The 229,259-nt window shown below is 71.1% G+C and carries 196 protein-coding genes, 8 pseudogenes and 1 riboswitch (2 of these 205 cut by a window edge); of the genes and pseudogenes, 91 read left to right on the top strand and 113 right to left on the bottom strand.

The features are described from left to right. From A8W25_RS25865 to A8W25_RS25855, 3 genes are all read right to left on the bottom strand, one after another. Positions 1–60: the start of a hypothetical protein gene (locus A8W25_RS25865; RefSeq protein WP_067165575.1), read on the bottom strand. Its footprint begins 126 nt before the window's first position; the window shows 60 of its 186 coding nt (coding positions 1–60); it begins with the start codon at positions 58–60; its stop codon lies off the left edge, out of view. 132 nt (positions 61–192) lie between these two features. Continuing rightward, entirely contained in the window at positions 193–1,029 is an 837-nt protein-coding gene (locus A8W25_RS25860; protein ID WP_067165572.1) for a DUF4097 family beta strand repeat-containing protein, read from the bottom strand. A gap of 101 nt (positions 1,030–1,130) precedes the next feature. Beyond that, positions 1,131–1,670, bottom strand: a complete 540-nt coding sequence (locus A8W25_RS25855; protein WP_067165570.1) for a histidine kinase — start codon at positions 1,668–1,670, stop codon at positions 1,131–1,133. 451 nt (positions 1,671–2,121) lie between these two features. Here A8W25_RS25855 and A8W25_RS25850 point away from each other — a divergent pair, with 451 nt between their 5' ends. After that, positions 2,122–2,655 (top strand): hypothetical protein, encoded by a 534-nt coding sequence (locus A8W25_RS25850; protein WP_067165567.1) that lies wholly within the window; start codon positions 2,122–2,124, stop codon positions 2,653–2,655. Between the two features lie 101 nt (positions 2,656–2,756). Here A8W25_RS25850 and A8W25_RS25845 read toward each other — a convergent pair whose 3' ends face one another. Continuing rightward, entirely contained in the window at positions 2,757–3,857 is a 1,101-nt protein-coding gene (locus A8W25_RS25845) for a sugar ABC transporter substrate-binding protein (protein ID WP_234386579.1), read from the bottom strand. A 547-nt stretch (positions 3,858–4,404) separates the two neighbouring features. Between A8W25_RS25845 and A8W25_RS25840 the strand changes: the two genes are divergently transcribed. Continuing rightward, positions 4,405–6,630, top strand: a complete 2,226-nt coding sequence (locus tag A8W25_RS25840) for an RICIN domain-containing protein (RefSeq protein WP_079126388.1) — start codon at positions 4,405–4,407, stop codon at positions 6,628–6,630. 67 nt (positions 6,631–6,697) lie between these two features. Here the strand turns inward: A8W25_RS25840 and A8W25_RS25835 are convergent, their stop codons facing one another. Beyond that, positions 6,698–7,069 (bottom strand): hypothetical protein, encoded by a 372-nt coding sequence (locus A8W25_RS25835; protein ID WP_158942717.1) that lies wholly within the window; start codon positions 7,067–7,069, stop codon positions 6,698–6,700. A gap of 227 nt (positions 7,070–7,296) precedes the next feature. Between A8W25_RS25835 and A8W25_RS25830 the strand changes: the two genes are divergently transcribed. Next, positions 7,297–8,328, top strand: coding sequence for a helix-turn-helix transcriptional regulator (locus tag A8W25_RS25830; RefSeq protein ID WP_158942715.1), 1,032 nt, complete (start codon positions 7,297–7,299; stop codon positions 8,326–8,328). Positions 8,329–8,350: 22 nt separating this feature from the next. Here A8W25_RS25830 and A8W25_RS25825 read toward each other — a convergent pair whose 3' ends face one another. Continuing rightward, on the bottom strand, positions 8,351–9,163 hold the full coding sequence (locus A8W25_RS25825) for an SDR family NAD(P)-dependent oxidoreductase (protein WP_067165561.1): 813 nt from the start codon (positions 9,161–9,163) through the stop codon (positions 8,351–8,353). Positions 9,164–9,326: 163 nt separating this feature from the next. Then, on the bottom strand, positions 9,327–9,950 hold the full coding sequence (locus tag A8W25_RS25820; protein ID WP_067165558.1) for a histidine phosphatase family protein: 624 nt from the start codon (positions 9,948–9,950) through the stop codon (positions 9,327–9,329). Positions 9,951–10,433: 483 nt separating this feature from the next. Here A8W25_RS25820 and A8W25_RS25815 point away from each other — a divergent pair, with 483 nt between their 5' ends. Further along, positions 10,434–11,216, top strand: a complete 783-nt coding sequence (locus A8W25_RS25815) for a helix-turn-helix domain-containing protein (RefSeq protein ID WP_158942713.1) — start codon at positions 10,434–10,436, stop codon at positions 11,214–11,216. A 71-nt stretch (positions 11,217–11,287) separates the two neighbouring features. On the opposite strand, the gene A8W25_RS25810 is transcribed toward A8W25_RS25815, so the two are convergent. Further along, complete coding sequence (locus A8W25_RS25810; protein ID WP_067165554.1) at positions 11,288–12,142, bottom strand: hypothetical protein; 855 nt, start codon at positions 12,140–12,142, stop codon at positions 11,288–11,290. Between the two features lie 258 nt (positions 12,143–12,400). Between A8W25_RS25810 and A8W25_RS25805 the strand changes: the two genes are divergently transcribed. From A8W25_RS25805 to A8W25_RS25790, 4 genes are all read left to right on the top strand, one after another. Then, positions 12,401–13,561 (top strand): serine hydrolase domain-containing protein, encoded by a 1,161-nt coding sequence (locus A8W25_RS25805; protein ID WP_067165552.1) that lies wholly within the window; start codon positions 12,401–12,403, stop codon positions 13,559–13,561. A 90-nt stretch (positions 13,562–13,651) separates the two neighbouring features. Beyond that, on the top strand, positions 13,652–13,900 hold the full coding sequence (locus tag A8W25_RS25800) for a ribbon-helix-helix protein, CopG family (protein WP_067165550.1): 249 nt from the start codon (positions 13,652–13,654) through the stop codon (positions 13,898–13,900). 2 nt (positions 13,901–13,902) lie between these two features. Continuing rightward, positions 13,903–14,274 carry a toxin Doc gene (locus A8W25_RS25795; protein ID WP_079126386.1) on the top strand — a complete coding sequence of 124 codons (372 nt, stop codon included), beginning with the start codon at positions 13,903–13,905 and terminating at the stop codon, positions 14,272–14,274. Between the two features lie 67 nt (positions 14,275–14,341). After that, entirely contained in the window at positions 14,342–17,539 is a 3,198-nt protein-coding gene (locus A8W25_RS25790) for an amidohydrolase family protein (RefSeq protein WP_067165548.1), read from the top strand. Between the two features lie 15 nt (positions 17,540–17,554). On the opposite strand, the gene A8W25_RS25785 is transcribed toward A8W25_RS25790, so the two are convergent. Continuing rightward, complete coding sequence (locus A8W25_RS25785) at positions 17,555–18,172, bottom strand: TetR/AcrR family transcriptional regulator (protein ID WP_067165545.1); 618 nt, start codon at positions 18,170–18,172, stop codon at positions 17,555–17,557. 115 nt (positions 18,173–18,287) lie between these two features. Between A8W25_RS25785 and A8W25_RS25780 the strand changes: the two genes are divergently transcribed. Genes A8W25_RS25780 through A8W25_RS25770 form a run of 3 tightly spaced genes read left to right on the top strand, consistent with a single transcriptional unit; the run spans position 18,288 to position 21,108 of the window. Further along, the gene (locus A8W25_RS25780) at positions 18,288–19,484 is read left to right on the top strand and encodes an alpha/beta fold hydrolase (RefSeq protein ID WP_067165544.1); all 1,197 of its coding nucleotides are present in this window, start codon (positions 18,288–18,290) and stop codon (positions 19,482–19,484) included. Further along, positions 19,484–20,656 carry a thiolase family protein gene (locus A8W25_RS25775; protein ID WP_067165541.1) on the top strand — a complete coding sequence of 391 codons (1,173 nt, stop codon included), beginning with the start codon at positions 19,484–19,486 and terminating at the stop codon, positions 20,654–20,656. The genes A8W25_RS25780 and A8W25_RS25775 overlap by 1 nt, the downstream gene beginning before the upstream one ends. Beyond that, positions 20,656–21,108: an acetyl-coenzyme A synthetase N-terminal domain-containing protein gene (locus tag A8W25_RS25770; protein WP_067165538.1), complete on the top strand. Its 453-nt coding sequence runs from the start codon at positions 20,656–20,658 to the stop codon at positions 21,106–21,108. Before A8W25_RS25775 ends, A8W25_RS25770 begins: the two co-directional genes overlap by 1 nt. Here A8W25_RS25770 and A8W25_RS25765 read toward each other — a convergent pair. The 5 genes and pseudogenes from A8W25_RS25765 to ngcE form a co-directional block, all read right to left on the bottom strand. Further along, a pseudogene (locus A8W25_RS25765) lies at positions 21,075–21,356 on the bottom strand (ABC transporter substrate-binding protein); the annotation flags it as partial. The gene A8W25_RS25770 and the pseudogene A8W25_RS25765 overlap by 34 nt on opposite strands. A 120-nt stretch (positions 21,357–21,476) precedes the next feature. Continuing rightward, the gene (locus A8W25_RS25760; protein WP_067165533.1) at positions 21,477–22,676 is read right to left on the bottom strand and encodes an ROK family transcriptional regulator; all 1,200 of its coding nucleotides are present in this window, start codon (positions 22,674–22,676) and stop codon (positions 21,477–21,479) included. Between the two features lie 217 nt (positions 22,677–22,893). Next, on the bottom strand, positions 22,894–23,808 hold the full coding sequence (locus A8W25_RS25755; protein ID WP_067165530.1) for a carbohydrate ABC transporter permease: 915 nt from the start codon (positions 23,806–23,808) through the stop codon (positions 22,894–22,896). Next, positions 23,805–24,731: a carbohydrate ABC transporter permease gene (locus A8W25_RS25750; RefSeq protein ID WP_067165528.1), complete on the bottom strand. Its 927-nt coding sequence runs from the start codon at positions 24,729–24,731 to the stop codon at positions 23,805–23,807. Before A8W25_RS25750 ends, A8W25_RS25755 begins: the two co-directional genes overlap by 4 nt. 58 nt (positions 24,732–24,789) lie before the next feature. Continuing rightward, positions 24,790–26,241: an N-acetylglucosamine/diacetylchitobiose ABC transporter substrate-binding protein gene (gene ngcE, locus A8W25_RS25745; protein ID WP_067165526.1), complete on the bottom strand. Its 1,452-nt coding sequence runs from the start codon at positions 26,239–26,241 to the stop codon at positions 24,790–24,792. A gap of 530 nt (positions 26,242–26,771) precedes the next feature. Between ngcE and A8W25_RS25740 the strand changes: the two genes are divergently transcribed. The 5 genes from A8W25_RS25740 (at position 26,772) to A8W25_RS25720 (ending at position 35,274) form a co-directional block, all read left to right on the top strand. Further along, positions 26,772–30,623 carry a GH92 family glycosyl hydrolase gene (locus A8W25_RS25740; RefSeq protein WP_067165523.1) on the top strand — a complete coding sequence of 1,284 codons (3,852 nt, stop codon included), beginning with the start codon at positions 26,772–26,774 and terminating at the stop codon, positions 30,621–30,623. A gap of 149 nt (positions 30,624–30,772) precedes the next feature. After that, positions 30,773–31,759, top strand: a complete 987-nt coding sequence (locus A8W25_RS25735; RefSeq protein WP_079126385.1) for an FG-GAP repeat domain-containing protein — start codon at positions 30,773–30,775, stop codon at positions 31,757–31,759. A gap of 216 nt (positions 31,760–31,975) precedes the next feature. Beyond that, the gene (locus A8W25_RS25730; protein ID WP_234386578.1) at positions 31,976–32,941 is read left to right on the top strand and encodes an FG-GAP repeat domain-containing protein; all 966 of its coding nucleotides are present in this window, start codon (positions 31,976–31,978) and stop codon (positions 32,939–32,941) included. Positions 32,942–33,190: 249 nt separating this feature from the next. Further along, complete coding sequence (locus A8W25_RS25725; protein ID WP_067165519.1) at positions 33,191–34,120, top strand: FG-GAP repeat domain-containing protein; 930 nt, start codon at positions 33,191–33,193, stop codon at positions 34,118–34,120. Between the two features lie 230 nt (positions 34,121–34,350). Next, positions 34,351–35,274, top strand: a complete 924-nt coding sequence (locus A8W25_RS25720; RefSeq protein WP_067165516.1) for an FG-GAP-like repeat-containing protein — start codon at positions 34,351–34,353, stop codon at positions 35,272–35,274. Between the two features lie 101 nt (positions 35,275–35,375). On the opposite strand, the gene A8W25_RS25715 is transcribed toward A8W25_RS25720, so the two are convergent. Together A8W25_RS25715 and A8W25_RS25710 are read right to left on the bottom strand one after the other, a co-directional pair. Then, entirely contained in the window at positions 35,376–36,980 is a 1,605-nt protein-coding gene (locus A8W25_RS25715; protein WP_234386577.1) for an FG-GAP-like repeat-containing protein, read from the bottom strand. A gap of 107 nt (positions 36,981–37,087) precedes the next feature. Continuing rightward, complete coding sequence (locus A8W25_RS25710) at positions 37,088–37,603, bottom strand: hypothetical protein (protein ID WP_067165514.1); 516 nt, start codon at positions 37,601–37,603, stop codon at positions 37,088–37,090. A 352-nt stretch (positions 37,604–37,955) separates the two neighbouring features. Between A8W25_RS25710 and A8W25_RS35135 the strand changes: the two genes are divergently transcribed. After that, positions 37,956–41,948: a polymorphic toxin-type HINT domain-containing protein gene (locus tag A8W25_RS35135; protein WP_267890399.1), complete on the top strand. Its 3,993-nt coding sequence runs from the start codon at positions 37,956–37,958 to the stop codon at positions 41,946–41,948. A 92-nt stretch (positions 41,949–42,040) separates the two neighbouring features. Further along, on the top strand, positions 42,041–42,478 hold the full coding sequence (locus tag A8W25_RS25700; protein WP_158942711.1) for a hypothetical protein: 438 nt from the start codon (positions 42,041–42,043) through the stop codon (positions 42,476–42,478). 267 nt (positions 42,479–42,745) lie between these two features. Here the strand turns inward: A8W25_RS25700 and acnA are convergent, their stop codons facing one another. Together acnA and A8W25_RS25690 are read right to left on the bottom strand one after the other, a co-directional pair. Continuing rightward, positions 42,746–45,475, bottom strand: a complete 2,730-nt coding sequence (gene acnA, locus A8W25_RS25695; protein ID WP_199831830.1) for an aconitate hydratase AcnA — start codon at positions 45,473–45,475, stop codon at positions 42,746–42,748. Between the two features lie 279 nt (positions 45,476–45,754). Then, positions 45,755–46,150 (bottom strand): hypothetical protein, encoded by a 396-nt coding sequence (locus tag A8W25_RS25690; RefSeq protein ID WP_234386576.1) that lies wholly within the window; start codon positions 46,148–46,150, stop codon positions 45,755–45,757. 249 nt (positions 46,151–46,399) lie between these two features. Here A8W25_RS25690 and A8W25_RS25685 point away from each other — a divergent pair, with 249 nt between their 5' ends. After that, positions 46,400–47,926, top strand: a complete 1,527-nt coding sequence (locus tag A8W25_RS25685) for a helix-turn-helix domain-containing protein (protein ID WP_067165506.1) — start codon at positions 46,400–46,402, stop codon at positions 47,924–47,926. Between the two features lie 53 nt (positions 47,927–47,979). Here the strand turns inward: A8W25_RS25685 and A8W25_RS25680 are convergent, their stop codons facing one another. The 9 genes and pseudogenes from A8W25_RS25680 to A8W25_RS25640 form a co-directional block, all read right to left on the bottom strand. Continuing rightward, positions 47,980–49,527 (bottom strand): MFS transporter, encoded by a 1,548-nt coding sequence (locus A8W25_RS25680; protein ID WP_067165503.1) that lies wholly within the window; start codon positions 49,525–49,527, stop codon positions 47,980–47,982. A gap of 191 nt (positions 49,528–49,718) precedes the next feature. Next, positions 49,719–50,429, bottom strand: a complete 711-nt coding sequence (locus A8W25_RS25675; RefSeq protein ID WP_067165500.1) for a GntR family transcriptional regulator — start codon at positions 50,427–50,429, stop codon at positions 49,719–49,721. 28 nt (positions 50,430–50,457) lie between these two features. Then, positions 50,458–51,294 (bottom strand): annotated as a pseudogene (locus tag A8W25_RS35130) (ornithine cyclodeaminase family protein); the annotation flags it as partial. A gap of 133 nt (positions 51,295–51,427) precedes the next feature. Further along, positions 51,428–51,709: pseudogene (locus tag A8W25_RS35630) on the bottom strand (FAD-dependent oxidoreductase); the annotation flags it as partial. After that, a pseudogene (locus A8W25_RS25660) lies at positions 51,690–52,001 on the bottom strand ((2Fe-2S)-binding protein); the annotation flags it as partial. The pseudogenes A8W25_RS25660 and A8W25_RS35630, both read right to left, overlap by 20 nt. A 146-nt stretch (positions 52,002–52,147) precedes the next feature. After that, a complete protein-coding gene (locus tag A8W25_RS25655; protein ID WP_067167205.1) occupies positions 52,148–53,329 on the bottom strand; it encodes an NAD(P)/FAD-dependent oxidoreductase in 1,182 nt (393 codons plus the stop codon). 79 nt (positions 53,330–53,408) lie between these two features. Continuing rightward, on the bottom strand, positions 53,409–55,766 hold the full coding sequence (locus A8W25_RS25650) for a collagenase (RefSeq protein WP_067165494.1): 2,358 nt from the start codon (positions 55,764–55,766) through the stop codon (positions 53,409–53,411). A 357-nt stretch (positions 55,767–56,123) separates the two neighbouring features. Further along, on the bottom strand, positions 56,124–56,522 hold the full coding sequence (locus A8W25_RS25645) for a RidA family protein (protein WP_067165492.1): 399 nt from the start codon (positions 56,520–56,522) through the stop codon (positions 56,124–56,126). Beyond that, the gene (locus A8W25_RS25640) at positions 56,519–57,628 is read right to left on the bottom strand and encodes an acyl-CoA dehydrogenase family protein (protein ID WP_067165490.1); all 1,110 of its coding nucleotides are present in this window, start codon (positions 57,626–57,628) and stop codon (positions 56,519–56,521) included. The genes A8W25_RS25645 and A8W25_RS25640 overlap by 4 nt, the downstream gene beginning before the upstream one ends. 205 nt (positions 57,629–57,833) lie before the next feature. Here A8W25_RS25640 and A8W25_RS25635 point away from each other — a divergent pair, with 205 nt between their 5' ends. From A8W25_RS25635 to A8W25_RS25620, 4 genes are read left to right on the top strand one after another with little or no spacing between them, the layout of a single operon-like run. Continuing rightward, positions 57,834–59,585 (top strand): AMP-binding protein, encoded by a 1,752-nt coding sequence (locus tag A8W25_RS25635; protein ID WP_079126381.1) that lies wholly within the window; start codon positions 57,834–57,836, stop codon positions 59,583–59,585. Positions 59,586–59,589: 4 nt separating this feature from the next. Beyond that, positions 59,590–60,420 carry a PaaX family transcriptional regulator C-terminal domain-containing protein gene (locus A8W25_RS25630; protein WP_067165487.1) on the top strand — a complete coding sequence of 277 codons (831 nt, stop codon included), beginning with the start codon at positions 59,590–59,592 and terminating at the stop codon, positions 60,418–60,420. A 33-nt stretch (positions 60,421–60,453) separates the two neighbouring features. Continuing rightward, entirely contained in the window at positions 60,454–60,840 is a 387-nt protein-coding gene (locus A8W25_RS25625) for a BlaI/MecI/CopY family transcriptional regulator (RefSeq protein ID WP_067165484.1), read from the top strand. Between the two features lie 4 nt (positions 60,841–60,844). Next, the gene (locus A8W25_RS25620; protein ID WP_067165481.1) at positions 60,845–61,816 is read left to right on the top strand and encodes a M56 family metallopeptidase; all 972 of its coding nucleotides are present in this window, start codon (positions 60,845–60,847) and stop codon (positions 61,814–61,816) included. 88 nt (positions 61,817–61,904) lie between these two features. On the opposite strand, the gene A8W25_RS25615 is transcribed toward A8W25_RS25620, so the two are convergent. The 3 genes from A8W25_RS25615 to A8W25_RS25605 form a co-directional block, all read right to left on the bottom strand. Next, positions 61,905–62,360: a tellurite resistance TerB family protein gene (locus A8W25_RS25615; RefSeq protein ID WP_067165479.1), complete on the bottom strand. Its 456-nt coding sequence runs from the start codon at positions 62,358–62,360 to the stop codon at positions 61,905–61,907. 113 nt (positions 62,361–62,473) lie between these two features. Next, a complete protein-coding gene (locus A8W25_RS25610) occupies positions 62,474–64,786 on the bottom strand; it encodes a bifunctional salicylyl-CoA 5-hydroxylase/oxidoreductase (RefSeq protein ID WP_067165476.1) in 2,313 nt (770 codons plus the stop codon). Positions 64,787–64,789: 3 nt separating this feature from the next. Then, positions 64,790–65,617 carry an enoyl-CoA hydratase family protein gene (locus A8W25_RS25605; RefSeq protein WP_067165474.1) on the bottom strand — a complete coding sequence of 276 codons (828 nt, stop codon included), beginning with the start codon at positions 65,615–65,617 and terminating at the stop codon, positions 64,790–64,792. A gap of 333 nt (positions 65,618–65,950) precedes the next feature. Here A8W25_RS25605 and A8W25_RS25600 point away from each other — a divergent pair, with 333 nt between their 5' ends. Then, positions 65,951–66,412 (top strand): ATP-binding protein, encoded by a 462-nt coding sequence (locus A8W25_RS25600; RefSeq protein ID WP_067165472.1) that lies wholly within the window; start codon positions 65,951–65,953, stop codon positions 66,410–66,412. Here A8W25_RS25600 and argF read toward each other — a convergent pair. The 4 genes from argF to A8W25_RS25580 form a co-directional block, all read right to left on the bottom strand. Then, positions 66,372–67,403, bottom strand: coding sequence for an ornithine carbamoyltransferase (gene argF / locus A8W25_RS25595; RefSeq protein WP_067165469.1), 1,032 nt, complete (start codon positions 67,401–67,403; stop codon positions 66,372–66,374). The genes A8W25_RS25600 and argF overlap by 41 nt on opposite strands. Positions 67,404–67,465: 62 nt before the next feature. Next, the gene (locus A8W25_RS25590) at positions 67,466–68,698 is read right to left on the bottom strand and encodes an arginine deiminase (protein WP_067165467.1); all 1,233 of its coding nucleotides are present in this window, start codon (positions 68,696–68,698) and stop codon (positions 67,466–67,468) included. Positions 68,699–68,798: 100 nt separating this feature from the next. Further along, positions 68,799–71,519: a polynucleotide kinase-phosphatase gene (locus A8W25_RS25585; RefSeq protein ID WP_079126380.1), complete on the bottom strand. Its 2,721-nt coding sequence runs from the start codon at positions 71,517–71,519 to the stop codon at positions 68,799–68,801. Next, the gene (locus A8W25_RS25580; RefSeq protein ID WP_067165464.1) at positions 71,516–72,982 is read right to left on the bottom strand and encodes a 3' terminal RNA ribose 2'-O-methyltransferase Hen1; all 1,467 of its coding nucleotides are present in this window, start codon (positions 72,980–72,982) and stop codon (positions 71,516–71,518) included. Before A8W25_RS25580 ends, A8W25_RS25585 begins: the two co-directional genes overlap by 4 nt. A 204-nt stretch (positions 72,983–73,186) precedes the next feature. Between A8W25_RS25580 and A8W25_RS25575 the strand changes: the two genes are divergently transcribed. Next, on the top strand, positions 73,187–74,113 hold the full coding sequence (locus A8W25_RS25575) for a LysR family transcriptional regulator (RefSeq protein ID WP_067167201.1): 927 nt from the start codon (positions 73,187–73,189) through the stop codon (positions 74,111–74,113). 135 nt (positions 74,114–74,248) lie between these two features. On the opposite strand, the gene A8W25_RS25570 is transcribed toward A8W25_RS25575, so the two are convergent. The 4 genes from A8W25_RS25570 to A8W25_RS25555 all read right to left on the bottom strand — a co-directional run bounded on the left by A8W25_RS25570 (position 74,249) and on the right by A8W25_RS25555 (position 79,252). Further along, positions 74,249–74,569: a hypothetical protein gene (locus tag A8W25_RS25570; RefSeq protein WP_067165461.1), complete on the bottom strand. Its 321-nt coding sequence runs from the start codon at positions 74,567–74,569 to the stop codon at positions 74,249–74,251. A 344-nt stretch (positions 74,570–74,913) separates the two neighbouring features. Next, complete coding sequence (locus tag A8W25_RS25565; protein WP_067165458.1) at positions 74,914–77,088, bottom strand: TerD family protein; 2,175 nt, start codon at positions 77,086–77,088, stop codon at positions 74,914–74,916. A 116-nt stretch (positions 77,089–77,204) separates the two neighbouring features. Continuing rightward, positions 77,205–77,915, bottom strand: a complete 711-nt coding sequence (locus tag A8W25_RS25560; protein WP_067167198.1) for a response regulator transcription factor — start codon at positions 77,913–77,915, stop codon at positions 77,205–77,207. Between the two features lie 11 nt (positions 77,916–77,926). Further along, positions 77,927–79,252 carry a sensor histidine kinase gene (locus A8W25_RS25555; protein WP_067165456.1) on the bottom strand — a complete coding sequence of 442 codons (1,326 nt, stop codon included), beginning with the start codon at positions 79,250–79,252 and terminating at the stop codon, positions 77,927–77,929. 159 nt (positions 79,253–79,411) lie between these two features. On the opposite strand from A8W25_RS25555, the gene A8W25_RS25550 reads away from it, so the two are divergent. Both A8W25_RS25550 and proP read left to right on the top strand, forming a co-directional pair. Continuing rightward, positions 79,412–79,813 (top strand): DUF4190 domain-containing protein, encoded by a 402-nt coding sequence (locus A8W25_RS25550; protein ID WP_067165454.1) that lies wholly within the window; start codon positions 79,412–79,414, stop codon positions 79,811–79,813. A 192-nt stretch (positions 79,814–80,005) separates the two neighbouring features. After that, entirely contained in the window at positions 80,006–81,523 is a 1,518-nt protein-coding gene (gene proP / locus A8W25_RS25545; RefSeq protein ID WP_199831829.1) for a glycine betaine/L-proline transporter ProP, read from the top strand. Between the two features lie 28 nt (positions 81,524–81,551). On the opposite strand, the gene A8W25_RS25540 is transcribed toward proP, so the two are convergent. Further along, a complete protein-coding gene (locus A8W25_RS25540; RefSeq protein WP_067165448.1) occupies positions 81,552–83,069 on the bottom strand; it encodes a DUF2207 family protein in 1,518 nt (505 codons plus the stop codon). Then, positions 83,066–83,620: a LemA family protein gene (locus tag A8W25_RS25535; protein ID WP_199831828.1), complete on the bottom strand. Its 555-nt coding sequence runs from the start codon at positions 83,618–83,620 to the stop codon at positions 83,066–83,068. Before A8W25_RS25535 ends, A8W25_RS25540 begins: the two co-directional genes overlap by 4 nt. A gap of 177 nt (positions 83,621–83,797) precedes the next feature. On the opposite strand from A8W25_RS25535, the gene A8W25_RS25530 reads away from it, so the two are divergent. After that, entirely contained in the window at positions 83,798–84,163 is a 366-nt protein-coding gene (locus A8W25_RS25530) for a DUF4440 domain-containing protein (protein ID WP_067165445.1), read from the top strand. A 53-nt stretch (positions 84,164–84,216) separates the two neighbouring features. On the opposite strand, the gene A8W25_RS25525 is transcribed toward A8W25_RS25530, so the two are convergent. The 5 genes from A8W25_RS25525 to A8W25_RS25505 form a co-directional block, all read right to left on the bottom strand. Then, positions 84,217–84,732, bottom strand: a complete 516-nt coding sequence (locus A8W25_RS25525) for an RICIN domain-containing protein (RefSeq protein ID WP_067165443.1) — start codon at positions 84,730–84,732, stop codon at positions 84,217–84,219. Positions 84,733–84,874: 142 nt separating this feature from the next. Then, a complete protein-coding gene (locus tag A8W25_RS25520) occupies positions 84,875–85,516 on the bottom strand; it encodes an endonuclease (protein ID WP_067165441.1) in 642 nt (213 codons plus the stop codon). A gap of 41 nt (positions 85,517–85,557) precedes the next feature. Continuing rightward, a complete protein-coding gene (locus A8W25_RS25515) occupies positions 85,558–86,028 on the bottom strand; it encodes a universal stress protein (RefSeq protein ID WP_067165439.1) in 471 nt (156 codons plus the stop codon). Positions 86,029–86,261: 233 nt separating this feature from the next. Then, positions 86,262–89,039 carry a molybdopterin-dependent oxidoreductase gene (locus A8W25_RS25510; protein WP_067165437.1) on the bottom strand — a complete coding sequence of 926 codons (2,778 nt, stop codon included), beginning with the start codon at positions 89,037–89,039 and terminating at the stop codon, positions 86,262–86,264. After that, complete coding sequence (locus A8W25_RS25505) at positions 89,036–89,860, bottom strand: FAD binding domain-containing protein (RefSeq protein WP_067165434.1); 825 nt, start codon at positions 89,858–89,860, stop codon at positions 89,036–89,038. Before A8W25_RS25505 ends, A8W25_RS25510 begins: the two co-directional genes overlap by 4 nt. A 205-nt stretch (positions 89,861–90,065) precedes the next feature. Between A8W25_RS25505 and thpR the strand changes: the two genes are divergently transcribed. Next, entirely contained in the window at positions 90,066–90,653 is a 588-nt protein-coding gene (gene thpR / locus A8W25_RS25500; protein ID WP_067165432.1) for an RNA 2',3'-cyclic phosphodiesterase, read from the top strand. A 229-nt stretch (positions 90,654–90,882) separates the two neighbouring features. Further along, positions 90,883–91,335, top strand: a complete 453-nt coding sequence (locus A8W25_RS25495; protein ID WP_067165429.1) for a lamin tail domain-containing protein — start codon at positions 90,883–90,885, stop codon at positions 91,333–91,335. A gap of 87 nt (positions 91,336–91,422) precedes the next feature. Here the strand turns inward: A8W25_RS25495 and A8W25_RS25490 are convergent, their stop codons facing one another. After that, positions 91,423–92,835, bottom strand: a complete 1,413-nt coding sequence (locus tag A8W25_RS25490) for an aminopeptidase P family protein (RefSeq protein ID WP_067167194.1) — start codon at positions 92,833–92,835, stop codon at positions 91,423–91,425. A gap of 139 nt (positions 92,836–92,974) precedes the next feature. Between A8W25_RS25490 and A8W25_RS25485 the strand changes: the two genes are divergently transcribed. After that, positions 92,975–93,964, top strand: a complete 990-nt coding sequence (locus A8W25_RS25485) for a response regulator transcription factor (RefSeq protein WP_199831827.1) — start codon at positions 92,975–92,977, stop codon at positions 93,962–93,964. A 6-nt stretch (positions 93,965–93,970) separates the two neighbouring features. Here A8W25_RS25485 and A8W25_RS25480 read toward each other — a convergent pair whose 3' ends face one another. Beyond that, positions 93,971–94,930, bottom strand: a complete 960-nt coding sequence (locus tag A8W25_RS25480) for a helix-turn-helix domain-containing protein (RefSeq protein WP_067167191.1) — start codon at positions 94,928–94,930, stop codon at positions 93,971–93,973. Between the two features lie 121 nt (positions 94,931–95,051). Between A8W25_RS25480 and A8W25_RS25475 the strand changes: the two genes are divergently transcribed. After that, positions 95,052–96,083, top strand: coding sequence for a saccharopine dehydrogenase family protein (locus A8W25_RS25475; protein WP_067165423.1), 1,032 nt, complete (start codon positions 95,052–95,054; stop codon positions 96,081–96,083). A gap of 62 nt (positions 96,084–96,145) precedes the next feature. Here A8W25_RS25475 and A8W25_RS25470 read toward each other — a convergent pair whose 3' ends face one another. After that, complete coding sequence (locus A8W25_RS25470) at positions 96,146–96,808, bottom strand: TetR/AcrR family transcriptional regulator (RefSeq protein ID WP_067165420.1); 663 nt, start codon at positions 96,806–96,808, stop codon at positions 96,146–96,148. 145 nt (positions 96,809–96,953) lie between these two features. On the opposite strand from A8W25_RS25470, the gene A8W25_RS25465 reads away from it, so the two are divergent. Continuing rightward, the gene (locus A8W25_RS25465) at positions 96,954–97,985 is read left to right on the top strand and encodes a medium chain dehydrogenase/reductase family protein (protein WP_067165418.1); all 1,032 of its coding nucleotides are present in this window, start codon (positions 96,954–96,956) and stop codon (positions 97,983–97,985) included. Between the two features lie 136 nt (positions 97,986–98,121). Here A8W25_RS25465 and A8W25_RS25460 read toward each other — a convergent pair whose 3' ends face one another. After that, the gene (locus A8W25_RS25460) at positions 98,122–98,439 is read right to left on the bottom strand and encodes a hypothetical protein (protein ID WP_067165416.1); all 318 of its coding nucleotides are present in this window, start codon (positions 98,437–98,439) and stop codon (positions 98,122–98,124) included. A gap of 155 nt (positions 98,440–98,594) precedes the next feature. Beyond that, complete coding sequence (locus A8W25_RS25455) at positions 98,595–99,497, bottom strand: LysR family transcriptional regulator (RefSeq protein ID WP_067165414.1); 903 nt, start codon at positions 99,495–99,497, stop codon at positions 98,595–98,597. 146 nt (positions 99,498–99,643) lie between these two features. On the opposite strand from A8W25_RS25455, the gene A8W25_RS25450 reads away from it, so the two are divergent. Further along, entirely contained in the window at positions 99,644–100,450 is an 807-nt protein-coding gene (locus A8W25_RS25450) for an alpha/beta fold hydrolase (protein ID WP_067165412.1), read from the top strand. Between the two features lie 15 nt (positions 100,451–100,465). On the opposite strand, the gene A8W25_RS25445 is transcribed toward A8W25_RS25450, so the two are convergent. Then, positions 100,466–102,055, bottom strand: coding sequence for an alpha/beta hydrolase (locus tag A8W25_RS25445; RefSeq protein ID WP_067165410.1), 1,590 nt, complete (start codon positions 102,053–102,055; stop codon positions 100,466–100,468). A gap of 132 nt (positions 102,056–102,187) precedes the next feature. After that, positions 102,188–102,931 (bottom strand): SOS response-associated peptidase, encoded by a 744-nt coding sequence (locus A8W25_RS25440; protein WP_067165408.1) that lies wholly within the window; start codon positions 102,929–102,931, stop codon positions 102,188–102,190. A 223-nt stretch (positions 102,932–103,154) separates the two neighbouring features. On the opposite strand from A8W25_RS25440, the gene selD reads away from it, so the two are divergent. Together selD and A8W25_RS25430 are read left to right on the top strand one after the other, a co-directional pair. Further along, on the top strand, positions 103,155–104,219 hold the full coding sequence (selD, locus tag A8W25_RS25435; protein ID WP_158942709.1) for a selenide, water dikinase SelD: 1,065 nt from the start codon (positions 103,155–103,157) through the stop codon (positions 104,217–104,219). Then, positions 104,216–105,037 (top strand): hypothetical protein, encoded by an 822-nt coding sequence (locus A8W25_RS25430; protein WP_067165403.1) that lies wholly within the window; start codon positions 104,216–104,218, stop codon positions 105,035–105,037. The genes selD and A8W25_RS25430 overlap by 4 nt, the downstream gene beginning before the upstream one ends. 116 nt (positions 105,038–105,153) lie before the next feature. On the opposite strand, the gene A8W25_RS25425 is transcribed toward A8W25_RS25430, so the two are convergent. The 3 genes from A8W25_RS25425 to A8W25_RS25415 form a co-directional block, all read right to left on the bottom strand. Next, on the bottom strand, positions 105,154–107,205 hold the full coding sequence (locus A8W25_RS25425; protein ID WP_079126377.1) for a DUF11 domain-containing protein: 2,052 nt from the start codon (positions 107,203–107,205) through the stop codon (positions 105,154–105,156). A gap of 80 nt (positions 107,206–107,285) precedes the next feature. Continuing rightward, positions 107,286–109,397: a lectin-like domain-containing protein gene (locus A8W25_RS25420; RefSeq protein WP_067165402.1), complete on the bottom strand. Its 2,112-nt coding sequence runs from the start codon at positions 109,395–109,397 to the stop codon at positions 107,286–107,288. Then, positions 109,394–110,683: a DUF11 domain-containing protein gene (locus tag A8W25_RS25415; protein ID WP_079126376.1), complete on the bottom strand. Its 1,290-nt coding sequence runs from the start codon at positions 110,681–110,683 to the stop codon at positions 109,394–109,396. The genes A8W25_RS25420 and A8W25_RS25415 overlap by 4 nt, the downstream gene beginning before the upstream one ends. Positions 110,684–110,952: 269 nt before the next feature. On the opposite strand from A8W25_RS25415, the gene A8W25_RS25405 reads away from it, so the two are divergent. The 6 genes from A8W25_RS25405 to rfbC all read left to right on the top strand — a co-directional run bounded on the left by A8W25_RS25405 (position 110,953) and on the right by rfbC (position 115,871). Beyond that, positions 110,953–111,408: a hypothetical protein gene (locus A8W25_RS25405; RefSeq protein ID WP_067165394.1), complete on the top strand. Its 456-nt coding sequence runs from the start codon at positions 110,953–110,955 to the stop codon at positions 111,406–111,408. Positions 111,409–111,528: 120 nt separating this feature from the next. Then, on the top strand, positions 111,529–111,873 hold the full coding sequence (locus A8W25_RS25400) for a hypothetical protein (RefSeq protein WP_067165391.1): 345 nt from the start codon (positions 111,529–111,531) through the stop codon (positions 111,871–111,873). A 70-nt stretch (positions 111,874–111,943) separates the two neighbouring features. Then, a complete protein-coding gene (locus A8W25_RS25395; RefSeq protein ID WP_067165388.1) occupies positions 111,944–112,558 on the top strand; it encodes a sigma-70 family RNA polymerase sigma factor in 615 nt (204 codons plus the stop codon). Beyond that, entirely contained in the window at positions 112,555–112,884 is a 330-nt protein-coding gene (locus tag A8W25_RS35470; protein ID WP_067165387.1) for a hypothetical protein, read from the top strand. The genes A8W25_RS25395 and A8W25_RS35470 overlap by 4 nt, the downstream gene beginning before the upstream one ends. 81 nt (positions 112,885–112,965) lie before the next feature. Then, positions 112,966–115,272 (top strand): glycosyltransferase family 2 protein, encoded by a 2,307-nt coding sequence (locus A8W25_RS25385; RefSeq protein ID WP_067165384.1) that lies wholly within the window; start codon positions 112,966–112,968, stop codon positions 115,270–115,272. After that, on the top strand, positions 115,260–115,871 hold the full coding sequence (gene rfbC, locus A8W25_RS25380; RefSeq protein ID WP_067165381.1) for a dTDP-4-dehydrorhamnose 3,5-epimerase: 612 nt from the start codon (positions 115,260–115,262) through the stop codon (positions 115,869–115,871). Before A8W25_RS25385 ends, rfbC begins: the two co-directional genes overlap by 13 nt. Before the next feature lie 48 nt (positions 115,872–115,919). Here rfbC and rfbD read toward each other — a convergent pair whose 3' ends face one another. The 6 genes and pseudogenes from rfbD to A8W25_RS25355 all read right to left on the bottom strand — a co-directional run bounded on the left by rfbD (position 115,920) and on the right by A8W25_RS25355 (position 120,775). Next, positions 115,920–116,822 carry a dTDP-4-dehydrorhamnose reductase gene (gene rfbD, locus A8W25_RS25375; RefSeq protein WP_079126375.1) on the bottom strand — a complete coding sequence of 301 codons (903 nt, stop codon included), beginning with the start codon at positions 116,820–116,822 and terminating at the stop codon, positions 115,920–115,922. Between the two features lie 104 nt (positions 116,823–116,926). Then, the gene (locus A8W25_RS25370) at positions 116,927–117,928 is read right to left on the bottom strand and encodes a proline racemase family protein (RefSeq protein ID WP_067165375.1); all 1,002 of its coding nucleotides are present in this window, start codon (positions 117,926–117,928) and stop codon (positions 116,927–116,929) included. A 2-nt stretch (positions 117,929–117,930) separates the two neighbouring features. After that, on the bottom strand, positions 117,931–118,860 hold the full coding sequence (locus A8W25_RS25365; protein ID WP_067165373.1) for a dihydrodipicolinate synthase family protein: 930 nt from the start codon (positions 118,858–118,860) through the stop codon (positions 117,931–117,933). A 115-nt stretch (positions 118,861–118,975) separates the two neighbouring features. Beyond that, positions 118,976–120,190, bottom strand: a complete 1,215-nt coding sequence (locus A8W25_RS35115; protein ID WP_420708517.1) for an FAD-dependent oxidoreductase — start codon at positions 120,188–120,190, stop codon at positions 118,976–118,978. 152 nt (positions 120,191–120,342) lie between these two features. Further along, a pseudogene (locus A8W25_RS35810) lies at positions 120,343–120,480 on the bottom strand (FAD-binding protein); the annotation flags it as partial. Further along, complete coding sequence (locus A8W25_RS25355) at positions 120,464–120,775, bottom strand: (2Fe-2S)-binding protein (RefSeq protein WP_067167189.1); 312 nt, start codon at positions 120,773–120,775, stop codon at positions 120,464–120,466. The pseudogene A8W25_RS35810 and the gene A8W25_RS25355, both read right to left, overlap by 17 nt. 742 nt (positions 120,776–121,517) lie before the next feature. Between A8W25_RS25355 and A8W25_RS32940 the strand changes: the two genes are divergently transcribed. Further along, positions 121,518–121,739: a hypothetical protein gene (locus tag A8W25_RS32940; protein ID WP_079126374.1), complete on the top strand. Its 222-nt coding sequence runs from the start codon at positions 121,518–121,520 to the stop codon at positions 121,737–121,739. Between the two features lie 102 nt (positions 121,740–121,841). On the opposite strand, the gene A8W25_RS25350 is transcribed toward A8W25_RS32940, so the two are convergent. After that, positions 121,842–122,657 carry an alpha/beta fold hydrolase gene (locus tag A8W25_RS25350; RefSeq protein ID WP_067165371.1) on the bottom strand — a complete coding sequence of 272 codons (816 nt, stop codon included), beginning with the start codon at positions 122,655–122,657 and terminating at the stop codon, positions 121,842–121,844. Between the two features lie 603 nt (positions 122,658–123,260). Here A8W25_RS25350 and A8W25_RS25345 point away from each other — a divergent pair. Then, complete coding sequence (locus A8W25_RS25345; RefSeq protein ID WP_234386573.1) at positions 123,261–123,665, top strand: transglycosylase SLT domain-containing protein; 405 nt, start codon at positions 123,261–123,263, stop codon at positions 123,663–123,665. Positions 123,666–123,848: 183 nt separating this feature from the next. Beyond that, positions 123,849–124,328, top strand: a complete 480-nt coding sequence (locus A8W25_RS25340; protein WP_067165365.1) for a hemerythrin domain-containing protein — start codon at positions 123,849–123,851, stop codon at positions 124,326–124,328. A 44-nt stretch (positions 124,329–124,372) separates the two neighbouring features. Here A8W25_RS25340 and A8W25_RS25335 read toward each other — a convergent pair whose 3' ends face one another. After that, positions 124,373–124,828: an ASCH domain-containing protein gene (locus tag A8W25_RS25335; protein ID WP_067165363.1), complete on the bottom strand. Its 456-nt coding sequence runs from the start codon at positions 124,826–124,828 to the stop codon at positions 124,373–124,375. Positions 124,829–125,040: 212 nt separating this feature from the next. Here A8W25_RS25335 and A8W25_RS25330 point away from each other — a divergent pair, with 212 nt between their 5' ends. Further along, the gene (locus tag A8W25_RS25330; RefSeq protein ID WP_067165361.1) at positions 125,041–125,961 is read left to right on the top strand and encodes an NADP-dependent oxidoreductase; all 921 of its coding nucleotides are present in this window, start codon (positions 125,041–125,043) and stop codon (positions 125,959–125,961) included. Between the two features lie 6 nt (positions 125,962–125,967). Here the strand turns inward: A8W25_RS25330 and A8W25_RS25325 are convergent, their stop codons facing one another. Then, on the bottom strand, positions 125,968–126,390 hold the full coding sequence (locus tag A8W25_RS25325; protein WP_199831861.1) for an SgcJ/EcaC family oxidoreductase: 423 nt from the start codon (positions 126,388–126,390) through the stop codon (positions 125,968–125,970). 227 nt (positions 126,391–126,617) lie between these two features. Here A8W25_RS25325 and A8W25_RS25320 point away from each other — a divergent pair, with 227 nt between their 5' ends. After that, the gene (locus A8W25_RS25320; protein ID WP_067165358.1) at positions 126,618–128,618 is read left to right on the top strand and encodes an ATP-binding protein; all 2,001 of its coding nucleotides are present in this window, start codon (positions 126,618–126,620) and stop codon (positions 128,616–128,618) included. Next, positions 128,615–130,126: an ABC transporter substrate-binding protein gene (locus A8W25_RS25315; RefSeq protein WP_067165356.1), complete on the top strand. Its 1,512-nt coding sequence runs from the start codon at positions 128,615–128,617 to the stop codon at positions 130,124–130,126. Before A8W25_RS25320 ends, A8W25_RS25315 begins: the two co-directional genes overlap by 4 nt. 19 nt (positions 130,127–130,145) lie before the next feature. Here the strand turns inward: A8W25_RS25315 and A8W25_RS25310 are convergent, their stop codons facing one another. Next, on the bottom strand, positions 130,146–131,330 hold the full coding sequence (locus tag A8W25_RS25310; RefSeq protein WP_067165353.1) for an acyltransferase family protein: 1,185 nt from the start codon (positions 131,328–131,330) through the stop codon (positions 130,146–130,148). A gap of 354 nt (positions 131,331–131,684) precedes the next feature. Here A8W25_RS25310 and A8W25_RS25305 point away from each other — a divergent pair, with 354 nt between their 5' ends. The 3 genes from A8W25_RS25305 to A8W25_RS25295 all read left to right on the top strand — a co-directional run bounded on the left by A8W25_RS25305 (position 131,685) and on the right by A8W25_RS25295 (position 133,838). Continuing rightward, the gene (locus tag A8W25_RS25305) at positions 131,685–132,689 is read left to right on the top strand and encodes a helix-turn-helix domain-containing protein (RefSeq protein ID WP_067165351.1); all 1,005 of its coding nucleotides are present in this window, start codon (positions 131,685–131,687) and stop codon (positions 132,687–132,689) included. Between the two features lie 230 nt (positions 132,690–132,919). After that, positions 132,920–133,522 carry an RNA polymerase sigma factor gene (locus A8W25_RS25300; RefSeq protein WP_067165348.1) on the top strand — a complete coding sequence of 201 codons (603 nt, stop codon included), beginning with the start codon at positions 132,920–132,922 and terminating at the stop codon, positions 133,520–133,522. Next, complete coding sequence (locus A8W25_RS25295) at positions 133,512–133,838, top strand: hypothetical protein (RefSeq protein WP_234386572.1); 327 nt, start codon at positions 133,512–133,514, stop codon at positions 133,836–133,838. The genes A8W25_RS25300 and A8W25_RS25295 overlap by 11 nt, the downstream gene beginning before the upstream one ends. Before the next feature lie 35 nt (positions 133,839–133,873). Here the strand turns inward: A8W25_RS25295 and A8W25_RS25290 are convergent, their stop codons facing one another. Beyond that, positions 133,874–134,680: a SigB/SigF/SigG family RNA polymerase sigma factor gene (locus A8W25_RS25290; protein WP_067165346.1), complete on the bottom strand. Its 807-nt coding sequence runs from the start codon at positions 134,678–134,680 to the stop codon at positions 133,874–133,876. A 379-nt stretch (positions 134,681–135,059) separates the two neighbouring features. On the opposite strand from A8W25_RS25290, the gene A8W25_RS25285 reads away from it, so the two are divergent. The 6 genes from A8W25_RS25285 (at position 135,060) to A8W25_RS25260 (ending at position 143,506) form a co-directional block, all read left to right on the top strand. Continuing rightward, entirely contained in the window at positions 135,060–136,049 is a 990-nt protein-coding gene (locus A8W25_RS25285) for an alpha/beta hydrolase (protein WP_067165343.1), read from the top strand. Between the two features lie 14 nt (positions 136,050–136,063). Then, positions 136,064–137,608, top strand: a complete 1,545-nt coding sequence (locus A8W25_RS25280) for a peptidoglycan DD-metalloendopeptidase family protein (RefSeq protein WP_067165342.1) — start codon at positions 136,064–136,066, stop codon at positions 137,606–137,608. Between the two features lie 13 nt (positions 137,609–137,621). Then, positions 137,622–139,088, top strand: coding sequence for a transglycosylase SLT domain-containing protein (locus tag A8W25_RS25275; protein ID WP_234386571.1), 1,467 nt, complete (start codon positions 137,622–137,624; stop codon positions 139,086–139,088). 27 nt (positions 139,089–139,115) lie between these two features. Further along, positions 139,116–141,113 (top strand): family 43 glycosylhydrolase, encoded by a 1,998-nt coding sequence (locus tag A8W25_RS25270; protein WP_067165339.1) that lies wholly within the window; start codon positions 139,116–139,118, stop codon positions 141,111–141,113. Between the two features lie 151 nt (positions 141,114–141,264). Then, a complete protein-coding gene (locus tag A8W25_RS25265) occupies positions 141,265–142,035 on the top strand; it encodes a serine/threonine protein kinase (protein WP_199831826.1) in 771 nt (256 codons plus the stop codon). A 4-nt stretch (positions 142,036–142,039) separates the two neighbouring features. After that, on the top strand, positions 142,040–143,506 hold the full coding sequence (locus A8W25_RS25260) for a serine/threonine-protein kinase (RefSeq protein WP_234386570.1): 1,467 nt from the start codon (positions 142,040–142,042) through the stop codon (positions 143,504–143,506). A 37-nt stretch (positions 143,507–143,543) separates the two neighbouring features. Here the strand turns inward: A8W25_RS25260 and A8W25_RS25255 are convergent, their stop codons facing one another. From A8W25_RS25255 to A8W25_RS25240, 5 genes are all read right to left on the bottom strand, one after another. Then, positions 143,544–145,325, bottom strand: coding sequence for an ABC transporter ATP-binding protein (locus A8W25_RS25255; RefSeq protein WP_079126371.1), 1,782 nt, complete (start codon positions 145,323–145,325; stop codon positions 143,544–143,546). Continuing rightward, the gene (locus tag A8W25_RS25250; protein WP_067165334.1) at positions 145,322–147,010 is read right to left on the bottom strand and encodes an ABC transporter ATP-binding protein; all 1,689 of its coding nucleotides are present in this window, start codon (positions 147,008–147,010) and stop codon (positions 145,322–145,324) included. Before A8W25_RS25250 ends, A8W25_RS25255 begins: the two co-directional genes overlap by 4 nt. Before the next feature lie 59 nt (positions 147,011–147,069). Further along, a complete protein-coding gene (locus A8W25_RS35805; RefSeq protein ID WP_199831825.1) occupies positions 147,070–147,171 on the bottom strand; it encodes an ALQxL family class IV lanthipeptide in 102 nt (33 codons plus the stop codon). Between the two features lie 6 nt (positions 147,172–147,177). After that, positions 147,178–149,946, bottom strand: coding sequence for a class IV lanthionine synthetase LanL (gene lanL / locus A8W25_RS25245; RefSeq protein WP_079126369.1), 2,769 nt, complete (start codon positions 149,944–149,946; stop codon positions 147,178–147,180). 623 nt (positions 149,947–150,569) lie between these two features. Further along, entirely contained in the window at positions 150,570–151,334 is a 765-nt protein-coding gene (locus tag A8W25_RS25240; RefSeq protein WP_067165330.1) for a hypothetical protein, read from the bottom strand. 374 nt (positions 151,335–151,708) lie between these two features. Between A8W25_RS25240 and A8W25_RS25235 the strand changes: the two genes are divergently transcribed. Then, positions 151,709–152,707 (top strand): hypothetical protein, encoded by a 999-nt coding sequence (locus A8W25_RS25235; protein WP_079126368.1) that lies wholly within the window; start codon positions 151,709–151,711, stop codon positions 152,705–152,707. Positions 152,708–152,750: 43 nt separating this feature from the next. Here A8W25_RS25235 and A8W25_RS25230 read toward each other — a convergent pair whose 3' ends face one another. The 6 genes from A8W25_RS25230 to A8W25_RS25210 form a co-directional block, all read right to left on the bottom strand. Beyond that, positions 152,751–154,622, bottom strand: a complete 1,872-nt coding sequence (locus A8W25_RS25230) for an ABC transporter ATP-binding protein (RefSeq protein ID WP_067165326.1) — start codon at positions 154,620–154,622, stop codon at positions 152,751–152,753. Further along, a complete protein-coding gene (locus A8W25_RS25225; RefSeq protein WP_067165323.1) occupies positions 154,619–155,053 on the bottom strand; it encodes a lasso peptide biosynthesis B2 protein in 435 nt (144 codons plus the stop codon). The genes A8W25_RS25230 and A8W25_RS25225 overlap by 4 nt, the downstream gene beginning before the upstream one ends. Beyond that, positions 155,050–155,304, bottom strand: a complete 255-nt coding sequence (locus A8W25_RS25220) for a lasso peptide biosynthesis PqqD family chaperone (RefSeq protein ID WP_067165320.1) — start codon at positions 155,302–155,304, stop codon at positions 155,050–155,052. The genes A8W25_RS25225 and A8W25_RS25220 overlap by 4 nt, the downstream gene beginning before the upstream one ends. A 25-nt stretch (positions 155,305–155,329) precedes the next feature. Then, positions 155,330–157,186, bottom strand: coding sequence for a lasso peptide isopeptide bond-forming cyclase (locus A8W25_RS25215; protein ID WP_067165317.1), 1,857 nt, complete (start codon positions 157,184–157,186; stop codon positions 155,330–155,332). Positions 157,187–157,213: 27 nt separating this feature from the next. Further along, positions 157,214–157,324: a keywimysin-related RiPP gene (locus tag A8W25_RS33630; protein ID WP_107470783.1), complete on the bottom strand. Its 111-nt coding sequence runs from the start codon at positions 157,322–157,324 to the stop codon at positions 157,214–157,216. 367 nt (positions 157,325–157,691) lie between these two features. Then, positions 157,692–158,924, bottom strand: coding sequence for a phospholipase D-like domain-containing protein (locus tag A8W25_RS25210; RefSeq protein WP_067165315.1), 1,233 nt, complete (start codon positions 158,922–158,924; stop codon positions 157,692–157,694). Between the two features lie 176 nt (positions 158,925–159,100). On the opposite strand from A8W25_RS25210, the gene A8W25_RS34130 reads away from it, so the two are divergent. Next, the gene (locus A8W25_RS34130) at positions 159,101–159,241 is read left to right on the top strand and encodes a hypothetical protein (RefSeq protein WP_158942705.1); all 141 of its coding nucleotides are present in this window, start codon (positions 159,101–159,103) and stop codon (positions 159,239–159,241) included. Then, positions 159,238–159,558: a YkvA family protein gene (locus tag A8W25_RS25205; protein WP_067165312.1), complete on the top strand. Its 321-nt coding sequence runs from the start codon at positions 159,238–159,240 to the stop codon at positions 159,556–159,558. Before A8W25_RS34130 ends, A8W25_RS25205 begins: the two co-directional genes overlap by 4 nt. A 9-nt stretch (positions 159,559–159,567) precedes the next feature. Here the strand turns inward: A8W25_RS25205 and A8W25_RS25200 are convergent, their stop codons facing one another. Beyond that, entirely contained in the window at positions 159,568–160,308 is a 741-nt protein-coding gene (locus A8W25_RS25200) for a class I SAM-dependent DNA methyltransferase (RefSeq protein WP_067165310.1), read from the bottom strand. 252 nt (positions 160,309–160,560) lie between these two features. Here A8W25_RS25200 and A8W25_RS25195 point away from each other — a divergent pair, with 252 nt between their 5' ends. Further along, the gene (locus A8W25_RS25195; RefSeq protein WP_067165307.1) at positions 160,561–161,343 is read left to right on the top strand and encodes an SDR family NAD(P)-dependent oxidoreductase; all 783 of its coding nucleotides are present in this window, start codon (positions 160,561–160,563) and stop codon (positions 161,341–161,343) included. A gap of 87 nt (positions 161,344–161,430) precedes the next feature. Then, positions 161,431–161,630: riboswitch (cobalamin riboswitch) on the top strand. A 40-nt stretch (positions 161,631–161,670) separates the two neighbouring features. Next, positions 161,671–162,057 carry a hypothetical protein gene (locus A8W25_RS25190; RefSeq protein ID WP_079126483.1) on the top strand — a complete coding sequence of 129 codons (387 nt, stop codon included), beginning with the start codon at positions 161,671–161,673 and terminating at the stop codon, positions 162,055–162,057. A gap of 143 nt (positions 162,058–162,200) precedes the next feature. On the opposite strand, the gene gap is transcribed toward A8W25_RS25190, so the two are convergent. Next, positions 162,201–163,199, bottom strand: a complete 999-nt coding sequence (gap, locus tag A8W25_RS25185; protein WP_067165306.1) for a type I glyceraldehyde-3-phosphate dehydrogenase — start codon at positions 163,197–163,199, stop codon at positions 162,201–162,203. Between the two features lie 134 nt (positions 163,200–163,333). Then, entirely contained in the window at positions 163,334–164,293 is a 960-nt protein-coding gene (locus tag A8W25_RS25180; protein ID WP_067165303.1) for a GlxA family transcriptional regulator, read from the bottom strand. 450 nt (positions 164,294–164,743) lie between these two features. Between A8W25_RS25180 and A8W25_RS25175 the strand changes: the two genes are divergently transcribed. Together A8W25_RS25175 and A8W25_RS25170 are read left to right on the top strand one after the other, a co-directional pair. Next, positions 164,744–165,427 (top strand): transglycosylase SLT domain-containing protein, encoded by a 684-nt coding sequence (locus tag A8W25_RS25175; protein ID WP_067165301.1) that lies wholly within the window; start codon positions 164,744–164,746, stop codon positions 165,425–165,427. Between the two features lie 110 nt (positions 165,428–165,537). Then, complete coding sequence (locus A8W25_RS25170; protein ID WP_067165299.1) at positions 165,538–166,167, top strand: class I SAM-dependent methyltransferase; 630 nt, start codon at positions 165,538–165,540, stop codon at positions 166,165–166,167. A 46-nt stretch (positions 166,168–166,213) separates the two neighbouring features. On the opposite strand, the gene A8W25_RS25165 is transcribed toward A8W25_RS25170, so the two are convergent. From A8W25_RS25165 to A8W25_RS25155, 3 genes are all read right to left on the bottom strand, one after another. After that, complete coding sequence (locus A8W25_RS25165; protein ID WP_067165297.1) at positions 166,214–166,930, bottom strand: hypothetical protein; 717 nt, start codon at positions 166,928–166,930, stop codon at positions 166,214–166,216. Further along, positions 166,903–168,363 (bottom strand): NAD(P)/FAD-dependent oxidoreductase, encoded by a 1,461-nt coding sequence (locus A8W25_RS25160; protein ID WP_158942703.1) that lies wholly within the window; start codon positions 168,361–168,363, stop codon positions 166,903–166,905. The genes A8W25_RS25165 and A8W25_RS25160 overlap by 28 nt, the downstream gene beginning before the upstream one ends. 63 nt (positions 168,364–168,426) lie before the next feature. Then, positions 168,427–169,557 (bottom strand): terpene synthase family protein, encoded by a 1,131-nt coding sequence (locus tag A8W25_RS25155; RefSeq protein ID WP_067165291.1) that lies wholly within the window; start codon positions 169,555–169,557, stop codon positions 168,427–168,429. Between the two features lie 434 nt (positions 169,558–169,991). Between A8W25_RS25155 and A8W25_RS34125 the strand changes: the two genes are divergently transcribed. Together A8W25_RS34125 and A8W25_RS25145 are read left to right on the top strand one after the other, a co-directional pair. Next, the gene (locus tag A8W25_RS34125; RefSeq protein ID WP_158942701.1) at positions 169,992–170,396 is read left to right on the top strand and encodes an RICIN domain-containing protein; all 405 of its coding nucleotides are present in this window, start codon (positions 169,992–169,994) and stop codon (positions 170,394–170,396) included. A 192-nt stretch (positions 170,397–170,588) separates the two neighbouring features. Further along, positions 170,589–172,186 (top strand): annotated as a pseudogene (locus tag A8W25_RS25145) (MFS transporter). Positions 172,187–172,199: 13 nt separating this feature from the next. Here A8W25_RS25145 and A8W25_RS25140 read toward each other — a convergent pair. Next, complete coding sequence (locus tag A8W25_RS25140) at positions 172,200–175,607, bottom strand: AfsR/SARP family transcriptional regulator (RefSeq protein ID WP_067165285.1); 3,408 nt, start codon at positions 175,605–175,607, stop codon at positions 172,200–172,202. 198 nt (positions 175,608–175,805) lie between these two features. Here A8W25_RS25140 and A8W25_RS25130 point away from each other — a divergent pair, with 198 nt between their 5' ends. From A8W25_RS25130 to A8W25_RS25105, 6 genes are all read left to right on the top strand, one after another. Then, a complete protein-coding gene (locus tag A8W25_RS25130; protein WP_067165280.1) occupies positions 175,806–176,843 on the top strand; it encodes an NADP-dependent oxidoreductase in 1,038 nt (345 codons plus the stop codon). 5 nt (positions 176,844–176,848) lie between these two features. Next, entirely contained in the window at positions 176,849–177,442 is a 594-nt protein-coding gene (locus A8W25_RS25125) for an NAD(P)H oxidoreductase (protein ID WP_234386569.1), read from the top strand. A 156-nt stretch (positions 177,443–177,598) separates the two neighbouring features. Beyond that, positions 177,599–178,498, top strand: a complete 900-nt coding sequence (locus tag A8W25_RS25120) for a JmjC domain-containing protein (RefSeq protein ID WP_079126366.1) — start codon at positions 177,599–177,601, stop codon at positions 178,496–178,498. A gap of 402 nt (positions 178,499–178,900) precedes the next feature. After that, positions 178,901–179,974: a lantibiotic dehydratase gene (locus tag A8W25_RS25115; RefSeq protein WP_067165272.1), complete on the top strand. Its 1,074-nt coding sequence runs from the start codon at positions 178,901–178,903 to the stop codon at positions 179,972–179,974. 27 nt (positions 179,975–180,001) lie between these two features. Continuing rightward, a complete protein-coding gene (locus tag A8W25_RS25110; protein WP_067165269.1) occupies positions 180,002–180,748 on the top strand; it encodes a hypothetical protein in 747 nt (248 codons plus the stop codon). A gap of 126 nt (positions 180,749–180,874) precedes the next feature. Beyond that, on the top strand, positions 180,875–181,981 hold the full coding sequence (locus A8W25_RS25105; RefSeq protein WP_199831823.1) for a pentapeptide repeat-containing protein: 1,107 nt from the start codon (positions 180,875–180,877) through the stop codon (positions 181,979–181,981). A 211-nt stretch (positions 181,982–182,192) separates the two neighbouring features. Here the strand turns inward: A8W25_RS25105 and A8W25_RS25100 are convergent, their stop codons facing one another. Further along, entirely contained in the window at positions 182,193–182,822 is a 630-nt protein-coding gene (locus A8W25_RS25100; RefSeq protein WP_234386568.1) for a peptidylprolyl isomerase, read from the bottom strand. Positions 182,823–183,484: 662 nt separating this feature from the next. Here A8W25_RS25100 and A8W25_RS34120 point away from each other — a divergent pair. After that, positions 183,485–183,781: a hypothetical protein gene (locus A8W25_RS34120; protein WP_158942699.1), complete on the top strand. Its 297-nt coding sequence runs from the start codon at positions 183,485–183,487 to the stop codon at positions 183,779–183,781. A gap of 176 nt (positions 183,782–183,957) precedes the next feature. Here A8W25_RS34120 and A8W25_RS25095 read toward each other — a convergent pair whose 3' ends face one another. From A8W25_RS25095 to A8W25_RS25080, 4 genes are all read right to left on the bottom strand, one after another. Beyond that, positions 183,958–184,878, bottom strand: coding sequence for a DUF5655 domain-containing protein (locus A8W25_RS25095; RefSeq protein ID WP_067167175.1), 921 nt, complete (start codon positions 184,876–184,878; stop codon positions 183,958–183,960). A 294-nt stretch (positions 184,879–185,172) separates the two neighbouring features. Further along, positions 185,173–186,537, bottom strand: coding sequence for a class I SAM-dependent RNA methyltransferase (locus A8W25_RS25090; RefSeq protein ID WP_067165262.1), 1,365 nt, complete (start codon positions 186,535–186,537; stop codon positions 185,173–185,175). Positions 186,538–186,871: 334 nt separating this feature from the next. Continuing rightward, on the bottom strand, positions 186,872–188,923 hold the full coding sequence (locus A8W25_RS25085) for an APC family permease (protein ID WP_067165259.1): 2,052 nt from the start codon (positions 188,921–188,923) through the stop codon (positions 186,872–186,874). Positions 188,924–188,975: 52 nt separating this feature from the next. Then, entirely contained in the window at positions 188,976–189,776 is an 801-nt protein-coding gene (locus tag A8W25_RS25080; protein ID WP_067165256.1) for a hypothetical protein, read from the bottom strand. 157 nt (positions 189,777–189,933) lie between these two features. On the opposite strand from A8W25_RS25080, the gene A8W25_RS25075 reads away from it, so the two are divergent. Continuing rightward, the gene (locus tag A8W25_RS25075; RefSeq protein WP_067165254.1) at positions 189,934–190,602 is read left to right on the top strand and encodes a potassium channel family protein; all 669 of its coding nucleotides are present in this window, start codon (positions 189,934–189,936) and stop codon (positions 190,600–190,602) included. Then, on the top strand, positions 190,602–191,279 hold the full coding sequence (locus A8W25_RS25070) for a potassium channel family protein (protein WP_067165252.1): 678 nt from the start codon (positions 190,602–190,604) through the stop codon (positions 191,277–191,279). Before A8W25_RS25075 ends, A8W25_RS25070 begins: the two co-directional genes overlap by 1 nt. A 133-nt stretch (positions 191,280–191,412) precedes the next feature. Here the strand turns inward: A8W25_RS25070 and A8W25_RS25065 are convergent, their stop codons facing one another. The 7 genes from A8W25_RS25065 to A8W25_RS34115 form a co-directional block, all read right to left on the bottom strand. Next, the gene (locus tag A8W25_RS25065; protein ID WP_067165249.1) at positions 191,413–192,159 is read right to left on the bottom strand and encodes a DUF3159 domain-containing protein; all 747 of its coding nucleotides are present in this window, start codon (positions 192,157–192,159) and stop codon (positions 191,413–191,415) included. A 3-nt stretch (positions 192,160–192,162) separates the two neighbouring features. Then, entirely contained in the window at positions 192,163–192,561 is a 399-nt protein-coding gene (locus A8W25_RS25060; RefSeq protein ID WP_079126363.1) for an OB-fold nucleic acid binding domain-containing protein, read from the bottom strand. A gap of 96 nt (positions 192,562–192,657) precedes the next feature. Continuing rightward, the gene (locus A8W25_RS25055; protein WP_067165244.1) at positions 192,658–193,347 is read right to left on the bottom strand and encodes a response regulator; all 690 of its coding nucleotides are present in this window, start codon (positions 193,345–193,347) and stop codon (positions 192,658–192,660) included. A 31-nt stretch (positions 193,348–193,378) separates the two neighbouring features. Next, positions 193,379–195,922, bottom strand: coding sequence for a sensor histidine kinase (locus A8W25_RS25050; RefSeq protein ID WP_067165242.1), 2,544 nt, complete (start codon positions 195,920–195,922; stop codon positions 193,379–193,381). 137 nt (positions 195,923–196,059) lie between these two features. Further along, complete coding sequence (locus tag A8W25_RS25045; RefSeq protein WP_067167172.1) at positions 196,060–196,791, bottom strand: ABC transporter ATP-binding protein; 732 nt, start codon at positions 196,789–196,791, stop codon at positions 196,060–196,062. A gap of 796 nt (positions 196,792–197,587) precedes the next feature. After that, positions 197,588–198,178 carry a sigma-70 family RNA polymerase sigma factor gene (locus tag A8W25_RS25040; protein WP_324616308.1) on the bottom strand — a complete coding sequence of 197 codons (591 nt, stop codon included), beginning with the start codon at positions 198,176–198,178 and terminating at the stop codon, positions 197,588–197,590. Further along, a complete protein-coding gene (locus A8W25_RS34115) occupies positions 198,175–198,330 on the bottom strand; it encodes a hypothetical protein (RefSeq protein WP_158942697.1) in 156 nt (51 codons plus the stop codon). Before A8W25_RS34115 ends, A8W25_RS25040 begins: the two co-directional genes overlap by 4 nt. Positions 198,331–198,869: 539 nt before the next feature. On the opposite strand from A8W25_RS34115, the gene A8W25_RS25035 reads away from it, so the two are divergent. The 3 genes from A8W25_RS25035 (at position 198,870) to A8W25_RS25025 (ending at position 201,919) form a co-directional block, all read left to right on the top strand. Next, entirely contained in the window at positions 198,870–199,967 is a 1,098-nt protein-coding gene (locus A8W25_RS25035) for a phospholipase D-like domain-containing protein (RefSeq protein ID WP_234386567.1), read from the top strand. A 168-nt stretch (positions 199,968–200,135) separates the two neighbouring features. Beyond that, complete coding sequence (locus tag A8W25_RS25030) at positions 200,136–201,407, top strand: hypothetical protein (protein WP_158942695.1); 1,272 nt, start codon at positions 200,136–200,138, stop codon at positions 201,405–201,407. A gap of 59 nt (positions 201,408–201,466) precedes the next feature. Continuing rightward, on the top strand, positions 201,467–201,919 hold the full coding sequence (locus A8W25_RS25025; protein ID WP_067165235.1) for a hypothetical protein: 453 nt from the start codon (positions 201,467–201,469) through the stop codon (positions 201,917–201,919). A gap of 35 nt (positions 201,920–201,954) precedes the next feature. On the opposite strand, the gene A8W25_RS25020 is transcribed toward A8W25_RS25025, so the two are convergent. Then, on the bottom strand, positions 201,955–202,764 hold the full coding sequence (locus tag A8W25_RS25020) for a hypothetical protein (protein ID WP_067165230.1): 810 nt from the start codon (positions 202,762–202,764) through the stop codon (positions 201,955–201,957). 94 nt (positions 202,765–202,858) lie between these two features. Then, positions 202,859–204,007: a citrate synthase gene (locus tag A8W25_RS25015; RefSeq protein ID WP_067165227.1), complete on the bottom strand. Its 1,149-nt coding sequence runs from the start codon at positions 204,005–204,007 to the stop codon at positions 202,859–202,861. Positions 204,008–204,108: 101 nt separating this feature from the next. Here A8W25_RS25015 and A8W25_RS25010 point away from each other — a divergent pair, with 101 nt between their 5' ends. Continuing rightward, positions 204,109–205,332 (top strand): citrate synthase, encoded by a 1,224-nt coding sequence (locus tag A8W25_RS25010; RefSeq protein WP_067165225.1) that lies wholly within the window; start codon positions 204,109–204,111, stop codon positions 205,330–205,332. Between the two features lie 27 nt (positions 205,333–205,359). Here A8W25_RS25010 and A8W25_RS25005 read toward each other — a convergent pair whose 3' ends face one another. Then, positions 205,360–207,219 carry a M1 family aminopeptidase gene (locus tag A8W25_RS25005; RefSeq protein WP_067165222.1) on the bottom strand — a complete coding sequence of 620 codons (1,860 nt, stop codon included), beginning with the start codon at positions 207,217–207,219 and terminating at the stop codon, positions 205,360–205,362. A 376-nt stretch (positions 207,220–207,595) separates the two neighbouring features. Between A8W25_RS25005 and A8W25_RS25000 the strand changes: the two genes are divergently transcribed. Further along, positions 207,596–208,051: a hypothetical protein gene (locus A8W25_RS25000; RefSeq protein WP_067165219.1), complete on the top strand. Its 456-nt coding sequence runs from the start codon at positions 207,596–207,598 to the stop codon at positions 208,049–208,051. 33 nt (positions 208,052–208,084) lie between these two features. Here A8W25_RS25000 and A8W25_RS24995 read toward each other — a convergent pair whose 3' ends face one another. Next, positions 208,085–208,456, bottom strand: coding sequence for a MerR family transcriptional regulator (locus tag A8W25_RS24995; RefSeq protein WP_067167166.1), 372 nt, complete (start codon positions 208,454–208,456; stop codon positions 208,085–208,087). A gap of 26 nt (positions 208,457–208,482) precedes the next feature. Beyond that, positions 208,483–209,265: an SDR family NAD(P)-dependent oxidoreductase gene (locus A8W25_RS24990; protein WP_067165217.1), complete on the bottom strand. Its 783-nt coding sequence runs from the start codon at positions 209,263–209,265 to the stop codon at positions 208,483–208,485. Positions 209,266–209,543: 278 nt separating this feature from the next. On the opposite strand from A8W25_RS24990, the gene A8W25_RS34110 reads away from it, so the two are divergent. Both A8W25_RS34110 and A8W25_RS35800 read left to right on the top strand, forming a co-directional pair. Beyond that, positions 209,544–210,608, top strand: a complete 1,065-nt coding sequence (locus tag A8W25_RS34110; RefSeq protein WP_067165215.1) for a hypothetical protein — start codon at positions 209,544–209,546, stop codon at positions 210,606–210,608. After that, positions 210,518–210,799: pseudogene (locus A8W25_RS35800) on the top strand (WD40 repeat domain-containing protein); the annotation flags it as partial. The gene A8W25_RS34110 and the pseudogene A8W25_RS35800, both read left to right, overlap by 91 nt. A gap of 53 nt (positions 210,800–210,852) precedes the next feature. On the opposite strand, the gene A8W25_RS24980 reads toward A8W25_RS35800, so the two are convergent. Together A8W25_RS24980 and A8W25_RS24975 are read right to left on the bottom strand one after the other, a co-directional pair. Continuing rightward, on the bottom strand, positions 210,853–211,311 hold the full coding sequence (locus A8W25_RS24980) for a cytidine deaminase family protein (protein WP_067165212.1): 459 nt from the start codon (positions 211,309–211,311) through the stop codon (positions 210,853–210,855). 52 nt (positions 211,312–211,363) lie between these two features. Beyond that, positions 211,364–212,134 carry an ArsR/SmtB family transcription factor gene (locus A8W25_RS24975; RefSeq protein ID WP_067165210.1) on the bottom strand — a complete coding sequence of 257 codons (771 nt, stop codon included), beginning with the start codon at positions 212,132–212,134 and terminating at the stop codon, positions 211,364–211,366. 396 nt (positions 212,135–212,530) lie between these two features. Between A8W25_RS24975 and A8W25_RS24970 the strand changes: the two genes are divergently transcribed. After that, the gene (locus tag A8W25_RS24970) at positions 212,531–214,459 is read left to right on the top strand and encodes a helix-turn-helix domain-containing protein (protein WP_067165207.1); all 1,929 of its coding nucleotides are present in this window, start codon (positions 212,531–212,533) and stop codon (positions 214,457–214,459) included. A 60-nt stretch (positions 214,460–214,519) separates the two neighbouring features. On the opposite strand, the gene A8W25_RS24965 is transcribed toward A8W25_RS24970, so the two are convergent. Further along, the gene (locus tag A8W25_RS24965; RefSeq protein ID WP_067165206.1) at positions 214,520–215,131 is read right to left on the bottom strand and encodes a TetR/AcrR family transcriptional regulator; all 612 of its coding nucleotides are present in this window, start codon (positions 215,129–215,131) and stop codon (positions 214,520–214,522) included. A 304-nt stretch (positions 215,132–215,435) separates the two neighbouring features. Here A8W25_RS24965 and A8W25_RS24960 point away from each other — a divergent pair, with 304 nt between their 5' ends. Continuing rightward, entirely contained in the window at positions 215,436–216,083 is a 648-nt protein-coding gene (locus tag A8W25_RS24960; RefSeq protein WP_067165203.1) for a hemerythrin domain-containing protein, read from the top strand. Positions 216,084–216,196: 113 nt separating this feature from the next. Here the strand turns inward: A8W25_RS24960 and A8W25_RS24955 are convergent, their stop codons facing one another. Together A8W25_RS24955 and A8W25_RS24950 are read right to left on the bottom strand one after the other, a co-directional pair. Continuing rightward, complete coding sequence (locus A8W25_RS24955; RefSeq protein ID WP_067165201.1) at positions 216,197–217,060, bottom strand: SDR family oxidoreductase; 864 nt, start codon at positions 217,058–217,060, stop codon at positions 216,197–216,199. Between the two features lie 38 nt (positions 217,061–217,098). Next, entirely contained in the window at positions 217,099–218,679 is a 1,581-nt protein-coding gene (locus A8W25_RS24950; protein WP_234386566.1) for an FAD-dependent monooxygenase, read from the bottom strand. A 268-nt stretch (positions 218,680–218,947) separates the two neighbouring features. On the opposite strand from A8W25_RS24950, the gene A8W25_RS24945 reads away from it, so the two are divergent. The 6 genes from A8W25_RS24945 to A8W25_RS24920 all read left to right on the top strand — a co-directional run bounded on the left by A8W25_RS24945 (position 218,948) and on the right by A8W25_RS24920 (position 222,590). Next, complete coding sequence (locus A8W25_RS24945) at positions 218,948–219,259, top strand: antibiotic biosynthesis monooxygenase family protein (RefSeq protein WP_067165195.1); 312 nt, start codon at positions 218,948–218,950, stop codon at positions 219,257–219,259. Further along, positions 219,256–219,735 carry a nuclear transport factor 2 family protein gene (locus A8W25_RS24940; protein WP_234386565.1) on the top strand — a complete coding sequence of 160 codons (480 nt, stop codon included), beginning with the start codon at positions 219,256–219,258 and terminating at the stop codon, positions 219,733–219,735. Before A8W25_RS24945 ends, A8W25_RS24940 begins: the two co-directional genes overlap by 4 nt. A 4-nt stretch (positions 219,736–219,739) precedes the next feature. Continuing rightward, positions 219,740–220,255, top strand: coding sequence for a nuclear transport factor 2 family protein (locus A8W25_RS24935; protein ID WP_067165194.1), 516 nt, complete (start codon positions 219,740–219,742; stop codon positions 220,253–220,255). Then, positions 220,236–220,697 (top strand): nuclear transport factor 2 family protein, encoded by a 462-nt coding sequence (locus A8W25_RS24930; protein ID WP_067165192.1) that lies wholly within the window; start codon positions 220,236–220,238, stop codon positions 220,695–220,697. The genes A8W25_RS24935 and A8W25_RS24930 overlap by 20 nt, the downstream gene beginning before the upstream one ends. After that, positions 220,694–221,470 carry an SDR family NAD(P)-dependent oxidoreductase gene (locus A8W25_RS24925; RefSeq protein ID WP_234386564.1) on the top strand — a complete coding sequence of 259 codons (777 nt, stop codon included), beginning with the start codon at positions 220,694–220,696 and terminating at the stop codon, positions 221,468–221,470. Before A8W25_RS24930 ends, A8W25_RS24925 begins: the two co-directional genes overlap by 4 nt. Positions 221,471–221,534: 64 nt before the next feature. Then, complete coding sequence (locus A8W25_RS24920) at positions 221,535–222,590, top strand: LLM class flavin-dependent oxidoreductase (RefSeq protein ID WP_067165190.1); 1,056 nt, start codon at positions 221,535–221,537, stop codon at positions 222,588–222,590. A 96-nt stretch (positions 222,591–222,686) separates the two neighbouring features. Here A8W25_RS24920 and A8W25_RS24915 read toward each other — a convergent pair whose 3' ends face one another. From A8W25_RS24915 to A8W25_RS24900, 4 genes and pseudogenes are all read right to left on the bottom strand, one after another. Next, on the bottom strand, positions 222,687–224,156 hold the full coding sequence (locus tag A8W25_RS24915; RefSeq protein ID WP_067165188.1) for an FAD-binding protein: 1,470 nt from the start codon (positions 224,154–224,156) through the stop codon (positions 222,687–222,689). A gap of 94 nt (positions 224,157–224,250) precedes the next feature. After that, positions 224,251–225,049: pseudogene (locus A8W25_RS24910) on the bottom strand (DUF3710 domain-containing protein). 1 nt (position 225,050) lies between these two features. Next, positions 225,051–225,566, bottom strand: a complete 516-nt coding sequence (dut, locus tag A8W25_RS24905; RefSeq protein ID WP_067165186.1) for a dUTP diphosphatase — start codon at positions 225,564–225,566, stop codon at positions 225,051–225,053. After that, positions 225,563–226,147, bottom strand: a complete 585-nt coding sequence (locus tag A8W25_RS24900) for a PaaI family thioesterase (protein WP_067165184.1) — start codon at positions 226,145–226,147, stop codon at positions 225,563–225,565. Before A8W25_RS24900 ends, dut begins: the two co-directional genes overlap by 4 nt. A gap of 58 nt (positions 226,148–226,205) precedes the next feature. Between A8W25_RS24900 and A8W25_RS24895 the strand changes: the two genes are divergently transcribed. Further along, positions 226,206–226,667, top strand: coding sequence for a DUF3093 domain-containing protein (locus A8W25_RS24895; RefSeq protein WP_067165181.1), 462 nt, complete (start codon positions 226,206–226,208; stop codon positions 226,665–226,667). A gap of 100 nt (positions 226,668–226,767) precedes the next feature. Here A8W25_RS24895 and A8W25_RS24890 read toward each other — a convergent pair whose 3' ends face one another. The 3 genes from A8W25_RS24890 to A8W25_RS24880 all read right to left on the bottom strand — a co-directional run. Beyond that, on the bottom strand, positions 226,768–227,742 hold the full coding sequence (locus A8W25_RS24890; protein ID WP_079126357.1) for a hypothetical protein: 975 nt from the start codon (positions 227,740–227,742) through the stop codon (positions 226,768–226,770). A gap of 11 nt (positions 227,743–227,753) precedes the next feature. Next, the gene (locus A8W25_RS24885; protein WP_067165176.1) at positions 227,754–228,050 is read right to left on the bottom strand and encodes a DUF4193 domain-containing protein; all 297 of its coding nucleotides are present in this window, start codon (positions 228,048–228,050) and stop codon (positions 227,754–227,756) included. Positions 228,051–228,443: 393 nt separating this feature from the next. After that, positions 228,444–229,259 carry the 3' portion of a sensor histidine kinase gene (locus tag A8W25_RS24880; RefSeq protein ID WP_067165174.1) on the bottom strand. Its footprint extends 423 nt past the window's final position, so only the last 816 of its 1,239 coding nucleotides appear in the window; its start codon lies off the right edge, out of view — the gene reads right to left on this strand; the stop codon is at positions 228,444–228,446.

Raw genomic sequence — 229,259 nt, 5'->3', positions numbered from 1 at the left:
GCGGAGCTCGACGGCGCCGATCGCCGTCGAGGGTCGCGCCTGCGCGGTGGGTGTGGTCATGGCGTTCGTTCCCCCTCGGTAGGGCGGGCCGGGTGCGGCCCGGCGGACGGTCAGGGCCTGTCTTTGAACCAGCGCCTGTCTTTGAACCCGCCCGCGCCCCGGGCGGACGACGGGGGTCCATGGACTCGGCTCTCAGGCGCGGCGGATCACGATGTCGCCGAGACCGGTCCGCGCGCGCACCTCGACCGTGTGCTCCTCGGTGCCCGGGCCGTCCGCCGTGCCCAGGGAGTTGCGGACGATCCCCATCCGGGTGTTGACGTCGAGCCAGGCGGCGGTGGACTCGCGGATGCCGACCTCCAGGTCCCCCATGGCCGACATCAGCACGACCTGGCCGCGGCGCACGTCGGCGACCCGGATGCCGCCGTTGGCGGACTTGGCGTCGACTCCGGCGTGGGCGACACCGAGCGAGATCCGGCCGTTGGACGCGTTCGCCCGTACGTCGCCGGTGACTTCGCCGATGGCGGTCTCGCCGTTGACGTTCTTCACCGTGGCGCTGCCACCGACCTCGCCGATCTCCACCCGGCCCGACCCGGAGACGTCGACGTCCCCGCTCGCGCTGCCCAGCCGGATGTCGCCGTGGCCGGTCTTCAGCCGGGCGGCTGCCGCGTGCTCGACCTGGATGTCACCGGCCGAGGTCTTGAGGGCACAGTCCCCGAGCAGTCCCTCGGTGACGAAGTCCCCCAGGGGCGCGGTCCCTTGGAGCCGGGATCCAACGGGGAGCTCGATGCTGATGTCCAGCGACCCGCTGCGGCTGAACAGGGAGCGCTTCTTGGGCCCCTTGACCACCAGCTTGCCGCCCGAGTAGGTCACCTGCGTCTGCTGCGCGGTCCGCACGTCGGCCTCGGCGGCGCCGTCGCGGGGGAGCACCTCGACGACCGTGTCCGTGCGCTTGCCCGCGGTGACGCGGGCCGAGCCGATGTCGAATTCGAGGATGACGGAGATCGGTTGGGGTGTGTCGAAGTGCGGCATGGCTGTCCCGTCCTCTTGGCTCTGGTGGGTGCTCCCGCCGGTCGGGCGGGTGAGGGATGGCGTGGTTCCGGTCTGCTCGCCGGACAGGGCCCGGGCGCCGGCTAGCGCACCCAGCCGGTGAAGCCCTGGCCGCCCCGGTGGCGGCTGCGGGTGGGGCCGGGGCCGCCGCCGTCGCCGGGCTCCAGGGCGGTCGCCACGGCCCGGACCAGCCAGGCGTTGACCGACAGGCCCTCCTGGCCGGCGGCGTCCTCGACGCGCGTCTTGAGGTGGGCCGGCAGACGGAAGTTGATCCGTGCCGTCCCGCCCTCCTCCCCGTCCGCGGGGGCCGGCGCCACGGGCATCCGCGGCCCGCTCGGTGCGCTCTCCCGCGGCTCGCTCTGCTCGTACGCCTCCAGGCCCGGTGGCGTGGTGACCACGAACTCGGGGTCGAGGCCCCGCAGCCGCACATCGACCGAGCCGGGCGCCAGCTCCCGGGTGATCTCGTCCGTGGCCGCGGACAGCGCGTTGAGCAGGGTGAGCCGGACCGCCGACTCGAGCGGGGTGGTCAGCCGCTCCGCCAGCGCGCGGGCTTCGTCCCCGCCCGCGTCCGCGGCGACCGCGAGCTCATGGCGGAGGTTGTCGACGTAGGGCGTGAGGTCCATAACGCCAGAGTGGCACCACTGTGGCGCCAAGGCAACCCCTCGAATGGGTGAATGGCACCATCGGTGGCGCCAAGTGTGGTGCCGCATGTGGCGCGGGAGTGGCGTCAAGCTTCTTCGTGGACCCGTCCCCGCAGGTCAGAGAAGGGCCTGAGGGGAGCGCGGGCCGAGTGGCTCCGCGCGGCTCCATGGATCCGCGGCGAGCGGCGAGGGCGCCCCGGTGCCGACGCGCGCCCCGGGCGCCCCGGGCGCCTCCTCCGGCGTACAATTCCCGGTCGGCCGAGGGGTCCCCGATTCATACGATGCCCTTACCCTTGGGCGGGTAGCCTCGGTAAAGAGAAGCCAAAGAGGTGCGTGAGGCCACTGCCGTCCTCACGCACCACAGCGAAAGGCACGGCTTATGGCCCTCACCTTTGCGCACAGGGTCAGCGCTCGGCGTGCGTCCCTGCAGGATGTGAACGCGATAGTCCGCCTGCTCTCCGGCGATCACGGGCTCCCGCCCGAGACCGCCGCTCTCGTCTCGGCCTCACAGGCCCAACTCCGGCTCATCCTCGCGCATTTCGGTCTGGAGACCGGCAAGGTGTGGGTCGCCGAGTCGGGCTCCGGAGCGCCCGAGGCGGCGGCGGTGTGGATCCCGCCGGGCGTCTCCATCGACGAGGAGGAGCACAGAGCCCTGCTCCGGCTGCACGGGCTCCGGCCGACCCTGATGCCCGCGCGCGACCACGACGGGCGGATACCGGGCGAGGAGGACCACTGGCTGCTCGCGGCCGTGGGTATCGCCCCGAGCGCCCATCCGGCGGCCCTCGAAGCCGTCCTGGACCCGGTCCTGCGCATCGTGGACGAGGCGTCCCTGCCCGCGTACGCCACCGCCCCCGCGTCCTTCCAGGCCGAGCTGCTCGCGCCCTTCGGGTTCGAGCCGTGCGCCTCCGGCGCGGCGCGCCCCGAACCCCGGCTGCGCCGCCCGCCCAAGGGGGCCTACGGCGGCTGACCGCCCCGAAGCGCCGTACGACCCGAAGACCTCTGCCCGACCGCGTCACGCGGTCGGGCAGAGGTCTTCACGGTCGGTCGATACGTGTACGGCCGAGGGCGCTACTGCAGTCCGGCGGACTTGCAGGCGGCCTTGTACTTGGCCGTGCAGATCTCGTCGATGGTGTAGAGGCCGTCACCGACGACGGTGGAGCGGATGTTCTCCTTGATCACGGCGACGACCGGGACGAGCGCGGTGGGGATGTCGCTCTTGGTCGGGCTGTTGGTCTTGGAGTTGGCGATGGAGATCAGGCTCTGCTTCTTGGCCAGCGCGACCGCCATCTGCGCGGCGATCGGGCTCTCCTCCGCGTACGACTTGTAGACGCTCATGAACTGCTCGCCCGCCACGATGCGCTGCACACCGGCGAGTTCGGTGTCCTGCCCGGTGATCGGCGGCAGCTTGGAGACACCCGCGGCCTTGAGGGCGCTGATGATGCCGCCGGCCATGCCGTCGTTGGCGGAGTAGACACCGATGATCTTGTCCTTGCCCAGGGCCGAGATCGCGGTCCGCATGTTCGCGGCGGCGTTCTCCGGCTTCCACTCCTTGGTGTCGTACTCCTTCCCGATGCTCACCTTGCCGTCGAGCTCGCTGTGCGCGCCCTTCTTGAACTGGGCGGCGTTCGGGTCGGTGCGGGCACCGTTCATCATCACGATCTGGCCGTCCTTGGCCTTCGTGCCGAGGTTGTCCAGCAGGGCCCTGGCCTGCACATGGCCGACGTCCTCGTTGTCGAACGAGACATAGGCGTCGACGGGGCCCTCGGCGAGCCGGTCGAAGGCGACGATCGGGATACCCGCCTCGTGCGCCCGCTGCACCGCGCCGCCGATGGCCTTGGAGTCCACGGCGTCGATGATGAGCGCGTCGACCTTCTTGCCGATCATCTCGTCGACCTGCTGGTTCTGCCGGGCCGCGTCCTGCTCCGCGTTCGCGTAGACGACCTGGCCCTTGCCGCTGGTCAGCTCGCTGACCATCTTCTCGATCAGCGGCTTGTCCGACTTCTCGTAGCGAGCAGCCTGCTTCTCCGGCAGCAGCAGACCTATCTTGAGGTCCTTCTTCTTGGTCTCGGACCCGTCGCCGGACTTGCTCCCACCGCCGCATGCGGCGAGGGTGACGGCCATCGCGACGACACCCACGGTCATCGCTCCACGGCCGGTACGCGTGCTCACTTAAAAACAACCTCCCTGACATGGCCGCATAAATTTCGGCCGAGGTGGCTGGAAGCCAACCGTGCCCCTGCGGTGACGTCAAGAAGTTAGCCCTTAACGAGATGACAACGGAATTTTCGGATACGGGCCGGACAGCCTTAATCTGCCCCGCAATACGGGGTGAAACGGTCTTTCAGTGCTGTTTTGCTTCTTGGTGTAATTGCTGATGGTTCGTCAATTTGACGCGCGGTGGAATTACAGTCCCGCAGCTCAGGCGGGTAGTGATCATCTACAGGCCGCCATGTGGTCTGCTGCCTGGCTATTGCTTCAAGGAATGTGGCGCAGTAGCTGAATGGGCGAATTATTCGTTCAGCTATTGAACGCATGAGCCCCAAGCGTGGGCTAAATTGGTCTACACCTTAGCGGAACCCTCTTATTTCACCCCGTGACTTAAGTGGTGAGGCAACAGCTTGTCAAGCCTTTGGTGCAGACCAGGCGTTCGAGGTCTGAACCCTTGACGTGTCCATGAGGGAGCTCTAACTTCACGCCTTGAAGAAAGGGTGAGGCCATGACCATTCCCGCAACCCCCACTCCGCCCGACCGCCGGAGCGTGCGTGGCAGAGCCGCATCACTGGTGGCCGTCGGTGCGCTCGCCGCCTCCATGACCACCGGCGCCCTCGCCGCCCCCCGGGCCGAAGCCGCGCCCCTGCCGACGGGTTGGGTCACCGTGTCCGCCCAGCACAGCGGCAAGTGCGTGGACGCGGCGTCGGCCGGGACCGCCGACGGCACCGCCGTCCAGCAGTACGGCTGCAACGCCACCACCGCGCAGCAGTGGCGGTTCCAGACGACCGGTGACGGCTACGTCCGGGTCGACAACCGCAACGACGCCACCAAGTCCTGGGACGTCACCGACGTCTCCACCGCCGACGGCGCACCGATCCAGCTCTGGACCTACAGCGGCGGCGGCAACCAGCAGTGGAAGCCCGTCGAGGAGGCCGCCGGGAGGTACCACTTCGTCAACCGCAACAGCGGCAAGTGCCTCGACGTCCCCGGTGCCTCGACGGCCGACGGGGCGCGCGTGCAGCAGTACGCGTGCAACGGCAGTGCGGCCCAGTCGTTCCAGGTCAGCCCCGCCGACAGCCTGCCGCCGAGCGGAGGCGACCCCGATCTCGGCCCCAATGTGTCCGTCTTCGACCCGTCGATGTCCTCGGCCGCCGTCCAGAGCAGGCTCAACCAGGTCTTCGGACAGCAGGAGTCCAACCAGTTCGGCGCCCAGCGCCACGCCCTGCTCTTCAAGCCGGGCAGCTACGACGTGGACGCCAACGTCGGCTTCTACACCCAGGTGGCCGGGCTCGGCCTCACCCCGGACGCGGTGACCATCAACGGCGCCGTGCACGCCGAGGCCGACTGGTTCCAGGGCAACGCCACCCAGAACTTCTGGCGCTCCGCCGAGAACCTGTCGGTCACCCCCACCGGCGGCAGCGACCGGTGGGCCGTCTCGCAGGCCGCCCCGTACCGCCGGATGCACGTGCGCGGCAACCTCCAGCTGGACGACGACGGGTGGTCCAGCGGCGGGTTCATGGCCGACTCCAGGATCGACGGCCAGGTGCGGTCCGGTTCGCAGCAGCAGTGGCTCTCGCGCAACAGCCAGTGGGGCAGCTGGAACGGCTCCAACTGGAACATGGTCTTCGTCGGCGACACCAACGCGCCGGCCAACACCTTCCCCAGCCCGCCCTACACCACGGTGGCGCAGAGCCCCGTGACCCGTGAGAAGCCCTTCCTCTACGTGGACGCGGCGGGCGCGTACAAGGTGTTCGTCCCCGCCCTGCGCACCGCGACCCAGGGCACGACCTGGGCGAACGGCACTCCCGCGGGCACCTCGCTGCCGATCGACCAGTTCTACGTGGTCAAGCCCGGCGCCACCGCGGCGGACATCAACGGCGCGCTGGCCCAGGGCAAGAACCTCCTGTTCACACCCGGTGTCTACCACCTGAACCAGACCATCGAGGTGAACCGCCCGGACACCGTCGTCCTTGGCCTCGGCCTCGCCACCCTGGTACCGGACAACGGCATCACCGCGATGAACGTCGCGGACGTCGACGGAGTGAAGGTCGCGGGACTGCTCATCGACGCCGGTCCCGCCAACTCCGCGCTCCTGATGCGGGTCGGCACCCCGGGCGCGACCGCCCGGCACACCGCCGACCCGACCTCGCTGCACGACGTCTTCTTCCGCATCGGCGGCGCGGGCGTCGGCCGGGCCACCCAGAGCCTGGTCATCGACAGCTCGGACGTCATCGGCGACCACCTGTGGCTGTGGCGCGCCGACCACGGCAGCGGCGTCGGCTGGACCAGCAACACGGCCGCCAACGGGCTGGTCGTCAACGGCACCGGCGTGACGATGTACGGCCTGTTCGTCGAGCATTACCAGCAGCACCAGGTGATCTGGAACGGCAACGGCGGCCGTACGTACTTCTTCCAGAACGAGCTGCCCTACGACCCGCCGAACCAGTCGGCATGGATGAACGGCTCGACCCGGGGCTACGACGCGTACAAGGTCGCGGGCTCGGTGACCAGCCACGAGGCCTGGGGTCTTGGCAGCTACTGCTACTTCAACGCCAACCCGTCGGTGGTGGCCGAGCGCTCCTTCGAGGCGCCGAACACGGCGGGTGTCCGCTTCCACGACATGGTGACGGTCTCGCTGGGCGGCACGGGGACGATCAACCACGTCATCAACAACACCGGAGGGACCGCCAACTCCTCGAACAACGTGGTGAACCTGGTCTCGGGTCCCTGACCCGGAGCCGGCAACACGCAGGTGCGGGGCGCACGCGGATCGCGTGCGCCCCGCACCCTCGGAGGGGTCAGATGTGCTCGGCGGGGTTCGCCGGCAGGATGAAGTTCCAGCTGCCCGGGCCGTGGTGCTGGCCGTCGGGGGAGTTCCTGGAGGGGCAGGCGCCGTTGGTGGGGTTGCCGTTCCACCAGAGGCCGAAGCAGTAATTGCAGAATCTCCAGTTGTTCTGGTACGCCGTCACCTCGTCGGGTATCGGCAGTCCCATGAGTGCCCTCGCTTCGTTGTGGGCGGCGGCGCCGGGCGGCATCGCCGGGGCGGACTTGGTGCCGTGGTGCGGGGCGGCCTGCGCCGCGGGCGCGCCGAGCGCCATCGCCCCGGCGGCCAGGGCCGCACCACCGGCGGCCCTGATGACGCCGCGGCGCGTCTGAGACTGATCGGTCACGTGCTTCTCCTTCGTGTCCTGGAGCACTGGCGAACACAGGGACAGCGCGGTCCGTGGGGATGTGGTGCGGGGCCCGACACGGCAACGACTGTGCTCCGCCCATGGATTGTCCGAAATCCCCAGAACTGGGCATTGACGTGCGGCCCGACACGCGCCCCGGGCCCAGATGACCATGGAAGGGCTGAAATCGCCGTGATCGTGCGGCCGTCACGGGCTACGCTCGTGGGGTGACCGGGGGAGTTGAAGCGATTTCTCGTGCCCTGTCGGCCGAAGCGGCGGACGTGGTGACCGTGCCGGATCTCGGGCGGGCGCTCTCGGACGAGCTGAGACGGTTCGTGCCGCACGACGGCTACATGCTGGCCGGGCTCGACCCGCTGAACAGAGCCAGCTGCCTCTTCACCGAGGAGCACGACTACAGCGAGGCGGCCGCGCGCCGGATGGCGCTCGACGACGACGCCAGGGCCGAGCGGCACCCCTTCGAACGGCTCGTCCCGGGCCCCGCGAAGGTCGGCGTGGTCGGCCTCGGCGCGGCCCGGCACCGCCACCGCGTACGACTGCGCAACGTCAGCGTCCCCGAGGGGTTCGGCGGCGAGATGCGCATCGGCCTCACCCACGCGCGCGTCGCCTGGGGCGGCCTGATCCTGGTACGGGAGAGGGGCAGCAGGCCCTTCTCGACCGCCGAGGCGGCCCACGCGCAGCTGCTCGCCGAGCCGCTCGCCGCCGCGTTGAAGCGGTTCGTGGCCAGTGCCCCGCTGCGGCCGTCGCGCTACAGCCTCTCGCCCGGCGTCGCGGTCGTCGGCGCCGACGACAAGGTCACCTCGGCCACGCCCTCGGCGCACGAGTGGATGCGGCTGCTCGCCCCCGTCGCCGGCTCGGTGGACGAGCGGGACCTGACCGCCACCGTCTGGAACATCGCCCACCTCGCCCGCCGCGCGGGCGGGCAGGCGCTCAGCCGCGTCCCCACCCGCGACGGCTGGATCGCGCTCCACGGCCAGCTGCTCGAAGGCCCGGAGGCGGGCGCGGTGGCCGTCACGATCCAACCGGCCCCCGGCCGTCTGCTGCTGCCGGCCGTCTCCGTCTGGTACGGGATCACCACGAGGGAGCGGACCGTGATGCAGGAAGTGCTCCAGGGCCTGCCCACCAAGCACATCGCCCGCCGGCTCGACCTGTCGCCGCACACGGTCAACGACCATCTGAAGGCCATCTACCGCAAGACGGGCGTCAACAGCCGCGAGGAGCTCCTCACCGGCCTGGCCTAGCGGGGGCGCCGCGCCCCACGCCTCAGCTGGCGTCCCCGCGTCGCTCGACGCGGTACCCGAAGGGCACGGTCCCGAGGTCGAGCGCCGTCGCCCCGCCGTCGATGGTGAGCGTGGCGCCGTTCACGAACGACGCCGCCGGGGAGAGCAGCCACGCGATGGCCTCGGCGATCTCCCGCGGCTCGCCCGGGCGCTGGGCGGGCAGCAGCCGGGTGGCCGTCTCGTACGCCTCGTCGACGTCCGCGAGGCCCGCCTCCTCGGCGAACCGCGCCATGCGCCGGTCGGCCATCTCCGTACGCACCCAGCTGGGGCACACGGTGTTGGCGCGCAGCCCCTTCGCCCCGTAGTCCACCGCGAGGGAGCCGCACAGCTGGAGCAGCGCGGCCTTCGAGGTGGCGTACGCGGCGTTGCCCACGCCGTTGCGCAGCGCGGACACCGAGGCGACCGCGACGACGGACCCGCGGGCCTCGACCAGATGCGGCAGCGCGCTGCGCAGCAGCAGGAACGGTCCGGTGAGGTTGGTGCGCATCACCAGGTCCCAGTCCTCCACGGAGGTGTCACCGACGGCCCCGCTGCGCCCGGTCCCCGCGTTGAGCACCACGCCGTCCAGCCGGCCGTACGCCGCGACCGTCGCGTCCACCAGGCCCCGCACCGCGTCCGCGTCGCCGATGTCGCAGGGGTGGGCCAGCGCGCCGGTCTCCTCGGCGATCGCGTGCAGCGGCTCGGGGCGACGGCCGGACACGACCACCTGGTGTCCCGCTTCGCCCAGCAGCCGGGCGGTGGCGGCGCCGATGCCCGTGCCGCCTCCGGTGACGATGACAACCCGTCGCTCAGCCATGCCCGTTCAGCCTCCGTGGTCGTGTGCGGTTCCGCTCGACCGGCACCGCGATCGAACCCTCGAACGATCATAGGCAGAGACCACCGGCGCACCGCCGCCGGGAATCCGGACACATGTGTACGCCGTCGGCTGCGGGCAGCCGACGGCGACTCCCTCGTGCCGCTCAGACGCGGAACTCCGGCGGGAAGCCGGTCCAGCGGAGTTCCGCGGGCAGATGCCCCATGTCGTTGAAGAAGACGACGGAGGCCGGGCGGTCGGGCGCGTACCGGATCACGGTGAGCGCCGCGTTGGCGTGGTTGAGCCCCTGCCAGCGCCACTTCGGGCCGTCGAGGGCGGCCCGGACCAGCCAGCCGATCAGGAAGTTGTGGGTGACGACCAGCTCGTGGCGCGGCTCGTCGCCGTCCACGGGCCGGGCGAACCGCTCCAGCGCGGCGGGCGCCAGCTTGCGCCCCCGCTCGCTCATCTCCGCCGGGAACCGGGCCAGTCGGGCGAGCAGCCCGTCGGCCCACTCCGGCGGGAGCTCCTCCTTGCGGGGCACGTACGGGATGTAGTCCCCGGCGAGCTCCGACGCCTCCATGGGGACGCCGTCGAGTTCGCCGTGGATCAGGCGCGCCGTTTCGGCCGCGCGGGCGAGCGGGCTGTGCAGGACCAGGGAGAGCGGGGCGTCCTTGAGCCGCCGGCCGAGCAGGACGGCCTGGCGCCGCCCGTTCTCCGTAAGTCCGCTCTCGTCGGGCAGGGCCTCGCCGTGGCGCGCGAGGTAGAGGTAGCGGGCAGCCGTTGCGGACATGGGCTAGGTCCTCCCTGGGGCAGACAGTGATCGTCTGGCTGCCCGGAGGGACGCCGGGGCGCGCTGTGCGGTTCCCGCGCGGCGGTCCGCTTTCCTGTTGTCACCCGCCACCCCCGTGAGCGGGTGACAACAGGGAAACGGACCGGCCGCCGCCGGCCCCGCCGGGCCTGTCGTACCACCGCTCGACTGGCCGAAGACCAGGGGCATATGCGCCCGGCGCCCGGCGATGGCCGATATTCGGCCAGGCGTTCGCTCATTCCTGGCCTTCACCACCTCTGCCCACACAGACTGCTGCCGAGGCCGACCGCTGGTCTTGTAAGAAGGCGCACTGCCTTGCCGGATTCCGGTCGGCGGAACACGCGCATGGTGAGGAGAGGGTTGCAGGTGGAGGCCAAAGCATCCTTGATTACCGAAGACCGAGGGGAGAGTGTGGAACGAGCGGCACCTGACTGGCTGAGAGGCCGGGTGGTCAAGTACCGGGGCATGCGCATACCGGGAGGGATGCCCGCGAGGCTCACCCTCCCCGCCGCCACGGTGACACTGATCGTCGGCTGGGGCGACCCGTTGCACCTGTACGACCCCGCCGACAAAGAGGCGGCGGCCGGAACGTGGTACTCGCTGGTCGGAGGGCTTCGGACGTCACCCGTCCTCGGTGGCTACCGGGGTGCCGGACAGTCCGTGGAAGTGGATTTCACCCCGCTCGGCGCCTATATGTGCCTGGGCATATCCATGCACCATCTGGCGAACGAGACCGTGCACCCGGACGAGTTGCTGGGCAGGAGGTGGACGGAGCGGCTGGCCGGACGGCTCGCCGCGGCGCCCGACTGGGAGACGCGCTGGGAGCTGCTGGACGACGCGCTGGCGAGCCTGCTGGCCGACGGGCCGGTGCCGTCCCCCGTGGTCGCCGAGGCCTGGAGCAGGCTGAGCGCACGCCACGGCGGGATGACGCTGGGTGAGCTGGCCGGGGCCACCGGCCGCGGCGGCCGGCGGCTCCAGGTGCTCTTCCGGGAGCAGATCGGTCTGCCGCTGCAGTCGGTCGCGCGGATCCTGCGGTTCCAGCGCGCGCTGACGCTGCCGTACGGCTCGCACGGGTCGCTCGCCGAACTCGCGGCGGCGTGCGGCTACTACGACCAGGCGCATCTGAACCGCGACTTCAAGGCGCTGGCGGGTCTGACGCCCGCGCAGCTGTGCGGACTCGCCAACGCCACCCCGCTGGACGGCACGGCGGCCGTCGAAGGGAGCCGCACCAGCGTCTTCAACCGCTGACCCCGTTCCCGACGCGACGACAGAGGGGTGCCGCCGGACCCGGCGGCACCCCTCACGCACGTCCGTACCGCCTACGACCGCTCCGAGATGCCGTCGACGAACTCCTTCCAGGTGGCGACGGTGTTCGCCGCGGGCGCCATGATCGCCGGGACCGCGCCGAAGTCCGAGTACTCCTCGACGACGAGCCCGGGGCCCTTCGAACCCCGGCCCGCCTCCTGCGACTTGAGGACGAGGCCGTCCTTGCCGACCCACAGGTCGATGACGACCGAGCTCATGCCCTGCTGCCGGGTGCTCGCGACATAGCTGTCGCGGACGCCCTTGTCGATGGCGGGCCCGGTGTACGCGGCCAGCTCGTCCACGACGACCGTGCCCCGGTAGTGGTCGGCCGGGCGCCCGCCCACCCGCTCCTCGCCCACGCGCCGGGTGGACGGGGACGCGGCGAGCGCGCCCGTGAACTCCGGTACGTATCCCGCGGCCCGCGATTCGCCGGAGCCCTTGTCACGGCCGGCGTCCGCGCCGTCGTCCAGGGTGTACCAGCTCTTGCCGGGCACCTCGTCCGTGTGGACATAGGTCTTCCCGCCGAGCGAGATCACCTGGCTGAAGCCGCTCGGACTGGCCTTGGACGGCTTGTTCCACGACTTGATGACGCTCGCGGACGGCGACTTCTGGAACAGCATCTCGGAGCGGCCCGAGCCCGGCGTCCCCGTCTGGAGCGTCTTGTACGAGGCCTGCTCGCCGGTCTTCCTGGCCGCCGCCGTCAACGCGGAGCGGACGTCCGCTCCTTTGCCGGCCCCGGTGGCGGATCCTTTGTCCGACGCCCCTTCGCCCCGCTCCGGGTCCGCCGAGCCACCGCTCCCGCCGTCGTGCTCGGACTCGCCGCTTCCGCACCCTGCCAGCATCACCGCGAGCGCCGCTCCCGCGGTCACCAGCGCTATGCCCCTGCCCCAAACGCGCACAGGTCGCAATCCTTCCCCGTTGTGAAAAATCCCCGTGATCTTAGCCGTCTGCGCAGGTGGGAAGGGTCAGCGAGGGTTTCGGGGCAGCAGCGGGGACCCGTCGCCGAAGCGGCGGCAGGAGGCGCGACTCATCGGCATCTCTCGTATTCGTCGTCGGAACCGATGAGTTCGGGCGCCGCCGCCGGTCTTCCCTGTGACTGCCGAGCGACGACTCCCGAAGGTGGACCGATGAGCGAGCTGCACGACATCCTCAGCGAGCACGTGGGCGGTGACGGCTGTGCGCCCGGCGCCGTGGGCCTGGTGTCCCGGGGAGGCCGGGTGGAGGTGGCGGCCGTCGGGTCCGCCGACGTCGAGGGCAGCGCGCCCATGGCCCGGGACTCCCTCTTCCGTATCGCCTCGCTGACCAAGCCGATCGTGGCCGCGGCGGTGCTGGCACTCGTCGACGACGGGCGGATCGCGCTGGACGCGCCGGTGCGGGAGTGGCTTCCGGAGCTGGCGTCGCCCACGGTGGTGCGCACGCCCGCGAGCCCGGTCGACGACGTGGTCCCGGCCGCGCGCCCCATCACCGTGGAGGACCTGCTCACCTTCCGCGCCGGATACGGGTTTCCGGCCGACTTCTCGCTCCCGGCGGTGAAGCCGCTCTTCACCGAGCTGCTGCAGGGGCCGCCGCAGCCGCAGGCCGTCGCGGCGCCGGACGCGTGGGTGGCGGCGCTGGGCCGTATCCCCCTGCTGCACCAGCCCGGCGAGGCGTGGCTGTACAACGCGTGCTCGGACATCCAGGGCGTGCTGATCGCCCGGGTCAGCGGGCTCCCGCTGAGCGAGTTCCTGGCCGAGCGGCTCTTCGGGCCGCTGGGCATGACCGACACCGGGTTCGCGGTCCCGGCCGCCGACCTGGGCCGTTTCACCGGCTACTACCGGGCCGGGGCCGCGGGCTCCGGCGGCCTGGAGCTGGTCGACGCGCGGGATGGGCAGTGGAGCACGCCGCCCGCGTTCCCGTCCGGAGCGGGCGGGCTCGTCTCGACCGCCGACGATCTGCACGCCTTCGCCCGGATGCTGCTCGCCGGGGGCACGCTCGACGGCCGCTCCGTCCTGTCGCCCCACTCCGTACGGCAGATGACGACCGACCATCTCACCCGGGCCCAGCGCGAGGCGAGCACGCTGTTCCTGGAGGGGCAGGGCTGGGGCTTCGGCGGCGCGGTCGACGTGGCGGTGGTCGACCCGTGGAACGTGCCGGGCCGGTTCGGCTGGGTCGGCGGCACCGGAACGGCGGCGCACATCGTCCCGTCCACCGGCACGGCCACGATCCTGCTCACACAGCTGGAGCTGACCGGCCCCAGCCCGCTCCCCACCCGGATGCGGGACTTCTGGCGCTGGGCGGCGAACGTCTGACGTTCGTAAGGCAGTTGTCCGAGCGGCCGGCCGCAGGGCCGTTTCGGGGGAAGGGGTTCCGCGCTGTACGGGCTGCTGTACGGTCGAAGCATGTCCAAGTCAGTGACGATCCGGGTCGACGACCAACTGCACGCGTTGCTGAAGGAGCGCGCGGCGGCGGAGGGGTCGACGGTGACCGCGCTCATCACGCAGGCGGCGTACGAGGCGGTGCGCGATCCACGGCTGGAAGGTGCGGCGGAGGTCTTCCGCTCCTTCATCGCCGAGCAGGGCGACGCCTTCGACGAGGCCTTCCCCGACGACGCCCCCGACCAGCGGGACTCCTCGGGGCGGGCCGCCTGACGGTGGAGTTCCACATCGACATCCGCTGGCTGCTCGAACGCCAGACGGAAGTGCTGCCCAAGCAGCCCACGGTCCATGACTTCTCCAGCCTGGTGGCCGCCGTCGGCCGCCACCGCGTCAACACCCCCCGGGTGGAGGCGACCGTCGACAACTCCTGGCGGGCGGGCGCACTGATGCACGCGATCATCCGGCTGCGCCCCCTGCCCGCCCGTAACGCGCTCTTCGGCGCGGCGGTGGTGGTCGCGTACATGAACGCGGCGGGCGAGGGCCTGGACGCCCCGTACGGCGCCCTCATCGACCTCGCCCGGGACATAGACGCGGGCCACACCGATGCCTACGACGCGGCCGACCGGATACGGTCCTGGCGGATCTGACCTTCGCCCGTCTGGCCGGAATGGCAGGGTTGCTCACGTGCTCCGTGGTGCGCCAGCGTGTGGGGGCATGGACCGTGACAGCGGCAGCGTCGCCGCGAGCTCCCTCACCCGTCGTCAACTGCTCGCCGCCGCCGGTGCGGCCGGAGCCGTCACCGCCGTCGGAGCGGTCCCGGCGGCGGCCCGGCAGCGCAGTGGTCTCCCGCTGTCGTTCAGCGCCGCCACCAACGGCTCGGCGAGCCTCTCGCCCGCCGGGGACCAGGTGATCGCCGAGGTCCAGAGCGTGCTGTGGGCGCTGCCCCGGCACGGGGGCAGGGCGGTGCCGCTCACCCCGGCGGGACTCGAACCCGGCCGGCCGGTCCACTCGCCCGACGGGTCGCTCATCGCGTTCTGCGCCTACGAGGGCGGCGGCTACCACGTGTGGACGATGCGGCCGGACGGCTCGGACGTGCGGCGGCGCACCGACGGGCCCTGGGACGACCGGGGGCCGGCCTGGTCGCCGGACGGGTCGCGGATCGCGTTCGCGTCCGAGCGCGCGGGCGACCCGGTGGCGGGCAGCCCGTACCGCATCCATGTACTCGACCTGCGGACCGGGAAGCTCACCCGGGCCACCGGGCTCACCGGCCAGAACGGGCCGCTCCAGGACGGGCCCTGGGAGGACTTCGACCCCGCCTGGTCGCCCGACGGGACGCGGATCCTGTTCGTCCGCGCGAAGGTCGTCACCGCGGCGACGGGGCTCGCGGTGGAGGCGCGGACCGTCGCCGCCGTCGCGGCCGAGGGGGACGGGCCCGTCGGCGTCGTGCACATCGAGAGCGAAGCCGCGCAGGTCATGTGTCCCTCCCTCGCGCCCGACGGCCGTCGGCTCGCCCATCTGCGCACCACCCCCGCGCCCAACGGGTCCTGTGTGCTCGTCGTCGACGGCAAGCCGGTCGCCGTCGCCGGGGACATCGCGCCGGTGCCGCCGCGCTGGACGGCGGCCGGCGAGCTGCTGCTGACCGTCGACGGGCACTTCACGCTGGTACGGCCCGAGCGACCGGGCAAGACGGAGCCGATCCCGTTCGAGGGCGTGCTGCCGGTGGAGCGGCCGCGCTACCGGGTCAAGGAGTACGACCTGGGCGAAGGGCGGGTGCGGCCGGTGCGGGGGATCCATCTGCCCGCGCTCTCGCCCGACGGGCAGCGCGTCGCCTTCGCCGCCCTCAACACCCTCTGGCTGGCGGACACTTCGGGCGGGCGGCCGCCCCGCCGGCTGCGCGCGTCGGCGCCCACGCGCTATCTGCTCGGTCCCGTCTGGACGCGCGACGGGCGGGCGCTGCTGTACACCGACGACCGCGACGGTCTGCTCGGTGTGCACCGTCGCGATCTGGCCACCGGCGAGGAGACCACGCTCGCGACGGGCGGCCGGGTGCACCCGGCGCTCTCGCCCGACGGCGGGCGACTCGCCTGCCTCGACATGACCGGCCGCCTCCTCGTACGCGACCTGGCCTCCGGCGCCGAACGCGTCCTGGCGGCGCCGCTGGGCGGCGGCGGGCTGCCCGGCCGTCCCAGCTGGTCGCCCGACGGCCGCCACCTCGCGCTCTGCGACCGCAATCGCCTCAACGCCCGTTTCAGGGAGGGCTACAACCTCGTCCGGGTCGTCGACACCCAGACAGGCACCGCCCGGCTCCACGCGGTGGCGCCGCACGTCTCGGTCTCCGACCGGTACGACTCGGGACCCGTCTGGTCGCCCGACGGCCGCTGGATGGCGCTGATCGTCGAGTCCGCGCTCTGCCTGCTGCCGGTGGCCCCCGACGGCACCCCGCAGGGCCCGCCGCGCACGCTGACCGACGAGCCCGCCGACCACCCCTCGTGGTCGGGGGACGCGAAGACGCTGCTGTACCTGTCCGGTTCGCGACTGCGCCTCATCGGCGTCGACGGCGGCCCCGCGCGCACCGTCCGGCTGCCCCTGGAGGCACACAGGCCCACGCCCGCCGACACGGTGGTGCACGCCGGGCAACTGTGGGACGGCACCGGCGAGAAGGCCCGGGACGACGTCGACATCGTCGTACGGAACGGGCGCGTCGCGAGTGTCGAGCCGCACCGCGCCCGTGGGGCGCTGCGGCGGATCGACGCCTCGCGGCGCACGGTCGTGCCCGGTCTGTGGGACACGCACACCCACCCCTGGCAGAGCACCTACGGCGGCCGCCAGACCGTCGGCCAGCTCACCTACGGGATCACCACGGCGGTGTCGCTCGGCGGATTCGCCTACGAACAGGCGCGGATCCGTGAGGCGGTGGCCGCCGGGCAGCTCGCCGGGCCCCGGCTGCTGACCACGGGGGAACTGCTCGACGGCTCCCGGGTGGCGTACAGCATGGGGCGCGCCCATCGCACCAGAGAGGGGCTGCGGCGGTCGCTGGAGCGGGCGGCGGCGCTCGACTGGGACTTCGTCAAGACCTATGTACGGGCGCCGGGCTGGGTGATGGAGGAGGCGGCGCGGTTCGCGCACGAACGCCTCGGGGTGCGCACCGGAAGCCATCTGCTCTCGCCCGGCGTCCAGCTCGGCCAGGATCTCACGACCCATCTGCAAGCCACTCAGCGCGCCGAGTTCGGGCGCGCCACCTCCGCGTCGGGCCGCGCCTGCGAGGACGTGGTGGAGGTGTACTCGGCGCGCGGGGTGAACTTCGCGCTGATCGCCACGCCGTTCACCTCGGCGCCGCTGATCGGGGCCGACCCCGGGCTCGCCGCGGACCCCCGGGTCACCGTGGTGATGCCGCCGTGGGACTCCGCGCTGGTGCGCCAGTCGGCGGGGGTGCCACCGACCGAGGCCCAACTCGCCACCCTGCGCACGGAGACCGACGTCTACCGTCGGGTGCTCGCGGCGGGCGGCCTGGTCGCGCTCGGCACGGACGCGCCGATCGTGCCCGTGGGCCTCTCCCTGCACCTGGGCCTGCGCGCACTGCACCGGGGCGGTCTCTCCCCGGCGGCGGCCCTGCGGACCGTGACCGTGCTCCCGGCCCGCCTCTTCGGCGTCGAACAGCACCTCGGCACCGTGGCGGAGGGGAAGATCGCCGATCTGACCGTGGTGGACGGCGACCCGTTCGAGGACTTCGACGCGATGGTGCGGACGGTCTCCGTGCTGCGCGGCGGAGTGCCGTACGAGAGCGGGGAGTTGGTGGCCGCCTTCGAGCAGCCGGAGCGGCGGGCGGCCGACGACGAGGCGTGGCTTTCGGTGGGGCGGCTGATGCGGCGCGGCGGATGCTGCGACATGGAGGCCGAGCTGCTGCCCGGGTGAGTGCGGGTGGGGCCGTCAGCGGCTGGCGGTGACCGCCGCGACGATGGCGTGGGTCAGCCGGGTGACATAGGCGTCGTCGGTCGGGCCGCCCGCCGCGAGCATACGGAAGTACAGCGGCGCGCCGAACAGGTCGGTGGCCAGGGCCGTGTCGATGTCGGGCGGCAGTTCGCCCCGTAGCGTCGCGCGGTCCAGGAGGGTCGCGACCGCCGAGCGACGCGGGCCGAGGACGGCGTGGTGGAGCGCGTCGTGGAGCGAGGCGCTGCGGGCCGACTCGGCGAGCAGGTCGGGGATGATCCGGCCCACCAGGGGGTGCCGCAGCGCCCGCAGGGTCTCCCGGAGGAACCGCTCGACGTCGCCGTGCAGCGACCCGGAGTCCGTCGTCGTGGGGATGTGGGCCGCGGCCGCCTCGGAGACCAGCTCGACGACCATGGCCTCCTTGGACGGCCAGCGGCGGTACAGCGCGGCCTTCCCGACGCCCGCGCGGCGGGTGACGGCCTCCATGGACATCCGTGCGTACCCGGACTCCGCCAGCTCCTCGAACATCGCCCGGCGGATCGTCTCGGTCACGGACTGGCGCAGCACACCCGCGCCGGCGGGCGGACGCCGCAGTTCGTCGTCGCGGAGGCTCACCATGATCGGAGACTAACACGGAACGGAACGGTTGCGTTCCGTGAGTGGCGGGTGTACGTTCGCGCCCTACGAGCCGGAACGGTGCCGTTCCGTTCCGTGGTTCGGCGGGAGGCCCGCGGTGAAGTTCCTCTTCGACGACAAGGCGTTCTCCTTCCAGGCGCTGCGCACGGCGGGACACGCCGTCTGCGGGGGCGCGGATCTCGGCGAGGTGCTCGTCACCTGCGAGGGCATCCCCGACGGCAACGAGGCCGCCTGGTGCCGCGCCTGGTCGGCCACCGCCGCGCGACTGCACCGCACCGGCGACGACGCACTGGCCGCCGGACACCGGGTGAGCGCGCGCGAGGCGCTGCTGCGGGCGTCCAACTACTACCGCACGGCCGACTTCTTCCGCGTCGAGGACCGCGACCTCGACCGGGAGTCGGACCGCCTGGCCTGGCACTCGCGCGAGACCTTCGCCCGCGCCGCCGCGCTGTTCGACACCCCGGTCCTCCCGCTGCGCATCCCGTACGAGGGCACGACCCTGCCGGGCTACCTCTTCCTCGCCGGACCCGCGGACCGGCCCCGGCCCACCGTGATCCACCACGGAGGCTATGACTCCACCCTGGAGGAGCTGTACTTCATGGTCGGCGCGGGCGCCCTGCGCCGCGGCTACCACGTGCTCGCGTTCGAGGGGCCCGGCCAGCAGTCGGTGCGCCGCGAGCAGGGCCTCGCCTTCCGGCACGACTGGGAGGCGGTCGTCACCCCGGTGGTCGACCACGCGCTCACCCTGCCCGGCGTCGACCCCGGGCGCCTGGTCCTGTTCGGCACCAGCTTCGGCGGACTCCTCGGCGCCCGGGCCGCCGCCTTCGAACGCCGCTTCGCCGCCTGCGTCCTGCACAACGGCATCTACGACTTCTACCGGCTGCCCCTGACGGGCATTCCCTCGCACCTGGCCGAATGGGTCACCGAGAGCCGCGACGAGGTCGCCGGGCCCGCCCTGGCGGTGGCCATGTCCCACAGCACCCAGCTGCGCTGGTTCCTGCGGCACGGCATGTGGGCCTTCGGGTCCAAGACCCCGGCCGAGGCCCTGCGCGCCTGTATGCCGTACAACCTCGACGGCGTGGCGGAGCGCATCACCTGCCCGACGCTGGTCCTGGACGCCGAGAACGACGTGGTCGCGCGCGGCGAGGCGCAGCGGGTCCACGCGGCCCTGCGCGGCGAGAAGGACCTCATCCGGTTCGCCGCCGCCGACGGCTCCGGCGAGCACTGCCAGGAGGGCGCGGCCCTCCACTTCCACCAGCGGGTGTTCGACTGGCTCGAAGAGCGGGGGATCTGATGCTGACCGACATCGCCGTCGTCCACGGGGTGCGCACACCCGTCGGACGTTTCAAGGGAGCGCTGCGGTCGATGCCGGCGCACCGGCTCGGCGCCCTGGTGATCCAGGAGGCCCTGCTGCGCGCCGGGGTCGACCTGCACGCCGTCGACGAGGTCGTCCTCGGCTGCGTCGGCCAGGTGGGGCCGGACGCCTTCAACGCGCGGCGCGCGGCCCTGGCGGCCGGGCTGCCGGTCGACGTCCGCGCGTACAACGTCAACCGGCTGTGCGGCTCGGGCCTCCAGGCCGTCTGGTCCGCCGCGCAGACGCTCGCCCTGGGCGAGGCGCAGGTGATGGTGGCCGGCGGCAATGAGTCGATGACCCGTCAGCCGATGCTCGACTACGGCGAGCGCGCCGCCGGTGAACTTCCCGGCACCCCCCGGATCGACGGGACGTTCTCGCTGGTCACCGACCCCTTCGCGCACGGCCCGATGGGGCTGACGGGTGAGGCGGTGGCCGCCCGGTTCGCCATCTCCCGGGCGCGCCAGGACAGCTGGGCCGCCCGGAGCCAGCGGTGCGCCGCCGAGGCCCTGGAGCAGGGGCGGTTCGCGGGGCAGGTCGTTCCCGTACTCACCCCGGACGGCACCGTCGAGCAGGACGAGCACCCGCGCCCCGGCACCACCGAGGAACGGCTCGCCGGGCTCGACCCCGCGTTCGCACCGGACGGCACCGTCACCGCCGGGAACTCGGCCGGGATCAACGACGGGGCCGCCGCCGTGGTGATGACGCGCGGCACGGATCTACGGGCCGGGACCGCCCCCCTGTGCTGGCTGCGCGATGTGGTGGTCACCGCCCTGGAACCGGAGATCATGGGCTTCGCGCCCGCCGGAGCCATCAGGAAGCTGCTGCGGCGCGCGGGGCTCGACGTCGACGACATCGCGGTGGTCGAGCTCAACGAGGCGTTCGCCGCGCAGGTCCTGGCCGTACTCGACGACCTCAAGCTGGACCCCGACCGGGTCAACCCGAACGGCGGGGCGATCGCGCTCGGCCATCCGATCGGCGCGACGGGAACGATCCTGCTGCTCAAGGCCGCCCACGAACTGCGCCGCACCGGCGGGCGGTTCGCCGTCGTCGCGCTGTGCATCGGCGGCGGACAGGGCATCGCCGCGCTCATCGAGAACCCGGAGGCGCGCTGATGGGCGAGTACGTCTGGTACCCCGGCCGGGAGCTGGCCGAGCACAGCAACGTCGCCCGGTTCTGCCGGGCCCACGGCGTGGACGGCTACCGCGCGTTGCAGCGCCGCTCGGTCGCGGACCCGGAGTGGTACTGGTCCACCGCCGCCCGCGACATGGGCATCGTCTGGCACGAGCAGCCGCTGTGCGCCCGCGACGGGCGCGGCGGGATCGCCGCCACCCGCTGGTTCCCCGGCGGGCGGACCAACCTGGTCGACTCCTGTCTGGAGCGCCATGTGCGGCACGGTCAGCCGGACGCCACCGCGCTGCGCTGGGAGCGCGAGGACGGCACCCGGGGACGGCTCGGCTACCGCGAGACGGCGCGGCTCAGCGCCCGGGTCGCCACGGGACTCCGCGGCCTGGGAGTGGGGGAGGGGGGCGTCTGCGTCGTCGCGTCCTGCTTCGCGTTCGCGTAGACGACCTTGCCCTTGCCGTTGGTCAGCTCGCTGACCTTCTTCTCGATGAGCGGCTTGTCGAACTTCTCGTAGCGCGCGGTCTGGTTCTCCGGCAGGAGCAGACCGATCTTGAGGGCGTCGCCCTTCTTGGAGCCGGTCGACTCCTTCGTCTTGTCGCCCGACTCCTTGGCGCTTCCGCAGGCGGCGAGAGAGACGGCCATCGCGGTGGCGGCCACGGCCACGGCGGCACGACGCATACGCGTGTTCATTCTGAAACCTCCCTGACGAGGCCGCGACGTTGCGGCCGAGGTGGCTGGAAGTCAACTCGGCTGCGGGGCCACCGTCAAGGAGTAAATCCTTAACGAGATGACAACGGTGCCATCCGTTATCTAAGTGAACGCAGGAGTCCCGGCGGGGAGAGCACTCTCAAGCAGGGTCGAATCGCCCATTTCACTCAGTACCAGAGCCAGCGCGCCGAGCACCTCGGCGCGGCCGCCCAGGGCACCCGGAAGGACCGAAAGCTGCCTAGCCGCACTGGGGATGGCGTAACGCGACACGGAGTCCCTGATGGGCCCCAGGACCAGCTCCCCGGCCTCCGCCAGATCGCCGCCGAGCACCACCCGGCTGGGGTTGAGCAGATTGCAGAGGTTGGCGACACCGCTGCCGATGTGGCGGCCCACGTCCGCCACGACACGCCGGCAGCCGGGGTCGCCCTCGCGGGCCAGCTGGACCACGCGCTCCATGGTCAGATCGGCCCCGTGGCTGGACTGGAGCAGCGGCAGCACGTACCGCGCCGCCGTGAAGGTCTCCAGGCAGCCCCGGTTGCCGCAGCGGCACACCGGGCCCGACTCGTCCAGGGTGATGTGCCCGATCTCGCCGGCCGTGCCGCCCGGGCCCCGGTAGATCTGCCCGTCGATCACCAGACCGGCGCCGACACCGCTCGCCACCTTGATGTACGCGAGGTCCTTGACCCCGCGCCCGCTGCCCCATACCAGCTCACCCAGCGCGCCCAGGTTGGCGTCGTTGTCGACGTACACCGGCACGCCCAGACGGCCCGAGAGCTCCTCGCTGGGGTTGATGCCGGTCCAGCCCGGCAGGATGGACGTGGAGCCCAGCGTGCCGGACACGACGTCGATGGGGCCGGGCACGCCCAGGCCCACGCCGATGACCTTGTCGTGGCCGATGCCGGTGGCCGCGATCAGGCGGGTGACCAGCTCTTCCGCCCGGCCGAAGCCCTGCGCGGAGGAGGCGTCGACATCCAGCGGTTCGGACTCCTCGGCGAGCACCTGGTGGGCCAGGTTGCCGACCGCGACGCGCAGATGGGTGTGGCCGAAGTCGACGCCGATGACGATGCCGGCGGAGCCGCTGAGCGAGACGCTGCGGGCCCGGCGGCCGCCTGCCGAGGTGGGTGTGACCTCGACGGTTCCACTGTCCTTCAGTTCACGAACGATATTGGAGACCGTGGCCGCGGAGAGGCCCGTGGTCCTGGCGATCTCGGCCTGGGTGAGCGAGCCCGCCATGCGCACCGCGCGTACGACCCGCTCCAGATTGGCCCGGTGCAATGACGTCTGCGACCCCGGAGTCTCCATCGACTCATCCACTCCTGCCGTAGGCAGGCGGCACGACGGCCGCCCCCGCACGGGGCCGCAGCTTTGAGGCCCCGCCCTATCTCCAACATGTGAACTCTAAGCTGAGCCTTTCGGGTTGTCTCCCGTCAAGACCTGAGCAGTGGGACATAGCACGGGACCGCCCGTCGGCGTGTCGCCGACGGGCGGTCCCGTGGTGGATACGGAGCGTGATGTACCGCTATTTGAGCGCCCCCGCGGTGAGTCCCGCGACGACCTGGCGCTGGAAGACGATGTACGCGGCGAGCACCGGCAGCATCGCCATCACCAGGCCCGCCATCAGCCCGGACCAGTCGCCCTTGTACCCCTGGCTGGTCGCGAGCTCGACCAGGCCCTGGGAGAGCACCCGCTTGTCCGGGTCCGTGTTGAGGACCGTCGGCAGCATGTACTGGTTCCACTGCCCCAGGAAGTTGAAGATGCCCACGCTGATCAGACCCGGACGGGCCATCGGCAGCATCACCTGGAAGAAGGTACGGGTGTGCGAGGCGCCGTCGATCATCGCGGCCTCGGCGACCGAGGTGGGCAGCGTCCGGAAGAACGAGGTGAGGAAGAAGACCGTGAACGGCAGCGAGTACGCGATGTAGACCAGGATCAGGCCGTGCGTGGTGTTCAGCAGGCTCAGGTTGTTCATCACGTAGAACAGCGGCACCAGGGCCAGCATGATCGGGAAGCTCATCCCACCGATGAACAGGTAGTAGATGAACCGGTTCCCGGGGAAGTCGAAGCGCGCCAGTACGTACGCGGCCATCGAGCCGAGCAGCAGCGTGCCGATGAGCGAGCCGCCCACCACCAGGATGGTGTTGACGAAGTAGTCACTCATATGGGCCTGCGTCCAGGCCCGCGACCAGTTGTCGAAGTGCAGCTTGTCCGGGAGCGCCCAGGGGGTGGACAGGATCGAGTTGTCGTCCTTGAAGGACGCCATGACCGCCCAGAGCAGCGGGATGACGACCATGAACGCCCAGAGGATGAGCACGCCGTGCGAGAAGACGTTGAGGACGAGGCCCTCGCCCTTCTTCTCCTTCTTCGCGGGTGCCGCCTGCTTGGCCACGGGCGGACGCTCCTCGGCGAGGTCGGCAGTCGAGGTGTCAGTGGTCATGAGAACTCCAGCCGCTCGCGCCGGCCCAGTCGCATCACTACCGCCGCGAACAGCAGCGTGACGACGAGCAGCGCGACACCGATCGTGGTCGCGTATCCGGCCTGACCGTCGCGGAACGCCGACTGATAGACGTAGAGCGGCAGGACCGTGGTCGAGTAGTCGGGGCCGCCCGGGCCCACCGTCATGATCTGCACGGAGGCGAAGGCCTCGGCGCCGAGGGCGAGGATGCCCATGTAGACCCAGCCGGACTGCACGGTGTCCCAGAGCAGCGGCAGGGTGATCCGGAAGAACGTGGTGAAGCGGCTGGCCCCGTCGAGCAGCGCCGCCTCGTAGAAGTCCCTGGGGATCGACGCCATTCCGGCCGAGAACAGCACCACGAAGAATCCGACCGTGGACCAGACGAGCACGGCCATCACGCAGTACAGCGCCAGATCCGGGTCGCCCAGCCAGTTCGGCTGGACGCTGCCGAGACCGACCCCCTTGAGCGCGGAGTTGATCACGCCGTTGTTGGGGTTGTACGCGAACTGGAAGAGCAGGGCGACGATCGCGATCGAGAGCACCTGAGGAAAGAAGTAGGCGATTTTATAGAATCCGGAGCCGCGCACTCCGGTAATGGCGGCGCCCTTTCGGCGCCGCCCGCCGACATTGAGCATGAAGGCGAAGAAGAGCGCGAGACCCAGCGTCACCAGCGGCAGCAGCAGGACGAAGAGCAGACTGTGCTGCAACGACTTCCAGAAGATGTCGTCGTCGAACATCCGCGTGTAGTTGTCGAAGCCGACCATCTTGAAGTCCGGGCTCAGACCGGTCCAGTCCGTGAACGAGTAGTAGATGGACTGGATGAACGGCCAGATGACGAAGAGTGAGTACAACGCCAGTGGGAGTACCAGAAATCCCACGATGAACCGGTACTTGCCGTGTTGCATGGTTACCGACCCCGATCTTCTAGCGGGTGCCGCCGCTGGTGACGCCTGACCACTGCCGCTACTTCTTGTGCTTGTAGTGCTTGACGTGCTGATCCTGGGCGGCCTTGTCGGCGTACCCCTGGATCTTCTTGATGGTCTCGGCCGGGGTGGCGCGGCCCGCCATCATCTCACCGAGACCGGCGACGCCGATCTGCTCCTTCTGGAGCTTCACATACCAGTCCTGGAGCCGCGGGTTGACGACGTTCGTGCCGGCCTTCTTCAGCGCGTCGACACCGGACTGCATGGCCGTGGACAGAGCCAGGCCGTCGGTGCCGCCGTTGAAGGCGGAGAGCGACTTCACCTGGGTGGTGAAGTTCTTGGAGGAGGCCTCGCTGAGCATGATGCGCAGCTGCTCCATACCGCCGACCGGGTTCTTCGCCTTGGCCGGGACGATGAACGGCTCGCCGCCGGACGCCCAGATGGTGCCGTACGGCAGCTTGTCGCCGCCGTCCAGGCTGGAGGGCGCGCCCACCATCATCTTGAAGTCCTTGGGCGTGGTGGGAGCGGCCTCGTTCTCCACCCAGGAGCCGTTCGGGATGAACAGCGCCTGCCCCTTGGTCCAGGCGGTCTGCGACTGGATGTGGGTCATGCCCGGGGTGCCCTGGAGGATGTAGCCCTTCTTGTAGAGCTCGTAGTACGCCTCGAACGCGGCCTTGACGGCCGGGTGCTCCCAGGCCTTCGGCTCCAGGTTGTCGATGGCGTCCAGGACCTCGCGGCCGCCGATCTTGGCGATGAACGGGTAGAGCGAGAACGGCAGGTAGTACGGGTACTTGCCCGGGTAGGTCCAGCCCGCGATGCCCTGCTTCTTGGCCTTCGCGCACAGGGCGAGCATCTCGTCCCAGGTCTCGGGGTACTTCGCGTCGAGCTTGTCCAGCGCGGTCTGCGAGTACCAGACGCCGTACACGGTGTACGCGTAGTAGAAGATCCAGCACTGGTCGCCGTCGAACTGGCCCATCTCGACGATGCCGGGCCGCAGTGTGTCGCGGACCTTCTTGCTCGGGTCGTCGATGGAGGGTGCGTCCAGGAGCGGGGTCAGATCGGTGAGCTGGCTCTTTCCGACCAGTACGCCCATGTCCATCTGCTCGGCGCCCGAGTTGTCGATCAGGTCCGGCGGGGTGCCGCCGTTGAACTTGGGCTGGAGCTCCGACTGGATCTTCTGCGTCTTGTGGAAACTGATCTTCGCCTTCGGGAACGCCTTCTGGTAGACGGCGTTCGCGTCGGTGGCGTACTTGGTGCCGAAACCGCCGTCGAAGATGACGACGTCGAGAGGGGCCGACTCATTCACCGCGAGCGGGTTCTTGTCGGACTTGGTGCCCTTCTCTACCTTCTTGTCGTCGCCGCTGTCGCCGCTCGCACAGGCGGACAGGAAGCCCATCGCCGGAACGGTGATCAGACCGAGCGCCGCGGACCGCTTGATCAGATCGCGACGGCCCAGGCCCTCATTGCTGTCGTGGGCGGAGGTGGATCCCATGCTCAAGTCCTCGCCTTCTCCAGGACTCAGGCGGTGTACCGGTCGCCCGTACCAAATCGCCTGCAGGCGAAGGGCCCCGCCACCGCGGTCAGTTGTGCTGAAGCTTGGGTAGTGCAGGGTACGCAGCGGATACGTCGGACATTGCGGAGGATGACGTGCCGTTGCTTCCCCGACGTCCCCCGTCCCCCGAGCCCGCCGGTTTCCCGGCGGAGCGGACGCCGACAGGTATAGTCCACTTTCCGTCAACTGAGCAAGATCGAAAGCATGGTTGGACGGCATCCTTTCCCGAGTTGAGACCTCTTGGATATCTGATGGCGGAGCGCGGTGGGCCGGACCCCCGCGACACTCCCGGGGCGCCCCGAAACGCCCAGGCCATTCCCCCTCAACACCCTTGACACCACGTATGACTTGCCTTCCTACTGGATCCTGCATTTTCTCTCTGACAACGTTGTCCAGATCGTATGACCGTCGCACACCCGGCCCCCGCCGGGCTTCGCCGTGTCATGCGCCCGCCAATGGAAAGGCCCCGTATGCTGCCCAGATCCCGGCTCCGACAAGGGCCGACGGCCGCCCTCGCGGCGGCCTCCTTCCTGCTCGTGGTGACGGCCCAGTGGGCCGCGTCGGCCCAGCCGGCCTCGGCCCGGCCCGCCCTCGGCGGCCAGGAGTTCCGCACCTCGTTCGAAACCGGCCAGCCGCAGCCGGACTGGCGCGACACCGTGGACACCGGCCCGGACGGGAGGAAGCGCGCGTCGGGGGTCGACGGCGGCTTCACCAGCGGCATACCGGGCAATGTCACCGACAGGGTGACGGCCGTACGGGCGAGCGCCGAGAACGACGGCTCGGGCGAGATCAAGGAGAACCTCGTCGACGGCCAGCCGAGCACCAAATGGCTCGCCTTCCAGCCGACCGCCTGGCTCGAATTCGATCTCGACAGCCCGGTCAAGGTCGTCACCTACGCGCTGACCTCGGCCAATGACGCGGCCGCCCGCGACCCGAAGGACTGGACACTCAAGGGCTCGGCGGACGGCAGCACCTGGACGACGCTTGACACCCGCTCGGGTGAAACGTTCCCCTCGCGCTTCCAGACCAAGACGTACGACTTCACGGGCTCCACGGCGTACGCGCACTACCGACTGGAGATCACCCGCAACGGTGGCGCCGACATCACCCAGCTGGCCGATGTGCAGTTCTCGAACGGGGACACCAGCACCCCGGTGCCCGAGGACATGCGGACGCTGACGGACCGCGGGCCCGGCGGTTCACCCACCGCCAAGGCCAACGCGGGATTCACCGGAAAGAGGGCCCTGCGTTACGCCGGTACGCACAAGGCGGACGGCCGGGCCTACTCGTACAACAAGATCTTCGACGTGGACACCCGGATCGGCCGGGACACCGTGCTCGACTACAAGATCTTCCCGTCGATGCCGGAGACCGACCTCGGCTACCCCGCCACGAACGTGTCGGTGGACCTCGCCTTCACGGACGGCACCTATCTGAGCGATCTGAAGGCCCTCGACTCGCACGGCGGAGCGCTCACCCCGCAGGGCCAGGGCGCGGCGAAGACGCTCTACGTCAACCAGTGGAACCAGGTGTCCTCGCGCATCGGGGCGGTGGCCGCCGGCAAGACGGCCGACCGGATCCTGGTGGCGTACGACTCGCCCAAGGGCCCGGCGAAGTTCCAGGGCTGGATCGACGACCTCGCCCTCGCCACGAAGAAGCCGGAGAAGCGCCTGGCGCACCTCTCCGACTACGCGCTCACCACCCGGGGCACCAACTCCAGCGGCTCCTTCTCGCGCGGCAACACCTTCCCGGCGACCGCCGTCCCCAACGGGTTCAACTTCTGGACCCCGGTGACCAACGCGGGCTCGCAGGACTGGCTGTACGACTACGCGCGGCGCAACAACGCGGACAACCTGCCCACCCTCCAGGCGTTCTCGGCCAGCCACGAGCCGAGCCCGTGGATGGGCGACCGGCAGACGTTCCAGCTGATGCCGTCGGCGGCGGCCGGGACCCCGGACGCCTCGCGGGCCGCACGCGCGCTGCCGTTCCGGCACGAGAACGAGACGGCGAAGCCGTACTACTACGGCGTCACCTTCGAGAACGGCCTCAAGGCCGAGATGGCGCCCACCGACCACGCCGCGACCATGCGGTTCACCTATCCCGGTGACGACGCGAGCGTGGTCCTCGACAACGTCAACAACAACGGCGGCCTCACTCTGGATCCGTCGACCTCCTCCTTCACCGGCTACTCCGATGTGAAGAGCGGCCTCTCCCAGGGCGCCACCAGGCTCTTCGTGTACGGCGCCTTCGACGCCCCGGCCACCGCGGGCGGCAAGCTGCCCGGGGGCGGCGGCGCGGACGTCACCGGCTATCTGCGCCTGAAGCCCGGCAAGGACCGCACGGTCACCCTGCGGCTCGCGACCTCACTCATCAGTGTGGACCAGGCCAGGGCCAACCTGGCCGCGGAGATCCCCCGGGGCACGTCCTTCGAGCGGGTGAAGGAGCGGGCCCAGCGCGCCTGGGACAAGATCCTGGGCCGGGTCGAGGTCGAGGGCGCGAGCCACGACCAGCTGACCACCCTCTACTCCTCGCTCTACCGGCTCTACCTCTACCCCAACTCCGGCTTCGAGAAGGCCGGTTCGAAGGACGTCTACGCCAGCCCCTTCTCCCCGGGGACCGGCCAGGACACCCCCACCCACACCGGCGCGAAGGTCGTCGACGGCAAGGTGTACGTCAACAACGGGTTCTGGGACACCTACCGGACGACCTGGCCCGCGTACTCGCTGCTCACCCCGGGCCGGGCCGGCGAGATGGTCGACGGGTTCGTCCAGCAGTACAAGGACGGCGGCTGGATCTCCCGCTGGTCCTCGCCGGGCTACGCGGACCTGATGACCGGGACCAGCTCGGACGTGGCGTTCGCCGACGCGTATGTGAAGGGCGTGGAGTTCGACGGCGAGGCCGCCTACGAGGCAGCGCTCAAGAACGCGACCGTCGTCCCGCCGTCCGCGGGGGTCGGCCGCAAGGGCATGGACACCTCGCCCTTCCTCGGCTACACCCCGACGTCGACCCACGAGGGTCTGTCGTGGTCCCTGGAGGGCTATCTCAACGACTACGGCCTGGCGAAGATGGGCGAGGCGCTCTACGAGAAGACGCACAAGTCCCGCTACAAGGAGGAGTCGGCGTACTTCCTGGGCCGCGCCCGCAACTATGTGAAGCTCTTCGACCCGAAGGCGGCGAGCGCCGGCGCGGGCGCGCCCGGCTTCTTCCAGGGGCGCGACGCCAAGGGCGACCCGCGGGTGCCCAGCGGCAGCTACGACCCCCGGGTCTGGGGGTACGACTACACCGAGACCAACGGCTGGGGCTACGCCTTCACCGCTCCGCAGGACTCGCGGGGCCTCGCCAACCTCTACGGCGGGCGCGCCGGTCTGGCGAAGAAGCTCGACGCGTTCTTCGCGACCCCGGAGACGGCCTCCCCCGACTTCGCGGGTTCGTACGGCAGCGTCATCCACGAGATGACGGAGGCGCGTGACGTCCGGATGGGCATGTACGGCCACTCCAACCAGGTCGCCCACCATGTGACGTACATGTACGACGCGGCCGGGCAGCCCTGGAAGACGCAGGAGAAGGTCCGCGAGGTCATGAACCGCCTCTACACGGGCAGCGAGATCGGCCAGGGTTACCACGGCGACGAGGACAACGGCGAGCAGTCGGCCTGGTACCTGTTCTCCGCGCTCGGGTTCTATCCGCTGGTCATGGGCAGCGGCGAGTACGCCATCGGCTCGCCCCTGTTCACCAAGGCGACGGTGCACCTGGAGAACGGCCGCGACCTCGTGGTCAAGGCGCCGGGGAACAGCTCCCGCAACCTCTACGTCCAGTCGCTGAAGGTGAACGGCAAGGCCTGGAAGTCCACCGCGCTGCCGCACTCCCTGCTGGCGCGGGGCGGCACGCTGGACTTCTCGATGGGGCCGCGGCCGTCGGCCTGGGGCACCGGCGAGAAGGCGGCGCCGGTGTCGGTCACGCGCGACGACAAGGTGCCGACTCCGCCGTCCGACGCGATCGCGGGCAGCGGCCCGCTGTTCGACGACACCTCGGCGACGGCGGGCACCTTCGATTCCATCGAGCTGCCGGTGGCGACGGCCACGCGCGCGGCGCAGTACACCCTGACGTCCGCCGACCGGGCGAAGGCGCCCAAGGGGTGGGTCCTCCAGGGCTCTTCGGACGGAACGAAGTGGGTCGATCTGGACAGGCGTTCCGGTGAGTCGTTCGCCTGGGACAAGCAGACCCGGGTGTTCGGCGTGGCCCGGCCGGGCGCGTACGCGCACTACCGGCTGGCGCCGACGGGCGGACCGGCGACGCTGGCGGAGATCGAGCTGCTGCGCTGACGACCCCATCGGGCGGGCGACCATATCGAGTTGGTCGCTTCTACCTCAAGCCGATTGACATGTAAAGGAGTCATGGAAAGATTCCGGTGAAACCCGTGGCGCGTCTCGTCTACTGAGGCGCGCCACGTCGCATCTGAGCCTCATGGATCATGGAGAACTACGTGGCCAAGAATCTGGCCAAGGATTCCGGCGCTTCCGGGACTTCCGCCACCTCCGGCAGCAAGCGGAGCCGGATAGCCGCGCGGCTCGCTGCCGCCACGGCCGCCGCCGCGCTGCTGGCCACCGGTGCGACCGCGGTCGCCGCGGCCGAGCCGCCGAAGCCGTTCACCGCCGCCGCGCCGACGCCCTCCGCGCCGCTGCTCGCGCACTCCGGCGCGATGACCTCCGCGCCCAGCCCCGAGGCCCCCCAGTTCGACCTGTTCGCCGCGGACCGCGCCAACACGCTCTACGGCTACATCCGCGACGGCGGCGGCGCCCTCAGCCCGCGCGCCAAGATCGACACCGGCTGGGACGCCATCAAGTGGACGACCCAGGTCGACCACGACGCCGACGGGTACGCCGACGGCTGGTGGGAGTGGGACAAGAACGGCACGATGTACTACGCCGCGGACGACGCCACCGCCCCGTGGACCGTCGGCGGCGGCTGGAACACGTACAACCTCGTGGTCTCCCCCGGCAACCTGGGCGGCGCGGGGGCCGGTGACCTGCTCGCCCGCGACGGCAGCGGCAACCTGTACATCTACCTGGGCTACGGCACGGGCAAGGTGGCGGCCCGCTACAAGGTCGGCGGCGGCTGGAACGCGTACAACCAGATCGCGGGCAACGGCGACCTGACCGGCGACGGCAAGGCCGACGTCGTCGCCCGCGACGCCTCGGGCACGCTGTGGCTCTACAAGGGCACCGGCAACTACAAGGCCCCCTTCGAGGGCCGCACCAAGATCGGTGGCGGCTGGAACACGTACAACGCGCTGTTCTCGATGGGCGACCTGGACCTGGACGGCACGACCGACCTCGTCGCGCGCGGCAACGACGGCTCCCTGTGGCGCTACTCGGGCACGGGCAACGCGGCGGCGCCGTTCGCGGGCCGCAAGAACATCGGGACGAGCGGCTGGAACACCTACCGGCTCTTCTTCTGATCCCTCTGATCGCTCGCACGGGCCGCACTCCCGCAAGGGGTGCGGCCCTTCGCGTTGCCACGTGTTTCGGCCCTCTGTCGGCCTTCCGCACTCAAACAGGTTGACAGGTAAAGGAGTTGTGTAAGGATCTCGATGATCGCGTGACGCGTCCCGGCGCACGGTTCAACAGGCGTACCCGGTGCCGCGTCATGGCTCATCGACTCAATGGAGAGATACGTGGCCAAGACTTCCGGCCGTACGCGTGGGCGCAGAGCCGCCGCCCGTCTCGCTGCCGCGGCGGCTGCCGCCGCCCTCGTCGGCACCGGCGCCTCCGCCTTCGCCGCCGACAACCCGAACCCGTCCGCCAAGGCGTCGGTGAAGGCCGCCGCCGCGAAGGCCGCCGCGCACGCCGCGGCCAAGGGCGCCAAGCACGGCGTCACCAAGGCGGACGGCGACCCCAACGGCGCCTACCCGGTCTTCTCGCTGATCGGCGTGGACCGCTCCGGCAACAGCTACGCCTATCTGCCGGACTACGAGGGCGGCTTCTCGCCCAAGATGCAGATCGACGAGGGCCAGGGCGGCCTGAAGAACGGCGCCCAGGTCGACAACGACGCCGACGGCGTCGCGGACGGCATCTGGAAGTGGAACACCCAGGGCACGATGACGTACGAGCCGTACGTCGAGCTGGAGACCACCACGGTCGGCGGCGGCTGGAACATCTACAACACGCTGCTGTCCCCGGGCAACCTCGGCGGCGCGGGCGCCGGCGACCTCCTGGGCCGCGACTCCTCGGGCAACCTGTACCTCTACCTGGGCTACGGCAACGGCAAGCTGACCTCCCGCTACCTGGTGGGCGGCGGCTGGGGCCAGTACACGGCGCTGGCGGGCAACGGCGACCTGACCGGTGACGGCAAGGCCGACATCGTGGCCCGCGGCGGCGACGGCACCCTGTGGCTCTACAAGGGCACCGGCAACTACAAGGCGCCCTTCGAGGGCCGCACCAAGATAGGCGGCGGCTGGAACACCTACAACGCCCTCGTCTCCTCGGGCGACGTGGACCTCGACGGCACCACCGACCTGCTCGGGCGCGACGCCGCGGGCGCGCTGTACCTGTACAAGGGCACCGGCAGCGCCGCGGCCCCGTACAAGCCGAGGGTGAAGATCGGGAACGGCGGCTGGAACACGTACCGGCTGATGTTCTGACGTCTCCGCACCACGGATCTGCACCGCGAAGAACCGGAGGGCAGCATTCCCCCACGGGGGAATGCTGCCCTTTGAGCGTTTTTGGGATACGGCGGGTGAACACGTGACGAGAAAGAGATGTTGTCTTGATCCCCTTTGTCGCCAAGCGGGTTGACAGGTAAAGGAGTCGTGAAACGATTCCGCTGAACTCGTGACGCGACTCGACACCCGAGTCACATCACGTCTCAATCACGACCAATGGAGACATACGTGGCCAAGATCTCTGGCCCTAAGCGTGGGCGGATAGCTTCCCGTCTCGCTGCCGCGGCGGTCACCGCCGCCCTCGTCGGCACCGGCGCCTCCGCCTTCGCCGCCGACAACCCCTCGGCGAAGCCGTTCAAGGCTCCGGTCGCCAAGCCGGCCAAGGGCGCGCTGACCGGCGCCCAGGCGGCGAACCCGGGTGACGCGCCGCTGTACGGCCTGAACGCCATCGACAAGGCCGGCGACGTGTACTACTACGCGCCGGACGGCAACGGCGGCCTCGAGGGCCGGATCAAGTACGACTCGGGCTGGAACGGCCTCAAGTGGGTCGGCCTGGTCGACCACAACGCCGACAACCTCGAGGACGGTGTCTGGGAGGCCGACTACAACGGCAACCTCTCCTACGCCGCCAACGACGGCAGCGCCCCGTGGAAGGTGGGCGGCGGTTGGAACACCTACAACCTCCTCCTCTCCCCGGGCAACCTGGGCGGCGCCGGTGCCGGCGACCTCCTGGGCCGTGACTCCTCGGGCACGCTGTACCTGTACCTGGGTTACGGCGACGGCAAGATGACGTCCCGCTACACGGTCGGCGGCGGCTGGGGCCAGTACACCCAGATCGCCGGCAACGGCGACCTGACCGGTGACGGCAAGGCCGACATCGTGGCCCGCGGCGGCGACGGCACCCTGTGGCTCTACAAGGGCACCGGCAACTACAAGGCGCCCTTCGAGGGCCGCACGAAGATCGGTGGTGGGTGGAACACCTACAACACCATCTTCGCCGCGGGCGACATCGACCTGGACGGCAAGGCCGACCTCGTCGGCCGCGACGGCTCGGGCGCGCTGTACCTGTACAAGGGCACCGGCAACGCCGCTTCCCCGTTCCAGGGCCGTGTGAAGATCGGCACGAGCGGCTGGAACACGTACCGGCTGTTCTTCTGATCCGATCCGGGTTGATCCGGTCTGAACCGGTCTGATCCGATCTGACGGAGGGCCGTACCGCTTCGGCGGTGCGGCCCTTCGGCGTTGCCGGCCACGGCCTCAACCGGCCGTGACAGTTCCTGCACATATCTGTTTGGAAGATGTGAGAAACCCGTGAAACGATCTCGTTGATCCTATGGCGAACCCCCTGGTGGGGCGCGCCATGTCTCAACAACTCCATGGAGAAATACGTGGCCAAGACTTCTGGCCGTTCGCGTGGACGCATAGCCTCGCGTCTCGCCGCCGCGGCGATCACCGCCGCTCTTGTCGCTACGGGCGCGAGCGCCGTTGCGGCCGAGAACCCTGTCAAGTCCGACAAGTCGGCCAAGCCCGTCGCCACGAAGGCCTCCGCCTCGCTGCGTTCCGGCGCGGTCTCGGCGTCCTCGCAGTTCGGTCTTTACGGCATCGGGCGCGACGGCGTCCAGTACGGCTACGGCCTGGACGGCCGGGGCGGCCTCGGCGACCGTGCCACGCTCGGACACGGCTTCGCCACCGACCGGGACGTCGTCCAGGTCGACAACGACGGCAACGGCGGCGGCTCGACCGGCATCTGGTTCCGGGGCGCCGACGGCAACCTGGGCTACCTGAACTGGGGCCAGTCGCCCCAGCTCGTGGGTGGCGGCTGGAACACCTACAACCACATCTGGTCGGTGGGCAACCTCGGCGGCGCGGCTGCGGGCGACCTGCTCGCCCGTGACGGCAGCGGCAACCTGTACATCTACCTCAACTACGGCAACGGCGCGCTGACGTCCCGCTACCTGGTGGGCGGCGGCTGGGGCCAGTACACCCAGATCGCCGGCAACGGCGACCTGACCGGTGACGGCAAGGCCGACATCGTGGCGCGCGGCGGCGACGGCACCCTGTGGCTCTACAAGGGCACCGGCAACTACAAGGCGCCCTTCGAGGGCCGCACCAAGATCGGCGGTGGGTGGAACACCTACAACGCCATCGTGTCCACCGGTGACATGGACTACGACGGCAAGACCGACCTGGTCGCGCGCGGCAACGACGGCACCCTGTGGCGCTACTCGGGCACGGGCAACGCGGCGGCGCCGTACAAGTCCCGCGTGAACATCGGCAACGGCGGCTGGAACACGTACCGCCTGCTGTTCTGATCTACGAGGCTCCTGAAGTCCTAAGCAGGTGAATGGGCCGCACTCCTTTCGGGAGTGCGGCCCATTCGTAGTTGCCTCTACGAGGGTTCAGGCGTCATGAGTCACGATGGCTGAGACCACAAGGACACACCGTCCGCGAAGACCGACATGCCGTTGCCCTTGTAAAGCCTCAGTGCCTGCGAACCGGTCCAGAGCCCCACGAGGTCGGACTTGCCGTCGCCGTTCACATCGCCGCTCATGAGGACGTTCGCGTTGCTCCACGACTTGTCGCCCCAGATGGAGACGCCTTCGTTGAGCAGACCCTGGGCGTTGCCGTGGTAGCCCCGCAGTCCGCCGTCACTGGTGATGGCCGCGAGGTCGTCGCGCCCGTCGCCGTTGAAATCGCCACTGGCGATCTGCTTCACCGGCTTCCACGTACTGTCACGCCACATTTGACGCTTCTGGCCACTGAGAGTGCCGTCGGTGTTGGTGGCGTACGAGTACAGCGAGCCGTCGCCCCAGACAGCGATGAGTCCGTCACGACCGGAGGTGTCCGACTTGTATCGGGCGACCTGCAGCATCGTCGACCAGGAGTTGTCCGGCCACATCTGCCTGCCCTCGGCAAGACTGCCATTCGGACGTCCCTGATACAGACGCAGCTTGCCGTCTGCCGCGACGGCCGCGATGTCACTCAGACCATCGCCGTTGAAATCGCCGCCGATGATCCTCTTGGCCGAACTCCAGGAACCGTCGTATGCCCACAGCAGACGCCCGTACTCGAGCGCCCCGTCCGCGTTGCCGTAGTACACGTGCAGTGCTCCGTCATCCAGCACCGCGGCAACGTCAGTACGACCGTCGCGATTGAAATCGCCAGTCGTCGTCACCGCGCTCAGAGCCGGAGGCCTGGCAGGGAGGCGAGTCTTCTGGATCCACTTGCTGACGTCGTCGAGTCGGCTCTCTACAGCTCCAGTGCGGGTCTCACTCTCTCCGAAGCAGCCCCCCTGCCAGGACCGGCTGTTAATACCGACCAGCTCGACCTTGCCGTCCTTCTCCCGGAATACGGGAGCGCCGGCGTCGCCCTTGCAGAGGCCCGCCTCGGATCCCGCCTTCTTGTCGATGCCGAAGCTGTCACCTGCTACAGCGCCCACGACGAAGGAGCCTGTGTGCGCCCTGTCAGGCACCCATTCGTCCTTCGTGCGGCCGTATCCGGCCGCTCGCAGCGCCTCACCCTCGACGGGCGGTGCGGTGGCGACCTGAATCGGGGCGGCATCGCGGAACGCAGGCCGCACTCCGTTCGTGGTGCTGCCGGGGGCCGCCCAATTTATCGGCGAGAGCCTGGCCATGACGAGATCGCGCCCCTGGGCGGGAACCAGTTCGAGGACCCTGCTGCTGTGGAACTCCTCGGTGAGCTTGTCCAGGCTGCCGCCCGTCTGCGTGACCACAGCCTTCATCTTCGGGGCCCCAGCAGGGATGACAAACCCCTCTTGAGGGTTGTCGGCGAAGCAACTCGCCGCAGTCAGAATCCACTGGGGGTCTACCAGGGCACCGGAGCAGGTCCGCTGGCCTTCACCGATGTGAATCTTGACGGCGAAGGAGTATGCACCGTCATCGACGAAACTCCCCACCACCGCCGCAGCATGTGAACTCATGGCCGCCCCGGAAACAACAACGGCGGTGGACAGGCTGGCTACCCGAGCCCAGCGCGAACGTCTGTCAGTCATCTTCATCTTTCTCGTCGAACGCCCAACCCTGCGGCCCGCAACTAGCCGTTGAATACCGGACGACTTCAGCCTTCCTGCAGCTGCCCATCGACCAGGCTCAGAGGTTTGCCATTTCATCCGGTCGCCCTCAGCTCAAGGAGGGCCGTGGGCTGAGAACCTGTCGCCTCACCCACGGCCTTGAAATGACCGGGCTCTACATCGACGGTCTGATGCGTCTTGCCGCCATCGGCCGTCAGGTCTGCAGTGACAGGGTGATCCTTCGTCTCCACAGCCCATACATCGGTGATCTTCATGGCCAGGTATCCGCTTTTGCCGATGACACGGAAGCAGACATCTTTGCTGTCGTTGTTCCGCGTCCATACTTTGATTTGCTGCGGCGAGCCGTCACAGGAGTCGGCAAGCACAATGTGGCCGTCTCCCTTGATCAACGTAATCTTCCTGTCCGCCTCGACCCTTGCCGCACCGGGGTACGCAAAGTCCTCGACCCCCGTAGACGGGAGGTCGTTCGCGCCGACTGCCACCGAAGGCGTGGAGGAGGGGTCGGCTGAGGCAAAGGCAGGAACGCCGATAGCGGCCCCCAGCGCAATAGCACTTCCAGCCACGATCAGCTTACGGATGAGAGAAGTCACCGACGTCCTTCCGGGCGCGGGTGACCACAAGCCGCGTCCCCCACGCACAACTAATGAACTAAATCCCCAAGCCCAAAATACCCGGCGCCCGGCCAAGAATGTCAACGTGACCTGCTTCACAGGATCACGTTTTCGGCCGTTTCAAAAACCCCTACTCCATGCAGCCTCCGAGACATTTAAGCCAACTTTGCCTCCCGTTCTGCCAACGAGCAGGACTTGGCGAAGACGCCATAAAGCCAACAGCTATGCTCTCGACGCCGAAATACGGCAACTGGCCATGCCGGAAAACGAGATGAGTGTCGCTTTGAAACGAAGAGCGGGCTGGAAAGACGCAACGCGGGGGACATCAAGCGTGCTACGCACGCTAGGCCTCTGCCTGTTGTCCACCATCCTGACGACAGGGCTCCTGGGATCCGAACCAGCCACGGCTGCGGAGCCCGTTGCCTCCGCAACAGACGCTGGTTCCCCCACTCCCACGGCTCGAGGACAGGTTCTGGAGCTGTGGAAAGCCGGCGGAACCGCGATGAAGGCCGCAGCGGAAGCCGCGCTGCTCGGTAGCGACTCCGACGTGAAGTACTTCCTTGAACAGGTCAAGGACAAAACCGAGTTCGCCGATAATCGAGTCGCGGCCGGCCAGCTCATCAACGTAGGCGGGCGGGGGGTCCAGGAAGCAGCACTCAAAGCTCTCGGGGGCACCCCTGAGGAACTCAGGTCCTTTCTCAAAGATGGCTGGAAAGCCCCTCTAGAGCAGGACCAAAGGGTCCGGGTGGCTCAGGTCATCAACACGGGTGGCCGTGGAGTCCAAGAGGCTGGCCGCAAAGCCCTCAATGGCACGCCCGAGGACATCGACGCCTTCCTCGAACAGGGTCAGTACACCCAGCGTGATCAGGATGATCGCGTCGAGCTGGCGCAGATCCTCAGCACCGGCGGCGCCAATGTAGTAGCCGCCGGGCGAATCGCGCTGAACGGAACGCCGGACGACATCCGGGAGTTCCTCCAGGTCGGCCAGTATGTGGCACGGTCACGTGACCAGGAGTACGCCACCGTTGCCCAGCTCGCGGCCCAGGCGCGCGAGGCAGGCCGTCAGGCCGCAGCGGAGACCGAGGCCGCCAAGGACGCATCAGCACGTGCCGTCACCGCCTCGAAGCAGGCCAAGAAGGACGCCGAGAAGGCGGCGGCCGAGACCGCGCTCGCCAAGAACGACGCCGACACAGCTGCCGCGAAGGCCAAGGAGGCGGCCACAGCCGCCAATCAGGCTGCGGCTGCCGCGCAGCAGGCGATCGACGCGGCCCGTGCGGCCAACAACTCGGCACGAATCGCGGCCAACGCTGCTTCCCAGGCCGCGGCTGCAGCCGCGGGCGCAGCCCAGGCAGCGTCCCGCGCGCAGAGCGCGGCCGCCGCTGCCGCCCTGGACAAGAACAAGGCATCGGCGGCAAGGCAGGCAGCCGAAGGGGCGCGGACCGCTGCCAAGGGTGCTCATTTGGCCGCGGACGCCGCTGGCCAGGCCAGTGTCGCGGCATCCGCCGCAGGGGACGCCGCGCTCGCTGCATTGAGCGCCGGCGGCAATGCGAACGATGCCGCCACGGCAGCTGAAGAGGCCAGCACCTACGTCGACCAGGCAGACGGCCGGGCCGCCGAGGCTCGCGAGGCCGCAGCCGCTGCCCGCAGGCACGCAAGGGAAGCGAACCGCGCGGCCCTCGCAGCGGAAGCTCTCGCACGAAAGGCGGCAACCGCTGCGGGGCAGTCCCGGGATGCGGCCAATTCTGCCGCCGGACACGCGGAGAAAGCGGCCGAGGCCGCCGACAACGCAGCCGCCCATGCAGGTGAGGCCGATACTGCCGCTACCCAGTCCGAAGCCCGTGCCAAGGCCGCCACCGAAGCAGCAGACGCGGCCGGCAGCGCTGCGGCCAAGGCCCAGTCCACCCATGACCTGGCTCGACAGGTCGAAGCCGAAGCTCTCACCACTCGTACGAACGAGAGCATCGCACGCGCTCAGGACCTCAAAGCCAAGGACGAGCTCGACCAGAGGAACAAAGCCAAGGCAGCCCAGCAGGCCAAAGACCTCCGGGCCGAAGCCGAGCGCCTGGCCACCGAGGTGTCCCAGCCCGGCTCCGATCCCGCCTCTGTCGACGCCAAGGGCCGCAAGCTCGCCCTGCTGACCCTGAAGACAGGTCCGCCGTGGAGCCAAGCGGCCGCTGAGTCGGCGCTCTCCGGCACGAGCCAGGTAGTCGCCGACTACTTGCGCACCGGCCGATTGGAGGCCGCCCAGCAGGACGACCGCGACCGTGTCGAAGAACTGGCCGGGGAAAGCCCGATCAGCTCGGTACGTACCGCCGCGGAGGCAGCCCTCAAGGGGGATGCCGCACAGATCACCGCGTTCCTGGCCAACGGCCAGTACGAGGTCGCGGCTCCGGACTTGCGTGTCCACATCGCCCAGATCATCGACAAGGGCGGCCGCGGCGTGGCGGAAGCAGGGCGCGCGGCACTCGATTCGGCGACTATCGACAAGTACCGGGAATTCATCGGCGTCACGCAGTACACGGCCCGGACCGAGGACGAACGTGTCCGCGCCGCCCAGTTGTTCGACAGCGGAGGCCCCCAGGTCAAAGCGGAGGCCCGGATCGCCCTGGAAGGTCCGGCTCGCCAACTGCACGCTTTCACCGAGGTGGGTCAGTACAAGGCCCAGCAGCAGGACCTCCTCGCCGCGACGCATGTCTCGCAGGTCCAGCAGCTGATCGCCGAGGCGTCCAAGGTGGCCGCCACAGCTCAGCAGAACGCCGCAGAAGCACGCTATGCCGCGTTCTTCGCCCGCAAGGCATCCGACGAGGCCGACGCTGCAGCCAAGGAGGCCGAAGAAAGGAAGCGCGAGGCCAAGACCTACGCTGACCGCGCGGCCCGGTCCGCCCGGGAGGCCGAGGCCTCGGCGGCCCAGGCGGCGGCCTCGGCGAAGACCGCCCGCGATGCCGCCAACAATGCCCAGGAAGCAGCCAACAAGGCGTCCACTTCGGCCGACCAGGCACAGCTGTCGGCGGCATCGGCGCACTTCTCCGCTTCAGCGGCATGGGCCGCTGCCGATGACGCCCGGGCCTCTGCGACCGCCGCGGGTAAGGACGCGGACACCGCGGCCAAGGCAGCCAAGGAAGCCTTCAACGCGGCCGTTACCAAAATGCGGGCTGAAGAGGAAGCACGGAGGAAGGCCGCACAGGACCCTGGAGCTCAAGCCCGAGAGCGGTACCGGTGCGGATTCGTCACCTGCCAGGAAGCACGCGACACCCCCGGCCGCTGGTGCCAGCACAACGAGACAGCCTGCGACATCCTTTCCATGGCACCTGCCTTCGAAGCTGCCATGAACAAGCTGTACGGGTACGCGAACTACGCCCTTCACATGAGCTCGCTGGTGAGCTGCGCGGACTACGACCTCTGGGCCTGCGGGGACTTGTCCCAACAGCTGGCCTACAAGTGGCAGATGCGGCTCATCGCGAAAACGCTGGATGCGATCAGCGACGGTGAGCGCCAACCGACTTTCTGCACCAAGTGCTTCTTGCCCGGCACCAAGGTGCTGATGGCCGACCGGTCCTCGAAGAACATCGAGGACGTCCACGCCGGTGATGAGGTCCTGGCAACCGACCCCGTCGCTGGCAAGACCGGACCGCGCCGGGTCACCGACTTGATCATCACCGAGGACGACAAGCGGTTCAACGAACTGACCATCGCAACAGCGAACGGGCCACAGAAGCTCACCACCACCTACGAGCACCCGTTCTGGAGCCCATCCGCGCACCGCTGGCTGGATGCGAACGCACTGACTCCCGGCACAGAGCTCCTCAGCACCGACCGGGGCACTGTCCGTGTCCAGGCCAATCGCGCCTACAGCAAGCACGCACGCACCTACAACCTGACCGTTGACGACCTCCACACCTACTATGTCTTCGCAGGAAAAACACCGGTTCTCGTTCACAACTCTGACTGCGGACCTGAATTCAACTCCGCCCGGTCCGCACTGACCCACTGGCTCAAGCATGCCTTTGGTGTCGACCTCAACCAGAGGGGTAATTTCAAGTTCCCCAAGAGCGGTGAGCCGACCCCCAGCCCGGACATGGCGGAGTTCAACGGCCGCAACGGGTTCAACAACTACAAGAAGGCGGCGAGTAAATTCCTCTCCGGAGAACCCAGGTCTGGTGATTACGTCACAGACTCCGGCACCCTCTTCCGATTCGACCCGAAAAGCGGATACTTCGGCGTCAGAAATAGCAGTGGAACGATTTCCACATTCTTTCGGCCGGATCATGGTGCAGAATACTGGCAGGAGCAGATGAAGATTTTCTCAGGAAGACTTATTCCTTAGTCGACGCGAATCGCCGCGCAGTCGACTGGCGCCTGATCTCCCGGAGGGGCGTCGCATCTCTCACTGCGGCGCCCCTCCGGCAACCTTAAGAAGTGGATACGAAATTGAGTCTCAGCCGAGAATTCCTGGACCGGTATGTGGAAGTTCAGCTCGAATGCGGGAGGAACAGAGTCCATCAAGCTGCGGTCGATCTCGGCTTGTGGAGGGGGTTCGTCACGACGTGCGAGAGCGGTTACGACGACTCTCTCTACGAGTACCACTTCGACTTGCAAGTCCGGGATGCCATTGAAGCCGCTCTGAACGACCGTGAACTCTCTCGTCTCGACGGGTACGACCTATTCCACGCGAAAGTTTCCGTCATTGATGAGAAGTTCCGCCAGATCGCCACCGTGCCCCTACCGGTAAAAGACCGTACCAACCGTGCCTGGTGGAACTTGGCCGTGCCCCACCAAGGCTGTAAGGAATTCGCGGAAAACCTGCGGGAGGAATTTGGCGTGACCATCACGGTGGCGCCTGAGAGCGATGACTGAGGACGTGCGCCGCAGGGTCGGCTTGAGACAGAAGAGAGGTGTGGCAAGGCCGAGAAACCGGCTCGGCTTCGATAACCCAAGGGACGGGCGCAGAGTCCGCAGGCGCAGCCGCTGCCCGCGCGTGGACCGCGGTGGCGAGCACCTCACCGTCGATGCTCGCTGTTTCGCCGCCCTGCGGACGTACCCACGCAGCTGGGAGAAGCGGCCGCGCACCCTCTCGCGAACATCCGGCCCGGCCCTTCCCTGATGCAAGGCAGCGGTGATCCGCTAGCCGCGGATCAGGTTCCGCAGCACGTACTGCATGATGCCGCCGTTGCGGTAGTAGTCCGCCTCACCGGGGGTGTCGATGCGGACCACCGCGTCGAACTCCACGCCCGTGTCCGTGGTGACCTTCACCGTGCGCGGGGTCGTGCCGTCGTTCAGCTCGGTGACGCCCGTGATGGCGAAGGTCTCCTCGCCCGTCAGGCCCAGGGAGGCGGCCGTGGCGCCCTCCGGGAACTGGAGCGGGAGGACGCCCATGCCGATGAGGTTCGAGCGGTGGATGCGCTCGTACGACTCGGCGACGACGGCCTTGACGCCGAGCAGCGCCGTGCCCTTGGCGGCCCAGTCGCGGGACGAGCCCGAGCCGTACTCCTTGCCCGCCAGGATGACCAGCGGGGTGCCGGCGGCCTGGTAGTTCTGCGAGGCGTCGTAGATGAAGGAGACCGGGGCGCCCTCGACGGTGAAGTCGCGGGTGAAGCCGCCCTCGGTGCCCGGCGCGATCTGGTTGCGCAGACGGATGTTCGCGAACGTGCCGCGGATCATGACCTCGTGGTTGCCACGGCGCGAGCCGTAGGAGTTGAAGTCGCGGCGGCCCACGCCGTGCTCCGTGAGGTACTTGCCGGCCGGGGTGTCGGCCTTGATCGCACCGGCCGGGGAGATGTGGTCGGTGGTGACCGAGTCGCCCAGCTTGGCCAGGACGCGCGCGCCCGCGATGTCGGTGACCGGGGTCGTCTCCATCTGCATGCCCTCGAAGTAAGGGGGCTTGCGGACGTAGGTGGACTGCGGGTCCCACTCGAAGGTGTTGCCGGTCGGGATCGGCAGCGCCTGCCACTGCGCGTCACCCGCGAAGACGTCCTGGTAGGACTTGTTGAACATGTCCTCGCCGATGGCGTTGGCCACGACGTCGTTGACCTCGGCCTCGGTGGGCCAGATGTCCTTGAGGAAGACCGGGTTGCCCTCGGTGTCGGTGCCGATCGCCTCGGTGGTGATGTCGACCTTCATCGAACCGGCGATGGCGTACGCGACGACCAGCGGCGGGGACGCCAGGTAGTTCATCTTGACGTCGGGGTTGATCCGGCCCTCGAAGTTGCGGTTGCCGGAGAGTACCGAGGTGACCGCGAGGTCGTGCTCGTTGATCGCCTTCGAGATCTCCTCGTCCAGCGGACCGGAGTTGCCGATGCAGGTGGTGCAGCCGTACCCGACGAGGTTGAAGCCCATCTTGTCGAGGTACGGCGTGAGGCCGGCCTTGTCGAAGTAGTCGGTGACGACCTTCGAGCCCGGGGCCAGCGTGGTCTTGACCCACGGCTTGCGGGTCAGGCCCTTGTCCACGGCCTTCTTCGCGACGAGGGCCGCGGCGACCATGACGTACGGGTTCGAGGTGTTGGTGCACGAGGTGATCGCGGCGACGGTGACGGCGCCGTGGTCGATCTCGAACGAGGAGCCGTCGGCCAGGGTGACCAGCGTCGGGCGGCTCGGCACGCCGTTGGCGGAGGCCGGGGCGTCGGAGGCCGGGAAGGACTCCTTGCCCGCCTCGTCGTCGTCCTCGACGTAGTTGCGGACGTCGAGCGCGAACTGCTGGGCGGCGTTCGCGAGCACGATGCGGTCCTGCGGGCGCTTCGGGCCGGCGATGGAGGGGACGACCGTGGAGAGGTCGAGCTCCAGCTTCTCGGAGAAGTCCGGCTCGGCGGCCGGGTCCAGCCAGAGGCCCTGCTCCTTGGCGTACGCCTCGACGAGGGCGACCTGCTGGGCGTCGCGGCCCGTCAGGCGCAGGTACTTCAGCGTCTCGTCGTCGATCGGGAAGATCGCGGCGGTGGAGCCGAACTCCGGCGACATGTTGCCGATGGTGGCACGGTTGGCCAGCGAGGTGGCGGCGACGCCCTCACCGTAGAACTCGACGAACTTGCCGACGACGCCGTGCTTGCGCAGCATCTCGGTGATCGTGAGGACCAGGTCGGTGGCGGTGGTGCCCGGGTTCAGCTCACCGGTCAGCTTGAAGCCGACGACGCGCGGGATGAGCATCGAGACCGGCTGGCCGAGCATCGCGGCCTCGGCCTCGATGCCGCCGACGCCCCAGCCCAGCACACCGAGGCCGTTGACCATGGTGGTGTGCGAGTCGGTGCCGACGAGGGTGTCGGGGTAGGCCTGGCCGTTACGGATCATGACCGTACGAGCGAGGTGCTCGATGTTGACCTGGTGGACGATGCCGGTGCCCGGCGGGACGACCTTGAAGTCGTCGAAGGCGGTCTGGCCCCAGCGCAGGAACTGGTAGCGCTCCTTGTTGCGGCCGTACTCCAGCTCCACGTTCTGCGCGAACGCGTCCTTGGTGCCGAACTTGTCGGCGATGACGGAGTGGTCGATGACCAGCTCGGCCGGGGAGAGCGGGTTGACCTTCGCCGGGTCGCCGCCGAGCTCCTTGACGGCCTCACGCATGGTGGCGAGGTCGACGACACAGGGCACGCCGGTGAAGTCCTGCATGATCACGCGGGCCGGCGTGAACTGGATCTCCTGGCTGGGCTGCGCCTGGGAGTCCCAGCCGCCGAGCGCCCGGATGTGGTCGGCGGTGATGTTCGCGCCGTCCTCGGTACGGAGCAGGTTCTCCAGCAGCACCTTCAGGCTGTAAGGGAGGCGCGCGGAGCCCTCGACCTTGTCCAGCCGGAAGATCTCGTACGACTCGTCGCCCACCTGCAGCGTGCTGCGGGCGTCGAAGCTGTTCGCCGACACGACAGTCTCCTTCATATATGTGCGCGTTCCACCGCATCCTGCCGTCACGCGGGATAGCCAATCCGCTAAGGTAAGGCTAAGTTAGGTCACCCTTACCGCCACTGTGACGATGCGTGCGGCCGCGGTGCGCCTCGGCAGATATCTCGATGTCGAGATAACTCTAGTACATGGGCGGCCGCTGGTCATGCGCGGGCACGCGCCCTGATACACCCGGGGTAGTCGAGGCATGCCCTCACGAAGGGGCGAAAACGGTCGAAGGCGGCCGGTCGTCGCGACCGCCGGCCGACGTGGTCGTCACGGCCAGTCGACCATCGCGACGAACGTCACGTAGGAACAGATGACGCAGAGCGGGGCGAGCACGGCGAACAGGACGCGGCGGGGCGCGAGGCGCCGCCGCCACGGCAGCACCCAGCTCACCAGCAGCAACGTCAGGGCGAGCAGCAGACCGGCCTGGAAGACGGCGAAGGCGGTGTCGAAACTCGGTGTGAAGCGCGCGTTCTGCGCCTGGTCGCAGCTGTCGCAGGCCATCGGCGAGAGCCCGGCGAAGACCAGGGCCAGGAAGGCGGCGGGGAGCGTCAGGACCGTGGAGATCACCGGCGCGGTCCAGCGGCTGGGCATCCGGTCGTCGAACCGGGCGACGGCGGCGCGGAGGTTGTCGTCCTCGACACTGGCGGAGAGCTGCTTCGGCATGGGAACAGCCAAGCCGCGCCACGCGCGCGTGGCATGAGTACGCGTACTCGGAGTGGACCGGCCGAACGTGGGTAGCCGCACCCGAGTGGAGTCGGACGCGAGCCCTCCGGTTGCTGGGCGGCGGCCGTCCCCGCAGCATCAGAACTGACGGTGTTTCACCTGGGTTCCGCACACGATCCCCACGCGAACCCCACCCGGACGGCGCACCCCAACAGGAATCTCATCTCATATGTGAGATAACCTGCCGCCATGTCAGACGACTACCTCGTACGCATCGGCAAGCTCATCCGTGACGCCCGTCAGCACCGGGGCTGGACACAGACGCAGTTGGCCGAGGCTCTGGGCACGAGCCAGAGCGCCGTGAACCGCATCGAGCGCGGGAACCAGAACATCAGCCTTGAGATGATCGCCCGCATCGGCGAAGCACTCGACAGCGAGATCGTCTCGCTCGGCTACGCCGGGCCCATGCATCTGCGGGTGGTCGGCCGGCGCCGTCTCTCCGGCTCCATCGACGTCAAGACGAGCAAGAACGCCTGTGTGGCGCTCCTCTGCGGCTCCCTCCTCAACAAGGGCCGCACGGTGCTGCGCCGGGTGGCCCGTATCGAGGAGGTCTTCCGGCTCCTGGAGGTCCTCAACTCCATCGGGGTGCGCACCCGCTGGATCAACGACGGCGTCGACCTGGAGATCGTGCCCCCGGCCGACCTCGACATGGACGGCATGGACGCGGACGCCGCCCGCCGGACCCGCTCCATCATCATGTTCCTCGGCCCGCTGCTGCACCGTATGGACCGTTTCCGGCTGCCGTACGCGGGCGGCTGCGACCTCGGTACGCGCACCATCGAGCCGCACATGATCGCCCTGCGCCGCTTCGGCCTGGACATCACGGCCACCGAGGGCATCTACCACGCCGAGGTGACGCGGACCGCGCCGGACCGCCCGATCGTGCTGACCGAGCGCGGCGACACGGTGACCGAGAACGCGCTGCTGGCCGCCGCCCGCCACGACGGCGTCACCGTCATCCGCAACGCCTCCTCCAACTACATGGTCCAGGACCTCTGCTTCTTCCTGGAGGCGCTGGGCGTACGGGTCGACGGCGTCGGCACCACCACGCTGACCGTGCACGGCGTGCCGAACATCGACGTGGACGTCGACTACTCGCCCTCCGAGGACCCGGTCGAGGCGATGAGCCTGCTGGCCGCCGCCGTGGTCACCGAGTCGGAGCTGACGATCCGCCGGGTGCCGATCGAGTTCCTGGAGATCGAGCTCGCGGTCCTGGAGGAGATGGGCCTGGACCACGACCGCTCCGCGGAGTACGCCGCCGACAACGGCCGCACCCGGCTGATCGACCTCACGGTCCGCCCCTCCAAGCTGGAGGCGCCGATCGACAAGATCCACCCGATGCCGTTCCCCGGGCTCAACATCGACAACGTGCCGTTCTTCGCGGCGATCGCGGCCGTGGCGCAGGGCAAGACCCTCATCCACGACTGGGTCTACGACAACCGTGCGATCTACCTCACGGACCTCAACCGCCTCGGCGGTCGCCTCCAGCTGCTCGACCCGCACCGGGTGCTCGTCGAGGGCCCGACCCGCTGGCGCGCCGCGGAGATGATGTGCCCGCCCGCCCTGCGCCCGGCGGTGGTGGTCCTGCTCGCGATGATGGCGGCGGAGGGCACGTCGGTCCTGCGCAATGTGTACGTGATCAACCGCGGCTACGAGGAGCTGGCGGAGCGCCTCAACTCGGTGGGCGCGCAGATCGAGATCTTCCGGGACATCTAGCAACCACGCACGCGTGGGTCCCCGGTCCCTGAGATCGTCCCCGCCGGGCGGCCTCAGGGACCGGGGGTCACTCCGCCCTGGAGGCGTTCCAGGTCCGCGGGACGGACCTGGATGGCCAGCAGGGCTATCACCGCCGCCACGATCGCGAAGATCGCGGCCACGATGAAGGCGGTGGCGACCCCGGAGGCGAGCACCTGGTCGCTCCAGGGTCGCGGGAGCTGACCGGTGCGCTGGAACGCCAGGCGCTCGGCGGGGTTCGCCTGGCGCAGGAACTTCGGCACCTGGTCGCTCGCCTCGTTGCGGCTGGCCGTGCCGAAGACGGTGACCAGGATGGACAGCCCGAGCGAGCCGCCCACCTGCTGGGTGGCGTTGAGCATGCCCGAGGCGGCGCCGGTCTCGTGCACCGGTACGCCCGAGACGGCCATCAGGGTCAGCGAGACGAAGTTCAGGCCCATGCCGAGGCTGAAGACGAGCATCGGGCCCAGGATGCTGCCCGCGTACGTGGAGTGGATGTCGGTGAGCGTCAGCCACGACAGTCCCGCGGCGGCCAGCACCGAGCCCGTCACCATGAACGGCTTGGGCCCGTACTTCGGCAGCAGTTGCGAGGCGATGCCCGCGCCCACCGCGATGACGGCGCTGACCGGCAGGAAGGCGAGCCCGGCCTTCAGCGGGCTGAAGTCCAGCACGTTCTGCACGAACAGGGTCAGGAAGAAGAACATGCCGAAGATCGCGGCGGCGAGGCTCAGCATGATGCCGTAGGTGCCCGCCCGGTTGCGGTCGGCGAACATGTGCAGCGGGGTGATGGGACGCTCCGAACGCCGCTCCACCAGGACGAACACGATGAGCAGCAGCACGGCGGCGCCGAACGACCCCAGGGTGTACGGGTCGCGCCAGCCCTCCTGGGCGGCCCGGATGAAGCCGTAGACCAGCGCGGTCATACCGAGTGTCGAGGTGAGCGCGCCGAGGAGGTCGAAGTGCCCGGGATGGCGCTCGGACTCCTTGATGTGCCGGGGCGTGGCGAGCACGATCAGCGCCGCGATCGGCACATTGACGAAGAACACCCAGCGCCAGTCGAGCCATTCGACGAGGATGCCGCCCGCGAGCAGGCCGATCGCGCCGCCGCCCGCGGAGACCGCCGCGAAGACGCCGAACGCCCGGTTGCGCTCGGGGCCTTCGGTGAACGTGGTGGTGATCAGGGCCAGCGCGGTCGGCGAGGCGATGGCGCCGCCGACGCCCTGGAAGGCGCGCGCGGCCAGCAACTGGCCGGAGTCCTGGGCCAGTCCGCCCAGCAGGGAGGCGATCGCGAAGAGTATGACGCCGAAGACGAAGACGCGGCGCCGGCCGAGGATGTCGCCGGTCCGGCCGCCGAGCAGCAGCAGACCGCCGAAGGTGAGCGTGTAGGCGCTGACCACCCAGGCCAGGCTGGTCGTGGAGAAGTCCAGGGCGCTCTGGATGTGCGGAAGGGCGATGTTCACGATGGTGATGTCGAGCACCACCATCAACTGGCACGAGGCGATGACCAGGAGCGCGATCCCCTTGCCGCCGCCTCTGCTGTCGGGGGCGGCGGTGTCGGTCGTGGGTGTCGGCTGCGAACTCGTCATGGCGGACCTGCCCTCGTACGAGGGACAGTGGACGGATCCCGTCCACTTGTCGACCGTAAACCCGGGCCGGGGCCGTCACCAGTCGATCAAGGCCCGCGCCCGGCCCGGTCAAGAACCGGTGCGGGCGCGGGCCTTCACCGCCGCGAAGCCCTCACCGTACGGGAGTCACCGCGGCCGTCACCCTGCGGTGGTCACCGCTTGCCCAGCGTGCGCTTGGGGCGCGGCTCCACCGGTTCGTCGCGGGCCTGCGCCCACAGCGAGCGGACATGGCTCAGGTGGCGGGCCATGCACTCCTCGGCGGCGCGTTCGTCGCCCGCCACCATCAGGTCGAGGAGCTCGATGTGCTCCTCGGCGGAGGAGATGAGCTGGCCGCGCTCGTCGAGCCTGGTCAGTCCGTAGAGGCGGGAGCGCTTGCGCAGATCGCCGACGGTCTCGACGAGCCGCTCGTTGCCCGCGAGGCCGAGGAGCTGGAGGTGGAAGCGGCGGTCGGCGTCGAGATAGCCGATGAGGTTGTGCTCGCGGGCGTGGGCGACGATCTCCTCGGCGATGGGCCGGAGTTCCTCCAGCTGCTCCACGCTCGCCAGCTGGGTGACCCTGCCGACGGTGGGCACCTCGATCATCGCGCGGAGCTCGGTGTACTGGTCGAGGTCGCGCTCGCTCACCTCGGTGATGCGGAAACCCTTGTTCCGTACGGGTTCGACGAGCCCCTCGCGGGCCAGGTCCAGCATCGCCTCGCGGACCGGGGTGGCCGAGATGCCGAAGTCCGCGGCCAGCCCCGGGGCGGAGTAGATGTTGCCCGGGCGGAGTTCACCGGCGACCAGGGCGGCGCGCAGGGCGTGGGCGACCTGGTCGCGCAGGCGTTCCTGGGCCGTGATGAGATTGCGCTGTTTCAGGTCGCCCATGGCACTTCCTCCGTGAATCCGCGGAGGCTCAGCGTACAATGTCACGTTGCTCTGCCGGGTCGCACCGTGCACGGTGCAGTGCCGCCGCCACTGCCAGATCCTCCCAGGACATACCCACGCTTTTGAAGAGGCGGGGGCGGTCGGGTGGAGCGGTGGCCCGCCCGTTGACGAGCTCGGCGAGGGTGCCCGCGATCCGGCCGGGCCCGATCGCCCCCTCGTTCAGCGGGATCAGCAGGTCCCCCGCCTCGCGCAGAGCCACCGCCCGTGACTCCACGTACACCGCCGAGCGCCGCACCAGCTCCGAGTCGGTCTCGCGGGCGCCCGGCTCGTGCGAGCCGACCGCGATCACGGTCGCCGTGTCCGGGACGAGACGGCCGTCGAACAGCGGCTCGCGGGCGGTGGTGCAGCAGATGACGAGGTCGGCGTCGCGGACGTCGTCCGGGGTTCCCCCGCACGCCTCCACACCCAGCGTCCGGGCGTACGCCACCAGCGCCTCACCGGCCTCGGGGCTGCGGGCGACCACGGTGACGGCCTTCAACTCCCGTACGGCCAGAGCCGCTCGAAGGTGCCCGTACGCCTGCGGGCCCGCGCCGAACAGGACGAGGCGGGCCGCGTCCGGCTCCGCCAGGTGCGCGAGCGCGACGGCGGAGACGGCCGGGGTACGCAGGGTCGTCAGGGCCGCGCCGTCCAGGAGCGCGAGCGGCAGCAGGCTCGCACCGTCCAGGAGCAGATAGCTGCCGGTGATCCGGGGCAGGCCGCGCGCGGGGTTGGCCGGGGCGACGCCCGCGATCTTCACCCCCGCGTACGCCCCGGAGGCGGCGGGCATCAGCAGCAGTTCGCCCGCCGCGACCGGCAGGTTGACGCGCGGCGGGTGCGGCTCGGGGGCGCAACCGCCCCGCGGGGCCGCTCGCCACGGCGTGCGGCAGCCACTCCCCCGTGGCCGCGTCCCGTACGACCGTCCAGACGTGGTGGGAGGCCAGGTGGGTGACGCGGCCGGCGGCGCGGTGGGCTTCGAGCCGGGACGCGCGCGTGGCGAACGCCTCCCAGTCGTGGTGCAGCGCCTCGGGCCGGGCGGCCCCCAGGCCGGGCGCGGGGTGCCGGTAGAACTGCCCGCCGGGCCGCTCCCCCGCGTCCAGGACCGTGACGCTCAGGCCGAGGTCGGCGGCGGCCACGGCGGCGGCGAGCCCGGCGGGCCCGGCACCGACGACGGCGAGGTCGGACAGTTCAGCGGGCTCAGTGGGTTCAGCACGTTCAGCGCGTTCAGAGGGTGAGGTCGGCATGGCCCGTGCCCTCCTGGGTGGTGATGACGTCGCCGGGGCGGGCCGCGACGAGGCAGGCGCGCTGGTTGGGGCGGCCGTTGACGGTGGCGAGGCAGTCGTAGCAGGCGCCGATCCCGCAGAACGCCCCCCGTGGCTCGCCCCCCGCGCGCGTGGTGCGCCAGGAGAGGATCCCGGCGGCCCAGAGGGCTGCGGCGATGCTCTGTCCGGGTAGGGCGGTGAGCGTGCGGCCGTCGAAGGTGAGGGCGAAGGCGGGCCCGGGCGTCGCCCGGACGAGGGCGGCGGGCGAGGGCGCGGCGGGCGAGGACCCGGTCGCGGTGCCGTTCGGGACGGTGGGCCTCGCCGCGTCCTTCTGTGCCAGGTCACCGGTGAACCTGTTCCACCACCGGGCACGCGGCGCGCCGGAACGCCCGCCGTCCTCCGTCTCGTACACCTTCCTCATCAGCCGACCCCCCGCTCGTGCTCGTGCTCGTCCCCCGCGAACCGGTCCGGCCTGAAAGGACGCAGGTCCAGGGCGGTTCGCTCGCCCCGCAGCGCGGAGGCGATCAGCAGACCGGTGGCCGGGGCGAGCCCGATGCCCGCGCCCTCGTGGCCGCACGCGTGCAGCAGGCCCGGCACCCGGGGGTCGGGGCCGATCGCGGGCAGATGGTCGGGGAGATAGGGGCGGAAGCCGTGGTACGTACGGATCGCGCGGACGCCCGCGAGGACCGGGAAGAGCGCGGCGGCCTGGGCGGCGAGGCGGCGCAACGCCTCGGTCGACAGGGTGCGGTCGAAGCCCACCCGCTCGCGTGTCGCGCCGATCAGGACCGGCCCCGAGGGCGTCCCCTCGACCACCGCGGAGGACTGCAGCGCGGCCGAGCCGCTGGCGACGTCCGCGATGTAGTCGGCGGCGTACACCTTGTGCCGCACCAGACGCGGCAGTGGTTCGGTGACCAGGACGAAGCCGCGGCGCGGCAGTACCGGCAGCGAGGTGCCCGCGAGGGCCGCGATCTCGCCGCCCCAGGTGCCCGCCGCGTTGACGACGGCCGGGGCGAGCAGGTCGCCCTCCGGGGTACGGACGCCTCTGATCCGGCCGTCCGGCCCGGTGAGGACCTCCTTGACCGCCCGCTCCAGATGGACCTCGGCGCCGAACTGGCGTGCCGCCCGCAGCAGTTGGGCCGCCGCCTGGGCGGGGTGCACCTGGGCGTCCTGCGCGTAGCGGAAGCCGCCCGCGAGGCCGGGGGCGAGATGGGGCTCCAGGTCGTACAGCCGCTCGGGGGTGATCTCCCGCGCCTGCACGCCGGCCTTGCCCTGCTCCTCGGCGAACGCGCGCAGCGCCGTGAGGGCGGTCTCGTCACGCGCCACGACGAGACCGCCCTTGGGCTCGTACTCGATCTCCGGTGGGAGGACGTGAGCGAGGTCGCGCCAGAGTCGGGTGGACAGCAGCGCGAGGTCGAGCTCGGGGCCCGCCTCCTTGTCGGAGACGAGCAGATTGCCTTCCCCCGCACCCGTGGTGCCGCCCGCGACGGGACCGCGGTCGACCACCGCGACGCGGAGTCCGGAGCGCCCCGCGTAGTACGCGCAGGCCGCACCGACGACTCCGGCGCCGACGATCACGGCGTCCAGGGGGTGTCTCTTGGGCACCACAGTAATATGTCACATTCTTCTAGCACGGCCAAGGGCCGGAGCGGTCGGAGTCGCCCCGGCCCTTGGAGAGCGGACGTCAGCTGCGCAGCGGGCCCTCACAGGTGTAACTGGAGGTTCCGCCGGTCTTGTCGGCCCAGATGTCGACCGCCCCGAAGGAGCAGTTCATGTCGGCCAGGTTGTTGCCGCCCCTCTCGGCCCGGCCCAGGAGGAAGTAGTCGACGGTCTCGGACATGTCCTGGAAGACCTGGTCGGCGTCGTTGGCGTCCCCGAGGCGCGCGGTGATCTTGCCGGTGCAGATGAAGCGGTGGTAGCCGGGGGCGCCGTTGTCGACGCAGTCCGGGTTGCTGGAGGTGGCCTTGGCGAAGGCCGCGCGGACGTCCGAGGCGCGGGAGTAGCGCAGCTTGGCGTTGGGCGTGTACGTGGTGTTGGGGACGAAGAGCGTGTCGACCTTGGCGATCTGCTCGTCCAGGAACGTGTCGTACGCCTTCTGCAGACCCGCGTCCCGGCCCATCCGGTCGCGCCAGGCGTCGAAGCCGGCCGGGTCGTTCGCCCGCAGGTTCGCGTACATCTCCCGCAGCAGCGAGGGGCGCTCGTTCCACAGGAACTCGAAGAAGGTTCCCGCGTAGTTGTAGAAGCGGAATCCGTCGCCGTCGTACGTGGCGTGCAGCAACTGGTTGACCGACATACGGGGGCCGCCGCCCGCCGTGTCGTTGATGATGCCCTTGACGAGCGACTTGCGTACGGCGATGCCGTCGTCCCGGGTCCCGCCGTCGAAGAACTCGGCCGTCCCCTCGTCCATCGCGGTGGTGCGGTCGCCGGTGTACCAGGGGCCCTGGCCGAACGTCCCGGGCACCGCCCAGCGGCCGTTGAGGTAGTGCGTGTACTCGTGCCGGAAGAGCTCTTCGAGGGTGAGCGAGGAGTCCTGCGGCACCCGGCGCTGGTAGGTGTAGAAGGTCGCGCCCTCCTCGATGTACATCCCGCCGTTGTTGGTGGAGTACCCCGTGAGGAACGGCTGGTAGACTTCGTAGTCGGCGCGCGAGGCGTACAGGTGGATGTGCAGGGTGGTGTTGGGGTCTCCGGCGAGCGGCTTGTCGGTCCCGAGCACCCGGAAGAACTGCGACTTGACCTGCTTGCTCGCGTAGTAGAGCTGGTCGATGGTGGCCTTGTCGAGGGCGGTGCGGACCTGGATGGCGCCGTTGTCGTAGGTATACGTGTGAGTGAAGAGCTGGTTCTCGATCTGGTCCTTGCACACGTTGTACGGGGCGCACTGGCCGTAGACGTTCAGCCAGCTCGCGAGCGACAGCCAAGGGGCGCTCAGCTTGCCGAAGTTCGTCGCCGTGGTCGGCAGCAGGGTGCCGAGGTCGGGGACGATCTGGCTCTTGACGGCGTCGATCTGGCCGAAGCGGCCGTACTCCGACAGCGCGTCGCGGGCCACCCAGGCGTTGTCCGTGCCCTTGAGGTGGGTGTAGCCGGAGAAGACGCGGAAGGCGGCGCGGTAGGCGGGGTCGGCGGCCGCGGCGGCCTGGAACGCGGTGTCCTTGTTGCCCGGGTAGACGCCGAGGTAGTTGACGGAGAGCGCGGCGAGCGCGGCACCGGCCCAGTCCTTGCTGGTGGCGGTCGGGGTGCCCGGCGCCATGGTCGCCAGGGCCCGCTTGATCAGCGGGAGTTGGTGCTGGCGCAGGCCCGGCGCGCTCGCCGCGTAGAGCGCCTCGCGCAGGGTCTGGGCGTTCTGCGGGGTGACGTCGAAGGTGCGCGCGGCGGAGCCGAGGGCGGCGACGGCCCCCCGCATCGCGTCGACCGTGGGCTGGTCGGTGACGTCTATCTCGCCGTGCGAGTAGTCCTGGAACGCGACCGCGTGGAGATAGGTGAACAGCTCCAGCAGATGGCTGCCGTTCTTGCCGTCGTGGGACGCGGCGAGGCTGGTGGCGCGGTGGGCGACGGCCTGCACATGGGCGTCGGACATGACCGGCGCGAGGCGCGCGTCCCAGGTCCAGACGAGGCCGCGCAGACAGCCGTCGGCGGTGACGGCCGGGTCGGTGAGGAAGTCGGCGAGCCCCTCCGGGCTCAGCCCGGTGATGCCGTCGAGGGTGCACGCGACCCCGGCGGCGCGCAGTGCGGAGTGGGCGGCCGGGACGACCGCGCGGGTCTGCGGCCCTGCTATTCGGCCTTCCTGCTGCCCACCGGGCGCGGGCAGCTGACGGGCCGTCTGCTTGGGTGCCTTGGCGAGGTGGTCCACCTGGTCGAAGGGGTTCGCGCCCGGGTTCGCGGGCGGCGTGGGCCGCGCGGCGAGGGAGGCGGGGAGCGCCTGCGAGGCGTCGGCCTTCGCGGGGTGCGGCGCCTGCGCGGCCTGGGCGGCCTGCCCTGCGGTGACGAGCAGGGTCGCCGCGACGGCGGCGGCGAGCAGCGGCTTGCGCGCGGATCTGAGCTGGGACACCGAAAGCTCCTGTGTGGGAGGTGACTTGGGGGGTGGCGCGGCGGTGCGGGGATGCGCGTGGTGCGGCTGCGGCCCCTGGAGCGGGGGTGCGGCGAAACCGTCCCGAAAGAAAAGGGGCGAATTACCCTGCTCCGTACGGCACTTGGGGAACTGATTGGGCCGCAGCTGTGAGCTGTAACATAGTAATGTGAAATTGCACTGACAAGACTTGTGCAGCCCCTATTTCCCCGGCCGTCACTTCGGGGTGGGTCAGTTGCTAACGATCAGCCGGGATTTGCCCGTAGTTGTCTTTGCGCCGACGACTGTCGGCCAGGGGCTGTCGGTCAAGGGCCGTCCCCCGATGGCTGCCGGCCGCCGTCAGTCCAGCACCGCGAACCCGTCCAGCTCCACGCGTGCCTGCTCGTCCCACAGCCGCACCACGCCGATCACCGCCATCGCCGGGTAGTCGCGTCCGGCCAGCCGGCGCCAGACGAGGCCGAGTTCATGGGCCTGGGCGCGGTACTCGGCGACGTCCGTGGTGTAGACGGTGACCCGGGCCAGATCCGCCGGAGTGCCCCCGGCCGCGGCGAGCGCGGCGAGGAGGTTGGTGAGCGCGGTCCGGAACTGCTCGGGCAGCGTCTCTCCCACCACCTTGCCGTCGGCGTCGAGCGCGGTCTGCCCGGCGAGGAAGACCAGCCGGCTGCCGGTGGCGGTGACGGCGTGACTGAAACCGGTGGGCGGGGACAGCTCGGCGGGGTTCACCCGGTGGAGGCTCATCGGTACAGCTCCTTCGCGATGATCGTGCGCTGCACCTCGGTCGCGCCCTCGTAGATCCGCGGCGCGCGCACCTCGCGGTAGAGGTGTTCGAGCAGATGACCCCGGCGCAGCGCCCGCGCGCCGTGCAGCTGGACGGCCGCGTCGACCACGTACTGCGCGGTCTCCGTGGCGAGCAGCTTCGCCATCGCCGCGCACTTGGGGACCTCCGGCTCCCCCCTGTCGTACGCGGCGGCCGCCGCGTAGACCAGCAGGCGCGCCGCCTCGGTGCGGGTCGCCATCTCGGCGACCTGGTGGGCGACCGCCTGGAGGTCCTTGAGCGGGCCGCCGAACGCGGTGCGGCGCGCGGTGTGCGCGACGGTCGCGTCAAGGGCCGCCTGCGCCATGCCGACCGCGAAGGCGCCGACGCTCGGCCGGAACAGGTTCAGCGTGCCCATGGCGACGCGAAAGCCCCGGTCGGGCTCGCCCAGGACGTCGCCGGGGCCGACGCACACCCCGTCGAAGACGAGCGTCCCGACCGGGTGCGGGGAGAGCATGTCGAGGGCGGTGCCGCTCAGCCCCGGCCGGTCGGCGGGGACCAGGAAGGCGGTGACGCCGCGCGCCCCGGCGCCCTCGGTGGTCCGGGCGAACACGGTGCAGAAGTCGGCCTCGGGGGCGTTGGAGATCCAGCACTTCTCACCGCTGAGGCGCCAGCCGCCGTCGCCCGGCTCGGCCTTGAGGGCGAGGGCGGCCGCGTCGGATCCCGCGTCCGGCTCGCTCAGCGCGAAGGCCGCCACGGCCCGCCCCGAGGTGACCTCGGGCAGCCAGCGGGTGCGCTGCGCCTCGGTGCCGTGCGCGGCGACGGGGCGGGCGCCGAGCCCCTGGAGGGCGAGCGCGGTCTCCGCCTCGGTGCACGCGTACGCCAGCGCCTCGCGCATCAGACAGAGGTCGAGCGCGCCCGAGGTGAACAGCCGCTCCAGGAGGCCGAGCTCGCCGAGGGCGGCGACGAGTGGCCGGTTCACGCGTCCCGGGTCACCCTTGTCCGCAAGAGGACGCAGCTGTTCCGCGGCGGTGGCGCGCAGTCGCGCGCACCACTCCCGCTGCTCCGGCTCCAGCGCGAATGCGGGCATGGCGGCCCCTCTCGTGTCGCGTCCAGTCTCGCTGTGCACCCGCCGTGTTCCGTCCACCGACTCCCGGATCCCGAGCCGGACGAGTCATGAACCCGACGTCCGAACCGACCTGTGGGCCCGACTCGTTGAACCTGCTCTTATCGCGAACCGTTGACTGCCGTCATCCAAACGATACGCTCCAGATGCGACAAGGGGGCGATCCCGTATGGAGCTGAAGACCTCAGCGCATGCCGACACGTTTTCCCGCGACCATCTGCCGCCCGCCGATCAGTGGCCGGAACTGGTCTTCGACCTCCCTGAGCTGCGCTATCCCGAGCGGCTCAACTGCGGCGCCGAGCTCCTGGACCGCACGATCGAGCGGTTCGGCGCGGACCGTCCCGTCTTCCGCACGACGCAGGACGCCCCGTGGACGTACGGCGAGCTGCGCACCCGGGTCGACCGGATCGCCCACGCACTCACCACCGGGCTCGGTGTGGTCCCCGGCAACCGGGTGCTGCTGCGCGGGTCCACCACGCCGTGGCTGGCCGCCTGCTGGCTGGCGGTGATGAAGGCGGGCGCGGTGGCCGTCACCGTACTCGCCCAGCAGCGGCCGCACGAGCTCGCCACCATCTGCGAGCTGGGCCGGATCGGGCACGCCCTGTGCGACGCGCGCTCGCTGGAGGACCTGGAGAAGGCGGCTGTGCCGGGGCTGCGCATCACCCCGTACGGCGGCGGCACGGCCGACGACCTGCTGCGCCTGGCCGACGCGCCCACGGCCAGGGAGCCGTTCACGGCCGTGGCGACGGCGGCGGACGACGTCGCCCTGATCGCGTTCACCTCGGGCACCACCGGCCGCCCCAAGGGCTGTATGCACTTCCACCGGGACGTGCTGGCCATCGCGGACACCTTCGCCCGGCATGTGCTGCGCCCCCGGCCCGACGACGTCTTCGCGGGCAGCCCGCCGCTCGGCTTCACCTTCGGCCTCGGCGGCCTGGTGATCTTCCCGATGCGGGCGGGCGCCTCCTCGCTGCTGCTCGAACAGGCGGGCCCCAAGCAGCTGCTGCCCGCGCTCGCCCGGCACCGGGTCTCCGTCCTGTTCACCGCGCCGACCGCCTACCGGGCGATGCTGGAGGAGCTCGACGGGTACGACGTGGGGGCGCTGCGGCGCTGTGTGTCGGCCGGGGAGAACCTGCCCGCCGCGACCTGGCGCGCCTGGCACGAGCGCACCGGCCTGCGCATCATCAACGGCATCGGCGCCACCGAGCTGCTGCACATCTTCATCTCGGCGGCGGACGACGAGATCAGACCGGGCGCCACGGGCAAGCCGGTGCCCGGCTGGCACGCGCGCGTGGTCGACGCCTCGGGTCAGCCGGTGGCGGACGGCGAGCCCGGTCTGCTCGCGGTGCGCGGTCCGGTCGGCTGCCGCTATCTGGCCGACCCCCGCCAGTCGGAGTACGTCCAAGGGGGATGGAACCTCACCGGCGACACCTATGTGCGCGAGCCCGACGGCTACTTCCGCTATGTCGCCCGCGCCGACGACATGATCATCTCGGCCGGGTACAACATCGCGGGCCCGGAGGTGGAGGACGCCCTGATGCGCCACCCCGACGTCGTGGAGACCGCCGTGATCGGCCGCCCCGACGAGGCGCGCGGACAGGTCGTCGTCGCGTACTGCGTACTGCGCGACGGGATGGTGGGCGCGGGCCCGGAGGTGGAGGACGCCCTGATGCGCCACCCCGACGTCGTGGAGACCGCCGTGATCGGCCGCCCCGACGAGGCGCGCGGACAGGTCGTCGTCGCGTACTGCGTACTGCGCGACGGGATGGTGGGCGGCGAGGCCACGGCCGGGCTGCTGCGCGACCATGTGAAGGCCGAACTCGCCCCGTACAAGTGCCCGCGCGAGGTCGTCTTCCTGGACGCCCTCCCCCGGACGCCGACCGGCAAGCTGCAGCGCTTCCGGCTGCGGGCCCTAGAGTGATCACGTGGCCGAGCAGCACACCCCCCGATCCCTGATCGTCACCCTCTACGGCGCGTACGGGCGCGAGACGGCCGGCTCCCTCGCGGTCGCCGAGCTCATCCGCCTGCTCGCCGCCGTGGGCGTGGACGCGCCCTCCGTACGGTCGTCGGTCTCCCGGCTCAAACGGCGCGGACTCCTGGTGCCCGAGCGCACCGCGAGCGGCGCCGCCGGGTACGCGCTGTCCGCCGACGCGCGCCAGCTCCTCGACGACGGCGACCGCCGTATCTACCCGCACGCGCGGCCACGCGCGCGTGACGGCTGGGTCCTGGCCGTCTTCTCGGTCCCCGAGTCGGAGCGCAACAAGCGCCATGTGCTGCGCTCCCGGCTCGCGGGGCTCGGCTTCGGCACGGCGGCGCCCGGCGTGTGGATCGCCCCGGCGCGGCTGTACGACGAGACGCGGCACACCCTGGAACGGCTCCAACTCGCCCCGTACGTCGACCTGTTCCGGGGCGAGCACCTGGGCTTCGCGCCGACGGCCGAGGCGGTCGCCCGGTGGTGGGACCTGACGGCGATCGCCAAGCAGCACGACGAGTTCCTGGGGCTGCACGAGCCGGCGCTGCGGGCCTGGGAGGCGCGGACCCAGTCGCCGGCCGAGGTGTCGCCCGAGGATGCCTACCGGGACTATCTGCTCGCCCTGGACTCCTGGCGCCGGCTGCCGTACGCGGACCCGGGCCTGCCCTCCGCCCTGCTGCCGCCCGACTGGCCGGGCGAGCGCTCCGCCGAGGTGTTCCGCCGGCTGCACGCCCGGCTGCGGGACGCGGGGGCGGGGTTCGTACGGCGGGAGGGCGAGGCCTGACGGAGGCGCCCGCCCCCTCAGTAGGATGACGAAGTGACGGATGAGGACAGGCGCGCCCGCAGACGGGGGCAGGGCGAGCTGGAGGCCCAGGTCCTGGCGGAGCTGCGGAACGCGGCGGGGCCGGTGACCGCCGGCTGGGTGCGGGAGCGGATCGGCGGAGCGCTCGCGTACACCACCGTCGTGACCATCCTGTCGCGGCTGCACGCCAAGCAGTCGGTGACCCGGGAGCGCGCGGGGCGCTCCTTCGTGTGGACGCCGGCCGACGAGGCCGGGCTCGCCGCGCTGCGGATGCGCAAGGTGCTGGACGGCGAACCGGACCGGGGCGCGGTGCTGGCCAGCTTCGTCACCGCCCTCTCGCCCGACGACGAGCGGCTGCTGCGTACGCTCCTCGACGGCGCCGAGGCGGAGACCGGGGACTGACGCGGTGGGTGTGTTCGTCTTTCTGCCGCTCGTCCTGCCGCTGACCGCCTGGCCGATCGCCCGGCTGGCCGAGCAGCAGCTGCATCCCCGCGCGGCGACCTGGCTGCTCGCGGCGGTCGGCGGCGTCCTCGCCGTGTGCAGCACGCTGTGCCTGATGCTGCTGATGGTGGTGGGCACGGCGCAGTTGCCGGGCAATCCGCTGCCCGACGCGTGGGCCGACCCCGAGGTGCGGGCGGTGCTGCCGTACGACGAGGTGGTGGGCCGGGCGGCGATCCCGCTCCTGGTTACGGTCGCCGGGGCGTGCGCGCACCTGGTGTGGCTGCACCGGCGGGTGCGCACACGCGCGGCCCGGGCACTGGCCGGGCTGCCCGCCTCCGAGGGCAGGCTGGCCGTGCTGCCGGACGACGCCCGGGCCTATGCGTACGCGCTGCCGGGCGGGCGCGGTACGGCCGGGGCGCGCGGGCGGATCGTCGTGTCGCGCGCGATGCTGGAGAGCCTCGACGCGCGCGAGCGGCAGGCGCTGATCGCGCACGAGGAGGCGCATCTGACGGCGGGCCACCACCGCTTCCTCCTGGTGGCGGGGCTCGCGGCGCGCGCCAACCCGTTTCTGCGCCCGCTGCGCACCGCCGTGGCGTACACCGCGGAGCGCTGGGCGGACGAGGACGCGGCGCGGGCGGTGGGTGACCGCAGGACGGTGGCCCGGGCCATCGGCAAGGCCGCACTGGTGTCGCGCCCGGCGGCGACGGGCCGGGGCGCGGCGACCGCACTGGCGGGGTTCGCGGTGGCCGGGCCGGTGCCGCGCCGGGTGGCGGCGCTGCTCGGCCCGGTGCCTGCGGCACCAGCGCTGCCGCCCGCGTGGACGGCGGCCGGGCTCGCGCTGTGGACCGCCGCGGGCGGCGCGGCGGCCTCGGCGCTGGCGTCGGCGAACGCGACCGTGACGCTCTTCACGGTGCTGAAGGCCGCGACCGTACTGTGAACGACCGCACCGCGCGCGACCGTACGGGTGACGACCGTGCGGTGACGGGCCGCCCGGGCGGGCGGCCCCGCTCGGCGAACAGCCGCTCCTACAGGTCGAATTCGGACGGCGCCAGGCCCAGCGCGTAGCAGGCCTCGCGCACGACGGCCTGCTCCGTCTTGTCGAAGTCGCCGTCGGCGCCGCCGATGACGATGCCTATCTGGATCACCGCGCGTGCCTCGGCGGGCTTCTTCTTCGCCTTGGCGACCTCCTGCAACACACTGACCTTGCCGAAGTCGAAGTCGGCGGTGAGCTTGTCCAGATAGTCGTCGAAGCGGCGCTGGAGGTCGTCGGCCGGGAAGTTCTGCAGCACCTCGTTGGTGGAGATGAGCTGCGCGACACGGCGCCGCTCGGACGGGTCCACGGTGCCGTCGGCCGCGGCGACCAGGGCGCACATCGCCATGCTCGCATCCCGGAACGCGCCGCTCTTCAGGTCGTTCTTCTTGGCGAGCAGCTGCGTCTGCATGGTCGACGCGGACTCCTTGAAGCGGTCCCACAGGGCCATGAGGTCTCCATCTGGTCTCGATAGTCACTTCTACAACGCTGTAGAAACTGACGGGCGGGCCGAATGGTTCCCACGCTGTGCCATTTCCTCTGTCATTCACTGTGAGCCGCGGCTCACTTCAGGGTGAGGCGTGGCTTGGGCGCGTCCGTGCGTCCGGTCGGAGGCCTGCGGCTGCCCGCCCGGTACGGCGCCGGCCAGGGCGCCCCGGGTCCCGAGTAGCCCTGCTCGGCGGCCGCGTGCAGGGTCCAGTGCGGATCGTAGAGATGGGGCCGGGCGAGGGCGCAGAGGTCGGCCCGGCCCGCGAGCAGCAGCGAGTTCACGTCGTCCCAGGACGAGATCGCCCCGACCGCGATGACGGGCACGCCGAGCGTGTTGCGGATGCGGTCGGCGTACGGGGTCTGGTAAGAGCGGCCGAACTCGGGCCGCTCGTCCGCGACGACCTGCCCGGTGGACACGTCGATGGCGTCGGCGCCGTGCGCGACGAAGGCGCGGGCGATCTCGACGGACTCCTCGGCGGTGGTGCCGCCCGGCGCCCAGTCGGTCGCGGAGATACGGACGGTCATCGGCCGGTCGTGCGGCCAGATGCCCCGCAGCGTGTCGAACACCTCCAGCGGGAAACGCAGCCTGTTGGCGAGGGAACCACCGTAGGAGTCCGTGCGTTGGTTGGTGAGAGGGGAGAGGAATCCGGAGAGCAAGTAGCCGTGGGCGCAGTGGAGTTCTAGCAGGTCGAAGTCGCAGCGGGCGGCCCGCCAGGCCGCCGCGGCGAACTGCTCGCGGATGTCGGTCAGCCCCGTGCGGTCGAGCGCGTGCGGGACCTGGTTGACACCGGGCCGGTAGGGCAGCGGTGAGGGGGCGGCGAGGGGCCAGTTGCCGTCGTCGAGCGGCTCGTCGATGCCTTCCCACATCAGCTTGGTCGAGCCCTTGCGCCCGGAGTGGCCGAGCTGGACGCCGATGGCGGTGCCGGGGGCCTGCCGGTGCACGAAGTCGGTGACCCGGCGCCAGGCCGCCGCCTGCTCGGGGGTGTAGAGACCGGTGCACCCGGGAGTGATGCGGCCCTCCGCGCTCACGCACACCATCTCGGTCATGACCAGGCCCGCGCCACCGAGGGCCCGGGCGCCGAGGTGGACGAGGTGGAAGTCTCCGGGCAGGCCGTCGATGGCGCTGTACATGTCCATGGGAGAGACGACGACACGGTTGCGCAGTTCGAGCCCGCGCAGCCGGAAGGGGGTGAACATCGCGGGTGTGCCGGAGGAGCAGGGGAAGTCGCGCTCGACGGCGCCGGTGAAGCCGGGGTCGCGCAGCCGCAGGTTGTCGTGGGTGACCCGGCGGCTGCGGGTGAGCAGGTTGAAGGCGAACTGCCGGGGCGGCTGGTCGAGGTAGAGCGCCAGCTCCTCGAACCAGCGCAGGCTGGCGGCGGCCGCGCGCTGGGTGGACTCGACGACGGGCCTGCGCTCCCGTTCGTACGCGGCGAGGGCGTCCGCGAGGGTCGGCTGCTCCTCGACGCAGGCGGCCAGGGCGAGCGCGTCCTCGACGGCGAGCTTGGTGCCGGAGCCGATGGAGAAGTGCGCGGTGTGGGCGGCGTCGCCGAGCAGCACGGTGTTGCCGTACGACCAGTGCGCGTTGACGACGGTACGGAAGACGGTCCAGGAGGAGTTGTTGCTCCGTAGCGGCCGGTTTCCCAGGGCGTCCGCGAAGATCTTGGCGCAGCGGTCGACCGAGCCCTGCTCGTCGAGCTCGTCGAACCCGGCCGCCCGCCAGACCTCTTCGCGCATCTCGACGATGACGGTGGAGGAGTCGGCGGCGAACGGATAGCCGTGCAGTTGCATCACGCCGTGCTCGGTCTCGGCGATCTCGAAGCGGAAGGAGTCGAAGGCGAAGTCGGCGGCCAGCCAGATGTAGCGGCAGCGGTGGCCGGTGACGCGCGGCACGAAGTGGGCGGCATGCGTCTCGCGGGTGGCGCTGCGCACGCCGTCGGCCGCGATGACCAGGTCGTATCCGGTGGCGAGTTCGGCGGCGGGCGGCGCTTCGGTGCGCAAGCGCAGCTGTACGCCGAGTGCGCGGCAGCGCTGGTGCAGGATCTCCAGGAGCCTGCGCCGGCCGAGCGCGGCGAAGCCGTGCCCGCCGGAGGTGAGGGTGCGGCCGCGGTGGACGATGTCGATGTCGTCCCACCGGACGAACTCGGCCTTCAGCGCCTCGTACACCACGGGGTCGGCGTGCTCGATCCCGCCGAGCGTCTCGTCGGAGAGGACGACTCCGAAGCCGAAGGTGTTGTCGGGGGCGTTGCGCTCCCAGACGGTGATCTCACGTTCGGGGCGGAGCCGTTTGAGCAGTGCGGCGGCGTACAGCCCGCCGGGGCCGCCGCCGATCACCGCGATCCGCTGCGGCCGCTCGGCGGGGGCCGCGCCGCTGCCCCGGGGCCCGGGCACGGCTCAGCGCCCCTGCCATTTCGGGGGCCGCTTCTCGGTGAAGGCGGCATGGAACTCGGCGTAGTCCTGCCCGTTCATCAGCAGGGCCTGGGTGGCCGCGTCGAGTTCGACGGCGGCGGCGAGCGGCATGTCGAGTTCGGCGGTGAGCAGCGCCTTGGTCTGCGCGTACGCGAGGGCGGGCCCGGCGGCGAGGTGGCGGGCGAGTTCGGCGGCGCGCGCGTCGGCCTGCCCTTCTTCGGTGAGCTCGCTGAGCAGACCGATCCGTTCGGCCTCGGGGGCGCGGACCGGCTCGCCGAGCATCAGCAGCCGGGTGGCGTGGCCGAGCCCGACGACGCGCGGCAGCAGATAGGCCGCGCCCATGTCGCCACCGGACAGACCGACCTTGGTGAACAGGAAGGAGAACCGGGTGGAGGGGTCGGCGATACGGAAGTCGGCGGCCAGCGCGAGGACCGCGCCGGCGCCGGCCGCGACCCCGTGGAGCGCCGCGATCACCGGGAAGGGGCATTCCCGTACGGCCCGGACGACCTGGCCGGTCATCCGGTTGAAGTCGAGCAGCTGGGCGGTGTCCAGGGAGAGCGTGGCGCCGATGATCTCGTCGACGTCACCGCCGGAGCAGAAGCCGCGCCCCTCGCCCGCCAGCACCAGGGCGCGGACGGCCCGCTCGCGGGAGAGCTCGGCGAGCAGATCGCGGAGGTCGGCGTAGGCCCCGAAGGTGAGCGCGTTCAGCTTCTCGGGGCGGGCCAAGGTGACGGTGGCCACCCCGTCCTGCAGGGAAAGCCGCAGGTGGCGCCAGTTTTCGGTGCGGGGTGCGGAGCTGGGGAACGGGCTCATGGAGTGCGGCCTCCTCAGCGGGCTGAAAGCTGCCTGCACCTCGAAGGTATCACTCATGCGTGACTGTCGTCACGAGTGCGCTATACGGAGAGGGCGCGCGGACGGCGACGTACGCCGGGGCACGGGGCGCTGGGCGCCGCCGGGCGAAGACGGGTGACGCCGGGACGAAGGGCGGGGCGAAGGGCCCTGCGCGGCGCGGCGCACGTCCCTCTCCCCGCCGGCCAGGGGACTCTGTCCAGCCCCTTGCCCCGGTTCGTAAGGTTGAAGGGAGTAGTAGCGCCCCGCGCGTCCCCCCGCGCCCCGGACGCCTCCACGCGACCGAACGGAAACCCCGTGCCCGACCCCTCCGGCGCCGCCCGCGACCCGGCCGGCGCCCCGACCTCCTGGCGTATCCCGCTCCCCCACACCAACGCCGCCGTCCCCATAGCCCGCGCGCTGATCCGCACCGCTCTCGCGGACATCGACGCGCCCGCCGACAGCGACACCGCCGAGTTGCTCACCGCCGAGCTGGTGGCCAACGCCGTCGAGCACACCGCCGACGACGAGCCCATCGAGCTGGTCGTCGAGCTGCTCGACTCGGGCTGCCAGGTCGAGGTCCACGACCGCTCCCCGCTGCCGCCGGGCGACCTGGGCGCCCCGGAACCCGTCGGCGAGCCCGATCCATGGCAGGAGCACGGCCGGGGTCTGCTGCTGATCCGCACCCTGAGCTCGGACTGCGGCCACCGCCCCACCGCGCACGGCAAGGCGGTGTGGTTCACGCTCCCGGCGCGTCCGCCCCTGCCAGAGCTCCCGTAAGCGTCGCGACCATGACCGCCTTGATGGTGTGCAGGCGGTTCTCGGCCTCGTCGAAGACCACCGAGTGCGCGGACTCGAAGACCTCGTCGGTGACCTCCAGCTCGGCCAGCCCGTACTGCTCGTGGATCTCGCGGGCGACCGCCGTGCCGAGGTCGTGGAAGGCCGGCAGGCAGTGCAGGAACTTGACGTCCGCGTTGCCGGTGGCACGCAGGACGTCCATGGTCACGGCATAGGGCGCCAGCGCCTTGATCCGCTCGGCCCAGATCTCCTTGGGCTCGCCCATCGACACCCAGACGTCGGTGGCGACGAAGTCCGCGCCCGCCACGCCTTCCGCGATGTCCTCGGTGAGGGTGACCCGGGCCCCGCTGCGCTCGGCGGCCCGGTGCGCGAGTGCGACCACGTCGTCGGCCGGCCAGTACGCCCGGGGCGCCACAATCCGTACGTCCATGCCCAGCAGCGCGCCCGTGACCAGGTAGGAGTTGCCCATGTTGTAGCGGGCGTCACCCAGATAGGCGAAAGCCGTCCGCTCCAGGGGCTTGTCGGTGTGCTCGGTCATGGTGAGGACGTCCGCGAGCATCTGGGTGGGGTGCCAGGCGTCGGTGAGACCGTTGTAGACCGGCACGCCCGCGTGCGCGGCGAGGGTGTCGGCCGTCTCCTGGGCGTCCCCGCGGAACTGGATCGCGTCGAACATCCGCCCGAGAACCCGTGCGGTGTCCCGCGCCGACTCCTTCTTGCCGATGTGCGAGCCCGCCGGGTCGATATATGTCGTGGAGGCACCCTGGTCGGCGGCCGCCACCTCGAAGGAGCACCTCGTACGCGTCGACGGCTTCTCGAAGATCAACGCGATGTTCCGCCCGCGCAGCCGCTGGACCTCGGTGCCCGCCTTCTTGGCGGCCTTGAGCTCGGCGGCGAGGTCCACCAGAGCGCGGAACTCCTCGGCGGTGAAGTCCAGCTCCTTGAGGAAGTGGCGGCCTGCGAGGTCTGTCGCCATGGTGGCTGCTCCTGGGTGACGGAAGGCGGGAACACTGTAAGTCTATGCGATTGAACGCATCACTATACGGCATCGCGTTCCACGGGACAGCTCATGCACCGCGGCCCGCCCCGCCCCCGACCCAGCTCGCTGCCGGGGATCTCGATCACCTCGATGCCCTGCTTGCGCAGATGCGTGTTGGTGGTGACATTGCGCTCGTACGCCACCACCACGCCCGGCTCCACCGCCAGCACGTTGCAGCCGTCGTCCCACTGCTCGCGCTCCGCCGAGTGCACGTCCTGGGTGGCCATCAGCACCCGGATCCCGTCGAGTCCCAGGGCGGCCGCCATGGCCCGGTGCATGTGCTCCGGAGGGTGGTCCGTCACCTTCAGCTCCTGCTCACCGGCGCCCTGCTCGATCGTGTACGAGCGGAGCATGCCGAGCCCGGCGTACTGAGTGAAGGTTTCTCCGTCGACCATCGTCATCACCGTATCGAGGTGCATGAACGCCCTGCGCTTGGGCATGTCCAGCGCCACGATCGTCCGTGCGGAACCGGCCGCGAACAGCCCGCGCGCCAGCATCTCCACGGCCTGCGGGGTCGTCCGCTCGCTCATCCCGATGAGCACCGCGCCATTGCCGATCACCAGCACATCGCCGCCCTCGATGGTCGAGGGATAGTCGCTCTGCCCCTTCGACCAGGTGTGGAACCGCCCGGCCTCGGGACCGGCGAAGAGCGGATGGTGGCGGTAGATCGCCTCGAAGTGGACCGTCTCGCGCTGCCGGGCGGGCCAGCGCATCGCGTTGATGGACACCCCGTCGTAGATCCAGGCGGAGGTGTCACGGGTGAACAGATGGTTGGGCAGCGGGCCGAGCAGGAAGTCGTCCAGGTCCATCGCGTGGAACCGGACGGACACCGGCTCCGCGTGACGCTCCAGGAACTCCCGCTTGGTCATCCCGCCCACCAGGGCCTCCGCGAGCTCGGCGGCCGACAGCTCGTCGAAGACCTCGCGCAGATGCCCGGTGGCCAGCGGCCCGTACTCCTTCTCGTCGAAGACCCGGTCCAGCACCAGCCGTCTCGCCTGCGGGATCGCCAGCGACTCGCGCAGCAGATCGCCGAAGAGGTGCACCTCCACCCCGCGGTCGCGCAGCACGTCCGCGAAGCCGTCATGTTCCTGGCGGGCCCGGCGCACCCAGAGCACGTCGTCGAAGAGGAGAGCGTCCTTGTTGCTCGGAGTGAGCCGCTTCAGCTCCAGATCGGGCCGGTGCAGGATGACGCGGCGCAGCCGCCCGGTCTCGGAGTCGACATGGAATCCCATGCCCCCATCCTGTCCCGCCCACAGCCCGCTCACCCGGCGAACCGGCGGCTTCCGCCCCGGCCCGGTGGGGCGGAAGCCGCACGGCTCCGCCCCACCGGTGTCACAGCCTGGGGTCCACCGGCTCCGACTCCAGGGCCAGGACCGCGAAGACCGCCTCGTGGACACGCCACAGCGGCTCCCCCGCCGCCAGCCGGTCCAGCGCCTCCAGACCCAGCGCGTACTCCCGCAGGGCCAGCGAGCGCTTGTGCCCGAGCGAGCGCTGCCGCAGCCGCTCCAGGTTCTCCGGGCGCAGGTACTCCGGACCGTAGATGATCCGCAGATACTCGCGTCCGCGCACCTTGATGCCCGGCTGCACCAGCCTCCCCCTGCCGTCCCGGGCCAGCGCCTGGAGCGGCTTGACCACCATGCCCTCGCCGCCCGCGCCGGTCAGCTCCAGCCACCAGTCGACACCGGCCCGCACGGACGCCTCGTCGCCGGTGTCGACGACCAGGCGCCGGGTGACCTGGAGCAGACCCGTCGGGTCGTGCTCGACCAGCCGGTCCAGCCACGCCAGCTGCTCGTCGTGCGGCACCGCGGCCAGGCTGCGCCCCCGGGCGGCCAGAAGCTGGAAGGGAGCGAGCCGCACCCCCTCCAGGCCGTCCGTGGTCCAGCAGTACCGCCGGTACGCGTCGGTGAACGCCGCGGCGTCCCGCGCCCGCTCGCGCTGACGCCCCAGCAGCCCCGCCACCTCGACACCGCGCGCCGCCGCTGCCTCCAGCGCCCCGAGCGCACCCGGGAACACCGCCCCGGACGCGGCACCCACCGCCGCGTACTGCGAACGCAGCAGCCCCGAGGCCTTCAGCGACCACGGCATCAGCTCGGCGTCGAACAGCAGCCAGTCCGTACCGAGCTCGTCCCACAGCCCGGCCGCCGACACGGCCGCCCGCAGCCGGCCGAGGATCTCCTCGGTGACAGCCGCGTCGTCGAAGAACGGGCGACCGGTGCGGGTGTGCAGAGCGCCCGTCGGCCCCTCCACCCCGAACCGCTCCCGCGCCGCCTCGGCGTCACGGCACACCAGGGCCACCGCCCGCGAGCCCATGTGCTTCTCCTCGCACACGACCCGCCCGACACCGTCCGCCGCGTACTGCGCGAACGCCTCCGCCGGATGCTCCAGGAAGGGCTCGTCACCGCCGCTGCCACGGGCCGCCCCGCGCGAGGTCGCCGTCGGCGCCATCGTCGGCGGCAGATACGCGAGCAGCCGCGGGTCGACGGCGAAACGGCTCATGACTTCGAGCGCGGCCGCCGCGTTCTCCTCACGCACCGCCACATTGCCCAGCTGCCGGGTCTCGACGACCCGGCGGCCGTGCACATCGGCGAGGTCGAGCGGGCGTCCGTCATGGCCACCGGGCGCCTCGGTGGCCAGCGGACGGACCGGCTCGTACCAGACCCTCTCGGCAGGCACGTCGACGAGCTCGCGCTCCGGCCAGCGCAGCGCGGTCATGTTTCCGCCGAACACCGCACCCGTGTCCAGGCAGATGGTGTTGTTGATCCACGAGGTGTTCGGGACGGGTGTGTGGCCGTAGACGACCGCCGCGCGACCCCGGTAGTCCTCGGCCCACGGGTAGCGCACGGGCAGGCCGAACTCGTCGGTCTCGCCGGTCGTCTCCCCGTACAGCGCGTGTGAGCGGACACGCCCCGACGTGCGCCCGTGGTACTTCTCGGGCAGACCCGCGTGACAGACGACCAGCTTGCCGCCGTCGAGCACATAGTGGCTGACGAGCCCGTCGATGAACTCCTTCACCTGTTCCTTGAATCCATCGTCCTCCCTGTCCAACTGCTCGATGGTTTCCGCCAGTCCATGGGTGCGCTGGACCTTCTTGCCACCCAGATAACGTCCGAGCTTGTTCTCATGGTTCCCGGGAACACACAGAGCGTTACCGTCGGCCACCATTTTCATCACGCGCCGCAACACACCCGGGCTGTCCGGGCCCCGGTCGACGAGGTCACCAACGAAGACCGCCGTACGGCCCTCGGGATGTGCCCCGTCCACGTAACCCAGCTCGGTCAGCAGCGTCTCCAGCTCGGAGCGGCAGCCGTGGATGTCACCGATGATGTCGAAGGGGCCGGAGAGGTGGGTGAGGTCGTTGTAGCGTCGCTCGATCGTGATCTCGACGCTGTCCACCTCCGCCTCGGAGCGCAGCACATGAACCTTGCGGAACCCCTCGCGCTCCAGGCCGCGCAGCGAACGCCGCAGCTCACGGCGGTGCCTCGCGATGACCTGGCGGGGCATGCCGGCGCGGTCGGGCCTGGCCTCGTTGCGGGCGGCGCAGACCTCCTCGGGCAGATCCAGGACGATGGCCACCGGCAGCACATCGTGCTCCCGGGCCAGCTGCACCAGCTGTCGGCGGCTCTCCACCTGCACGCTGGTGGCGTCGATGACGGTCAGCCGCCCGGCCGCGAGCCGCTTGCCCGCGATGTAGTGGAGCACGTCGAACGCCTCGCGGCTGGCGCTCTGGTCGTTCTCGTCGTCGGCCACCAGACCGCGGCAGAAGTCGGACGAGATGACCTCGGTGGGCTTGAAATGCCGACGCGCAAAAGTGGACTTGCCCGATCCGGTGGCGCCTACGAGGACGACGAGCGACAGGTCGGGGACGGCGAGCGCGCGCCTGCGGGTCGGGGCGGACGCGCCGGTACCGGTTTCTGTGTCCGTATCCGCATCCGTGTCCGTGTCCGTGTCCGTGTCCGTTCCGGCACTCGTACTGGTGCTGGTGCTGGTGCTGGCTGTGATACTGGTACCGGCCCCGGTGTCGGTGGGGTTCTCGGTTTCGTTCTCGGCGCTCATGCGGCGTTCGCCTCCTTCGCGGTCGTGGTCATCTCGAAAACGGCCATCTGGGTGGGCGGACCCACCTCGGCGTCGTCCGGCCCCACGGGCACGAACTCGACCCCGTACCCGTGCCGTTCGGCCACCGAAGCCGCCCAGTCGCGGAACTCCGTGCGCGTCCACTCGAACCGGTGGTCGCCGTGGCGCACATGCCCGGCCGGGAGCGACTCCCAGCGCACGTTGTACTCGACGTTCGGCGTCGTCACGATCACCGTGCGCGGGCGCGCCGCGCCGAACACCGCGTACTCGAGCGCGGGCAGCCTCGGCAGGTCGAGGTGCTCGATCACCTCGCTGAGCACCGCCGCGTCGTACCCCTTGAGCCGCTTGTCCGTGTACGCGAGCGAGCCCTGCATCAGAGCGATCCGCCCGGACTGCCGCTCACCCATCCGCTCCAGGCGCAGCCGCCGCGCGGCGATCGTCAGCGCGCGCATCGAGACGTCCAGACCCACGATCTCGGTGAACCGGACGTCCTTGAGCAGCTCTTGCACCAACTGGCCCTGGCCGCAGCCCAGATCGAGGACCCGGCTCGCCCCGGCGGCGGTCAGCGCCGACAGGATCGCCTCACGCCGCTGCACGGCCAGCGGCACGGGCCGCTCCTCGGTGTCGGTCGTCTCGTCCACCGCGTTGTCGAGGGCCTCGACCGCGATGTCATCGGCCTCGGCCAGCCGCACCAGTTCGAGGCGCTCCATCGCCTGCCGGGTCAGCCCCCAGCGACGGGACAGATAGCGGCTGGTGATCAACTTCTGCTCGGGATGCTCGGCCAGCCAACCGTCACCGGCGCGCAGCAACTTGTCGACCTCGTCGGGCGCGACCCAGTAGTGCTTGGCGTCGTCGAGCACCGGCAGCAGTACGTACAGCTGCCGCAGCGCGTCGGCGAGCCTCAGCTCCCCTTCCAGTACGAGCCGTACGTAACGGGACTCGCCCCACTCCGGGAACTCCTCGTCCAGCACGACGGGCTCCGCCGAGACCGAGGCCCAGCCCAGCGGCCCGAACAGCTTGTGCACCAGGTCGGCACCGCCGCGCGCGGGCAGCGCCGGCACCTCGATCCGCAGCGGCAAGGGCGCCTCGGCCCGCTCCGGCAGCGCGTTGCACACACCACGCAGAGCACTCTTGAAGACGGTGCTCAGCGCCACGGACATCAACGACGACGCCGCGTACGGGCGGTCGTTGACGTACTGCGCCAGCGCGGAATCGGGCGCTCCACCACGGCCCTTGCCCTTGCCCCGCCGTACCAGCGCGACCGGGTCCACCTCCAAGAGCAACGCGGCCGTGCAGCGCTCGGCGGTCGCCTCGGGGTAGAGGACGTGCGCGGTGCCGTGCGAGGTGGAGAACGCCTGCGCCTTCCCGGGATGCTTGTGCAGCAGGAAGCCGAGGTCGGTGGCGGGGCGTTCAGGGGTACCGGTCGTGGTGATTGTCAGGAACACGCATCGAGTATCACCCGGTTTGGGCGGCTCCTACCAGGCATTTTCTCCCGCCGGGGGGCGGGGCGGTGGGGTCGGCCTTTCGGCTGTGTACGGGCCGAACCCACTCGCTGACCACCGGTATCAAAGCGAGTGGGATACGGCGAGATCAAACAACCGGTCGGCCACGACCACACAACCAGCGGTTGTACGCATACGATGACCGGCATGGACCTCGACGCTGTGCGCACCTTCGTGGCCGCCGCGGACGCGGGGCGCTTCCAGGATGCCGCCGCCGAACTGTCCGTCACCCAGCAGGCCGTCTCCAAGCGCATCGCCACGCTGGAGAAGACCCTCGGCGTACGGCTGTTCACGCGCGGCGCACGCGGAGCGAAGCTCACGATCGACGGCCAGGCGTTCCTGCCCCACGCCCGCGACCTGCTGCGGGCCGAGGAGCGGGCGGTCGCCTCGGTGCGGCCCGGCAGCCGCGCGCTGCGCGTCGATGTGATCGGCCGACGGCTCGCCCCGGCCGCCCTGCTGGGCGACTTCCACCGGGCGCACCCCGAGGCCGAGCTCGATGTCGTGACGCTCTTCGACGCCGACGCGGCCGTCGAGGCCATCCGGTCCGGCACGATCGACGCGTCCTTCCGCGCCGTGACGATGCCCGGCCGACGGCTCCCCGACGGCATCGAGGTCGCCCGGGTCCACGACGAGCCCCTCCAGCTTCTCACCGGACCGGCCCACGAGCTCGCCTCCGCCCGCGCGGTCACACCCGCCGAGCTCGTCGGACACCGGATCTGGATGCCCGGCATCGTGGCGGGCACCGAGTGGGCCGCCTACTACGACGCCCTCGCCGCCGCGTTCGCCCTCACCATCGAGGTCACCGGCCCCGACTTCGGCACCGAGCCCCTCCTGGACACCATCGCCGACTCCCGGTCACTGGCGACCCTGGTCGGCGAGCAGACCCGCCTCGTCTGGCCCGCCGACCACGGTCTGCGCCGCATCGCCCTGCGGGACCCGGCCCCGGTCTACCCGCACTCACTGATCTGGCACCGCGACAACCCGCACCCGGCACTCACCGCACTCCGCGACCACCTGCGCGCCCGGCGAGCCGCCCACACCGACACCGGGACGTGGACACCGGCGTGGGCGTAGTCGTCAGCGCCAAGCGCCATCGGATTCCCCCACGGAAGCGGCCCCCGGGTGTCATGGCAGCACCGGCCGCCCGCTCACACGAAAGCCGGTGGGACAGCGAAACGCTGTCCCACCGGCGCGTCGTGCCCCGGCCTACTAGCCCGGCCAGCCCCACTGCTTCACACGCTTGAAGCCACCGTCGGGGCAGTACATGCTGATGCCTCGGCGGTCGCCCTGCCACGGTCCGGGGCCGTAGTTGAGCTGCTTCTGCAGGGAGCCCTTCTTGCAGAGAATGCTGGCTCCGTACCGGGCCGGGCCGTGCCCGTCACACCACACGTTGGCCGAGGTGCTGTTCTGCCAGTTCGTGTGACACTTCAGGGCCTGGACGCCGGCCTGAACAGCCGGTGGACTCGCCGGGCCGGCCGCCACCGCCGGTGCCACAGGGGCAGCGACGGCCAGCGCCGTCGCGACCGACAACACCGCTCCACGTAGACGCACTTGGTTCCTCCCGTTTCGACGGTCATGCCACACCCTGTCGGCCGGGGGGGGCAGTCCCGGTCTCGGGCGTCGCGGTCGACAACGAAGCTACAAAGCACCTCGCGGGCGGTCGTCCAACGCGGGGTTGAGTTTCCCGTAGACCCACCGCGGTAGCACCGCGAGGAGGTCAACTCCGGCGGTACGCAGGCCATCTCCGGACATGACAGCGCCGGGGTGCCACAGGCACCCCGGCGCGATGTCGAAGGCGAGGAAAGCGAAGGGACTATTTCATTGGAGTGTGAGAAGGAAGTCCGTTCATGGCCTCGCCCGGCCAACAGTAGCAGTCACGCGGGGATCAGGTCGCGCAGATTTCCCGGTGTGAGGACGCGCGAGTCGGGGTGCAGCCCTTCGGGGCGTTCCATGCCGATGTACGTGACGGGGCCGTCCGGAACCGACACACCGTCCCACAGCGTGGTGGCCGTCGCCCGGTCGGCCATCAGGCCGGTGAGGTAGCGGACCGTGAGGTACTCGCGCTCGACCAGGCCGCGCAGCAGGACGGCGACCGAGACCCGGTTGCCCTCCACCCGGTTGGAGTTCGGGCTGCCCTTGAGGTACAGGTGCAACCACTTGGCCCGCCAGCGGCCGTCCTCCCCGCGTACGAACGCCAGCGGCAGCGCGACCCGGCCCGGGCCGCGCAGCTCGGACTTCATCCGGACCGTGCGCGGCTCGAAGGGGCGGCCCTTCTGCTCGGCGTCGCGCAGCATGAAGCCGAAGAACGACTCCTCGACCTCCTCGAACCCCTCCCCCGAGAAGATGTTGACCTGCGGGACGACATAGGTGCCGCGCACCGCGCCCAGGCGCAGGTTGATGAACTCCGAGGCGCCCTCGGCCGCGTCGGTGATGTCTCCGGAGTGCTCGCCCTCGAGCTCGGTGAGCGCGGTGTACGACAGCCAGGCCACGGTCTCGTACGAGGCGTCCAGCATCAGCGCCGACAGGTCGAAGTCGGTGCTGTGGCTCGTCTGCTTCCAGTGGACGAAGAACCGCAGCAGCTCGCCGTCGACCGGGGAGAGCGAGCCGCGGGGCAGCACACCGAGGCCGGCCGACGTCGCCCTGCCGCTGAGCGGCAGCGCGACGTCGAGGACGTCGGGGGCGATCAGCAGGTGGCCGGGGTCGGGCAGTCGGCGGCGCAGCTCGGTGTCCAGGGCGTCCATCAGCCGTTCGCGCTCGGCCGCGGGCACGGGCGGGCGGGTGTCGGCGCTCACCCAGGCACGGCCGAGCCGGTTGACGAAGACACGGCGCGCGTCGCCCTGCTGTGCGCGGTTGTGGAGGTGCTCACGCATCGACAGGACGACCCGGCCGGACACCTGCGGGGCGACCCGTTCGGCGGCGTCCGCCACCGCGTCGCGCTCCTCCTGAGTGACACACGCCCGCAGCAGATGGTCCAGTGCGCGGAACAGCTTGCCCGGAGCGGACTCCAGCAGCCGCGTCGCCCCGGTGACGTCGCGCGCGCCGAGCAGCTCCGCCACACGGCTGTCGAGGGAGCGGGCCTCCTTCTCTCCCCGGGCGACGGCGAACACGTCGGCGGCGTGCGGCCAGCGCGCCGCGTACTCGTGCGCGTGCAGCCGCTCGCCCAGCCGCTTGAACGCCTCTCGGTGCGCTCCCACGTCGGCGAGCTTGGCCGGGGACGCCGCGACGACCGTGTCGAGGCCCGCGAGCAGGGCGCGCCGCACCGCGCGGGACGGCGACCGGAACCGGGTCGGCTCCACAAGGGTCACGTCACCGTCCGACAGCGCGCAGGCCAGCCGGAGCACATCGGTGACGGTGTCCACCAGCAGGCCCGAACCGGTCGCCAGCCGGGCGCGGTTGACGACGGCACGGTTCTCCCGGACCGGGATCTCCTCGGGCTGCGGCCCGTCCGCGCACTGCCCGGCGAGTGCGGCCAGGTCGAGCAGCCCCTCGTCGCCCAGCGGCGTGGTGCTCCCGGCCAGCGCCAGGTAGAGGGCGGTGACTTCGTCGTTCAGGGTGCCGCCCAGGTGCAGGACGGTCAGCCGGTCACCGGCCGCGGCGATCAACTCGTCCTGTACGGCGAGCATCTGGGCGTATGTGTGCTGGTGGCGGCCGTACGTCGGCAGGGTCAGCAGGTCGAGGACGCCCGTGCTCAGCTGGGCGAGCGTGCTCTCGCGCGAGGCCTCGTCGGCGAGCGCGTCGCTGACGCACTGGGCCCAGAAGTCCACCGTGTCCGGCACGTTGGCCGGGAAGTCGATGAAGTAGGCGTTGTGCTCGACGTGGTCGCCGACCATCGCGCGGACCGTGTCCAGCGTCCGTACGGCGGTGTCGACGACCGTCCCCTCGGACAGCTCCGACAGATGACCGAGCAACCGCGCCGAGAGTGTGAATCCCACCGACATCAGCGCGGCGTCGAACTGCCGCGCCGCGACCCCGCCTTGTCCTGCGGGCCCGTCGGGGGCGGGAAGGCGGTGGGTGTGCCGGATGACCAGGGGTTCGAAACGGTGGACCATCCGGGAATGATCCCAGAGCCGTACGAACCGATGCACTCGGGTTTTCGAACGCCCCGGGCAGCGGCGGTATCCCGTCCCCAAACGGCGTGGTCTGCCAACGGCCGGATCAGGAGGTGTCAGGCGGCGAACCCCGGCACCACCAGTCCGGACTCGTACGCGATCACCACGGCGTGGGTCCGGTTCTGCGCACCGAGCTTGGTCAGTACGTTCCCCACGTGCGTCTTCACCGTCTCCAGGCTCACCCTGAGCGCCTCGGCGATCTCCGGGTTGGACAGGCCGGTGGCCATCTGCCGCAGCACCTCCTCCTCCCGCCCCGTGAGCGCCGCCTTCGGCAACGCCTCGGCGGAGCCCAGCGGGCGGGCGGTGACCATCCGGCGCAGTGCCGCGGGGAAGAGGATCGTCTCCCCCGCCGCCACCACCCGTACCGCCTCCGCGATCTGCCGGACCGGGAACCGCTTGAGCACGAACCCACTGGCTCCCGCGCCGAGCGCGGCGGTGACGTAGTCGTCGTTCTCGAAGGTGGTGATCACCACGACCTTCGGCGGTTCGGCCGACTCGGTCAGCAGCTGCCGGGTGGCCTCAAGTCCGTTGCGCCGCGGCATCCGTACGTCCATCAGGACCACGTCGGGCCGCAGTGTGCGCGCCTGATCGACCGCCTCGACGCCGTCGGCGGCCTCCCCCACCACCGCGATCCCCGGCTGTGCCGCGAGCAGGGTGCGCAGACCGCTGCGGGTCACCTCGTCGTCGTCCGCGATCAGGAGGGTGACGGGGGCGCCGCTGCCGGGGACCGCGCTCGCCCCCGGGTTGGTCGTGCCGGCGGCGCTCATGTCGGAGGCGATCATGCGGACAACCGTACCGGCAGCCGGACCGCCAGCTTCCAGTGCCGCGGCCCGTCCGGGCCGGCCTCGATCTCGCCGTGCAGCAGCCGCACCCGCTCGGCCAGCCCGGGCAGACCGTGCCCGGACGTGGGGAAGGCACCCGGGCGTCTGCCTGTTCCTGTACCCGTACGCGTATCGGCCCCGGTCCCGTTGACCACGCTGAGCTCCAGCGCGTCCGGGGCGGCCGCCACGCGGATCTCGATCGGGCCGCCCGCCCCGTGCCGCAACGCGTTGGTCAGCCCCTCCTGCAGGATCCTGTACGCCGCCCGGGACAGCGTTCCCTGCACCTGCGTCAAGTCGCCCGACAGCTGCGGTTCCACCACCGCGCCCGCGTGCCGCAAACGGTCGAGCAGCTCGGGCAGGTCGGCCAGGGTCCGGGTGGGCGCCGTCTCCGCCTTCTGCTCGCGCAGCACTCCCAGTACGTAGTCCAGGTCCTCCAGCGCGGCACGGGTCGACTCCTCGATGCTGCGCAGGGCGGCGCGCGCCGCGACCGGGTCCGCGCTGAGCACCTCGCCCGCGACGGCCGCCTGGATCGTGGTCGCCGTCAGCGTGTGTCCGATCGAGTCGTGCAACTCGTGGGCCAGCCGGTTGCGTTCGGCGAGCTTCAGCTCCCGCTCGGCCGCCAGCGCGAGCCGCTCGGCCGACGAGGGACCCAGCAGCCTGGGCGCCAGCCACCGCAGTGTGCTCGTGACCACCGCGCAGACGGCCGCGGCCGACAGCAGGCAGCCGAGTGCCGCCACCCAGCTCTGCCAGCCGCCCTCGGCGCGCGCCGACCAGCCGAACAGGTTCAGCTCCGCCTCGGCGCGGAACCAGTCGCTCGCCGGGAGGGTCAGTCCCGCGATGACCAGCAAACCGCTCACCACCGCGCCCATCCACCCGAGGGCCACGTGCAGCAACAACCAGAGGGGCGTCCTCCAGCGGTCGGGGCCGGATATACCTACCGGGTGCGGCGAGGCGGGGTCCGACGCGGGAGGAGTCGGCGCGGTGTCGGACGTGCTCGCCCGCCGACGTGTGGTGACCGGGTCCGGCAGCGGCACCCCCAGCAGTCGACGGGCGACCGCGATCAGCGCCCGCCGTGTGGTGCGGGCCAGCCCCACCGCGCCGATCAGCGCCGCCCAGACCACAAGGACCAGGGCAGCCCGCGCCCCGTAAGGACCGGATGGCCACACCAGTGTGACGAGCAGCGCGCACGCCAGCAGTGGAAGGCTCGCCAACGCGCCGCAATAGGCCAACAGCATGCCCGCATACGTGGAGCCGCGCAGCAGCGGCCGGATTCCCCTCATCATGATCGCCCCAGTATGACCGGGCAGCTCACCGGCGCCCTCCCCCGATCGGGGGAGGGGTTTTTCCCGCTTTCACGCGATGCGCGTCCAGGCCTCCGAGAACCATGATCGTGTCCTGCCGGTTCGGCGGAAGGACCGCTGATGACCCCTCGGAGGAGACAGATGCCACCCACGCACACGGCCGTGAAGCGGACCGCTGAAACGGACCCCCGTCCCCCCGGCCACGGCTACGGAACGCGGCCTCCGGGTGGCAGGAACGGCCCGGCCGGGGCCGCCATGGTGCTGGGCGTCATCGCCTTGAGCACGTCGATCGTGTTCATCGGCGGACTGCTCGGCCTCGTCGGTCTGGTGCTGGGCATCACCGCCCTGGCCACGAGCAGGCGGACCGGCACCGGCCGGGGCAAGGCCGTCACCGCCGTGGTGACGTCGGCCCTCGCGATCGTGGTGGCGGTGCTGGTCGCCGTCTTCACGGTCTGGTACGCCGACAAGACCCAGGAGTGCTACGACCCCGGCAGCTTCCAGCAGTACAAGCAGTGCGTCCGCCAGCAGTTCACCGGTGGCTGACCCCCACACCGCCGAACCGGCCCGCGAGCACATTCACCCGGAGGGACCAGCCAGCATGCCCGCACGCCGGGCGGGCTCGAAGAATGAGGGGTCACCGGCGTTGCGGCGCGCCCCGGCAGAGAGGCCCTCCCCATGCCAGGACCTACTCGTCGACCGCCCGGGCCACGCCCTGGGCACGCACGCACCGACCAGTTGCTCCGTACCCTGCTCCGCCGCCGCAAGCGGGCGCTGAGCAGCGAGGACGTGACCGTCGCCGACAAGCCCCAGGTGCGCCGCGCGGTGACGGCGGCCGCGCTCGGCAACACCATGGAGTGGTTCGACTTCGGTGTCTACGCCTATCTGGCCGGGACCATGGGCAAGGTCTTCTTCCCGTCGAGCTCCCCGGGCGTCCAGGTCGTGTCGACGTTCGCGACCTTCGCCGCGGCCTTCCTGGTCCGACCGCTCGGCGGGCTGGTGTTCGGCCCGCTCGGCGACCGGATCGGCCGCCAGAAGGTACTCGCCGCGACGATGATCATGATGGCGGCGAGCACCTTCGCGGTCGGGTTCCTGCCCACGTACTCGGCGGTCGGCTTCGCCGCGCCGCTGCTGCTCCTCGTCTGCCGGCTCGTCCAGGGTTTCTCGACCGGCGGTGAGTACGCGGGCGCCACCACGTATATCGCGGAGTACGCGCCCGACCGGCGGCGCGGGTTCCTCGGCAGCTGGCTCGACTTCGGCACCTTCGTCGGCTACGCCCTCGGCTCCGGCCTGGTCACGATCCTCACCGTCACGCTCGGCGAACAGGGGCTGGAGGACTGGGGGTGGCGGATCCCCTTCTTCGTCGCGGGGCCGCTCGGCCTCATCGGCCTGTACATGCGGCTGAAGCTGGAGGAGACCCCGGCCTTCAAGAAGGAGGCCGCCTACGCCGCCGCGGAGAGCGGGGAGGCCGGTCCCACGTCCGAGGAGGCCCCTCCGACGGCCCGGAGCACCCTCAAGGAGATCTTCACCCGGCACTGGCACGCGGTGCTGATCTGCATGGGCCTGGTCCTCCTGTACAACGTCACCAACTACATGGTGACCTCGTACCTCCCGACGTATATGACCGTCACCCTCGGCGAGGACGACACCACGGCGCAGTTGCTGGTGCTGTGCACCATGCTGCTGGTGGTCCTCACCATCACGACCGTCGGCCACACCTCCGACCGCTGGGGCCGCAGGCCGGTCTTCCTCGTGGGCAGTGTCGCCCTCGTCCTGCTGGCGCTCCCGGCGTTCCTGCTCATCCGGGAGGGCGGCATCGTGCTTCCGGCCGTGGGCTGCGCGATCCTGGGCCTGCTCCTCGTCTGCTTCGCGGGTACGGCGGCCTCCACCCTGCCGGCCCTGTTCCCCACCCGGCTGCGCTACGGCGCGCTGTCCATCGCCTTCAACATCTCGGTGTCGTTGTTCGGCGGTACGACACCGCTGTTCACCTCCGCGCTCGTGGAGGTGACGGGCAACGACCTGGTCCCGGCGTACTACCTGATGGTGGCCGGGGTCATCGGCCTCGTGTCCACCCTGTTCCTGCACGAGACGGCGGGCAAGCCACTGCGCGGGTCCGGCCCGATGGTCGAGACACCCGGCGAGGCACACCGCCTCGTCGCCCACAGCCGCGCGGCGGCGGGCCGTCAGGCCAGAGACATCTGGATCCGGCTGCGCCACCCGTGGGCGCACCACCCTCCGGGGGGTGACCGCGACTGACCGCGGTCACCCCGCCGAGCACGCACGGTCAGCCGGCGGCCACGTCCGCCGAGCGCACTGTCCGCGTCCCCGGTGACACCGCGAGCCGCACCACACTGCCCGGCAGGACGGCCGGCGCCTCGGGTGGCAGGGCCCAGGCGACGGTGTGGTCGGTCTCGCCCGTGTCCAGTGCCAGGAAGCGCGGCGCGCTCTCCCGTCTACGGGACTCCACCCGCAGCACCTCGCCCGTGACCGTGTGCGGAGCACGCCGCTCCAGGACGGCGAGGGTCAGGTAGTACGCCGACAGCGCGCCGAAGCAGACGATCGCGACCGTCTCGCCCACCAGCGGCCCGGACTCGTCCATGGCGTGACGCAGCCAGCCGTGGCCGCTGCCGAAGTTGCCGGGCATCAGCGCGAGGAACGCCAGGAACAGCGTCCAGCGTCCGAAGCGGCCCGCCACCACGACGCCCAGCAGCGCGATCCCCACCCAGCCGGCGTTCAGCAGCAACCCGGGGCGGCGCGGCGAGTGGTTCGCGTCCGGGCCCGTGGTCACCGCCCAGTCGGGCTGACGCAGCACCGCGAAGAGATACAGGCCCAGGGCCACCACGCCCGCGGCGCACGCCAGTTGGAGCAGTCGGTTCGTGGTGGCTCCGAAACCGGGGCGCAGCCGTGGGTAGCGGATGCGTACCGGACGCCATGTACCACCGTACGAGGACCAGACGCGGCGTCGGTCGCCCGCGTCGAAGCCCAGCAGTCGCCCGGTCCGGCTGGTGACACCGAGCGCCGTGCCGTAGGCGAGATAGCGGTCCCAGACCGTGACCGCGGCCGGTGGCAGCTGGGCGAAGTCCTCGTGTGCGTGCAACCAGGCCTGGAGTCCGGCCCAGTGGCCCGCGCGTTCGCGCCCGCGCGGGGTCGCCCGCTCGCCGAGCGCCCTGGTCAGCAGCCACATCAGCGGGAGCGCCGGAAGGAAGCCGACCACCAGGGCGCCCCGGATGCCGTGTCCGCCGGAGACCGCGGCCACCGCGAACAGCGCTCCGGGGGCGAAGAGGGTCACGAACAGCGCCAGCGCGAGCAGCGGTGCGAAGCGGGCGCGGGACAGCCCGCGCAGCCGCGCCTCGACGACGATCTCCTGGCGCAGTGCGCTGTTCCAGGATTTCGCGCGCTCCTCGGCGCGGAAGGCGATCGCCCCGATCGGGGCGCCCGTCTCCCCGGCCCGTTCGGCGACCCGGGTCAGGACGCGTCGCTCGTACGGTGTGAGGTCTTCCGCGTCCTTGCCGGTGATGTGCACCGTGCTGTCCGCCGGGTCGTCGCCGGGCTGGCGCACCTCCAGCAGACCGCGGGCCGCGAGGTCCAGAAGGGTGGCCGCGGCTGCGCGGTCGACGGACCGCCACCGGTTGCCCAGCAGCGCGACCACGGCGGGTGACTCGGGCTCGGGCCCGAAGTCCTGCGTGGCAGGGCCCGGCTCGACACTGCCGTTGCGGGTGGCCGCCAGCGCGATCGCGAACGCCGCGAGCCACAGCGCGATCAGTCCGGCGCCGCCCCAGTAGAGCTCGGCTTCGAACGTCATGCGAATCTCACCTGCGCCGCGTCCTGAGCGGCGGCTCCGGCCTCGAAGTACTCCTTGCGTCCGTGCGCGCCGCCCACGCCTGCCAGCAGGTTGCCGGGGAAGCTCTCCAGAGCGGTGTGATAACTCTGCACGGCACTGTTGTAGAACTGCCGCGCGTAGGCGATCTTGTCTTCCGCCGTGGTCAGTTCGTCCTGCAGGGTGGCGAAGTGCCGGTCGGCCTTCAGCTGCGGATAGTTCTCACCCAGGGCCAGCAGCCGGCCGAGGGACGCGGTGAGCGCGTCTTCCGCGGCGGCCTTGTCCATGACCCCGAGGTCGCCGCCCGCGGCCGCCCCGCGCGCGGCGACGACGGCCTCGAACGTGGCGCGCTCATGCGCGGCATACCCGCGCGCCCCCTCGACCAGGTTGGGTATCAGCTCGTGCCGCCGCTTCAACTGGACGTCGATCTGCGCCCAGGACGCCTGCGTCTGGTTGCGCAGCCGGACCAGCCGGTTGTACGTCCTGACCAGCCACCACGCCAGTACGGCGATCAGCACGGCGATGATTCCACCCACGATGACACCCACGGTGTCGCCCCCAAGAAATCCGAAGAAACCCGAGGAAACCCGAGAAAGGGCCTCCCCACCCCCTGGCTCGGCCTCGGGCCGAGCGTGCAGATCCTATGGCCCCGATCGCGCCACGTGAACAACAATTCGCTGTGACCTGGTAGGGAGCACCCTTAGGGTTTCCGCATGGTGGACGAGAGTGAGCAGGCCGTGCAGGCGGCCGTGGAGGGGGAGCTGCGGCTCCTCCACCCTGAGGTACGTGCTTCGCCGGAGTGTGTCCTGGGGTTCCTCGACCCGGAGTTCACCGAGATCGGGGCATCGGGACGCCGGTGGGACAGGGACTCGATCCTCGCCGCGACGGGCGACGGCACGGTGTCCGAGGAGTCCCCGATCAAGGTCGAGGAGATGTCCGGCACCGTCCTCGCCCCCGGCGTCGTCCACCTGACGTATGTCTCCGAGCACGAAGGCCGCCGGGCACGGCGGAGCTCCCTGTGGCGCCTGACGGAAACGGGCTGGCGGATGTACTTCCATCAGGGCACCCCGGCCGGCTGAGCCCGCGGAGCGCGAGCGATCGAGCCGGGCCGGGCGAACAGGACGTGCGGCGCTCAGTACCGCATCATCCAGTGCTGCTCCTGCGGATAGTCGGAGGCGCAGGTCCACAGGGTGAGGTAGGTGCCGTTGCCGGACGAACCGCCCTTGTTGGTGAGGCACTTGTCCGAGTAGTTGGTCTTGATGGACCAGTCGGGGTCCGACCAGAACTGCTGGCTGCGGTTGGTGCCGCTGTTGTCACACGGCCACAGGGTGAGCACGGCGCCGTTGACGTTGTACCCGTCGCCCTGCGGGGTCAGACACTTGCCGCTCGCCTTGTGGACGATCTGGTAACCGTCGTGGTCCCACTTCTGCAGTTCGTCTCCGGTGCACGTCCACAGGGTGATGATGGTCCCGTTGGCCGTGCTGTTGCCCTTGGGAGTGGCGCACTTGCCGGGGTACCAGGTGCCGGGACCGACCGGGGTGAAGAGCTCCCCCCAGTTCGGGCCGGCCGCCGAGGCCTGCGGGGCCATGGCCGCATGGAAGCCCATCGCCAAGAAGACGGCCGACAGGAACGCCACTGACTTGCGCATGACACGCCTTTCCTAGAGATGTGCAGGTCATCTGCAACACCTGTGAATCTAGGCAGGGTCGGAGGAGCGGGATGTGCCAGGCGTGCAGAGCTTCTGCACAGTTCACGCAAGGCCTGATGCCGTATCGCTCGGCCGTCCGCTCTCAGGCCGTCTCACGCAGGGTCTCCACAGCCCCGGTGGAGAGTTCCACCCGCACCAGGGCCGCCGCCAGCTTCGGCAGGTCCTCGGCCGCGACAAGGCGCGCCAGGCCCTCGGGCGTCTCGGGGAGCCCGAGCCGGCCGGCGGCGTGCCGGGCCCGGCTGTCGAAGGCGGGACGCAGCTCGGGCCACACGCCCTGCGCCTCCCGGCAGAAGATGCCGGCTCCCACCGGCCCGATCCTCGGGACCTCCCGCAACAGTTCCCTCACCCGGTCGGGGTCGCCGTCGGCCTCCTCGCGCAGCCGCCGCAGGTCTCCGCGATACCGGTCGAGAACGAGTGCGGCCCCGGCTCCGAGCGCGGTGGCCGTGCTCTCGTCGTAGCGGCGATAGTGCGCGCGTCCCAGCGCGTCCACCCGGGCCTGCCACGTGGCCGCGGCCATCGCTCGGGGTGTGCGCATCCCGGCCCCGAACACCTCTCGGGCCGCGGCCACCGCGATGTCGGCCTTGATGCGCACGGAGAACAGCACACACAGGGTCAGCAGCTGGTACAGCGGCGCCGGTGTGTTCCGCAGCCGGATGCCCGCCTCCTCGGCGTGGGTCCTTCCGTACTCCGCCAACAGGTGGTTCACCGTGACTCGCGGTGCCATGGCGCTCCTCCCTGGGCCCGTGACGCGGCGCGTCCGTTCCCTCACACCTCGTGGGTTGCACCGGCGCCGTGCGAAGTGCCCTGGCGGATGATGACGACCGGACACGAGGCGTGCTGGGCGCACTGCAGACTCACCGAGCCGAGCAGGAGGCGGGCGAACCCTCCCCTGCCCCGGTTGCCCACCACCAGCAACTCCGCGTCGGCGGATGCGCCGATCAGCACCTCCGCCGGGTTGCCGCGCACGATGTGGCTGGTCAGGGCCACGTCCCCGGTCTGGCCGAGCACGCTGTGGAGTTCATCGGCGAGATCCTTCTTCGCCTGCTCCTCGTCGAGGTCCGCGTCCACCGCCGGAGCGGACCACCCCGCCGCCCCGGGCACGTCGTAGGCCGCCACCGCGTCCACTGTCGCCCGGATGAGGCGGGCGTGGCTCACCGCCCAGCGCAGCGCCTCATGTGACGCCTCGGAGCCGTCGACACCCACCACGACACGGGGATTGCCACTGTTGGTATCCATGGCCGCTGTCCTTCTCCCTGGCCGACGCCCAAGGATGTCTCCGCGCAGCCGTCGGCCGCTGCTTTCGAAGGCCTCTGCCTTCGCGCGCCCCGGCGCGCCCTCAAGGGCGGCCATGAGCGAGGCCCGCCCGGGGGGGCAGCTGAAGAGGCTGGGCGCGCTCAGTGTTCTCTGGTCGCGCGAGTACCCCGTGTCCCGGCCGTTACACACACGGCGGCGGGCCGTTTCGCCTGGCTCTACGCGCCGAGCCGGTCCGCGCCCATCGCCAGCCAGACCTGGTCGCGGGTCATCGGCGTCTCGGTGAAGCGAATGCCCGTGGCATCGCGCAGTGCGTTGGCGAAGGCGGGGGCCACCGGGTTGAAGGGGCTCTCGCTCATCGACTTGGCTCCCAGCGGGCCGATCGCGTCGGTCGTCTCCATGAAGTGCACCTCGGTGCGCGGCACATCGGCGTACTGCGGCAGGCGGTAGCGCCGGAAGGCCGCCGTGGTCACCTCGCCGCGCTCGTCGAGCCGTACGGTCTCGAAGAGGGTGGCACCCAGTGCCTGGGCGACTCCGCCCTCGACCTGGCCCCGGCACTGGAGCGGGTTCATGACCTTGCCCGCGTCGGCGGCGTGGACGCTGCGCAGGATCCTCATCTCGCCGGTGTCCGGGTCGACGGCGATCCGGAACCACTGGGCGTTGAAGGCCACCGACCGCGGGCTGCCGCCCCAGTGGCCGTCCGCCGTGGTCTCGTCCCGGGCTCCTTGGGCGTGGGCCGCTTCATGGAGCTCCTTGAGCGTGACGGTCCGCCCGGCGCAGTCGAAGGCCTCCGCGCCGAGCACGCACAGGTGCCGGGCCACTCCCGTGTACCGGGCGGCAAAGGTCTGCAGACGCTCGGCCAGGGAGTTCGCGGCGAGCAGGACCGCCTTGCCGGCCACGACGGTGCCGGCCGAGCCGAAGGCGCCGGTGTCGTGGCGGACGACGTCGGTGTCGGACTGGCGGACGGAGATCCGGTCCACGGTGGTCCCGAGGGCGCCCGCGGTGATCTGCTTGTGGACGGTCGTGGTGCCGTTGCCGAACTCCGCGGTGCCCACCGCGATGTCGTACGTCCCGTCGGAGAGGAGGCTGACGGTGGCGTCGGCGTAGTGGCCGCCGGGCGGCCCGGTGGCGATCATCGCGATGGCCGCGCCCTGGCCGGTCAGCCATCCCTGCGGCACCTCGTCGGCGCTGTGGTCCTCCGCGATGGCCTCGCGGACGATCGACAGGCACTGGGCGAGGCCGTACGAGGTGATGTGCAGGTCCTCCTCCTCGCCGATCGGACCGGCCATGTGGTCGCCGGGCCCGATGATGTTCTTCTCCCGGAAGGCGAGCGGGTCCAGGTCGAGTCGGCGGGCCAGCTCGTCCATGGCGGACTCGACGGCGAAGGTGACCTGGCCCAGACCGTAGCCCCGGAACGCGCCCGCGGGCACGGCGTTGGTGTAGACGGAGTAGGCGTCGACCTTCTTGTGCGGGGCGCGGTAGACGGCGAAGGACTCGCCGACGCTGTGGAACATGACGGCGGGGCCGTGGTTTCCGTAGGCGCCGGTGTTGGCGACCACCCGCATCTGGATCGCCGTCAGGGTGCCGTCGGCACGGGCACCGAGCTTGATACGGATCGTGAACGGGTGGCGGGTGGTGGCGCCGTGAAACTGGTCGGCACGGGTGTATTCGAGCTTGACCGGGCGGCGCAGCATCAGCGCGGCGAGGACCACGATGTCCTCGGTCAGCATCTCCTGTTTGCCGCCGAAGCCGCCGCCGACCCGGCCCGCGACGACCCGGACCTCGTCCTCGGGCAGACCGTAGAGGGCGCACAGCGCGCGGCGGGTCAGGAACGGGGTCTGGGTGCTGGAGCGCACGGTGAGCCGCTCGCCGGTGCCGTCCTCCTTCGGTTCGAAGTAGGCGACGCAGCCGTGGGTCTCCAGGCTGGCGTGCTGGACGCGCTGGGTGCGGAAGGTCTCCTCGTAGACGACCGCTGCTTGCGCGAAGCCGTCGTCGACACAGCCGGTCTCGCCGTGCACCTCGCCGGCCACGTTGTTCTCGACCCGGGCGATCCTCGCCTCGGGCCCCTTGCCCGCGTGGATGACGGGGGCGCCGGGACGCATCGCCTGCTCCGGGTCGATGACGTAAGGGAGTTGCTCATAGGTGACGTCGATCCGTCGGCAGCCCTCCTCGGCCGCCTGCTCGCTGTCGGCGACGACGGCGGCGACGCGCTGGCCGACATAGCGGACGGTGTCGTCCAGGACACGGGTGTCGTCGGGGTCCTCGGTGGGGTGTTCGTGCCGGGCGCTGGAGTACAGCGTGGCGGGGGCGTCCCGGTGGGTGAGGACGGCGTGGACGCCGGGGACCCCGAGGGCAGCGGAGGTGTCGATGGCGAGGATGCGGGCGTGGGGGTGCGGGGAGCGCAGCAGCTTCATGTGGAGGAGCCCGGGGACCTCGACGTCGAACGTGTACCGGGCGGTGCCCGTCACGACCTGCGGTCCGGCCGGGGCGCCGAGGCTCCTGCCCACCGCCTGCCCGGCGCGGGGCTGTTCGGTGTGCCTCACACCGCGCACGGCGTCCTCGATGGCCCGGTATCCCGTGCAGCGGCAGATGTTGCCCTTGAAGGCCCGGGGCAGATCGTCGAGTTTGCCGTCGTCGTGGGCCGCGCCCTTCTCCTCTTCGAGGGCGGCCGCGGTCATCAGGAACCCGGCGGTGCAGAACCCGCACTGGAAGCCCTGGGCGTCCAGGAACTTCTGCTGTACGGGGTGGAGTTCGCCGTCCTTCGCGGCCAGCCCCTCCACCGTGGTGACCGCCCGGCCCTCGGCCCGTACGGCCGGGTACAGACAGCTGTGCACCGGTTCGCCGTCCACGTGGACGGTGCAGGCCCCGCAGTCCCCGGCGTCGCAGCCCTTCTTCACCCCGAACCAGCCGCGCTCGCGCAGATACGTGCGCAGACACTGCCCGGCACGGGGCTCGGCGTCGAAGGGCTGGTCGTTGACCTGGATGCTGAAGCTCATCGCACACCGTCCCGGGTGAGTTCGTGCCGGACCTGCTCGGCGAGGTGGAAGGCCATGTGCCGCCGCCACTCGGGCAGGCCGTGGATGTCGTCGAACCAGTCGCGGTCGCCCGCCGCCGCCGCGATCGCGCCGCGCAGTGCCTCCCGGCCGGGCGGCAGGGAGAACCAGAGGCGGAACGGTCGTACGGTCGCTGCCGTGATGGTCACCGCCAGTGAGGCGTCCAGCGGATCCAGCGTCCCGATGACGAGGGCGGCCGAGCGCCCGAGGCCGTAGAGCGAGGCCTGCCGGAAGGCGGTGCGGCACCGCAGCGAGCGGGCCGGGAGGGTCACCGAGCGCAGCAGCTCGCTCACGGCGAGATCCTTGCGGCCCGCTCCGGTGACGAAGGCCGCGGCCTTCACCCGCCGGGTCGAGCCGTCCTGCGCCTGGAGCAGGCACTCGCCGTCGAGGGCCGCGGTGAGGGAGATCATCGGGCCGGCGGGCAGGGCGTTGCAGAGGTTCCCGCCGACCGTCGCCATGTTCCAGATCTTGAAGGAGGCGAGGAAGGCGCGGCAGCACTGCTCGACGAGCGGGGCGGCCGTCGCGTCGAGCGTCCGCCCGAACCGCGACAGTTGGGCGATGGTGCAGGTGGCCGCGATCTCCACCGATCCGTCGGGCCGCGCCCGGATCGGCTCCCAGCCCATCCGGCTCAGATCCACCAGCCGCCGCAGATGCGGCTGGGGCTCCGAGAAGAGGTACGTTCCGCCACCGAGCCAGGCGTCGCCCGGACGCCATGGCTCGGGACGGCGGGCGTCACGCACGTCGAGCACCGTGTTCAGATCCATCTCTCCCCCGTCTTCAGCCGCTGCTTCCCCGCCAGTGAAGCCGGACGGGCGGCCGAAAACGACTGGTGCCGAGCACGGAAGTCGCCCGTCCGGACCTGGCGTGTCCTGGTGAATCGACCAAATCGGCCAAGGGGCATGCCGCCCGCCCCGGGCGACGGCGGAGCCTGCTCTTCGTTCGCGTGGCCGATGGTGTACGAAGGCATGCGTGAACGAACAGATCCAGCCCTCGACCGTCCGCGTGTTCATAGCGCTCGCCCCGCCCGACGACGCGAAGGGGGAGCTGGAGCGGGAGCTGCGGCCCGCCTACTCCGCGTACCCCCGGCTGCGGTGGAACCGTATCGAGGACTGGCACATCACCCTGGCGTTCCTCGGTGAGCTCCCGGTGGCGACCGTCCCCCTGCTCCAGCCGCCGCTCGCGGACCTCGCGGCAGCGAGCCGGCCCCTGCGACTGGCGCTGCGCGGCGGCGGCCACTTCGACGAGCGCGTGCTGTGGAGCGGGATCGAGGGCGACCTCGAAGGGCTGCGCCTGCTCACCAAGGAGGTCCGCGACGTCGTCCGAGCGTGCGGTGTCGCCTTCGAGGACCGGCCTCTGCGCCCCCATCTGACACTGGCCCGCTCACGCCGCGACGACTCCTCCAGCGTGGTGGAGATCGCCGCCGGACTCGCCGCCTTCACCGGCCGGCCGTGGCAGACGGAGCGGCTGCACCTGGTCGCCAGCAACATCGGCCGCGGCCCGGGGCCGATCCACTACCGGGACATCGCGGCGTGGCGCTTCGGCGCGGAGCCGTCCTGACGGCCAGGGGGCGCGAGAGGACTCACTTCGCGCCGGGGCGCGTGCGCGCTACTAGTTGACGGTGCGTCACCTTCTCCATTCGGTCAAGCATTGAACTTCCCGGTACGGGTGGCCGGATCCAGGCGTCAGAGTGTGGTGTCCGGCCGAAAGTCGACGCCGTACAGGCACTACATCCGCACATCCCGGCGCCCCGGCACTCGTCGTGGAGCGCCGTGAACTGGGGGCTCATATGTCTTCTCGTCGCACCGCCCGCGTCCTCGCGCTCGCCCTGGCCGCCGGCGGCCTCGCCGGTGCCGCGGTCCTCCCCGCCTCCGCCGCCACCGGGGCGGTGGCGCGGTCGCCCATCGGGCTCGGAGCCATCCAGTACGACAGCCCCGGACGCGACGACCGTTCGCAGCGGTCCCTGAACGCCGAGTGGGTCACCGTCACCAACACCGGCCGCGGCGCGGTGAACCTGAAGGGGTGGACCCTGACCGACCGCTCCCGCCACACCTATACGTTCCCGGGCCTGCGCCTCGCCGGACACCAGTCCGTGAGAGTCCACACCGGCATCGGCCGCGACACCGGCCACGACGTCTACCAGGACCGCCGCGACTACGTCTGGAACAACTCCGGCGACACCGCGACCCTCCGCGACAACCACCGGCACGTGATCGCCACCAAGTCCTGGGGCCGCCGCTGACCACCACCGGGCCGGCGTCGCCGCCACGGCGCCGGGAATGAGGAGGCCGGCACCCCTGGAGCGGGGTGCCGGCCTCCGGCGGTCCGCTCAGCCCGCGAGGCGGGCCATCCACTCCTCGACCTCGTCCGCCGAGCGGGGCAGACCCGCCGACAGGTTCTCGTGGCCGTCGGCGGTGACGAGCAGGTCGTCCTCGATACGGACGCCGATGCCGCGCCACTCCTCGGGCACGGTGAGGTCGTCCGGCTGGAAGTACAGACCGGGCTCAACGGTGAGCACCATGCCCGGCTCCAGGGCGCCGTCGACGTACTCCTCGTTGCGGGCGTGCGCGCAGTCGTGGACGTCCAGGCCCAGCATGTGGCCGGTGCCCGCCATCGTGAAGCGGCGCTGGAGCCCGAGCTCGTACGCACGCTCCGCCGGGCCCTCGATGAAGCCCCACTCGACGAGCCTGGCCGCCAGATGGCGCTGGGACGCCTCGTGGAAGTCGCGGTAGGCGGCGCCCGGCTTCACCGCCGCCATGCCCGCCTCCTGGGCCTCGTACACCGCGTCGTAGACCTTGCGCTGCACGGGCGTGAAGGTGCCGCTGATCGGGAGCGTACGGGTGACGTCGGCGGTGTAGAGCGTGTGCGTCTCCACACCGGCGTCCAGCAGGAGCAGCTCCCCCGGGCGGACCGGGCCGTCGTTGTCCGTCCAGTGCATGATCGTGGCGTGCTCGCCCGCGGCACAGATGGAGCCGTAGCCGAGCGCGTTGCCCTCCAGACGCGCGCGGCGGAAGAAGGTGCCCTCGATCCACCGCTCGGACGTCGCGATCGCCCGGGAGAGCTCGCCGATCACATCGGTGAAGCCGCGCACCGTGGAGTCCACCGCCTTGCGCATCTCGCCGATCTCCCAGTCGTCCTTGACCAGGCGGAGATCGCTGAGCGCCTCTTCCAGCTCGTCGTCGCGCTCCTCGTCGGTGGCGACGGCGGCCTCCAGGACGGGGTCGACACCACGGACGATCCGGGTCGGCACACCGGAGGCGGCGGCCAGGTCGGTGGCCACCGTACGGACGTCCCGGCATGCCAGACCGAGCACGAGCTCGGACTCGGCGAGGGAACGGCGGCGGCCCATCCACAGTTCGGCCGTGTAGCCGATCCAGAACTCGTTGGTGTCCCTGCTGTCCCGCGGCAACTGGTAGCAGTAGGCGTCGTGGCCGCCGTCCGCACGGGGTTCGAGGACGAGGGCACCGTCGCGGGCCTGGTCGCCGGTCATGTGCACGTAACCCGTGTAGGCACGGAACGGGTAAGTGTCGTCGTTCGAACGGGTCTTGAGGTTGCCCGAGGGGATCACGAGGCGTTCGCCCGGGAAGCGCTCGGAGAGCGCGGCGCGGCGGCGGGCCGCGTACGGAGCCTGCGCGTCGAGCGCCAGACCGTGCCGTTCGGTGTCCGCCCACCCCGTCCGCATCAGCGCGGACAGTTCCTCGGAGATCCCTGAGTAGAGACCGTTCTTCCGGCCTTTCGCCACGGCGTACACCTTCCTCTGGAGGGGCTTGTGGGTGCGTTCCCGAGCGGACGGTACTCCGCGCCGCGCGTGCTCGGTGCCGAGGAGTGCCACTGGCACAGATCGGCCACACTCTCGTCGAGCGCGGTTGATAATGCGGCGTATGACGAACGCGAAACTCGGTGAGGCCCTGCGTCTTCTGGGCATCGGCCACACGGCGGGCCAGGTCTATCTGGCGCTGCTCGAACTGGCCCCGGCTCCGCTGAGCGCGATCGCGGCAGCGGCCGGTCTGGAGGAGGCGGAGCTCGCCGCGGCGTACGGCGAGCTGGTCGACGCCGGGCTCGCCAGTGCCGCCGAGGGGGGCGGGGACGTGGTCGCCCCGGTTCCGCCGACCGCCGGTCTGGAGATCCTGGCCCGGCACCGGGCGGCGGAGGTCGAGGAGTCGCGCATCGCCGTCGGCGGCGCGTTCGAGTCGTTCCGGCGACAGCGGCTCGCCGCGTACAACGACCACCTCGTCGAGGTCGTCACCGGCGACGCCGTCGGCCCCCGGATGCGGCAGGCCTGGGCGAGCGCCCGCGAGCAGATCCGGCAGTTCGAGTCACCGCCGTACTTCCCCCACCCCGGCGCCACCGCCACGGACGACGCACTGGCCACGCTCGCCCGCGGGGTGACACAGCGCGTCGTGTACTCGCGGGAGTCACTGGAGTACCCGGGCCATCTCAAAGAGGCCATCGAGCCGTGCGTCAACGCCGGCGAGCAGGCCAGGGTGCTGCCGTCGGTGCCGGTCAAACTCGTGGTCATCGACGAGGCGTACGCACTGGTGTCGTTGTCGATCAAAGAGGCCGACGTGCACAACACGATGCTGGTGGTCCAGCCCTGCGGTCTGCTCTCGGCGCTCATCGCCCTGTTCGAGCAGTCCTGGCAGAACGCCCTGCCGTTCCACGGGAGCACCGCCCGCCCCGGCGGCGTGCCCGCCGCCGACCGCCGTCTGCTGTGGCTCCTCGCGGGCGGCGCGAGCGACGACGTCATCGCCCGCGAGATGGGCCTCAGCCGCCGCACGCTCTTCCGCCGCCTGCAGATCCTGATGGCCCAGCTGGGCGCCGCGAACCGCTTCCAGCTGGCGTTGCAGGCGCAGCGGCACGGGTGGCTCTGAGACCGGCTACCGGCCCGGACCCGAGCGCGATCGCGAGCGGAAGGTGCGGCGGTAGGCGTCCGGCGGCACACCCACCGTGCGGTTGAAGTGGCGCCGCAGCGTCGTCGCGGTGCCCATGCCGGTCGCCGTCGCGATGGAGTCGACGCTCTGGTCGGTCTTCTCCAGGAGCTCCTGGGCGCGGCGGATGCGCTGGGTCAGCAGCCACTGCAAGGGGGTGGTGCCGGTCGCCGCGTGGAAGTGGCGGCTCAGGTTGCGTGAGCTCATCCGCGCGCGGCGGGCCAGGTCCTCCACGGTCAGCGGCCGGTCGAGCCGTTCGAGCACCCAGGGCAGCAGCGCCGTGAGCGGGTGGTCGTCCCGGGCGGGCACCGCGGTGGTGACGAACTGCGCCTGGCCGCCGGAGCGGTGGGGCGGTACGACCAGACGGCGGGCGACCGCGTTGGCGACCGAAGAGCCGTGGTCGAGGCGGACCAGATGCAGGCACAGGTCGAGCGCCGCGGCCTTGCCCGCCGAGGTCAGCACGCTGCCGTTGTCCACATAGAGCACATCCGGGTCGACCTCCGCCCGGGGCCAGCGCGCGGCCAGTTCGTCGGTGTGCGCCCAGTGCGTGGTGGCGCGCCGCCCGTCCAGCAGTCCGGCCGCGGCCAGCACGAAGGCGCCCGTGCACAGGGACGCCACGCGCGCGCCCGCCTCGTGGGCCGCGCGCACCGCGTCGACCAGGTCGGCGGGCGGTTCCACGTCGACGTCGGTCCAGCCGGGGACTATCACGGTGTCGGCGTCGCGGAGCCGGTCGAGGCCGTGATCGGGCTCCAGCAGGAACCGGCCCAGCCGCACGGGGCCGTTTCCGCAGATCTCCAACTCGTACCAGGGGACGTCCACACTGTCCGGGGCGAAGCCGAAGATCTCGTACGCCGCCGAGAGTTCGAAGTGCAGCATTCCGTCGGTGACGGCCAGCGCGACAGTGGTCATGTCCGGAAGTGTACGGGTCATGTCGTTCCAGACACTCACGGTGGGGTGTCCGCCCGCGCCAGGATGGTCCCAGTCGATCAGCCCGGGACTCGGGCCGAGGACCTGAGATGGGGAGAAACCAATGGTGGCGGGGCAGATGGTCGTGGTGTACGGCGCGTACGGGCACACCGGCCGGTTCATGGTGGCGGAGCTGCGGGAGCGCGGGTTCGTGCCGGTCCTCTCGGGCCGGGACGCCGACAAGCTGAAGGAGCTGGCGGTCTCCGTGAACGAGAGCGAGGTCCGTCCGGCATCGGTCGACGATCCGGCCGCGCTCGACCGCGCGCTGGCCGGTGCGGCAGCCGTGATCAACTGCGCGGGGCCGTTCGCCACGACGGCCGCACCGCTCGTCGAGGCGGCGCTGCGCGCCGGAATCCCGTACCTGGACGTGGCGGGCGAGGTCGAGGCCACCCTCGACACCTTCGCGCACTTCACCGACCGCGCCCGCACCGCCGGAGCGGTGGTCGTCCCCGCGATGGCCTTCTACGGCGGGCTCGGCGACCTGCTGGTCACCGCCGCGCTGGGCGACTGGGAGAAGGCGGACGAGGCGCACATCGCGTACGCGCTGGACAGCTGGCACCCGACGCCGGGCACACGGGCGGCGGGCGCGGTCTCCCGGGCACGGCGCGGCGGCCGACGCGTGCGCTTCGCCAACGGGGGGATGGAGTACCGCGACGACAGCGCGCCCACGGTGGACTGGGTCTTCCCCGACCCGGTGGGCACCAGGACCGTCGTCGGGGAGTTCCTGACGGCCGACGTCGCCACCGCCCCGACCCATCTGCCCGTCGCCGAGTTCAGCACCTATATGACGGTCGACGCGGTCAAGGACGTGCTCGCCCCGGACTCACCGGCGCCCACCGCCGTCGACGAGCGGGGCCGGTCCGCGCAGACCTTCCTCGTCGACGTGGTGGTGCGCTCCGGCGGCCGCGAGCGGCGCGTCGTGGCGAGGGGCCAGGACATCTACGCCGTCAGCGCACCGCTCGCGGTGGAAGCGGTGCACCGCATCCTGACCGGGCGGACCAGGACGCTCGGTGTCGCCTCGGCCGGCGCGCTCTTCGATGCGGCCGACTTCCTCCGGGCGCTGGCCCCGCACATCTCGGTCGAACTGAGCGAGTAGAGAAGCGAGTTGGGAGCCGGGCGCGCCGCGGCAGGTGGCGGCACCTCGGCGAAGGGGGCCGTTCAGGGGGTGGCGAGGGCTCGTGTCTCGGCGGTGTAGAGCTCTGCGGGGTCGAATCCCATCCCGGTGAAGTGGCCCGCGAGTTCGAGGGACAGCACGCCGTGGAGTCGGGCCCAGAACAGCAGGGCGCGACCGAGTGCCGAGGGCGGGGCCTGGTGTCCGCCCGCCCAGGACCGGTGCTCGGCGAGGTGCCCGTCGAGGTGGCCGTCCAGGGAAACCGCCGGCGAGGCTTCCGGTGTGACGGCGGCGCAGGCGTCGAGGAGGACGGCCATGATCTCGGAGGCGATCCGGGTGGTGTCCTCGGGGGCCTGGTACCCGGGCACGGGGGTGCCGTAGACGAGGAAGTAGCGCTGGGGGTCGTCCAGGGCCCATCGCCGCAGCGCCTGGGCCAGTTCGGCGAGATCGGCGCCGGCCTCGGCACGGGCCCTGAAGATGTCGGCGAGGCTGCGGTAGGCGTCCCTGATGAGCTCGGTGATCAGCTCGTCGCGGTTGGCGAAGTACCGGTAGAGCGCGGGCCCGCTCACCCCGATCTGCCTGGCGATCGCGTTGAGGGACAGGGCGGAGGCCCCGGCCTCGGCGATCTGCTCCCAGGCGTGCTTCTTGACCTCCTCCCGCACCTGGGCGCGGTAGCGCTCCCGGGGAGTCCTCACATCCGGCTCTGCCACGTCCGCCTCCAGGCTTCACACGCTTTACGGCTACAACATCAACCTCTAGTTAGAGGCTATCACTTTCCCTCTTGACTCTCACCGAAGCTGCTAGTTATAACTTCTAACGAACGCAACAGCTTCTGCTTCCACGAGAGGGAACGATATGACCAGCGAGCGCCTGACCGAGGTCGTCCTGCCGGGGATCGTCGCGCCGGAGGGCCTGGAGATCCGCCACGGAGCCGTACCGGAGGCCGGCCGGGGCCAGATCCTGATCGCCATGGAGGCGAGCGGTGTCTCCTTCGCCGAGCAGCAGATGCGCCGCGGCCGGTACTACGACCAGCCGCCCTTCCCCTTCGTGCCCGGCTACGACCTGGTCGGCCGCGTACAGGCCATCGGCGAGGGCGTCGACCCCGGCCTGGCCGGCCGGCGGGTGGCCGTGCTGGTGAAGGTCGGCGGCTGGGCCAGCCACGTCGTCGTCGACGCGGACGACGCCGTCCCCGTCCCGGACGCCCTCACGGCGGCGCAGGCGGAGACCGTGGTGGTCAACGGCATCACGGCGTGGCAGATGCTGCACCGCCGTGCCCGGGTCCGCGCCGGACAGACCGTCCTGGTGCACGGCGCCGGCGGCGGGGTGGGGTCCGTCCTGGTCCAGCTGGCACGGGCGGCCGGTGCCGAGGTGATCGGCACGGCGTCGGCGCGGCACCACGACGCCCTGCGGGAGCTCGGTGTGACCCCCGTCGACTACCGGGCGGGCAACGTGGCGGCCCGGGTCCGGGAGCTGGCGCCCGACGGGGTCGACGCGGTCTTCGACCACGTCGGCGGGCGCAGCGTGATCGACTCCTGGCAGCTGCTCGCACCCGGCGGCACGCTCGTCTCGTACGGCAGCGCCTCCACCCGCGACGACAGCGGGTCCAAGCAACTGCCCGTGCTGAAGATCCTCGGCCGCACCCTGCTCTGGAACACCCTGCCCAACGGCCGCCGGGCCTACTTCTACAACATCTGGGCCGGGCGCGCCCTCGGCAAGGACCGCTTCCGCGCCCGCCTTCGCGCCGACCTCACGGAGGTGTTCGCCGCCGTCGCCCGGGGCGACGTGAGCGCCCGCATCGCCGCCCAACTCCCGCTCGCCCGGGCCGCCGAGGCACTGCGCCTGGCGGAGTCCGGCACCGCCACCGGCAAGGTCGTCCTCACGCCCTGACGCGCACGACGGCCCCCCACCCGCGCGCCCCGCACCACGACGGCACTGCCCTGCGCCACGGCGCGCCGTGCCGATAGCCCGGGATCACACGGACGGCGCACGTCGACCACGTACGCCGAGCTCCCAAGCGCCCCGATCAGAACTCGCGGTCGATCCCCGTGACCGCGGCAGGCCCCAACGGAGCGTCGTCCTCCGCGAATCCGCTGTCGCGCAGCGCGGCGGAGACCAGCCTGACCGCGCTCGCCTCGGCCTCGCCGCGAGTGGCGGCCTCCACTTCGAGCCGGACGGCGAACGTGTTCGCGTCCTGGACGGTCAGCAGGCTCAGCTCCTCGTTCTCCCCGAAGCCGGTGTTCGCCGGGTCCTGCGGCCGGAGCCTGCGCTCGATCTCGGAACGCTGGGCGTCGGTGATGCCGTGCACGAACGTACCCGGCACCGTGATGACGTAGTCGGTCATGAGAACTCCCGCGTGCGGGCCCCCGCAGATGTCAGGGGCATCCTCTTGGAATGCCCCGCGAAGGGGATACCAACCACCCCGACCCCCCACTCGGGTGCTCACCGGCACCGGCCTCACGCAGTTGCTCGGCCCCGACTCCACCGCCGAGGGGATCCTCACGTAAGGCCAGCAGGACACTTCCGTTGGGTCCGGCAGGCGGCGAGCAGAGGGGCGAGGCGGCGGGCGGGCGTTGCCGGGTGGACGGCGAGAAAGGTCTCGGCCATCGGGACCGGAGGCGCGAAGGGCCGGAAGGCGGTGCGTCCGGCGGGGAGGCGGGCGGCCTGGGCGGCGTAGAAGACCGTCCAGCTGGGAGCACCGGTGGCGATCGCGGCCAGGGTGTCCTGGTCGGTGGTGAAGGCGGGGCCGAGGACGGGCGCGAACCCGGCGTCGGCGCACGCCGCGACCACCAGGTCCACCAGATGGGGGTTGTTCTCGCGCGGGACGATACGAAGCGGCAGGGCGGCGAGGTCGGCCAAGTGGACGGCGGTGCCGGTGGCCAGGGGGTGGGATGCGGGCAGAGCCACGACCAGGGGGTCCTGCCACACCGGGACGAGGTCCAGCCCCTGGCCGCGATCCACCCCGCGTACGAACGCCGCGTCCAGCTCACCCTCCCGTACCGCCTGCAACCGGTTGGCGGTCGGGGAACTCGTCAGTTCGACGGTGAGGTCGGGGGCGCTCTCCGCCAGCGAGGCCAGGACGTGCTCCAGACGGGTCCCGAGGCCGACGCTGGTGCCGATGCGCAGGACGGTGTCCCGTGCCGCACGATGACCGGCCATCGCGTCGAGGGCCACGCGCTCGGCTGTCAGGACGGCCCGGGCGTGCGGCAGGAACGCGGCGCCCGCGGCGGTGAGGGTCACCCGGCGTGTGGTGCGGTCGAACAGGTCGAGCCCGAGCTCACGCTCCAGGCGCCGGACTTGCTGGCTGACCGTGGGCTGGACGATGTGCAGGCGCTGCGCTGCCCGGCCGAAGTGCAGTTCCTCGGCGACGGCCACGAAATACCGCACCTGACGCAGCTCCACCGCCCACCTCCCACCACCCGCATTCATCACGGTCCTTGATGAGTGTACGAGCGAACCGGACCTTGGTCGTCGCCCGGTGGCGCGGTGGACTTGTCCGCACAGCGCCACGTCTCCCGCGGGGCGCGTCGGAGAAGGGGAAGCCACTCATGCCGTACGCGACCGTCAACGGGGTCGAGCTCTTCCACACGGACACGGGCAGTGGCACCGGAACCGGGACGCCGGTGTTGTTGCTGCACGGTTGGGGTACCAGCGGCCGGGTCTGGAACGCGCAGGTCGCCGACCTGGCACCCGACCACCGTGTGATCGCCGTGGACTGGCGGGGATGCGGACGCTCGGAGCATCCGCCCACCGGCAACACCACACCGGCCAACGCGGAAGACGTACTCGCCCTCATCGCCCACCTCGGCCTGGAAAGGCCGTTGCTGGTGGGCAGTTCGCTCGGCGCCACCTTCGCCCTGGAGACGGCTCTTCGCGCGCCGGAGCAGGTCGCCGGTGTGGTGTCGGTCAGCGGGCCAGGGTACTGGCCGAGCCAGGGCATGGCCGGCGCCCTTCGCTCCCTGGTCTCCTCCCTCGGCGCCGACCGGGCGGCAACCGTGGCCGAGTGGGTCCCGAAGTGGTTCGGTCCTGCGGCGCCGCCCGAGCTCGTACGGCGGACAGTGCGGCAGATCCTCGCATCGGGCCACTTCATCGACGAGTTGTTCACCGAAGCCATGTCCCACGACCCGCGCGAGGCACTGAGCGGGATGCCGGTGCCGGTGACCTATCTGCACGGCCGGTACGACACCGAGATACCACTGGAGGTGTCCCGCACGCTGGCTGCACTGACCCCGTACGGCACCTTCCACGTGATCGAGGAGGCCGGCCACATGGCGCACCAGGAGCAGCCCGCCGCGGTCAACTCGCTCATCCGCGCGGCGCTGGACCGCGTCGTGGCGCCTTCACGACGTCGGTGACGGGCTGCCCACTGTTCAGGACCGGCCGTCCTGCTGGGAGCAGGTCTGGTCGTCGAGCGGCAGTTTGCCGGTGGCGAGGTACCGGTTGACCTTGTCGTCGACGCAGGTGTTCCCGTAGAGGCCGTAGACCGCGTGGTGGTTGGCGCCCTTGAGGGTGATCAGCTTGGAGCTCGGCAGCATGCCGTGCAGGGCGAGCGCACCCTTGTGGGCGGTGCGCGGGTCGCCGGTGGCGGACACGATCAGTACCTTGGCGTCGCGCTTCACCTGGGTGGGCTCCTCACGGGGCCTGTCCCAGAAGGCGCACGGGCCGATGTTGTTGACCAGCGCGCCGAAGCGCGGGGACGCGGCCCGGGAGCGCTCGATGTCCCGCCAGTAGACCTCGGGGTCGCGCGGCGCCGCCCTGTCTCCGCAGATGACCGCCGACTGCACACTGCCGTGGTGCGACTGCTCGCCGGTCAGCGCGAGCCGCAGGGTCGCGGCGAACTGCGGCGACAGCCGGGTCGGCTGCCCGGCCGCGGCCTTGTTCAGCACGGACATCTGCTCCCCCAGCGCCGCCCGTGCCGTGTCGGTGTCACTGGAGACCCCGGCGAGCAGGACGAACGGGACCTGGGTGTCGTCGAGCCGGAAGGCCTCCGGCTCGGCACCGACGGTCAGCGGGGCGCGCGCGGACGTCCTGATGACGCGGTCGACGGTGGCGAGGACCTGGGCGCGGGTGCGGCCGAGGCCGTAGGTGTCGTCGCGCGCGGCAGCCCAGGTGGCCCAGTCGGCGAGCGCCCGCTCGTTCTCGCCGACGACCGACTGGAGCAACCGGGGCCCGTACCTGCTCGGGTCGATGGCGCCGTCCAGGACCACGCGGTCGGTACGGCCGGGGAACATCTGGGTGTATACGGTGCCGAGGTAAGTGCCGTACGAGTAGCCGAAGTAGGAGATCCTCTTCTCGCCGAGCGCGCCTCGGATGACGTCCATGTCCCGTGCGGTGTTACGGGTGGTGACGTGCGGCAGTACGTCGGCGTTGGTGGCACGGCACTTGGCGGCCAGATCCTTCTGGAGGGCGACCTGGCGGTCGAAGCCCGCCCGGCTGAGCCCGGCCGAGAAGAGATTGGTGCCGACGGGCCAACCGCAGTCCAGCGGGGTACTGCGTCCGACGAAACGCGGGTCGAAGCCGATGATGTCGTAACGCGGGCCGGCCTTCTTCATCCACGCGTGGAACTCCGGCGGGGACTCAAGGGCCTGACCCCCGGGCCCGCCGTTGTTGAGCAGGAGGGAACCGATGCGGTGGCGGGTGTCGGTGGCCCTGAGCCGGGACACCGCGACGGTGATCGTACGGCCCCGGGGAGCGGAGTAGTCGAGCGGCACGGTGACGTCCGCGCACTGGACGCCGGCCTTGTCGAGGTCGCGGCCCGCACTGTCGTCCGCACCCTTGGCGCAGTTGCCCCACCCGAGGCGCTGGTCGTAGTAACGGTCGAGCCCGGCCCCGGACTTCGACGCGGTGGGTGCGGCCACCGCGGCCGGGGCGGCTCCGAGGCAGGCGGCGAGGGCGAGCCCCAGGGCCGAAGCGCGGCGCAGGACAGGGGCGGAGGCGATCGCGGACGGTATATGTCTCATACCGTCAGACGCTATGCGGACCAGCCGCCCCACTCACTCCGACTGTCCCCCGCCCCCTTCATGGGGCCACCCCTACCTACGGCCCGTCACATCGAAGGCCGATGATCCATCAGGCAGCGTGCGGCGAGCGGTCTACGGCGCGACCTCTGCCACGAGTTCCGCCCCGTTGTTACGTACGTTGTTCACCGCCGCGGAGACCGGCCGGGCGTGCAGATGGCCGTCCGCGGGCTGGGTCAGGAGGGCGCGCAGTTCGTCCGGGTCGTGGTGACGTGGGTCGAGCCAGGCGCCGTAGTCGTTCTCGGCGAGCGCCAGGGGCATGCGCGGGTGGACGCGGCCGGCCGCGTCCGTGGCTTCGGTGGTGATGATCGTGCAGGTCACCAGCCACGCGGCGGGGTCGTCGTCCTGTGCGACGGACCGGTCGCGCCAGTACGCGTACAACCCGGCCAGGGCCATCACCCGGTCGTCCTCGGGATGGATGAAGTACGGCTGCTTACGGGGCTTGCCCGTGTCGTGGTCCTTGACCTGCTCCCACTCGTAGAAACCGTCGGCCGGCAGCAGACAGCGGTGCTTGAGGAACTCGCGGCGGAAGGCGGGCTTCTCGTGCACGGTCTCCACCCGGGCGTTGATCATCCGGGCGCCCGTCTTCGCGTCCTTCGCCCACGACGGCACCAGGCCCCAGCGCAGCGGCCGCAGGTGCCTGCCCCGCGGCGCGGCTTCGTCCTTTCCGCGCGCGCCGCGCTCCAGGACGGCCCACACCTCGTCGGTCGGGGCGACGTTCCAGCTCGGCGCCAGCCTCTCCTCGGCACGCCAGTCGGTGACCTGGAAGAGCTGGACCAGATCCTCGGGACTGCGGGTGGAGACGTAACGGCCGCACATGGGACCACGGTGCCACACATGCGAGCGACTCGCGGTCATCGCGACCAGCAACACGACGACCACTCAGGCCTCTTTCCGCACACCTGTCGCGGTCCCGACCGGACCCTGGTCACCGGCAGGTGCCGCCGTCATAGTGGGACCACCGCGCGCCACTCAGCGCAGACGACGGGCATCGAAGGGGGACGGGATGCCAGGTGCGGCGGCTTCGACGAACCTGCTGAACTTGACCGCGGCCGGGGGATGCGCGTGCAAGATCCCGCTGGACCGGATGGACGCGCTGCTGGAGTCCCTGGGGGCGCACCCGGCCGCGTTCGGCGGCCGCACGGACAACCTCGTGCCGGGCACGCAACGCGACGACGCGGCACTCTACAGACTCACCGACGACCTCACCCTGGCCTTCTCCACCGACTTCGGCACCCCCGTCTCCCAGGACGCGGAGATCTGGGGCCGCATCGCCGCGATGAACGCGGTGTCCGACATCTACGCGATGGGCGCCGAGCCGTTCCTCGCACTCGGCATCCTGGGCTGGCCGCCCGAGCTGCCGAACGAGACGGTGGCGCAGCTCATGCGGGGTGCCGTCCAGGCACTCGCCGAGTGTTCCACGCAACTCGCCGGAGGCCACTCCATCGCCTCGGAGTCCCCCGTCTTCGGCCTGTGCGTGATCGGCGCGACCCGGCCGGGCCGGATCATGCTCCAGAGCAACGCGCGTCCCGGTGACCGGCTCATCCTGACCAAACCGCTCGGCACCGGCATCGTCATCGCCGGGCAGAAGGCCGAAGTGGCCTCCGCCGAGGCGGTGTCGGCGGCCGAGAGCGTGATGCTCGCCTCCAACCGCACAGCGTGCCGACTGGCCGGGGAGGCCGGTGTCGACGCCGCCACGGACGTCACCGGCTACGGACTCATCGGCCATCTGCGCACCATGCTCGTCGCCTCGGACTGCGCGGCGACGGTGTTCCCCGAGGCGGTGCCGATGCTGCGGCACGCGGTGGAACTCGCCGAGGAGCACGGCATCGTCCCCAACAGCGCCGAGCGCACCTACTTCACGCTGGAGGACCGGGTGGACTGGTCGGACCTGCCCATGGCGCGGCGCATCGCCCTGTGCGATCCGCAGACCTCGGGCGGGCTGCTCCTCTCGGCCTCCCCCGGCCGGGCCCGTACGTTCATGGCCCGCTGCGCCGAGCACGGTCTCCCGGCCGTCGAGATCGGCGAGGTCACGGGTGGCGGCTCCGCCGGGACGATCGCGATGAAGCCGCTGGGACGCGGCGCCGGGGAGGGGACGCCCGCGTGACTCCGGCCGTCGTGCACCAGAAGTTCCTCTATCTGTGCGCCGCACTCGGGTTCGGGGTGCTGGTCTCGGGGCTTGCGGTCGGCCTGCTCACCGAGAGCAGGGTGTGGGCCCTGTCGGCCGTGGTGCTGGAGTCGCTGGGGTCGGCCGTGCTCTTTCCCATCCTGGTGTCCTTCTCCTACGACCGGCTCAAGGAGAAGTGGCTCGGGGACGAGGTGTGGCGCATCTTCAACGAGCTGTCCGACGCCGGGATCAGCCGTGTCTACAAGGACCGCGAGACCTCGCCCCGCCGCGACAACGCGCAGACCCGGCTGTCGGAGGAGTTCCGCAGTTTCGAGAACGGGGAGATCCTCATGATGGGGGTCTCCCTGCGGGTGTTCTTCAATCCCCTCGGACCGTTCTACCGCGACATCGAGACGATGCTGAGGGAGACGGGCGGCCGGGTCAGGATCCGGGCGGTCGTCTGCGATCCGGCCAACCCCGACGTCCCCGTCCGGGCCGCCATCGAGGAGGCGGGCCGCAGTCCCGAGCACACCTCGCAGCTGGAGCGCGACATCGAGTCGACGAGGGTGACCGTGGCCGGTCTGCGGGCCACCATGGGGCCGCACGTCGATCTGCGACTGGCCACGGCCGCCCCCTACTGCACGACGGTCATCTTCCCGCACGTCTGCTACTACTCCCCCAACCTCCTCGCGCCCAAGGCCCCCGTGGGCCTGCCGATGATCCTCTTCCGGTCCGGGGCACACGGCTACAGGATGATCCAGGCCTCGTTCGAGTACGTGTGGCAGCTGCCGTCCACGCGCGATCCGGCGGGCCGGTAGCGGCCGTGGCCGGCGCAGGCCCGGCGCCTGCGGCCAACTCCCGGGCGCTGCCCCGCCGAACACGCCATCGGCGCCCCCCTGCTCGGGGAGCGCCGATGAACGGTGGCCGTGGCCGGTCAGGGGGTCTGCTTCGACACCTCCAGGTCGGCCGTGGGCTTGTTGACCCTGCCACCGGGCGGGCCCGTGGTACTGGAGTTGTTGTCGGTGACCGGGTCCTTGGTCGCCGACGACACGGTCGCGGTGTTGTGGATGTCGGAGCCGTCACCGGTGTACGTGGCGGCGAGCTTCACCTTGAACACCCACGTCACCGACGCACCGGGCGCCAGTACGGCCTGCGGGCCGCAGGTCACGGCACGGCCCGAGGTGCAGGGGTCGTCCGAGGAGACGAAGCTCAGCGCCGTGGGCAGGGTGTCGGTGACCTGGACCTGCTCCGCCTGCGAGGGGCCCTTGTTGTGGACGGTCACCGCGTACTCGAAGCTCTCGCCGGGAGCGACCGGGGTGGTGGTGACCGGCCTCTTGACGATCTCCAGATCGGAGGAGGGCGCGGCGACCGTACCGCCCGGAGGCGTGGCGGTGTCGCTGTCGTTCTCGCTGCTCGGGTCGATGTTGTCGGCGGTGACCTTGGCGGTGTTCTTCAGATCGCTGCCGTCCCCGTGGTAGCCGGGGTCGACCTTCACCGTGAGCAGGTACGCGACGCTGTCGCCCACCTTGAGCGGGTCGGTGCGCTTGCACGAGACGGCACGTCCGGAGACCGTGCAGCCGGTCGGGGAGGACGCGACGTACGACAGGCCTTCGGGGAGGTCGTCGGTGAGCTTCACGTTGTAGGCGTCGGCCGAGGGGCCGTTGTTGCTCACCGTGATCTTGTAGTCGAAGGTGGTGCCGGGGGCGGGAGGGGTGTCCCCCACGGCGGTCTTGGTCACCGCCAGGTCGGCCGTGGGCCGGTTGACCGCACTGCCGGGCAGACCGGCCGGGGTGCTGGTGTTGTTGGCCGGGGCGGGGTCCTTGGTCGCCGATGACACGGTCGCGGTGTTGCGGATGTCGCTGCCGTCGCCGGTGTACTCGGAGTCGAGCCTGACCCGGAACTTCCAGGTCCTGGACGCGCCCGGCTCAAGGACGGCCTGCGGGCCGCAGCTGACGGTCTGTCCGGTGGCGATGCAGCCGTCGACCGAGTCGACGAAGGCCAGCCGTGCGGGCAGGGCGTCCGTCATCTTCGCGTTCAGGGCCCGCGAGGGGCCGTCGTTGTGGGCGGTGACCGCGTACTCGAAGGTCTCACCAGGTGCGATGGGGGTGGTGGTCACGGGCTGCTTGGCCGCCCACAGGTCCGCCTGCGGCTCCGTGACCCCGCCGGGCGGCAGGATCGCGGTGCTGGTGTTGTTCGTGAGGTCGGGGTCCTTGGAGTTGGAGGTGGCCGTCGCGGTGTTGTGCAGGTCCGCCCCGTCACCCCGGTAGGCGGCGCTGAGCTTCACCTTGAACGTCCACTTGGCGGTCGCCCCGGGGACGAGCTTGGCCTGCGGACCGCAGGTCACCTTCTGCCCGGCCGCCGTGCAGGGGCTGCCCGACGACACGAAGGTGACACCGTCCGGGAGCGTGTCGGTGGCCGTGACGTTGCGGGCGTCCGACGGTCCGGCGTTGGAGGCGTCGATCTCGTACTCGTACTCCTGCCCGGGAATCGTCGGTCCGCTGCCCAGGGCCGTCTTGACCGCGGAGATGTCGGACTGAGGGGTGAAGGGCCCGGGCGGTTTCACCGGATCGGGCTTGTTGTTGTCCGGGGCGGGGTCGGTGGCGTCCGACTTGCCGACGGCGGCGTTGCCCAGGTCCGAGCCGTCGCCCTCGTAGGAGGCACTGAGCCGGGCCAGGAAGGTCCACTTCTTGGTCTGCCCCACACCGAGTTGCCCTTCGGGGCCGCAGGTGACCGTCTGTCCGACGGCCGAGCAGCTGTCGGCCGAGGAGACGAACGAGATGCCGTCGGGCAGTGTGTCGGTCGCCGTGGCGTTGCGGGCCACCGAAGGACCGTTGTTCTTCGCCGTGAGGGTGTAGGTGATCAGGCCGCCGGGCGGAGTGTCGGCCGCGGCGGCCGGGCTCTGCCCGGACCACTGCGGCAGCGCACAGAGCAGTGCGGCGATCGCCGCTCCCGCCCAGGGGCGCCGACGACATGGGGTGGTTCTCATCGCGCATCGATTCCGTTCGTGCTCCGGTTGCCGTACACCGCTGTACGGACGTGTGAGGGGGTGCGCCGCCGGGGGCCGTGTCAGGCGGGCGTGTCGTCGGCCTGCTTGCCGAACTCCAGGTCCGCGGTCGGCGGCTTGAGCCTGCCGCCGGGCACGGATGCCGTGCCGCTGTTGTTGGAGGTGTCGGGGTCGGCCGTGTCGGCCTCGGCGGTCGCCGTGTTGCGCACGTCGGTGCCGTCACCCTCGTACGCCGCGTCGAGACGGACCCGGAACGTCCAGGCCACGAAGGCGCCGGGGGCGAGTGTGGCGACGGGCCCGCAGGTGACCGTGCGGTCGGCCACCGCACACGCGTCGTCCGAGGAGAGGAACGTCAAGGGGGTCGGCAGGGGGTCCTGGAGGCGGACGGCACGGGCCACCGACGGGCCGCGGTTGGTGACCGTCACCGTGTACGCGAAGGTCTCGCCCGGCGCCACCCGGCCCGTGGTCGTCGTCTTCTTGACGGTCACCAGGTCCGCGGCCGGCGGGGTGACCCCGCCCGGCGGAAGCGCGGCGTCGCTGGTGTTGTTGGCGGTGTCGGGGTCGGTGACGTCGTGGGTGATCCTCGCGGTGTTGCCCAGGTCGCTGCCGTCGCCCCGGTACCCGGCGTCGAGCCGGACCCGGAAGGTCCACGACACGGTGGAGCCCGCGGTGAGCGTGGCGGCGGTGGGACAGGACACGACCCGGCCCGACGCGGTGCACCCGTCGGTGGACGAGACGAACGTCAGCCCGCCGGGCAGGGTGTCGGTGGCCCTCACATTGCGGGTGTCGGACGGCCCGTTGTCCCGTGCGGTGATCCGGTAGAGGAACTCCTCACCGGGGCGTACCGGGCCCGCCCCGACACCCTCCTTGGTGACCGCCGCGTCGGCGCGTGCGGTCACGGTGGTCACGGCGGTGGAGGAGTTGTCGCTCGGGTCGGTGTCGGTGCGGCTGTCCGGGGCGCTCACCACCGCCGTGTTGCTCAGGGTGGCCGGCTGGGCGGGTGCGGTACCGGTGATGGTGTACGTGACGGTGCCGTTGCGCAGAAGGTTCGCCGTGGTGTCGAGGTCGCCGGTGCCGGAGGCTCTGGCGCAGGCGCTGCCGGTACTGGCCGTGCACGTCCAGGTCACCTGGGTGAGCCCGGGCACCGTGTCCTGGACGACCGCCCCGGTCACGTCGTTGGCGTCGCTGTTGGTGACCTTGACCGTGTAGGTGACCGGGCCCGCCCCCGCCGCGACGGTGGCGGGCTTGCCCGACTTGGCGACCGTGAGGTTGGCCGGCACGTTGATGGTCAGATCGCCGACCTCGTGGATGTTGGTGGCGCCCCCCGTACTGCCGGAGAAGCCCACCCTCAGAGTGGACGGCAGCGACGGCTGGTTGGTGATGGTGGAGACGTCGAAGTCGGTGATGAGCCTGGCCGACGCGGTGCCCGGGCCGGAGTCCGACCAGACCGAGACCAGCAGCTTGCCGTTCTTGGGCTGCACGGCGATCCGCACGGTGCGGTAGGAGTCCCGGCTGCCCGTCTCCACGGTGCTGCCGGGGCCGTCGGCCGAGGTGCCGAAGCGGTAGCCGGTGGTCCCGTTGCCCCCGCCCCGCAGCACGACCTTGTTCGGCTGGGTGCCCGGACCGCTGGCGCCGGTGATGCTGGACGAGAAGTTCCCGAACTCGTCCAGGCCGATGCCCAGGAAGGCGCCGGGCACACCATTCGACGTACAGCGCACGGTCAGGCCCGCACAGGCATAGCCCAGTGAGCCGCCCACGGCGCCCGTCCCGGTGGCGGCGCTGCCGTCGGCGAGGAAGAACGCCATCCCGTCACCGCGTTTGCCCTCGGTCGTCTTGCCGCCGTAGGTGGCATAGGTGAACTGGGCGACGATCCCGAGGCTGGTGGAGAAGGAGTCCTTCATCTGCCAGGATCCGGCCTGGCTGTTGGAGGCGGGCGTCAGCCGCAGCCAGCCGCTCTGGTAGCTCGCGCTTCCCGTGCTGGTGCCGACGTCGTTGCCGTTGTCGAAGCTCTCGTGGACGGGGAAGCTCAGGGCCCTGGGCGCCCGGGCGTGGTGGACGGCCGACGCGGGCTGGAGCAGGGCGCCCAGGCCCAGGACGAGCGCCAGGGCCAGCAGGACGGAGATGCCCGTGCGCCGGGCGCGGCGGGGTGCGAAGGCGCACCGGAGCCGTCTCATCGCTTCCGCCCCACGCGGCGGCGTGCGGCCGACACCAGGACGGCTCCGGCGGCGACCGCCGAACCGGCCAGCCAGCCCAGCCGGTCCGGCACCTCGCTGCCGGTGTCGGGCAGCTCGCCGTCCTGGTGATCGGGATCCGGCCACGGCTTGACGCACAGCGGGCCGCCGTCGGGGCCGGTGGTGTGCGCGGCGTTCTGGTTGTCGCTCTCGTCGGGGTCCTTGGTCGCGGAGGTGACCGAGGCGATGTTGTCGATCTGCCGCAGATGCCGGGGCAGCGACTTGGCGACCTTCACGGTGATCTCGTACGAGACCGACGCACCCGGCGCCAGCCGGTCCAGGACGGGGCAGACGACGGTCCGTGCGTCGTCCTCGTCCGGAGCACACCCGTCCGCCGAATCGACGAAGGTCAGCTCGCCCGGAAGGGGGTCGCTCACCCTCACCTGGCGGGCGGTACCGGGGCCGTGGTTGTCGACCGTGATCCGGTAGGCGAAGGTCTCGCCTGGCCTGACCCACCGCTGCCCCTTGGCCAGCACCGCGGTCTTGGCCAGGGACAGGTCCGCCCGCCCCCACTGCGAGGGCACGGGCAGGCCCGTCACGGAGGTCGTGTTGTTCTCCGGGCGCGGATCGGAGGTCGGGGAGGTGACGGACGCGGAGTTCACGATGTCCTGGCCGTCGCCCTCGTAGTCGTCGGCGAGCCGCACGGTCACCGCCCAGGAGTGGGACTCGCCGACGGCGAGTCTTTCCAGTGGTCCGCAGCGGACGGTGCGGCCGCTCGCCGTGCAGCCGTCCCGGGACGAGACGAAGACGAGCGAGTCGGGCAGTTCGTCCGTCACGGTCACCGCGACGGCCTGCGAGGGGCCGTGGTTGACGGCGGTGATGACGTAGTCGAACACGCCGTCCTCGCCGCGCGCGGCCCCGGTCGCGGACCGCTTCTCCGGCTCGTCCTCGCCCCTGACCTCGGTGGAGGACCGGACCTCCAGATCGGCCTGGGCACCGGAGCCACGGGCGCCGGAGGGCGAGGGGGGCGCGGGCGTCGGGGCGGAGGCGGAGGTGGAGGTGGAGAGGGGTGCGGAGGTGGATGCGGATGCGGATGCGGATGCCGAGGCGGTCGGCGAAGGCGGGGCGGAGGTCGCCGGTGGGGCCGTCGACGGAGCCTGAGCGGAAGGTGACTGGGGGGCAGAAGGTGACGGGGTGCCAGAGGGCGTCGGGCGGACGGAGGCGGACGCGTACGGCTGCCCGAGCAGGGCCGTGCCGACGACGACGGCGCAGCCCAGCGGAACCGCCACCGCCCGGCAGGGCCAACGCCGAGTTGCCGCAGGACGTCTGAGGAACCGTCTCATCGGGGAACTGCCCTTCGCCTCACGCGCTGCGGACCAGCACCGTTCCCCGCATGGGAACAAGATCTTTTTATCTGCTTTCTCCGGATATGCACGGATCAAGGGATGCGAATGAGTGAGTGGGGCCGGTCCCGCAACGCCCGACGCCCCCTCAGCAGCGGCCGCACGCACCCGGAAACGTTTGACCTCAAGCGACCTTGAGGTCCTACGGTCGCAGCATGACGATCAAGGAATACCCCCAGGACACCCTTGCCGCCCAGCCCATCGGCTACTGGACCAGAGAGGCCGCGGGCCTGGCCATCGGGGGACTGCGTACCGCCCTCGCCGAGGAGGACCTCACCCAGCCGCACTGGTGGACCCTCAACCACATAGCCGGCGCACCCGGGCACTGGACCCGCTCCGCCCTCGCCGAGAAGCTGGCGCCCTTCGACGACCAGGACACCGACTTCGACGCCGTCTTCGCCGACCTCGCCTCCCGCGGCTGGCTCGCGGAGTCCGGCGCCACGCTGACGTTGACCGCCGAGGGCGAGGCAGGGCGCCTGCGCGCCCGCGACCGCAACGCCAAGGTGCACGCACGGATGCGGGTGGGCATCGACGACGACGCCTACGCGGCGACCATCGACGTCCTGCGCCGCCTCGTCGCCAACCTCGGCGGCGACGGAGATCTCCCGTAGGGCGGGAAGTTTCTCCGAGGCGGTCGCAACCTCGGGCGACACCGCACGTCTGGTGGGGTGAAGGCGCCCTTCAACTGATGTACCAGACCGCGTGTTCGTCACTTCCTCGGGAGAAATGCCATGTCCTCGCACGCCAAGCGGAACCACCGTCCCAGCTCCCGGCTCCTGGGCGCCGTCACCGGTGTCGCCCTGCTGATGGGCGGCGGCTTCGCCGCCCAGGCCGTCGCCGACTCGGGCGCCACCCCCGCCCCCGCCGCGCCGAAGGTCGCCACGGCCGGGGACGCCGCCCCGCAGGTGGCGTCGCAGCCGGGCGTTTCGAAGTCCACCGGTACGCCGAAGTCCACCGGCGCGTCGAAGGTCACCGAGGCGGGCAAGCCGGCCGCCGCGGCCAAGCCCGGCGCCGGGTCCGCCCCGGCCGAGAACGCTCCCCGGGTGATCCAGCCGGGCAGCGGAGCCCGGAAGTAGCAGCCGCAGCACCACGAGGCGGGCCGGCCTGTCGCAGGCCGGCCCGCTCCCCCGTAACGGATCGAGGCCCATGCAGTACGCCATACCCGCACCGCAACCCTGGTGGTCCTGGCTGCTCACCCGTATGTCCCGGACCGAGGACGCGCCCGTACGCCGGCACGGACTGCGAGCGGTCGGCACACCGTACGACGACGAGCCGCCGCCCACCCTCACCGAGTTGTACCGGGCACGGCGGCTCGACATGGTGCGGCTCGCGCTCTTCCTGGTGGACGATCTGCACACCGCCGAGGACGTCGTCCAGGACGCCTTCGCCGCCGTGTGCCGCAGATACGGCACCTCGCTCGACGGCCTCAACGACCCCGCGTCCTATCTGCACACCGCCGTGGTCAACTCGGCCCGCTCCGTGCTGCGCAGACGTCGCACCGCCCGCGCCTACACCCCGCCGCACCAGGGGTATGGACCGCCCGTCGACGAGGGGTTGCTGCTCGCCGAGGAGCACCGCCAAGTGCTCTACGCACTGGCCCAGTTGACGCAGCGTCAGCGCGAGGTGCTGGTGCTGCGCTACTGGTCGGAGCTGAGCGAGGCGCAGATCGCCCACACGCTCGGCCTGTCGCGGGGCACGGTGAAGTCCACCGCGAGCCGCGCGCTGGACGTCCTGGAGAAGAAGCTGGAGGCGGGCCGATGAAGCCGCTGGCCCAAGAGGACCGGTTCCCGGCCGAGGACCGGGTGCGTGCCGCGCTGGCCGCCCGCGCCTCCCTCGTCACCCACCACGACCTGAGCCACGAGGCACCGCCGCAGGGGCGGAGTTGGGGCGTGCGCCGGGTGCGCCGGGTCGCCCTCGCGGCACTCGGCGCGGCTGCCGCCGTGGTGGCCGTATGTCTGCTGGTACTGCCCGGCGGCCCGGCGGCACCGGCCCCCACGCCACCCGCCCGCCCGGGCGTCAGCGAACAGCCACCGTCCACCGCACCTGCCCCCGGCATCTGCCCCCCGTCACCCGGATGGACGGGCTGAGGTGACCGCCCCCGCGTTCGGGGGTTGAGCACGCGTGGGGCGGGAAACGCCCCCGTCCGCCGGCAGGAAGGTGCTCCCCGTATGACGCCCCGTCTCAGCGTCGTCGTCCCCGTCCACAACGTCGAGGAGCATCTGGGCGCCTGTCTGGAGTCGTTGGCCCGGCAGAGCCTCAAGGATCTCGACGTGGTGCTCGTGGACGACGGCTCGACGGACTCCAGCGCCGACGTCGCCCGTGAGTTCGCCGCGCGGGACGACCGGTTCAGGGTGGTCGGCAGGGAGAACGGCGGCCTCGGCGCGGCCCGCAACACAGGCGTCGCGCACACCGCGCCCGGGACCGCGTACCTCGCCTTCGTCGACAGTGACGACGTACTGCCGTCGCGCGCCTTCGAGTTGCTGACCGGCGCGCTCGACAAGTCCGGCTCCGACTTCGCCTCCGGCAACGTCCTGCGGCTGACCGGCGGCGGCCGCCTTGAGCAGCATCCGCTCTTCACCAAGCCGATGCGCTCCACCCGCCCGGCCACGCACGTGACCAAGGACTGGTCGCTGCTCCTGGACCGGATCGCCTGCAACAAGGTGTTCCGCCGCACCTTCTGGGATGAGCACGCCTTCGCCTTCCCCGAGGGGGTCCTCTACGAGGACATTCCCGTCGTCCTGCCCGCGCACTTCGCCGCCCGCGCGGTCGACGTCCTCCAGGACGCCGTCTACTACTGGCGCTTCAGGGACAGTTCGATCACCAGCAGACGGGCGGTCGTGCGCGGGGTCGCGGACCGTACGGCGGCGGTGCTCGGCGTCAGCCGGGGGCTCGCGGGGACGCCCGAGCACAAGAGACGGTATGACGAGTCGGTGCTGTGCGAGGACCTCTGGTACTTCATGCAGGTCCTGCCGGAGGGCGACGCGGCCTACCGGGAGGCGTTCCTGGAGCACGCGGGGGAGTTCGCCGCTCAGGTGGACCCCGAGGTGCTCGCCGCGCTGCCGCTGCACCACCGGGTGAAGTGGCAGCTGGCCCGCGAGCGGCGCCTCGACGAGCTGCTCGGCCTGCTGGAGTTCGAGCGCCGCAGTCCGCGTACGCACCGGGTGCGCGGGCTGCGCCGCCGCACCGCCGAGTACCCGCCGCTCACCGCGCCGCTCCCGCGCGACGTCCTCGCCCTCGCCCCTGGTGACCTGCCGCTGGAGGCCCGGCTCACCGGCGCCGAGTGGCGCGACGGCAGGCTCCGGCTCACCGGGTACGGCTACATCCGCAACCTCCCGGCCCAGGCGCGGCGGCACGCGCTGAAGGCCGCCTGGCTGCGCACCCCCGACCGGCGGGCTCTGCCGCTGCGGCTGAAGATGATCAACGATCCTTCCGTCACCAGCCGTTCGGGCCAGGAGCTGCACGGCTACGACTGGGCGGGCTTCGAGGTCGCCGTCGACCCGGCCCGGCTGCTCACCGAGTCCGCCACCACCACCTGGAAGCTGGTCCTCGGGGTGCTGGGCCACAGCGGGGTGGTCGGAGTGGCGCGCCGGGGCGGGGTCGCGGACGGGGGCGCGCAGCTGGCGGTGCACTACCTCGACGAGCACACCAGGATCGTCCCGGTCTTCGCGGACGGCCGCCTCCGGATGAACGCCGAGCGCGTCCAGACCTGGCTGACCGGCCACGACAGCCACGACGGCGTGCTCACGCTCACCGGCGGGACCCGCACCCGCGCCACCGCCCTGCGGCTCGGCCACTGGCACTCGGAGGCGGCGATCCAGGTCCCCCTGGTGCGCGACGGCGAGCGGTTCACCGCCGAGGTGCCGCTCGACGAGCTGGTCGCGGTGCGTGGCCGGGGCCCGGTCAGGGCGCCGCACGGCGAGTCCCGGCCCGCCGACGCGTACAGCGTCCAGCTGGTGAAGCCGGACGGCAGACGCCTCCCGGTCGCTGCGCCCCCCGGACTGCCGCTCGGCCGCCACGCCGCCCCCGGGGGCCGCGAGCTGGCCTTCACGGTGAGTGCCTGGGGCAACGCGGTCCTCACCGACCAGCTGCCCCACGCGTACACCGAGAGCGTGTCCTGGACCGACAACTCCCTGGTCGTGCAGGGTCTTTACGGAGGAGGTCCGGGCATCCCGCTCCAGCTTCGCCGCACCGGGGCCGAGGAGGAGGTCGAGCTGCCGGCCCGGTGCGCGGACGACCGCTTCCGGGTCGAGTCGGCGTACGAGGCGCTGACGCTGATCGGCGAGGGGGAGTGGCGGCTGTCCATGGGCGAGGCCCCGGTGCGGGTCCCGGCCGCCGCCCACCCCGGCCTCCCCGCCGCCCGGACGATCGCGGGCCGGGACTTCCGGGTCCGCCGCGACGGCCACGACCAGCTGACCCTCACGGTCTCGAAGGCCGAAGCCACCCCCTCCGAGAAGGCCGGTCCATGCGCGAGTTGAGCATCGAAGGCGCCTGGGTCGTCGAGCCGCAGGTGTTCCTGGACGGCCGGGGCAGCTTCCACGAGTGGTTCAAGGACGACCGGTTCGCGGCCGCCACCGGCCACGGCCTCGGCCTCGCGCAGGCCAACTGCTCGGTGTCGGCGCGGGGCACCGTGCGCGGTGTGCACTTCGCGGACGTGCCGCCCGGCCAGGCGAAGTACGTCAAGTGCGTACGCGGCTCGGTCCTGGACGTGGTGGTGGACCTGCGGACCGGTTCGCCCACCTTCAAGCGCTGGGAGCAGGTCCTGCTCGACGACCGGGACCACCGGGCCGTCCACATCGCCGAGGGCCTGGGGCACGCGTTCATGGCGCTCACCGAGGACGCGACGGTCGTCTACCTCTGCTCCGAGGGGTACGCGCCGACCCGCGAGCACGGCGTCCATCCGCTCGACCCGGACCTGGCCATCGACTGGCCGACGCACCTCACCCCGCTGCTCTCCCCGAAGGACGCCGCCGCCCCGCTCCTGGCCGAGGCCGGGGAGCGGGGCCTGCTGCCCTCGTACGCGGACTGCACGGCCTGGTACGCGAGGCAGCGGACCCTGGTCCCGGCCCAGCAGTGACGTTCAGGCGGGTGGTCCGGAGGCGAGCGGTGTTCGGACGGGCTCTGTTCAGGCGGGCAGCGCCGACGGCTCGCCCGCCCGCTCGGCCGTCACGAGCGCGGGCAGCGCCTCGGCCAGGGCCTCCCGCCAGTGCCTGATCGGCGTGAGCCCCGCCTCGCGCCAGCGGTCGTGGCCGAGGACGCTGTACGCGGGGCGTGGCGCCGGGCGCGCGTAGGCCGCGCTGGTGGTGGGACGCACCCGCGCCGGGTCCGCGCCGAGCAGCCGGAACGTCTCCCGGGCCAGCTCGCACCAGGTGCCGTGGCCACTGCTGGTGCCGTGCCAGTGCCCGGCGGGCGCGGCCCCGGCCAGCGCCGCGTCGCCGAGCCGGACCAGCCGGTCGGCGAGGTCGGCGGTCCAGGTGGGCTGGCCGCGCTGGTCGTCCACGACGTCCAGGTGCTCGCGCGCCGACTCCAGCCGGATCATGGTCCGGACGAAGTTGGCGCCGCCCGCCCCGTACAGCCAGCCGGTCCGCACCACATGGCCGGTGCGCGGCAGCAGCGCGCGCACCGCCCGCTCGCCCGCCAGCTTGGTCCGGCCGTACGCGGTGCGCGGGCCGGTCGGGGCGTTCTCCGGGTACGGGGCGGTGGCGTCGCCCGCGAAGACGTAGTCGGTGGAGACATGCAGCAGCACCGAACCGGCGCGGGCGCAGGCGCGCGCCAGGTGGGACGCGCCCTCGCCGTTGATCCTCAGCGCCCCGTCCTCGCAGGTCTCGGCGTCGTCGACGGCCGTCCACGCGGCGCAGTTGACGACGACGTCCGGCCGGACGCCGGCCACCGTCGCCGCCACCGCCGCCGCGTCCGTCAGATCGAGCGCCGAGCGGCCGAGGGCGAGCGCGTCGCGGCCCGCGAGCCGGGCCGCCACCTCGCGGCCGAGCATCCCGCCCGCCCCCGTGACCAGCCAGCTCCCGCTCACAAGGCGGCCCTCTGGCGCAGCGGCTCCCACCAGTCGCGGCGGGTGCGGCTCCTCGGCGCCGACCAGGGCGGGGCCCGCCCCGGGAAGGCCCGTGCCGTGTCCCGTCACAGCAGGAACCCGGCCGGGAAGGGGTCGGACGGGTCCAGGAAGTACTGGGCCGTCCCCGTGATCCAGGCGCGTCCGGTCACCGTCGGCACCACCGCGACCAGACCGCCGACCGTGGTCTCCTCGACGAGCCGGCCGGTGAACTCCGTACCGATGAAGGACTCGTTGACGAAGTCGCGGTGGAGCGGCAGTTCGCCCCGGGCGTGCAGCTGCGCCATCCGCGCGGAGGTGCCGGTGCCGCACGGGGAGCGGTCGAACCACCCGGGGTGGATCGCCATGGCGTGCCGGGAGCGGACCGCGTCCGAGCCGGGCGCGGTGAGGTAGACGTGCTTGACGCCGCCGATCTCCGGGTTCACCGGATGCACCGGCCGGTCGGTGGCATTGATGGCGTCCATGATCGCCAGCCCGGCGCCGAGCAGATCGTCCTTGCGCGCCCTGTCGAAGGGCAGCCCCAGGTCGTCGAGGTGGACGAACGCGTAGAAGTTCCCGCCGTACGCGATGTCGTAGGTGACCGTGCCGTACCCGGGCACCTCCACCTTGCGGTCGAGTCCGAGGCAGAAGGCGGGCACGTTGGTGAACGTGACCGACTTCGCCTCGCCGTCCTCCACCCGCACGTCGACGCTCACCAGGCCGGCGGGGGTGTCCAGACGGACCGTGGTGACCGGTTCGCTCACCTCCACCATCCCGGTCTCGACGAGCACGGTGGCCACGCCGATCGTGCCGTGGCCGCACATCGGCAGCAGCCCGGACACCTCGATGTAGAGGACGCCGTAGTCGGCGTCGGGGCGGGTGGGCGGCTGGAGGATCGCGCCGCTCATGGAGGCGTGGCCGCGCGGCTCGTACATCAGCAGGGTGCGCAGGTCGTCCAGGCGGTCGAGGAAGTGGAGCCGCTTCTCGGCCATGGTGGCGCCGGGGATGACCCCGACTCCGCCCGTGATCACCCGGGTCGGCATGCCCTCGGTGTGCGAGTCGACCGCGTGGTAGACGTGACGTGTGCGCATGGTCAGCGAAGTCCTTCCGCGAGTGCCTTCTCGGTGGCCGGGCGCACCCCTGCCTCGATCTCCCCGGAGAGCGGGGCGCGCGGCGGGCGGACCGGGCCGCCGGGCCGTCCGGCGATGTCCATCGACAGCTTGATGGACTGGACGAACTCGGTCTTGGAGTCCCAGCGCAGCAGGGAGTGCAGGGAGCGGTAGAGCGGTACGGCCGTGGTCAGGTCTCCGGCGACGGCGGCGTGGTAGAGCTCGGCGCAGGCGGCGGGCAGCGCGTTGGGGTATCCGGCGATCCAGCCGACGGCGCCCGCGAGGGCGAGTTCGAGCAGGACGTCGTCGGCGCCGATCAACAGGTCGAGTTCGGGGGCGAGTTCGGCGATCTCATAGGCGCGGCGCACGTCTCCGCTGAACTCCTTGACGGCGACGATACTGCCGTCGCGGTGGAGCTCGGCGAGGAGGGCGGGGGTGAGGTCGACCTTGGTGTCGATGGGGTTGTTGTACGCGACGACCGGCAGCCCCGCGCGGGCGACTTCGCCGTAGTGGGCGCGTACGGCGGTCTCGTCGGCGCGGTAGGCGTTGGGCGGCAGCAGCAGCACGGATCCGGCGCCGGCTTCGGCGGCCTGTTCGGCCCAGCGGCGCGACTCGGCACTGCCGTACGCGGCGACGCCCGGCATCACCCGGGCCCCGTCGCCCGCCGCCTCCACGGCGACCCGCACGACGCGGGCCCGCTCCTCGTCGGTGAGGGTCTGGTACTCACCGAGGGAACCGTTGGGCACGACACCGTCGCAGCCGTTGTCGATCAGCCAGCGCACATGCGCGCCATAGGCGTCGTAGTCCACGGACAGGTCCTCGCGCAACGGCAGCGCGGTGGCGACCATGATGCCGCGCCAGGGCTGCCGGGCGGTGGAGGAGCGGGCGGACACGGCGGTCTGGGCAGACGTCATCGGTGACTCCCTAGTGTGGTGTGTGACATTTTACTGGCGCGCCCATGGCGGCCACAAGAGCCACACGCGCACGGCCGCGTACGAGATGTGCGCGGCGGGCCTCGAACGCCTGCGGTCAGCCTGCGGACGGGGGCAGTTGGGCGAGGTGACCGAGCTCCACCGGGCAGGACAGCGGCCGCCGCTCCTCGCCCGGTGCGCCACCCGCGAGGCAGGCCACGGCGTGGCCGCACATCCTGCCCTGGCACCAGCCCATACCTGCTCTGGTCAGCAGTTTCACGGTACGGGCGTCGGACGCGCCGAGCTCCGCCACGGCCTCCTTGATCCGCCCCGCCGGGACCTCCTCGCAGCGGCACACCAGGGTCGCGTCGTCCAGCCACCCGGTCCAGCCGTCCCCGGGCCGGTGCGCGGCCGCCATCGCCTCCGCGAAACGGCGCAGCCGCGCACGCCGCCGCACCCGGGCGGCGGCCCAGCGCGGGCGCGGGGTCCCCTTGAGCTCGTACGCGATCGACGCCGCCGCCAGTTCGCCCTCGGCGAGGGCCAGTTGAGCGCCTCCGATGCCACCGGTCTCGCCCGCCGCCCAGATCCCGGGAACCGAGGTGCGCTGTGCGGGGTCGAGGTCCAGGGCGAGGGTGCCGTCGGCCGTACGGCGGGTGGCGCAGCCCAGGCCGGTGGCCAGCTCCAGCTGGGGGACGAGCCCGTGGCCGACCGCGAGCGCGTCGCACGGCACCCGGCGGTCACTGCCCGGGACGGGCCGCCAGTCGCGGTCGAGCCGGGACACCGTCACGGCCTCGACGCGGTCGCTGCCGTGCGCGGCCGTCACCGCGTGCCGGGTCAGCAGCCGCACCCGGTGCCGCAGCAGTCCGCCGCCGTACAGCGCGCCCTCGCCCAGTTTGCCGGGATTGCGGGCGAGCGCGGGCAGTTCGCGTGCGTACGGGGTGTACGCGGACGCCTCGACCACGGCCGGGACGGTGGCGCCGGCCGCCGCGAGCGAGGCGGCGACGGCGAGCAGGAGCGGACCGCTGCCCGCCACGACGACCCGTCGGCCGGGCAGCACCAGGCCGGACTTCAGCATGGCCTGCGCCCCGCCCGCACCCACGACACCCGGCAGGGTCCAGCCGGGGAAGGGCAGTTGGCGCTCGTACGCGCCGGTCGCCAGCAGCACCGCCCGCGCCCGGACCCGTACCGCCCGCTCCTCGCCTCCGTCGGCCCCGGTGACGGCGTGCACCACCCAGGGCCCTTCCTCTCCGTCGCGGGTAACGGTCCACACGTGGTGGCCGCCGAGACGGTCCACCGCGCTCGCCTCCAGACGTCGGCGGAGCCCGGTGAACACACGTGGTGGCCGCCGAGACGGTCCACCGCGCTCGCCTCCAGACGTCGGCGGAGCCCGGTGAACAGGGACCAGTCGTGGTGCAGGGCCTCGGGGCGCACCGCACCGACGGCAGGCGCCGGGTGCCGGAAGAACTGGCCGCCGATCTGCGGCGAAGCGTCCAACAGGGCTACGGACAGCCCGAGTTCGGAGGCGGTGACGGCACCGGAGAGCCCGGCGCAGCCCGCGCCGATCACCGCGAGGTCGTATGTGTGCGCCTCGGGCGGCGCGGGCGTCTCAGCCGAGGGACGCATGGCCGTGTCCTTCCTGGGCGATCACCGTGTCTCCGGGGTGGGCGGGGACCAGGCAGGCCCTGCGGTTGGGCTGTCCGTTGATGGTGGCGAGGCAGTCGTAGCACTGCCCGATGCCGCAGAACGCGCCGCGCGGCCGGCCGGCGGTGCGGGTGGTCCGCCAGGCGAGGATGCCCGCGGCCCACAGTGCGGCGGCGACGGACTGCCCGGGCAGCGCGGGCACGGGCCGGTCCCCGAAGGTGATCTCGAAAGGTGGGCCGGTGCGCGTGCCGACCAGGTCGGCGGGGGTTCGGGCCACGGGGAGCCTCCGTGTCGGGGTGGGGTTCTGGGCGGCCGCGGCGGCAGGGGCGCCGGCCGTGTGCGTGGTGGCGGCAGCGGTCGGCGCTGCGGCGATCACCCCGGCTGCGGCGATGAGGGCCAGGGGCCACAGCGGACGACGGTGACGGGGGAGCAGATGCACGGTGGAACACCTTTCAATTACCGTATTGCCCCAGTTAGGGGCCTTCATTTCCACTCAACACCCATACGACGTTATGCGCGCCTTCGGCGTGTCATACGTGCGTCAACCCCACCAAGTCGCGCCCTGGCGGCGGTCGATCGGCCGCATCCTCGTGGGCACCCGCCTGCCCCGCGTGCGAACGGGGGTATTGGCGACACTCGCCGCGCCCCCGACGTCATCAACTGGCGCAGACATCAGAGGAGTTCAGGCCACCTGCCTGACGTCCGGTGCACAACGGCGGCCCCACCGTCTGCCGCGCCGCTCCGGCCCCCACGCTTCACCCAACGCCTCACCCAACGTCACGCTCAACGGGAGCGCGGACTTCTCCCCGACGGTGTCTGCCACCCGGGCGTCAGGCGGGCCCGGCGCCGGTCGCGGGGAGGATCACGCAGGTCGTCGCGGCATGGGCGTACAGTCTTCCGTCCTCCACCCCGACGAGCGTGGCTTGACCTGCTGCCCCCAGAGGTGTTCGGATCATGCTGGACGGCACCGGAAAATATTCGGTTCCGGTGAGTCCGCCCGGGTGCCTAAGATCCCGACCATGCCAAGACCCTTCGGTTTCACCTATGACCAGCGTCCGGACGGCAGCGTGACGATCACCCACCAGGGCCGGTCGGCCGGCACGTTGCGTGGTGCACGTGCCGAGAAGTTCCTCGCCGAGGTCGAGTCGGGTGATGCCCAACTGGCGATGGCCCGCTGGACGGGTGCGTACAAGCACGGCAATGAGCGGATGGCGCGTAATCACCCGCGCAACCGACACTAGCCGTTCCCGGTCCCGGTCCCCGTCCCGTTCCCGTCGGTCGAGCGGGCGGTGGATGAATGCATGATCCGGGCCGTCCGGCCGAGCATGTCGGCCGGACCGGTGTCACGCCCCGCGGGCGAACTGGGTGAGCACCTGCGCGTACTCCTGCGGATGGGTCATGTGCGGGATGTGTCCCGCGCCGTGGAAGGTGTGGCGCCGGGCGTGGGGCAGGACGGCGGCCAGGCGGTCGAGGACGGTGGTGAACCAGGCCGGGCTCTCGGTGCCGTGGCTGAGCAGCACCGGGACAGCGCAGGCACCGAGCGCGTCGAGGTCCAGGGCGGACCACGCCGGGTCCCGCTGCTCGTCGAGCCAGGTCTGGGCATGGGCGATGAACGTGGCCCGCAGGGGCTCGGGCAGCGTCTCCCACGCCCCGGGGCCGAGCGCCACCCCTTCCACGAACAGCTTCGCGCCCGCCGCGTCCTCGCCCTTGCGCAGCAGGTCCTTCACCGCGTCGATGGTGCCCATCACCGGCCGGAGCTCGCTCATCGAGGCGGGGTCGTCGAGGACCAGTGCGACCAGTGGGGGTTCGTGGAGGGTGAGGGTCTTGAACAGCTCGGGGCGGCGGGCGGCCAGGCCCACGGCGGTCGCCGCGCCGAAGGAGTTCCCGGCGACATGCGCGGGCGCCATCCCCAGCGCCTCGATCAGCGCCGCCAGGTCGTCCTCGTCCTGCCGCCGGGTGCCCTGGCCCGGCACGGCCTCGCTGTGGCCGTGGCCCCGCCGGTCGTACGCCACGACGCGGAAACTCGCTTTGAGGTCGGCCTCGACGGCCGCTTGCCAGGCGTAGTGGTCGTTCCACGAGCCGTGCACCAGAACCAGCGGCTCGCCGTCGCCGACTTCCTCGTAGTGCAGCACCACATCACCGGCACGTACCCGGGCCATCGACGACTCCTTCGGGGCAGGGCCAGGCCGAGCCCCCGGGCCCGGCCACATGGCCGTCACCCTTCCACAGCCCACCGCTGCTCCACGGTGTACGACACGAGCGCCTGCGGACGCGTCGCGCCCACGTGGAGCACCTGATCGGGACAGGGCGGTTCGGTACCGACCTGTGATGCACCGTGCCCAGCCCGCCCTGCTCCTCTGTTTCCGAGGTGGTCGCTCCGTCCCACCGGCATCTCGGAAGGGTATAGGTGGTTACTTTTCGTGACATTTAGGTGGGGTGGGGGTGACTCGGCCCATAGGACCCAGGTCACATACGTAGGAGGCTAGTAGCTTCTGGTGGCCGTGATGGCGGTCCCTGGGACCGGCTTTCACCTGCGCGAAGCCCGTCCCGGGTGTGGCGGGGTCGCTGGTCCCCGGCTGCGAGGCCGCCTAGTAAGAGGGGTCGTTGCCAGGGTGGCGGGGGGTCGGTAGAACTGGATGAGTCGCCGCAGCGGCCCGGGTGTTTTCTTCCCGCCGCAGACGATCCCCTCTCCCTCGCGTGAGTGGCTCACGCATGCCTCTGGCATGCCGCGACTGTCCTTGTTTCCTGCGAAAGGCCCGTCTGTGTCCAAGTCCGTCATCCGCCGCATCGCCGCTTCGAAGAAGACCCTCGCGGGTACCGTCGTGGCTCTCGGTGCCGCCGGTTCCCTGCTTGCCACCGTTCCCGCTCAGGCGGCCCCGGTGAGTGCCAAGGCGATCGCCCAGCAGATGATCAAGGACCCGGCGCAGTTCGCGGCGTTCAGCAATATCGTTTCCCACGAGAGTGGCTGGGACCACACCGCCACGAACTCCTCTTCGGGTGCGTACGGCCTGGTCCAGGCCCTGCCGGCGTCGAAGATGGCTTCGGCCGGTGCGGACTGGAAGACGAACCCGGCCACCCAGATCAAGTGGGGCCTGGACTACATGAACGACCGCTACGGCAGCCCGGTCGGTGCCTGGAACTTCTGGCAGGCCCACCACTGGTACTAAGCCACCAGCGGCAGCAGACGCATGGAAGACGCTCGACCGGGACCATCCCCGGCCGAGCGTCTTTCTGCATCTGCGGAGACCCGTACACGCACGGGCAGCCCCGAGCGCGCGTGGCGCATGTTCGTCCGTCCTGCCGGGTATGGGGCTGAACGGAAGTGAGTCCTGTGCCTCAGGGAGCTGCCCATGTCCACCGACGCGATCGTGATGCTGAGGGAAGGCCACAAGGAGATCAGGCGTCTGATCCGCTCCTATCGTGTCGAGCGGAATCCCGAGGTGATAGGGCCCTTCCTACGGGCACTGACCGTGTACACGTACATCGAGCGGGAAGGGATGTACCCACGCGTCTGCGTCCTGTTCCCGGACGCCGAGCCGGACGTCCTGGGCTTTGTGGAGGAACACCACATCGCCGACGTGCTGGGCGCCGAGCTGTACGACATGCGCCCCGGGGAGGTCGCCTTCGACGCCAAGGCCCGACTGCTCATGGACATCGTCGAGCGGCACATGGACGCGGAGGACCGCAGCTGGTTCCCGCGTGTACGGGCCGCCGTCGGACGCAAGGAACTGCGCGAGATCGGCGCCTGGATGACGACGCTCGCCGAGCGCGCTCCCCAGCACCCTCATCGCCCTTCCGCGCAGACACCGTGGGACGCCGTGGCCGCGTGACAGCACCCGGCTGAGGGCCCCGGAGCCCAGCGCGGAGCGGGTGGTCAGTCAGTCGGGCGCAGGTCGGCGATCACGCGGAAGCGTTCCAGTATCACCGGGGTTTCGTCGTCCACGGTGAATTCCGGGTCTTCCAGGGCTGCGCGCATCTCGGCGCTGTGCCAGAACCCCTCGTGGTTGGCCCGCCACCCGGCGATGCTGGTGTCGCCTTCCCCCTCGTCCACCACGTGGGCGAAATCCACCTGGGCCAGCGGTACGACGCGCACACTGGTGACCTCGATGACCGCGACCGGACGGTCGGCCGAGTCGACGACCACCGCGCGGCCTCCGATGGACGGAAGGGGCTCCCCTGCGTGCTCGTAGTCGATCACGAGTCCGGTGGTGGAGGTCTTGGAACCGGCGAGGATCGCCGCGACGAGCCGGTCACGCAGCGGGCCGGGGAAGGCGAACTCGGTCCGGGGCAGCGAAGCGATGTCATCGGAGGAGACGGCGTCGGTGGTCATACGGTCACCGTAGCGCCGTGCTCGCTCGAACCGGCAGTGATTTACGGCTGGGGGACGGTGGCGCGGGAGAGGCGAGGAAGCGCAGTGGGCGAGCGGATGCCTGCCCGGAGTTGCCCAAGCCGCGCGACCGTGTGAATGCTGGACACAGGCGGGGCAAGGGCCCCATCGACTGGGCCGGATCGCAGCGACCGGCCGGAGAGTGGTCCTGGACCATGAAGGCAATCGCGCTTGAATCGTACGGAGCCGCCGACGACCTGCGGTTGGTCGAGCTGGCCGATCCCAAGGTCGCGCCCGGTGAGGTCCTCGTCCGGGTGAAGGCGGCCGGGGTCAATCCGGTCGACTGGAAACTCGCCGCCGGATATCTGGACCCGATCATGGAAGTCCGCTTCCCGCTGATCTCCGGCTGGGACGTGTCCGGTGTGGTGGAAGGGGTCGGCCTGGACGCCACCGAGTTCGCGGTGGGGGACGAGGTCTTCGGCTATGTGCGCAAGGACTGGGCACAGAACGGCACGTACGCGGAACTCGTCGCCGCGCCCGTGCGCACGCTGGCCAGGAAGCCCGCGGCGCTGAGCTGGGAGCAGGCCGCCGGGGCGCCGCTCGCGGGGCTCACGGCCTACCAGACGATCAAGCGGGTCGGTCTGGCCAAGGGCGAGACCGTGCTGATCCACGCCGCGGCCGGCGGCGTGGGCTCGCTCGGCGTGCAGATCGCCGTGGCGCTCGGTGCCCGGGTGATCGGCACCGCGAGTGAGCGCAACCACGACTTCCTCCGCGAGCTCGGCGCGGAACCGGTCACTTATGGGGACGGGCTCGCCGACCGCGTACGGGGCCTGGCGCCCGACGGTGTCGACGCGGCCCTCGATTTCATCGGCGAGGGTGCGGTCGACGTCTCCCAGCAGCTGCTCCGCGCGCGCGACCGGGTTGCCTCCATCACCGACGGCGAGGCCGCCGCCAGGGGTGGGCACTATGTCTGGGTGCGTCCCGACCCCGATGATCTGGCGGAGCTCGCCGCGCTCGCGGACGCGGGCAAGCTGACGGTGCCCGTGGAACACGCGCTGCCGCTGGCCGAGACCGCCGAAGCGTGGCGCCTGAGCCAGGCCGGCCGCACCCGGGGAAAGATCGTCCTGACCGTCTAGGACGCGTCAGTGCCGCTGTTCGGCGACGACCCCCGTGTTCTGACAGGCGGTCAGCAGCCAGCGTCCGTCGGCCTGCTTCGAGATCACGTACAGCGGGGCGCCCTCGCTCTCCTCGCCCGGGGCCAGGTAGCGCTGACGGACCTTGACCGCGGCGACGTCGGGACGGATGAAGAGGACGTGGGCCACCTCGTAGGTGACCTTGCCGTCCCAGCCGGCCGCGGGGAGGACCTCGCGGGTGAACTCCGCGATCGCGTCGAGGCCGATGAGGACCTTGCCGTGGGCCGTCGTCCAGATCGCGTCCGGGTGGAAGAGGCCGAGGAACTCCTCCGGGTCCTTGTTCTGCTGGGAGTGCTCGACGGTGGCGACGAGTTGGCGGATCGCTTCGAGGTCCGCCGCGTGGGATGTGGATTGCGTGGTCATGTGGATCATCGTCATACCTCAAGCGTGATTGAGGTCAAGTGGGTGGTCGCAGGGTGAGGTGAGGGCGACCGTACATGCGGCGTGGTTCCGGCACGAGCAGGCCCTGTGCCGGGACCGCATGTCCCGGCTTCGTCCGGAATTCCCCACAGTGCTTGCAACCCCCATACACCCCAGGGATATTGATCCTTCGCCGGTGTCACACCGTAGTGACACCGAACCGTGGGGTAGGGGGGCCGATGCCGCGGGAGTGGGCGGGGCAGTCCGAGCGGGACCGGTTGGTGCAGAGCCATGTCGAGTCGCTGATGTTGCCGGGCGAGGGCGGCCGGGGGGCCGAGCAGCACCCGGTCACGCTGCTGCTGGGCCCGCGTGGCAGCGGTAAGACGACCCTGCTGCGGGCGCTCGGCACCTGGGCGGAGGTCGGGCCGGTGGTCCGACTCGACCTGGCCGACCTGGCCCGCCACGAGCAGCGGCCCGTCGATGTGCTGCAAGCGATCGCGTACGGCCTGGAGCCGCGCAAAAAGCATGTGCCGCGTATCTCGCTGCCCGCCTTCCACCTGATGTGTGCGGCGCTCGCGCTCGAACTCGACCCCCAGGACCGGGCGGTGGCCCGTCGGCAGCTGAGCCAGGAGCTGTCCGGGCCGCCGTCCCACTGGCTGCCGCACATCATCCAGGTCGGGCAGGCGGCCGGGGCCATGGCCGGGCTGCCGTCCCCGTTCACCGAACTCTTCCGGGTGCTGCCGACCATCGAACGCGTGCTGCGGCACGGCCAGATGCTCCGTCGGCTCTCCAGGATCCGGCGGGCCTCCGCCGTCGCCTCGGCCCTCGACATCCTCGTCGAGCTCAACCACGCCTACCACGGCTCCGCCCCGGAGGACCGCGCCACCACCGAGCGCATCATCTGCGGGCTCTTCCTCCAGGAACTACGGCGCTGCTACAGCAGGAAGGGCTGGGCGGTGCGCTGTCTGGTCCTGCTGGACAACGCCGACAACAAGCTCGGCGGCGAGATACTACGTCTGCTCGTCCAGGAGCGCCGGGTCACCGACCACGACCCGCTGGTCGTCCTCGCCATGGCGGGCAGCTATCCGAAGGCGCTCCAGGACGTCGACTTCGGCTGGCAGTACGCGGCCGACGGCTACCCGGGCCCGTGGCCGCCGGGCACGGCCTTCGCCCCGCAGGAGGTGACGGCGGGTCTGCGCGTCGGCCGACTGCGCGACTTGACGCGCGGCGAGGTGGAGCAGCAGGCCAAGGACGTCTTCCAGTCGGCCACCGCGCCCCCGCCCCGGAGCCATGCGGGGGCACGGTGGCTCGGCTGGGCGGTGTACGAGATCACCCGCGGGCAGCCCGAAGCGACCGCCCGGATCCTGACCGCGCTGCACGCGGGCGAGCCCATGGAGCCCTGGGAGGAGCGGCTGCGCCGCATACTCGCGCCGTCGGGCGAATTCAGTACCGCCCTCCTGGACCGGCTGCTGCCCATCGACCCGCCGCAGGGGCTGCGCGGCGCACTGGCCAGGGCCGCTGCCGCGCCGGACCTCGCCCAGGCCGCCGTCGCCCACTGGTTGCAGGACGAGACCGAGGCCAGGGCCCATCTCGGCCAGGAGTTCCACGCGTTCACCAGGGACCGGCTGCGCACCATGCACATCGATACCGGCGCTCCGCTCGCCGACGGCCCCCCGGGCACCCCGCATCCCCTCCTGCGCCGCCTGCTCCTGAACACCCTGGAGGACCCGGCCGCGCTGTATGCCGGGCTGCGCGCGGAGGCCGAGGCGCGGGGCGAGTCGGACCTGGCGGCCTACCACGACCTGGCCCGCGGCGACCTGTCCGCGGCCGCGGCCCACCTGGACAGGGCCTTCGAGCAGGACACCCCCGAGCAGTGGTGTGCCCAACTGTGCCGGATGCGCCGGGCACCGCTCCCGCGTTCCGTCAGCGGCGCGGGCAGCGATCCCTGGGAGCGGTACGAGGCCCTGGTACGGCACCTGCGCGACGACACGGCGCCCCGGCTGCGTACCGTCACCCGTCTCCTCGCCGCGAGCTGGATCGCCCCGGAGCCCGGTGAGGATCCGGCCACCGACCTGATCGGGGACCCCTACCGGGACCCGCTCGGCGATCCGTACGCCTTGCTCTACCCCGAGGTGTACGCCCGCTTCCACACACTCGCCGCAGCCCACACTCAGCGCGTCTCCTGGGCGAACGTGCTGCAGGACAAGGCGCAGCAGTACACCGAGGAGCCCTGGCGATGACCACATCGATCACCCTGCCGAGACCGCCCAGTCGTAAGGTGCTGTGGTCGGCGCTCGGCGTCGTGCTCGTGGCGCTGCTCACCCTCGTACTCGTCAGGGCCTGCGAGCCCGAGACGGACTGCGCGCGGGGCGTCGCCAAGAAGACCGGCGGGGAGTGTGTCGGGGTGACCGACGGCTCCTTCGCCTTCCCCGCCGTCGGCGACCTCAGCGCGAGGATCCGCGACGAGAACCGAAAGGTCGAGAAGTCCCACGAGAGGTCGGTGACCATCGCCTACCTGGAGTCGATGTCCGGCGGTACCGAGGACCGGGGCCCGGAGGGCACCCGCCAGTCGGTCACCGGTGCGCTCATCGCCCAACAGGAGATCAACGAAGAGCGCGGCACCCTGCCCCGCGTACGCCTGCTGCTCGCCAACACCGGCCGTAACGACGCGTATGCCGGTGAAGTGGTCGACCAGCTCCTGAAGATGAAGGACGAGGAGCACCTGGTGGCCGTCGCGGGGATCGGGCAGAGCAACGCCCGTACGCTCGCCGCGGTCGACAAGCTGCGTGCCGCAGGGGTGCCGATCGTGGGCGCGACGGTCGCCGGGGACGAGATGAGGTCGCCTTCGCCCGGGTTCTTCCGGGTGTCCTTCCCCGCCGGGGAGCAGGCCTCGGCAGCGGCGCGCTACTTCAAGGAGCAGCAGGACAAACGGCCCGGATACCGGCTCCAGGTCGTCAAGGACAACAAGGCGGGCGACATCTACAACGCCTCGCTGTACTCCGGGTTCATGACCGCCGCCCGGCGCATCGGCCTCAAGGTCGAGACGGTGGTTCCCTTCACCTCGGGTGCGGCGCCGGGCAGCGGCAATGTGCTCCGGGTGGTCGCCGAGAAGATCTGCGTCACCGGCGCCACCCCGGACGGCGTCTACTTCGCCGGGCGGGGACGGGAGTTGCGCAGCTTCGTGGAGGCAGCGGGTGAGAACCGGCGCAGCTGCCCGGTGACCGTGCTCTCGGGGTCGAGCGCCGTGGGCGTGTACTTCGGCACCAGCGGCCGGACGGATACGGCCGAGCTCGATGAGCTGGGCAGACGCTGGAAGGCCAGCGGGCTGCGGGCGTACTACACCGCGTACGCCCACCCCGATGCCTCCGCGCGGATGTACGGGGGCCAGGAACGCGGCCCGTTCCCCGACTTCCGGCGCCGCTATCTCGCGCTGCGCGGCGGGAGCGCGGGCGAACTCACCAACGGGCAGGCCATGGTGGGCCACGACGCGGTGTACACGGTCGGCATCGCGGCCCGTCGGGCCGTGGACACCTACGGCCTGGAGAAGGTCACCGCGAGCACGGTCCTCGACCTGCTCGGGCAGACCAACGGGACGTACAAGGTACGCGGCGTCAGCGGGGAGATCGCCTTCGCTCCGGACACCGGAGAACCGTCCGACCGCCCGATGGCCCTGGTCGAACTCGGCCCGCCCGCGGCCCGCGACGACGGAGGCGGACGGTACCGGTTCATCGACACACTGAAGCCCTGATGAGGCCTGAGAGCCCTGGTCAGGCCGTCCTGGCCTTGGCCCGCCGGGATGTCGACCAGCGGCGGGTGATGGGCCGCTCGACGAGTGCGTACAGGGCCCAGGACGTCAGGATGCTCACCGCGAGCAGCGCGACTATCAGGGCGCTCGCCACGGGTGCCGAGTAGAGGTCGTGGCCGAGGAGTTTGCGGCCGTAGATGAGCACGATGGAGTGCAGGAGGTAGAAGGCGAAGGATATTTCGCCGAGCCAGACCATCGTGCGGTTGCGGAAGAGGGTGAACTCGTTCTTGGCGTCGGCCATGGCGGCCGCGGCGATGAGCAGGATGATCGGGATGATGGAGGTGGCGCGCTGGGCGTAGAGCATGTCCGACTCCTGCGCGAGCCAGTAGCTGCCGGCCAGGAGGACGCTGGACCACAGGAGGCCGATGTTGCGCCAGCGCCCGTTGAGGACCGCGTGCGCCACCAGCATGCCGAGCGCGAAGTCGAGCAGACGCACCGGCGGGAGGCAGTACGCGAACCACAGCTGCTTCACCGAGGCGTCCGCCGACGTCGAGGTGTTGAGTTGGATCGCCGGCGAGTCGGGCAGCACCTGGTAGGTGAACAGGGGCGTGAGGATGATCGCCGTGAGCAGTCCGCTGATCCAGTACTTGAGGTGTGCCGGGTTGATGCGCAGGAACAGGCGGTGCAGCAGCGGGAACGAGGCGTAGAAGATCAGCTCGCAGGCCAGCGACCAGTTGGCCAGGTCCACGCTCAGCATGTACTGGAGGTCCGGTACCCACACATGGACCATGAAGAGGTTGGCGAGCGCGACGCGGGTCGGGGTGTAGGCGGAGGCGAAGAGGAGCATCGCCAGGCCCCAGGTGATCACGTAGTTGGGGTAGATCTTGGCGAACCGGCGGCGCCAGAAGGCCCGGGCGGTGTCGTTCGGGCGGGCGGACCAGGTCAGGACGAAGCCGCTGAGCACGAAGAAGAACGCGACACCCAGCGCACCCGTCTTCTCCGTGGCCCTGTTGAGGTCCATGGCCAGCTTGTCGTCCCCGAACAGACGCACCTGGGGGACGGGCAGTGTGGCATGGCTGATGAAGACCAGGAATGCGGCGGGGAACCGCAGGCCTGTCAGGGAGGGCAGCCGGGAGAGACGGGGAGCGGGGAGTTCGTCCCGCTCGGACGGCGCCTCACTGGACGCCCGCAGCACGTCGTATGTCATGGACAACCTTCCTGAACGCGTGGGGGTTGGCCCTCCGGGGACCGAGGGTCGGCGGGACCTGGACAGCGCCCTGCCGTAGCGGGGCCGGGCGCCGCGCCCCGGCTTGCGGGGGTGCGTCCGCTGCCGGCCGGACTCGCGGAACTCGTCCGCAGCCGGCGGGTGAAGGCCTTGCGCCCTGTGCGACATGGCCTCTGCGGAGACGCCCTCATTCTGGCCGCGGGGATTTGGAGACGTCGTTGGCTCCCAGCGCATGTTTGTTGGCATGGAACGCACTGCCGGTTCTCAAGGCCGCTGTATTTAGCTGGGTGTTTTGGGCCAGTGGATCAGTGTTGCCGGAGTGCGTGGGGGATGGGAATGCGTTCAACAGTTGTCGACACCGCCGAGTTTCCCGTCAGTGAGCGGCCGGGGGCGTGGGCCGGGGCCATGGCCATGGCGCAGGTGCCCCAGCGCGTCACGTCCCTTGAGAGAGGAACCTTCGGAGCGCGGATCGAGATGATGCCCCTGGACGCCGGTCAGATCTCCGTCCTCTCCTCCTACGCCTCCGTGACCGCGCAGCGGACACCCCGGCACGTCCGGCAGTCGGACCCGGAGATGTACCGGGTCGTCCTTGTCACGGGCGGAGAGCTGGGTATCGAGCAGTGTCGGCAGCGATCTCTGCTCAGGCGCGGCGAGATGGGCTTCGGCGAGAGCTCGCAACCCATCGACATCTACGCCGGTGACACCCCGGGCCGGCATCTCGTCTTCCAGTTCCCGAAGAAGCTCCTGCGGCTTTCGCGCGAGCAGTTCACGCGGCTGTGCGGCCTGTCCCTGCCGTGGACGCAGGGCGTGGGCCGCCTGTTCGGCCAGTTCGTGGCGGGACTTGCCGAGGAGTACGCCCAGTGCACACCCCAGGACGCCACCCGTCTGGAAGCCACCGCGGTCGACCTGCTGTCGGCCGTGCTGGAGCACCATCTCGACCGCGACGCCACGTTCGGCGGCCCTGCGGTGTCGGCTGCCTCGTCCGGCCAGCAGGTGTTGTTCCTGCGGATCAGCGCCTTCATCGCCGAGCATCTGTCAGACCCCGGCCTCGGGCCGGAAGCCATCGCCGCGGCGCACCACCTCTCGCTGCGGTATCTGCACCGCATCTTCCAGGACCACGGCACCACACCCCGCGCCTTCATCCGGCAGCAACGGCTCGACCGCTGCCGCCGCGACCTGGCCGACCCGGCCCTGCGGCACCTCACCATCCACACCATCGCCGCACGCTGGGGCTACCCCCAGCCCGACGGCTTCTCCCGCGCCTTCCGCACGGCCACCGGAACGTCCCCCAGCGACTACCGCCACCAAGCGCTGCTCCACACTCCCCGGGCTCGCTCATGAGGTGTCTTGACCGTGCAGACGCGGGATCATGGGATCCGTGAACCACCGAGCCGAGGACAGGGGTGAATCCTTCCGGACCCGCCGTGCCTCTCATAGGCATGCGGACGACCGAGTCCGCCCCGCACCCCACCGGGAGGACCCCATGACCACCGTCGTCATCGCCGCCGCGGCCGCCGCGCTGCTGCTGTGCGCGTGCACCGTCACGCTGCTGCGCCGCCGGAGGCGTCAGCGTGGCTGAGCACAGCTGGCCCGGCGCGACGCTCGTCGCCGCGGCGCAACGCGGCGACGTCGAGGCGCTCACCGCCCTGGTGTACGGCTCCTATCCACATGTGCACCGGTTCGCGCACTCGCTGTGCGCCACGCCCCAGGACGCCGAGGACGCAGCCCAGGAAGCGCTGATCATCCTCTACCGCAAGATCGGCATGCTGCGCGCCTCCGGGGCGCTGGCGTCATGGATGTTCCGGATCGTCCGCAACGAGTGTCTGCGCCGCACTCGCGCACTGCTGCGCCAGGGACCGGCCGAGGAGCCCGGCCAGTTCGGCACGCCGGACCGGCTCGTCGCGTTCGGCGGCGCCGCGCGGTCCGCCGAGGACGACGTCCTGCTGCGCCTGGAAGCCGAGCGCGTCGCGGCCGCCGTCGCCGCCCTGCCCGACGATCAGCGGCAGGTGCTGGTCATGCGGGACATCCAGGGCCTGCCCGGCCGGACCGTCGCCGACCGGCTCGGGCTGAGCACCGCCGCGATGAAGTCCCGCCTGCACCGGGCCCGTTCGGCGGTACGCGAGGAGCTGCGCGACGCACTGGCCGGAACGAGGGGAACCGACGATGAAGCATGACGCGACCACGGCGGCACGCACCGCCGCGCCCCCTTCCGCCGACGCACGCGAGGCGCCGAAGCGCGGCGGCTTCGCCAGCGTCTCCGTCCCGCGCCATCTGGCCCGAGGTGCCATCGGGTTCGGTGCGCTCGCCGGGTCCCTGGCCCTGCTGCCGGTCGTCGGCCCGATGAGCCTGCTGCTCGCCCCGGTCGGCCTGATCGCGCTGCGCGGCTGCCCGATGTGCTGGACGATCGGCCTCCTGGAGACCGTCTCGGCCGGCCGACTGCGCAGGTCGTGCGCGGACGGGAGGTGCGAGCTGACCCGCGCCGGACCCTAGCCCCGTGGCCGCGTAACCGGCCGTACGCGCGGCGCTCAGGCGGCGTCGCGGTGGTCGGCCAGGGCTTGTTGGCGTACGCGGCTGCAGGTGCGGGTGATCAGCCGTGAGACGTGCATCTGGGAGAGGCCGAGTTCGGCGGCGATCTGGGTCTGGGTCATGTCCTGGAAGAACCGCATGTAGAGGATCCTCGACTCGCGCTCCGGCAGCGCCCGCAGTGCGGGCTTGACCGCTTCACGGTCGACGACGGTGGCGAAGCCGCGTTCGGTCGTACCGAGGCTGTCGGCGAGCGACACCCCGCCCCCGTCGCCGCTGCCACCGGCGCCGGATTCCGCTTCCAGGGAGAGGCTCTTGAACGACTGGAGGGCTTCCAGGCCGTCGGGGACCTGGTCCTCGTCGAGCCCGGCCCGGGCGGCGAGTTCGGCGATGGTGGGCTCGCCCGGCTGAGCGGCCTTCAGCTCACTGCGCGCGACGCGGACCTTGTTGCGGAACTCCTGGACCCGGCGGGGGACGTGGACGGACCACAGGGCATCCCTGAAGTGCCTTTTGATCTCGCCGTTGATGGTCGGGACGGCGTAGGACTCGAAGGCTCCGCGGGCCACCTCGTAGCGGTCGACGGCTTTGACCAGCCCCATCGCGGCGACCTGGTAGAGGTCTTCGAGCTCCGCCCCGCGGTTGCGGTACTTGCCGGCCAGGCGCTCCGACATCGGAAGCCACCGGGCGACGAGGTCGTCCCGCAGCGCGTCGTGCTCGGGGCCGTCTTCGAGGGCGTTCAGGCGGGTGAAGGCGGCTGTGGTCTCGGGGGCGTCGTCATGGTTCCGCCCGCGGCGGACGGTGGTGGGCATAGCTCGGCTCTCCCGCACGTCGGTTGGCTGGCTGACCGCCGCAGAACCTCGTGTACGCAGGGGCGATTCCGGAAGAGAACGCGCCCAGGACATACGGGTCCCGCGGGCATGCCTCCGGCCCGAAGCACGACGTACGCCTGCCCTGGGCCGCATCCCGCAAACGGTCACGAATCCGGTCGCGCGTTCGAGTCCCGAGTCGGCCTGGCAGCCTGGGGCGCGGCCAACGGGGCCTCTCAGACACCCCTTAGCCCACGCGGACCGCCCCTGTCAGTCCGTAAGGTTCCGGGTTCTCCTGGCCGCGAGCGCGTCGCTACCCTCCGAAGCTCCTGTCACACAGCGGCCGGTCCCACCGCCGCCGCGTTTCCCCCAGGAGGTCACGTTGACCGCGCACCGCCCCACCCGCAGGAGCATCCTCAAGTCCGCCGGCGGGCTCACCGCCGCCGTGGCCCTCGGCGCCGGAGGCGTGCTCGCGGCAGCGACGACGGCCTCGGCGGCCGACGACGGGTTCGGTCTGCACATCGTGGACCGCAACGAGAGCGACCCGAGGATGTGGTACTACCGGTTCCAGACCGACGCGATCGGCTGGAACCCCGGGGTCAACGTGCTGCTTCCCGACGACTACCACTGGAGCGGCCGCACCTACCCCGTCCTCTACCTCTTCCACGGCGGCGGAACCGACCAGGACTTCATCACCTTCGACCGCGAGGGCGTCCGCGAGTGGACCGCCGGAAAGCCGATCATCGTCGTCATGCCCGACGGCGGCCACGCCGGCTGGTACTCCAACCCCGTCAGCTCCAACGTCGGCCCCCGCAACTGGGAGCACTTCCACATCGACCAGCTGCTGCCCTGGGTCGAGGCCAACTTCCGTACCTTCGCCGAGTACGACGGCCGGGCCGTCGCCGGATTCTCCATGGGCGGGTTCGGCGCGCTCAAATACGCGGCCAAGTACTACGGCCACTTCGCGTCCGTCAGTGCCCACTCGGGCCCGGCCAGCCTGCGCCGTGACAGCGGCCTCGTCGTGCACTGGGCCAATGCCTCCGCCGCGGTCCTCGACCTGAACGGCGGCACCATCTACGGCGCGCCGCTGTGGGACGAGGCCCGGGTCAGCGCCGACAATCCTGTCCAGCGGATCGAGAGCTACCGCAACAAGCGGGTGTTCCTCGTCGCCGGTACCAGTCCCGACCCGGTCAACTGGTTCGACACCGTCAACGAGACCCAGGTGCTCGCCGGGCAGCGGGAGTTCCGCGGTCTGCTCGACCGGGCCGGGATCCCGCACGAGTCGTACGAGGTTCCCGGCGGCCACTTCATCCGCCACGACCTGATGCGGCGCGACATCGACGGCATCATCGGCCGCCTGCGCAAGGCCTGAGGGGAGCGCGTCCCATGTCGTGCACCACTTCGCCGAGACGTGCGCTGCACGTCGGGCTCGCGGCGTTCGCCGCCCTGCTGTTGGGTCTGCTGGGCACCGCTCCGTCCGCGGCCGCCGCCCAGGTCCGCGCGCAGAGCGCCGCCCGGGCCGCCGGTTTCGTCGGCGCATGCCCGACCACCGGCTTCATCTCCCAGTACTACAGTGCGGGACACAACGGCATCGACATCGCCAACGACCGCGGCACCCCGATCTTCGCCGTCGGCGACGGCGAAGTGACGATCTCGGGATACGAGCCCGGCTACGGCCAGTGGATCCGCGTCCTGCACCCCGACGGGACCAACACCGAGTACGGTCACATGTACGAGCGGGACGTCCAGGTCGGCGACCGCGTCGTGGCCGGTCAGCAGATCGCCCTGATGGGCAGCGAGGGCGAGGCCACCGGGCCGCATCTGCACCTGCGGGTCTGGGCGGACCCGGGCGCGAGCGTACGTACCGACCCCATCCCGTATCTGGCGGAACGCGGCATCGACATGCCCTGTACGCCCGGTACCGGCCCGCATCCCGCGCCGCTGGTGTATCCGGCGGAGTCGGGGCGGGTGGTGTCGGCGCGTTCGGCGGACGGTCGTCTGGAGGTCTTCGCCGCCGGAGCCGACGGCATTCACCACGCCTGGCAGCTCGGGGTCAACAGCGGCTGGTCCGACTGGGAGCCCCTGGGCGGGCCGGGCGGCGCGGAGCTGGCGATCGGTCCGAACGCCGACGGGCGCCTCGAAGTGTTCGCGATCAACGGCGACGTGTTCCAGCACCGCTATCAGCTTTCGCCCTCGGGTGCGTGGTCCGGGTGGGAGAACTTCGGGGGCGGTGGCCGGGACATCGCGGTCGGGGCCAACGGTGACGGTCGTCTGGAGGTCTTCGCCTCCGGTCCGGTGGGTGTCTTCCACCGCTACCAGAGCGCACCCAACGGCGGCTGGTCGCAGTGGGAGTCCGCAGGCGGCGGCCCGGCCAACAGTCGCATCGAGATGGAGAAGTCGTCCGACGGGCGCCTGGAAGTCTTCGCGATCAACGGTGATGTCTTTCAGCACCAGTACCAGACCGGTGTCAACGGCGGCTGGTCAGCGTGGGAGGACTTCGGTGGTGGCGGCCGTGACGTGACCGTGGACCACAACCAGGACGGGCGTCTGGAGGTGTTCGCCTCCGGGCCCGCCGGAGTGTTCCACAAGTACCAGACGAATCCGACCAGTTGGTCCGGCTGGGAGGCGACCGGTGGACCGGCTGACTCGCAGCTCACCAGTCAGCGGACCGCGGACGGCCGGGTGGAGGTCTTCGCGATCAACGGCAGTGTCGCCCAGCACCTGTGGCAGACCGGTGTCAACGCCCCGTACGGCCAGTGGGACGCCTTCGGCAACGGCGGTACGGAGGTCACCGCGGTGGCCAACGCGGACGGCCGTATCGAGGTCTTCGGGACGAGCCAGGCCGGCGTCTACCACAAGTGGCAGACGGGCTTCGCGACGTGGTCCGAATGGGGCTGGCTCAACAACACCTCGGGCCCCGCCGTCAATTGAGAGGAGACAGCAGGTGAGAACTGTGCAGCGCGCTCACAGAGCGCCCCATCGCGTCATCCTGGCGGCCCTCGCCTCGCTCGTCCTCGGGGCGGGCGTCCTGGCCTCGGCCTCGCCCGCGTACGCCGCGCCGAGCGATCTGTGCGCCCAGGTTGGCTACAACGCCGGTTTCCGGGGCGAGAGCCTGGTGACCGCCGTCGCGGTCGCCCTCGCCGAATCCAGCTGCAGCCCGTCGGCGACCAACGTCCAGAACAACCGGCCCCCCTCCACCGACCGCGGCCTCTGGCAGATCAACGACTACTGGCACCCCGAGGTGGACGACGCCTGCGCCTTCGACCCCCAGTGCAACGCGAACGCGGCGTTCACCATCTCCTCCGGCGGCACCAACTGGCAGCCCTGGTCCACCTACAACGCGGGCGCCCACCAGCGGCACATGGACGAGGCGCAGGCCGCGGTGGACCGTCTGGGCCACCACGAACCCGGGCCCGCGCCGCTGGTGTATCCGGCGGAGTCGGGGCGGGTGGTGTCGGCGCGTTCGGCGGACGGTCGTCTGGAGGTCTTCGCCGCCGGAGCCGACGGGGTCCATCACGCCTGGCAGGTGGGGGTCAACGGTGGCTGGTCGGACTGGGAGTCCCTGGGCGGACCCGGTGGCGCGGAGCTGGCGATCGGTCCGAACGCCGACGGGCGCCTCGAAGTGTTCGCGATCAACGGCGACGTGTTCCAGCACCGCTATCAGCTTTCGCCTTCCGGTGCGTGGTCCGGGTGGGAGAACTTCGGGGGCGGTGGCCGGGACATCGCGGTCGGGGCCAACGGTGACGGTCGTCTGGAGGTCTTCGCCTCCGGTCCGGTGGGCGTCTTCCACCGCTACCAGAGCGCGCCGAACAGCGGCTGGTCGCAGTGGGAGTCCGCAGGCGGCGGCCCGGCCAACAGCAGGATCGAGATGGAGAAGTCGTCCGACGGGCGCCTGGAAGTCTTCGCGATCAACGGTGATGTGTTCCAGCACCAGTACCAGACGGCCGTCAACGGCGGCTGGTCCGCCTGGGACGACTTCGGTGGTGGCGGCCGTGATCTGACCGTGGACCACAACCAGGACGGGCGTCTGGAAGTCTTCGCATCCGGACCTACTGGCGTGTTCCACAAGTACCAGACGAATCCGACCAGTTGGTCCGGCTGGGAGGCGACCGGAGGGCCCGCCGACTCACAGGTCAGCAGCGAACGCGCACCCGACGGCCGGGTGGAGGTCTTCGCGATCAATGGCAGTGTCGCCCAGCACCTGTGGCAGACCGGAGTCAACGCCCCGTACGGCCAGTGGGACTCCTTCGGCGGCGGCGGTACGGAGGTCACCGCCGCCACCAACGCCGACGGCCGTATCGAGGTCTTCGGAACGAGCCAGGCCGGCGTCTACCACAAATGGCAGACCGGGATCTCGACCTGGGCCGAATGGGCCTGGCTCAACAACACCTCCGGCCCCGCCGTCAACTGACCCGACCGGTTCCTCCGGAGAAGAGCCATGCATCCGATCAGCAGGCGGCACCTGCTGCGTGCGGCCGGAGCGGGAGCACTCGTGCTCCCGCTCGCGGCCCGTACCGCAGCCGCAGCCGCCGACGTCCCGCCCCACCAATGGGTCGACGCCGGCCCCTTCACTCCCGTCCACGACCCGTCCACCCCCGGTCGGCCCCGCTACTTCAACGACCACACCCTTGTCCGGGCGGCCGGCCGCTGGCACCTGTTCAGCATCGTCGGTGACAGCGCCGCGCCCGGCCAGGCGCCGGACAGCACCGCCGAGGTCACCTTCGCCCATGCCTCCGCGCCCGACCCGTACGGCCCGTGGACCCGCCACCCCGACGCGCTGACCGTCGATCCCGCCTACCACGGCGAGCAGCACCTGTGGGCACCCCATGTGATCGAGGCCGCGGGAACCCACTGGATGTTCTACGCCGCGGGCGGCAGCGCCGGGGCCGCGATCAACCTGGCCACGTCCACCGATCTGTTCACCTGGACCCGCGTTCCGTCCGGGCCGCTGTTCCGGGGCCGGGCGGCGCGCGACCCCATGGTGGTACGGATCGGCGACGAGTGGGTCATGTACTACACCGAACTCTCCGCCGACGGCCACCACCTCGTGTGCTGGCGCCGCTCCGGCGACCTGCTGCACTGGAGCGCACCCGGCACCGCCTTCACCGACGACAGCACCGCCGCCATGGGCGTCTCGGTCACCGAGTCACCGTACGTGGTCGAACGGGACGGCTGGTTCTACCTGTTCATCGGGCCGCGCGGCGGCTACGACGGCACCGACGTGCTGGCCTCCCGTGACCCGTTCCGCTTCACCCTCGACGGATACGCGGGCCACGTCCCCGGCCACGCCGTAGAACCGGTCACCGACGGGCAGGACTGGTACGCGAGTGCCGCCGGCTGGTTCCGGCACGGTCTGGGCCTGGCGCAACTGCGCTGGCAGGACACGCCTCCCGTATGGCAGAGCCCCGAGAACCCGGTGGCGGCCCCGGATGTCCACGGCCGCCCGACCGTCTTCGCGCTCGACGCCGCCGACCGCTCGATGCTGCGGCGCGTCCAGCTCGATCCGGACGCCGACACCTGGTCGGAGTGGGAGACGTTCGGCGGCCCGGCCGGTGCTCCGCCCACGCTCGGCCGCAACACCGACGGCCGCCTGGAGGTGTTCTCGCTCGCCCCGGGAGGCGTCAACCTGCACCACCGGGTGCAGCGTCCGGACGGCGACTGGAACGAATGGGAGGAGTTCGGCGGTCCCGCCGCGGCCGCGCCCTCCGTCGCCCGCAACGCCGACGGCACGCTGGAGGTCTTCGCCCTCAGCCCGGGCGGCACCCTGATCGCCCACCGCCGCCAGTCCTCGCCCGGCGCCTCGACCTGGGACCCGTGGGACGCGGGATTCGGCGGACCCGCCGGAGCACCTCCGGTCATCGGCGTCAACGCGGACGGCCGTCTTGAGGTGTTCGTCCTCACCCGCGGCGGTACGGCGATCCTGCACCGCTGGCAGCAGAGCCCGGGCGGCGCCTGGTCCCCGTGGGACCGCTTCGGCACGGCGGCCGGTGCGGCCCCGCGGGTGAGCCGCGACGGGAGCGGCCGGCTCACCGTCGCCGCGATCGCCCCCTCCGGGGTGGCCGCCTTCCACCGGCGCCAGTCGGTGCCGAGCGGCGGATGGGACGACTGGCAGCCACTGTTCGGCTGGTCGGCAGCGGCCCCGCTGCTCGCCCCCAGCGCCGACGGCCGCCTGGAGGCCATCACGCTCGCCCCCGGTGGCGAGCGGCTCACCCACCGCTGGCAGCTTTCCCCCGGCGGCGCCTGGGCGACGGGCGAGGACATGACGGAGTCCGGTGTCGTGCTCGCCGCCCCGCCCTCGGCGACGGCCGATGCCACCGGCCGTCTGCACCTGTTCGCGGTCACCGCGGACGGCCACCTCCGCACCCGCGTACAGGAACGGCCCAGCGGCAGCTGGCGCCCCTGGACCGGCTTCGGCACCCGCGCCGTCGCCCCCTGACCCGGCCCGCACCCCGCCCCACCGCGTACCGCGCGGCTCCTGTTCCGATGGTCACGGCCGCGTGCCGAAGTGGCGGATGACACGCGGTGCAACGCCGTGGGCAGGCGGTACCGTTCCCTGTGTCGGACAACGGGGGCGGGACGGGGGAGCAGTGAGCGGGATTGTCATCCACTTACCGGAGGAGGACGGCGGCGCAGCGGTGACCCTGCGGCTCGGCCCCGGAGAGCGCGTCCGGTTCGGCCGCGGTTCGGCCCGCACACCCGTCGAACTCCGCCTCGCCGACGAGTCGGTGTCCCGCCTGGCCGGGGAGATCCGTGCGACGGACGACCACTGGCAACTGAGCAATCTCAGCACCACCCACGGCTACCTCGTGGAGAATCCGGAAGGCGCCGGAGAGTATCTGCGTGTCCCGCCGCGCCGCGTCGGTGCGCCCATCCCGTTCGAGTTCTCCCGGGTGGTGCTGCCCTCCCGCCGCGAAACCCCGCTCGCCTTCCAGGTGTTCGCGCCCGACCACGTCTATCTGGACCCGCACCCGCTCGGCGGCGGATCCTGGGAGAGCCGCACCCTCACCGCGTACTCGCTGGACGAGACCGCCACGTACTTCCTCGTGCTCGTCGCGCTCTGCGAGCCGTGGCTGCGCGACCGTTCGCCCGTCGCCGTGCCGACCACCCCGCAGGTCGTCGAGCGGCTCGGCGGCCACGGGCCCGGCGCGGGGCTCACGGCCCGTGCGGTCAGTTCGCACATCGACTACCTCGCCGACGAAAAGCTGCGCATCGGCGTCCCGACGCCCACGGACGGCCTGGACCGCGCGGCCCGCCGCAACGGCAAGCGCGAGGCCGTCGTCGCTCTCGCCCTGAAGTTCGGGATCGTACGGGAGGAGCATCTCGCCCTTTTACCCCCGCCGGCCGAGCGCGGACGGTAGGACGGTGACGGTGCGCAGGGAGCCGGTTCCGGCGGACAGCGGCGAGCCGGAACTCCTGCCCGCAGGCCACCGGATCGGTTCCTGGACCGTCGGCGAACCGATCGGCGCGGGCGGCTGGGCCACCGTCTACGCCGGGTGGCCGGCGGACCGGACCGGGGAGCGCCTCGCGGGCGGCCTGCCGGAGGACGTGGACCGGCCCGAGGACGAGCCGGAGGAGCCGGACGAGCCGGAGGTCGCCCTCAAGGTCATGCCGACCGCCGGACTCGCGCCCCGCCAGGCACGCCAGGTGGCCGAGGCCGCCCGCCGCGAACTCGAACTGGGCCGCGAGGCGGGCCACCCAAGACTCGTGCGGCTCCTGGACTCCCTGGTCCTCAGCGCACCGGACCGGCCGTCCCTGGACGGCGCGATCGTCCTCGTCATGGAGCGGGCCCGGTGCACCCTGCGCGAGCTGCTGGCGTCCTCGGTGACCGAGGCCGAGGGCGCACGGCTGGTCACCGGTATCTGCGAGGGCCTGGACCACCTGCACCACAGCGGCTGGATACACGCCGACCTCAAGCCCGAGAACATTCTCATCGGCCGGGACGGCGAAGTCCGCCTGGCGGACTTCGGCTTCGCCATCGAGCTGACCGGCACCCACGGCTGGACGGCCCCGATGGGAACCCTGGACTACCTTCCGCCCGAGCGGTGGCGTGAGCCGCTCGCCGAGCGCGGCATCCAGATGCGGCCCAGCGCCGACATCTGGGCACTCGGCATCATCATCCACGAGGTGTTCGCCCACGGCGCCTCCCCCTTCCCCGGCGCCACGCCGACCGCGCGCGGCGCGGCCGTACAGGAGTACGCCGAGGGCCGGGCGGTGTTACGGACGGACGGCGCCGTCCCGGAGTTCTGGCGGGTCCTGGCAGCCGACTGCCTCGCCCCCACACACGCGGCCCGCGCCCCGCACACCGCTGAAAGCCTCCTCGAACGGATCCGGGCCCATGCCGCCGAAAGCGGCACCGGGCGTTCCCACCCCCGGCGGTCCCGCATCCGGCGCCGTCTGCGCTGGGCCGCCCTGCTGATCGTCGCGGGGTGCACGGCGGCGGGCGCCGCGCTCTGGGCGCACGCGGGAGGCGACGGCGGCGAGCGGGAGACCGCCCGGATACGGGTGTTCAACGCCGAGCGTGGTTGCCAGGACCGCGCGGACCGCGAAGCGCAGTGCAGCCTGGGCCTCGCGATCGACCCGCTGCGGCCCTACACCGCCGGCAACGTCGTGGCCACGCGGGTGTGGCACGGCGACGTCCTCGACGTGGAATGCCAACTGCCGCAGGGGCAGCCCATCATCGACGAGGAGGACCTGCGCTCCACCGTCTGGTTCCGGGTCCGCCTGCCGCGCGACGGGGCCACCCCGTCGCGGCCCGGCACGGCCTGGCTCCCCGCCGTCCGCACGAAGGACCGCCCGACCCTCCCGCACTGCGCCGCCCCCACGCGGTGATGACGGGGCGCCACGGACATGACGCCACCTGAGCGGGTCACTCAGGGGCACCCGCCGCTTCTTGTGTCCGTCGCCGTGGTTGCGGGTCCGTGAGGTGCCAGTGGCCGACGAGGTTCGCGTAGAGGGCGGAGCTGCGCACCAGTTCGTCGTGTGTGCCCACCTGGGCCTTGTCGCCGTCCAGTACGAGGATGCGCTCGGCGCGACGGGCCGAGCTGATGCGGTGTGCGATGACGACGAGGGTTCCCGGGCGGCGTGCGAACGCGGCTTCCACCCTGGCTTCCGCCGCCGGGTCGAGGTTGCTGGTGGCCTCGTCCAGGATGACGATCCGGGCCGGGGAGACGTACACCCTGGTGAGGGCGACGAGTTGCTTCTCTCCGTTGGACAGCTCCACACCGCCCGCGCCTATCCGGGCGTCCAGTCCGCCGAGCCGGTCGGCCAGGGCGGAGAGTCCGGTGTCGGTGGCGGCGGTGGTGAGTTCGAGGTCGGTCAGGTGCGGTGCGAGATAGCGGAGGTTCTCCCGCAGCGTGCCGGCGAACACGTACGCCTCTTGCGGAATGATGCTCAGCAGTCGGCGCAGCTCGGCTTCACGGACCTGCCCGATGTCTGTTTCCCCGAGCGATACGGTGCCGCGCTGCGGTGGCAGCAGGCCGCCGAGCAGGCTCGCGAGGGTCGATTTGCCGATACCGCTCGGCCCCACCACGGCGAGGTGGCGGCCCTCGGGGAGGGAGAGGTCCAGCGCGTCGACGATCGGTGCGGCGTGCGGGCCGTAGGCGAAGGTGAGGCCGGTGGCGACGAGGTCGTACCGGCGAGGTCCCAGCCGGTCCGCCTCTGCTTCTGTCTGCGCTTCTGTCTGCGCTGGTGCCGGCGGCCCGGCGAAGCCTTCACCGAGGCGACCGAGGGTGACCGCCAGCTCCACGCACAAACTGCCGCCGGTCCCTACGAGTTGACGCAGTGCCGGTTCCAGGGCGACGGTGAGGTAGGTCGCCGCGCCGATCACTTCACCGGGCGTCAGACGGCCCGCGTGGACCAGGGACGGCGCCGACGCGAGCAGGACGACGAGCGGGAGCTGGCCGCCGAGAAAGACGATCAGGCTGCGCACCGCCATCGCTCGGGCGAGTACGCGCGAGCTGGTCAGTGACCCGTCTATGGCAGTTCCCACCGACCGGGTCGCCTCGGCCTCCCCGGTGCAGGCGAGCGCGTCGCGGATCCCGCCGAAGACGGTACCCGCCGTCCTGGCGACCTCTTCCTCGGCCAGGAGTACCTTTCTGCGCCGGACGGCGAGCCCGGGCAGCAGCAGTGCGAACACGGTCAGGGAGACGGTGACGAGCACGCCCGTGATCAGGGCCATGGACGGAGCGAGGAGCCACAGCCCGGCGAGCGCCGCGAGGGTGGTGAAGAGGATCTGCCGGGCCATGCGCAGCAGTGAGCCGAGGAGGTCGCGTACCGCTTGGACCTGTTCGGTGACGCGGGAGACTCCCGCCGTGTCCGCCCGCTTCGGCGAGCCGGTCGCGGAGGCGACCGCACCGTCGACGACGGCCGCAACGAACGCGTCGCGCACCGGCTCGACGATCGCCGCCAGGTGGGGGAACAACTGCCGGGTCGCGAGCGCGGCAACCAGCGCGGACCCCAGCAGGATCGCGAGGAACGCCGTACCGGAAAGGGCCTCGTGAGCGAGGAAGCGGCCGAGCGCCGCGCTCACCAGCAGTCCGGAAAGGAGCGAGGGCAGTGACTCGATCGCGGACCACAGGGCAACCAGGGCCAGCGTGCGACGCCGTGCCCTCAACTCCCGTACGAGCAGGGCGAGTCCGGCCCGGTTCACGCGAACACCGCGCAGTAGCCGGCCTCGGTGGCCCACAGGACGTCATGGGGTGCGCAGGCGCGGATGCGCCCGCCGTCCAGCCATGCGACGAGATCGGCTCTGGCGGCCGTGGTCGCCCGATGCGCGACGAGGAGGCGCGTCCGCCCGGCGAGGTGCTCGGTCAGCGCCTCGGCCACCTTGGCCTCGGTCGCCGTGTCGAGGCTGGACATCGCGTCGTCGAGCACGAGAATCCGGCGACCGTGGGCCACGGCACGTGCGAGCCCCAGTCTCTGGAGCTCGCCGCCGGAGAAGGCGGTGTCGTCCAGTGCGGTGTCGAACCCTTGCGGCAGACGCCGGATGAAGGCGTCCGCCTCGGCGACCCGGGCCGCGTACTCGACCTCCGCCGACGACGTCTCGGGTCGTCCGTAGGTGAGTGCCTCGCGGATGGTTCTCCCGAGCAGGACGGGCCGGTCGAAGGCGTACGAGATCTCCTGGCGCAGGTGTACGGGGTCGACCAGAGCCGCATCCACACCGTCGATCACGACGGTGCCGCTGTCCGGGTCGATGAGGCGGGCGGCGAGCAGCGCGAGGCTGGTCTTGCCGGCCCCGGACCGCCCGACGAGTGCGACCGCCGCGCCTGCCGGCACCTCTAGGTCGGCGCAATCCAGGACGAGCTGGTCCTGGAGGCGGACCGTCACCCGGCGGAAGGACAACGCTCCGGGTCCCGGTGGCAGGACGGACGAACAGTCGGCCCTCGCCTGGGGTCGGGCGGCCAGTACCTCGGCCACCCGGTTCGTACTGGCCTGTACCTCGCGCAGGTAGACCACATGGTGCACCTGGTCCAGGAAGCCGAGGGCGAAGGTCAGATACATGGACGCGGCCAGGAACTCTCCCGCCGACATTCGGCCGTCCGCCACGCCGAGACCGGCCACGAGCAGGACCGCCACCCGGATTCCCGTCAGGGCCAGCTCGGCCTGCCAGGCGACGGTGCGCAGGATGCCCCAGTTCTCCATGCCGTACCGGGCGAGTTTGGGCAAGGGTTCGAGGATGCGCGTGACTTCTCGCGCGGCGGTGCCGGAGGCCCGGATGGTCCGGCTGCCGGCCAGCGCGTCGGCGAGTCGCGCCGCGATCGTGCCCTGGAGCTCCGCATAGCGCTCGTAGGAGCGGTACGAGCTGTGGGTCTCGCGCCACAACAGCAGTGCCGAGGGTGCCGCTCCCGCCAGGAACACCGCGCCGAGCCGCCAGTCGATCAGCGACAGTGCGCCGAGCCCGGCCAGCGAGACCACGCTGACCACGAGGATCTCGACGAGCACGGGTACCGCGCCGGCGCTGGTCGCCGCGTTGCCGGTCATCCTGCTGACCAGATCGCCGGCGGGATATCGGCGAAGGCCGGGAAGGCCGAGGTCGAAGACCTGGCGGAGCAGCCGGTAGCGCTGTGAAGCCGCCACGCGCGTCATCACCGACGTCCGTGCCAGGCCGCTGCCCGTGTCCGCGAGGACCCGCAGCAGCAGTACTGCGGTGAGCAGGACGAGCGTTCCGGTGGGGGTGGCACCGGTCAGTGTCCGGTCGACGGCGTGGGCCAGCAGGGAGGGAAACAGGAGCGATGTCCCGATGGCGACCGTCGCGCACACCAGACTCACGGCCGTGCCCGCCGGTGCCAGCCGGGCCAGTCCGAGCGCGGTGCCCTGCGGCGGTGCGGTCGGCATCGCTCCTGCTTCCATCACTACCTCCGGTCAGTGCCCATTCCTGGGCGCTGCGATGGTGTTCACTCGTAACAGCAGCAGCTGCACTTGGTGGTGGGCGGGTATGCAGCCACGTCAGGGTTGGTTGCCTCCAGCATCTGGAGGGCGTTGACGTCGAGTTCCATGCGAATTCACCTCCCTGTGTTCTCTTGGTGAACGTCGCCGCCGGTGTTGGCGGCAACGAGTCCATGGGGGCCGGCGAGCATCTCGGGCAGCCAGAGCCGGGAGCCACCGGCACGCAGCCGTAGCAGGAAGGCCAGTACGCCGGAGAAACCGGTGCCGAAGTCGGCTTGCACGTCTTTGCCGGTCTCGTCCGGGACGACCTTGCGGCCGTCGCGCAGGACATGACGCATGTGCAGGCTCGCGGCGAGTTCCTCGGCCCAGTCGCGGTACTGACGGTCGCCGGTGGCCTGGGCCATGTCGAGCAGGAAGTCCCCGTCGCCGGCGAGCCCGTGGCATTGGGTGGTTCCGGCGTGCCAGCGGGAACGGCGGACGGCGACGGCGGCCTGGTCGGCGAGGTCGAGGCACTTGTCCGCACCGGTCTCGCGCCAGAGTCGCACCAAGAAGGTGCCTATCCCCGAGGAGCCGCTGCACCAGTGGGACCGGCGCAGACCGCCGGTCTCGGCGACCCGCCAGTAGGCGGCGCCGTCTTCCACCTCCGCGACCGAGATCAGCGTCTCGGCGGCCTGCACGGCCGGCCGCAGATAGGCGTCGTCGCCGGTGGCCCGGCCGGCGGCCAGCAGGAAGGCACCGACGCCGGCGGCGCCGTGGGCGAAACCGTAGTGGGAGATGTCGTGCGAGGTGAGCAGGAATCCCTTCGGGATCGGCCAGAGACGGCGACCGTCCTGCTCCCACGCCGCGCTGACCAGCCCGTCCGCCGCCTGTCGCACACGGTCGAGGAAGTCGTCCTCGCCGGTTGCCTCCCAGAAGCGGAGCTGGGTCAGTCCTGTCCCGGCCATACCGTGGCACACATCCGGGTTGTCCCAGCGGACGGGTACTTTCTTCGCCAGCTCGGCGGCGCGGCGGACCATACGTTCGTCCCCGAGGACCCGCCCGGCCTCCAGCAGTGCCCACGCGGTGCCGGAGCGGCCGAAATGCAGGCCCGGCAGACACCGTGGCTCGTGTCCGACCCGGCGGTCGATCCACTCCGCCGCGGTGTGGATGGCGTCGCGCAGCCGTGGTTCGCGGTCGGCCTCGTATGCGCGGCCGAGGACGCCGAGGATGCCCGCGGCGCCGTGCTGGATGTTGAGCGGGTCGGTCACCGCGGCCGATTTCGAGGTGGGCCAGAGCCTGTCGGTGCTGTCCGGGGCCATGGTGGCCAGAAGGTGCTCGACGGCGCCCGTGACCAGCTCCGCCATGTTGGTGGTGGTGAGGGGTACGGGCGGGAGCGGCCCGCTGAGGGTGGCCGTTCGACCGAGCCGGCCGGTGAAGAACTCTCGCACGGCGGCGAGCGACGGGCGTCGCTCGGGATCGTCGTCGAGCAGTGCGAGGATGATCGGGGCGCAGCGGCGTGCGGCGGCATTGCCCGGGGCGAGGTGCCTGAGCCAGTTCTCGGCCCGCTCGCGTTCTGTTCGGGTGGCCGGCCGGTCGGCGCTCAGGAGCGGGTCGGCGCCGCTGACGAGATAGAACAACGTGGCGCCCAGGCTGAAGAGATCAGCCGTCTGTCCAGGGGCGGGCCCGAAGCTCGGCGCGTTGACCTGCTCCGGCGCCCCGTAGCCGGGGGTGTGTACACGGAAGACGCGCGCGCCCGGCTCGACGATCATCTCCAGGTCGATCAGCCGCAGTTCACCGTCATCGGTGACCATCACGTTGTTGGGGTTGAAGTCCCGCAGTACCAGTCCCTCGGCGTGCGCCAGCTCCACCAGGTCGACCAGGCCCAAGGCCATCCGGTCGACGGTCTCCGGCGGCGGACCCCATGTGCCGGTGTCGTCCAGCCGTATGTTGTTCAGCACCCAGTCCCGCAGCGCGGATCCGGAGATCGCCTCCTGGACGAGGAAGACCTCTCCCTGCTGGTCGAACAGACCATCGCAGCGAGGAGTGAGGGGAGAGGAGGAGAACCGTTTCAGCATCGTGGCTTCGCGGCGCCGCAGGTCGCGTACGTCCTCGCCGAGAAGGTTGGCGGCGGTGTGCGGGCGTGCCTGCTTGATGATCACCTCCGCTCCGGTGGCCTCGTCCGACGCCCGGTACACGCCCCCGGCGTACGAGTGCCGGATCACTTCCCGTACGAGGTATCGCCCGTTGAGGAGGACGGGTTTGGGTACGCCGGCCGGGCGGGCCTTCGGGGTGTCACGGGCGAACGGGTCACTCGGCGCCCATATGGGCGGGCTGAACCACGGCTTGCGCTGGTCGGGGACGAGCGTGCCGTCGGGAGCGACCAGCATCGCCGCCTGGATGCCGTCGTTGTCCAGCACGCGCACCCCGCCGAACGCCCCGAACCGGTAGTGCACCAGGCTGCCGGGAAAACAGGGTCGGTCGGACAGAATGCCCGGCCCCGGCAGCCCCTCGGTCACCTCGTGCAGTTGCTCGGCCAGCGTGAGGAGGTCGTCGTCGCCGTCCGGGTAGATCGTGAGGAACTTGCCGCCGCCGGCGCGGTCGAAGCGGTGGGAGACGAGTTCACCCACCCGCGCGACGGTTCCCGCGAACTTGAAGGCGCACCCGTTGCGGATCAGTACGTCGGCGGAGCGTGCGAGGACCAGTGGTGCCGACAGCGGGGTGGCGGAGATATGCAGCTTCCAGCCCTGCACACGGGAGTTGAGCCCAGGGGGAAGGACATGGCACCAGAAGTCCCCGGGCCGTACCAGCCAGTCGGCTGCGGCGCGTGACAGCGACGCCCGGACACAGTCGACGAGCAGCGCCTCATCGCTTGCGCGCGCGGTGCTCTTCGCCGGTAACGAATTCATCTGGGTGACCTCGCCTCTCACCTTGAGGTCGGCGCGGAAGGGGAGACCACCAACCGGTCTGTTCCGCAGCCCTGAACGTTCCCCTTGCGGGAAACGCGGGCGGGGGCCGACTCGTCCAAGCTAGGGCGTGGTACGAGGGGGGAGGTATCCCCAGTTCTTGGGATGGCGCGGACGGCTACGACGGATGTTCCCCTGCGGGCAAGCCCGTTCGACGCATCGTGGAGAAACCTGCTCGACCCGGGCAACTCGCGCGACCGGCGCTTCGCGCAGGAGGCGCGGGACGCCGCGTCGGATCGGAGTGGGCGCACCGCTCTGGTCGGCGCCCTCCGGACGATGCATCCCACCGGGCTGGGCGACGCCGTGATGAAGTGCCAGAACCTTCGGACAGACCTGAAGGTGGGGCGGACCGTCACGTCCCCCATCTGCGTCTGGGCCGATCGCTACACCTTCGGCGTGGTGATGGTCTTCGACCCCAGTTCTCTGCGCAACGGCGGCGCCGGGGTCAGCCTCGGCGAGAACGCGGACACCGCCGCCAGGATCCGCAACGATGCCCGCGTGCCCCGCCAGTGCCGCGGCGTTCGCCGTGGCCGACTCGGTCGAGCCACGACGAACGCTTCAGCCCCTCAGTTGAGCTTCTTGAGCTGGGCGTCGATCACGGCCTTGGGCTGCTCCGCCTTGCCGGCGAGGCTCTGGGCGTAGAAGGTGGCGAGGGTGCTGCCCTTGCGGACGGCCACCAGGTGGGCGGTGCCGGGCTCGCCGTCCAGGTCGGCGGTCAAGGTGAAGGCGATCGCCTCGTCGCCTCCGGTGTAGGAGGCCGGGGCGACCTTGGTGAAGTTGGTCTTGTCGCCCTGGGCCATCAGGGCGAAGCCGCCGGCGCAGTCCGTGCCCGCCTTCTTGAGGGCTGCCAGGGCATCGGCCGCGCCACTGCCGCTGTAGGAGGCCAGCGTGTCGGCGGTGATGGTGGCACCCAGGGCGTCGAGGCCGGCCTTCGCCTTCTCCTCGGCCGAGGCGTTGGCGCCCGGGCCCTTGGGCACGGCGATGACCTTGCGGGTCGCGGTCGCGCCCGGTGTACCGACACCGCGCAGGACCATGACGTCGACCAGCGGCTTGCACGCGGCCTTGTCGGTGGTGACGGTCTTGGCCGCGGCGAGGTCCGCCGGGGTGGCCTTGGCGATCTTGTGGTCCTTCAGGTCGGCCTCGGCCAGTACGAGCTTGTCCAGCTCGGCCTGGGACAGGGCCTTGCCGGCCGGGGTCGCGGGCGCGCTCGACGAGCCCTTGCCCTTCGGCTCTTCCTTGTCCGACCCCTCCGAGCCACAGGCAGTGGAGAGCAGGGCCAGCGAGAGCGCGGAGGCGGCGAGGGCGGTACGACGGACGGTGGTGCGGCGCATGAATGAAACAGCTTTCTTCGGATCGGCAGGCAACGACTCCTCCGCGCACCGTCCACTGACCCGTGGACCTGCGGAAATATCGTGTACAGATCAATCTATGCGCCCCTGCGTACGGGAAGGCGACGTCTCCGCCGCAGCACCCCGATCGTGACGACGGCGCAACCTCACCTGCATCCGATTTGATCATGGCCCGTACAACCCTGGTGCCGGGATCGGACGTCGGGTTGCTCAGCCGCGGTGCCGACGCCCGCCAATGGGATGATCAAGAATCACCGACCGAGCCAGGGGGCTCGGGCCCGGTGGTGACCGGCGGCGATGCCACTCGGTCACCACCGGACGGGGAGCACGACGGGGGACGTATGACAAGGCGACGGATGACCGCGCTGATCGGCGGGCTGGTGCTGGTGCTCGTGGCGGCCGGGTTGGTGTGGGGGCTGTGGTTGCGCGGCGACGGCGGTGATGACCTGGGCGACCGTTGTCAGGGAAGCCTCGCCGTCGACGAGGCACGGGAGTTCTTCGGCGGCGTCGAGCTGACAGCGCGCGGCCACGACGGCGACTGGGCCGGCTACGACTCCCAGTGGTGCTCGGTGTGGGCCAAGGACCACGGCAACGGCCCGGTCCTGCGACTCCAGATCCGGCCCCGCGCCGCCTACCGGGCGAACGGCGCCGGTGACGAGGCGATCGCGACCCCCATCGGATACGGCTGGAACGGCTCCTTCACCACCCTGCACGAGCCGCAGGCCGCCGTGCTGCTCGACTGTGCGGGCATGCCGGGCAAGGGCCTGTACGTCACGGCCGAGACCACCGAGCGCACCGAGAAGCTCTCGGCCGGTCAGATACTCCAAGTCGCCCGTCTCGCCACCGAGACGGCCCGCAGGGCGGCCGCCGCCCACTCCTGTGAGGGCAAGCCGGGAGGGCGTCCCACGACCGTCGACCGTACGAGGGAGACGGTCCAACGCGCCGCCGCCCAGGCCGCCGGCACCTGCGCCGGAGTCGTGGACGCCCCCACAGCCGCCCGTCTGACGGTGACGACGGTCTCCGAGCGGCCCGCCGGACGCGCCCTGACCGAACAGTGCGCGCTACGGCGGGGCAAGCTGGGCCTCTTCCACATGACCGCCTATTACGGTCCGTCGGCCGAGCAGGAGATGTACCTCGACGGCCGCTACCCCGGCACCGCGAAGGACATTTCCAAGCGCCGAGTGGAGTGCGGAGGTTCTCTCGGCACCGCGTACTTCAAGCTCGTCCGTACCAACGACCGCGCGCCGGACGGCACTTCCGGGCCGCACGGAACCAGCGACCCGAAGGAGCTGAACCGGCTCCTCGGCGCCTTCTCCGCCGCCTCCGCGGCACGCCACGGCTGTCCCGCCGTATAGGACCGTCTACAGGTCCGTCGCACAGGGCCGTCGCCCTCCACGGCTACTCGGCACCGTGAGGCTCGGCGTTCTCGGTGTACACCCGCGGGCTGCCGTTCCGTGCCCCGGACGGGGACACGGCTGCGGGCGTGAGCATCTGCCCGGCGGCGAGCTTGCGGTACGCGGGACTGGCGGCGAGCAGTTCCTCGTGGCGTCCGCAGGCGATGGCCCGGCCCCCCTCCAGGACGACGATCCGGTCGGCATGGCGGACGGTGGACAGCCGGTGCGCGATGACCAGCAGGGCGCACTCCTGGGCGGCTTCCCGCATGACGGTGGTGAGCGCCGCCTCGTTGATGGCGTCGAGGTGCGAGGTCGGTTCGTCGAGCAGGAGCAGGGAGGGGCGGGCGAGCAGGGCGCGGGCCAGGGCGACGCGCTGCCGCTCCCCGGCGGAGAGGGTCCCGCCGCGGTCGCCGAGGACGCCCGACAGACCGCCGGGCAGGCGCCGGACGACCCCTTCCAGCTGGGCGAGTTCGATGACGCGGTGGATCTCGGTGTCGCGGGCGTGCGGTACGGCGTACGTGATGTTGTCGCGCAGGGAGCCGTGGACGACGTGGGTGTTCTGGTCGACGACGGCGATGCGCGCCCGGCACCGGTCGCGGCTCAGCTCGGTCGTGGGGCGGCCGTCGAACAGGAGGGTTCCCGCATCCGGTTCGTAGAACCGCGCCACCAGCGCGAAGAGGGTGCTCTTGCCCGCCCCCGACCGTCCGACCAGAGCGACCTGGTGGCGGTGCGGCACGGTGAAGGAGACGCCCCTCAGCACGGGCCGGTCCGGCTGGTATCCGAAGTGGACATCCCGCAGGGCCAGGGCCGGTGCCGGGTGTGACGCGGTCCGGGGGCGCTCGGCGGAGCGGGTGGTGGTCTTGGCGGTGGCGTGCGCCGGAGTCTGCTCGGGTTCCGCCGGCAGGCCGTGGGCCTCCGCGACCCGCTGGTAGGCGCCCATGCCGCGCTGGATGAGGCCGACGGCCCGGAAGACCGACGACAGGGGCAGGACCAGGTACGAGGCGTACAGCAGGAAGGCGACCAGGTCGCCGAGCGAGCCCGTGTGGCCGTTCACCCGCAGACCGCCGATGACCAGGACGAGCAAGAAGGAGCCCTGGACGGCCAGTTCGACGGCGGGGCTCATCACCGAGGCCAGCTGAGCGGTCCGTACCCCGGCGCTGTACGCCTGGTCGATGCGCTCGCCGATCCGTGCCGCCTCGCGTTCCTCGGCCCGGTGCACCCGGACCATCGGCAGCGCGCCCAGGGCGCGCTCCAGTTCGGCGGCGATGGCGCCGACCGAGTTCTGCATGTGCTCGGATGCGGCCCTGATGCCCTTGAGCAGGGAGGCCACGATCAGTGCGGCGGCGGCCACCGTGAGGGTGACCAGGAGCAGCAGCAGCGGGTCCAGCCACATCATCAGGGCGATCGCGCCCGCTGCCGCGACGGCCCCCGTGCCCAGGTCGACCAGTGCCTGGGCCACCACCTCCCGCAGCACGGTGGTATCGGAGGTGACCCGGGAGATGAGGTCGCCGCTGCGATGCCGGTCGTACTCCTTCATCTCCAGCCGGAGCAGATGCCTGACCAGTCCGTGGCGCAGTCGGCACACGATGCCCTCACCCATGCGCTCCAGCAGGAACCGGCCGATCGCCCCGGTGGCCGCTTCGAGGAGGAACAGCGTGCCGAGGAGCGCCAGCATCGACCAGAACGCCCCGTCCGCTCCGCTCGCGTCCACGATGCGTTTGGCGACGAGCGGTTGGGCCAGCCCCAGGGCGGAGCCCGCGAGCGTCAGCCCTGTGGCCACTGTCATGGCGCCCCGGTGCCCGGCCGTGAGCCGGAACATGGTGGCGATCGCGCCCCGGATCGTCCGGTCGGGGTCCTCCCGCTGCGACCGGGTCATGGAACGCGTGTACTCACCGGGGCGACCGCCATCAGCCGGGTGAAGTAGTCGTCGGGCACTCCTTCGTCGACCGGGCGGCCGTCGGCCTCGACCCAGGCGTGGGCGGTGAAGGGCGGGACGACTCGCGCCCCGGTGCACCAGGTGGGCCAGCTGCCGCCCAGTCGGCACAGCAGCGCGGCGCCCAGTGAGCGGGGCAGGCAGCCGCGCGGGCCGGCGCAGCGCAGGCTCACCGCGCACATCGCGTCGCGGGCGTTCTTCGCCTGGGCGGCCGTCGCGGGTGCGGCGCCATGGCGTACCAGGTTGAGGACGCCGCGGATGCGGCGCGGCGGCAGGAAGGAGAGCACGACGGCGGGAAGCAGGACCAGCCGGGCGCCCAGCTTCCGGGCGAAGGGCACGTTCCTGGGACGTTCGAGCGCGCTGGGAGTGGTCATGCGGCCAGTCCCGAGGCGCGCAGTTCGGCGACCAGTTGGGTGACGTCGTTCTGCGCCCGTTCGCGGTCGATGTCGAACTCCGCGACGACCGCGTCCGTGGCCGCTGCCTCGTCCTGGCCCGCGAGCAGCGCCTCGATGATCAATGTGGCGGTGGGGTTCAACTCCCAGTACTGGCCGCTGCGTTGATCGAGGAGGACGGTTCCGTAGTCGGTGCTGGCGGTGGAGACGTCGGTGGCGAACCGCAGTGCCATGGTGTGTCGGCCTTTCGCTCAGGGGTCAGGTGGAGGTGGTCGCCCCGGCCTTCGCGCCGCGCGGCAGACCGCGCAGCCACACCTCGGCCGCGATGGTGGAGTAGAGGATGGCCTGCTGGAGTCCGGGCGTGGCGGGCCGCTGGGCGAGGCCGCGCAGCGCGTCGCCGCTGACCAGGCCGAGGCGTTCCAGCCGGGAGTCCTCCCACAGCGCCAGCAGATCGGCGCGGTGCTCACGCAGCCCGTTGGAGGCGTCCATGGACGCGGCGGCCTTGTTGCTGCGCCGCAGACACACCTGCGGGACGACGTCCCGCATGGCGGCGGCCAGCAGGGGTTTGTACTGCCAGGGCGACACGCGCTCGCTGGGCCGGACCGCGAGGAACGCCTCGATGACGCGGTCGTCCAGGAAAGGCGACGCCATCGGCACCCCGGCCTTGGCGGCCATCGCGTCCCACTGGCGGATGATGCGCGTGCAGGAACGGATCTGTTCCAGATCCGCGTGCAGTCCGCGATCACGGTGGAGCGGCTGTGCCTGCTCGGCCGCCGCGGCCAGCGCCCGCGTGGCCAGCCGCTCGCCTTCGGGCGTCACCCAGTCGAACAGGCGTGGCGTGCCGCCCCAGCCGAGGGCGCCGGTGACGGTGGTGGGCAGGGGGTCGCGCAGGTGCCCGACGCAGTCCGCCAGCCACTTCCCGTACGGGCGTGAGTCGCCCAAGGCGCGCGCCGTGCCGGCGAGCGGCCACTGCCACAGGGCGCGGAAGCCCCGCAACTGCCGTAGGGCGAACAAGGGGTGGGTGCGCAGGAGCCGGTGGTAGTACGCCTCGGAGCACCAGGCCACATGGTCGCCGCCGATGCCGGTCAGATGCAGGCGGCTGCCGCGCTCGGCCATGGCGGGCAGGTGGTGCAGCACGCGTGAGCGGTCCATGACGCCGATGGTCGGCTCGTCCACCAGGTCGTCGATGGTGAGCAGATCGTCGTACACGAGCGGAGAGGCGTCGGCGTCCCAGACGACGTGGTCGACGTCCGGCAGGAACTGGGCGGCTTGCTTGGCCCAGTGCAGATCGGTGTCGGCGGGATCGCGTCCGGGCCAGGTGCTGGCCACGACATGGGCGGGGGAGCGGTCGGCGAGGAAGCAGATGGATGTGGAGTCCAGGCCCCCCGAGAGGTCGCAGCTGACCGTGCCGCCCTGTCGGGTACGGGTGGTGACGGCGTCGGCGAGGGCGTCGCGGGCCAGGTCCGCGCCGACGGCGAGGGCCCGTACCGGCTCGGGAGGTGTCCACCAGCGCGAGTGACGGGCGGTTCGGCCGTCCGCCGCGATGAGGAGAGCGTCCTGTGGGGGTACGGCGGTGACGCCCTGCCACAGGGGTGTCTCCAGCATCGGATGGGGGACCGGCCACAGCAGCCGGACGGCCACCTGCTCCACATCGGGCTCCCTGCCGAGGGCCGCGCCGAGGGTGTCGGCGCGAGTGGCGGCCACGCGCACTCCGTCGATCTCCGCGTGGAAGACGAGCCGGAGTCCGGAGGCGGTGCCCTGCACGCGCAGCCGGCCGTCGAGTACGGCCGCCAGATGGAAGCTGCCGGGAGTGGAGCGGGCCAGCGCGTCGAGCTGGGCGAGGTCACGCAACTGCGCGGTGCGTTGGCGCAGTTGGGTGGCGTCGAGTGGGCTGCAGCCGATGACGGCGAGGGCTGCCGGGCCGGCCTGGGCGGTCACGATCTCGTCGTCGTGCCACCGGCCGACGAGCCAGGGGCGTCCCGAGGCGTGGGGCACGATGCGAGTTCCGGGGCGGGTGAAGAGGCGGGCCGCGACGGCCGCGTCCTCACGGTCCGGAAAGACCGCGAAATACGCGTCGCCGCGGCCCGGACTCGCACCTGCGTGCGTGTCATTCATGACGTCGAATGAATGTACCGTCGACCGTCAGTTCTTGCTGAGAATGAGGCGGTCATTCCCGTGGCGCTGCAGAAGTCCCGTCTTCTTCCGGAAAGAACCCAGCCGGACGAGCGTCGGTGCCTCGTACGCCTTCTTCATGACGACTCCTTCTCTTCCCTCTGACTGAATGTCACCACCACCCGGGGAGTCGGGAGGCGGTCAGGGACAACGGTATCCGCAGGTCAGTCGGGGAACGCAAGGATGCCAAGCTTTATATGATTATCCGACAATCGGACTCTGAGGGTAATGTTTGAGCCTTTCAGGTCCGGACCACGGCGGGTGCGGCAGCTGCATACGACGCCTCGAATGCGACGAGCGGAACGATTCCATCAGCACTCTTGGTGATGCCTTGTCCTTCGGTGAAAAGGGGCGCACTACGCCAGCGCCATTACACGACCCAGCGCCCTCACCATCGGCCTCGCTCCTCTTCCAACCTGCGGCGGGTCATTGTGCGCCCCCTCCGCGTCTACTCGCTCTTGCACGCGGTGACGTTGTCGCCGGCGCCCGGCACGGCCGCGGCCCGTGCCGCCTGGAAGTTGGCCTCGAACGCGCTGTAGACGGAAGGCGTGGTGATACGCAGCATCGCCTCGTCGTTGTCGCGCAGGGCCGGACCGCTCCAGTTGTGGCTGCCAGTCCACATCAGCTTCTGGGCGGTACCCGCGTACATGCCGTCCACCAGCACGTTCTTGGAGTGCACAATGCGGTTCGGGGTGGTGCTGTCGGCGTCGTCATCGTGCTGGTAGCAGCGGTTGGTGATGCCGGAGACTCCGTGCAGGGCGTTCCACGTCCCGGTGTCGGTCTCGCTGTAGACGAGGTCCACCAGACATCCCGCCCCGGCGAGTGCGCGCAGCTTGTCGGCCACGGCCTGACGGCTGATCTTCAACATGGCCGCGTGGACGGTCGTACGGTGCGAACCGGCGGTGTCGGTCCAGCGGCAGGTGATGTTGTCCAGCGCGTTCACGACGGTGTCGGTGGTCGCGTCGGTGCCCGCGCGCGGGAAGAAGTAGTACTTGTAGTCGCCCGCGTTGCCGTACGTGTACGACCAGGCGCCGCGGTTCTGCGCGGGCAGCTTGTCGAAGTAGGAGAGGTAGCCGCCGTACAGCTCGGTGTTGCCCACGACGGTGACCGAACTGTTCCAGTAGCGCGTGTAGTTGGAGGGCGTCAGGTTCGAGGTGAGCTGCACCACGACGTTCTTCTGGGCCCCGCCGCCCACGCTGCCGACCAGCAGGAACTTGTTGTGGTTGATGCCGGAGCCCGCCGGACCCAGACAGGAGCTGCCGGTGGCGCACAGCTTCACGTACGAGCTCTTCGTGGTGTCCGTACCGAGAGCGGTCCGCAGGATGTCGTACGACGCCGGGTATTCGCTGGTGCTCGCGTCCAGGACCACCTTGACGCTGATGCCGCGGTCCGTCTTGGCGGCGACCAGTTCGTTCGCGACGGTCTCGTCCCACAGGTGGTACATGGCCAGCCGCAGCGAGGTTCCGCTGTCGGCGTTGGCGACGACGGACCGGACCTGGCTGCGGATGGCCTGCTGTGCCGTGCTGTCCCCGGTCGGATCGTTGAACACCGGGCCCGTGGTGACGGTGGCGGCGCTGGCGGTCTCCACGGGCCCCACGAGCATCCCGGTGAGCACCCCCGTGGCGACGGCGAACGCGCCGGCGGCGGTGCGCAGTCGGCCGGGTATACGGATGAGTTTCATGACCCTCCCCTGTGAGATCCACAAATCCCGCGCATCCTAACGGCGCACCGCGATCGGCCTGGCGGTCCTCGCGATCGGTGTCGCCGCCCCGCGACAGTGGATGAGGTGGCCATCCGTGACACAGTTGACGGGGCCGGACGCTCTACAAGCTCGCGGCCGAGAAGGAGTTCCGTGCTGTGACGCAGAGTACGACCGAGTGGATGACGGCTGTGGAGGTCGTCGAGGTGAACATCGCGACCGGTGACGTCCACCCGCCCGACCGGGCGGCGCCCCGGATCCGTGCGGGCCGCCTGCCCTGGCCGCCTTCGACACCATGAACACCCCGCACGCCGATCTGGCCGGTTCGCCCAGTACGGGAGTGACGGTGGGCCTGGTCCTTGCCGCACTGGCGCTCCTCGCCACCGCGCTGGTCGCGGCGGTCCTGACCATCCGGCTGATCCGGGCCCGCAGGATCCTGCGGGACGCCGGCATCCCCCTGACCCACAAGGCCGCCTACTGGGGCGCGCTGCTGTACGTGATCAGCCCGGTCGACCTGCTCCCCGACCCCATCTATCTGGACGACATAGGCGTCCTGCTCCTGGCCGTGCGCGCCCTGCGGGGAGCGGCCGCGCGGGGGAGGGGTGAGCCGGACTAGCGCCCGGCCTCAGGCCGGCTTGCGCCATACGGAGATGTGCTTCGCGGAGTCCTGGGTGAAGGGCGCCCCGTTCCAGTCCGCGACGCGACGTTCCCGTTCGAGACCGGCGATCCGTGCCATCAGGTCGAGCTCTGCCGGCCAGGCGTACCGATGGCGGGAGTGGTCGCGGCGGTAGCCGCCGTGGTCGGCGTCGCGGGTGAAGTGGTGCGAGACGAGGATCTGCTCGACCAGGTCGAAGGTGTCGAAGCCGAGATGCTGTTCGGAGACGTCGAACGGCACCGCGACCTGTCCGGGAGGCAGGAACCGCAGCGGCGGCACGCCCAGCTCGATGACGAATCGGCCCCCGGGCGCCAGATGCCGTGCGGCGTTGCGGAAGCATGCGATCTGCTCGTCCTGCGTGAGCAGATTCGTGATGGTGTTGTAGACGAGGTAGACCAGGCTGAACTCGCCGGGGACGACGGTGGTGGCCATGTCCCCGATGGTTACCGGGAGCGTGGTCTCGTCGGCCTTGCGGCGCAGGACCGCTGCCATGTGCTCGGACAGCTCGATGCCCACGACCTGTACGCCGCGTTCCCGGAGCGGGACGCCCACCCGTCCGGTACCGATGGCGAACTCCAGAGCCCGGCCGTCTCCGGCGAGTTCGGCGAGGAAGGCGAGAGTCGGTTCGAGAACCGCGGCCGAGGACATCTCGGTCTCTTCGGCGTCGTAGCGGTCGGCGGTCGCACGGGTCCATAGCTCACTACTCGTCACGGGCGGCCACTGTGCCCGGTGGCGGGGGCGCTGTCGACGCATTTACGCCGACGGAGACGGCGGGTGCTCCAGTGACGGCCCCCGTCGGTGGGTCCGGGTTCTCTGATCACGGCGAACCTGCTGGCCCGAGGCCTCCGAACACGCCTTTCGATATCCGGACGCGGGCTTCACAGGTAATGATCATGAACAGTACGCTCGCGGCGACGGCACGGACGGCAGAGCCGTCGCCGATACCGACGAGAGGGGCCCGCGATGGACCGGACCGTGACGAAGCTGCCCAGCACCGGCCGGGGCGTCCTGGTCACCGGGGCCTCCCGGGGTATCGGACGGGCCGTGGCCGCCGCCTTCGCCCGCGGTGGCGACCGGGTCGCCGTCCACTGCTCCACCCCCGGGCCGGACGCCGAGGAAACGCTCGCCGCGCTGGAGGGGAAGGGGCATGTGCTGATCCCCGCCGACCTCGCGGACCCGGACGGTGTCGAGGAACTGGCGGCCCGCGCCGAGGAAGCGCTCGGCGGGGTGGACGTCCTGGTCAACAACGCCGCCGTGATGGTGGCCCACCCCCTCGCGCAGACCTCGTACGAGCAGTGGCAGCAGGCCTGGCGACAGACCGTCGACGTCAACCTCCTGGGTCCCGCCCACCTCAGCCATCGGGTGGCGAGCCGGATGATCGAGGCGGGCCGTGAGGGGCGGATCGTCAACATCGGCTCGCGCGGTGCTTTCCGGGGCGAGCCCGACCACCCCGCCTACGGGGCCACCAAAGCCGCCCTGCACGCCCTGGGCCAGTCCCTCGCGGTCTCGCTCGCCCCGCACGGTATCGCCGTGGCGTCGGTCGCCCCCGGTTTCGTCGCCACCGAGCGGGTCGCGGGCCGTCTGGAGGGATCCGAAGGAGAGGGCATCCGGGCCCAGAGCCCCTTCGGGCGCGTCGCCGACCCGAGCGAAATCGCCGCCGCCGTGCTCTATCTGGCTTCCCCCCAGGCCATGTGGAGCTCGGGCACCGTCCTCGACGTCAACGGAGCCTCCTACCTGAGGACCTGACCGGTTTTCGCATACGGAACGGTGGTGCGCCCCGCGCCGGTTGCTTGCGCGGCGAAGTCCCGCAAGGCCCGGTCTCCACGGGACTGTCGTCAGACGGCCGCCTGACGTGCGACGATGCCCGACGACAAGGCGACGCGGAACGAGGAAGCCGGTGGAATTCCGGCGCGGTCCCGCCACTGTGATCGGCGAGCGAACCCCGAACAGACCACTGCCCGGAGACGGGCGGGAAGGACGGGGCGAGCGGCGCCCCGAGAGCCAGGAGACTCACGTCGTCGCCTCCGTGAGGAAACCGGGGCGGATCTCCCCGGACAGGGAGTGTGAGTGGTCATGTCGGAGCAGCGACCGAACGGTGGTGCTGTGCGCACCCCTGCCGACTCGGCCCCGTGCCGGATCGTGGTGTGCAGGGACTGCTGCTGTGGGAGCTCGAAGGTGCCCGGAGTCGACCACGCGCAGCAGAAGGCGCGCCTCGCCGAGAACGCCCCCGTACGTGTCTCCGCCTGCCTCGACGTCTGCGAGCAGGCCAACGTGATCGTCGTCCAGCCCTCTCGTGCGGCACGTGTCGCCGGTGCGCGCCCGGTCTGGCTCGGTCTGGTCAACGATCCCGACGCCACGGACGACATAGTCGCCTGGGTCCAGGCAGGCGGCCCGGGCATCGCGCCCTGCCCCGACATTCTCGACCTCTACACCTTCACCCCACGGCGAACGGCACGCTGAGCACGCTCGGCCGTCCGGCCCCGGCGCAGCGAGGCTGGGGTTCCGGCTGCCGGGGTTCCGGCTCGGTGACAGCCGGGTGACCCGCACACGGCGGCGGGGCGGCCGCGCAGGTGTCACCTGCGGGCCGCTCCGGCGCCCGGCCGTCACCGCCCGGCGAGCAGCTCCAGCGTGTCGATCACCCGGTTGGAGAATCCCCACTCGTTGTCGTACCAGGCGACCACCTTGATGTGGCGGCCTTCCACCCGGGTGAGGGCCGAGTCGAAGATGGAGGAGGCCGGGTTGCCGGTGATGTCGGAGGACACCAGCGCGTCCTCCGAGTACTCCAGCACCCCCGCGAGCGGCCCCTGAGCCGCCGCGCGGTAGGCGTCCAGCACGTCGTCGAGCGTCACGTCGCGGGCGACGGTCGTGTTGAGCTCGACGATCGAGCCCACCGGGACGGGCACCCGGATGGAGTCGCCCGACAGCTTGCCGTCGAGGTTCGGCAGGACATGGCCGATCGCCTTGGCCGCACCGGTGGTGGTCGGCACGATGTTGACCCCGGCGGCGCGGGCGCGGCGGGGGTCGCGGTGCGGGCCGTCCTGGAGGTTCTGCTCCTGGGTGTACGCGTGCACGGTCGTCATGAACCCGTGCTCGATTCCGGCGAGTTCGTCCAGCACCGCGGCCAGCGGCGCGAGCGCGTTCGTGGTGCACGAGGCGTTCGAGACGATCGTGTGCGTCTCGGGGTCGTACGCGTCGTTGTTGACCCCGAACGCGAGCGTGACGTCGGCGCCCTCCGACGGAGCGCTGACCAGCACCTTCCGCGCGCCGGCGTCCAGGTGGGCGCGCGCGGCCTTCGCCGAGGTGAAGCGGCCCGTCGCCTCCAGGACGAGGTCGACGCCCAGCTCCGCCCACGGCAGGTCGGACGGGTCGCGCTCGGCGAGCACCTTGATGCGGCGGCCGTCGACGACGAGTGTGTCCCCGTCCACGGTCACCGGCCGCCCGAGCCGGCCGGACGTCGAGTCGAAGGCGAGCAGCCGCGCGAGGGCGACAGGCTCCGTGAGGTCGTTCACAGCGACGACCTCCAGATCACTGTCGCGTTCGAGCAGCGCGCGCAGCACATTGCGTCCGATGCGGCCGAAACCGTTGATGGCGATGCGAGTCATGGGTGATGTCCGTCCCTTCGGTTCGCCTCCAGCTTCGCGTGGGGCACCCGGCGGCGGCAGAGGCGTGAGCGCCACGGTTCGAAAGGATCTCGCCACTGGGCGCCGGCAACCCGTACCCGGCCGCCCCCGGTGCCTCATTCCCCTCGCGCGAACGTACGCCGGTACTCCGTCGGCGTAGTCCCCAGCACCCGCTGGAAATGCAGCCGCAGATTCGCCCCCGTCCCCAGCCCCACGTCCATCGCGATCTGCTCCACACTCCGCTCCGAACGCTCCAGGAGCTCACGGGCCAGGTCGATACGGGCGCGCATGATCCACTGCATGGGCGTGTACCCGGTGTCCTCGACGAAGCGCCGTGAGAAGGTGCGCGCGGACACCGCCGCGTGCCGGGCCAGCGCCTCCAGGGTGAGGGACGCGTCGAGGCGGTGCAGTGCCCACTCGCGGGTGGCGGCGAACCGTTCGCCCAACGGCTCGGGCACGCTGCGCGGAACGTACTGGGCCTGCCCGCCGCTGCGGTAGGGCGCCGCGACCAGGCGCCGGGCCGCGTAGTTGGACGCGGCCACGCCGAGGTCGCCGCGCAGGATGTGCAGACAGAGGTCGATGCCGGAGGCGGCACCGGCGGAGGTCAGCACACTGCCCTCGTCCACGAACAGGACGTTCTCATCCACCTGTACCCGAGGGTGTTTCTCGGCGAGTGCCCGGGTGTAGTGCCAGTGCGTGGTGGCGCGCCTGCCGTCGAGCAGGCCCGTGGCGGCGAGCGCGAAGGCACCCGTGGAGATCGCGGCGAGCCGCGCGCCCCGGTCGTGGGCGGCGACCAGCGCCTCCAGGACGTCCCGCGGCGGGTCCTCGCGGCCGGGGAAGCGGTAGCCGGGGACGAAGACGAGGTCGGCCCACGCGAGTGCGTCGAGGCCGTGGGCGACGGCGTATGACAGGCCGTCACCCCCGGCCACGAGTCCGGGTTCCGCGCCGCAGACCCGTACCTCGTACGGCATGCTCGCGCGGGTCGTGAACACCTGCGCGGGAATGCCGACGTCGAGGGGTTTCGCGCCGTCGAGTACGAGGACGGCGACGCGTCGCAGAGGGGGTGAGGCTGGCACGGGCCAAGCGTACGAGGCCGTCCGCGTTCCACCCGGTCAAGCTCGCCGACGGTGGCGACCGGAGGGCGTCGTGACCGGACGGTGTCGGGACGGGGCGCGGCCGCGGATACCGTCCGTGAGGCAGCGCGCGTCGGTGGACCGGTTGGAAGGACCGGCAAGGCTGGTGAGGTGTGAGGTTTCACACACGGCAGGCAATTGCCTCACGGTATCGCCTTCCAGCAGAGTCGTGGATCAGTTAGGCCCTGCATACGGCACCCTCATTCCTGGGTGCCCCGGCACCCGCACAACTCGACAGCTGAGCCGTATGCCGCCCGCGCTCTACACGGCAGGCCCCGCAAGGGAGTTGCCATGGGGACGGCTTCGTCCCGTGACCTGGAGTCGGGGGACGGGGCCAGGGGCACGATTGCGTCCGCGTCGTCACTCGTGCGGACTCTGCTGGAAGGAAGACGTGTGAGCCGGAGATCGGTCCGCGGGGTCGCGGTGGCGTCCGCCACCGCGGTCACTGCCGTTGGCGCCGTAGTCGGTATTGCCGGAGGCGGCCCCGCGGCCGCTTCGAACGACAACGTCGAGGCGACCGCAGCCGATTTGACGCTCCTCGCGGACATACCCGTCGGCCAGCAGGCCCAGGTGCAGACCGCGTCCCTGGCGCAGCAGGCCGACGCACAGTTCGCACAGGCGAGTGCCTCGGCCAAGAAGTCCGCCGAGGAGGCCGCCCGCAGGCAGGCCGCCCAGGACGCCAAGTCGAAGAAGCACGCCGCCGACAAGGCCGCGAAGGACCGCGACCTGGAAACCCAGGCCGCAAGCCGTTCGACGAGCCGGGACACCCTTCAGACCCAGAGTTCCTACTCGCTCGCCGAGGTCAAGGCGATCGCCCGTCAGATCGTCCCGGCGGGCCAGTTCCAGTGCTTCAGCAACATCGTGGACAACGAGTCGAGCTGGAACTACCGGGCCGACAACGGCAGCGGCGCGTACGGTCTGGTCCAGGCGATGCCGGGATCGAAGATGAGCTCCGCCGGCGCCGACTGGCAGACCAACCCGGCCACGCAGGTCAAGTGGGGCCTCAACTACATGAACCAGCGCTACGGCAGCCCCTGCGGCGCCTGGTCGTTCTGGCAGTCCCACCACTCGTACTGACGCGGCGACGGACCGGCACGCCGCGCCGCTGCGCGCAGCCGGTTCGGGGATCTCCTCACGTCCCCAACCGCCCACGCGGTAAGGGTGCGCCGGGTGTTAGCTTCTCTCCCGTGGCAGAACACCAGCAGGAGACCAGGGCGGCCTACGACGGCGTCGTCGAACTGTATGCGTCGCTGTTCGCCGACCGGCTGGAGACCCGGCCCTTCACACGGGCCATGCTCAGCACCTTCGCCGAGCTGGTGCGTGGGACCGGGAACCTGCGGACAGCCGACGTCGGGTGCGGGCCCGGACATCTGACGGCCATGCTGGACGACCTGGAGCTGGACGCCTTCGGGCTCGACCTCTCCCCGGCCATGGTCGACCACGCCCGGCGGGCCCATCCGGCGCTGCGGTTCGACGAGGCGCGGATGGAGGCCCTGCCGGTCGAGGACGGCACGCTCGGCGGTGTGCTGGCCCACTACTCGATGATCCATACCCCGCCCGAAGAACTGCCCGCGCTGCTGGCCGAGCAGGTGCGTGTGCTGGCGCCGGAGGGCCTGCTCCTGGTCTCGTTCTTCGCGACCGACACGCCGGATCCGGTCCGCTTCGACCACAAGGTGGCGCCCGCCTACAGCTGGCCGGTGGACCGGTTCGCCGAGTTGCTGGTCGGGGCCGGGCTCGACCCGTTCGCCCGGCTGATCCACGACCCCGCCTCCGAGCGGGGCTTCCTCGACGCCCATCTGCTGGCCCGCCTCCACTGAGAGCCTGTCTGGGAAGCGCGCCCGGCGTCGACCCGCCGCCGGATCCTCAGGGCTCGTCCTCCCCAGGCTCTCCACTTCGTTCGGGCAGATCCCGCGAGGGCAGGCGCAGCATCACGACGCTGACGGCGGCCACCCACAGCCAGAAGAGGAAGAACGGAGTGACCGCGGGCAGGGACAGCGGCGCCAGCCAGCCGGAGCGGACGAGGGAGACCGCGCTTCCCGTCAGGGTCACGAGACCTGCCGCAAGGGCAGTCCAGCCGGTCCAGGCCGGTAGTTCCCGGCCTTGGTGGATCGCGGCGGCTGCCGCGAGGAGGAAGAACGCGAACACGGAAAGCAGGCCGTAGAAGGTGTGCAGGCACGCTTCGGTGAAGGCGCGGAGCAGCGGCCAGGATTGAGGGTCGTCGATGAACTGCGGGGTGCTCGTCACGCTGAACATCGCGTTCACGACGAGCATGCCGGCCACGATGACGGTCGCGGACGTGCGGATGATGAAGGACAGCAGGGAGTCGCGGGGCAGCCGGAGGGCTCGGGTGAGGGAGAAGGCGAACCAGATGCCCAGGAGCGCGCCGATGTTCGTGGAGAAGGTCTGGGCGAACGCTCCCGCCGAGTGCTGGTCGAACCAGGCCGCGTACTCCGCGTCGGAGTCACCGCGGACCGGCCAGAACTTCCAGGAGTCCCGGGTGGTCAGCAGGACGGCCAGGGAGAGCAGGAGGTTCGCGATTCCGGCCCAGGCGCCTATCCTGATCTGTTGGGTTTCCGACACGCCCGACCGCCCTTCGCCTCTGCTCCGCGGAGTCGTGGCACCACCGTCTCGCTGTTCTGCCGTGCGCCGTCGGAACCCGTGGCGGTCTTGACCGGCCCGAGGCGTGGGACCCTGAAACACACCTTGGCCAGCACCCGTGGGCCGACGAGCGCGGCCGGTGACCTGACCATGTGATAGACGCTCAGGAATGCGCGGAACACCTCCGCGTCAGCGACCACCAGGCGGATGAGCCGCCGCTTGTACCAGAAGACCGGTCGCAGCCACAGCGGCAGCGTCCCGCGCTCGCGGTAGTGGTGCCAGGCCAGATCCTCGCTGACGGACATCAGCCACGGCGTCCGTACGATCGCCGCGACCCGGCGCTGGGCTCGGCGCGCGACCGCGTCCAGATCGTCCGCCCCGGCCAGGGTCTCGCCCAACGCCTCGGCCTGGAGCACCGATACCGTCATGCCCTGCCCGAACACGGGATCAAAGGCTGCCACCGAGTCGCCGATCGCCACCAGGCGCCGGGGCCACCGCCGTATCGCCGCGTACGCGTAGCGACGGTTTTCGGTGCGCTTGAAGCCATGGATTCCCGCGCCCTTCACGGGCGTCGCGGATGCCAGGAGCGCGTCGAGGTCGGCGTTGCCGAGGGTTCCGGCGAACTCCCGCCAGCCCTGCTCGTCGGTGGGCGGGTGATCCCCGCCCGCGCCGAACACGGTGGCCATCCAGCGACCGCCTTCGACGTGGACGACGAAGGCGCCGCGCGGCAGGTCGGGGGCACTGTTCATGTGCTGCAAGGCGTCGAAGCCCCGGCCGGGGGCGTCGAAGACCATGGTCGCGTACGCCAGCCCCGCGTCGACGACCTGCACCGCTGGACGCGGGTATCCCGCCTCCACCAACCACTGCGGCAGTTTCGAGAACCGGCCCGAGGCGTCCACCACCAACGCGGCGTCCAGCACTTCGCCGCCCGACAGGCGAACGCCGACGACCCGCGTCGCGTCCCGGCTCCAGCACAGTCCGGTGACGGGGGAGCGGTCGCGGACCCTTACCTGCGGCTGCTCCACCACCCGTCGGCGCAGCGACCACTCCAGCAGGTCCCGCGAGAAGCACTGGGCCTGCACACCCGCCCGCGCGCGCGGCACGAGACCGGCGAACACCGTCGTCGAGGCACGCAGGCCGTGGTCGAACAGCGGCGCCCCGGCCGCGGTCAACTCGGCCCGAAGGCCGGGGAACAACTCCTCCAGCTGCCTCGCGCCCCGAGCCGGCATCCCGTGCACGTGCCGCGCCTGCGGGACACCGTCGCGCGGCCCCGCCACGGCCGGAAGCACGCCCGACTCCACCAGCACGACACGCTCGAAGCGGTCGGCGAGCACCCGGGTGGCGGTGAGGCCCCCGATCCCCGCACCGATGACCACTGCCTGCCCGGGGAACCGTATGCGCGGTGGGTCCGGCATGGTGACACCTTCCAGTTGCTGGGTCCCGGCGCCGACACGGGCACGGTGCCGGGCGGCGGGAGATCACGTGTCCGAGACCGGCTCGGTGTGCGCGGAGCCTGGAATGAGCTCCTCCAGATACGCGGGGTCGGCGGGCACAGGGGCGTAGCGGCTCGTGGAGATTCCCCATGCGGCATGGCCGCGCATCCAGGCCCGCAGCAGGCCGACGCACGCGGTCAACGCCTGTTGGTGCGTACGGTCAAGGTCCAGCGCCGTGCACAGGCCCGGCAGGTCCTCCTCGGCCCGCTGGAAGTCGGCGAGGCGACGGCCGATGAGGTCCCTGGCCCGCGCGAGGGCCTCGCTGCGGCTGCGGCGGCGCGCCCGCTGGAGCACGGTGACCATGTTGAGCAGGTCGCCCGCGGCGGTCTCCTTGTCGAGGGTGAGGACGTCGTTCGTCCAGCACACGACGTCGCCGGCGGCCGTCAGCAGGCGCTGGTAGGTGCGGCTGTAGTACACCGAGGGCGGCAGTTCGGCCGCGCCTGCGATCTCGATGAGGTCGAACGTCACGAGGATTCCCCCCGCGGCCCGGCGCAACGCCCCGTACTCGGCGAGGTCACAGACGTCGCCGAGTCCTCGGTACGCGGCCTGCTGCAGGTTGCCGGCGAGGTACTCCAGCAGGTGCAGACGCAGGCGGCGGCACAGTCTGCTGCCGGCCCGGACGCGGGTGCGCGCCCACAGATCGCCCAGCGCGTCACCGATCGGCCCGGTGTCCGGGTGCGGGGTGGCGGTGGATGCCGCGTCGGCGACGCCGGCCAGGAACCCGTCGAACCCTTGCGGGTCCAAGGCGGTGCGGCGGTCGTCGTTCTGGTCGTCGAGGATGTCCAGCCAGGCGATCCAGTCGGTGGTGAGCAGCAGGTCCCCGACCGCCGCGGTCGGATAGACGCGGGCGGCGAAATCCCCCAGGCGTACGGACGCGAGGCGGCGTTCGGCGGCGGCGGAGCGGACCAGCCCGTGCCTGCGTGCCCAGGCCACGACGTGCGCGTTCGCCAGGTCGGCGGCAGGCGACACGGGAGTCTGAAGCGCCCAGATGGCGGCGGGCAGTGAGGGGTGGACGCTGCTGTCGGCGCAGGAGGGGGCGCTCGCGGCGGGCGCCGTGCCAAGGGCGATCATGTCGGTCGCGGCATGTGGGGTGGTGTCGTTGGTTCCCTGCTCCATGGCAGACCCCCTTGGGCTGCCCCGCGCTCCTGCGTCGAGCGTGCAGCCTGGTGCGGCGTCGAAGGAAACAGGCGCACGTTACTACTCCTGCGGGCACAACCGAAGAGCCATGCAGGTACGGCGCCGCACGAGGCTGCCGTTAGACAACGCTGCCGTTCGACAACGCCCCGCAGACTTCAACCTCCATCTCAACCTCACCTTCACCTTTAGTCGCAATGAGTGTTTGTTGGCGGCTTCGGTGTCCCTTGATCTGGGGATGGTGGCGTGAAATGCAGACGTCCCATGATGGAGTTCTGCACGGCTACCTGAGGAAAGGGGCGGTTATGAGGGTGATGGGTCGAATTCGTGTGACGGCTGCTGCTCTGGCCGCGGCCGTGGGCGGTGTCCTTGTCGCCGGGACAGCGCCTGTGCACGCCGCGCCGGACCCCGGCAGCATGTTCCGCAACACCGGCAACGGTCTGTGTATGACGACCGCCGACGATCCCGCGAACGCCTTCCAGGGCACCGCCAACTTCGCGGCCTGTGCTGCCTCCGACCCCCGGCAGCGGTGGCGGCTCGACCTCGCGAAGACACCCGCGTGGATGATCATCTCGGTGAGCGGCGGCAAGTGCCTCGCGGATGTCGCCGGCTGGGGCCTCGCCTGGCTGGGCAAGTGCGATGCGAACGATCCCAACCAGGCCTGGCACTTCAACGGAAACAACGCGGGAGACCTCTTCTGGGTCTCGCACGACGACGGCAAGCTCCTGAGCACGCCCTATCGGGACGGCACCTCGTATGTGACGGTCCGTAAGGACTTGGACCCCGGTGATGCGCGCTACAAGTGGCGGCTCGTGCGATAGGCCGCGCTGCACGGGCCGCCTCCGCCTGGGCAGGCAATGAAAAGGTCAAGCGTTTCCCATGCGGGTCAAGATTCGTGCGCGTACGGAATTCTTCGGAGTCCCCCGGAATAGTCGCCTGGGGAAACAGGTTTGAGCTACACGTACCCACGCCGGGTGCCGCCGCCGACCTCGTCCCGCCTCCGGAGGCCCCGAATGTCCCAGCCGACGACCGACCAGCAGGCCGCGCCGCGCGGCACACGCGGTGTCGTCCCTGTTCTCGCTTTCGCCGGCATCACCGTCGCGGTGATGCAGACGCTCCTCGTGCCCGTCATCAAGGACCTGCCGGAGCTGCTCAGCACCTCCCCCTCCAACGCCACCTGGGTCATGACCTCGACGCTGCTCGCCGGCGCCGTGGCCACCCCGATCATGGGCCGGCTCGGCGACCTGTACGGCAAACGCCGCATGCTCCTGGCCAGCCTCGCCATCATGGTGGTCGGCTCGCTGATCGCCGGCTTCACCAGCGAACTCCTCGTGATGATCGTCGGCCGGGCCCTTCAGGGCTTCGCCATGGGCGCCATCCCGCTCGGCATCGGCCTGATGCGCGACGAGCTGCCCCGCGAGAAGCTCGGCTCGGCGATGGCACTGATGAGCTCCTCCATAGGCGTCGGCGGCGGACTCGCGCTGCCGCTCGCCGCCCTGGTCGCCCAGCACACGAACTGGCACACCCTGTTCTTCGGCTCCGCGGGCCTCGGCACACTGGCCATCGTGCTCACCCTCCTTTTCGTACCGGAGAGCAAGGTCAAGGCGGAGGGCACCTTCGACGTGTTCGGCGCGCTCGGACTCTCCGCGGGGCTGATCCTGCTGCTGCTCCCGATCACCAAGGGCAGCGACTGGGGCTGGGGATCGACCACCACGCTCGGCCTGCTCGGCTCGGCGGTCCTGGTCCTCGTCCTGTGGGGCGTGATGGAGCTGCGCGTCAAGGCGCCGCTGGTGAACCTGCGCACCACCGCCCGGCGCGAGGTGCTGCTCACCAACCTGGCCTCCATGATGGTCGGCGTCGCCTTCTACGCCATCTCGCTCGTGCTCCCGCAACTGCTTCAGCTGCCGTCCGCCACCGGGTACGGCCTCGGCCAGTCGATGGTCGTAGCCGGACTGTGTGTGGCGCCGCTCGGTCTGACGATGATGCTGACCGCTCCGGTCTACGCCCGCCTCTCCGCCAAGTACGGCCCCAAGACCACCCTCATCCTCGGCATGCTGATCATCGCGGTCGGGTACGGGACGGGGCTCGGCCTGATGAGCGCGGCCTGGCAGACCATCGTCATCTCGGTCGTCGTCGGCGCGGGCATCGGCCTCGCCTACTCCTCGCTCCCCGCGCTCATCGTCGGTGCCGTCGACCCGTCCGAGACGGGCGCGGCCAACGGCCTCAACACGCTGATGCGCTCGATCGGTACGTCGGTGTCGAGCGCCGTCATCGGCATGGTGCTCGCCAACACGTCCCAGGACTTCGGTTCCGTCTCGCTCCCGAGCATGCACGGCTTCCGCGTCTCCTTCCTGATCGCGACGGCCGCGGTGGTCGGCGGGCTGGCGTTCGCCGTCTTCCTGCCCAAGGGCCGCCCCGACGCCAAGCCCCAGCTCCGGGCCAGCAGCGAGGAGGACGCGGCGCTCGAACGGGCCACCGCGGCGCCTGCGTCGTCGCCTCGACGGCCGCGGGCCACGCGCCCCTGACGTCATCGGAAACACACCACGGGGGCGAAGGCCCGGTAACGGTGGACCTGGCCCTGGACCTGGCCCTGGTCACGCCCGTCCCGTAAATCTGATGGGTGCTTATGGTTGGTGGGCAGGTGAGGATGTGTGCTTCCCGGTATCCCCGTCCGCTGCGGGGAAGGGCGGCAACTGGCTCAGCTGGTCGTTCAGGTCCAGGTCACGGCCGCGCTGGAACGCGGCGGCGAAGGTGTCGGCGTCCAGGGCCGTGCTCGCACGTGCGGTGACGCGGTCGACGTCGCCGCGTTCGGCCGGGGGAAGCGGTGTGCCGACCGATTCGCGGAGTGCGGCGGACGTGCCGAGCAGCCGGGCGGCATGTCCGGGGTCCCCGTCCGCGTACGCGCCGGCCAGCCCTTCGAGGGCGAGCGCGATCGCTCGCACATCGCCTGTCCTGCGCGCCGCGGCCAGTCCTTCCAGGTGCAGCGCCTGCGCCTGGAGCACGTCGCCCCGCTGCTCGGCGATGAAACCGAGCTCCGCCAGGATGAGGGCCATGCCGGAATCCACCCCCTTGTCGCGGTTCCACTCCAGCCAGGGAAGCAGATGGGTCTCGGCGCCTTCGAGGTCACCCTGTCTGCGGGCCCCCAGGGCGAGTCCGGTCGTGGCGAACTGCTCGGCGGGCCGGTGCAGTTGTTCCGCGGCCAGGCGCCTGGCCCGCTCGTGGTACCCGGCCGCGGCGGTGTACTCGCCGGTGAGCAGCGCGATCCTGCCGAGCCTGGACAACCCGAACGAGACGTCCGTCCACAGCTGCAGTTCCTCGGCGATGCGCACGCCGTCCCCGTGCAGACGGGTGGCTTCGGCGTAGTCACCGGCGATCTCGGCCAGTACGCCCAGTTGTTCGCCCGCTCGCAGCTTCCCCCACCCCTCGTCGAGCTCGGCGAAGCGTGCCGCGCTGTCCACGGCGTACCGCTTCAGATCCGCGAGGTCGCCCCGGTACAGGGCCTGGGTCGCGCGGGTGCTCTGTGTCGCGGCCATGCCCCAGCGGTCCTCGGTGGCCCGGAACTCGGCCAGCAGGTTCCTGGTGAGGTCCTCATCCGAAGGTTCGCCGAACCCGCACCGGGCGAGCGCCAGGAACAGACGGGCTCTGGCGTCCGCCCCGTCGTACTCCGTCTCGATGGTGTGCTGCGGTTGCGTCCCTTCCCCGGCCAGCAGCGCGAACGCGGCCTGCCTCGCCTGCGCGCTCAGCCGGGCCACCCGCGAGCCCTCGTCGCGGGCGGGCCCGTTTTCGCCGGGGACACCAGGGCTCAGACGCAGCGCCATGGCGAACGAGCGCTGGGCCTCGCCGAGGCGGCCGCGCAGGAACCAGTACCAGGCCAGCGCGTTGACTTGGCGTACCGCCAGGTCGGGGTCGGTGTCCGCGCGGCCGTCCGCGCCACTGTGCACCGTGGTCGCCGCGTCCGCTGTCGTCGCCGCGGCGTCGGCGAGCGCGGAGCGCAGGTTGGCGCTGTCGCTGTCGAGGCGTCGCAGCCAGCGGCGCTGGTCGGGCCCGTACAGCCACGGCTGTGCCCGCTCCGCCAGCAGGACGTAGTGCAGGCGGTGCCGTCGGCGGGCGAGCCGGGTCTCACCGGCCTCCTCCAGGCGTTCGAGGCTGTAGGCGGCAACCGACTCCAGCAACCGGTACCGGGGACCGTCCTCGCTGTCCACCATGGTGACCAGTGAGCGGTCCACCAGGCGGGTGATCACATCGAGCACGGTGTCGGCCGGTGCCTCCGGTTGGGCGCAGACCTCCTCGGCGGCGTCCAGCCCGCATCCACCTGCGAAGACGGCCAGTCGGCGCAGAACGGCCCGCTCCGGTCCGGTCAGCAGTTCCCAGCTCCAGTCGATCACCGCACGCAGGGTCCGCTGACGGGCGGGCGCGTCCCGGCGTCCCGCGTTGAGCAGGCGGAACCGGTCGTCCAGACGCTCGGCCAGTTCATGCACCCCCAGGGCCCGTACCCGCGCGGCGGCGAGCTCCAGCGCGAGCGGGATACCGTCGAGCCGCTCGCAGACGCGCGCCACGGCGTCGGCGTTGGCGGGGCCGAGGGCGAAACCCGGAGAGGCCGCTGCCGCCCGCGCCGCGAAGAGCAGCACCGCGTCGGACTCCGCCAGCGGCTCGACCGCGTGCAGCGCCTCACCGAGGATCGCCAGCGGCTCCCGGCTGGTGGCCAGGATGCGCAGGCCGGGAGCCTGGCGCAGCAGGCGTTCGGCCAGTTCGGACACCGGCTGGACCAGGTGCTCGCAGTTGTCCAGGACGAGCAGCAGACGGCGGGGGCCCAGCGCGCGGGCGAGCCGGTCCACGGCGTGCCCCGGCGGCATGGGGGCGGAGCCCGCGTGGTCGCGGATGCCGAGCGTGTCGGCCACCACTGACGCCACGGCGGCGGCGTCACCGCTGCCCACGGTCTCACCAGGTGAGGATCCGGTAGCGGCACCGCCGGTCTCGGCGGCGAGTTCGACCAGCCACACTCCGTCGGGGAAGGCCTCGGCGCCAGGGAACCCTCCGGCGTCGGGCAGTGCGTCCACGGGTGGCGCGGCGGCCTCCAGCGCAAGCCGGGTCTTGCCGACACCACCGGGCCCGACGAGTGTCACCAACCGGCCCGACTGGAGCAACGCCCTGACTTCCGAGACCTCTCGGCGTCGCCCGATCAGATCGGTCAGCCGGGCAGGGAGGTTGGTGCGGAACGCGGCCACGGGCGCGGGGCCGGGCGGCAGACCGGCGGAAGCGGTCGGGCCGGAGGACGAGGCGGGCTTGAGCACCGGGTCCTGGCGCAGGATCGCCTGGTGGAGCGCGACCAGTTCGGGCCCGGGGTCCAGTCCCAGCTCCTCGGCCAGACGCTCCGTCAACTCACGGTAGCTCTCCAGCGCCTCCGCCTGCCGGCCGGACAGGTAGAGCGCACGCATGTGTACGGCCCGCACCCTGTCCCGTAGCGGGTGCAGCCGTACCAGATCGCTCAACTCATCCGCGAGCAGCCGGTGTTCGCCCCGCTCCAGACGTATCCCGGCGAGTTCCTCCACCACGGTGAGCCGCTGTTCTTCCAGCCCGGCTGCGGCAGCCTGGACGAAGGCGTGATCGCGGAACTCGGTAAAGGCCGCACCGCGCCACAGCGCCAGAGCGTCCGACAGCAGCTTGAAGCGAACGCCCGGGTCCTCGCTGCCGCGGGCTTCCCCTGTCAGCGCGGCGAACCGACCGGAGTCCACCGCTTCGGTCGGTACGCGCAGCAGGTATCCGGCCGGAAGGTGGACGACCAGTTCCCGGCCGCCGGGCTCGGCCGTCTCCAGCGCCCGACGCAGCTGCGAGACCTTGGTCTGGAGCGTGTTGACCGCGTTCTTGGGCACCGACTCGCCCCACAGGTCATCGACCAGACGGTCCGTCGAGACCGGCTGCCCGTGGTGGGCCAGCAGATCGGCCAGCAGGGCGCGGACCTTCGGCTCACGGACGGTGACCGGAGCCCCCTCATCCGTACGGACCTGCAACGGGCCCAACACTTCGAAACGCATGGCGCCACGCTAACCCCCGCCTCTCAGCGGCCTTTACGTGGCCCGGACCCCTCCCGTGCGTGCCCCGTGCGCGCCCGTGCGTGGACCGTCAGCAGTTCGTGCGCGGCCCCCGGCACAGTAATCCCCGTGAACGAGAACAGCACCGCCAAGAACCTCAGCACCAAGAACCTCAGCACCGACCAGAACAGGAAGCCCACCATGTCGAACCCGACGCACACCGCCCACACGAACGCCGTCTCCGGTGAGATCCGGCTCGCCTCGCGCCCGGTCGGCGAGCCCACCACGAACAACTTCGAACTGGTACGCACCGACGTACCGGACCCGGCCGAAGGCGAGATCGTCGTCCGCAACACCTGGATGTCGGTGGACCCCTACATGCGAGGCCGCATGGATGACGCGCCGTCGTACATCCCGCCCTTCCCGCTCGGCGCGCCGCTGGAGGGCAGCGCGGTCGGTGTGGTGGTGAGCTCGCGGTCCGCCGCCGTGCCGGTCGGCGCCACCGTGTCCCACTTCCTGGGCTGGCGCGAGTACGCGGTACTGGACGCCGCCGCCGCGACCGTCATCGACACCGACATCGCCCCGCCGCAGGCGTATCTGGGCGCCCTGGGCACCACGGGCCTGACCGCCTACGCCGCCCTGACGGAGATCGCACCCGTACGTGAGGGTGACGTGGTGTTCATCTCCGCGGCCGCCGGAGCCGTGGGCAGCGTCGCCGGACAGCTGGCACGCAAGCTCGGGGCTTCCAAGGTCATCGGCTCGGCCGGCGGACCGGAGAAGGTGAAGAGGCTGGTGACGGACTTCGGGTACGACGCGGCCATCGACTACCGTGCGGGCTCGCTGGACGAGCAACTGGCCAAGGCCGCGCCCGAAGGTATCGACGTCTACCTCGACAGCGTGGGCGGCGACCACCTGCGGGCGGCCATCGGCGCGATGCGCACCGGTGGCCGGATCGCCCTGGTCGGTGCCATCGGCGACTACAACGCCACCACACCGCCCGCGGGCCCCGACAACCTCTTCCAGGCGGCGGCCAAGGAGCTGAACCTGCGCGGCATGCTGGTCAGCAGCTACTTCCACCTCTTCCCCCAGTGGATCGAGCGCGCCGCGGGCTGGCTCGCCGAGGGCACACTGCGTACGGAACAGACCGTGTTCGAGGGCATCGACCAGGCTCCGGCCGCCTTCCTCGGCATGATGCGCGGCGCCAACACCGGCAAGATGCTCGTCCGGCTGGACGGGTGACGACCGTGGCACAGCACGCACTGTTGGTCCTGGCCCACCCGCGCGGCGACTCCCTCACCGCCCAGATCGCCCAGCGCGCCCGGGAACGGCTGATCGGGGACGGATACACCGTCGACCTGCTCGACCTGTACGCCGAGGACTTCGACCCGCGCACCGGCCCCGAGGACGAGCCGGACTGGGGGGACCGGGACAAGGAGTACTCGTCCGAGGTCCGGTCCCACATGGACCGCATCGACCGGGCTGACGCCATCGTGGTGGTCTTCCCCGTCTGGTGGTTCGGCCTCCCCGCCATCCTCAAGGGCTGGATCGACCGGGTATGGAACTACGGCTTCGCGTACGGCCGGAGCCGCCCGCGCCTGCGCGCCAAGCGGATGCTGTGGCTGGGACTCTCCAGCTACCCGCGCGAACGGTTCGCCGAGCTGGGCTGGGACACCGTGATCGAGCGTCAACTCCAGGTGGGGATATCGGAGTTCTGTGGCATCAAGGACACCGCGGTGGAGTTCATCCACGGCTCCCTGAGCATCGGCCCAGACGGACCCACCACAGCGGACACGGCACTCAACGCGTTCCTGAGCACGTCTGCCGAACCGGTCAGCTGATCCCACCCCCACCCACGCGTTCACCGAGCCGCACCTGCGGGAGCTGCGCCCCGGCGGATGGTATCGGGCGCAGCACCCGGTCGCGCAGGCCCGGTAGGTTCGAGACACCGCGGTACACCTGGTACCGCGTACCGGACGCGACGCGCGGGGGTAGGTATGGGTTGGGGCGTGCTGGACCGGCTGGTGGGGGAGCCCGAGAGGTTCTTCGAGCGGTGTCGACAGGGCAGGCCGGAGGTGTTCGGCACCGGGGTGTTACCCCAAGAGGTGCCGGGGCTCGACGACTTGGGGGATGCGCTGCGCGGCGGCCTGCTGCGGACGCCGTACGTCGAGATGGTGCGCGAGGGCACGGTCCTCGAAGCGCACGAGTTCTGCGCCGAGCGCGTCGTCGCCGGACGGGCGGCGGAGGGGTTCGCCGACCCGGAGCGCGTCCTGCGGCTCCTCGGCGAGGGGGCGACGCTGCTGCTGCCCCAACTCGACCAGTGGCACGCCCCGGTGGGGGAGCTGACCGCCCGGCTGGCGCACGATCTGGGGCGGCGGGTGGAGGCCTTCTGCTTCGCGACCATGGCCGGTCGGCGTGGGCTCGATGTGCACTGCGATGACGCCGACGTCCTGGTGGTGCAGGTCGCGGGCCGCAAGGAGTGGACCGTGTACGGCGCCCCGGCCGACGGCCACTGGGCGCCAGGTCTGGTCCCGGAGCCGGGTGAGCCGGTGCTGCGGACCGTGATCGGTGCGGGTGATGTGCTGTACGTCCCGCGCGGCGCCCCGCACACCGCCACCGGCGACGAAGGACTTTCCGTCCACATCGCGCTGACCATACGTGAGGCGAGCGCGGCGCGGATCCGCCAGACGCTGGCCGCGCTGCTGGCCGAGGGTCCCGGGGGCCGTGCCGCACGCCCGCTGACGGAGGATCAGCTCCTGGACTCCGTGCGGGATGCGATTGCGGCGGCGCGCAAGGCGCTCGACGAGGTGACGCCCGAGGAGCTGTTGGCTCGGGCCCGTGGTCCCCTGCCGGATGTTCCCGGTGCCGCACCGCGGGCCGACTGGCCCACCGCGTAACCGGCGGGAAAACACCGCGGCTGCGGTGGTCGGGGCCACCGCAGCCGCTGCGTACGCGATCCGTCAGGCTCAGATGCAGAACGGGCGGCAGGAGTCGCTGATGCCGGTGCTCTGCTCGGCCTCGCCCGCGGCCATCACCTCGCGCACGTCGAGGTCGAACAGGTCCTGCGTCGTCTCGTTGTTCATGAGATTCCTCTCGTCATGGTCGCGTGGTTCGCGACGGAACGAAACGGACGGTAGGCCGGGGCCGATCGGTCCCGTCAACACCTCACCGGCGACGGCGCGCGAATGGGCATCCGGGGTTGCCTCTTCGGGCACCTCCCGGCCCGGAATGGCTGCTACCTGCGGAATCTCCGTTACACAGGGGCGAGGTGTGGCAGTCGTACGACGACGGGGAGAAGCATGGGCGGACAGCACGGCACTCAGCGGGGCAGCCAGTTCACTGCCATCGATCCGGTGCTTTTGAGGGCTCCCGCCCGGCCTCTGCCCGAGCACCCCGACAGCCCGGCTGGCCCCACCGAGGCCGATCTCGCGCGGTACGTCGCCGAGGCCGCCCTCGACCCCCTGCTGCGCGAGGCGGTCGAGCTGTCCAGCCCCTCGCTGGCCCGCGTCCTGGCCGCCGACCGGTCCTTGGCGGGTGACGCGCTGCGCCGAGCCGCGACCGCCGTGGGCCGTTACCGGTTGCGTATGACCACCCGGCCCACCCCGTTCGGCCTGCTCGCCGGGGTCGGCCTCGCCCGTTTCGGCGAGGCCGCCTCGGTCCGCTGGGGAGGCCGCCACCGCGCCGCCGTGCGCCCGGACCTCGGCTGGCTGGCCAAGGTGGTGAAGCGCCTTCACCAGGACCCGGCGGTCCTGCCCGGCCTCCTTCTCGTCGCCGATCAGCAGTGCGTGGTACGCGGTTCCCGGCTCGTGCTGCCCTATGTGCCCAGCGACGGTGACGAAACCCTGGAGGAGGTGAGTGTCCGTCACACCGCCGTCGTCGCCGAGGTGTTGCGCGACGCCGCCTCGCCCGTCGCGTGGGCGGAGCTGGTGGCGCGGGTTTCCGAGGCCTTCCCGGCAGCGCCCTCGGACGCCGTGGTGGACCTGGTGCGCACCCTGGTCGCCCGTGGTTTCCTGCTCACCGACCTGTTTCCCGCCCCGGACAGCACGGACCCCCTCGGCCACATACGGGACCGGCTGCCCGAAGGCCTGCTCCTGCGCGGCGAACTGGAGGGCATACGCGCCGAGCTGCGGCGGTGCGAGGAGCTTCCGGCGGGTGGCGACGGTGCCCGCCTCAAGGCCTTGCAGGTCGCCCGGGAGCACATGACCGCGCTGTGCCCCAGCGACCATGTGCTGCACGTCGACCTCGTACTGGACGCGGACGTGGTGCTGCCGGAGGTCGTGCGGGAGGAGTTCGAGCGCGCGGCCACCGCTCTGTGGCGGCTCTCCCCGCCCAGTGCTGCCGTGCCGCCCGCCCCGGCCGACCGACGCCGCTGACTTGCCCCGATCCCAGCCCGAGGAACCATGCCCGACCACGACCCCGACGAGCTCGCCTCCTTCGCCGCCATCCTGACCCAGCTCCTGCCCGGCACCTGGACCAGCGCGCACCGTCTGCACACCGCTCACGACGACCAGTTCTTCCTCACCGCCGACGTCTGGGACATGAACCAGGTCGCCGAAGTCATCGCACACCGCCCCCTCAAACACGACGTCATCCTGACCCGCGACGACGGCCGGCGCCTGTTCCTCATCGACCATCCCCACCATGAGGATGAGTTCCTCGTCGCCGCCATGGCCCGCGCCGACACCCACGCCGAAGCGTTCCGCGATGTACGGGAGCCGGACGGCATCGCGATACCCGCCGACCCCGAACAGGCCACCGAAGCCATCACCACCCACCTCCTGCCCCGCTACGAGAGCGCCCTCGCCCAGGTCCAGGACAACGCCGCCCGCATCACCCGCCCTTCCGTCAAAGCAGACACCCTGGTCCTGACCTGGACCGAGACCGGAGACCTCAGCGCCACCACCGAGGAGCCGGACGTGGCCGAGATCCTCGCCAACAACGGATTCGCCCACGACCCCGAGAGCAAGGCGTACGTCCTCTCCGGCGACGACACCGCCCAACAGGCCCACTCCGTACGCACCGTCGGCGCCCGGCTGGCTGCGCTTGGCGTCGGCGTCGCGCTGCGCCACGCACCCCACCGGGCCCCACTGGGGACCACCCCGGTCGCCACTCCGCAGGCCCCGGCACGCCAGGTCCGCTCGCGGTGAGCAGTCGCGGCGACCTCGCCGCCTGCGCCGAAGATCTCGCCGCCCGCCTGCCCGGAACCTGGACCAGCGCCTACACCGGCCACGCCGCTTACCACGAGCAGATCGCCACTACCTCGGTTCCGCAGGGTGGCATTCGAGCACATCACAACCTTAGGGCCACTGGTATGCACAGGTTCGCTGGATCTGATAGAGGCGGTGTTCGGGACCGCCGTGACCATTGAGGCGGCAGCAGCCACAGTCGGCTGCCGGCGAACCCGGTGGGCCTCCACGGCCGCGCTACGACTGCGGCACGCGACCGTGGACCTGACCGACGCGGTGCTGGAGTACCCAGTGAGCATCTCCGCCCACGCCAAGGTCTTCACCGAGGATGGACAGGAAATCCCCGAACTCGGACTGCCGGACCCCGGTGTACGCGTCGCTTCGCTGCGAGGCGTGGATGCGGCTCACCTGGTGCTGAACAACGTGGGCCTCACCGACTGCTTGTTCGCCGGAACCGTCCACCTCGACCAGTTGCGGCTGGAGGGGCTTTACGTATTTGCCACCACCCCGACCGGTCTGCGTCGGCGCGGGGTGGTGCCGGTGCGCTGGACGGCACGGCGGACCCTGGCCGAGGAACACCACTGGCGTGCCACCCACCCAACGCGTGCGGGGGGCTGGACACCCGCGCCGGACAGAGAGGTACCGCTGAAGCCGGCCGCGCTGGCGCCGGTGTACCGGCAACTACGCAAGGCCTTCGAGAACGGTAAGCATGAACCCGGCGCCGCTGACTTCTACTACGGCGAGATGGAGATGCGGCGCCGCGCCCATGACATCCCCCGAAGCGAGCGAGCCCTGCTCACCACGTACTGGGCGCTTTCCGGCTACGGTCTGCGCGCCTCCCGGGCCTTGGGCTGGCTGCTGGGTGGCATAGCCGCAACCGTGCTTGTGATGACGCTGTGGGGGTTACCGATGGACGACCCGAGTCCGAAGAGCACCGGCACTCTGACCGGCAGCAGCGTCACGTTGACCACCGATACGCCCGAGCCTGTCAATCCCGACGGGCCCTACCACGAGCGGCTGTCGACCAAGAGATTCGAGAAGGCCTTGCGGGTCGTCGTCAACTCGGTGGTCTTCCGATCCTCCGGCCAGAACCTGACCAGCGCCGGTACCTACACCGAGATGGCTGCCCGTCTGGTCGAACCTGCCCTCCTCGGTCTCGCCGTCCTTGCCATCCGCGGCCGGGTGAAACGCTAGGACGGCTCCCCCGCGTTCCGGCTCCCCGCTCCTGACCTGCGTACCAGGGTTGGAAACTGGTACTAACGCCCGCGGCGGGGGCCATCCCCGCGGAGCGGTTTCCCCCGGCCAGGTGGGCCAGGGAAAGCCGTCAGGTCCCATGGCCGGACAAGGTGACAGCGCTGGCCGCGTTTTCGACCCGTCGGTGCCTTTGTGGTGAGGACAGCCCGGGCTACGTCGTTCGTTCTGGATGGGTGACGTCCTGGATGGTGACCTTCTTCTTCGGGGCACCGTCGCCCTCACCGTTGGCGTTGTCGCTTCCGGCCCTGGCGACCTGTTCGAGGAGATCCATGCCGGAGGTGATCTTCCCGAACACGGTGTAGTTCGGCGGGAGTTCGGAGTCTCCGTAGACCAGGAAGAACTGGCTACCGTTGGTGCCGGGGCCGGCGTTGGCCATGGCCAGCGTGCCCTGGGCGTACTCGGCGGTCTGCTTGCCGGATGCGGCCTTGGGCAAGTTCTCCTCGGCGTACTTGTACGCGGGCCCGCCGCTGCCCGTGGCGGTGGGGTCACCGCACTGCAGGACCTTCAGGGCTCCGGTGGTGAGCCGGTGGCAGTTCGTCTTGTCGAAGAAGTTCTTCTCGGCCAGGTAGATGAAGGAGTTCACCGTGCACGGTGCCTTCTTGGCGTCCATGGAGAGGTTGATGTCGCCAACGTTGGTCTTGAGGGTGGCCTTGGTCGTGCTGATGGTGACGGGCTTGACCGGTGGCGTCCCTACGTTCTTGGCGCCTTGCTCGGTGTTGGGGAGGTAGAGGCACTCCTCGGGTTTTGCCGTAGGTGTGGGCGTCGGCGTGGGCTTCGCCATGGGAGCCGGGGCGCTGGCGGGCATGTCGGCGTACGCGACAGGCCTGCCAGCCTGTATGAGAGGCAGAGCGACGATGCCAGCGGCGAGGACAGCGCCGGCGGCTGCCCGGAGCAGGTGTAGCGCATGAACTTCCGTTTCTGAGGGGGAACCCCGATCTTGATTCGGGGCCCGGCGCGGCACACAGGGAAACGCCGCGACGTCATCCGATCGAGGGCGATCGGAAGCCCAGCCAAAGGTTTGAGCCCACCTCGCCAGTCGAACACACGTGGAGCCGCGGGCACTCCGCGCCTCAGCAGGCGCGATCAACAGGCGAAGGTCGTCAGGTCCGACACAGAGAATTGCGCAGCGTGTCTGCTTCGACAAGGCTACTGCGACAAAGCCGAACGGGACGCTGGGCACATGGATCGTCTGGGGCGGCAACTCGGCCCATCAGCCCACGTGGGCTGTGCGGCTCACTACGCACGCCCCCGCAGCCCTCCTCCAGGACATCATCTTCGAGCCGCGCGTTCGTGGTCGGCGCGAGGGGCTACTCGCCGTGCTGGCCGGCATCGTGGGATGGCAGCTATCCCGCTACCCGGGCGGGTGGAGGTTCGCGTTCTCCGAGGCTCACTCGAAGACCGGCAGGACCTGCACGCCGCCCGCAGTGCCCTCACGCTCTGAAGGTGAAGGCCAGCACCGACCTCGCCTCCGCCCGCGCCCGCCTGGCCTGGGCCGAACAGGTTCACTGCCAGCGCGTCGACCGCGCACACCGCGAGCTGAATGCGTTGCTCACCCCCGCCCGCGGCGAGCAACTCGCCGAGCTGGGACCGCTCTCCCTATATGAGCAGGAACTGCACATCGGAACAGAAAACACAGTCTCCGCGTCAGCCCGCCAGGAAGTGGACACCATCGCCACCGAACATCGTGAAGACACCCGCATGGAGACTGCAGGTCGACGCCGCCCAATCAAAGTCCCGTAGCCACCACCCGTGCAGCGCGGAACATAGCGCCGAAAGCCCGGTTAGCCAAACCGGGAATTGCCGGGATCATTAGAGATCCACCGCCGCCCCTGTCCAAGCCGTCGGAAGGCATCGCTACGCCGCACCCCACAACTTCACCCTCGCCCCCACGCAGACGACGGCCCGCCCCGACCTGGCTACGCCACCGCGTAGCTCTGGCGGAAGTACTCGACCGCGCGCTCCAGATCCCGCTCGGACTGGAGCGTGAGCTCCAGGTCGCCGGTGCCGTGGTGGCCGAGCCCCGTCACGTCCCGCGCGAATCCGGGGACGAGGTCGACCTTCTTCGGGTCGGCCTTCAGGTAGAGCAGCAACTTGGCCTTCTTCGGCGGGACGAGGCAGGCGTAGTTCTGAATCCGCCGGTAGGCCGTGTAGGTCTGGTTCTCGACCTTCGTGAGATCCTCACCAAGCCCGAGCAGGGTCTCGTCGACCGCCGCGGCCAGCTTCGCCATGCTCCCGCCCGCCACGGTCCGCTGCGCCTTCGCCGTGCCCAGGCGACGGCCTGCCTTCGGCAGCCCTGTACGGCCGGCGAACGAGGCCACCGCGTCAAGGCCAAGGTGCTCGTTGCCGAAGAACCGGTAGCGCACCAGGTCGATGGCATGCCGGTGCTCGCGAACCGCATGGATGTCGTAGCGGGTGAAGTCGCCGGCCACGCAGATCAGCCTCGGTGCGCTCCACAGCACCTGGGACGCGGCCTGAAACCCGAGTCGGTCGCGGACCACGTGGCAGAAGGCATCCCGGTGGTCGATCAGCCACGACAGGTAGAACAGGCCCTGGTTGATGACGCCCGCGTCGGTGCCCCGCTTGTACTCGATGATCACCGGGGCCCCGTTCTCGTCAATGCCCAGCGAGTCGATCCGCCCGCCATGCACCGGCCCGGTGCTGTACTCGCTGGCCAGGAAACGGACCCCAAGCATCGTTTCCATGTGCGCCTCGACAAGGTCCTGCACATCCGCCTCGACCTCTGCCAGACGCGGCGCGACCTCGGTCACGCCGCCCTTCGTGTTGAACAGCTTCAGGCCCGACGCCCCCCTCCATACCGACCCTTGCCCAACACGCAGGTGTCCAAGATTGTTTCTGGCTCGCCAGACAGCCCTACCCCTCCTCCATTCGTCACGGAGCGTGTTCAGGCAGGGAAGCCACGATGGAGGACAGCGCAAGGGTCCCCTCGACCGCCAACAACAGAGAAAGCCGCCTCCCACACCGGGCTGTAGCCCTGGTGCGGGAGGCGGCTTTTTCGTGCTGACGAACCATCAGGAAATGCGTCGGGCGTGCGTCAAACGTGCGTCACGAGCGTCAAGATATCGCCCTTAACGCGCACAGCGCACATAATGCACACTGCCCTAAACTGCAGGTCAGAGGCTCTTTGCGGCCGGTTCAAGGATCGCGACGCACTCGACATGATGCGTCATCGGGAACAGATCGAACGCCCGAAGCGTCCGCACCTTGTAGCCGCCCTCGGCGAAGTACGCCAGGTCCCGGGCCAGCGCAGCCGGATCGCATGCCACGTACGCGATGCGGCGGGCGCCCAGGCCCGACAGGTACTTGACTGTCTGCTTGCCGGCGCCGGCCCGCGGGGGGTCCAGGACGATCAGGTCCGCTTCGGTGATCTTCGTGCGGGGCAGGACCTGCTCGACCTTGCCGTGCTCGACGCGTACGCGGGTCAGGTCCGCCAGGTTGTGGCGGGCGTCCTCCACCGCGCGCTTGGAGGACTCGATGCCGAGCACGGCGCCGGTCTCGCCGACCCGCTCGGCGAGCGCGCCCGTGAACAGGCCGACCCCGCAGTACAGGTCGAGCGCCATGTCGCCCTTGCGCGGCATCAGGCCCTGCATCACGGCCTTGATCAAGGTGTTGGCGGCCTGCGGGTGGACCTGCCAGAAGCCGCCCATGCCCACGCGGTAGGTGCGCTCGTCGGCCTGCTCGCCGGCGCGCTCGCGGACGAACGCGCGGCCGTGCACGCGGTGGACGCCGCCGTCCTTCTCCTCCACGCGCAGGACCGAGACCGGCTTGTCGAGCTCCACCAGGGGGAGGCGGCCGCCGGGGCGCGGGGTCAGGACGACCTGGCGGTCGTGCGAGCCCGTCGCGGCGATCGCCTCGACCGACTCCATCTGCGGCCACTCGCGCTTCTCGATGCCCAGCTCGCTGACGCCCGGCGCCGCGATCATGCAGTGGTCGATCACCTGGACGTCGTGCGAGCGGTGCTTGCGCAGGCCGACCCTGCCGTCCTCGTCGATCGCGTACTGGACGCGGGTGCGCCACGCCGGGACCTCGCCCGCGGGGAGCTTGTCGCCCTCGGCGGGCATGACCGTGCCGTCCCAGCCGGCCTCCTCGGGCGTCAGCCCGGCGAGCCGCTGGAGCTGCTCGGCGATGACCTCGCCCTTGAGCCGCCGCTGCGCGCCCGGCTTGGCGTGCTGCCAGTCGCAGCCGCCGCACTTGCCCGGGCCCGCGAACGCGCACGGCGCCTCGACCCGGTCCTTGGAGGCGGAGAGGATCTGCACCGCGTCGGCGCGCAGATAGCGGGAGTCCTCGTCGCCCTCGGTCACGCGCGCGAGGACCTTCTCGCCCGGCAGCGCGTGCCGCACGAACAGCACCCGGCCCTGCTCCGTGCGGGCGATGCAGTGCCCGCCGTGCGCCACGGGGCCGACCTCGACCTCGTACTCCTCCCCGACCAGCGAGGACGGGGACGAAGGCGAGGACGAGGACGAGGGCTCGTTCTGCATTGCGGGGGACTCCAGGGTGCCAAGGGGAAGGAACGGGGAAGAGGCCGCCGTCCCCGTGAGCGACCTCGTCCGAGGTCCCTTGCGGACGGCAGCCCCCCAGTCTACGTGCCCGAAGGCCCCGGACCGGTCCCGAGCCGGTCCCGCAAAGACCCGAGCCGGTCCCGCAAAGACCCGAGCCGGTCCCCCACCGGTCCCGAGCCGGTCCTGCAAAGGCCCGAGCCGGTCCCGAGCCGGTGCCGCACCGGTCCCACACAAGGCCGTGCCGGTCCCGCACCGGCCCCAGCCGGTCCCCCACCGGTCCCGGCCGACCCCGCACCGGCCCGAGCCGGCCGCCTCAGCCCTTCCCGCTCGGCTCCTTCGGCCGCTGCGGCGCCACCGGGCCCCGCCGCACCGAACCCGGCGCGTTCCACTCCTGCCGCTTGCGGGCCCGCTTCTTGGCCGCCTCGGAGGACTGGAGCTGGTACGGGACCGAGGTCACCATCACGCCCGGGGTGAAGAGCAGGCGGCCCTTCAGGCGCAGGGCGCTCTGGTTGTGCAGCAGGTGCTCGTACCAGTGGCCGACCACGTACTCGGGGATGTAGACGCTGACCGCGTCGCGCGGGCTCTCGCGCCGCAGGCCCTTGACGTACTCGATGACCGGGCGGGTGATCTCGCGGTACGGCGAGTCGATGATCTTCAGCGGTACGTCGATGCCGCGCCGGTCCCACTCGTCCTTGAGCGCCTTGGTCTCGGCCGCGTCGACGCTGACGCTGATCGCCTCCAGCTGGTTGGCGTGCAGCAGCTTGGCGTAGGCGAGGGCGCGCAGGGTCGGCTTGTGGAGCTTGGAGACCAGGACCACGGAGTGGACGCGGGAGGGGCGGACGTACTCGTCCGGGCGCTCCTCGGCCGCCGCGATCTCGTCGGCCACCTTGTCGTAGTGCTTGCGGATCGCGGTCATCGTTCCGTAGAAGATCACCATGCCCATCAGGGCGACCCAGGCGCCGTGGGTGAACTTGGTGGCGAGGACGACGACCAGGACGAGCCCGGTGAAGAAGGCGCCGAAGGTGTTGATCGCGCGGGAGCGGACCATGTGGCGGCGCTTGGCCGGGTCCTGCTCGGTGGCGAGGTGCCGGTTCCAGTGCCGGACCATGCCGGTCTGGCTCAGGGTGAAGGAGACGAAGACGCCGACGATGTAGAGCTGGATCAGCCGGGTCGAGTCCGCGCCGTATATCACCACGAGCAGGATCGCGGCCCCGGCCAGCAGCACGATGCCGTTGGAGAACGCGAGGCGGTCGCCGCGGGTGTGCAGCTGGCGCGGCAGATAGCGGTCCTGGGCGAGGATCGAGCCGAGCAGCGGGAAGCCGTTGTACGCGGTGTTCGCGGCCAGGAACAGGACCAGCGCGGTGGCCGCCGCCAGGATGATGAAGAGGAAGCTGCCCTTGCCGAAGACGGCCTCGGCGACCTGGGAGATCACCGGGTTCTGGACGTAGTCGGAGCCGACCGGGACGCCGTTGCTCAGCAGGTCCTCGGCGGGCTTCTCGGCCATCCGCACCTTGGTGGCCATGGCCAGCGCGATGATGCCGCAGAACATGGTGACCGCGAGGCCGCCCATCAGGGCGAGCGTGGTCGCCGCGTTCTTCGACTTGGGCTTGCGGAAGGCCGGGACGCCGTTGCTGATCGCCTCGACGCCGGTGAGCGCGGCACAGCCGGACGAGAAGGCGCGCAGCAGCAGGAAGACGAGCGCGAAGCCCGCCAGGCCCTGGTGCTCGGCGTGGATCGTGTAGTCGGCCGTCGGGGCCTTCATCGTGTCGTCGAGGACCATGCCCTTGAAGGCGCCCCACGCGATCATGATGAAGACGCCGCCCACGAAGACGTACGTGGGGATGGCGAAGAGGTTGCCGGACTCCTTCACACCGCGCAGGTTCATCAGCGTGAGCAGCACGATCACGCCCACCGCGCACAGCACCTTGTGCTCGACCACGAACGGGACGGCCGAGCCGAGGTTCTCGATGCCGGAGGCGATCGAGACGGCGACGGTCAGGACGTAGTCGACGAGGAGCGCGCTGGCGACGGTGAGTCCGGCCTTGGGGCCCAGGTTGGTGGTGGCGACCTCGTAGTCACCGCCGCCGCTGGGGTAGGCGTGCACGTTCTGCCGGTACGAGGCGACCACGGTGAACATCAGCACCACGACCGCGACGGCGATCCAGGGGCTGAAGTGGTACGCCGACACACCCGCCACGGAGAGCACCAGGAGGACTTCTCCGGGCGCGTACGCAACGGACGAGAGCGGGTCGGACGCGAAGACGGGGAGCGCGATGCGCTTGGGGAGGAGCGTTTCTCCCAGCTTGTCGCTGCGCAGCGCCCGGCCGATCAGGATCCGTTTGGGCACGTCGGTCAGTTTGGACACAACAGAGAAGCGTAAGGGCTGCGTATTGACGCGGCCCACCCGCCACCCCCCATCAGTACGAGAGAGCCGCCCACACGGCCGTGGCCACGACCGCCAGCAGATAGCAGCCGGTCGCCGCCGCCACCGTCCGCTCACGGCGCGCCGCGCTCAGTCGCGTACGGGAGAGCAGCCGGGCGAGGGCGGGCAGGACCAGGACCGCGTGCAGGCTCACGCCGTGCAGCGGCTTGAGCGGCGCGGTCGAGTCGTAGGCGGCGAGCTGGTGGCCGGTGCGGGTGAGCACCACGCCCCGGGCGATCATCGCCGCGCCGGAGGCGAGCGCGACCAGCAGGATCGCGAAGCCGGCCCGGACGGCGAGCGCCATCCCGGCCGGTCCCGAGGGCGGGCGGCGGAACGCGGCGAGGGCGAACCACGTGAGGATCACCACGAGCAGGCCCCCGCCGACGGCCAGCGCCATCGAGACGGCCGAGTCGAACGGCGTCTCCATGTCGAGGTGCGAGGGCACCTTCCGCCAGGCCTGAAGGGTGATACCGGCCACTTCCAGCACACTGTCGGCGGCCAGCAGAGCCAGCAGCGCCGCCCGGACGCGGGGGCCGGTTTGTACGTACGAGGTCACCCAGGTGAGCGCGGCCAGGGTGAGGCCGAAGGACAGGCCGAAGGTGGCGGGCTTGCGCCAGGACACCGGCCCGTTCCAGGGGCCGCCCGCCACCGCGAACACGCCCAGATGGAACAGACCGGAGGCGAACAGGGCCGCCGCGGTGGCCAGGGCGAGCCGCTCGGCGGTGCCGGCGCGCGGGCCGGGCGCGGCCCAAGGACGTTCCGTCCGCGGCGGGAGTGAACGCCGTGTCGTTTCCATGCGTCTCAGCCTGCGCGACGGATGTGCGGCGGGGCGTCGTCCGGTGGGAGGCTCACCGACTGCGCCCGCCGAAGTACCGACGCTGGTGAGTGCATCCCGCCGCGAGCCGCATAAGCTCGTCACCGGGCAACGCCGACAAGGAAGTATGTGAGGGGACGTGCACATCGTCATCATGGGCTGCGGGCGAGTGGGAGCCGCTCTCGCGCAGACCTTGGAGCAGCGGGGCCACACCGTGGCCGTCGTCGACCAGGACCCCACGGCCTTCCGCAGGCTCGGTTCCGGGTTCAGCGGCCGCCGGGTCACCGGCGTCGGCTTCGACCAGGACACCCTGCGTGAAGCGGGGATCGAGGAGGCCGGCGCGTTCGCGGCGGTCTCCAGCGGCGACAACTCCAACATCATCGCGGCCCGGGTGGCCCGCGAGATGTTCGGGACCGAGAACGTCGCGGCCCGCATCTACGACCCGCGCCGCGCCGAGGTGTACCAGCGGCTCGGCATCCCGACGGTCGCCACGGTCCGCTGGACCGCCGACCAGATGCTGCGGCGGCTGCTGCCGTCCGGCGCGGAGCCGCTGTGGAGCGACCCGAGCGGTGCGCTCCAGCTGGCGGAGGTCCACACCTCCACGGCCTGGATCGGCCACAAGATCAGCAAGCTGCAGGAGGAGACCGGCGTGCGCGTCGCCTTCCTCACCCGGCTGGGCGAAGCGGTGCTGCCGAGCTCCCAGACGGTCCTGCAGGAAGGCGACCTGGTCCACGTGATGATGCGTACGGACGAGGTCGAGAAGGTGGAGGCGGCCTTCGCCCAGGGTCCCGAGGAGGGCGATCACTGATGCGCGTCGCGATTGCCGGGGCCGGCGCGGTGGGTCGTTCCATCGCGGGCGAGCTTCTGGAGAACGGTCACGAGGTGCTCCTCGTCGACAAGGCACCCACCGCCATCTCGGTGGAGCGGGTGCCGCAGGCGGAGTGGCTGCTGGCCGACGCCTGCGAGATCACCTCGCTGGACGAGGCGGCGCTCCAGCGCTGCAACGTGGTCATCGCGGCCACCGGCGACGACAAGGTGAACCTGGTCGTCTCGCTGCTCGCGAAGACCGAGTACGGCGTGCCGCGTGTGGTCGCCCGGGTCAACAACCCGAAGAACGAGTGGCTGTTCAACGAGTCGTGGGGCGTGGACGTCGCCGTCTCGACCCCGCGTCTGATGTCGGCGCTCGTCGAGGAGGCGGTGAGCGTCGGCGACCTGGTACGGCTGCTGCGCTTCAGCCACGGCGACGCCAACCTGGTCGAGCTGACGCTGCCGCCGGAGTCGGCGCTGGCGGGCACGCAGGTCGGGGAGGTGGCCTGGCCCGAGGACACCTCGCTGGTCACGATCATCCGGGGCACCCGGGTGCTCACTCCGCAGCCGGAGGAGACCCTGGAGGCGGGCGACGAGCTGCTGTTCGTGGCCGCGCAGGCCCGCGAGGAGCAGCTGGAGGACCTGCTGTCGGTGCGGCGGGAAGGCTCCGCGAGCTGACGCTCCCTCACGGACATGAGGGGCGTGGTGTGACTGCGGGCCGGCTGCGGCTGGTCGCGCAGTTCCCCGCGCCCCTTGGCACAAAAAAGGGGGGGCCGGGGTGCGTATCGCACCCCGGCCCCCCTTTATGCCGTCAGCTCCCGGCGGCCTCGGCCGCCTTCGCCGCCTTCGCCGCTTCCTCCTCGGCCTCCATCTCCGCGAACACGTCGATGGGCGGCGGCGCCTTGGCCAGGAAGATCCAGGTCAGCCAGACCGCCAGCAGGAACGGCGGGATCTTCAGGGCGATCAGCACCCAGCCGAGCTGGGAGGTGTTGGCCCACCAGTAGAGCGGGAAGAGGATCGCGCACTTGGCGAGCAGGATCAGACCCCAGGCCCAACTCGCCTTCGCGTACGCCTTCTTGCGGCCCGGGTTCCTGGTGCGCCAGGACAGGTTCTCCTTGAAGACCGGGCCCAGCATCAGCCCGATCAGCGGGACCCCGAAGAGCGTCGTCACCAGGTACGTGAGCGCCAGGCCCAGCGTGTAGAGCATGCCCGGCAGATAGAAGTCCTTCGCGTTGCCCGTCATCATCGCGAAGACCACGCCGAAGGCCACGCCGAAGACGCCGCTGAAGGCGTGCTTGACGGTGTCCTTGCGGATCAGCCGGACCACGACGAGCAGCAGGGACACCGCGACGGCGGCGATCGCCGAGCTGTGCAGGTCCTTGTTGACCGTGAAGATCGTGACGAAGAGGAGCCCGGGCAGGCAGGTCTCCACCATGCCCCGGATCCCGCCGAAGGCCTCGAAGAGCGCGGCCTCGGTGACGGCTTTGGCGTCGGCGTCCGGTGCGGTGCGCACGTGTCTGGCGGCGGTCGTGGTGGTCGGCTTGTCGACTGACGTCACCGGCTACTCCTGTCCGAGCGGTCGGAGTTCGTATTTGGGGTTGAACAGCACCCGCCGGCCGTGGCTCATCGAGATCCGGCCCGAGGCGATCAGCTTGCGGCCCGGCTCTATGCCCACGATCGAGCGCCGTCCCAGCCACACCACGTCCAGCGGGGCGGTCCCGTCGAAGAGCTCGGCTTCCAGCGCCGGGACGCCCGCCCTCGGGCGCAGGGTGACCGTCCGCAAGGTACCAGTCACCTTGACTATCTGGCGGTCGTCGCAGTCGGAGATGCGGGTGCACCCCGTGGCCTGCGTGTCCTCCTGCAGTTCCGCGGAGTGCAACTCCTCCTGCGAGGTGGACAGCCGGTCGAGCATCCGGCGGAAGCGCCCCGCGGGCTTCTCGGTTCGAAGGTCAGCACTCATACAGAAAGCGTACCGGCCTCCACCGACACGGGACCTGTCCGCGCTCCCCCGTCCACAGGCCCGCCCACGCCCCGCTCACCGCGTGGACACGCCCGCTCACGGCTCGAAGCGGTAGCCCATCCCCGGCTCCGTGATGAAGTGGCGCGGGTGCGAGGGATCGAGTTCCAGCTTGCGGCGCAGCTGGGCCATGTAGACGCGGAGGTAGTTCGTCTCCGTCCCGTAGGAGGGACCCCAGACCTCCTGGAGGAGCTGCTTCTGGCTGACCAGCCGGCCGGTGTTGCGCACCAGCACCTCCAGGAGGTGCCACTCGGTGGGCGTGAGGCGTACGTCCCGGCCCTCCCGGTTGACCTTCTTGGCGGCCAGGTCGACCGTGAAGCCCTCGGTCTCCACCGTCACCACGTCGTCCGCGCCCTCGCCCCCGAGCGGCTCGGCGCGGCGCACGGCCGCCCGCAGCCGGGCGAGCAGCTCGTCCATGCCGAACGGCTTGGTGACGTAGTCGTCGGCGCCCGCGTCCAGCGCCTCGACCTTCTCGTCGGAGGTGTGGCGGGCCGACAGGACCAGGATCGGCACCCGGGTCCAGCCGCGCAACCCCTTGATCACCTCGACGCCGTCCATGTCGGGCAGGCCGAGGTCCAGGACGACCACGTCGGGGTGGCGGGCGGCCGCGAGCTGGAGCGCGGTCGCCCCGTCGGGGGCAGCGTCCACCTCGTACTTCCTCGCCTTGAGGTTGATCACGAGGGCGCGGACGATCTGCGGCTCGTCGTCCACCACGAGCACCCGGGTCATGCGGGTCCTGCTTTCTGTCGGGGGCCGTGGGTCACGAGGTGACCTGGGCGGAGAGGTCGGCGACGACCGGGCCGGGGCCGGGCACCGCCCTGAGGGTGAGGACCATGGTCATGCCACCGCCCGGGGTGTCCTCGGCGGTGAGGGTGCCGCCCATCGACTCGACGAATCCCCGGGCGACCGCGAGCCCCAGTCCCACTCCGGCGCCGCGCGGAGCGTCACCGTACCGCTGGAAGGGCTCGAAGATCCGTTCCTTGCTCTCGTCGGGGACGCCGGGGCCCCGGTCGGCCACCCGGACCTCCACGCGGTCGCCGAGGGCGCTCGCGGCCACCAGGACGGGCTCGGTCGCGGGGCTGTACTTGACGGCGTTCTCGACGATGTTGGCGACGGCCCGCTCAAGCAGCCCGGAGTCGACGGCGACCATCGGCAGGCTCTCCGGGATGTCCAGCTCGACGCTGTCCTCCGGTACGCCGCCGAGCGCCATCGGGACCACCTCGTCGAGGTCGATCTCGCGGATGATCGGGGTGACGGTGCCGGTGTTGAGGCGGGACATGTCGAGCAGGTTGCCGACGAGGTGGTCGAGCCGGTCGGCGCCGTCCTCGATGCCCTCCAGGAGCTCGGCCTCGTCGTCCTCGGACCAGTCGACGTCGTCGGAGCGCAGCGAGGTCACGGCGGCCTTGATGGAGGCCAGCGGGGTGCGCAGGTCGTGGCTGACGGCGGCGAGCAGCGCGGTGCGGATGCGGTTGCCCTCGGCGAGCTTGCGGGACTCCTCGGCCTTGTCGACCAGGCGCTGGCGGTCGAGGACGACGGCGGCCTGGGCGGCGAAGGCGCCGAGCACCCGGCGGTCCTCGGCGGGCAGCACACGGCCGCTCAGGGCCAGCGCCATGTGGTCGCCGACCGGCATGTCGACGTCGGCGTCCTCGGGGCGGGCCACGGGGTGCGGGCCGACGCTGCCCGCGCAGGTCCACGGCTCGACGTCGCCGGCCCGCTCCAGCAGGGCAACGGACTCCATGGCGAAGGTCTCGCGGACCCGCTCCAGGAGCGCGTCGAGCGTGGTCTCGCCGCGCAGCACGCTGCCCGCGAGGAACGAGAGGATCTCGGACTCGGCGCGCAGCCGGGCCGCCTGGTGGGTGCGGCGGGCCGCGAGGTCGACGACGGAGGCCACCGAGACCGCCACCAGGAAGAAGATCGCGATGGCCAGGATGTTCTTGGGGTCCGCGATGGTGATCTGGTGGACCGGCGGGGTGAAGTAGTAGTTCAGCAGGAACGAGCCGAACGCGGCCGAGGCGAGCGCCGGGAGCAGCCCGCCGAGCAGGGCCGCGGCGACCGTGAGCGTCAGGAAGAGCAGCATGTCGTTGGCGAGCCCGAGGTCCGCGTCGACATTGGTCAGCAGCAGGGTGAGCAGCGCCGGTCCCGCGACGCCCGAGAGCCAGCCCCAGATGCTCCGGACCCGCCCCAGCCGGGCGCCGCGCGCCACCGGAAGGCCGCGCCCCTTGGCGGCCTCCTCGTGGGTGACGATGTGGACGTCGAGGTCGGGCCCGGACTCGCGGGCCACGGTCGCGCCGACGCCCGGCCCGAAGACGTACTGCCAGGCCTTGCGGCGGCTGGAGCCGAGGACGATCTGGGTGGCGTTGACGCCCTGGGCGAATTCCAGGAGCGAGGCGGGGACGTTGTCGCCTATGACGTGGTGAAACGATCCACCGAGGTCTTCGACCAGCGTCCGCTGGACGGCCAGCTCCTTGGGCGAGGCGGAGGTGAGCCCGTCGCTGCGCGCCACGTACACCGCGAGGATCTCGCTGCCGGAGCCCTTGGCGGCCATCCGGGCCGCGCGCCGGATCAGGGTGCGGCCCTCGGGCCCGCCGGTCAGACCGACGACGATCCGCTCGCGGGCCTGCCAGGTGGAGCGGATGTTGTGCTCGCCCCGGTACTGCTGGAGGTACTCGTCGACCCGGTCCGCGACCCACAGCAGCGCGAGCTCGCGCAGCGCGGTCAGATTGCCGGGGCGGAAGTAGTTGGACAGGGCCGCGTCGACCTTGTCGGACTTGTAGATGTTGCCGTGCGCCATCCGGCGGCGCAGCGCCTGCGGCGACATGTCGACGAGCTCGATCTGGTTCGCCCGCCGCACCACCTCGTCGGGCACCGTCTCGCGCTGGCGCACGCCGGTTATCGACTCCACGACGTCGCCCAGCGACTCCAGGTGCTGGATGTTGACGGTGGAGACCACGTCGATTCCGGCGGAGAGCAGCTCCTCGACGTCCTGCCAGCGCTTGGTGTTGCGCGAGCCGGGCACATTGGTGTGGGCGAGCTCGTCCACCAGGGCGACGGCGGGTCCGCGCTCCAGGACCGCGTCGACGTCCATCTCGGTGAAGGCCGAGCCGCGGTACTCGATCTCGCGGCGCCGGATCTGCTCCAGTCCGTGCAGCATCACCTCGGTGCGCGGGCGGCCGTGGTGCTCCACGAACGCGACCACGCAGTCGGTGCCGCGTTCCACGCGCCGGTGGCCCTCGGACAGCATCGCGTACGTCTTGCCGACGCCCGGTGCCGAACCGAGGTATATCCGTAGCTTGCCGCGTGCCATGGCCCCATTGTCTTTCAGAGAACTGCTGCGTACGCGCTGCCGACCTTACGGCCAGCCATTCCGGCAAATCGGACGGGGGGTCCCGCTGAGCTGCCGTATTGACGCGATTCTGATGGGGGAAGGCGGAGCCGCGGCGGTCAGCCGTGGTCGATGATGCGCCCGTCGCTGAGCTCCAGGACGCGGTCCGCGAGCCCGAGCAGCTGGGCGTCGTGGGTGGCGACCAGGGCGGTGACGCCCTCGCTGCGGACGACCGCGCGCAGCAGCTCCATCACGGCGAGCCCGGTCTCGGCGTCCAGCTGGCCGGTGGGCTCGTCGGCGATCAGGAGCGCGGGCCGGTTGGCGAGCGCACGGGCGATGGCGACCCGCTGCTGCTGGCCGCCGGAGAGCTCGCCGGGGCGCTGCTGGGCGTGGTCGGCGAGCCCGACCAGGGCGAGCAGCAGCTCCACGCGCGCGTCGCGCTCGGCCGGGTCGGCCTTGCGCAGCCGCATCGGGACGCCGACGTTCTCGGCGGCCGACAGGATCGGGATCAGCCCGAAGGACTGGAAGATGAAGCCGATCCGGTCGCGGCGCAGCGCCAGCAGCCCCTCCTCGCCGAGCTCGGCCAGGTCCGTGGCGTCGACGGTGATCCGGCCGCCGTCGGGCCGGTCGAGCCCGCCGACCAGGTTGAGCAGCGTCGTCTTGCCGGATCCGGAGCGCCCCTTGAGGGCGACGAGCTCGCCGCGCGGCACCTCGAAGGACACCCCGCGCAGCGCGTGGACGGCGGCGGCGCCCTCGCCGTACGAGCGGCGCAGGTCCTCGACGACGACCATCGGCCCGGTGCCCGGATCCTCGGTGACGACCGCGCCGCGCCCGCTGGTGGTCTCGCTCATGTCCGCTCCCCCGTACGTCTGTTCCCCGGCCGCGCCAGTATGTGCAGCAGGCACCCTTTTGGGCAATGCGCAGGGCGGACGGACACCGGAAAACACCGGCGGGCCGCACCCCGGGAAGGGGGTCAGGGCGGTGATGTGCTCGGTGAAGTCCGGGTCGGGCAGGGGCAGGTCGAGGTCGTCGTCGACGTACGAGAGCGCGGCCGGTATGTAGTCGAGCACGGCGTGGACCAGGTCGGGCACCGGCAGGGGGCCGGTGCGCAGGGCGCGCAGGATGCGCAGTGTCGTGGTCAGGTCGACGTCCGCGACGGTCGCGCCGTGGCCGCTGAGGGTGTGGCCCTGGACGTGCCACCAGTCGGCCTCGGGGTGTTCGCCCAGGGCGCGGTGGTGCAGGCCGAGGCAGAAGGTGGCGGCCGCGTCGCCCGCCCCTGCCGCGTACTGCCACCAGAACCGGGCGGATTCGGGGCGGCCGGTCAGATGCAGCATGCAGCCCAGGATGCGGGCACCGGCCGGCTCGGGCAGCGCGCGGGCGAAGAAGAGCTTGAGGTCGTCGAGCGCGTCGGGGTGGATGACGAACATCTCGCAGACGACGGTGAGGTCCTGGGCCGCGCTCAGCTCGTCCAGCGGCGGTCCCGGCTCGGCCAGGAGCGCCCGCCAGGCGGCGAGCCGGGGGCGGCCCGACGGGGCCGCGGCGGTGTGCGGCGGCGCGGTGACCCGGGCGGCGAGGCGCTGCTCGGCGGCGTCGACGTCGGCCGCGGTGCAGGGCTGGTGGGCCAGGCGGGCACGGGCGAGCACCTCGTCAATGGGCGATGTCATCGGCGTGTCCCTCCTCGGTGTGCTGGGCCGCCGGGCCGAGGGTGTGGCGCAGTCGGCGCTTGGCGTGGCGGGCGGTGGAGCGGACGGCGGCCGCGGTGATGCCGAGGTGGTCGCCGACCTGGGCGGGGGTCAGGCCGTGGAGGTGGAGCAGCAGCATCACGTCCATCTGGCGCGGCGGGAGCTGGCGTACCGCGTGGAAGAGGGCGAGGCTCTCCTCCAACTGGCCTATGGGGTCGCAGGCCCGGGCCAGGGCCACCGTCTCGAAGGCGGCCGCCTCCAGCAGTGCCGGGCGCCTTCTGCGGGCGCGGGCCAGGTCGAGGGTGCGGCTGCGCAGCACGCTCCAGGCGTACGCGGCGGGGTTCTCCTTGGAGAGGACGACCGTCCAGATCATCAGGAGCTGTTCGAAAGCCGCGTCGACGGCTTCCTCGGCGTCCGCCCGGTGGTTGAGGACCGTCTGCGCCCAGCGCAGATAGACGGGCCGGTGCATATGGTGGAACGCGCTGAAGTCCACCGGCAGTTGCTGGTTCGTCATCGCGGGTCTGCCCGGCGTGCGGTGCGGCAGGTCCTGGCTCACCGGTCTCCCTCTCCGTCCGTACGCAGCAACTCGCTCACACCCGTCCGCACGCCCGCGGCCGCGGCCCGCCGCAGTAGCAGGGCCGCGTCGCGGCCGAACACCCGCATCGCGAGAACTGCCAGGACCACATCGCCCATCCGATCGATCGTCACGAGACTTCCGGCTCCTTTCTGGTGCGCTTCGAGGCCCGTCCGTCCCGCCCCCCGACGGCCTCGGAAGGCGCCGGTGCGCGCCTTCGAACAGATGACGCCCGCCGGAGCCGGAATGTGCAACCGCGGACCCGTGAAAGATCACCGGGCACTTGCGTTCCAATGGCGAACATGTGTTTGCAGCACTGCGCCCACTCCTCAACAGCCCTGTCCACACGGGACAGTTACCCTCGGTAGCATGGCCCTGACCTGGCGTTCGGGCGATCATCGCGGCGTGCGGGCGCAAGATTGCGCAAACCAGAAGCAACGCAACACCCGTGACCCATGTGACGCAAGACACATGGCATGCGAGGCAACCGATTGCGTCGGGTGCCGTCGGAGCGCCGGGCCCGGCGGGCTATCGTGCACCTGCTCACAGCAGGAACGATCTTTGTCGAGGAGTGAGAGACATCAGACGCATATGTGCCGCGGCGTTGTTCGCCGGGTCCCTCCTGGCCGCGTTGCTCGTCCCGTCGCCGGCCGCCGTGGCGGACCCGGCGCCGATGCCCGCCACGGGCGCCGTCTTCAACGACCCGCAGGGCACCGTGGCCGAGCAGAACGCGATCAAGGACCACATCGTCGGGGCGATCGACAACACCCAGAGCGGGCGTACGCTGCGCGCCGCCATGTACGCCCTGACCGACACCGGCTACAGCGACGCGCTGGTGCGTGCCCACGACCGGGGCGTGCAGGTCCGGGTCGTCCTCGACCACACGTTCTCCACCTCCACGGCCGCCACGCAACTGGCCGCCGCCCTCGGCAAGGACATGACCAGGACGTCCTGGCTGCACGTGTGCCCGAAGGACCGGGCGTGCATCGCGGACACCACGCTCGACCCGGCCAAGAACCACATCAACCACAACAAGTTCTTCCTCTTCTCCCGGGTGGGTGACGCCGGTGTCGCCGAGGACGTGGTGATCCAGACGTCCGCCAACCAGACCGCGGCGAACACCGACCGGTTCTGGAACAACGCGTACACCTCGGTGGGCAACACCGACCTCTACACCGCGTACACGGCGTACTTCAACGACCTCGCCGCCGAGAACCGCAACACCGACTACTACCGGCAGGGCACGACGTCGGGGGGCGAGAAGTACTACTTCTTCCCGCAGTCGACGGGTGACCTCATGGTCGACGTACTGAACAACGTGTCGTGCACGGGCAACACGACGGTCGGCTCCGCCTCCCACAAGACCGTCGTGCGCGTCGCCGCCTATGCCTTCACCCGCACCGAGGTGGCGGCCAAGCTGCGGCAGCTCGCCGACCAGGACTGCTGGATCGAGGTCGTCTACAACGAGACGAGCCAGCTCGCGACCCTCGGCAACCACGCCCGGATCAAGCCGTACAAGCTCCACCTCGACAACGGCACACCCGCGAGCGAGGCGGACGACCTGTTCGTGCACTCCAAGTACCTGCTGGTCGAGGGCAACTACGCGGGGCACCCGGACACCAAGTGGACCTTCACCGGATCCCACAACCTCGACGTCTCCTCCCTCCGGGAGAACGACGAGGCGCTGCTGCGCGTCGAGGGCGCCGCGACCCACGACGCCTACCGGACGAACTTCCTCGCCATGCGCTCCAAGGCCACACTGACCGGCTGATATCAGCCATGGGAAGCGGCCTTTCGTGACATGTCGGGCATGCTGGTGCGCCCGGCGAGGCCCTGCTCCTCGTCGGCGCACCAGGACTCCCGCCGCGGGAACACCCGTGCGACACTGACGCCGTTCCGATCACGGCAGCACCGAAACGTGCATGAAGGAGCGGCGTCGTTGAGCGTCACCATTGAAGGACAGATAGACATCGCGGGACCGGTGGGCAAGCTGCTGCACCGCCGCCCGCTCAAGAACAGCACCGTGATGCAGTCGTTCAACACCGACCCGGTGTCGGGCGACCTCTTCGTGCTCCAGCTGATGCAGGGCGGCCTGACCCTCAGCGGGGAGTCCGCGCCGGTCGACTACGACACCCGCAACGGCAACGGCGACATGTGCGTGACCCGCCTCAACCGGTCGGGCGCGATCACCGGATACATGTATCTGCGGGGCTTCGGCCACGGTGTCAACCTCGGTGTCGAGAACCGCGGCGGCACCATCCGCCTGTGGACCGAGACGGCGTCGCAGCCCAACTCCAAGAACGAGGGCTTCGGCACCTCCATCACCAACTTCGACTTCCGGTCGGGGACGGTCCTCGACTACGGGTCCTCGCTGCACGCCAAGCCGTACCGCCCCACGCCGACCGCGCTCTTCGCCACCCCCGCCATCGACCGCAGCTCCAACGAGCTCGTGGTGCGGTTCTACTCCGACGGCGCGACGCACTTCGAGCGGTACGACCTGGCCAAGGCCTCGGTGGGCGACTTCCAGGCGCTCCAGCGCATCGAGATGCCCACGGACCTGGGCGTGTTCCAGGGGTACACGTCCCACAAGGGCGTGCTGTACATGCTCAGCGGCGAGTCCAGCACCGCCACCAGGAACCCGTCGCCGGGCAACACCTACATCACCGCCATGGAGTGGGCCACCGGCAACGTCCTGACCCGGCAGTTCATCACCGCCGCGCCGGGCCTGGAGTGGCGCGAGCCCGAGGGCATGCACATCGACACCCGCAACGGCGTCACCAACCTCCACTTCGGCTTCGCCTGTGAGGACCCCGGGCCGCGCACCTGCACCATCGTGACGATCCCCGACACCGTCGAGGTCGACGGCGTCAAGGTGATCACCGACTGGACGCCGATCACCCTGGCCTCGGGTGTCACCGCCGACCTGAACCCGCCCCAGGGCCGGCTCATCAGTGTCGCCGGCACGACGACGCTGCAGCTCAGCGGCGGCGTCAAGGGCACCTTCGACGGCGACGCGGTCCTCGGCACCCTGCCCGACGCGCTGACCCCCAGCGTGGCGGCCCGCTGCAACGTCCCGCGCAACAACAACGGCGGCTACTGCGTCGCCCGGGCCGAGGCCGGCACCGACGGCGCGCTGCGGCTGTTCGGCGGGCGTGACACCAACGCCATCACCTGGGCCCAGCTCGACAGCTTCAGCGCCGTCTGGCGCTGACCGCGCCCGCAGAACTCTCCGTCATTTCGCACACGGCCTCGTCAAGGAGACCAACCACCATGTCCTTCAACCGCCGCAGCATTCTCGGCGCCGCCTTCGCCGTGCCCGCCGCCGTCGCCGTCGCCAACATCGCCACCGCCTCCCCCGCGGCCGCCGCCGGTGGCGTGGAGGCCGGCGACTGGGCCGACCTGGTCCTGGAGCCCGGCGTCACCGCGCAGGTCGGCGCGACCCCGCAGGTCCGCCTCGTCACCATCGCGGGCACCACCTTCCTCCAGGCCCGCGGCGTCATCACCGGCAGCTTCGCGGCCGACACCAAGGTCGCCACGCTGCCCGCCACCATGGCCAGGCCGACCTCGTACATCCGCGCCACCGCGCCCCGCAACAACAGCCAGGGCATCAACGCCTGCCGCTTCGAGGTGAACACCGCCGGTTCGGTAACCGTCTTCGGTGCCAACTCGGGCAACACCATCACCTGGGTCCAGTTCGACTCGGTCCAGACGATCTGGCGCTGAGGCCGGTCGGACGCCGCGTCACACGGCACTCCCGCTCAGGCCCCGGCCTCGGCGGGAGCGCCGCGGCGCCGGGGCCGCCCCCGGTTCCGGCCGCGGCGGGTACGGAACCGGCCGGCCCGGAGCCAGGCCTCGGCTTCGGGGTCCCGTACGGCCAGCTCGGCGAGCGCCGGGTGCGGGCTCCCCGGCCGGGCCAGCCATTCGGCGAAGGGGTCGGGCAGCTCGTCCGGCACCCGCACACCGCAGAGCCCGGTGATCTGCGCCAACAGCGCCGCACCGGTGGCGACGGCCGCGGCCCACTGCGCCGTCCCGTGCGGCATCCGGTCGAAGAGCCCGGTGGCGGCGAACCCGAACTGCCCCAGGAGCAGCGCCACCCCGGTGCAGCCGAGGCACCCGAGGTCACTCGGGGGAGCCGGCCGCTGCGGCAGCAGCCGCGCGGCGCAGTCGGCGTGGAACTCCGTCCGGACCGTGTGGAACTGGGGGTCGCGCAGCAGCACGTTGCCCAGGGTCGCGGGCGCGCTGCGGCGCCGCAGCGCGGCGAGCAGGGCGTGGGGAAGCGGGTGCCCGGCATCGCGTGCCGGGTCGGCGCCGGCGGCGGTGAGGCTCAGGTTTCCGCGGCGGTTGACGGTGACCAGCCCGTCGAGCACCAGCTGGGCGGCCGCCGCCTGGGTGTCGTCCTCGGGCCACCACCGGTCGGCGACGGCGTGGTACGGGTCGAGCTCGATCGCGGCGCAGTGCGCGACCGCCGCCCGGTACCAACGGTGCTCCGTGCGGCGGCGCAGGCCGATCAACCCGTACAGCACAGCTGTTACGGGCAGGACGACGCAGGCGAGGACGACCGGGTTCACGCGCCGAGCGTAGAGGCGCGGCGCGGGAGCGGTACATCCATTGTCCGACGGCGCCGGGCGGCGCCAAGTACCGTGCTCCGCACGCCCGGACGGCTCAGGGCGCGGGTACGGGGTGCGGCGGGGGCGGGCCCACATAGCGGGCCGCCGGGCGGATGATCTTGGAGTCCTCCGACTGCTCCAGGATGTTGGCGCTCCAGCCGACCACCCGGGCCGCACAGAACGTCGGGGTGAACATCTCGCGCGGCACTCCGCACAGCTCCATGACCACACCCGCGTAGAACTCCACGTTGGTGTGCAGCTCCCGGCCCGGTTTCAGCTCGGCGAGGATCGCCTCGACCTGCCGCTCCACCTCGACGGCGAAGGCGACCAGCGGGCCGCCGATGTCCTCGGCGATGCCGCGCAGCATCCGCGAGCGCGGATCCTCGGTGCGGTAGACGGGGTGGCCGAAGCCCATGATCCGGTCGCCCGCGAGGACGCGCTCGCGCACCCATGCGTCGATGCGGTCCCGCGAGCCGATGGCGTCGAGGGTGTCCAGGGCGCGGCTGGGGGCGCCGCCGTGCAGCGGGCCGGAGAGCGCCCCGACGGCCGCAACCAGGGACGCCGCCATGTCGGCGCCGGTGGAGGCGACGACGCGCGCGGTGAAGGTGGAGGCGTTGAAGCCGTGGTCGACGGTGGAGATGAGGTACCGCTCGATCGCCCTGACACGGTCGGGCTCGGGCAGCGAACCCGTCATCATGTACAGGTAGTTGGCGGCGTACGAGAGGTCGTCGCGCGGCTCGACGGGGTCGAGGCCCTGGCCGAGCCGGTACAGCGCGGTCAGCAGGGTGGGGACGGCGGCGCAGGCCGCGAGCGCGTCCTCGCGCCGTCGGTCGGCGTCGAGGTCGTAGACCGGCCGGAACCCCTGGGCGGCGCCGAGCAGGGAGAGGGCGGTGCGCAGTCCGGCGAGCGGTCCGGAGGCCGCGCCCGCCGCGGCGACGCCGGGCAGCGCGTCGCTCACTTCGCGGGGCAGATGGCGCAGGGCCGCGGTGCGGGCGGTGAAGTCCGCGCGGGCGGCGGCGTCGGGCAGTTCGCCGTGGAACATCAGGTGCCACACGTCCTCGAAGCCGCGGGTCTGCGCGAGTTCGACGGCCGAGTACTGGCGGTAGTGGTAGAAGCCCTCGCGGCCCCGGACGTCCCCGAGCGCGGTGTCCGTGACGACGACGCCCGCGAGCCCGCGGGGTACTGCCGTGGTGGTGGTCGACATGTCTCTTCCTCCCTCGATGTTGATTCGACTGTCTATGATTGACGAGAAAGCTGTCAATATTGATTGAATCAACATTGATCGATCTTGGATACGGTGACCTCATGACGGATCAGTCGCGACTCACCACCCGCGAAGCGGCCGAACGGCTCGGCGTGAAGCCGGAGACGGTGTACGCGTATGTCAGCCGCGGCCAGCTGAGCAGCGAACGGGCACCCGGCGGACGGGGCTCGACCTTCGACGCCAAGGAGGTCGACGCACTGGCCCGGCGCAGCGCCCGCCGCGAGCCCGCCGTACGCGGCGGCGAACTGAACTTCCGTACCGGACTGACGCTGATCGACAAGGACCGCTACTACTTCCGCGGGGTCGACGCGGTCGCACTCGCAGGGGCGTACGGCTTCGAGGAGGTCGCCGAGTGGGTGTGGACCGGCACGCTGCCGCGCGGCGCCCGGTTCACCGCGCCCCAGCAGTTCCTGGACGCGGCGCGGCTCGCGGTCGGCGCGCTGCCCGCGCACAGCGGCACCATGGACCGGCTGCGGGCCGCCGCGGTCGCCGTCTCCGCCGCCGATCCGCTCCGCTTCGACCTGGAGCCGGCCGCGGTGCTCGGCTGCGCCCGGATGCTGATCCCCACGCTGGTCGGGGCGCTGCCGACGGCGGGCAAGCGGCACCGGGGCGCCGAGCGGCTCGCCTGGCAGCTGTGGCACCGCCTCACGCCCAGGCTCCCCGACGAGGCGTCGATCAACGTACTGGACACGGCCCTGGCCCTGTTGATCGACCACGATCTGGCCGCCTCCACGCTCGCCGCCCGGGTCGCGGCCTCGGCGCGCGCCCATCCGTACGCGGTCGTCTCGGCCGGGCTCGGCGCACTGGACGGACCGCTGCACGGAGCCGCCAGCGGGCTCGCGCACCAGATGCTCACCGAGGTGCTGGAGCGCGGCGGCGCGGCCCCCGTGGTCGCCGCCCATCTGCGCTCGGGCCGGCGGGTGCCCGGCCTCGGCCACCGCCTCTACCCGGGCGAGGACCCGCGCGCCCAGGCCCTGTTCGCCCTGCTCGCGGAGCTTCCGCAGGCCGAGGAGGCGCTCGCCGCGGCCCACGACGTGGTCGCCACCACGGCCCGGCACACCGAGCTGCACGCCAACGTCGATCTCGCGCTCGCCGTGTTCAGTGTGGCCTGCGGTATGCCGGCCGAGGCGGGCGAGGCGGTGTTCGCGGTGGCCCGTACGGCGGGGTGGATCGCGCACGCCCTGGAGGAGTACGGGGAACACCCCCTGCGGATGCGCCCCAGCGCCCACTACACGGGCCCTCGCCCGCCACAGCCGCTGCCGTGACGGGCGAGGGGGACGCACACGGCGGTGTCAGCCGTCGATGCGGTGCTGGGTCCAGAACGACGTCAGGTCCGTGGTCGTGGCGGCCTGGGCGGCGGCCTTGAACTCGGCCGTCGTCGAGACGCCGTACCAGTGCGAAGTGGCGTAGTCCTTCAGGAGCTTGGCCATGGTGGTGTCACCGAGGACGCGCCGCAGGTCGTGCAGGGCGCACTTGCCGTAGCCGTAGACGACGGTGGAGTAGCGCGAGGAGTGGGTGTCCCAGTAGGCCATCGAGTTGGTGATCTTCTCGGCCGAGGACGCCCAGGAGACGCTGTTCCAGCAGCCGCTGCCCGTCTTGTCGAGCGCCAGGTCGGTGGCGTAGTCCGTGAACGACTCGTCCAGCCAGGGGCTGGTGTACTCGTCGTCCCCGACGATGCCGTAGAACCACTGGTGGCCGATCTCATGGGTGAGCGCGGTGGTGCTGACCAGGTCGAGGACGAAGCCGGGGTACTCCATGCCGCCGAACCAGTAGTTGTTGTCGATCACCGCGTCCAGCTCGCCGTACGGATAGGCGCCGAAGCGTGCCGCGTGGGAATCCACGGCGCTCTTGGCGGTGCTCAGCATCGACTGGGCGTCGGAGGAGCTGATGCCCGAGACGGAGTAGATGTTGATCGCGGTGCCCGCGGCCGAGGTGCCGGAGATCTTGCTGAACGGGCCCGCCGCCCAGGCGAAGTCACGGACCTTGGAGGCGGTGGCGGTGGTGACCGTACGGCCGCTGGAGCCGGGGGTGTCGGCCGAGGTGCCGGTGGCGGGCACCAGCAGGGAGTTCGGGTGGTCGAGGGTCACCTTGAAGTCGGCGGCCAGGGAGTAGAAGGACTCACCGTTGTTGGTGTACGGGTCGAGGTGCCAGCCGGAGCCGTCCTTGACCGCGAGCACGGGCAGGGCGTTGCCGATGTTGTTGAACGCCCCGTCATGACCGAAGCGGTCGGCGCCGCTGGGCACGGTGATGCCCAGGTCGAAGCCGATCGTGGCGCTCTGGCCCTGCGCGAGCGGTGTCGGCAGGGCGATCTGCAGGGCGGTGCAGCCGACCGACAGGGAGCCCGCCGTGCCGCCGGTGACGTTGGTGACGGTGATCGGCATGGCCGAGCAGGTGCCGTGGTAGTTGTCCCACAGCCGCAGATACACCTCGCTGAGCGGGGTGGTCGAGGCGTTGGTGAAGGTCGTGCTCTCGTGGCCGGTCCAGACACCGCCGCTCGTGTCGCTGCTGAGGTTGACGGTGTACGAGGGCGAGGCCGGCGTACGGGTGGAGTCGCCCGGCGGGGTGGTGTCGCCGGAGGTGTTGAGGGCGACGTCGTCGATGACGAAGCTCGTCTGGAGGCTGGAGTCCTCGGTGCCGGTGAAGGCGACGTTCACGGTCTGTCCCGCGAAGGCCGACACGTCGAACGACTTCTGAACGTACCCGGTGTTCTTGTTGAGGTTGGAGTACGTCGCCAGGGTCGTGCTGCCGATCTTCGCCGTCAGCTTGTCGTACTGGGTGGACGACGTCGTCTCGGCGGTGTCGATGTGCAGCCAGAAGGTGAGTGTGGCGGTGCTGCAGCCGGAGGGGACGGTGACGCTCTGGGAGAGGGTGTCGGTGTGGGTGCGGCCCACTCCGTTCAGCCAGGCGAAGTAGCCGCCGCCGTGGGCACTCTGGCCCGCGCGGTTGGTGATCACACTGGTCTGCGACTGGCTCCAGGGCGAAGTCCCGCTCTCGAAGCCGCCGTTGGCGACCACCTGGGCGGGGGTGCACGCGGCGGCCCGGGGCGCCGTGTGCGGTGCGGCTGTCGCCGCGGTGCCCGTCAGCGAGAGGCCGGCCAGCGCGGCGACGGCGAGTGCGCCCGCCGCGAGGGCCTGGTGGGGGGTGGGTCTCACACGTAACTCCTTTGACGCGGCCGGGATTCCGGCGTGCTCGGTGGCCGCCCGCCGGCTTGGGTGCGCCGGAGAGCGGCCGCGGACTGCGCGCATCGCTCACGCGATCGCTGCGGTGAGATTTCTTCTCGCGCCTCCCCGGGGCGGTCCGGGCAGGCGGCTGCCGGAAAGCCTGGCAGATTTGACCAGGGCATGCCATCAGGGACAGGTAAAACTGTCGCCTGTCCAACACCCCCCGATCACCCTTCACCTCTTGCCGCATTCCCGTACGAAAGGGACGGAGACGACCGCCAGTTGGGCGTGCATGAGATCAAGCCAACTGGCGTTAAAGTGATCACCTCGCACCTCAGTTCAACTGAGCTCGTTCCTTGGGGGATTCATGCGTCTCAAGCACGCCCTGGCCACCTGCACGACCGTGGTTCTGGCCGCCCTGCTCGTCCCGGCCGCCGCCTCGCCCGCCGCCGCGGCCCCGCCGACCACGTATGCCAGCGTGAGAGCGACGGACTGGTCGTACGCCGGCAGCGTGAGCATCGGATGGCGGATCCGGCCGTACAGCCTGGACCCGGTCACGATCAGCATCCAGGACACCGCGACCGACGGCTACGCCATCGGCGCCCGCCTGGTCACCAACGGCGACAACGGCCACATCGTGTGGCGGATGCGGACCATCCCGTCGGGCCAGGACACCGCGACGTGGACGACGTACGCCACGCCGGGCGGCTACATCAACAACGCCTACATCGAGGTCTGCAAGATCAAGGTGAGCACGGGTGTCATCGCCTCCTGCGAGTCCTCGTCGGTGATGAGCGCTCCGTTCGACGACTCCTCGGTGTGAGGTGTGCCGTTCACGCGTAGGGGAGCGTGAACGTCAGGCCACCGGGCGGATCCGGCCGCCCGTCCTCTCCCGGAGGGCGGCCCGGAGACGGTCGCGGGCCGCTGTCTGGGCGGCGATGCGTTCTTCGAGGACCGCCAGGCGTTCCAGGGCGACCCGCAGCCCCCGGTCCGAAGGGGGCGCCGCGGCCACGTCGCCGTCCAGACAGGGCAGGAAGACCTGGACGTCGTCCAGGGTGAGCCCCGCGGCCAGCAGGTGGCGGATGTTGCGGACGCGTACCACCGTGTGACCGCCGAAGACGCGGTAGCCGTTGGCGGCTCGCTCCGAGGCGATCAACCCGGCCTGCTCGTAGTGCCGCAGCGCACGCGCCGTCGTCCCGGTCGCCTTCGCCAGCTCGCCTATCCGCACCCGTACCACCTCCCGGACCACTCCTATCACGCCACCACCGCCCCTCCGTCCACCGGGAGGACCACCCCGGTGACGAACGACGCGGCCGGGGCGGCGAGATGGGTGATGGCCCGGGCGACGTCCTCCGGCCGCCCGATCCGGCCCAGTGGGGTGTGCGCCACCTGCCACGCGCGCAGCGCGGCCAGCCGCTCCGGTGTCAGGCCCTGGTGCTCGCCGATCGGTGTGTCGATGGCTCCGGGGGCGACGGCCACCACCCGGATGCCCCGGGGCGCCAACTCGACGGCCCAGCTGCGGGTCAGCGTCTCCAGCGCGGCCTTGGTCGCCGCGTAGAGCGAGTTCCCGGGCCAGCCGCGCTGCCCGACCGAGGTGCTGACGTTGACGATCACCCCGCCGGAAGCCTCCAGGGACGGCAGCGCTGCCTGGGACAGCAGCGTGGGGGCGATCAGGTTGGTGGCGATCTGCGGGGCGATCAACTCCGGGGCGAGGGTGCCGAGCGCACCGCTGCGTACGATGCCCGCGTTGTTGACCAGCACGTCGAGGCGCCCGTGCCGTTCGAGCGCGGTCGCCACGATCCGTGCGGGCTCGCCCTCGGCGGTGATGTCGGCGACCAGCGGTGTGATCAGTTCCCGGTCGGCGGCCGTCTCCTGAAGCGGTTCGGCCCGCCGTCCGACGGCCAGCACCCGGGCGCCCTCGTCGGCGAAGGCGCGGGCGGTGGCCCGGCCGATGCCGGTACCGGCCCCGGTGACGACGACGGTCCTGGTGGCACGCGATGCGGTGGGCATGGAGGTGGTGGTGTTCATGCCGGTCATCGTTCAACCCTGCCGCCAGTGACAAGGTCAAGGAGAGGCGCTACGCGAGAGGCCCTCCACCCGGATACGACAGTGGACGTATTCCGGCTCCACAGATGGCCACAGGTCCTGCGCGCGCAACGCGGTGGGACGACAATCCTGGTGCATCACAGAGCCTTTCCGGACAGTCGGGTCGCCCGGGCGGGCTCCACGGACGACCGGGGGGACAAACCTCATGACCGATCCCGTAACCGTCGGCGCGGTCACCGCGGTCCTCGGGCGACGAGGCCGGAACGGTCGTGGTGCAGGACGTCGAGGACGGACGGGCGGCCGTGCGCGTGCGGTTGCCGTCACGCGTACGGGTCCGGGCGGTGGCGGTGGACGAGTCGGCCGGGGTGCTGCTGGCCGGAACGGACGACGGCACGCTCGCCCGGTGGCGGTTGGCGCCGGGGAAGCCCCCCGTGCCGCTGCCATTGATCAATATGTACGGCTCGGTGTCGGCGCTCGTCGTGGACGAGGCGGCACACCTGGCCGTGGTGGCGGCGGGCGGCCATGTGGTGGCGGTACGGGTGTCGGCGGCCGAGGAGGCGACAGCGGCGGACACGGAACTCCACTCGGCGCCGTACGGAATCCGGCTCGCGCTGGGCCCGGACCGGCATCCCCTGGCCGTAGACGGCTCGCAGATCGGCGCCTGGGCGAGCACACGGGCTCTGGCGGCCTCGCCCGCCGCGGCCGCGGCGCCGGGCACCACGGCTGTGGTGGCCGATCCGCTCACGGGTGTGGTGTACACCGGCGACGAGGTGGGCCGGGTGCACGGGTGGGCGCTCCGCGGCTCCCCGGTGCCGCAGGGCGCGACTCGTGCGGGGCCGCCCGCCTCGGCGGTCCAGGACCTGGCCACGGACGGCCGGACGCTGGTGTCCCTCAACCGTGAACACCGCCTGGTCTCCTGGGATGTGACGGGCCGTCGCTCCCCCGCGTCACAGCCGGTGGAGGCCGTCGACGGAGAAGTCACCGCGCCGGCGTACGGGCCGCAGGGCGCGCTCGCGGTGGGAACCGGCCACGGCGGCATCCGTCTGCTCGGCACCCCTCCCCCGCCTCCTGGAGCACCGGCGGCCCGGCGGTGGCCGGCCCGGCCTGGCGCTCGCCCACGACGCTGCTGGTACTCACCGACGACGGGGCGCTGCGCGCACTCGACCCCCGGACGGGCACGCAGCACGTCCTGGTACGCCACCCGGGCGCGGTGGACGTACGGGCGGCGCCCGACGGCACGGCGGTGGCGGCCTGGCGGAACGGTCCGGTGTTCCTCCTCAAACCGGACGGCGCGAACGCCCCACCCCTACGGACGGGCCACCCGGACCAGGTGAGGTCAGTGGCGCTGGGCCCACACGGCGAGCTGGCGATAGGAGTGGGCGAAGCGGCGGAAACCCGCATCCTCCTCTGGAGGGCGAACACCGACTACACGGCCCCACCCGTGGAGTTGAAGGGCCACCACCTCCACGTCCCGACGCTGGCGTTCTCACCGGACGGCCACATGCTGGCGAGCGGAAGCGACGACCGCCGCGTCATCCTCCGGGGGCGCTCTGCGAGCCGTAGGCCGGGGGCGCCCGCCTACGGCGTACCCGGCTGTTCGCCCTCGAAGGCCTTCGAGCCCTCCTCGGGGCTCCATGCCGTGACGAAGGGCATGAGGTCCTCGATCCGTACGCCGGCGATGACTCCGCGGGCCGTGGGGAGGATCACGCGGATGCCCGGGTGGTAGTCGAAGAGCACCTGCCGGTCTCTGCCACACGGGCCGACGACGCCTCGGCCCATGTTGCCGACGGCGACGATCGTGGTGAGCTCCCGGGCGCCGGAGGCGCGGGCGTTGCCGAGGGCGACGAGTTCGGCGCAGGGGCCGCCGGTGAAGTGGTAGAGGTTGATGCCGCCGTACATCGTGCCGTCGGCCGCGCGGACGGCGGCGCCCATGGTGTGGACGCCGGCCTCCCCGTCGGTGTTGGCGTCGACGACGGCGCGGGCGAGGTCGACGAGTTCATGGTCGGCGGCGGTCAGTTCGCGGGTCGGGATCTTCATGTCCGCAGGCTATGGCGGGTACGGACCGGGCCGCGAACGGTTTGGCGGCTCGTCAGTCCTCGCTGCCGGGGCGGGTCCACATCGGCAGGGAGAGCGGCTTGCCCGACTCCACGAAGGTCTTGAGGTTGGACAGCACCGCCGACCAGCCTCCCGCGGCCTCGCGGCGCTCCTTGTCGTCGCGCAGGTTCTCGTGGGTGACGGTGAGCTGGACCGTACCGCCGAGCGGCTTGAGGGCGAAGGTGACGGTGGCGGGGCCGTCGGGGCGCTCCTCGTCGGGCCCGGCCCAGGTGAACACCAGACGGCTGGGCGGGTCGGCCTCGACCACGGTGCCCACGACGTCGGCGATGCCGGAGCCGTCGACGCGGCGGTGCTCCCAGGGAGAGCCGGCCCGCCAGTCGGAGACATTGCTGTGGCCCCAGTACGCGGCGGTCATGTCGGGGTCGGTCAGTGCCTCCCAGACCTTTTCCGGGGTGGCCTCGATATAGGTGGTGTAGACGAATTCCGGCTTGGCGGACATGGCGTGCTCGGCCTTTCTCTTCAGTGCGCTCAGCGCCTCCAGGCGCGGGCGTTCGAACTTCTGGATCCACCGCTCCTGGATCTCGTGGAGCGGCACGGGGTTGAGGTAGTGGAGCTTCTCCCGGCCCCTGCGGACCGTGCTGACGAGATGCGCGGCCTCCAGCAGACCCAGGTGCTGGGTGGCCGCCTGGCGGGACATCGCCAGGCCTTCGCACAGCTCCCCGAGGGTCTGGCCGTTGTTCTCGAACAGCCGGTCCAGCAGTCGTCGGCGGGTCGCGTCGGCGAGGGCTTTGAAGACCTTGTCCATCTCATCGCTCACCCCTCCATCATGCAAGCATTTACTTGCATGTCAAGTTCGCGAGCCTCCGACGAGCCCCAACTGCACCGTTACCCCCAGCCGCGCATAGTTCTGGCCAAAACACGGGAAATTACTTGATCGCGCCTTCGTCATGAAGTCCTAATGGCCGCGGGGGGTCCTGTTGTGGTGACGAAGATGGAAGCCGGAGAACTGAAGAGCAGGTCAGCGGTCCCGCGGTCGCTCTGCCAGGCGATCCGTCGGCCAGGACCCGTCTCCGGGCGGCGGACCCCCTTCCGCCGCGAAACGGACCGGTCCGGACGAGACACCCCCATCACCCCCAGTCGCTCTGTCGCGTCGGCGCGACCCGTCGGCGGAGCGTCCCCCCTGCGCACAGTACGGAGTGAGATGTTCGAAGACACGGCCACCCTGAGCGGTGCCGTCACCTATCTGGAACTCCTGGCGATGCGGGCCTCCCGCGGGGCCTTCAGTCAACCGGCCCTGCAGGCACGGCGGGGAGGCGCTCCGCCGCACGTCGTGGAGGACCTGGAGCGGGCCGAGCAGCTGGCCCTCGGGGTCGAGCAGCAGATGGCCGACCTGGAGCGGCGCAAGAACGAGCTCGCTCTGCTCATGGACACGACCCGTGCCCTGGTCGAGCAGGACGACCTCGACTCGCTGCTCACGACCCTCGTACGCCGCACCCGCCTGCTGCTGCACGTGGACATGGCCTGGGTGCTGCTCCTGGACGGTGAGGACGGCTCGTGCGTCCGGGCCGCCGACGGGGCGATATCCGTGCTCGGCGGAGTCGCCCGCGTCCCCGTCTGGCAGGGGCTGAACGCCATCAACGCGGTGGGGCAGTCGCCCGTGTGGACCGCCGACTGCCACCGGGACGACACGGTCCCGCGCTCCGAGCACATCGAGGCCGTCGTCCTGGAAGAGGGGCTGACGGCGCTGCTCGCGGTACCGCTGCGCAGCGACGGCAAGGTGGTCGGGGTGCTCTTCGGCGGCGACCGGGTCGCCCGCGCCTACACCGCGGACGAGGTGGCGACGATGTCGGCCGTCGCCACCTACGCCACCGCCGCCGTGAAGTCGGTCCAGGCCCTGGAGCTCGCCCGGGGCCGGGCCGGCGACCTCGCCGCCGAGGTCGACCGGCTGCGCGCCCGGGAGAAGACGCAGCGGCAGACCGCCGAGAGCGGCCGGCACCTCGTCGAACTCGCCCTGGGCGGAGTCGACGTGAAGGCGTTCACGGTCACCGCGGGCCGGCTGCTCGACGGCGCGGTCTGGCTGCGCGACGAGAACGACGACACCATGGCCCGCGGCAGCGGCGACTGGAACGACGAGCAGGAGCTGGCCGCCGCCACCTTCACCGCCCGCGCCGAGCAGCGCGTCGTCCACCTCGACGAGGGCACGGTGGTCGCGCCCGTGCGGACCGGGGAGGAGGACCGGGGCGCCTTGGTCCTGCGCTGCCGGGCGGAGGGAACGCCCGACATGGACCTGGTCCGGTACGCGGTGCAGGCGGCGGCGATCCTGGTCACGCTCAACCGCGGCGCCGAGTCCGCCGACCGCAAGTTCCGCGACGAGGCGCTGGACCGGCTGCTCGACGGCGTCCCCTTCAGCCGCCGCTGCCAGCGCCGCCTCAAGGGGCTCGGGCTCGATCTGAGCCGTCGGCACGCCGTGATCGTCACCCGGCTCCCGGTCGGCGAGGGGCACGCCCTGTCGACCTGGACGTCGACCTTCGTCTGGCTCCGCGGGGGCGCCAGAACGGTCCACAACGGCCATCTCGTGATCCTGCTGCCGCACTCCGACGCGCGCGAGGCCGCCCGTGACGTGAAGCAGCGCCTCGCCAAGACGCTGGGCCGGCCCGTCGCGGTGGGCGCGGCGTCGGCCTGCGGCGGCCCGGAGGGGCTCCTCGCCGCGTACCAGGAGGCCGCCGCCTGTCTGGACGTCCTGACGATCCTCGGCAAGGAGGACGCGGACACCCCGGCGATGGCCGACGAACTCGGCTTCGTGGGCATGCTGCTGGGCGGCAGCCGTGACATCGGGGCCTTCATCGAGCAGACGCTCGGCCCGATCCTCACCTACGACGAGCGGCGCTCCACCAATCTCGCGGCCACCCTGGAGGCGTACTTCGCGGCGGGCGCCAGTCCCACGTACGCGGCCGAGGCACTGCGGGTGCACACCAACACGGTGGCCCGGCGCCTGGAGCGCGTCTCGCAGCTCCTGGGTCCCGAGTGGCAGCAGCCGGGCCCGGCCCTGGAGATCCAGCTCGCCCTGCGCCTGTCCAGGGTCAGCGAGTCCCTGCGGGGCCACGCGGTGGCCGGACAGGGCGTGAGCTGACCCGCTCCGGGGCTCTCCGCGCCCGCCCCGGTACGAGCGCGTGCCGGGGCGGGCAGGTGGTCAGACAGGGGCGTGCGCCGCGAGGAAGTCGTCGACCACGCGCTCGACGTACTCGGCGGTGACCGCGCGCCCGGCGAGCAGACGGCGGTACATCAGCGGGCCCGCCAGCTGGTCGACGGCCAGGTCCGCGTCGAGGTCCGCCGCCAGCTCGCCGCGGGCCTTCGCCGCGTCGAGCACGGCGCGGAAGACGCGCGAGCCCTCGCGGTAGAGCGCCTCCTTGAGCTGGGCGAAGACCGGGTCGACCCCGGCGCGCTCGATGACCGCGCGCAGCCCGCGGTCGCTCACCGGGTCGTGCAGCAGGCGCCGCAGCCCGTCGAGTTCACGGACCAGGTCCTCGCGCAGAACACCCGTCGGCGGGGTGTGCGCGGTGGAGATCCGCTCGGCGATGACGTCGCGGACCAGGCCCGAGGCATCGGGCCAGTGCCGGTAGAGGGTGGTACGGCCGACTCCGCTGCGGGCGGCGACGGCGACATGGGTCACGGCCGACCAGCCCTGCTCGATGAGCAGATCGCGGGCGGCGGCCAGGGCGGCGGCACGGCTGCGTTCGGCGCGCGGATCGGGCCCGCGGCCCGGCGCGTCGGAGGTGCGGCTCGGCTCGGTGGGCGCGGACATCCGGCTCCGTCCTGTCGTCGTCGTGGCACGAGTGTAGGGCGCACGGCCCACTGGGCATGTCCCGGCGCGGCGGCGTATGCGCAGGTCACACCCCTCGACGGTACGAAGCGCCGCGCGGCGCGACCCGTTGCCGACAGTCTGCACCGATCCAGTCTATGGAACAACTTGCCCCACATCTCGGTGTGGGGCATGCTGTTCCACAGGTTCGGAACACCGTGCACCGCTGGGTGCCGGCCCGCCGTCTCCCCCACCGCCGGGCCATCCGCAGCGACACCCGTATCCCGTATGCGAGAGGACTCCTGCCATGACCGCCACCGAGGGCCGCGTCCAGCCCGACCTGACGCTGATGTACGCGACCCACGACGCCTTCCGGCGTGATCTGGGCCTGCTGGCCGCGGCCGCCCGGGAGAACGGCACCGCGCCCGGCTCGGCCTTCCGGACCGGGTGGGAGACCTTCCAGACCTTTCTGACGATCCACCACACCGCCGAGGACAAGGTGCTGTGGCCGCTGATGCGCGCCAAGCTCGCCGACAGTCCGGCGCAGTTGCGGATGCTCGACGACATGGACGCCGAGCACGAGGCGATCGACCCGATGCTGGAGGCCGTCGAGGACGTACTGGCGCAGCGCCGGCAGGACCGGCTGCCCGCGCTGATCGCCGCGGTGGCCGACAAGCTGGCCCACCACCTCGACCACGAGGAGCGGGCGGCCCTGCCGATCGTCCTTGAGGTGCTCAGCGCCCAGGAGTACGACACGTTCGGCGCCGAGCAGCGGCGGATGCTGGGGCTCAAGGGCGGCGCCCTGTACTTCCCCTGGGTGCTCGACGGCGCCTCGGAGGAGACGAAGCACACCGCGCTCGCGGTGGTCCCGCCGCCGGTGCGCTTCCTCTTCAAGGCCGTGTGGCGCCCGCGCTACGAGAAGCGCACCCGGGCCTTCTCGCGGGCCGCGGCCTGACAGCGGGCGCACCCCCTCGGCGAGCACGGCAGTGCCCGGCGTCCATCGGATGGACGCCGGGCACTGTGCCGTAACGGGCTTGCCGGTCAAGGCAGTTCAGCCACTGCCGGGGCTCAGGCGAAGTCGCCCTTGTGCGCCTCGGCCCAGTCCCGGAAGCTGCGCGCCGGGCGGCCCAGCACGCGCCGCGCGTCCGGGAACAGCCGCCCGCGGAAGTCGTCGCCCGATTCGAGCGCCTTGCGCAGCGCCGCCACCACGCCGTTTGCGGTCGCCTCCCCGTACAGGCCCGCCATGACGGCGCGGTGCTCCTCGATGGAGATCTGCTCGAAGCGCAGCCCGCGGCCGAGCACCGCGCCCAGCACCTCCACCTGCTGACGTGCCGTCAGAGCCTCGGGGCCGGTCAGCGCGTAGGTGCGGCCCTCGTGACCGGGCTCGGTCAGCGCGCGCACGGCGACATCGGCGATGTCCTCCGGGTCGACCAGCGCCTCGGGCAGATCGGCGACGGGGCTGCGCACCACACCGTCTCCGCGCGCCGCCTCCGCCCAGCCCAGGGCGTGCGTCATAAAGCCGTTGGGCCGCAGGATCGTCCAGGCCAGGCCCGACTCCGTGAGCGCCTTCTCGGCCTGGCGGTGCCACAGGCCCAGCGGGGTGTCGTTCTCCTCCTCGACCTCCGCGACACCGAGCGTGGACAGCTGCACGATGTGCTCCACCCCCGTCTTGCGCGCGACGGCCACCAGGTTCGCGTCGTGGGTGCGCTTGTTGTGGCCCAGCGACATGAGGAACACCTTGTGTACGCCGTCGAGCGCGTCCGGGAGCGTGTCCGGCAGGCCCATGTCGGCGCCCACCACCTCGACACCGGCCGGCAGGTGGGCGCGGGCCGGGTCGCGGGTCAGGGCCCGTACGGAATGGCCCGCCGCGTGCAGGCGCGCCAGCACCTTGCCGCCGACGTTGCCGGTCGCCCCGGTCACCAGAATGGTCATGGGTGTCTCCGATTCAGCTGGTTGGGAACGTGCGGTGGTCAGTGGGCGGGGCGGTCGAGGACCGTGCGCAGGGCGGCCTCCAGGCCCCCGGTGCCCGAGTCGTCGGCCGCGCGCCAGGCGACGAAGCGGTCGGGGCGCACCAGGGCCGCGCCCGAGGGCGTCACGCCGTAGCTCTTCTCCCAGCCGCTCGCCCGGTGCACGGCGATGTCGATGCCGAGCAGCGCGGCCGCGCTCTTCGCCGCCTCCTCCCAGCCGGTGGCGTCGGCCCCGGCGAGCAGGACGAAGGAGCGGCCGAACAGGGCGGTGGTGGAGCCGCCGCCGTCGAGCGGCACATACGGCGCCCGTGAGCCGGGGCGGCCGGTGGGGGCCGTCGGGTCTTCGAGGAGCTCGCCCTCGTCGCCCGGCTCCAGGGCCACGGCGCCCTGGGCGCAGCGGTAGCCGAAGACCTGGACGACCGGGTGGATGACCTCGGCCGCCGTACCGTCGTCGAGGTCGGGGCCCAGGCGCTCCACCGTGTTGGCGAACTGCTGCTCCGCGATCATGTCGGAGACCGGCCTGCGCTCCGCGTCATGGCTGGCGAGCAGTCCGGGGCCGGCCTGCCCGCGGACGGTCATGGCCAGCTTCCACGCCAGGTAGAAGCCGTCCATGACGGCCGTGTTCCCGCCGAGCCCGCCGGGTGCGGGCACCACCTTGGCGGCGTCGCCCACCAGGTGCACGCGCCCCACGGAGAACCGGTCCGCGACCTCGCACACGATCTCGGTGCGGCCCGAGCCCGCCACCGTCAGCTCCAGGTCGGGCATGCCAAGACCGGTGCGTACGAGGGCGGCGCACCGCTCCTCGGTGAAGTCGCGGAAGTGGGGCTGGTCCTTGGTCATCCCGTGGATGTAGCCGTAGCGGCCGGGGATGTCCGTGGTGTAGAAGACGCCCGGCACCGGCTGCAGGAGGTGGAACAGGGCGAACCTGCGGCCCTCGGTCACCCCGCCTTCCAGCCCCTTCAGCGGGCCGCTCATGTCCGCGTCGAAGAAGACCCGGAAGACCTCGCCCAGACGGCCCCGCCCGTGGACACCGACGCCCAGGGCCCGGCGCGCCGGGCTCTTGCGGCCGTCCGCCGCCACCATGTGGGCGGCGCGCACGGTGCGTTCGGCGCCGGTGGCCACGTCGCGCAGGAGCGCGGTCACCCCGTCGGCGTCCTGGGTGAAGGAGACCAGCTCGGTGCCGAAGGCGAGCTCGGCGCCGAGCTCACGGGCGCGCTCGGCCAGGATGACCTCGGTGTGCTCCTGGCTCGCCATCGCCCAGTCCTCGGGCGAGACATGGCCCATGCTCATCTCGCCCTGCGTCATGATGCCGCGCAGCACCGGGCCGGAGAGGGTCTCGGCGAGCGCCATGTAGAAGTCGCCGGTGCCGCCCGGCGACGCCGCGGTGATCCGGTCGGCCACGCCGCCGATGCGCAGCGCCTCCATGGTGTGCGGGTACTGCCCGCGCGCCTTCATCACGACGGAGGTGCCGGGGTGTTTCTCGACCAGCAGCGGCCGGACGCCGTGCAGGCCGAGGAAGAGCGCGGTGGACAGGCCTGACAGACCGCCGCCGGCGATGAGGACGGGCACGGATGCCTCGGACACGGACACTCCCGGGTTCGGTGGACAAGACGGTGCCTTCAGCATCGGCAGCCGGGACGGTGACCGGATCGGGGCGCGATGCCGACGGACTGGGGGCCCGGTCGTGGCGTACGGCGCCGTCGTTCCTCCAACGAGTCACCAACCAGGCATCAGCGGCGGAGCGGAGGGTGGAGAGCGCCCCGGGGCCACCACCACCCCGCGGTCCGGAGTCCTCGGGCACCGGCCCGCACCGGTGGCCGGGTGTCACCGTTCGCCCTAACGAGGAGTCTTCGTGGTCGTCTTCGTCAACAAGCTGACGCTCATCGGCAAGCCCGAGGAGCTGGAGCGGATCTACGCGCACGTCGCCGAGTTCATGGAGGAGCAGCCCGGACTGATCCGCTACCAGCTGATCCGCTCCCAGAAGGAGCCGGGCATCTACTTCAACGTGGCCGAGTGGGACAGCAAGGAGTCCTTCGACACGGCGCTCGCCGAGCCGGAGTTCCGGGCCCGCCTCAAGGCGCTCGGCACCGTCATCAAGGGCGAGCCGCACCTGAGCGACGTCGTGGTCGAGGGCGTCGCCCGCCAGGCCGGAGCGGCCCGGTGACCCCCGACGTCGCCGCGGTGATGGCGTCCGCCGGCACCCATGTGCCCGCCGTCTCGGCGGACACGTACGCCCAGATCCTCCAGTTCTACGCCCGCCATATGCAGCTGCTCGACGCGGGCGCCGCGGAGGACTGGGCGCAGGGCTTCACCGAGGACGGGGTGTTCGCGCAGAACGTCAAGCCCGAGCCGTGGAAGGGCCGTTCGCACATCGCCACCTCGATGCGGCGCGGCGTCGACCGGCTCGCCGGGCGCAATGTGCAGCGCCGCCACTGGTTCTCCATGGTGGTCGCCACCCCCGAGAGCGCCGAGGCGGGTGACGAGGAGGCGGTCCGCACCCAGTACTACGCGGTGGTCTTCGAGACCCCGCACGGCGGCAAGGCCTCGGTGTATCTGAGCACCACCGGCGAGGACGTGCTGGTCCGGCGGGCCGGCCGGTGGCTGATCAAGCACCGCGACATCAACCACGACGGGGCCTGAACCGATGGCGCCCCCGGACCCGGAGACCGCCGACGGCCGCCTCTACGACGAGATCCAGCGGTTCTACGCCCGCCAGGTGCGGCTGCTCGGCGCGGGCGACGTGGACCGCTGGGCGCTCACCTTCACCGAGGACGCCGTCTTCGAGCAGGAGGCCCCGGCGGACAAGGTCTTCGCCGGGAACGCGCCGCCCGTACGCACCGGGCGCGCCGCCATCCTGGCGGCGGCCCGCGGGGCGGTCGGCGAGCGCCGGGCGGACGGGCGGGTACGGCGGTATCTGATCGGGATGCTGACCGTGCGGCCGGTCCCGGACGGCGCGGTGCACACCCGCTATGACGCGGTGCTCGTCCAGACCCCGCGCGGCGGGCCCTGCGAGCTCCACTTGAGCACCACCGGGCGGGACGAGCTGGTCCGTCACGACGACGGCTGGCTCGTCCGGCACCGGGTCAACTCCCATGACAGCGTGGCCGGTTCGCACACCGGCACCGAGCAGGAGGAACACCATGGCCGATCTGACACGTGAGCGGGTGGAGGCTGCCTACGCGGCCCTCATGACCGGCGACCGGAACAAGATCACCGAATACTGGTCCGAGGACCTGCGCTTCCAGATGCCCGGCAACCACCAGTTCGCCGGCTGGTTCAACGGCCTGGACGACTACCTCCAGAAGATGGGCAAGCTGGGCGAGGCGTGCGCCGGCCGCATCGAGGCCGAGACGCTGAGCATCCTGATCAACGAGGCGGAGGGCATCTCCGTCGACATCTACCGGCTCGACGGCTACCGCGCGCACGCCGAGGAGGGGACCGTCTCCCCGTACGAGCGGCTCCAGGTCGAGGGCGTGCACATGCTGCGCTGGGAGAACGGCAAGATCGTCGAGGGCCGCAGCGCCCTGTTCGCCGACGGTGTCACGCGCGGCAATCTGTGGTGGTCGCCGGTGGGCACCGACGGAGAGCGCACCGAGCTGTGAGCGGGCCGGCCACGGGCGCGGACACGGGCCTGACCGGGCGGTGCGTCGTCGTCACCGGGGCCGGCACCGGCATCGGCCGGGCGGTGGCGCACGCCTTCGCCGACGAGGGCGCCCACGTCCTGGTGGTGGGACGCGGGGCCGCCCGGCTGGCGGAGACCGCGGCCGGACGCCCCGGGATCCACCCGTTCGCCGCCGACATCTCGGCGCCGGAGGGACCGCGCCTGGTCGTCGAGGCGGCCGTGCGCGAACTGGGCGCTCTGGACGTCCTGGTGAACAACGCGGTCACCATGCGCTCCGCCCCGCTCGGCACCGTCGAGGCGGACGACGCCCACCGCCAGGTCGCCACCAACCTGCTCGCGCCGCTCTTCCTCACCCAGGAGGCGCTCCCCCACCTGGAAGCGGCCAAGGGCACCGTCCTCAACGTCACCACCGCCGGCAACCAGCGCGGCTGGCCCGGCCATTCCGTCTACGGCGCCACCAAGGCGGCGCTGGACTTCCTCACCCGCACCTGGGCGCTGGAACTGGCGCCGCGCGGCATCCGGGTCGCCGCCGTGGCGCCCGGGCCCGTGGAGACACCCATCGGCGAGCACGCCGGTCTTGACGCCGCCGGCATCGAGCGGATGCGCGAGCGGCAGCGCGCGCGGGTCCCGCTCGGCCGGGTCGGCCAACCCGAGGAGATCGCCTGGTGGCTGGTCCACCTCGCCCGCCCCGAGGCGTCCTTCGCCACCGGCCTCGTGCTGCCGGTGGACGGCGGCGCCGGAGTCGTGTTCTGACCGGACGCCCCCACGTCACCGGACACCCCCACGTCACCGCACACCCCAACGTCATGGAGTAGCAATGGAATTCGGTATCAACTTCTTCCCCACCGTCGGCCCCGAGGAGAAGCCGGCCGACGTGTACTTCGACGAGGCCCTGCGGCTCGTGGAGCTGGCCGAGGAGCTCGGCTACGACCACGTCAAGACCGTGGAGCACTACTTCTTCAAGTACGGCGGCTACAGCCCCGACCCGGTCACCTTCCTGGCCGCGGCGGCCGCCCGCACCAGCCGCATCAAGCTGGTGACCGGCGCGGTGATCCCGGCGTTCACGCACCCGCTGAAGCTGGCCGGCAAGCTCGCCATGCTGGACAACATCTCCAAGGGCCGCCTCCAGGTGGGCTTCGGCCGGGCCTTCCTGCCCGACGAGTTCGACGCCTTCGAGCTGGCCATGGACGAGAGCCGGCCGCGCTTCCTGGACGGTCTGCGGGCCTGCCAGAAGCTCTGGGCCGAGGAGAACGTGGTCTGGGACAGCGAGTTCTACAAGTTCGGGCCGGTCACTCTGCTTCCCCGGCCCTACCAGCGCCCGCACCCGAGGATCCTGGTGGCCGCGGCCATCACGCCCTCGTCCTGCGAGCAGGCCGGCCACGACGGCCACGGGCTGCTGCTCGTGCCGTCCATCTCCAAGCGCGAGAAGGTGCAGGAGATGCTCACCCTGTACCGCAAGGCGTACGCGGAGGCGGGCCACGCGCCGGGCGGCGACGAGGTGCACCTGAGCTACGGCTGCTACCTCAGCGAGGACTCCGCCGAGGCCATGGCCAAGGGCCGTGAGTACTCGCAGCGCACCAACGCCGTGATGGTCGACGCCGTCGCCGCCTGGGGCACCCGCCGCAGCGAGGGGTACGCCGGGTACGAGGCCATCGTCGACAAGATCAAGAAGTCCGACTTCGACAAGTCGGTGGCGGAGAACAAGACGCTGGTCGGCACCCCCGAGGAGGTCACCGAGCGGCTGCGCACCATCCGCGAGTGGTACGGCGACGTCACCATCAGCCTTCAGATGATCTCCGGCAACCCGCCCTACGAGGAGACGGCCCGCACCGCCCGGCTCTTCGCCGAGCAGGTCATCCCGAACTTCCGCTGAGGGCACGGCACTTCGCACCGCGAGGCACGAGGAAGGGGCTCCCCCGAAACCATCGGGGGAGCCCCTCTCGTATGCCCGCTCACGGACGAGGGAACATCAGGCGCGCGTCACCGAGGCCACGAGCAGCGACGCCACACGGGCCGCGACCGCCGAGATGGTCAGCGCCGGCGGTACGGCGCCGGACGAGCCGTGCAGCAGCGAGCTGTCGACGACGTACAGGTTGCGCGCGCCGCGCACACTGCCGTCGGCGGCGGTGGCGAGGCCGACCGGCACACCGCCCACCACGTTTCCGCCCGTGGTGCCGATACGGTTGAAGGCCGTCCTGCTGCCCGGGGTGGCCGCGTTGAGGCGGTCCAGGGTGTGCTTGACCGCGTGGGTGGCGCGCACCGCGCGCGGGTCCTCCACCGGCCAGTTGAGGACGACGTCGTCCTTGACTGCGTCGTACCGGAAGGAGCCCAGCGGCTCGGTCGGCGAGGCGCCGATCGTGGTGATCCACCCCTCGTCGGACGGGGCGTCCACCCAGGGGAAGTTGAGCAGGGTCACCGGGGCGTGCGGGTTGTCCTGCCAGTCCTTGACGATGACCGAGCACGGGCCGCCCTGCGCCGGGTTGTTGGGAGCCATCCCCGTCCGTGCGGTGATCACCTCGCTGTTGCCGACCCGGGTGCCCACCGAGGCGTCCAGGCCCGGCAGGTGCCCGAGGGCCTTGGCGCGCAGCAGCAGCCGGGTGGTGCCCAGGGTGCCCGCCGCCAGGACCAGATGGGCGGTGTGCACCTCGTGGCGGGCCACCAGGGTGCCGCGCTCGTCCAGTTCGTCGTACGAGACGAGGTGGCCCTCGCCGTCCGGGCGGATCCCGGTGACCACGCTGAGCGGGCGCACCTCGACACGGCCCGTGGCCTCGGCGCGGGCCAGCACGGTGAGGTCCATGCTGCGCTGGGCGCCGCTGTTCACCCCGAAGACGTTGAGCCCGGCGATGTGCGAGGCGACCCGGCGCCCGGCCATCTCCTCGCGGATCACGTCCCAGTCGACGGCCAGGTCGACCAGGTCGTAGGGGATGCCCGCGCGCTCCAGCTGGTCCATGAAGTCGCGCGAGGAGCGGTAGAAGTCGGAGTCCAGGACGTCCTTCGGTATCGGGGAGCAGCCGATCAGCTCCCTGGCCTGCGGATACCAGACGTCGTGCATCTCCTGGTGGTCGAGATGGTCCCCGAAGGCCCGCCGGAACAGCTCGGGCGAGGGTTCGACCATGGTGCCGTTGCTGAGCAGCGAGGCGCCGCCGACACCGGCCGCGGCGATCATCGTCAGCCCCTCGCCCTCCAGGGATTCGAGGACGCCGGGGTAGATGTCGAGCGTCTGGTCGGTGAGCGGGGACTTCGGGCCCAGCCAGGACGCGCGGCCGTCGGGCCGGTGCTGGGTGGCGAAGGTGTCGCCGTCGCCGCCGACCGTCCAGCGGCGGCCGCGCTCCAGCACGATCGTGGCGACCCCGGCCTCGGCGAGCCGCAGGGCCGCGATCGATCCGGCGTAACCGCTGCCGACGACCAGAGCGTCGGTGCGGTGCTGATGGGTTTCCATGGGACGGCCTCTCTGAACGGATCGGAACATACGTAAGGGTGGGGGGAGTTGGGGGTCCGGGAAGGGGTGCGGCCCGCCGAAGGACCGGAAGGGGTCAGCGCACCTCGGTGATCTCCGGGCCGCGCTGGAGCTGGCCCATGCCGCCGGAGAAGCGCGAGCCCTCCTGCTCCTCCTGCTGGACGCCGTCGGGCATCATCTGCGCGTCGTCCGGCAGCTTCAGGACGATCGGGTCGCGCGGGGCCATCGGGCCCTCGCCGCGGACGACGACCGTGTCCTGGAAGATCTGCTCAAGCAGCCCCGCGGCCTGCGGCTGCACCGCGCCCTGGCCGGAGATCACACCGCGCAGGAACCAGCGCGGCCCGTCCACACCCACGAAGCGGACCAGCTGCACCGTTCGTACCGTCCGGGAGCTGGACGGGCACCTGGGCCCGCAGCTCCCAGCCCAGGGGACCCTCGACCTCGTCGATGACGCCGCCCTGCTGGGTGATGCCGGAGGCGATCTCCTCGCGGACCTCGCCCCAGATGCCCTCGTTCTTGGGGGCCGCGAAGGCCTGCAGCTGTACGGCGCTGTCGCGCAGCACCACGGTCGCCGCGACGATCGCGTCGCCCGCGACCTCGACCCGCAGCTCCATGCCCTCGACCCCGGGGACGAAGATGCCGCCCAGGTCGACCCGGCCCTCGCCGGCCTCGGAGACCTCCGAGATGTCCCACGGACCGTCCGGCCGGGGCGCCGGCGGCAGGTTCATCCTGCGCGGCTCGTCCGCGTCGGCGGAGCCTTCGGCGTAGTCGGCATCGGCGTAGTCGCCGTCTTCAGCATCGATGCCGTCGACGACCTGCTCGGCCTCGCCCGCCGTGTCCTCGGCGGATCCGCTCTTCTTGCGACGTCCGAACACGTCACTGTCCTTCCCGGTCGGATACGACCGAAGCGTATCGATTCCCACCCGTTGTGCCGTCCACGGCGGCATGACCGCCGGTGGAACCGAAGCCCCCCTCGGCCCGAGCCGAGCCGGGAAGCTCCGCCACCTCGTGGAAGCGGACCTTCTCGACCTGCTGGACGACAAGTTGGGCAATCCGGTCGAATCGCTCGAACCGCACGGTCTCGCGCGGGTCGAGATTGACCACGATCACCTTGATTTCCCCACGGTACCCGGCATCCACCGTCCCCGGGGCATTCACCAGGGCGACACCGCAGCGTGCGGCCAGGCCGGATCTCGGATGCACAAAGGCCGCGTACCCGTCGGGCAGGGCGATACTCACCCCGGTGGGCAGGACCGCCCGCTCACCGGGGGCGAGCTCGGCGGCCTCGGTGGTGACGAGATCGGCCCCCGCGTCGCCGGGGTGCCCGTACGCCGGAATCGGCACCTGCGGGTCGACTCGGCGGATGAGGACGTCTACGGGGTTACGGGTCACGGGTTCACCTCGAAGGCGCGGGCGCGCCTGACCTGGTCGGGGTCGGACATGACGGCCTGGATCTCCTGCGGGCGGCCGTTCTCGATGAAGTGGTCGACCTTCACCTCGATGAAGAGGGCGTCGGCCCGGACCGCCACCGGCCCGTCGGGGCCGCCTATCCGCCCGGTCGCCGTGGAGTAGATCTTCCGGCCGTCGACGGCGGTGACCTCGGCCTCCAGGAACAGCACGGTGTCCACCGGCACGGGCCTGACGAAGTCGGTCTCCAGCCGGCCGGTCACCGCGATGCTCTGCAGCAGCCAGTTCAGCGAGCCGAGCGTCTCGTCGAGCGCGGTGGCGAGTACCCCGCCGTGCGCGAGGCCGGGGGCGCCCTGGTGGGCCGGGCGCACGGTGAACTCGGCGGTGACGGTCACGCCCTCACCGGCCCGCGCCTCCAGGTGCAGTCCGTGGGGCTGCCCGCCGCCGCAGCCGAAGCAGTGCTCGTAGTGCGCGCCGAGCAGTTCGCCCGGAGCGGGCGCATCGGGGTGCCGGACCGGCGGTTTCGCGTCGGCCGGGGGCGTCAGGGACGCAGATCTAGCAGTCACAGCCGCTGACCTTACCCGCGGTCCCGGGCGCCGGTCGCGCCGTGCCAAGCTTGCTGTCATGCAGCCGAACGCCCCTCAGTACACCGAACGCCTCACCGCCCCCCGCTCGTGGTGGCTGATCGCCGCTCTGGTCGGGGTGGCGTGCGCGCTGATGCTGCTCCCGCTGGGCGGTCTGCCGCTCCTGGCGGGCCTCATCGGGGGCACGGCGGCGGCCGCGGTGGTGGTGAGTTCGTACGGTTCGGTACGGATCCGGGTGGTGGCGGGCACGCTGGTCGCGGGCGACGCCCGCATCCCGGTGACCGCGCTCGGCGAGCCCGAGGTGCTGGACGCGGAGGAGGCCAGGGCCTGGCGCCTCCACAAGGCCGACCCCCGCGCGTTCATGCTGCTGCGCAGCTACATCCCGACGGCGGTACGGGTGGAGATCACCGACCCGGAGGACCCGACCCCGTACGCGTACCTCTCCACGAGGGACCCCCAGGCGCTCAAGGCGGCGCTGGACGGGGTGCGGTCGGCTCTTTAGGGGCGCGCGGAAGGCTGGGGTCGCGCTTTCAGGGGCGCGAGGATCCGCGCGACCACCCGAGAGGGCCCGCGGTCAGCGGACAACGCCTCCGGCGAGGCGCCTAGCGCCCCAGCTCCTTCGGGATCTCCCCGGGCCGCAGCGGATCGGCGGGCTGCTCCAGGGGCGCGAGCTCCACCAGGGCCTCCCACGGCACCTGGTGCTTGCGCAGATCGTCGCGGACATGCCCCGCGACCTTCTTGGTGTCGCGGCGGTTCATCACCGCCCCCACCGCCGCCCCGACCATGAACGGCGTCAGGTTCGGCAGATTGCGGACCAGGCGCTTGGTGATCTGCTGGCGCAGCTCCCGCTTCATCTGCCCGCCGAGCGCCGCGTTGATGGTCGCCGGTTTGGTCATCTGGACGCCGCGCTCCTCGGTCCAGGACGTCAGATACGCCATGGAGCGCTCTTTCAGATTGCCGGGCGGCCGCATCCCGTAGACCTCGTGCAGCTCGGCGATGAGCTTCAGTTCGATGGCGGCGACGCCGGTGATCTCGGCGGCCAGCTCGGCCGGCATGGCCGGCGGAACGGGGAGCATCGCGGCGGCGCCGATGCCCGCGCCCACGGTGGACGTGGCGTTCGCGGCGCCCGCGATCAGTTTGTCGGCGATTTCCTCCGGGCCGAGACCCGGGAATTGCCGGCGCAGGGTCGCCAGGTCGCGCACCGGAATGCGCGGGGCGATCTCGATCACTCGGTCGGCGAGATGCCCGATTCCGGCCCTGGCGCTCGCGCCGCTTCTGCGGACCCCCTTCTTGAGGGCCGGGACGCCCTTGGTGGTCGCGGCTCTGCGCAGGGCGTCCAGGCGTCGGGCCCCGGCCGCGGGCCCCGCCTGGTCGTCCAGTGCTGCTTCGAGCGAGGCCGGCCGGCCCCGCTCGTCCTCCTGTACACCTGCGGCAGAGCTCACCGCGGGGAGGGCGGAGGGCTCGGCGGGCGTCTGGACGCCCTCTGCCGGGCCTGTGCCGCCCTGTGACACCTCGGGTGAACCCGAGGCACCCTTTCGCCGGAACGGTCGCTTCCGGGGCGGTTCGCGGCCTGCCACGGCCTGCCCGATCAGTCGCAGTCGCGGCAGATCGGCTGGCCGTTCTTCTCCCTGGCCAGCTGGCTGCGGTGGTGCACGAGGAAACAGCTCATGCAGGTGAACTCGTCGGCCTGCTTGGGCAGGACCCGGACGGCGAGTTCCTCGTTGGAAAGGTCCGCGCCGGGCAGTTCCATGCCCTCCGCGGCCTCGAAGTCGTCGACGTCGACGGCCGAGGCGGACTTGTCGTTCCGCCGGGCCTTCAGTTCTTCAAGACTGTCGGAATCGACGTCGTCATCGGTCTTGCGTGGGGTGTCGTAGTCCGTTGCCATGTCGCTCTCCCCCTCTGGGTGGTTGCGGTGTCTCCAGCGCACGTAACGCGTGAGAGGCCGGACTTGTGCCCGACCCGAGGCGGAGATTTTGCCTCACATCAAGGTCTGTTACTCAATCGACACCCAGCCGCACTCCTCAAGAGTGATCGTCTTGGATGGCGATCGGGACCGTACACGGTCCGAATGTCGCACTTCACGGGCGTCACCCCGTGTACTTCCCGTGATCTCACCCCCCGGAAACCCGGACTTTTCCCGGTTTTCCGGGGGAAGCCTTGATCACGGAGAGTAGATGGCCGGAAATTTGCCCCTGTGATTGATCACACACGAATATCTTCGGAACGGGTCCCGAAAATTCCGCTCAAAGCGAACTTCTCGACAGCGTCGAAAAGCATCTCAGACGGGCAGGGTGACACGCATCACGAGGCCGCCTCCCTCACGGGGCTCCGCGATGATACGGCCTCCGTGGGCCCGCGCGACGGACCGGGCGATGGACAGGCCGAGCCCGACGCCCTTGTCGCTCCCGGTCCGCTCCGTCCGCAGCCGCCTGAACGGCTCGAAGAGGTTGTCGATCTCGTACGCGGGAACCACCGGCCCCGTGTTCGAGACCACCAGGACCGCCTGGCCGTCCTTGAGCTCGGTGGTGACCGAGACCCAGCCGTCCTCCGGCACGTTGTAGCGCACGGCGTTCTGCACCAGGTTGAGGGCGATCCGCTCAAGGAGCACGCCATTGCCCTGGACCACCGCGAGGGCCCGCTCGCCGCGGATCTCCACGCCCTTGGCCTGGGCCTCGCCGCGGGCCTGGTCGAGGGCGCGGGTGGCGACCTCGGCCAGATCGACCGGCTTGCGGTCGACGATCTCGTTCTCGCTCCGGGCGAGCAGCAGCAGGCCCTCCACCAGCTGCTCGCTGCGCTCGTTGGTGGCGAGGAGCGTCTTGCCCAGCTGGTGGAGCTCCATGGGCGCCCCTGGGTCGGAGAGATGGACCTCCAGGAGGGTGCGGTTGATCGCCAGCGGGGTCCTCAGCTCGTGCGAGGCGTTGGCGACGAACCGCTGCTGGGCGGTGAAGGCCCGCTCCAGGCGGTCCAGCATGTCGTCGAAGGTGTCCGCGAGCTCCTTGAGCTCGTCGTCCGGGCCGTCCAGCTCGATCCGCCGGCTCAGGTCGGTCCCGGCCACCCGGCGGGCGGTGCGGGTGATCCGGCCCAGCGGTGACAG

The sequence above is a fragment of the Streptomyces sp. ERV7 genome, assembly GCF_001653515.1.
Taxonomy (GTDB): domain Bacteria; phylum Actinomycetota; class Actinomycetes; order Streptomycetales; family Streptomycetaceae; genus Streptomyces.
Note: the sequence above shows the minus strand (reverse complement) of the source record. Positions and strands in the feature narration are given on the sequence as shown.

What these genes read in the sequence shown, in the direction of transcription:
- A8W25_RS25860 (WP_067165572.1), bottom strand. Translation starts at nt 1,029, where the DNA reads ATGCCGCACTTCGACACACCCCAACCGATCTCCGTCATCCTCGAATTC.
- A8W25_RS25855 (WP_067165570.1), bottom strand. Translation starts at nt 1,670, where the DNA reads ATGGACCTCACGCCCTACGTCGACAACCTCCGCCATGAGCTCGCGGTC.
- A8W25_RS25840 (WP_079126388.1), top strand. Translation starts at nt 4,405, where the DNA reads ATGACCATTCCCGCAACCCCCACTCCGCCCGACCGCCGGAGCGTGCGT.
- A8W25_RS25825 (WP_067165561.1), bottom strand. Translation starts at nt 9,163, where the DNA reads ATGGCTGAGCGACGGGTTGTCATCGTCACCGGAGGCGGCACGGGCATC.
- A8W25_RS25820 (WP_067165558.1), bottom strand. Translation starts at nt 9,950, where the DNA reads ATGTCCGCAACGGCTGCCCGCTACCTCTACCTCGCGCGCCACGGCGAG.
- A8W25_RS25815 (WP_158942713.1), top strand. Translation starts at nt 10,434, where the DNA reads ATGCGCATACCGGGAGGGATGCCCGCGAGGCTCACCCTCCCCGCCGCC.
- A8W25_RS25805 (WP_067165552.1), top strand. Translation starts at nt 12,401, where the DNA reads ATGAGCGAGCTGCACGACATCCTCAGCGAGCACGTGGGCGGTGACGGC.
- A8W25_RS25800 (WP_067165550.1), top strand. Translation starts at nt 13,652, where the DNA reads ATGTCCAAGTCAGTGACGATCCGGGTCGACGACCAACTGCACGCGTTG.
- A8W25_RS25790 (WP_067165548.1), top strand. Translation starts at nt 14,342, where the DNA reads ATGGACCGTGACAGCGGCAGCGTCGCCGCGAGCTCCCTCACCCGTCGT.
- A8W25_RS25785 (WP_067165545.1), bottom strand. Translation starts at nt 18,172, where the DNA reads ATGGTGAGCCTCCGCGACGACGAACTGCGGCGTCCGCCCGCCGGCGCG.
- A8W25_RS25775 (WP_067165541.1), top strand. Translation starts at nt 19,484, where the DNA reads ATGCTGACCGACATCGCCGTCGTCCACGGGGTGCGCACACCCGTCGGA.
- A8W25_RS25770 (WP_067165538.1), top strand. Translation starts at nt 20,656, where the DNA reads ATGGGCGAGTACGTCTGGTACCCCGGCCGGGAGCTGGCCGAGCACAGC.
- A8W25_RS25760 (WP_067165533.1), bottom strand. Translation starts at nt 22,676, where the DNA reads ATGGAGACTCCGGGGTCGCAGACGTCATTGCACCGGGCCAATCTGGAG.
- A8W25_RS25755 (WP_067165530.1), bottom strand. Translation starts at nt 23,808, where the DNA reads ATGACCACTGACACCTCGACTGCCGACCTCGCCGAGGAGCGTCCGCCC.
- A8W25_RS25750 (WP_067165528.1), bottom strand. Translation starts at nt 24,731, where the DNA reads ATGCAACACGGCAAGTACCGGTTCATCGTGGGATTTCTGGTACTCCCA.
- ngcE (WP_067165526.1), bottom strand. Translation starts at nt 26,241, where the DNA reads ATGGGATCCACCTCCGCCCACGACAGCAATGAGGGCCTGGGCCGTCGC.
- A8W25_RS25740 (WP_067165523.1), top strand. Translation starts at nt 26,772, where the DNA reads ATGCTGCCCAGATCCCGGCTCCGACAAGGGCCGACGGCCGCCCTCGCG.
- A8W25_RS25735 (WP_079126385.1), top strand. Translation starts at nt 30,773, where the DNA reads ATGGAGAACTACGTGGCCAAGAATCTGGCCAAGGATTCCGGCGCTTCC.
- A8W25_RS25715 (WP_234386577.1), bottom strand. Translation starts at nt 36,980, where the DNA reads ATGAAGATGACTGACAGACGTTCGCGCTGGGCTCGGGTAGCCAGCCTG.
- acnA (WP_199831830.1), bottom strand. Translation starts at nt 45,475, where the DNA reads ATGAAGGAGACTGTCGTGTCGGCGAACAGCTTCGACGCCCGCAGCACG.
- A8W25_RS25690 (WP_234386576.1), bottom strand. Translation starts at nt 46,150, where the DNA reads ATGCCGAAGCAGCTCTCCGCCAGTGTCGAGGACGACAACCTCCGCGCC.
- A8W25_RS25685 (WP_067165506.1), top strand. Translation starts at nt 46,400, where the DNA reads ATGTCAGACGACTACCTCGTACGCATCGGCAAGCTCATCCGTGACGCC.
- A8W25_RS25680 (WP_067165503.1), bottom strand. Translation starts at nt 49,527, where the DNA reads ATGACGAGTTCGCAGCCGACACCCACGACCGACACCGCCGCCCCCGAC.
- A8W25_RS25675 (WP_067165500.1), bottom strand. Translation starts at nt 50,429, where the DNA reads ATGGGCGACCTGAAACAGCGCAATCTCATCACGGCCCAGGAACGCCTG.
- A8W25_RS25645 (WP_067165492.1), bottom strand. Translation starts at nt 56,522, where the DNA reads ATGAGCCTCCACCGGGTGAACCCCGCCGAGCTGTCCCCGCCCACCGGT.
- A8W25_RS25640 (WP_067165490.1), bottom strand. Translation starts at nt 57,628, where the DNA reads ATGCCCGCATTCGCGCTGGAGCCGGAGCAGCGGGAGTGGTGCGCGCGA.
- A8W25_RS25635 (WP_079126381.1), top strand. Translation starts at nt 57,834, where the DNA reads ATGGAGCTGAAGACCTCAGCGCATGCCGACACGTTTTCCCGCGACCAT.
- A8W25_RS25615 (WP_067165479.1), bottom strand. Translation starts at nt 62,360, where the DNA reads ATGGCCCTGTGGGACCGCTTCAAGGAGTCCGCGTCGACCATGCAGACG.
- A8W25_RS25605 (WP_067165474.1), bottom strand. Translation starts at nt 65,617, where the DNA reads ATGAGCCCGTTCCCCAGCTCCGCACCCCGCACCGAAAACTGGCGCCAC.
- argF (WP_067165469.1), bottom strand. Translation starts at nt 67,403, where the DNA reads ATGGCGACAGACCTCGCAGGCCGCCACTTCCTCAAGGAGCTGGACTTC.
- A8W25_RS25590 (WP_067165467.1), bottom strand. Translation starts at nt 68,698, where the DNA reads ATGGGATTCCATGTCGACTCCGAGACCGGGCGGCTGCGCCGCGTCATC.
- A8W25_RS25585 (WP_079126380.1), bottom strand. Translation starts at nt 71,519, where the DNA reads ATGAGCGCCGAGAACGAAACCGAGAACCCCACCGACACCGGGGCCGGT.
- A8W25_RS25575 (WP_067167201.1), top strand. Translation starts at nt 73,187, where the DNA reads ATGGACCTCGACGCTGTGCGCACCTTCGTGGCCGCCGCGGACGCGGGG.
- A8W25_RS25565 (WP_067165458.1), bottom strand. Translation starts at nt 77,088, where the DNA reads ATGGTCCACCGTTTCGAACCCCTGGTCATCCGGCACACCCACCGCCTT.
- A8W25_RS25560 (WP_067167198.1), bottom strand. Translation starts at nt 77,915, where the DNA reads ATGAGCGCCGCCGGCACGACCAACCCGGGGGCGAGCGCGGTCCCCGGC.
- A8W25_RS25555 (WP_067165456.1), bottom strand. Translation starts at nt 79,252, where the DNA reads ATGATGAGGGGAATCCGGCCGCTGCTGCGCGGCTCCACGTATGCGGGC.
- A8W25_RS25550 (WP_067165454.1), top strand. Translation starts at nt 79,412, where the DNA reads ATGCCACCCACGCACACGGCCGTGAAGCGGACCGCTGAAACGGACCCC.
- A8W25_RS25540 (WP_067165448.1), bottom strand. Translation starts at nt 83,069, where the DNA reads ATGACGTTCGAAGCCGAGCTCTACTGGGGCGGCGCCGGACTGATCGCG.
- A8W25_RS25530 (WP_067165445.1), top strand. Translation starts at nt 83,798, where the DNA reads ATGGTGGACGAGAGTGAGCAGGCCGTGCAGGCGGCCGTGGAGGGGGAG.
- A8W25_RS25525 (WP_067165443.1), bottom strand. Translation starts at nt 84,732, where the DNA reads ATGCGCAAGTCAGTGGCGTTCCTGTCGGCCGTCTTCTTGGCGATGGGC.
- A8W25_RS25520 (WP_067165441.1), bottom strand. Translation starts at nt 85,516, where the DNA reads ATGGCACCGCGAGTCACGGTGAACCACCTGTTGGCGGAGTACGGAAGG.
- A8W25_RS25515 (WP_067165439.1), bottom strand. Translation starts at nt 86,028, where the DNA reads ATGGATACCAACAGTGGCAATCCCCGTGTCGTGGTGGGTGTCGACGGC.
- A8W25_RS25510 (WP_067165437.1), bottom strand. Translation starts at nt 89,039, where the DNA reads ATGAGCTTCAGCATCCAGGTCAACGACCAGCCCTTCGACGCCGAGCCC.
- A8W25_RS25505 (WP_067165434.1), bottom strand. Translation starts at nt 89,860, where the DNA reads ATGGATCTGAACACGGTGCTCGACGTGCGTGACGCCCGCCGTCCCGAG.
- A8W25_RS25495 (WP_067165429.1), top strand. Translation starts at nt 90,883, where the DNA reads ATGTCTTCTCGTCGCACCGCCCGCGTCCTCGCGCTCGCCCTGGCCGCC.
- A8W25_RS25485 (WP_199831827.1), top strand. Translation starts at nt 92,975, where the DNA reads ATGACGAACGCGAAACTCGGTGAGGCCCTGCGTCTTCTGGGCATCGGC.
- A8W25_RS25480 (WP_067167191.1), bottom strand. Translation starts at nt 94,930, where the DNA reads ATGACCACTGTCGCGCTGGCCGTCACCGACGGAATGCTGCACTTCGAA.
- A8W25_RS25475 (WP_067165423.1), top strand. Translation starts at nt 95,052, where the DNA reads ATGGTGGCGGGGCAGATGGTCGTGGTGTACGGCGCGTACGGGCACACC.
- A8W25_RS25465 (WP_067165418.1), top strand. Translation starts at nt 96,954, where the DNA reads ATGACCAGCGAGCGCCTGACCGAGGTCGTCCTGCCGGGGATCGTCGCG.
- A8W25_RS25460 (WP_067165416.1), bottom strand. Translation starts at nt 98,439, where the DNA reads ATGACCGACTACGTCATCACGGTGCCGGGTACGTTCGTGCACGGCATC.
- A8W25_RS25450 (WP_067165412.1), top strand. Translation starts at nt 99,644, where the DNA reads ATGCCGTACGCGACCGTCAACGGGGTCGAGCTCTTCCACACGGACACG.
- A8W25_RS25445 (WP_067165410.1), bottom strand. Translation starts at nt 102,055, where the DNA reads ATGAGACATATACCGTCCGCGATCGCCTCCGCCCCTGTCCTGCGCCGC.
- A8W25_RS25440 (WP_067165408.1), bottom strand. Translation starts at nt 102,931, where the DNA reads ATGTGCGGCCGTTACGTCTCCACCCGCAGTCCCGAGGATCTGGTCCAG.
- A8W25_RS25425 (WP_079126377.1), bottom strand. Translation starts at nt 107,205, where the DNA reads ATGAGAACCACCCCATGTCGTCGGCGCCCCTGGGCGGGAGCGGCGATC.
- A8W25_RS25420 (WP_067165402.1), bottom strand. Translation starts at nt 109,397, where the DNA reads ATGAGACGGCTCCGGTGCGCCTTCGCACCCCGCCGCGCCCGGCGCACG.
- A8W25_RS25405 (WP_067165394.1), top strand. Translation starts at nt 110,953, where the DNA reads ATGACGATCAAGGAATACCCCCAGGACACCCTTGCCGCCCAGCCCATC.
- A8W25_RS25400 (WP_067165391.1), top strand. Translation starts at nt 111,529, where the DNA reads ATGTCCTCGCACGCCAAGCGGAACCACCGTCCCAGCTCCCGGCTCCTG.
- A8W25_RS25395 (WP_067165388.1), top strand. Translation starts at nt 111,944, where the DNA reads ATGCAGTACGCCATACCCGCACCGCAACCCTGGTGGTCCTGGCTGCTC.
- A8W25_RS35470 (WP_067165387.1), top strand. Translation starts at nt 112,555, where the DNA reads ATGAAGCCGCTGGCCCAAGAGGACCGGTTCCCGGCCGAGGACCGGGTG.
- A8W25_RS25385 (WP_067165384.1), top strand. Translation starts at nt 112,966, where the DNA reads ATGACGCCCCGTCTCAGCGTCGTCGTCCCCGTCCACAACGTCGAGGAG.
- rfbC (WP_067165381.1), top strand. Translation starts at nt 115,260, where the DNA reads ATGCGCGAGTTGAGCATCGAAGGCGCCTGGGTCGTCGAGCCGCAGGTG.
- A8W25_RS25370 (WP_067165375.1), bottom strand. Translation starts at nt 117,928, where the DNA reads ATGCGCACACGTCACGTCTACCACGCGGTCGACTCGCACACCGAGGGC.
- A8W25_RS25365 (WP_067165373.1), bottom strand. Translation starts at nt 118,860, where the DNA reads ATGACGTCTGCCCAGACCGCCGTGTCCGCCCGCTCCTCCACCGCCCGG.
- A8W25_RS32940 (WP_079126374.1), top strand. Translation starts at nt 121,518, where the DNA reads ATGCCAAGACCCTTCGGTTTCACCTATGACCAGCGTCCGGACGGCAGC.
- A8W25_RS25350 (WP_067165371.1), bottom strand. Translation starts at nt 122,657, where the DNA reads ATGGCCCGGGTACGTGCCGGTGATGTGGTGCTGCACTACGAGGAAGTC.
- A8W25_RS25340 (WP_067165365.1), top strand. Translation starts at nt 123,849, where the DNA reads ATGTCCACCGACGCGATCGTGATGCTGAGGGAAGGCCACAAGGAGATC.
- A8W25_RS25335 (WP_067165363.1), bottom strand. Translation starts at nt 124,828, where the DNA reads ATGACCACCGACGCCGTCTCCTCCGATGACATCGCTTCGCTGCCCCGG.
- A8W25_RS25330 (WP_067165361.1), top strand. Translation starts at nt 125,041, where the DNA reads ATGAAGGCAATCGCGCTTGAATCGTACGGAGCCGCCGACGACCTGCGG.
- A8W25_RS25325 (WP_199831861.1), bottom strand. Translation starts at nt 126,390, where the DNA reads ATGATCCACATGACCACGCAATCCACATCCCACGCGGCGGACCTCGAA.
- A8W25_RS25320 (WP_067165358.1), top strand. Translation starts at nt 126,618, where the DNA reads ATGCCGCGGGAGTGGGCGGGGCAGTCCGAGCGGGACCGGTTGGTGCAG.
- A8W25_RS25315 (WP_067165356.1), top strand. Translation starts at nt 128,615, where the DNA reads ATGACCACATCGATCACCCTGCCGAGACCGCCCAGTCGTAAGGTGCTG.
- A8W25_RS25310 (WP_067165353.1), bottom strand. Translation starts at nt 131,330, where the DNA reads ATGACATACGACGTGCTGCGGGCGTCCAGTGAGGCGCCGTCCGAGCGG.
- A8W25_RS25305 (WP_067165351.1), top strand. Translation starts at nt 131,685, where the DNA reads ATGCGTTCAACAGTTGTCGACACCGCCGAGTTTCCCGTCAGTGAGCGG.
- A8W25_RS25295 (WP_234386572.1), top strand. Translation starts at nt 133,512, where the DNA reads ATGAAGCATGACGCGACCACGGCGGCACGCACCGCCGCGCCCCCTTCC.
- A8W25_RS25290 (WP_067165346.1), bottom strand. Translation starts at nt 134,680, where the DNA reads ATGCCCACCACCGTCCGCCGCGGGCGGAACCATGACGACGCCCCCGAG.
- A8W25_RS25280 (WP_067165342.1), top strand. Translation starts at nt 136,064, where the DNA reads ATGTCGTGCACCACTTCGCCGAGACGTGCGCTGCACGTCGGGCTCGCG.
- A8W25_RS25270 (WP_067165339.1), top strand. Translation starts at nt 139,116, where the DNA reads ATGCATCCGATCAGCAGGCGGCACCTGCTGCGTGCGGCCGGAGCGGGA.
- A8W25_RS25250 (WP_067165334.1), bottom strand. Translation starts at nt 147,010, where the DNA reads ATGCCGACCGCACCGCCGCAGGGCACCGCGCTCGGACTGGCCCGGCTG.
- A8W25_RS35805 (WP_199831825.1), bottom strand. Translation starts at nt 147,171, where the DNA reads ATGGAACTCGACGTCAACGCCCTCCAGATGCTGGAGGCAACCAACCCT.
- lanL (WP_079126369.1), bottom strand. Translation starts at nt 149,946, where the DNA reads ATGAATTCGTTACCGGCGAAGAGCACCGCGCGCGCAAGCGATGAGGCG.
- A8W25_RS25240 (WP_067165330.1), bottom strand. Translation starts at nt 151,334, where the DNA reads ATGCGCCGCACCACCGTCCGTCGTACCGCCCTCGCCGCCTCCGCGCTC.
- A8W25_RS25235 (WP_079126368.1), top strand. Translation starts at nt 151,709, where the DNA reads ATGACCGCGCTGATCGGCGGGCTGGTGCTGGTGCTCGTGGCGGCCGGG.
- A8W25_RS25230 (WP_067165326.1), bottom strand. Translation starts at nt 154,622, where the DNA reads ATGACCCGGTCGCAGCGGGAGGACCCCGACCGGACGATCCGGGGCGCG.
- A8W25_RS25225 (WP_067165323.1), bottom strand. Translation starts at nt 155,053, where the DNA reads ATGACCACTCCCAGCGCGCTCGAACGTCCCAGGAACGTGCCCTTCGCC.
- A8W25_RS25220 (WP_067165320.1), bottom strand. Translation starts at nt 155,304, where the DNA reads ATGGCACTGCGGTTCGCCACCGACGTCTCCACCGCCAGCACCGACTAC.
- A8W25_RS25215 (WP_067165317.1), bottom strand. Translation starts at nt 157,186, where the DNA reads ATGAATGACACGCACGCAGGTGCGAGTCCGGGCCGCGGCGACGCGTAT.
- A8W25_RS33630 (WP_107470783.1), bottom strand. Translation starts at nt 157,324, where the DNA reads ATGAAGAAGGCGTACGAGGCACCGACGCTCGTCCGGCTGGGTTCTTTC.
- A8W25_RS25210 (WP_067165315.1), bottom strand. Translation starts at nt 158,924, where the DNA reads ATGAAACTCATCCGTATACCCGGCCGACTGCGCACCGCCGCCGGCGCG.
- A8W25_RS25205 (WP_067165312.1), top strand. Translation starts at nt 159,238, where the DNA reads ATGAACACCCCGCACGCCGATCTGGCCGGTTCGCCCAGTACGGGAGTG.
- A8W25_RS25195 (WP_067165307.1), top strand. Translation starts at nt 160,561, where the DNA reads ATGGACCGGACCGTGACGAAGCTGCCCAGCACCGGCCGGGGCGTCCTG.
- A8W25_RS25190 (WP_079126483.1), top strand. Translation starts at nt 161,671, where the DNA reads ATGTCGGAGCAGCGACCGAACGGTGGTGCTGTGCGCACCCCTGCCGAC.
- gap (WP_067165306.1), bottom strand. Translation starts at nt 163,199, where the DNA reads ATGACTCGCATCGCCATCAACGGTTTCGGCCGCATCGGACGCAATGTG.
- A8W25_RS25160 (WP_158942703.1), bottom strand. Translation starts at nt 168,363, where the DNA reads ATGCCGGACCCACCGCGCATACGGTTCCCCGGGCAGGCAGTGGTCATC.
- A8W25_RS25155 (WP_067165291.1), bottom strand. Translation starts at nt 169,557, where the DNA reads ATGGAGCAGGGAACCAACGACACCACCCCACATGCCGCGACCGACATG.
- A8W25_RS34125 (WP_158942701.1), top strand. Translation starts at nt 169,992, where the DNA reads ATGTTCCGCAACACCGGCAACGGTCTGTGTATGACGACCGCCGACGAT.
- A8W25_RS25140 (WP_067165285.1), bottom strand. Translation starts at nt 175,607, where the DNA reads ATGCGTTTCGAAGTGTTGGGCCCGTTGCAGGTCCGTACGGATGAGGGG.
- A8W25_RS25130 (WP_067165280.1), top strand. Translation starts at nt 175,806, where the DNA reads ATGTCGAACCCGACGCACACCGCCCACACGAACGCCGTCTCCGGTGAG.
- A8W25_RS25120 (WP_079126366.1), top strand. Translation starts at nt 177,599, where the DNA reads ATGGGTTGGGGCGTGCTGGACCGGCTGGTGGGGGAGCCCGAGAGGTTC.
- A8W25_RS25115 (WP_067165272.1), top strand. Translation starts at nt 178,901, where the DNA reads ATGGGCGGACAGCACGGCACTCAGCGGGGCAGCCAGTTCACTGCCATC.
- A8W25_RS25110 (WP_067165269.1), top strand. Translation starts at nt 180,002, where the DNA reads ATGCCCGACCACGACCCCGACGAGCTCGCCTCCTTCGCCGCCATCCTG.
- A8W25_RS25100 (WP_234386568.1), bottom strand. Translation starts at nt 182,822, where the DNA reads ATGGCGAAGCCCACGCCGACGCCCACACCTACGGCAAAACCCGAGGAG.
- A8W25_RS25090 (WP_067165262.1), bottom strand. Translation starts at nt 186,537, where the DNA reads ATGCAGAACGAGCCCTCGTCCTCGTCCTCGCCTTCGTCCCCGTCCTCG.
- A8W25_RS25080 (WP_067165256.1), bottom strand. Translation starts at nt 189,776, where the DNA reads ATGGAAACGACACGGCGTTCACTCCCGCCGCGGACGGAACGTCCTTGG.
- A8W25_RS25070 (WP_067165252.1), top strand. Translation starts at nt 190,602, where the DNA reads ATGCGCGTCGCGATTGCCGGGGCCGGCGCGGTGGGTCGTTCCATCGCG.
- A8W25_RS25060 (WP_079126363.1), bottom strand. Translation starts at nt 192,561, where the DNA reads ATGAGTGCTGACCTTCGAACCGAGAAGCCCGCGGGGCGCTTCCGCCGG.
- A8W25_RS25055 (WP_067165244.1), bottom strand. Translation starts at nt 193,347, where the DNA reads ATGACCCGGGTGCTCGTGGTGGACGACGAGCCGCAGATCGTCCGCGCC.
- A8W25_RS25050 (WP_067165242.1), bottom strand. Translation starts at nt 195,922, where the DNA reads ATGGCACGCGGCAAGCTACGGATATACCTCGGTTCGGCACCGGGCGTC.
- A8W25_RS25045 (WP_067167172.1), bottom strand. Translation starts at nt 196,791, where the DNA reads ATGAGCGAGACCACCAGCGGGCGCGGCGCGGTCGTCACCGAGGATCCG.
- A8W25_RS25035 (WP_234386567.1), top strand. Translation starts at nt 198,870, where the DNA reads ATGCCCGCCACGGGCGCCGTCTTCAACGACCCGCAGGGCACCGTGGCC.
- A8W25_RS25025 (WP_067165235.1), top strand. Translation starts at nt 201,467, where the DNA reads ATGTCCTTCAACCGCCGCAGCATTCTCGGCGCCGCCTTCGCCGTGCCC.
- A8W25_RS25015 (WP_067165227.1), bottom strand. Translation starts at nt 204,007, where the DNA reads ATGTCGACCACCACCACGGCAGTACCCCGCGGGCTCGCGGGCGTCGTC.
- A8W25_RS25010 (WP_067165225.1), top strand. Translation starts at nt 204,109, where the DNA reads ATGACGGATCAGTCGCGACTCACCACCCGCGAAGCGGCCGAACGGCTC.
- A8W25_RS25000 (WP_067165219.1), top strand. Translation starts at nt 207,596, where the DNA reads ATGCGTCTCAAGCACGCCCTGGCCACCTGCACGACCGTGGTTCTGGCC.
- A8W25_RS24990 (WP_067165217.1), bottom strand. Translation starts at nt 209,265, where the DNA reads ATGACCGGCATGAACACCACCACCTCCATGCCCACCGCATCGCGTGCC.
- A8W25_RS24980 (WP_067165212.1), bottom strand. Translation starts at nt 211,311, where the DNA reads ATGAAGATCCCGACCCGCGAACTGACCGCCGCCGACCATGAACTCGTC.
- A8W25_RS24975 (WP_067165210.1), bottom strand. Translation starts at nt 212,134, where the DNA reads ATGGACAAGGTCTTCAAAGCCCTCGCCGACGCGACCCGCCGACGACTG.
- A8W25_RS24970 (WP_067165207.1), top strand. Translation starts at nt 212,531, where the DNA reads ATGTTCGAAGACACGGCCACCCTGAGCGGTGCCGTCACCTATCTGGAA.
- A8W25_RS24965 (WP_067165206.1), bottom strand. Translation starts at nt 215,131, where the DNA reads ATGTCCGCGCCCACCGAGCCGAGCCGCACCTCCGACGCGCCGGGCCGC.
- A8W25_RS24960 (WP_067165203.1), top strand. Translation starts at nt 215,436, where the DNA reads ATGACCGCCACCGAGGGCCGCGTCCAGCCCGACCTGACGCTGATGTAC.
- A8W25_RS24955 (WP_067165201.1), bottom strand. Translation starts at nt 217,060, where the DNA reads ATGACCATTCTGGTGACCGGGGCGACCGGCAACGTCGGCGGCAAGGTG.
- A8W25_RS24935 (WP_067165194.1), top strand. Translation starts at nt 219,740, where the DNA reads ATGGCGCCCCCGGACCCGGAGACCGCCGACGGCCGCCTCTACGACGAG.
- A8W25_RS24930 (WP_067165192.1), top strand. Translation starts at nt 220,236, where the DNA reads ATGGCCGATCTGACACGTGAGCGGGTGGAGGCTGCCTACGCGGCCCTC.
- A8W25_RS24920 (WP_067165190.1), top strand. Translation starts at nt 221,535, where the DNA reads ATGGAATTCGGTATCAACTTCTTCCCCACCGTCGGCCCCGAGGAGAAG.
- A8W25_RS24915 (WP_067165188.1), bottom strand. Translation starts at nt 224,156, where the DNA reads ATGGAAACCCATCAGCACCGCACCGACGCTCTGGTCGTCGGCAGCGGT.
- A8W25_RS24895 (WP_067165181.1), top strand. Translation starts at nt 226,206, where the DNA reads ATGCAGCCGAACGCCCCTCAGTACACCGAACGCCTCACCGCCCCCCGC.
- A8W25_RS24885 (WP_067165176.1), bottom strand. Translation starts at nt 228,050, where the DNA reads ATGGCAACGGACTACGACACCCCACGCAAGACCGATGACGACGTCGAT.